The organism is Pseudoxanthomonas sp. 134C1, assembly GCF_057773065.1.
In genome coordinates, this window is the sequence record NZ_JBYMTH010000001.1 from 693,136 (window position 1) to 856,693 (window position 163,558).

Here is a 163,558-nt window from a genome sequence, read left to right on the forward strand (position 1 = left end):
CACCGCCTTGACCACGTCGAACACCTTCTGGATCTGCGGTTGCGGATTGACCACCAGCACCTTGCCGCCATGCGCGGCCAGGGTCTTGCGGGCCTTGAAGATCGAGCGGATGCCGGCGCTGCTGATGTATTCCAGCTGCGACAGATCCAGCACCAGCGAGTGCAGCTGCGGCGTCATCAACGGCGCCAGCGCCTCGTCCAGGTCTTCGTAGGTATGGGTGTCCAGGCGACCGGCCACCGTGACGCGCTGGCTGCCCTGTCCGGGTGGAAGCAGGGTGATTTCGAGACTCATGGTTCGCTCTCCGGCTGCGGAATGCGCAGGCTGACCCGCAGGACATTGCTGGCATCGATGCGCTGGTAGGTGATCCGGTGCGCCAGTTGCCGGATCAGGTAGACGCCGAGGCCGCCGATGGCGCGATCCTGGATCTCGGCGTCCAGGTCGGGTTCCGGCGCGCTGAGCGGATCGAACGGCGCGCCGGTGTCGCGGAACTCCAGGTGCAGCAGAGCGCCCTCGATGCTGATGTCCACCGACAGCTCGTGCTGGGCGGTGCCGGCGGCCGGTTCGCCGCCGTAGTCGATGGCATTGCTGGCCAGCTCCTCGACGATCAGGCGCACGTCGTCGCGGATGGCCCGCGCCATGCCGTGGCGATTGAGCACGGCCTCCAGCGAGGCGTTGAGATCTTCCACCCGGGCATATTCGCCCGGCACGATCAGGCGTATCAGCATGTCGCTGCCTCCTCCACCCTGGGTTGAGTCCGGTGATCCTGGCGCAGGCGCATCGCCAGCACCGTGATGTCGTCCGATTGCGGCGCAGGATGCGCGAAGCCATGCACCCGCGCGATCACGTCCTCGCACTGCGTCCGCGCACTTTCGTCGGGACGCAATCCATCCATCAGCCGTTCCAGTCCGAACGCGTGCTGGGCCGGATCGAAGGCTTCGGTGACGCCGTCGGTATAGGCCAGCAGGGTGGCACCGGCCGGCAGGCGGCCCTGCCACAGCGGGAATTCGCGGCTGATTTCGAAACCCAGCGGCGGGCCGGAGGCGACCGGTAACGTTTCGCAGGCGCCATCGGCGTGCAGCAGCAGGGGGGCGTCGTGGCCGGCGCTGGCCAGCACGCAATGGCCGCTGCGCGGATCCACACAGCCGAACAGCACGGTGGCGAACATGCAGGTGTCGTTGCCTTCCACCAGCCGGCGCGAGGCTTCCGCCAGCACCGCCGAGGGCGAATCGCCCGCGCGTGCCGCGACCTCCAGCACCGTGACCGTGCGGGCCATGAACAGCGCCGCCGGCACGCCTTTGTCGGACACGTCGCCGATGGCGAACCACAGGCGGCCGTCGCCGCTCTCGATGAAGCTGTAGAAGTCGCCGCCCACGGCCTTGGCCGGTTCCAGCAGCGCGAACACTTCCAGATGGCGATCGTCGCGATCGATGACCCGGCCCGGCGGCAGCATCGCCAACTGGATGTCGCGGGCGATGGCCAGCTCGCTTTCCAGCTTCTGCCGGGCCGCGCCCATTTCCTCGATCTCCGCCAGTTGCTGCTGGATCGACGTGCGCGCGTGCTCCAGCGTGCGCGCCATCAATCCCACTTCGTCCGGGCGGCGGGTGTAGGGAACCGGGGTCTCGTAGTGGCCCTCCGCCAGATAGGCGGCGGAGGCGGTCAACTGCTCGACCGGCTGGCTGATGCGGCCGGCCAGGCGCCGGATAATCAGGGTGCAGATCAACGCCAGCACCAGGCCACCGGCCAGCAGCCAGACCAGCGCCTGGTCGAGCCTGGCCATGACCAGCGCGTAGGACTGCGCCACCAGCAGGGTCCAGCCGGTCTGGCCGACGGGTTCGACCACCGTGAAGCGCTTCTCCCCGGTACGCGCATCGGTATGCATCAGCTGCAGCGACCGGTGCAGGCGGACCGCGTCGGCGGCCGGCTGCAGGTCGGTGCGACCGGCGCGACGGATGTGCTGGTCCAGGGTCAGGTTGTCCGCCACGCCCACGTCCGGATTGGCCGCCAGCGTGCCCGCCGGTGCCACCAGCGAGACCCGCCAGCCGGGCAGGTTGGCCAGACTTTCGAAATGGCCGCTGAGTTCGGCCAGCGGCACGTCCAGACTGACCATGCCGCGGGTGGTGACGCCCCGGCCCCGCGGACGCAGCGGCCGGTTGTAGGTGACCATCCAGACATCGCCGGCCGTGCGGTTGAGGTAGGGCTCGGACCACCAGCCGCCTGGCGCGGAGACGGTGCGCCGGTACCATCCCTGCGCACGGTAGTCGTAACCGTCGGCGACAAAGTCGCGATCGCGGCCATCGGCGCCGATGTAGCGCGCGAAGGCGGGTTCGCCGGGCTGTTCCGGCTCGACCACCAGCAGGCCGCCGACGCTGCCGGGCGTGGCGCGGACCATCGCCCGCAGGGTGGTGGTCAGCTCGGCCGGGTCCAGGTTGGAGTTGGCCAGCAGGTCGGACAGGCCGCTGGTGGTGATGACCACCGCGCGCAGGGCGGTGTCGAGCCGTTCGGCGGCTTCCTGGGTGGTGGCGATGGTGTCGCGGCGGGCGTCCTCGATGATCAGTCTGCGCGCGAACCAGGCGATTCCGAGCACCAGCAGCAGGAGCACGGCCACGTTGACCACGCCCGACCACAGCGCGATGCGGGTGCGCAGGCTCCGGCGCCAATGCACCATGCCGGTCCGTTCCGGCGACAAAGCCCCGTCCTGCCGACTTCCCTTCATGCGGCAACCCCGAATCCCTGCGATGTGTCCCCCTGCGCGGATGATACGTCGGCCCGGCGCCGGGCGCGCAGCGCAAGAGGTCTCATTTTGGTGTGGTGAAAGCGCCCGGACAACGAAAAAATCACGAATCCATACGCCCGCGTAGCCAGATCGGGGCAGGGGCGGTGCGCTACACTTCAAAGTCCTGAAAACGACAACGTCCGCGCGGTCCAGCGCGACAGATTGGGAGTGGTAATGAACTGGTTGAACGAGATGTTGCAGAGCGATCCGGATCCGTTGGAAACCCGCGAATGGATCGATTCGATGCAGGCGGTGATCGAGAAGAACGGCGCCCTGCGTGCACATCAGCTGCTGGAGGGCATGGTCGAGGTCACGCGCCGCGCGGGTGCCTACCTGCCGTTCTCGCCCACCACCGAGTACGTGAACACCATCGCGTCGCAGAACGAGGCCAAGTCGCCGGGTGACGCGGCGATGGAGTGGCGCATCCGTTCGATCATCCGCTGGAACGCGATGGCCATGGTCGTGCGCGCCAACCGCAAGCCCGGCGACCTCGGCGGCCACATCGCCAGCTTCGCCTCCGGCGCCACCCTCTACGACGTCGGCTTCAACCATTTCTGGCGCGCGCCCAGCGACAAGCATCCGGGCGACCTGCTGTTCATCCAGGGCCACAGTTCGCCGGGCATCTACTCGCGCGCCTTCCTGGAAGGCCGCATCGACCAGGCGCAGCTGGACAACTTCCGCATGGAAGTCGACGGCCAGGGCATTTCCTCGTACCCGCATCCCTGGCTGATGCCGGATTTCTGGCAGACCCCGACCGTGTCGATGGGCCTGGGTCCGCTGGCGGCGATCTACCAGGCGCAGTTCATGAAGTACCTGGAGCACCGCGGCCTGATCGAGAAGTCCGACCGCAAGGTGTGGTGCTTCATCGGCGACGGCGAATCGGACGAGCCGGAAACCCTGGGCGCGATCGCGCTGGCCGGCCGCGAGGGCCTGGACAACCTGATCTTCGTGGTCAACTGCAACCTGCAGCGCCTGGACGGTCCGGTGCGCGGCAACGGCAAGATCATCCAGGAACTGGAAGGTGTGTTCCGCGGCGGCGGCTGGAACGTGATCAAGCTGCTGTGGGGCAGCTACTGGGATCCGCTCCTGGCACGCGACACCGACGGCGTGCTGAAGAAGCTGATGATGGAAACCGTCGACGGCGAATACCAGAACTGCAAGGCCTTCGGTGGCGCGTACACCCGTGCGAATTTCTTCGGCAAGTACCCGGAGACGGCGGCCATGGTCGCCAACCTCTCCGACGACGACATCTGGCGCCTGAACCGCGGCGGCCATGATCCGCACAAGGTCTACGCCGCGTTCCACGAAGCCGTGAATACCCAGGGCATGCCGACCGTGATCCTGGCCAAGACGGTCAAGGGCTATGGCATGGGTTCGGCGGGCGAATCGCTCAACCCGACCCACCAGACCAAGAAGCTGGACGACGAGGCCATCCGCACCTTCCGGGATCGCTTCAACATCCCGATCACCGACAAGCAGCTGGAAGAAGCCTCGCAGATTCCGTTCTACCATCCGGGCGAGGATTCGCCGGAAGTCCAGTACCTGAAGGAACGTCGCGCCACGCTGGGCGGTTACCTGCCGCAGCGCCGCCGCAAGGCCGCCGAGTCGTTCGACGCGCCCAGGCTGGAGACCTACGAGCGCCTGCTCAAGTCCACCGGCGAGCGCGAGATCTCCACCACCATGGCGTTCGTGCAGGCGCTGAACATCACCCTGCGCGACAAGCAGATCGGCCCGCGCATCGTGCCGATCGTGGCCGACGAGGCGCGCACCTTCGGCATGGAGGGCATGTTCCGCCAGATTGGCATCTATGCGCCGTTCGGCCAGAAGTACAAGCCGGTCGATGCCGATCAGCTGATGTACTACCGCGAGGACCAGAGCGGCCAGGTGCTGCAGCAGGGCATCAGCGAACCCGGCGCGATCGCGTCGTGGATGGCGGCCGGCACCAGCTACTCGGTCAGCAACGTGCCGATGCTGCCGTTCTACATCTACTACTCGATGTTCGGCTTCCAGCGCGTGGGCGATCTCGCCTGGCAGGCGGCGGACATGCGCACCCGCGGCTTCCTGCTCGGTGGCACCGCCGGCCGCACCACCCTGAACGGTGAAGGCCTGCAGCACGAGGATGGTCACAGTCATCTTCTGGCCGGCGCCATCCCGAACTGCCGCAGCTACGACCCGACCTTCGGTTACGAAGTCGCGGTGATCCTGCAGCACGGCGTGCAGCGGATGATGGAGGAGCAGATCGACGAGTACTACTACATCACCCTGATGAACGAGAACTACGCCCATCCGGACATGCCGGAAGGCGCGGCCGACGGCATCATCAAGGGCATGTATCTGCTGAAGGACGCGGGCAAGCCGAAGAAGGGCGAGCTGCGCGTGCAGCTGCTCGGCAGCGGCACGATCCTGCGCGAGGCGATCGCGGCGGCGGAACTGCTGGACAAGGATTTCGGCGTCACCGCCGACATCTGGTCCTGCCCCAGCTTCAACGAGCTGCGCCGCGATGGTTTCGACGCCGAACGCTGGAACCGTCTGAACCCGGAAGCCAAGGCGCCGCGCAAGGCCTACGTGACCGAGCAACTGGAAGGCCGCCAGGGCCCCGCCATCGCCGCCACCGACTACGTGCGTGGCTATGCCGACCAGATCCGCGCCTTCGTGCCGACCCAGTACACCGTGCTGGGCACCGACGGCTTCGGCCGCAGCGATACCCGCGCCAACCTGCGTCGCTTCTTCGAGGTCGATCGCTACTACATCGCCCACGCGGCCATCGCCGCGCTGGCGAAGGAAGGCAAGATGACCGGAAAGGACGTGGCCCGCGCGATCAAGCAGTACAAGATCGATGTGGAAAAGGTCAATCCGCTCGGAGTCTGATCCGGCGGGCGTGGTGTGATCGAGAAAGGCGGCCATCGGCCGCCTTTTTCTTGGTTGATGCGCGCCCGTTCCCGTGCGTGCGCGGGGCCACCCTGTCCTCACGCGGCAAGCCAGGACGTCCGGATCATCTTGCCGTCGTGTCGCGGCAGCGTCCTGATGGCGGCATACCCGCCCTCGGGAAGAATCGCGATGGAGCGACGACGCGTGGATCGCGATCGCTGGAGAAGATCGATATCGGTCATCACCGATCCGTCAATCCTGGTGACTCATGCTCCGGCAAGAGGGCCGGCAGGCATTTCGCCACTGCGATCCGCGCTTCCCATCCTGCGTGGCACCCTGGTCAGCGCGATCCACAGGCCTTGCGCGCCTCTCCCACCGTGGTCATGAGCTGGCCACTGTTGCCCACCCAGCCTTTCAAGGACATTTCCGCCGGAACTTCGGCTGCGCGCGGCTCCGCCGAAATCACCAGTTCGCTCCAGGCGCCCACCGGCGCGAGCTCGGCCAGGCGCGCGGCACGATCCTCGTCGGTGCTGAACAGGTCGTCGGGACCCGTCGCCGGGATGGTGGTCCGGTTGCCCAGCTTGACCATGCGCAGATGCACGCTCTGGTCGGCCAGGCGCTTCGCGCTGAGGCTGAACTGCTCTTTGCCGTAAGCCCATTCGGTTTCAATCGTCGTGTCGAGCGTGGCGCCATCCGCCGGCAGATCCAGCGTGCGGCCGGCGGCGCCCTGCACCATCGCCACGCCGCCGATCAGCGCCATGTACTGTCCGAGACGCGTCGCCTTCAACAATTCACCAGACGGCGACTGTCCCGCCGGCAGGCCGCCAACGGTGTTGAAGTAAGCCAATCGTTCGCACAGGAGCAACATGACCGGCGCGTCACCGGCACCCCCGTCACCGCCCTGGAACAGCAGGCTTTCGCCGTTGGCGTACTGTTGCAGCCGGCCACTGTGGGCCACTTCATCCGTGACCGTGCCCTGGCGAATCGCCACGCTGGAACCATGGGTGAGCAACGAATCGAACGACGATGCTTCATCCGCCGGTGCGGCGATGGCGCCGCCCGCGCAGATCAGCAACGCGCAGGCCACAGCGCGGCGCGGGAAAACCAGGGGCATGGGGGAAATTTCCTTAACGGGGCGTTGGCACGCGGCGTGCCGACGCGAATGGGCGCAAATGATACGCCAGCGCTCTGTCGTATCCGCCGCGATGACGCGTTTCAGACATGTCGTGCACATCGCCAACGATGCATCGCGCGAGCGGCGGCGACGCGTGAACGGAAAACGAACATCCTGTCAGGGATGATTCGCATGAATCGCAGGAAAACGCTGGTATGCGGGATGTGGCAAGGGACTTCTACGGCGGGAACTTGCGGATGCAACATCGGTCAACCGGCATCCGGTCCGCGCGTTGAAAGCGCACACCTCCCGTCGCTCCGAAGGCAGCAGAACGCGTGAGATTCGCCTACCCCGATGAATCCGCTTCACGCGTCATTGCCGCGGCCACCGCCACCGCCATCCTGCTGCTGATCGGCAAGCTGCTGCTGAAGGGCCCCATGATGCCCACCGCGCAGGACGACGATGCGTTGCGGGTGGTCTACATGGAGCGGCCGCGCTGGTCGCCCACCGCAGCTCCTCCCGCCGATGTTCGACCGCCGGATCCCGCCGCGCCGCGATCACGGGACACGACGCCGTCCCGCATGGCCGCGCCGACGATTGCGGCGAGGCCGGAAGCCGGACGCACCGCACCCCCCGTTCCCGCGGAGAACCGGGTCGTGGATCGGCTGTATGACCGCGACACCGGCCGGGCCAGGTTGCCGCCGCAGGCGCGCATCGATCCGATGGCGAAGAACGAGCCTCCGGCCAATCCGCCGGGCCTGCCCAACGAACGCGAACTCAAGCGCGCGCGGGACCTGTTGTATCCGCCCAATCCCATCGAAACCGATCCCGAGAGCCCGTTCGGCGGCACCTGGGCCAGCGACGGCACGCTGGGCCAGCAGGCCGCGCGCAAGTTGGGTGACGGTCTGGCCGCGATCAGCAAGAAAATCTTCGGTGAAGACAGGCAGACGGTGCGCGCGCGTCCGCCGCCGGAGGTGGGTTTCAAGCCGCAGGCATACGAACAGGCCTCGGATCTGGGACGCGCGGACACCGGCGACGCCTACAAAGCCGCACCCATCGCGCATGAAAAGGTGCCGGGCCTGGCGGGTGAAGCCAGTCGCCGCATCCGCACCGCGATGGAAGCGCTGCAGAAGCGCGCCGCCTCGTGCGAGGCTCCGAAGGCGCAGAAGCTCATGGCCACCGTCCGTACCCACCTGACCGAACTGGAGCAGGTCGAGTACGCGTTGGCCCATGGCGCGGATCCGATCATGGCGCGGCAGATGCTGCCGCGTCGCGGCGACGCCGCCTACGATCAGGCGCGGCGCGCGCTGTGGTACGCCGAGAACCAGTTGAACGCATGCCTGGAATAGCACGCCGCCGTGTGCGTGGCGCGGACAATCGTGAAGCCCGCGCATGCCGGGGCCGTCAGCCCGGGTCGCGCCCGGCAAGAAACCGGGTCATGCCGTCCAGTTCATCATCGAGCGCGGCGCGGAAAGCCGGGTCTTTCGCGGGCGAACGACCCGCGTAGCCGAAGTCCGCCTGCAATCGACCTTCCTTCGCGGTGGCATTGGCCCAACCGACCACCTGATCGCGCCACAGCAACGGCAGTGCGTAGTAGCCGAAACGACGCTTGGCCGCCGGCGTATAGGCTTCGAACTTGTAGGTCCAGCCCCACAGCAGTTCGAAGCGGCGACGGTCCCAGGCGACGGGATCGAACGGGGCCAGCAGGCGTACCCGTTCGTCCACCAGGAAACGCCGCGAGCGCGGATTCTCATCGACCGGCCAGTACCACGTGGTGCCGTCGATGAGGCCGCTGGCCAGCTGCGCGCGCGCCTGTCGCAGCGCGACCTGGATCTGCGTCGCCAGATGCGGAGCGCCGTAGCCCAGCAGCCGCGCCAGATAGGTCAGGCTGGCGGATGGCAAGGGTGCGTACTTGCGCACGACCAGATCGATCAGGGTGACGGCACGCTGGAGGCGGGCCGTTTCGCTGTCGTCGGCGGCGGGATGCGCGGCGGCGGCGTAGATGCGGGTGCCGCTGTCGCGACGCTGCACGCGCAGCATGCCGCGATAGTGCATGCCGTCCAGCAGGTGGGTGCTGGCGTTGCTGGTGCCGCCCCAGTAATTGGTCACCCGGCCATGCGCGAAGGCCTGTTCGACCTCGCGCGGATGCACCGTGCCGCGCTCCCGTACGAAGGCCAGCACATCTGCCGCCTTGCGTCGGGTCTGCGCATCCCAGGGCCGCGAGGACACGCGGGGGTGCATCAATGCCAGATGCTCGCGCGGCAGGAAACCGTAGTTGACCAGGCAGTCCTCCTCGATCGGCAGCCGCGAGTAGCGTTGCTCGAGGTCGCCCGCGCGGTAGTCCTTCACCCGATGGCGCAACGTCAGGTCCTGTGCCCGCGCGGGGGCGCGGATCGGATCGGCCTGCACGAAACCCAGGCGGCGGACGGCAGTCAGCAGCGTGGTCGGCGTGAACAGCGTGCGCGCCACCGCGTAGCGGCGCAGATCGTCGAGCGTGGGCGTGGTGGGCATCGCGTGGATTGGAACGGGTGGATTGGAACGGGTGGATTGGAACGGGTGGATTAGAGCACGTGGATTGGAGCAGGTGGATTGGAGCAGGTGGATTGGAGCAGGTGGATGAGAACACGTGGATGGAGGCACGTGGATGATGGCGTATGGATGAGGACGCGGCGCCCGCCACCCGCGGATCATCCGTCGCACCATGGCCAGAACCGTGCCGTGGCGATCGTCCGACGGACGACGATGGAGTACGCTTCGGCCAGCAGCATGGCCGAAGCGCGGGCCCGGGACCGAATCGATTCCACGGGAATCGGGATGCGGGGTCTGAATGGCGCATGCGTCTTGGAACTTCACAGGAGGAGCGGGATGGTGCGTGCCGGGTATCTGTTTGCGCTGTTGTTCGCCACGATGTCGCTGCATGCCGGCGAACCGATCGCGAGCGTCCGCGTCGCCTTCGACCGCGATGGCATCGTTTCCACTCGCGCGCAGGGACCGGCCGATATCACCGCGGGACGTGCGGTGACGGCGGAGGATCCGGTGCGCATCGCTTCGATATCCAAGCTGGTCACCGCGATTGGCGTGATGCGGCTGGTGGAAGCCGGACAACTGGATCTGGATGCCGATGTGTCGCAGTGGCTCGGATGGCGATTGCGCAACCCGGCCTTCCCCGACGCGCCGATCACCTTGCGCCTGCTGCTCTCGCACCGCGCCGGTCTGACCGATGCGGCGGGGTACTACCAGGTGCCGCTGGGCGGCCTGCTGCAGGATGTACTGGCGGATCCGCGCGCGTGGGATCCGGCGCATGCGCCCGGAACCTTCTTCCGTTACGCCAATCTGGACTTCCCGTTGATTGCGTCGGTGATGGAGAAGGCGACCGGCGAGCGTTTCGACCAGTTGATGAAACGGCTGGTGCTGCGGCCGTTGGACATCGAGGGTTGTTTCAACTGGGCCAGCTGCGACGAGGCGACCGCCGCGCGCGCGGTGGTGCTTTACGACGAAGCGCGTCAGCCGGTCCGCGATGACAACCAGGGTCGTCGACCGGAATGCCCGGTCGTAGCCGCCACGGACGGAAGCTGTGATCTGGCGAAGTGGCGGGCCGGCGACAACGGCGCGCTGTTCTCGCCGCAGGGTGGCTTGCGGATCTCGGCGAACGGGCTGGCGAAAATCGGCCGCCTGCTGCTCGGCGAGGGCGAAGTCGACGGGATCCGACTGCTGAGCCCCGATTCGGTACGGGCCCTCGCGCGGCCGCAATGGACCTACGCAGCGGGCAACGGCCTGACCTCGGAAGAGGACGAAAGTGGACAGGGGGGAAGCGGCTTCTTCTGCCGCTACGGATTGGCCGTGCAGACACTGGCGACGCAACGCGAGGGATGCCACGACGATCCGTTCGGCGACGGCGTGGCCCGCGTCGGCCATTCGGGTTCGGCCTATGGCCTGCTGTCCGGCCTCTGGGTCGATCCGGTGGCCGGCAACGGCGTGGCGTACTTCGTCACCGGCGTACCGGAAGCGCGCGCGGGTGGACGATCGGCGTTCTCGGCCATCGAGGAACAACTCGCCACCCCGTAGAGCGGAGCTTGCTCCGCGGTCCGGAGCGCGCGGTTCTGCGCGAACAAAAGCCGGGCAAGCCCGGCTCTACCATTGCGCGGTCAACTCCTTGAAGGGCCGCGTCAGGCGCATGCCGGCGGCGTCGAAATCGCGCACCCGCCGACCATCGACGGTGACCTGTTTCGGCGCGATCCGGCCCGGCCAGCTGACGGTCACGGGAACATCGGCGCGCAGGCCCTCGCCCAGCGAAATGCGCAGCTGTCCGCCCTCGCGGCGCGCGCGCAGCTTCAGCGTGCCGTGGGCGGTAGGCAGGCCATCGATGGCGAGGCCTTCGCCCGCGATCCACTCCGGCGGCGTGCCCGGCAGCAGTGACAGGTGATCATCGGCCTCGTACATCAGCATGCCGAAGATCGAACGCGCGTATTCCGAGCCGATCCACGTATGCGGCATGTCGCCCAGGTAGATGGCATGGCGCAGATCCGAATAGACGACCTCCGCGATGACCTGCCATTCGGCGGGGCGGCGATGGCGCACCAGGTCCTGCAGCAGTTCGTTGGCCTCCGCGGGCTGGCCCAGGTGGACATAGGTCAGGACGTTGCGCATTTCGTACGGCGTGTACGCATACAGCGCATCGGGCGTGCGCTTGCGCACGTCGGCCAGGTAGCGGGCGAAGGTGCGGGCGAGGGCGTCGGCCGGCATCAGATCCTGCTGGCCGGTGGGATCCAGGCCGATCGAGACGCTGGTGGGATCGTTGTCGCCCAGATCGGCGGAAGCCGGTATGTAGTCGATGCCTTTCCACGCCATCGTCGCGCGCATCGACGCCGACATCGAGGCGTGCAGCGCGGCGTACTGTTCGCGCGCCCAGGCCGCCGTTTCCCTGTCGCCCCATTGCTCGGCCAGCCAGGCGCCGTCGTGCCAACCCTTCAACGCCCAGTAGTCGTCCCAGTAGCTGTGGGTCGGCACCGGATAGCCTTCGTGGCTGATCGAGGGCGCGATGATGCCGTGGAAGCGTTCCGGGGCCTCCCGGCCGGCCTGATAGCCGGGCACCATCGTGCGTTCGCGCAGTTCCTGCAGAAAGCGCAGCGCGCGCTTCACTTCGTCCTGGTAGTCGCGGACGCTGGCCGCGCCGCAATCCAGCCGTGCGATTTCCGCGACCAGCCAGACGAACTGGCCCTGGCTGTCGTGCTCGAGGTCCGAGCCGAAACCGGTGTTGACCGAACCGTCGTCGTTGAGGATCGGCGAGACCAGTCCGTTCGGATGCACCGCGTGGCCCGCATACCATTGGAGGTAGTCGCGCGCGGTCCCGCTCATGCCCATGCGCAGCAGGATGGCCGCGGTCGCCGCGCCGTCGCGGATGAAGGAGCGGTTGTAGTTGCGCGGCCCCGGCTGCATGGCGTGGCCGCTCTGGTTGATCAGCATGTACGCCGCCTGCGCGCGCAGCATGTCCACCAGCGAGGCATCGGGCAGGCTCAGGCCGATCTTGCCCAGGCGTGATTGCCATTGCCGGGCGAGCGTGTCGGCCAGCGTGTCGAACGCGATTCCGGGTTCGTTGCCCGCCAGCAGCGCGGTCCGATCCAGCGCGGGCGCATCCGGCCACTGCCTGGCCTGGGTGTCGATGCGCGCGTTGCCCAGTGCGAACGCGATGACCACGTCGCGATGTTCGCCCGGCTGCAGTTTCACCGGATATTGCTGGATCGCCGCGGCCAGGCCGTCGGGATCCGCCACGCTGCGCTGCCCGGGAACATCGCCATCCGCCGCGTGGCGGGTGATCTCGCTTTCGCCGTGCGCGCCGAACGCGGAGACGCCCGCGGCCGAGGGCGGCGTCAACGACTGGAACAGGCGCCGTCCGTTCACCCGCACCGCGCCGTCCTCGACCGCGACGGTGTGCAGCGGGGAGAGGCCGCCGTTCTGCCACGGCGGGCTGATCTGCATCGGCCGCGTCAGCAGGGCCAGTTGCCCTTCCACCGGCTGGTCACCGGTGTTGCGCAGGCGGTACCGGACCAGGGTGACCGGCGCGCCGTTCTGTTCGACCGCGATGGCCTCGCTGCGCAGCGACAGGCCCGGCTGCGGCGACCATTCCACCGCCGGCATCGGCATCCAGCCCTCGCGCAGGCTGTGGCGCAGTTCGGTGTTGAAGGCGGCCGCGCTGCGTCCGTTGCGGTCGCGCCACACCGGCTGCACCAGCGGCGCGCCCTTGAACGCTTCCAGGTTGCCGTACTCGTCGAACACCGACTTCTGCTGGCCGGCGGGAATGCCGACCGCGGTCCAGTAGACCTGCTGCTGGTGCAGCGAGGACGGGAACAGTTCGCGGTCACGGCGCGAGGCGGCGATTTCGTAGCGCCGCAGCGGCGTCATCAGCCGCTTGGGACCGAGCAGTTGCAGCCGATCCACGATCGCACCATCGCCGCCTTCGCTCACCAGACGCAGCGCGGTGGCCTCATGCACTTCGGGCGCGGCCAGGAAAGAAGAGGTGCCGTACACGTTCGGGTCTTCGGCGAGCGTCGTCCAGCGGCCATCGGCGCCGCGCGCTTCCAGGCGCGCGCGGCTGGGCGGCATCTTCCAGGTGACTTCCAGTCCGGCCAGCGGCAATGACCGCGGCAGTTCGATTTCCAGCGGCTTGCGCTTGTCGAGCACGCGCGCGGCGCCGCCGATCCACAACGCGTCGTTGTCGCCGTCACCCATGACGCCGCGCAAACGCGGCGCGTGCGCGACCGGTTCGAATTCGCCCACCGAGACGCCCCAGTCGGCAGTGCGATCCGGCGTGGCCAGCCGCAGGTAGCGCGCCCGCACCGCCGGGAACATCACGTACTCGATGCCGCCCTTGCCGCCGGTCACGCGCACCGCGTCCTGCCATTGCCGGCCATCGTTGGAGTAGCGGATCAGGTAGTGGGTGGCGAAGCCGCCTTCCCACTGGATGAGCACGCCACCCACCGGGCTGCTGCGGCCCAGATCCACCTGGTACCAGTGGCCGGCCGAGAACGGCCCGCCCCAATAGGTCCTGGGATTGCCATCGATGCCCATCACCGGGGCCATGGCCGGGTTCGCCGTGGAGGAGCTGGTGGCCTTCCACTCGCCGCGCGGCGGCAGCGGCTGCGATGCCTGCTGGGCCTGCGCCAGCGGCAGCCAGAGCAGGGCGGTCAGGGCCAGTCCGTGGCGATGGATGAGGTGGGTGCGGCGGGAAGCGGTGGAACCGGACATCGCAAGCCCTCGGGCATGGCGGGGAAGGCCGCGGGAACCCGCGGATGCCCGGATACTAGTGATGTAAACGTTTACATGCGAGTTGCGGTGCGACATGGCCGGGCCCGGCTCCGCCCGGGAGGGAAGGGAACGCGGACTGGCCGATTCCGGATCACCGCCGCGTTGTACCGATCGAAGCACCGGCCCGCAGGCGGTTTCTTCGCCACCCGCCGCCGATGCGCCGTCGCCACGCCGCAAGGCAGGTGCGCCATGAACGATTCGGATTTCTTCCGCGCCATGCGGGCCTCGCCGGGACCGCTGGCATTCCTTTCCCTGCAGCACCCCGCGCGCCATGCCGTTCCAACGGCCCCGACCAATGAGGAACGCATGCGCGCCTACCGCGAGACCCTGCCGATCCTGCCGGGCAACAATTACGGCTGGCGTTTCCGGCAGGCGCGGTAGCGGGTGCGGCGGAACGGAACGCCCGCTCGGTTCCCGGGCGGGCGGGGCGGCCGCGGATCGGCGCGGCCGCCGGGGCGCGCTTGACCTCAAGCACGCTTGAGGGCGCATTGTTCCGCATCCCCCGCTTCCGCTGCCGCCTCCATGCTCCCGACCCTGCAGCACGCCTATCCCTACCTGCAACGCCTGGGCTACGCCGCCGCGCCTCCGCCCACTCTGGACACGTTGCGCGACCTCCAGTCGCGGCATACGGCCGAATTCCCGTTCGAAACCCTGTCCACCCTGCTGCGCATGCCGGTGCCGCTGGATCTGCCGGCGCTGGAGCGCAAGCTGCTGTTCGAGGGACGCGGCGGTTACTGCTTCGAACTCAACCGGATGTTCCTGGCGCTGCTGCAGCAACTGGGCTTCGATGCGCGCGGGCTGACCGGCCGGGTGTTGATGGAAGGTACCGCCGGCGCCGTGCCCGCGCGCACCCACATGCTGGTGCTGGTCGAACTGGACGGCGAGTCGTGGATCACCGATGTCGGCTTCGGCGGCATGGTGCCGACCGCGCCGCTGCGGCTGGACCGCATGGATGCGCAGGTCACGCCCCACGAATCGTATCGGCTGGAAGCGGCCGACGGACAGTACACCCTGCGCGCGCTCGTCGCCGGCGAATGGCGCCCGTTGTACCTCTTCGATCTGCAGCGTCAGGCTGACATCGACTACGTGGTGGGCAACTGGTACGTGTCCACCCATCCGGAATCGCCATTCCGGGATCAGCTGCGGGTGGCGCGCACCGGCCCCGGCTGGCGCAAGACCCTCAAGGGCGGCAGCTTCGCGATCCATCGCATGGGGGCGGCCAGCGAACGCCACGCCCTGGCCGATGTGGACGCGGTGATCCAGGTGCTGCACCGCGAGTTCGGCTTGCGGGTACCGGCGCAACCGGGCCTGCACGCGGCCATCGAACGCCTGCTGCCGCCGGCGACCGTGACGGCCTGAGGCCATCGGCGGCATGGGCGGCGTGGTCCCGCACGGGCTAAGCTCGACGCCGTGTCTCCTTCCGAGTGGTGTCCATGCGCATGTTCCACCTGTGCGGTTGCCTGTTCGTCCTGTGGTCCAGCCTGGCGCACGCCGCCGAACCCGCCACGCCGCCGCCCCGCGACGACGGGGTTTCGCAACGCCGCATCGCGGTCACCATCGACGATCTGCCGTGGCAGCGCCTCAACGAGAAGGCCGTGGCGGGACTGCCCGACTGGCACGCGCGGTTGATGGCGCAGTTGCGCCGGGCGGACGTCCCGGTGGTGGGGTTCGTCAACGAGGGCAAGCTGGAAGTGGATGGCGTCGCGCAGCCCGAGCGCGTGCAGATGCTGCGCGACTGGCGTGATGCCGGCTACGAGCTGGGCAACCATACCTACGGCCATGTGGATCTGCACGAAGTCGGCCTGCCGGCATTCGAAGCGGAGATCCTGAAAGGCGAGCGCGTGCTGCGCCCGCTGCTGGCCGAACGTGGCGCGGTGCCGCGCTGGTTCCGCCATCCATACCTGCGCGCCGGGCGCACCCCGGACGATCGCGCCGCGCTGACCGCTTTCCTGGACGCGCACGGCTATCGCGTCGCCCCGGTCACCGTCGACAACGGCGAATGGGTCTGGGCATTCGCCTACGCCAGCGTGCTGGCGCGGACCGCGAGCTCCGATCGCGATGCCACGCTGGATCGCCTGCGCAAGGGCTATCTGCCCTACATGCTCAACAAGCTCGATTACTACGAGCGGCAATCGCAGGCATTGCTGGGCCATGCCTTGCCGCAGGTATGGCTGATGCACGCCAACGAACTCAACGCCGTGGCATTCGCCGATCTGGTCGATGGCGCGCGGCGACGCGGCTACCGGTTCGTGAGTCTGGAAGAAGCCATGCGCGATCCCGCCTATCGGCGCGGGGAGGAAGGCTACAACGGTCGCTTCGGACCCAGTTGGCTGCATCGCTGGGCGATGGCCGAGAAGAAGCCGAAGGATTTCTACGCCGGCGAACCGTCGGTTCCGAAGTGGGTGATGGATCTGGCGGGCGTGGACGGCGAATAGGCGGGTGTCTGGCCGGGCTCCGCGCGGAGCCACGGCCGCCCCTGTACGGCCGTGCTCCGATCAGGCTGGCCCCCTGTCATCCGGCTTCCGCCGGACATCACGTTCCCGTTCCCCAACGGGATCGCGCCAGCCCTTGCTCCTCCCTGCGTCCCGCACCTCTCCATCCCCCACGCCTGGAACTACGCAGGCTTCGTGCCATCGCCGGAAATGCACGTTTTTCAAGGACATGCGAAAGGCGACTGACGTCGCCGGAGGTGACGCCGACGCCGCGCCACGTCAGTAGTTGACCCGGCGCGACCCGTGGACGGGGCCCGTGCCAACTGCGACGATGCGCCCCGGGGGACGCGCGTGCACGGGGCATGCGGGGACTGCCAGGGATTCGGAATCCGGAATGCGCAAGCGGAAATGGGGTTGGTTGTGGGTGTGCCTGGCGCCGATGGCGGCATGGGCGCAGGGAAGTGATGCGGGCACCACCGTGGATCTGGCGCCGTATCTGCGGCCGGATCAGTTCGAACGCATCAAGATTTCTCCCACCGGGGATTACTACGCGGTCACCGTGCCGCTCGAGGATCGCACCGTGCTGGCGATCATCCGGCGCTCGGATCGCGCGATCACCGCCAGGATCGGTGGCGAGCGCGATTCGGTGGTGGACGATTTCTGGTGGGCCAACAACGAGCGGGTAGTGGTGTCGATGGCCGAAAGGCTGGGCTCCCGCGACCAGCCGTCGGTGCTTGGCCAACTGCATGCGGTGAACGCCGACGGCAGTGTCGCGCGTCTGCTCGCCAGTCCGTTCGGCACCGGCGAAATCGGTAGCCGCACGGAGACGCCCGGCCCGCCCCGCGCGGTCTTTCTCACCGACACCCTGCCGGACGACGAGCGGAACGTGCTGGTCGCCGCGATGCCGTTGACGACCGACCCCTACATCTCGATCGATCGGCTAGATATCTACACGCGCCGCCGGATCACCGTGGCGACCGCGCCCGTGCGCCGCGCGGACTTCACCACCGATCAGGCCGGTGTGGTCCGTTTCGCGCTCGGCGCCGATGTGGACAATGCGAGCCGGCTCTACTATCGGGAAGGTGATCGGGCCGAGTGGCGCCTGATCAACGACGAGAACGCTACCGGGCATCGCGAGTTCCCATTGGGATTCTCGGCCGATGGCCGCACCGCCTATCTGCAGGTGGAACAGAAGAACGGACCGGATGCCATCGTCGCCTGGAACCCGGTCGACGGAACGCACGCCGAGCTGTTGCGGGATCGTGTCGTGGATCCGTTCCGCACGCTGTACGACGTCGATGGCCGGACCCCGATTGGCGTGTCCTATGTGCATGAAGGCGTGCGCAACGCCTTCTTCGACGAGAAGGGCAAGACCGCGCGGTTCTACCGCGCGCTGGAACGCGCCTTCCCCGGGCACGGCGTCCACATGACCTCGATCACCGCGGATGGCCGGCTGGCGCTGCTGTTCGTGTGGAGCGATCGCAATCACGGTGACTATTTCCTGTTCGACATCGTGGAGAAGAAGGCGGACCGGGTGTTCTCGACCCGGGAATGGTTCGACCCCGCGGTCGTCCTGCCCACCCGCCTGGTCGAGATGAAAGCGAGGGATGGCTTGCCGCTGTACGGTTACCTGACCCTGCCGCGTGACGCGGGGCCGCAGGCCCCGACGGTGTTGCTGCCGCACGGCGGTCCGTTCGGGATCTTCGACGAATGGGGATTCGACAGCGAGGCGCAGATGCTCGCCGAGGCGGGCTATGCGGTCCTGCGGGTGAACTATCGCGGTTCCGGCAACTATGGACGCGCGCATGTTCAGGCCGGTGCGCGCGAGTGGGGCGGACGGATGCAGGACGATCTCACCGACGCCACCCGCTGGGCCATCGAACAGCGCATCGCCGATCCCGGCCGCATCTGCATCTACGGCGCCAGTTACGGCGGCTACGCGGCGCTGATGGGCGCGGCCCGGGAGCCTGACCTGTATCGCTGCGCGGCGGGTTATGTGGGTGTCTACGATCTGCGCCTGATGCATCGGCGCCAATCCAACCGCAGCCGTTCCGGCAAGACCTGGGCCGGCGATTGGATGGGGCCACCCGACGCCCTGGCGGAACGCTCACCGACCACCCTGGCCTCGCGCATCAAGGTGCCGGTATTCCTCGCCGCCGGCGGACGCGACGAGCGCGCGCCGCTCGCGCATTCCGAACGCATGGAAAAAGCGCTGAAGCAGGCCGGGGTGCCGGTGGAAACGCTGTACTACAAGACCGAGGGCCACGGCTTCTATACCGAGGAGCATCGGCGCGAGTACTACACGCGCCTGCTCGCTTTCCTCTCGCGCCATCTGGGCGGCAAGACCGCGCGCTGAGTCAGGCGCGCCGGTCGCGGCCCACCCAGCCCGACACCAGCAGCAACCAGAGGCCGATCAGGACGATCACCGCCTTCTGGCTCGCGCCGCGTGGCAGATCGCGGGCGAGCACATGTACCCACAGCGCCAGAAAGCAGAGCGCGGCCAGCGAGAAGGCCGCCGCGAAGCGGTGACGGAATCCCGGATCCGCGCGCCAGCGCCAGGCTTGCAGCAGCATCGCCGCGGTGACGCAGAGGAACGCGGTCTGCGCGGCCAGGCCGTGCACGAGTCCCTGCAGGGTCATGGCGCGTCCCGGGAAGGGCGTTTCCGCCAGCGCGGTGATGATCAAGGCGACACCGGCGACGACGAACAGCAGCAACGGCGCCGCGCTGCGCGCCTGGGCCGCGCCGCTGCGCCAGGCGACCACGCCCAGACCGATCAGGCCCAGCGACAGCAATCCGTACGCGCTTTGCAGCAGCGGGCCGTACGGACCGACCAGATAGAAGCTCAGCGGCGTGCGCGCCCAGTCCAGATCAGGCCGCAGGAATTGCAGTGCCAGCGCGATAGCCAGGAACGCGGCACAGGCCCATTGCACGCCCGCGGCGAGCGGGCGCGTCCACGCCGGCACCGCGGCCTCGGATGCGGAAGCGAGGGGGGAAATGGAATCGGCTGAAACGGGGAATGGCATGGGACGCGATGGTAGCGATCCACGCGGACGAGGGTGTGGACTCATGCAAGAATGTGATGGTCGCCACGAGGCGGACGATTCGATTCCCAAGGAACCGGCACCGGCATGACGCGCAGAACCTGGCTGGGCCTGGTGATTGGCCTGACCGCGATGGCCCTCGTGGCCACCTTTTTCTTCGATCCGTTCGCGCCGAAGGTACGGCCGATCGCCGGCCCGCCGCCGACACCGCTGGGCTGGGCCGCGCAACTCGAATGGCTGGCGGGCGATGGCATCGGCGGGAACCACGATGGCCTGCCGGCGACGGCGCGCTTCGCCGATCCGTACGGGATCGCGGTGGCCGGCGACGGCACCGTGTACGTGGCCGATGGCGGCGACAACAACCGCATCCGCCGCATCGGCCGCGACGGGCAGGTCGCCACGTTCGCCGGATCGGTGGAAGGATTCCGCGACGGTGCCGGTACGGCCGCGGCGTTGCATACGCCTTCCGGCCTCGCGCTGGATCGCGCCGGCAATCTCTACGTGGCCGATACCGGCAACCATGCCATCCGCCGGATCACTCCGCAGGGCATCGTCGGCACGCTGGCCGGTACCGGCGTCGCCGGCCATCGCGACGGCCCGGCCGCGCAGGCGCAGTTCAACGGACCGACCGGCGTGGCGGTGGATGCGCAGGGCCGGGTCTACGTGGCCGACACCTACAACGATCGCATCCGCGTGATCTCGCCCGACGGCCAGGTTTCGACACTGGCGGGTGGCGAGCATCCCGGCTTCGTCGACGGCGCGGGATCGGCGGCGCGTTTCGATACGCCCACCGCGCTGGCGGTCGATGGACAGGGTGTGGTGTGGGTGGCTGATCTGCGCAACAACGCCATCCGCCACATCACCGCCGATGGCGTGGTCGGCACCGCCAGAACCTGGTGGCCGGACGGATCCTCCGGCATCGGCCGTCCGCTCGCGCTGGCGATCACCCGCGACGGCGTGATCTACGTGTCGGAAATGAATGGCGGCCGGATTCTCCAGATCGCCGCCGACGGCCATGTCCGCGTCATCACCGGACATGCGCAGCAGGAACGCCTGTCGCGTCCGGCCGGTCTGGCGCTGGACGGCCGGGATGCGCTGGTCGTCACCGATGCCACCGGTTATCGCGTCCATCGCATCGCGCCGCGCACCGCGACGCCGCCGGCGCTCGTCGCCGGTCCCGCGCCGCACGCGCCGTTGCCGGACACCCGGGGGCGCTGGCCGCTGGCGCCGCAACAGGGCTGGCATGAGGTGGTCGGCACGCTGGGCGAGGTGCGTGGCAACTTCCAGGGGGAGAATCGCGATCATCTGCACAGCGGGCTGGATATCCGCGGCGACATCGGCCAGCCGGTGCTGGCGATCGCCGACGGCAAGGTCGGCAGTCCGTATGCGGCGTGGGGATTCGGCGGCCAGGGCGAAGGCATGGGGCTGGACACGCTGGCCTACATCCACATGCGGGTGGGACGCACCGCGCGCGGCGAGGTGACGGACCCGCGCTTCCAGTTGCTGCTCGACGAAGCCGGCCAGCCCGAACGCATCCGGGTCCGGCGCGGTACGCGCTTCGCCGCCGGGGACGTGCTGGGCACCATCAACCCGATGGCGCATGTGCACCTGAGCGTCGGCGGCAGCGGCTACGAGCGCAACGCGATCGCGCTGGGCTTCACCGGCTATGCGGATTCCCAGCCGCCCCGCATCGACGGGATCCACCTGCTCGACACGCTGGAGCAGCCACTGACGGAAAAGGACGGTGGCCGCGTGGTGGTGCCGCGCGAACTGTCCGGCGTGCGGATCGTGGTCGAGGCCTGGGACCAGGTCGATCGCAACCTGCCGCGCAGGCGACTCGGCCTGTACGCGCTGGGTTACCAGATTCTTGATGCCGCGGGCCGGGCGATGCCCGGCTACGAAGCGCCGCGCATGAACATCGAGTTCAACCGCATGCCGCCGGATCCGGATGCGGTGAAGTTCGCCTACGCGGCGGACAGCGGCATCACCGTGCACGGCAGCGCGGTCACCCGCTTCCAGTACGTGGTGACCAACCGCATCCGCGACGGCGTGGTCGAAACCGCCGCGTGGCAGCCCTCCGAACTGCCGGCGGGGGAATACCTGATCCGGATCACCGCGCTGGACTACAGCGGCAATGCCGCCAGCACCCGCCGTGATATGAAGATCCTGCTGCGCTGAGTCCCCGCCCTGCGCATAGAATGACGGCCATGCCCAAGACTCCCCGCTCCAACATCGTCGCGCTCCCGGTGTCCACCGCCAGCGCGCACCGGCTCGGCTACATCGGCCGGGTGCCGACCAGCAAGGCCAGGGATGCCGATTCCTGGTTCACCCCGCCGGAGTACCTGGATTCGGTCCGGGCGGTGATGGGCGGCATCGATCTGGATCCCTTCACCTCGGAGACGGCGAACGAGATCGTCGGCGCCAAACGCATCCTGACCGTGGAGCAATCGGCCTTCGACGAGGACTGGAAAGCCGGCCCGCGCGGACGGGTGTTCATGAATCCGCCCTATTCGGCGGGCCTGTGCGCGCGCGCGGTCAACCGCTTCATCGATCAGTGGGAAGCGCGGCAGTTCGGCGAGGGCGTGGTGCTGGTCAACAACGCCACCGATACGCGCTGGTTCAACGTGCTGGTCGCGCGCTGCACCCGCATCTGCTTCACCCACCACCGCATCAGCTTCTGGAACGCCGACCGCAAGCACATCTCCGGCAACACGCGCGGGCAGGCATTCTTCTATTTCGGCAGGAACGCGGACAAGTTCGCCCGCATCTTCGGCAAGCACGGCTTCGTGGTGACGCCGGTCGGCGAGGCCGGACCAGGCTGACCTGTCCGCGCCCGGCGGATCGGCCGCGGGCGCGAAAGGTCGATGCGACTCAGGGGCGCGCGGCCACCACCTTGGCCTTGGCATCCGGCGCATCGTCGTTTCCGCTGACTTCCAGCAGGCGCAGCGGCGCGCCGTCATGGCGATACTCCAGCGCGGACTGCACGGCATTGATCGCCTGCACCTGCGAGCACAGGCCATCCGCGCGCGCCTCGATGGCCTTCGTGCGTGCTTCCAGCATCTGCTCCAGTTCCCGGTCCATCTTGTCCGCGCGCGCTTCCAGTTGGCTGGCGCGGCCGGTGAATACGCTCCACAGCGCACTGCGTCCGATCATCGAGGCCATCGACTCGGCGGCGTTCTCGATGTTCGCCTCGAAGTTCTCGTCGAAGACCTCCTGATCCCAGCGTCCACGGCCCAGGGTCCGATCCACGTGCGCGATCGCCTCGCCGCGGAAGTCATCCACCTTGCGGGCCTTGCGCTTGCTGCCGGTCATGGCTTCGACCACGCCGGACAGCGCATCGAAGGTCACGTTGACCGAGTCGCGCGCCAGCCCGGCCACTTCCGGCATCAACGCGTAGGCCTGGTACTCGAGCTGACGCAGGCGCTGGGCGTCGGCATCGCTGATCGCGCGGACCTTGCGATCCACGCTCAGCTCGCCATTGTGGAAAAACACTTCGCGCGGCGAGCCCTCGTCGCGATACAGCCAGACGCCGCCGGTATCGACCAGCACGTTGTAGGGCGTGCTGAAACCGCATTGTCGGGAATCGACGTCCGGCCGCACCGGTTCATCGGCGCTGGCGGCCAACGGCAGCAGTGCAAGGAGGGAAAGGACGAGCGGCAGCGGACGCATGGCGGCAACCGGGAGCGGGGCGGTGGCGAGAGCATCGGGGAAGCCGGCGGGCACGGCCCGTGGGAAAAGTCATGGTGACTGTCGCCGCATCGGGTCGGTCGGGCGCTATGCTGGCGCGATGACGCCCTATATCGCCCTGCTGCGCGCCGTGAACGTCGGCGGCACCGGAAAACTGCCGATGGCCGATCTGCGCGCCATGTGCGAGGACGCGGGTTTCCAGCGGGTGCGTACCTACATCGCCAGCGGCAATGTCGTGTTCGACAGCAATCGCACGCCGGCGCAGGCGAAAGCCGCGCTGGAAAAGCGCCTGGCCGCCTACGCCGGAAAGCCGGTCGGGGTGGTGCTGCGGCGACGGGATGAACTCGAGCGCGCATTGGCGGCGCAGCCCTTCGCCGGGGCCGCGCCCAACCGGGTGGTGGTGATTTTCCTGGACGATCCGCCGCCGGCCGATGCGCTCGACACCCTGCGGCACCAGCGCGATGAACAACTGGCGCTCGGCGAGCGCGAGATCTATGTCCACTACGGCGACGGCATGGCGGATTCGCGACTGGTCATTCCGGCCGCGCGCGCCGGCACCGGACGCAATCTCAATACCATCGCCAAGCTGATCGAGATGGCGGCGGCCTAGGCGACCGCCTTCCCGGTGAAATCCGTTACCAGCTGACCCGCAAACCGAGGTTGCCTTCCACGGTTTCGCGATCGCGGCCCGCATCGCCGGTATCGGTGGTGTAGTCGGCGGTCAGGTACAGGCTGAAGCGGTCGTTGAACTTCGCCACCACGCCGCCGCCGAGTTCGACGGCGTTGTAGCCCTTCAGCGTCACCAGTTCGTCGCGATCCATGCGAACCACGTCGCGGCCGCCGAAGCCGTGCCAGTAGTTGAGCTTGAGGTAGGGCTGCCACAGTCCCGCCGAGGTCGGGAAGTCGGCGGCCAGGCGCAGGCCGACCCGGCCGGTGAATGTGCTGTCGATGTCGAAGGCCACGTGGGCGAAGCGGTCGTCCTGATCATCGAGATCGGCGTGCTGCCAGATGATCTGGGCCTGCGGTTCCAGCGACCAGCGCGACCCTTCGCGCCAGCGGACCGGGCGCCCGACTTCGAACGACGCGGTCAGTCCGCCGCCGTCGAGGTCGACGCCCAGCCCGCGGCTGGAATTCGCGCGACCGTCGTAGCGGCTCGCCATCAGGACCGCGTCCAGGTAGCCGCCATGCTCACCGATGCGGGACCAGTACAGGCCCAGGTGATCCTCATCCAGGCGGTTCTTGCCGACCGTCAGGTTGTACCAGCCCAGCGCGAAGCCGCGGATGTCGCCATCGGCGCGGGTGCGGCCGATGAACAACCCGGCGTGATGGCGCGCATCGCCGCGCTCGTTCCGCCACGCATGCAGATCCACGCCGGCCTGCACGCCGGTGACGCTGCCGTCGAAGGTCGGCGCGACCGTGCCGCGCCAATCCTGCCGCGTGTTCTGTCCGAGCATCCGACCCCAGGCGGTACGAAAACCGCCATCGCGATCCAGCAGCGCCTGTTCGCCCTGGCGCTCGTGGAAGGTGCCGAGGCTGACCAGCGACATCTGCTGCAGGATCGGCGTGACCACCGCGTAGACCGCCGACTCGACCCGGTACAACGGGACCACTTCGTCGGTCGAAGGCCGCGCGCCGGGCGTGGGAGGCTGGCGGTCGGGTGTCGGCAACGGCGCGGGATTCTCCGGGACCGGCGGTTCGGGCGGTGGCGGGGAGGGCGGTGGTGCCGGCGGGGGTTCAGCGGGTGGAGGCGGCGGTTCTTCGCCGGGGTTCTCCGGATCCGGATCCGGCACGTCCGGATCGCCCGGCAATTGCGGCGGCGGCGGAGGAGGCGGTGGTGGCAGCTCGGGCGGCGGCGGCGCGGGTGGTTCGGGAGGCGGTGGTGGCGGCGTGGGTGGAGTCGGCGTGGTGGGGTCCGGCGCCGGCGCGGGTGTCGGTGGTTCCGGCACGTTCACCAGGGTCGAACGCAGGTACCAGTTTTCGGTGGTGCCCTCGCTCACGCCTCCCTTGAACAGGAAGTACTCGAAAGCGCCCGCGGCCACCGGCGAGAACAGCGCGAAGGCATCCGACGTGGAGGTCGCGCCTTCGATCGACTGCACCACCAGGATGCCGTCCAGCGTCGTCGCCGCGCCGCCGCCGCCCAGGTTGATGATGCCCAGCCCCGTGCTGCCGCTGGCGTGGCCGCCGGAAATGATCAAGCGATCGGAGGCCGACTGATCATCGCCCAGCACCGTCTGCAGATACACCGCGGCGTTGTTGCCGATGTAGTTGCCGGCGATGGTGAAGGTGTCGCTGGCGCCACCGGTATTGCCGTTGGTCAGATCGATGCGGCCGGCGTTGACGAAGGTGATCGGTTGCGTGCCATCGAATGCATGTATGCCGGTGTTCCAGCCCCCGCCGGCATAGAGCGTGCTGCTGGCATCCACGTTCAGGGTGCCGCTGCCGCTGGCGGCATCGCCCAGCACCAGATCGGTGTCGAAGCTCAGCTCGGTGTCGTCGCGAACGTCGACCTGTTCCCAGCGTTGGAGCCGGGACGGCCCGCCCGTGGAGATGTTGGACAGCGACAGCGCGTCGGTTCCGAGGCCCCCGTCGAGCAGCGGCGTCGCGCCGAGATGCGATTGATTGAGGCTGGTCAACGACGCCGTGTCGTCGCCTTCACCCAGATCGATGGTGCCATGGATGACGCCTCCGCCATTCCATTCGAACACGTCATTGCCGAAACTCACGCGGATCTCGCCACGCACCGTACCGCCGGTGACGGTGATGCGATCGTCGCCGCCGCTCACGCTGATGTTGCCGCCGATGTAGCCATCGGAGAGGCGGATGGTGTCGCGTCCGAAGCCGGTCACCAGGTTGCCGTCGATGGTGCCGCCGGACATGTCGAAGGTGTTGTCGTCCAGCTTCATGTTGACCCGGCCGATACGACCGCCGGTCATCTCCGCGTAGTCGCCATCCTCGAACGCGCCGACGATGCGTCCGCCGGTCATGCGGAACGTGTCGAGGTTGTCGCCCTGCAACAGCGCGCCAATCTGACCGCCGCTCATGACGAAGTCGTCCACCCCGCGACCCTGCTGGACCGTACCGTCGAGCGTGCCGCCGGTGACCAGCATGCGATCGGCGCCATCACCCTGGTCCACCTGGCCGGTGACGGTGCCGGCATGCAGTTCGAACACGTCGCCGCCGCTTCCGAAGGCCACCGCGGTGGTGGCGCCACGGATCTCGCCACGGTTGATGAGCGTATTGCCCGCGTTGCCGGTGAACGCCACGCCGATGCCGGCCTGCGACACGATGCTGCCTTCGTTGGTCAGCGTGCCCGCGCCACTGCTCTGCACCCCGGCGGCGCCAGCGCCCTGCGCCAGCACGCTGCCGGTATTGGACAGGACATGCCCGCTGCCGCCGTTGACACGCAAGCCCGCGGCGCCGGGACCATGGGTGGTGATGCTGCCCGCATTGTCGAGCCGGTTGTTGCTGCCGCCATCGGAGAACAGCCCGTTGGCGTTGGCGCCGCGGGTGACGATGTCGCCGCCGGCGGCATTGCTCAGGACGTTCCCACTGCCGTTCGCCTGCATGCCATCGGCGTTGTCGCCGCTGGTGTCCACGATGCCGTGATTGATCAAGGTATTGCCGTCGCCTTCGGCGAACATCGCGTCCCAGGTGTTGCCGGCGGCCAGAGTGATGCTGCCGGCATTGTCGGCGCGGCTCCGGTCGCGAAGGTGGAGGCCGGGTGAGGCGGCCACCTGCAGTGCCGCGCCCTCTTCGACCGTCACGCTTACGTCCGTGCTGCCTGCCTGCGCGATGATGCCGGTCGTGAAGGGATTGGGCGCGGCCGGCGTGCAGACCACGCTCTGTCCGGTGGCGGGCGAGGCGGAATTGCAGTCGGCCAGCGCAAGTGCCGGGAGCATCAGGCCAAGACCGCCGATCACGCCGGCGGATGGCATGTGCAGCAGTCGAAGGATGGACACGGCGAGGCGATGCGGGCGGTTGGGGCGCACGGGACTTCCTCCCTGGAGACGAAGAGCGGTCTCCGGCGCGCGATGGACGTCACGGCGGAGTACGGCACGACAGGTCCTGCACCAGCGATGGGGCATCCGCGGGTGAGCCACGGTGCGCCGAGGAGAGTCTTATTACGATTTCATTCCCACATCAAGCGCGAAATGGCGGCTCGGCGCACGCAAGATTCAAAAGCGTGATAGCGCGCACCCGTGCCTTTCAATCCACCGGCTTGAGCAGATCGCGCACGTCCACCGAAAGCGCATTGGCCAGCCGCTCCAGTCCGTCGATGGAAATATTGGTGACGCAGCGTTCGAGCTGGGACACGTAGGTGCGATGGAACTCGCCCAGTTCGGCCAGTTCCTCCTGGCTCAAATCACGCGCTTTCCGCAGCCGTTTCAGATTGGCGGAGATGCGCTGTCGCGCGGTGGCGGAAGATGCTTTCGGCATGCGCCCAGCGTCACCGGCTACCGTTTGACAATCTACAGAGCATTCATCTACCGTGTTTGAATCTCGTGTTCGTCAACCGGAAAACATCGGGACGCGGCAGGAGACCGCATCGACCTGAACGCACAAGGAGGTTGCCCGTGCATCCGTATTCAAAAAGTGAAATTCCTCACCGGGATAGCGATGAGCCCGCCACCGGGGGCTGCGCGGATTTCGGTGAGTCCGGTGATTCCGCTGATGCCGGCGAGACATCATTGGCGCAGCTGTTGCACCTGCTGCAGGGCGCGTACGAGCCGGTGCTTGCCGATGTCGGCATCACCCGATTCCCGCCGGCCCGCCTGGACGCCCTGCATGGCGGCGCTTCGCGCGAAGCCGAGGCCTGTCTGGACCGGGCGCAGCTGATGCTCCATCTGATGGAAGATGCCCTGGAAAGCGAACGCCCACCGGAGCCCGCGCTGCTGCTGCGGGTGGCCCGGCAGGTGGGCCGCACCCTGGTCGATCATCGCCGCTGGCGGGATCTGGCCGACAACGCGGCGTATTACCGGGACCATCCCGGTGTGAAGGCGCGGATCAGCGCGCAACTGTAAGCCGCGCGACGGCGGCGCGTCAGCCCAGGCCGACCCGCCGCCGCTCCAGGCCCATGTCGTGCACCGGCCGCACCTCGATGCAGCCGAACCGCGACCACGGGAACTCGTGGGCGATACGTACGGCTTCGTCCAGGCTGTCGGCTTCGATCAGATTGAAGCCGGCCAGCACTTCCTTGGTTTCCGCGAACGGACCATCGGTGATGGTGGACTGGCCGTGGCGGATCCGCAGGGAACGCGCGGTCCGTGCGGGCTCCAGCTGCTGGCTTGCAATCAGGGTGCCGGCCTGCTTCAGCTCGTCGGCATGGCTCAGGCAGCCGTGCATCAGGCGGTCGTACTCGGCCGCGGGCAGGGTTTCCAGCAGCGTGTCATCGGTATAGACCAGCAACAGATATTGCATGCCTTGCTCCAGGGGGACGGGGGGCGCCCGCCGGAGCGCGCATGATGCCGCAGATCCGGGCGGGATGCGCGCATCCTCCCGTGCGTCCGTCGCAGCGGCCGAGACCGGCCCCGCCGAGAGTGCGGGCTTCCCCGGAAATTTTTTCGCGGGGTTGTCGATCCCGGCCCTTCACACCCGTCGTACCCAGTAAGCAGCGATGCTCCGCCCGCCGGACGCTGTCCTACCCATTCCAATCCGAAGGAGTACGACATGAAAGTGATGGTATTCGTGAAAGCCAACGCCGAAACCGAGGCCGGCGTGATGCCCACCCGGCAGGAACTCGAAGACATGGGCCGCTTCAACGAGGAGTTGGTCAATGCCGGCGTCATGCTGGCAGGCGAAGGCCTGCGCCCGACCTCGCACGCCGCGCGCGTGCGCTTCGACGGCAAGCAGCGCACCGTCATCGACGGTCCCTTCACCGAAACCAAGGAACTCATCGCCGGCTTCTGGATCTGGCAGGTGCGCTCGCTGGACGAAGCGATCGAATGGCTCAAGCGCGCGCCCTTCGACGGTGGCGCCGAGGTCGAGATCCGTCCGTTCTTCGAACTCGATGATTTCGGTTCGGCATTGACCCCCGAACTGCGCGAACAGGAAGAGCGTCTGGCCGCGCGTATCGCCGATTCGAACTGACTGACCCGACCAACCCCATCCCACCCGGACAAGAAGGAATCTTCCCATGCGTCTCAAGCACTATCTCAGTTTCGATGGCGACTGCCGTCAGGCCCTGACCTGGTATGCCGGCCTGCTGGGGGGCCAGGTCACCGCGATGCAGAGCTTCGGCGAAACCCCCGGCTGCGAAGATCTGCCGGCCGAGCTCAAGGCCAGGATCCTGCACGGCCGTGTCGACGTCGGCGCGTTCAGCCTGATGGGAACCGACGCCACGCCCGATCATCCGTATCAGGGCGTCACCGGCGCCTACGTGGTGATCGATCTGGATGATCCGGCACAGGCCGAATCACTGTTCGCGGCATTGTCCGAAGATGCGAATACCGTCGAGATGCCGCTGCAGCAGACGTTCTGGGCGCGGCGTTACGCCATCCTGGCCGATCGCCACGGCGTGCGCTGGATGATCAACTGCATCTGATGCGCCATGTAGATGTCCATGCGTCCGCCAGGCAACGCGGTGGACCGTGGATGACCCGCGGCATCAAATCATTTCGCTGACCCTTTCCCCTCCTTGCAAGGAACACTCCAATGTCCACGCAGATCTTCGTCAACATCGCCGTCTCCGACATGGCCCGCTCGAAAGCGTTCTATGAAGGCCTCGGCTACCACTTCAACCCGCAGTTCACCAACGAGCAGGGCGCCTGCCTGGTCATCAGCGACACCATCTACGTGATGCTGCTGACGCGCGAGTTCTTCCAGGGCTTCACCGACAAGGCCCTGAGCGATCCCGCCACGCATGCCCAGGCCATCCTGTGCCTGTCCGCGGACGACCGCGCCGGCGTCGACACGTTGGCCGACGCGGCCATCGCGGCGGGTGGCCGCCAACCACGCGAGCCGCAGGATCACGGTTTCATGTACCAGCGCAGCTTCGAGGATCCCGACGGCCACCTGTGGGAAGTCGTGTACATGGACATGGCCGCGATGCCGGCGCAGGAGCCGGCCGGGGAGCAGGCATCGTGAAACTCGTTGTCACCGCTTTCGTGAGTCTGGACGGTGTCGTGCAGGCCCCCGGCGGTCCGGACGAGGATCGCAGTGGCGGTTTCCGCCATGGTGGCTGGGCGGCTCCGTACTTCGACGAGGCGATGCTCGATCTGATCAACGACAGCATGGGCGAGCTCGACGCGCTGTTGCTGGGGCGCCGGACCTACGAGATGTTCGCCGCCCACTGGCCACACGTCGGTGACGAGGATCCGGTGGCCGCGCGTTTCAATCGCATTCCGAAATATGTCACCACCCGCACGCTCGACGCGCTGTCCTGGACAGGCAGCGAACGGTTGGGTCCCGACGTGGTGGCCGACATCCGTCGCCTCAAACGGCAGCGTGGCCGGGAACTGCAGGTGCACGGCAGCGGTGGATTGGTGCAGACGCTGCTGCGCGAGGATCTGATCGACGAACTGCAGCTGTGGTGGTTCCCGGTGACCCTGGGCGAAGGCAAGCGCCTGTTCGCCGACGGCACCGCGCCGGCGTCCCTGGGCCTGCGGTCGCACCGCGCCTTCGATACCGGCGTGTCCCGCCAGTGCTACCGCATCGAAGGCAGGCCGGAATACGGCTACTTCGGTCTTGAAGAACCCTCGGCGGAAGAAATCGAACGCCAGCGGAAAATCGCGGCGGGCGAGGACTGATCGCGGACAACCCGGGAGCTTTCCATGTCACGTCTGCGTTTCCGTATTTCGATATCGCTGGACGGCTATGTCGCCGGCCCCGACCAGAGCGTCCAGAACCCGCTGGGCATCGGCGGGGAACGCCTTCACCATTGGGTGACCGCGCTGGAGACATGGCGCCGCGCGCATGGCATGGAAGGCGGCGAGGTCAATGCGAGCACGGCCGTGATGGAGGAATCGCTCGCCAACATCGGGGCGACGGTGATGGGGCGCAACATGTTCGGCGGGCATCCCGGCGGATGGAACCACGACAGGCCATGGAACGGGTGGTGGGGCGATGATCCGCCCTTCCACCATCCCGTGTTCGTGCTGACCCACCATCCGCGCCCGCCGCTGATCCTCGGCGATACCCGTTTCCATTTCGTCACCGATGGCATCCGCGCCGCGCTCGATCAGGCACGTCGCGCCGCCGGGGGGCGCGACATCGCCCTCGCCGGCGGTGCGCAGGCGGCACGGCAGTACCTGGCGGAAGGATGGGTGGACGAGATGGAACTCCATCTGGCGCCGGTGCTGCTCGGAAACGGCGAGCGCCTTTTCGAACAGCTGGGCGATGATTTGCATGGCCTGTCACTGGTGCGCACGGTGGCAACGCCCGCGGTGGTGCATCTGAAGTTCGAGCGTCGCGACGGCGCGCGCGGTCCGCTGCGCTGACCGGAGGAAGGATGGCGATGAAATACCTGTGCCTCGGCTACTTCGACCCGGAACGGATGGACGCGTGCCCGCCGGATCAGATCGACCAGGCGATGCGGCAATGCCAGCCACATCTGGAGGAACTGTACGGAAGCGGTCAGGTCATCCTGGACGCGGGCATGGCCCGCGAAAGCCGCAGCCTGCGGCGGGTGGGCGATGCGGTGCAGGTGGCCGAGGGACCTTTCGCACCGGGACCGGCGCGGATTGGCAGTGCCTTCCTCATCGAGGCGGACGACATCGAGCATGCCGTCCGGATCGCGATGCTGCACCCGACCACCCGCCTCGATGCGGGCGAAGCGTGGGGCTGGGGAATCGAGATCCGGCCCCTTCATTACTTCGAGCTGGATGGATAGAGGTCGATGACGAAGCGGCTTCCGGACGGCCGCGCCCACGGAAGGCGAATCGCCCGCGGACCCGGACGGGAGGGGTGCGTCGATGAGGTCTTCGCCATTCAGCTTGCGCGCCGCGCCGGCCGGTGTTCAGATCGCCGGTCATGGCTGCCCACGACCTGCACCGCACCCTCGACGCGCTCTGGCGGATGGAGTCTCCCCGCCTGATCGCCCGGCTCACCCGCATGCTGGGCGACGTCGGGCTGGCCGAGGAAATGGCCCAGGACGTGCTGGTATCCGCACTCGAACGCTGGCCGGTGGCGGGCGTTCCGGACAATCCCGCGGCCTGGCTGATGACCGCCGCCAAGCACCGCGCCATCGATCGCCTGCGCCAGCATCAGCTGCATGCGCGCAAGCACGACGAGTTGGCCTACGAACTGGATGGGCAGGACATGCCCGGGCCTGACGACAGCGACCGGCTGGAAGACGATATCGGCGACGACCTGCTGCGCCTGGTCTTCATCGCCTGCCACCCGGTGCTCTCCACGGAAGCGAGGGCGGCGCTGACCCTGCGCCTGCTGGGCGGATTGTCGACCGACGAGATCGCGCGAGCCTTCCTGCAATCGGAACCGACCATCGCCCAGCGCATCGTGCGTGCAAAGCGCACGCTGGCGCAGAAGCAGGTGCCGTTCGAAGTCCCGCGCCGCGGCGAACTGGCCGAGCGTCTCGATTCGGTGCTGGAAATCGTCTACCTGATTTTCAACGAAGGCTACTCCGCCACCGCCGGTGACGACTGGATGCGTCCATCGTTGTGCGAAGAGGCGCTGCGCCTGGGGCGGGTGTTGGCCGGACTGGTGCCTGACGAGCCCGAAGTGCATGGCTTGTTGGCCCTGATGGAGTTGCAGGCATCCCGCTCGCGTGCACGCACGGCTCCCGATGGAACCCCGATCCTGCTGCTGGAGCAGGACCGCGCGCGCTGGGATCGTCTGCAGATCCAGCGTGGCCTCCAGGCGCTGGAACGATCGGCGCGACAGGGCGGCGCGCGGATGCCCTACACCCTCCAGGCCGCCATCGCCGCGTGCCACGCACGGGCCCTGCGCGCCGAACAGACCGATTGGGCCCGTATCGCCACGCTGTATGCGCAACTGGCGGCGGTAATGCCCTCGCCGGTGGTCGAACTCAATCGCGCGGTGGCCCTCAGCCGTGCCGAAGGCGCCGCCGCCGCGCTGCCGCTGGTGGACGCGCTCGGTGATGAGCCATTGCTGCGCGAGTACCCGCAACTGCCCGCTGTCCGGGGCGATCTGCTGGAACAACTGGGCCGCCGGAGCGAAGCGCGCGCAGCTTTCGAACGCGCCGCCGCCCTGACCCGCAATGCCCGCGAACGCGATCTGATGCTGGCGCGCGCGGCGGCGTGTGCGGAATCGTAGAAAGCAAAAAACCTCTCCCGCGAACGGGAGAGGTCAAAGGATTCCGCTGCCACGCAGGTCAGAACCGCTGCTGGTACTTCATGTAGATGAAACGGCCGATATCGAAGTCACCGTAGTAGGGGAAATCACTGCTGCGCGCATCGGAGTTGGAGAACAACAGTGGCCCCCGATGGTTGAAGGCATTGTCCGCACCCAGCGAGACAGTGGCGTCCCAAGGCAGGTTCACGCGTGCCTGGATGTCGTGGAATGCATTGGCACCCACCCGGCGGGCGGCGCTCGGCTCACCATCGGCGTATCGGTTGGGATCGGTGCATGGCCGATTGGGAACACAGGTCTCCCGCATACCCGAGTAGTAGCGCGTGGTCCACGAAACACCAAACTCGTTCTTCTGCCAATCGACCCCCAGATTGGAACGCAGCCGGAAGATGCCAGGCTCGCCGACACGGCCGCTCATGATGTCGTTCCCATTCCTATCCTGTACCTGCTCGTCATACTTGCTGACGTAGGAAGACTGCCAGTCAATGCTGAACTGACCAATCGCGATTTCAGGAAGCCGGTACTTGACGCCGAGGTCATAGCCCTCCGTCTTCATGCGACCGAGATTGATAAGCCCATACGTCATGCCCGTGATGTGCCCATCAGCTGGATCGCGCCGAACGGTGGAGCAGCGCGAGGCGTTCCCGAGCACGTAGCAGTCACGGAGGATGCGATCGACGCTGTCGGAGATGATCATGTCCTTCAGCGAGTAGTCGTACCAGTCCAGCGAGATGTCCAGCCCCTGAACCCAGCGCGGACTCCAGACCAAACCGACGGTTTTGCTGCGGGAAGTTTCGGGGCGCAACTGGGCATTCGGCATGCGGATGAACTGATCCGGTGTCTGGCACGGATAGCTGGTGCAGGGTATCAGGCCCTGGCCCAACTGGACGTATCCCAGCGGAACGCCGGCCGTGTTGCATGCGGCATTGCCATTGACGCTGTTGGTGGCCTCCGTGCCACACGGGTCGGTATATCGCTCGAAGCTGGTGGAGAAACCGCCGTACAGATTGCTGATGCTCGGGGCGCGGAAACCTTCCGCGAAGGTGCCGCGAACCAGCAACTCATCCAGTGGACGCCAGGTGAAGCCATACTTGGCGTTGGTGGTATCGCCGAAATTGCTGTAGTCGGAGTAGCGCCCGGCGGCGTTGAACGTCAGTTCCTTGGCACCGGGAAGGTCTGCGAGAATCGGGACATTCAACTCCAGATAGACCTCATCCAGCTTGTAGGACCCTTCCGTGGTGGATCCACCCAGACCCGTGCTCTGACCCGACTGGGAGAACGCATCGGGTGCGAAGCGTCCTTCTTCCTTGCGATGTTCGACACCAAACGCCAAACCCACCTCACCGGCGGGCAGGTCGAACAGACCACCAGAGAGGTTGGCGGTATAGCTGGTGGTACGGGTCAGACCGGTATCGGTGTAGTACGGGAACAGGAAGCGTTGAAGTTCCGCGCTGGACAGTGAGCCCTGACCGTCCACGCCATTGGGGAGCAGTGGGTTCCACGGACGGCAAGCCGTCAGTGCGATGGGGTTGTCGGCAGTACCGCATTGCGCGACTCCATTGGCGTTGATGAAGGACGGACCAAGCGCCTGCCGGGTCGAGATCAGGCTCGCATCGCCATGCCCGGTCTTGGTCAGCGTGTTGCGGTTCCACAGCGCGCCTACGTCCCAGTTCCATTGGCGGCCACCCATCTCGAAGTTGCCATCCAGACTTCCGGCGAAACGATAGGTCTCCAACTCGCTCTTGGTCGTGCGTGGAACTTCCCAGAGGCGACGTCGGAAGGTGAGATCCTGGTTCGTGGGATTGAACACGCTGTCGCGGCTGAGGGGCGTCCCAAAGGCCGCGGACTGGTAGGGATAGCCGGCGATCTGCTGATCGGTGGTCCGATGGTTGTATAGGGCGTCCACGTTGAAGGTCACGCGGTCATTGATGTCGTAGTACGCGCTGGCGAACACCGAGCGACGCTCGATTCCCGTCTGCAGATACATCTGCTGGTTGGCGTTCGCGTTGTCCGAAGCAGTATGCAACCGATAGTCGGCGCGATTGGTTGGATCGCCACCGTCCTTGAGCGTCCACCACTTCGCGGCGGCCGCGGGCGAACAGGGATCACAGAAAGCGCCATTCTGGCTGATTGGACTCCAGCCATCACCCTTGTAGTTCGGACCCGCGTTGCCCCATTTGCTGAACCAGCGATCCGCAGCCGATACCGGCTTCTGTTGATGATACTCCACCGAGAGGGTGGCGCCGCTGCGTTCACCCTGGGTACCGAGGCTGAAGGAGTATTGGTCAGTGCGGCCGTCGCCAGCGCTGTTCTGGCCCCAATAGCCATTCACTTCCAGACCCTCGGTCTGCTTACGCGTGATGACGTTGACGACACCGGCGATGGCATCGGAACCATAAATGGCGGAGGCGCCATCCTTGAGTACATCGATGCGTTCAATGGCTGCCATGGGAATCTGGCTCAGATCCTGATATCCACCGGTGGTGGCACCCAGCCGCTTTCCATTGATCAGGATAAGCGTTCGCGTTGCACCGAGGTGGCGGATATCGATATAACTTCCGCCCACGTTCTCACCAGATGCGAGTGCCTTGGCCCTGGAGATGGCGGGTGAGCCCGCAGATGTCAGGTTCTGAAGCACGTCGGCGACGGAAGTGAAGCCCTGCTTCTCGATGTCCTGACGACTGAGCGTAATTACCGGTTGGCGTGTTTCCATCTGCGCGCCGCGGATGCGAGACCCCGTCACCTCCACCTTGTCCAGTGTTGAGACGTTTTCGGTTGCCTGTGCAAAGGCGGCCGGCGACAGTGCCAGCAGCACGGATGTCTGCAGGACGCCAAGCCGAAGGGCCGACGTGGACTTCTTGTGTTTCATTCGTATGCTCTCCTGGGAACGCTAAAAAAGGCTGGAAAAAACGCCTTCTTAACGTTACCGGCGGATTCCGCTGGCTGCCTTGCCGGACTCACGCAATGGGTTTGCGAAAATTGTCCTCGTGCGTGCTGCCATGTCGACGATAGTCCGTCGCCGAGACGCCGAAGCGGGCGCGGAACGCACGTGAGAAGCTGCAGTTGTTCTCGAAACCGGAAGCCTGGGCAATCTCGCCGATCGGCGCTTCCGTGCTGATGAGGAGTTCGGCGGCGTGGGCGAGGCGGATCCGCGACGCTGTCACCTGTGGCTGCTCTTCATAGACGAAGGTGTAGGTGCGCGAAAAATAGCTGTGCGAGAAATTGACCAGCTGCGCCAGCTCGCGCATCGGCACCCGACGGTTGCGGTGCCCATTGAGATACAGGCGCGCGCGCTGCAGGCGGACGAATACCTGGTGGCGATGGCTGCGGGTGCGCCCCGGGCAGCGTTGCGCGTAGCGCTGGAGATCCCCCTGGATTTCGGCCATGAAGGCCAGCAGGGGACGGGCATCGCCATATGCACCGGATCCCGCCGCGGTTCGCGGACAGGCGCGGCGCCACAGACGCAGGACGACCAGCCGTTCACGGCTTCCCAGGCGTCCCCGCCCGGGGTATACGCGTGTGTCGTCGGCGTTGCGGCGGGAAGACGAGCCTCCGCCTTCGAATGAGAGGCCCAGGCACAAGCCCGTGGACGTGGCCTGCACGACGGGACGGGATTCACGATCCAGAACGATCCACTGGCCTGGACGCAATCGGAATCTGCCCTCGGCGGACTCTATCCAGGATTCCCCCCGAATCTGCACCCACAGCGAGTACCGGCGTGCCTGCAAGCCCAGGTTGCCCTGGCGTGAAGCCGCCAGGCAATGCGGGCGGGAGGAGGTGTCGGAAACCTCGCCGTAGCGCAGTGTCCTGCCACGATCCGCCCACAGCATCGGTTGTTCGATCATGCATCTGCCCCTTTTCCGGCGCGTTGGCGCGCGTTGCGATGGCGCCCGGTGCTCCGGGCGATATCGGCAGAGTGGCGGTTGCGGTGGGCACCCGGAATCGGAAACGTCCGAGACTTCGCCCGCAATCACAAGGCCTGCAAAGCAGGCGGGCACACCAGCCCATTCCGTTGCGCAAGGTGGGGAAATTCCCCGGCGATGGAATGTCCTGGCCTGTTTGTACCGGGGAGCTTCGCAGGACATCCCCATTCCTTCTCTTTCCGCCGCACCTGAACGCGTCGGTTCCCCTGGCATCGCAAGATGCTTTTTTATTCCCGGGATTCAGCCTGGGCGATGGCGGTGATTCCGTCATCCGAATCCAGTGACGTCTCCAGCGCCCGCACCCGCGCGCGTACCCACTGCTCGCGCATGAGGGGATCGCGGGCGTCGGCGGCGAGTAGGTCGCCCGCATTCATGGGAGCGGCCAGCGCGAGCGCGCCCTCCATGCGATGGAGCAACTCGCGGCGTTCATCCACAGTCGAGGGTGACAGGGCATCCAATCGCGCCAGATCCTCCCGGCATACCGCGACCAGGTCATGGATCAGGTTTTCCATGCCGTCCGCGATGAACATCCTCGGGTTTCCGGATGCCGTCGATTCCGCGGTCGCGTGCGTCGCGGGTATCTCCCGTGAATTGGCGCCAGAGCGCCGCTGCAGATGGTGCTCCAGCTTTCTTGCCAGTTGCTCCAACTGGACCGGCTTGGCCAGGAAATCGTCCATGCCTGCATCCAGGCAACGTTGTACCTGTTCCGGGAGTGCGCTGGCCGAGAGCGCGATGATGGGAAGGTGCTGGCCGGGGACTTCCCCGGCGCGGATGGCGCGTGCCAGTGCGAATCCATCCAGGCCGGGCATGTGGCAATCGGTGAGCAGCAGGTCGATTCCACCCGCCGCCAGTGCTTGCAGCGCCTGTCTGCCGTCTTCGACGACGGTATGGGCATAGCCGAGCCGGTCCAGCTGACGGGCGATGAGGGCGCGGTTGACCGGATGATCCTCGGCGACCAGGAGCTGGCCTGTCCTGTCGGGTGGATGGAGCGTCGGACCCGGACGCTCGCCGGCGTCACCTGTCCCCAACGCTTCGCCGCACGCTTCCGCGATGGCGTGGTGAAACAGGGGATCGCCGGGCAGGGCGATGCAGGGTCGATCCGGATCGGCATCCATTGGTCCCTGCAGATCAACGCGGATGCAGGGTATCCCGGTGGAACAGTCGGACGGTGCGAGCGCGCAGGCGTCGATGACGAGAAGGTCGGCGTCGGCAGGCACAGGCCCGGTGTTGTCTTCGCTGCGCAGGACTTCGAAACCCAGGGCGGAGAGGGAATGGAACAGGCCTTCGGCTCGCCATGGGTCGCAGCTGCGCAGCCATGCACGCCGCCCCTGGAACGCCGGTGCCGGCTGCAACGGTTCGGCGATTGGCAGGCTCAATTCGAACACGGCCTCGGTGCCGATGTCCGGTTCGCTGGTCAAGCATAGATCGCCTGCCATCAGCGAGGCGATCCGGCGACTGATGGCCAGGCCCAGCCCGGTGCCGCCGGATTGGCGCGCTTCCCGGGTTTCCACCTGCGCGAACGGATGGAACAACTGGGAAAGATCCTCGCTGCCGATGCCGATGCCGGTATCGGCAATCGTGAAGCGGACGCGCTGGACGTCGTCGTGTGCGTCCACGACCGTAGTGGTCAGGGAAACGTGGCCGCTGTCGGTGAACTTGATGGCGTTGCTGACCAGGTTGCTCAGGACCTGCCGGATACGGGTTGCGTCGCCCTCCAACTGCGCCGCCAGGCGCTTGTCCTGGACGACGTGGAGGCGGAGGCGCTTTTCCTGCGCGCGCGCGGTGAACAGACCCGCAACGCTATCGACCAGGGCGCGCGGATCGAAGGGCCGACGGGTGATGGCCAGACGCCCGGCTTCTATCCGTGAATAGTCGAGGATGTCGTCTAGAATCTGCAGCATCGCCTGGGCCGAGTCGTCGGCCAGACGCAGCATGTGCGCCTGCTCGCGATTCATCGGCGTGCGCGCCAGCAATTCGATCAGTCCAAGGACCCCCGCCATCGGCGTGCGGATTTCGTGGCTCATGGAGGCCAGGAAGGCGGCCTTGGTGGCGGCGGCCGACTCGGCGCGCGCCTTGGCGTCGTGGAGCGCCTGCTCCTGCGCGTGCGCAGCATCGATATCGATCCAGTAGCCGCTCCATTCCAGGGTTCCGTCGGGCAATTGGCGCGGCTGGCCTGCTTCGGTCCGCAGCCAGTGCCAGTGATCGCCCGACCACAACCGGAGATCGAGGGAGGGCAGGGCCCGCAGCGTGTCCGCGGTTTCCTGCAGGGCGTGCCTCAGGCGCTGGCGGTCATCCGGATGCAGCCGGTCATAGAGCAGGCGTTCGTTGTCGACCAGTTGCTCCGCGGACAGCCCGAACAGGGATTGCACGTTGCCGGCGGCGTAGATGAAGCGTCGCTCGCCCTGCGGAGAGAGCCGGAACTGGAACACGGTCGCGGGAATGGCGTCGGTGATGTCGGACAGTCGCTGTTCCGAAGAACGCGCCCGCGCCTGTGCCGTCCGGATCTCGCTGACGTCGACCAGGGTGGCCAGCCGGCCGGCCGGGCCGTCGGTGTCGTAATGGAAGGGATGCGACCACAGGATCACGTTGCGCGGCGGAATGGCGGGATCATCGGATGGCAACCGCAGTTCGCCATGCGCGGGCTCCCTCCGGGGCGGCAGCGCGCTGTCGGCGGTCCGCATGCCGGCCAGATCAGCTTCCGGTCCCAGCCAAGCCTGATCGAGCCGGCGTCCCAGCAATGCCTCGCGCCTGCAGCCGAACATGGCCTCGTAGGCTTGGTTCACGGCGAGGTAGCGGTCATGCGCGTCCTTGACGAAGATCGGATAAGGGACGCTTTCCAGCAGGGCGCGCTGAAACGACAGCTGCGCTCCCAGTGCCCGCTCGGCGCGCACGCGGGCGCGTGAAAGGCGATGCAGGCGCGCATAGGCCAGGACGATCACGCCGATGATCGACAAGGCGGCGACCATGCCCCCCGCCACCCAACCCCACGGCACGCCATAGTGATACGTACTGGTCAACCAGCGGGCACGGATGGTCCGTTTCTGCGACGGCGCCATGTTGGCGAGTACGCGGTCGAACAGAGGCAACAACGACTGGGCCTCGCCACGCGCACCAAAGGCCAGCTCCTGATCGAGTCCCGCCGGACCCACCACGCGCAGCGACGCCGCATAGTGATTGCGGATCAGCGAGTCGATGGCGGGCAGAGTGCCGATATACGCATCGGCCTGCTGCTCGGCGACCATGGCCAGGCCGGCCTCATTGCTGCTGACCGGACGGAAGGTGGTTCTTCCCAGCTGGCTCCGCAACCGATCTATCAGGCCGGCTTCATCGCGGACCGCGACTACCCGGCCATCTAGATCGCGCGAGCCGGTGATCGCCGGGCCATGCGCGGAAATGACGATGACTTCCGGAAAATACTCGTAGGCCCGGCTGAAGGCGACCGCGTCATGATGGAAATCGTCGGGGGTTCCTGCCGCGACCAGATCGATCTCGCCGGCGCGGACCATCTGCTGCAGCTGATCCCAGTCACGCGCCGGCACATGTTGCAGCCGCAGGCCCAACTGCTCGCCCAGGTGCGCGAGATAGTCGGCGGCCAGACCATCGAATCGACCCTCGCCGTCCATGAAGCTGTAGGGATAGCGATCCACCTCGAAGCCCACCCGCAGCACCGGCAGCGCACGCAGGCGCCGGGCCTCCGCGTCGCTCAGCGCGGTACGGGCGGGCGAGCCGTCATCGAGCGCCTCGCCGAAGCCCCAGCGGAAACGGAGTCGCTCAAGCTCGGGTTCGTCAATGGTGGCGGCGGCCTTGTCGAGCAACGAGGCCAGCGGGCCGGCATCGGCCCGCACCGCGGGCGAGAACGCCAGGGCCGGCAGGCCCGCCGGGCCGTTCATGCCGAGGTCGTGGGTCCGGCGGCTCGCCAGCAACGCCCGGGTACGCGCCGCGGTGACGCCGATGTACGCATCGGCCTCGCCACGCGCCAGGCTGTCCAGGCATTGCAGGCCGGTGTCGCAATAGAGCAGCACCGCGTCCGGATAGCGCTGCCGCAGGCGCGCGATGGTGTCGTGGAAGCGCCGTTCGATGAGAATGCGAGCCCGATCCAGATCCCGCTGATCGCGCACGCGCGCATCGTCGCGCCGCGTGACCATGACCGGCGCGGCACTCAGGTAAGGACGCAGAAGACGGAAGTGTCCGTCGCTTCCGCGGGTGTCCGGGAGCGCAAGCACCAGGTCGAAGGGCGGTGGCTGCCTGGCCGAGCGTGAGGCGACGGCGTCCCAGTCGGTGAAGGGGTGGAATGCAATCTGCAGGCCTGATCGAGAGGCCAGCAGGCGAACGTAGTCGATGCCCAGTCCTTCCGGTTGGCCACCCATCCAGGCTTCCAGCGGCATGTGATCGCCCGCGAACACGCCTACCCGCAGGGTTGGATGGGCGCTGCGCCAGGCCGTTTCTTCCGGATCCAGGCGCAGGGCCGGATGCGCGGCCGCATTGGCGGCCACGATCAGCGACAACAGGAAGACGGCCGCCGCCGCCAGCCTGCCGGACAGGCGCGCGCGCAGGCGGGAGAAAACGGAACGGAACATGGAGAGGCGGACGCGCAAAAGCGATGCGTGTCAGCCTAGGTGCGGCCCACCGTCCTTCGAATCGGATTATTCCTAATGTCGGAAGAACGAGAAAACGTGCTTCATCTCGCGGACAGCGTGACCCTTCCCCGGGTGGCCACGCCGATGTTCTTCAGGACAGCATGCCTTTCTCGCGCGCGTAAGCGTAGATGTCGAAATCGTTCTTCAACCCCAGCTTGGCCATGGCCTCCTGCTTCTGCGTGCTGATGGTCTTGACGCTGCGGTTGAGTTGGCGCGCGATCTCGGTGACGGACTTGCCGGAAGCGAACAGCCGGATGACCTCGGTTTCGCGCGGCGAAAGCGGGACGGCCTGCGCGGACTTCCCGTTGCCAGCCTGGATCAGCAACCGATCGGTGGCCCGGCTGATATAGAGCTGACCACGCATGATCGTCGGCACGGCGACGGCCAGTTCGGTCATCGCGTCGGTCTTGTTGATCAGGCCACGGACGCCGGCATCAAGCATGGACTGGAGAACGGCCGGATTGGTGATCATGGTCAACACGATCACCGGCATATCGGGCAACCGCCGCTGGATCAGGCCAAGCAGGGACAGGCCATCGGCCTCGTCCTCGTTGGGCATGCTGAAGTCGGTGATCACCAGATCGCAGGGATGCTGGGCGAGCACCTCGATGAGCGCGCCGCTGGAACTGGCGACCGCGACGATTTCATGGCCAGCGCGTTCGAGCAGCTGACGGACAGCAGCAACGATGATCGGGTGATCATCGGCGAGCACGATCTTCAATGTCATGTGCCGTGGTCCCCCCGGACTAAGAGCTGAAAGCAATCACATTCTATATCGGCGTCTTGCCTTCCTGCGAAACCTATCGGATTCGAGGCCTAATGCCATCCGTTATTTTGTGACCAGGCTTGCGGAACGTGCGCTTTACGGCGGTATTCGATGTCGGACAGGGAAGCGACGGAATGCCGCAAACGCGCCTTTTCAGACGATTCCGATGTTCCGGGCCCTGTGACGGGAAGAACACTGCAAAATGGTAGATCCGGTAATGCCCGAGGGTTGCAGGACATCTTGCGGATGTCTGCAAGGAGGGCGCCGCGTTCTGTCGTTCCCATGATACAGACGGTAGCCCGAATCATGCTGACTGAAAACCAGGAAAGTCTTGAAGCCACGATCAACCGGTTGACGCAGACGCAGGACACGACTGCTTCTACGTCCCCCGAGTTTGTCCCCCAGTTGAGCGACGCCGAGTGGGCCAACATCGCGATCGGTCTCGGAGGGCGGCTTGGCGCCCGCGCGCGTGGCCACAAATCCAGTGCCCGCTGCTTCATCGAAGCCGTTCTGTGGATGGCGGGAAGCGATGACGCCTACTGGCGTTGCCTGCCCATCGAGTACGGGGCCAATCACAGTGTCTACGTGCGTTTCTCGCGCTGGGTCAAGGCGGGTCAATGGGATCCCGTGATCGCCAGCCTGCCGGAAGATGACGCGCGTCGGCATGACCTGTCCCGGCTGGTGGCAACGCACCGCGCCTCCCTGCAACGCAAGCAGCGCTACGCCAATCATCATCAGGTGGCTTGAGCCGATCGTCCGGTGCCGGTCCGTCACCAGGGGTTCCGTGACGGACCGGTGTTTTCCCGCTTTGGGGCCGGCCAGGTGTTTTCCGTGCCGGGTTCGACGTGGACGGTGATGGGACATCCTTCACCGTCCGTCCGTGGACCTCATTGCTGCTCGCGGAAGTAGGCGACCACTTCGCCCTTGACCTTGAGGGTCATCGGATTGCCACGGCGGTCCTTGGACTTGCCTACCGGCACCCGGATCCAGCCTTCGCTGACGCAGTATTCCTCGACGTTGTCACGCTCGACGCCATTGAAGCGGATGCCCACGCCGCGTTCCATGATTTCTGCGTCGTGGAACGGACTGCGTGGGTCGGAAGCCAGACGGTCGGGAGGGGTCTCGTTGCTCATGGTGATGGTTTCACGTGTTGCGGAAGGCGCCTAGGATAAACGCCGGGCTTCCAGCCCCCAAGCGCCGGCGCGGTTCAGCTCTTCCGTCGCCGGCGGGGACACGGCAGGATCCCCGCCGACATCAATCTGGTGACCCCCCATGACCTTCCCCGATGAAGACGACTTCGACGCCGACGCGGCGTTTTCGATGCCCGACGGCGACGACGAAGAGGATATCGATACCGGCGATCAGGAAGCCCTGATCTGGAACCTTCTGGTGCTGATCAACCCCGGGGACGAGGAAACCGCGCTGCGCCAGTTCGCCAGCTGGCGTGACGGGATGGCCGAGGCCCGGGGCGGCGAGGCTGAAGCGCTATGGATGTTGAAGGATGCCATCGACTGGTCGTCGGGCTTCCATGTGGACTGGAAGGATACGGAATCCCTGATCGACAGCGTGAACCAGCTGGCCGCGCGCTGGAACATCGATATCGACTGGGGCGGCGATCCCGGAGACGAGGACTTCCTGGACGCCGCCGATGTGCCGGGCCTGATGGCGGTGGCCTACGACCGCCTGCGCGAGCATGGCTATACGCTCTGGAACTGGAACACCGACAGCGATGCCCATGCGGGCTGGATCGCGCTCAGCCGCGACGACGAGGGCATGCAGCAATTGTGCGCCGCGCTGGGCATCGAGTTGCGGCCCGGCAGCGACGCCTTCTGAAGGCGGGCGGAGGCGGGGCGTTCGCGGTCCGCCCTCAGCGTCGGGATCCGGTTTCATCTCCCAGCGCCATGCCGGTGCCCAGACCCATTCCCGCGCCGGCACCGCCAGCGCCGACGTTGCCGCTCCTGCCGCCTCCCTGGCGTGGTTCGTCCCGATTCCCGTCGTTCTTGCCGGATGATTTGCCGCCACCACCGCCGGGCCGCACCGGGCCCTGCGGGGGAATGGACAGCCCGGACGGTATCGCATCCAGATCCAGGGCGCGACGGATGAAATCGCGCAGCGACATCACCAGTTCATGGGTGTGTATCGGCCGGCCTTCCACCATCTCGGTGGCGGCGCGGGCGGCCAGTCGCACCTGTTCGTCCGTGCCCAGCAGGATGATGTCGGACAGGGCGGCTTCCACCGCATCGCGAATCCTGCGCGAACGATCGGAACCCGTGATGGCGCCCTCATCGTCGGCCTCGCTCCGGGTCTGACGCGTCTTCAGATCGCGCAGATGGGTCGGGTCCACGGCCAGATGGCCGGTGAAGGAACCGCCCAGGGTCTTGTAGGCGGCGATGAGCGTGCGCAGTCGCTCGTTGATCTGCCGGTTCTCGCGTTCGCGCCGTTGCTGGATGGTCTGCATCACCAGCAGTCGGATGCCGACGCCGATCAGGGTGATCACCGCCAGACCGAGCAGCGTCGACAGCAGTGTCTGCCAGGAACTGAAATCCAGACCACGCATGCGATGACCTCCGGTACCCGCGATGATTGCGGGGCAGAGCGTCACGATAGCAGGCAGGACGCGTGGCTCCGGGGATCAGCTTGTCGCCAGCTTTCCCGCCGCCACCGCGATCAACCCCCCGGACACACCTTCGATCCAGCGGCGCCCGCGTTCGTCGAGCGCATTGCGCCAGCCGCCGGATGCCATGGCCAGGCAGAGCAGCGAGTAGAACGCCGCGCACAGGCCGATGAAGGTGGCCGACAACGTGATGGCCTGGAATGCCGCCGGACCGTCGTGCGATATGAACTGCGGGAGGATCGCAAAGTAGATCATCATGCCTTTCGGATTGAGAACCGCGGTCAGGAAACCGCGCCGGAACCCGGCACGGTGCCCGTCCCCGTGGACCTGCAGGCCACCCGGTCTCATCGCGGATCGCAGCAGGCGCAAGGCCAGCCAGGCGAGATAGGCCACGCCTGCCCAGCGCAGGATCGTGAACAGCGGCGGCGACGCCGCGATCAGGGCCGCCAGCCCGAGTGCCGCCAGCATCGAATGAACCAGATAGCCGGCGCAGACTCCGGCCGTGGCACGCAATCCGGCACCGGCGCCATCCCCCAGCGTCTGGGCGGCGATGAACAGCATGTCCGGACCGGGCGTGGCAATCAGGGGCAGCACGGTGGCCGAGAAGAGCAGCAGGGTGGGAATGTCCATGGCGATCATGCTAGAGATCCTTTCTCGCCACTGGGTTGCGAATATTCCAGTGATTTCGTCAAAATTGGCATTTCATGCCAATAAATCCGTAAAACAGGAGGTTCCATGCCTGCCAAGCTGGACGAGCTGGACCGCCGCATCCTGCGGGCGCTACAGCGCGATGGGCGCATGCAGAACACCGAACTGGCGCAGACCGTGGGGCTGTCGCCATCGCCCTGCCTGCGCCGGGTGAGGCTGCTGGAGGAAGCCGGCGTCATAGAGCGCTACGTCGCCGTGGTGAATCCGCCAGCGGTCGGTTATCCGCAGACGCTGTTCACGCGTGTCTGGCTCACCGCGCAGGATGCCGACACCATCGATCGGTTCATCGCCGCGATGGAACGCCTGCCGCAGGTGATGGAGTGCTACATCATGCTGGGCGAATGCGACGCCATGCTGCGGGTAGTGGTGGAGGATCTGGATGACTACCGCCGTTTCCAGACCCGCCACCTCACCCGCGCCAACGGCATCCAGAACGTCAAGACGGATCTGCCCAGCCAGGTGGTGAAGCGCAGCTGCGCCCTGCCCATCTGAAGGCGGGCGCCTATCTGCTTTGGTCCGCCAGCCGCGCGAGATCGATCGCGTCCGCCATCGCCTGATAGCCGGCGTCGTTGGGGTGCAGGTGATCGCCGCTGTCGTAGGCGGGCAGCAGGTGGGACGGCCGTGCGGGATCGCGCATCACCCGATCGAAATCCACCACCACGTCAAATGCCCCCGATTCGCGGATCCACGCATTCACCGCCTCCCGCTTGGCCAGCGCGGCCGCCGTGGGTGGGGCTGGAAAGGTCGTGCCGCCACGTGGCAGCAGGGTCGCGCCCCAGACCTGGATGCCCTGGGCGCGGGCGCGGGTGATGAGCATCCGCATGCCTTCGATGATCTGCGCCGCGCTGACTTTCTGATCCGCGGCCTCGAGCAGATCCGAGGCCGAGATGTCGTTGCCTCCCTGCAGCAGCAACACCCAGCGCACGCCCGGTTTGTCCAGAACATCGCGCGTCAACCGCGATAGCGAACTCGGGCCGCGATAGGGCGCCGCGCCGTCGTTGAGGATGCGATTGCCGGCGATGCCGGCGTTCACGACGGCGATGGAGGCCAGCGACGGCGCGCCCTGCAACCGTTCCGCCAGCCGATCCGGCCAGCGCGCGTTGGCATTTTCGCTGGAACCAACCCCGTCGGTGATGGAATCGCCGAGCACGACGAAACTGCGTGCGTCCTTCGTCGCGGCGACTTCCAGATCGGTGAGCAGGTAGCGGGTGTCGTCCGCTTCGCCCTCCGGTTCGAACCGCGCCTGCGAAGTCACATCGCCATGAGCGAGATAGACGGTCTGATTGCCGACCTGGTGCACCGTCGGCGCGGAGGCGCCGTTCGGCAGATGCAGGCTGACGACCAGGCTTTCCAATGCCGCCACCGGCAGTTCCACCGCGTCGCTCAGGACCGAGCCGCCCGGCGGCAGGACCGCCTGCGACATGCCATTGAAGGTCATCGCCTGATCGGTGCCGGGTTGGATGGCCGGACCTTCCGCGTACCGCGCCATCCGGACCGGTCCGACGGTGAGCGGTTCGCCGCCGAACAGGTTGGACAGGCGTATCCGCACGGCCGTCCCGCCGAGGCTGGTGCGGATGACCTGGCGGATGGTTCGGGGCGGCAGCATCGGACCGGCGGCGACCGGAGCCGCGCCCCAACTGGCCACCCAGTGATGATCGCCGTCGGGCGTCGCGGTCCCTGCCTGGACCGCGGTGAAAGGTGTCAGCGAGAGCAACGCGCAGGCCAGGCCGAGCGCCACGGATTTCAATGCAGCCGTCATGCAGGATTTCCCCGAAGAATGTGGAGGGTGCGAATGGTCCTGTGTCCCGGGACCGGCGCGCGGTACGATGCCGTGCCCGGCCGCCGGAAGTCCTGATGGCGGGCCTGAAATACGCTGAAAAGTTCTGAAACCATTGGACGGACGCTTGGACAAGACCGCGCGAACCACGCTGCGCATCGGTGACTGGGAAGTGGACACCGTGTCCGGCCTGGCGACGCGTGGAGAAGAACGCATCCAGCTGGAACACCGCGCGCTGGCGCTGTTGCTGTGCCTGGCCGGGCAACCCGGCGAGGTGATCGGCATCGACGCGCTGCTGGCGCGGGGCTGGCCGGACGTCATCGTCAGTCCCGATTCGGTGTACCAGGCCATCACCTCGTTGCGGCGCCAGTTGGGGGACGATTCCCGCCAGCCGCGCTACATCGCCACCGTGCCGCGATTGGGCTACCGCCTGATCGCCAAAGTCGCGGTCGTCTCCGGCGTGGGGGAACCGGCTGACGCCGGCGAGGCGCCGGTCCTGACGGAGCGAGCCGCTGCCTCCACGCCGGACGCCGATCCCAAGCCTCGCCCACGCGCTTTCCCGTCGAGGCCTGCCGGGCTGCTGGTCATCGTGCTGCTGGGGGTCTCCGGCGTGGCGGCCTATCAGCTGGGAGGCCGCGCGGACGTGGACGCACCGGCGCCGTCGGCGCCTTCACGGTTGCAGACCCTGGCCGTGTTGCCGTTCCTGGATCTGACCGACGCGATGAACGAGGAACCATTCGCCGATGGCATGACCGAGGAGTTGATCGTCCGTCTGAGCAAGGTGCCGGGACTGCGGGTTTCCGCGCCCACCGCGGCCTTCCAGTTCAAGGACAAACAGGTGCCGGTGCCCGAGATCGCGCGTTCGCTCGGGGTTTCCTACCTGCTGGACGGCAGCGTGCGCAAGTCGGAGCGCACCTTGCGGGTATCGGTGCGGCTGCTGCGTGCCGATGATGGTTTCGTGGTGTGGTCGGACACCTACGATCGCCCGCACGAGGACAAGCTGGCGATGCAGGACGAAATCGCAGGCGAGGTGACTTCGGTGCTGGCGCGGTTGGCGCCGCCATCGACGGAACCACGGGGGCACTGAGGACAGTTCCCACGCATGTCAGTCGCCGCCGCGGCCCTGCTCCTTGGCGCGCGCGATCACGGCTTTCACCAGCACACGATCCCGGTGCCGGGAGATCGGAATCGCACCCAATCGGATGGCATCCTCGCGCAGATCCACCGTGACATCGTAGTGGGCGCCGCTGGTCTTGTTCTGGAATGCGCGGCGCGGGATTCCCAGCCGTTGCGCCATCGCGTGCAGTTCTTCCAGCGTATCGGCCATCAGGTGCGCCCAACGCTGGCCGCGCCAGGGATGCACCGCGTCGTCCACGTAGACGCTCACCGGCGGCTCACTTGACCCGCACCATGCGATCGAGCAGGTGTTCCATCACTGCCTCCATGTCGCCGCACTTGCCCATGTGCACCGGTGAGGTCTGGATGATCGCGCTGCGTTTTGCGGTCAGCCAGTGGAAGCGCGCGCGCTTGGGCAGCAACCCGATGGGGCCGGCCTGGGCGCCGCCTTCGCAGATGCGCGGAATGGCGGCGAGGTGGCGTTGCAGTGATTCCAGATCGACGCGCGGATCCAGGACGCGCACGCGTGCCTCGTCGAGCTCGATGCGGGCCTGCAGGAAACCGGTCTTCTCGCAGGACACGATCACACCGACGTTGATGAACTCCTCGCGCTCTACCCGCGGGACGACCCGGATCACCGCGTAGTCGTAGGATTCAGACACGCGCACGCCGGGCCTCCTGCGCGAACGCATGCGGCAGCGCCAGACGCTGCTGCAGGTAATGGAGGTAGGCCGCGCGCTGCTCATCGGGTGGACCGAAGGCATCGCCTCCCTGGAGCCAGGTATCCGGCACCTGCGCGACGATGTCCGCCAGTCGCTCCGGCGTCAACCGCGCGCCGAGACGCGCATCGGCGGCCTCCAGATCACTGGCCAACGGCAACAGGACGTGATCCCGTATCAGCGGAAACGGGCGGCCCGCGCCGCTGGTGTCGCCGTCCCAGCCATGGTGGAAGTACAGCGACGCGCCATGGTCGATCAAGGTCAGGCGGCGATGCCAGATCAGCAGGTTGGGATTGCGCACGGTGCGGTCGACGTTGCTGATGAAGGCATCGAACCAGACGATGTCCGAGGCCAGCTCCGGCGCCGGCTGCTCGGCGACCGGATCGAAGTTGGCCGCCCCGGGCAGGTAGTCCAGCGCCAGGTTGAGGCCGGCGCTGGCCTTGATCAGATCCTGGATTTCGGGATCGCCTTCGGTGCGCGCGAGATCCGGATCCAGTTCGACCAGCACGATCTCGGGCACCGGCAAGTCCAGCGCCCGCGCGATCTCGCCGGAAATCAGCTCCGCCACCAGCGCCCGCGGTCCCTGGCCGGCGCCGCGGAACTTGAGCACGTACATGCCGTCGTCGTCGGCCTCGATGATCGCGGGCATGGAGCCGCCTTCGCGCAGCGGCGTGACGTAACGGGTGGCGGAGATGGTGCGCAGGCTCATCGCGCAAGGATAGCCTCCCGCGCGGGCACGGCGAAATCCGTCAGGGATGCCCCGCGCGCGCCGGCATCGGGGACGGCGCCGGCAGGCCGGGCACCTGCGTGTCCGCGTCGGCCAGCACCTTGCCCAGCACCAGCCCCTTGTCCTCCAGCGCCTCGACCTCGGCGGCGCGGGTCATGATGACGATGCTGATGCGGCGGTTGATCGGGTTCTGCGGATTCTGCTGGTCGAACAGGACCGAGGAGGAAAGCCCGACCACCCGGGTGACCTTGTCTTCCTGCATGCCCGCATCGACCAGGCTGCGTCGCGCCGCGTTGGCGCGATCGGCGCTGAGTTCCCAGTTGCTGTAGCCGGCGCGGCTGTAGGCGGTGACGTCGGTGTGCCCGGTGATGCTGATGTGGTTGGGCACGCGGTTGATGAAGCCGGCCAGCTCGCGGAGGATGTCCGCCGTATAGGGTTTGAGCGACGAACTGCCCAGATCGAACATCGGCCGGTTCTGCTGATCGACGATCTGGATGCGCAGGCCTTCCGGGGTCAGGTCGATCAGCAACTGGTCCTTGAACGGTTCCAGCGCCTGGCTGCGGCTGACGGCTTCCTCCAGCGCCTGCATCAGCGCTTCCAGCCGGCGCTGATCCCGGGCGTGTTCCTGCGCGGCCTGGTTCGGGTCGGGCGCCGCGGTCGGGGTGCGGTTGTCCGGATCCGGTCTGCTGAAAGGGTCGTCCCCGCTGCCGCGCGGGACATCCATGGTGCCGCCCAGCTTGATCAGCGACGTGCTGGCGCCACCCGGCCCGTTCGGGCCCGGCGCGGGCGAGAAACTCTTGCCGCTCAGCGGGCTGGGATTGCGGAAGTATTCGGAGATCGCCGCCCGCTCCTTGTTGGTGGTGGCACCCACCAGCCACATCACCAGGAAGAACGCCATCATCGCGGTGACGAAATCGGCGTAGGCCACCTTCCAGGAGCCGCCGTGGTGGCCACCCCCCTGGACCTTGCGGACCCGGCGGACCACGATGACCGTCGATTTCTCGGCCATGGCGTTGCCTACTTGGCGCCCTTGAGGTGGGTCTCGAATTCGGCGAACTGAGGGCGCACGTTCGAGGGCAGGGTCTTGCGGGCGAACTCCAGCGCCACCTTCGGGTTGTAGCCGCGCAGGCAGGCCAGCAGCGCCGTCTTCACGCTTTCGTAGATCCGGCTGTCCTGTTCGGCGCGTGCCTCCACCGCCGCCGACAGCGGGCCGACGAAGCCATACGCGAGCAGGATGCCGAGGAAAGTGCCGACCAGCGCGCCGGCCACGTGCGCGCCGACCTGGACGATGTCGCCACCGATCGAACCCATGGTGATGACGATACCCAGCACCGCGGCGACGATGCCGAAACCGGGCAGTCCGTCGGCGACCTTCGCCAGCGCATGCGCCGGGGCCATCATCTCGTGGTGGTGCTTCTCCAGTTCCAGTTCCAGCAGCGGCTCCAGCTCATGCGGCTCGATGTTGCTGCCGACCATCAGGCGCAGGCAGTCGGTGATGAAATCCATCAGGTGATGGTCCGCCAGCACTTTCGGGTACTTGTTGAACAGGTCGCTCGAGGATGGATTGTCGACGTGCGACTCCAGCGCGATGAAGCCTTCGCGGCGCGCCTTGTTCAGCAGTTCGTACATCAGGGTCAGCACGTCCAGGTAGTCGGACGATTTGTATTTGACGCCCTTGAACACCGCCGGGATGCTGGCGAAGGTCGCCTTCACCACCTTGGGCGGATTGCTCATCAGGAACGCACCCAGCGCGGCGCCGCCGATGATCACCAGCTCGAACGGCTGCCAGAGCGCCGAGAGTTTTCCATGCGAGGCGACGAACCCGCCCAGCACGCTGACGATGACGACCAGGATTCCAACGATGATCAGCATGGGGCGACACGGCGTGGGGTACGAAGGGATGTCGGCCCCGTGCCCGGATTCTTGAGCGGCTTCCGCCGGCCGGCGCGGTCAGGTCGAACGCGACACGCCCAGCCGGCGCAGCATGAGGTAGACCGCCAGGCTGGACAGGCCGCACAGCACCAGCGCCGCGGAGGCGCCGGCACGGTGGTCGGCGAAGGGCAGGCCGTGCAGGTTCATGCCGAAGATGCCCACCACCAGGCTCGGCGGCAGCAGCAGCGCGGTGATCATCGACAGCACATAAAGGTGGGTGTTGGTGCGTTCGGCCAGTTTGGCGGCGACTTCGTCCTGGAGGAGGCGGGCGCGTTCCTGCAGCGTCGACACGTCGCCGTCCAGGTCGTCGAACCGCTGCCCGAGCCGCGAGGCGACCGGCAACAGTTCGTCCTCCTCCTCTTCCGCCGCGTGCCGCTGCTCGAATTGCTTGAGCACGCGGCGCATCGCGGTCAGCGGACGGTGCAGGCGGACGCTGTGATGGCGCAGCGAGGCCAGATCGCGGCGCTCGTCGCCGATGGCGTCGGCGAGCACGCGATCCTCGATCCGGTCCAGGGATTCCGACAGGTCGTCGGTGGCGCGTTCGACCGAGTCGGCGAAATGCTCGGCGATGGCTTCCAGCACGCGGGCCGGCGTGGTGCAGCGCTCGCCCGCGCACAGTTGCCGGCGCACGGTTTCCACCGAACGCAGCGGCTGCCGCCGGGCGGTGACCAGCAGGCCGTCGCCGACCGCGAAATGCAGCCAGCCCAGGCCGTCATGATGGCCTGGCGTGCGCGACGCGGACCCGCCGGCACGCTGGTGTTCCCAGTCGACGAACACGCCGTAGGCGCCTTCTTCCTGCCGTTGCAGGATGACGTGGGTGTCATGCGACAGCAGGGCCTCACGCGCGTCTTCCGACAGCGGCAGGCGCATCACCGACTGCGCGCTGCGGGCGTCGGTCTGATTGAAGTGCAACCAGCGCCAGCCCCCTTCTTCCACCGCCGCCATCGGGTCGCCCGCCTCGATCGGCATGGCGTACCCGTCGGCGTCGAAGCGCAGTGCCCACAGCAGGCCGGGAAATCCATCAAACAGGACGTCGGCGTCGGAACGGACCAGCATGGCGATGCCGCCTTCACGGCAGACGACAGTTTCGTGACCGGCAGGTTACATGCGTCGTATGCCGGTTTTATGACAACGGCGCGGGGCGATCAGGACAGCGGCTGGCCTTCCGGCGCGCCTCGTTGCATCCGGTCCGGCAGTGGCTCGCCTTCACCCGTGAAGTCCAGCGACACCGAGTTCAGGCAATGGCGCTCGTGGGTGGGCGGCGGCCCGTCCGGGAACACATGCCCCAGGTGACTGCCACAGCGGGCACAGACGATCTCGGTCCGCACCATGCCGTAGCTGCTGTCGCGGATCCGGCCGATGTGGCGCTCGTCGAACGGCGCGAAGAAGCTCGGCCAGCCGGTGCCGGAGTCGAACTTCGCGCTGGAACGGAACAGCGGCAGACCGCAGAAGCGGCAGGTGTAGGTGCCTTCGCGCTTGTTGTCCAGGAACACGCCGCAGAACGGCGCCTCGGTGCCGTGGTGAAGCAGGACGCGGCGCTCCTCGTCGCTGAGGGCGTCGGTCAGCTGCCCGCGCTGGGCATCGGTGGGCGGGGTGAGGTCAAAGGCGCTCATGGGAAGCTCCGGGGAATCGTCCGATCTTCTATATGGTGGCAGTCCATCCGTCCGCAAGCGCCGGACCATCGCCGCCCGGGATCACCGATCCTCCGCTTCCGTTGCATGACGGGGGGCGAATGAAGAAAAGGCGGCCGTCTGGCCGCCTTTTACTTCATCCCGCCGGCGGGACGACTCAGACGTCGTCGCGCTTGAACTCGCGGTACAGCCAGTCATCCAGCATGCGCTTCTCGAAACGCAGCGGGTCGGTATCCAGCAGGTTGCCGCCGCTCATCAGGAACGCGCTGTCGACCAGCTTGCGCTCGCCCTGGGCCAGGACCTGGCCGTTGGCGTCCTTCAATTCGAAGTTCAGCGTCACCCGCGGCGGATAGATGTCCTTGACGATGCGGATGCGATCCATGTTGAAGCCGCGGCCGGGCTCGTAGCTGCCCGCGCGACGGATGTCGGAGATGGTGATGTGCATCTGCTGGCCCGGCGCCAGGCGCTTGCCGGCCTGCTTCTGCAGATAAGTGGCCAGGTCGACCACCCAATTGCCCTGCGCGGCTTCCCAGCGGTTGCCGCTGTAGCGCAGGTCGGTGAACTGGGCGGGATCGGTCCAGTCGACGCTGACCGCGTTGGCGGTCGGCAGTTCGCGCGGCGTGTTGGGGTCGGTCACCGTCCGGGACTTGGCCAGCAGCGGTCCGCTCAGCGCCAGGCCCAACACCAGGGCGGACAGGAGGGATACGCGTTTCATGACCGGTCTCCGGAAAGTATCAGGGGACTCAGATTCTGCTCCGCCGCCCGGGGAGCGGCAACGCGCCGAGAGGCTTTTCCGGCAGGTCCGTCACCCGGAGTTCATGTCCTTGAACGACAGGCAGACAGTAGCCGGATTCAGCTCGTGCGAAGGCGCTCCACGTCGCGCAGGGGCGGCGCGCCGAACATGCGGCTGTACTCCCGGCTGAACTGCGAGGGGCTCTCGTAACCGACCCGATGGCCGGCGGTCGCCGCGTCGACGACTTCGGTGAGCAGCAGGCGTCGGGCTTCCTGCAGGCGCAATTGTTTCTGGTACTGCAGCGGGCTCATCGCGGTCACCGCCTTGAAGTGGTGATGCAGGGCCGAAGGACTCATGTGCACCTGGCGGGCGATGTGATCGATGCGCAGCGGCTGGTGGAAGTTCTGCCGCAGCCAGCCGATCGCGCGCGCCACCCGATGTCCCTGGCTGTCGGCCACGCCGATATGGCGCAGCATGCCGCCCTGTTCGCTGCGCAGCAGGCGGTAGTGGATCTCACGCTGGATCAGCGGCGCCAGCAGCGGGATATCACGCGGGGTTTCCAGCAATCGCACCAGCCGCAGCGCGGCGTCCAGCAGATCCGGATCGCACCGGCTCACGCTGATGCCGCGGGAAGGCGGGGGCAGGGGCGTCGAGACTTCCTCGGCCTGGGTCACCAGGGCGGCGATGTCGGCCGGTGGCAGCTTCAGCACGAAGCACAGGTAGGGCTTGTCCGGCGCCGCCTGGATGACCTGCCCGGTGATCGGGAGGTCCACCGAAGCGAGCAGGTAGCGGGTGGCGTCGTACAGGAAGACCTCTTCGCCCAGCAGGGTCTGCTTGCTGCCTTGGGCGATCAGGCACAGCGAGGGTTCCTGCAGGCCACCCATGGGCGTGCTGGGAGCGCTCAGGCGCGAAAAACGCAGGTTGTCGATCGCGGTGGCGTGCACCCCGTCGCGGCTGGCGAATCGTTCAATCGCCTGGGCCAGCGAGGCGCGACGCTCCTCGATCTGCATCTCGAGACCGGATGCGGCCTGCGAGCTTGTTTGCGACGGAACAGAAGGGGTCTCCATGGCCGGGGAGTCTACGCCCGCGCCGGGACACCGGCACCGGCCCCGGGGCTCCCGGGCAGGATCAGGCAAGAATGGCGGAGAAACCGGATATCGGCGGGCGCATATGGGCGAACAGACTGCGCCTCCCGCCGGCGCATCCCGCGCCGGCATCGCGAGAAGGCCATCCCCCATGTCCGGAATCGAAGGAAAAGTCATCGCCATCACCGGTGCCAGCAGCGGCATCGGCGAAGCCACCGCCCGCGAACTGGCGCGCCGCGGCGCCCGCGTGGTGCTCGGTGCGCGGCGCACCGAACGCCTGGAACAACTGGTCGCCGGAATCACCCGGGCGGGCGGTCATGCCGTTTACCGCAGGCTGGACGTCACCGACCTGGAAGACACGCGCGCGTTCGTCGAACATGCCCGCGCCGAGTTCGGCCGGGTGGACGTGATCGTCAACAACGCCGGAGTGATGCCGCTGTCGGCGCTGGAAGCACTGAAGATCGACGAGTGGAACCGCATGATCGACGTCAACATCCGCGGCGTTCTGCACGGCATCGCCGCCGGCCTGCCGGTCATGAAGGCGCAGGGCGCTGGCCAATTCGTCAACGTGTCCTCCATCGGAGGCCACGCGGTGTACCCGACCGCGGCGGTCTACTGCGCCACCAAGTACGCGGTGCTGGCGATCTCCGAAGGTCTGCGCCAGGAGCACCAGGATCTGCGGGTCACCGTGATTTCGCCGGGCGTGACCGTCAGCGAACTGGCCGACACCATCACCGATCCGGCGTCCAAGGCCGGCATGGACGAATTCCGCAGGATCGCGATTCCCGCCGAGGCGATCGCCCGGGCGATCGCCTATGCGATCGAGCAACCGGATGACGTGGACGTCAGCGAAGTGATCGTGCGCCCGACCGCCAGCGCGTACTGACGGGCGCGTATCCACGGGTCCCGCGGGATGGAGGCAACAAAGCTTTCCATCCCGCGGCTTGCCCGGCCCGGCGCGGAGGAGTGAAATGGCGGCCCCTCCCCCGCATCGAGTTCACCGCCATGGAATATCGCTATCTGGGCGCGTCCGGTTTCCGCGTTCCCGCTCTCAGCTTCGGCACCGGCACCTTCGGTGGCCAGGGCGCGTTGTTCAGTTCCTGGGGCCAGACCGATGTCGCCGAGGCGCGCCGGCTGATCGACGTCTGCCTGGACGCGGGACTGAACATGTTCGACAGCGCCGACGTCTATTCGAAGGGCGCCGCCGAATCGATCCTCGGCGAAGCCATCAAGGGCAAGCCACGCGATTCGCTGATCCTGTCCACCAAGGCGACCTTCCGCTTCGACGAAGGCGAGAACCGCGTCGGCTCTTCCCGCCATCACCTGATCAACGCGATCGACGCGGCGCTCAAGCGCCTGGGCACCGACTACATCGATCTGTTCCAGCTGCATGGCTTCGACGCGCGCACGCCGGTCGAGGAAGTGGTTTCCACGCTCGACAACCTGGTCCGCGCCGGCAAGATCCGTTACCTGGGCGTGTCCAATTTCTCCGGTTGGCACCTGATGAAGTCGCTCGCCGCGGCGGACCGTCATGGCTGGTCGCGTTATGTGGCCCACCAGGCGTACTACTCGCTGGTCGGACGCGATTACGAGTGGGAACTGATGCCGCTGGCCGCCGACCAGGGTGTGGGCGCGGTGGTCTGGAGCCCGCTGGGCTGGGGCCGCCTGACCGGCAAGATCCGCCGCGGCCAGCCGCTGCCGGAAACCAGCCGCCTGCAATCGCAGACCAGCGTCGATTCCGGTCCGCCGGTGGACCAGGAGCATCTGTTCCGCGTGGTTGACGTGCTGGATGAAATCGCCGCCGAGACCGGCAAGACCCTGCCGCAGATCGCGCTGAACTGGCTGCTGCAACGCCCGACCGTCTCCACCATCGTCGTGGGCGCCCGCAACGAGGAACAGTTGAAGCAGAACCTCGGCGCGGTCGGCTGGAACCTGAGTGCCGAGCAGGTCGCGCGCCTGGACGCGGCGAGCGCGGTCACCAAGCCGTATCCGTACTGGCATCAGGCCGGTTTCAAGTACCGCAATCCGACGCCGGTCTGATCCGGTTTACAACGCCCCATCGCCGTCGGCGCGCTCCTGCGCCGGCGGTTTACGTCTTCAGGAAAATCGCATGAGCCAACCGGTCAAGATCGACTTCGTTTCCGACGTGGTGTGCCCCTGGTGCGCCATCGGACTGCAATCGCTGGAGCAGGCCATCGCACGCATCGGCGGTGACCTGCAGGTGGAGTTGCATTTCCAGCCGTTCGAACTCAATCCGCAGATGCAGGCCGGGGGCGAGGATGTCATCGAGCACCTGACCCGCAAGTACGGCATGAGCGCGGAGCAGGCACGCAGCAACAGCGAAGCGATCCGCCAGCGTGGCGAGGCGCTGGGCTTCACCTTCGACATGGATGGACGCCGCCGCATGGTGAATACCTTCGATGCCCACCGTTTGCTGCATTGGGCAGGCAACGAGGGCCTCGACAGGCAGCGCGCACTCAAGCACGCGCTGCTGCGCGCGTATTTCACCGACGGCCAGGACGTATCGTCGGCGGATGTCCTGGCGACGGCCGCGGGATCGGTTGGCCTGGACGAAGCGCGCGCGCGGGAGATTCTCGCTTCGGACGAGTATGCGGATGCGGTCCGGGCGCAACAGGGCTTCTACCAGGAACACGGGATCAGCGCGGTGCCGTCGGTCGTATTCAATGACCGGCACCTGATCCAGGGCGGGCAACCGGTGGATACCTTCGAACAGGCGCTGCGCCAGCTGTCCGGGATTGCCGGTTGACGCGATAGCCAGGCGGCCCGCCGCATTAAAAAAAGTTCATGTCCGGGAAAGGCGCCGATGAGGCGCCGAGGCGCAGGCTGTGCCGGCGATGGGAGGTTTCCCACCGGCACGCCTCACCCAATCCAACCGGAGCAACGACATGAATCTGCGTACTTCCCTGCTCGTCCTCGGCCTCTCGCTGGCCGCCACCAGCGCGTTCGCCGCCACGCCTGCGGTACAGTCGACCCCCACCCCGAAGCCGGTCGCGGCCACTTCCGCCAAGCCGGCCGAGCACGCGGCCAAGTCCGACAAGCGCGAATGCCTGAAGCGCAGCAAGGTCGGTCATTGCGAGCAGTGGGCGGCCAAGTCCACCGCCAAGCCGGCGGAGACCGCCAAGCACTGACCGCACCGCGCCTGAACGTCCTCCCTCCCGACTGCCGCCGGCCCGCGCCGGCGGCAGTACCATGCCGCCGCGAACCGGAGGCCCGATGCGCGTTCTGCTGATCGAGGACGATGCCCACACCGCCGCTTTCATCGGCAAGGCGATGAAGGAGGATGGCCACGCGCTCGACCGCGCCGACAATGGCCGTGATGGCCTGTTCCTGGCCAGCACCGGTACCTACGACGTCCTGATCATCGATCGCATGCTGCCCGGCCTGGACGGCATGGCCGTGCTGCGCACGCTGCGCGGCGCCGGCAACGCCACGCCGGTCATCCTGTTGACCGCGCTCGCGGACGTCGAGCACCGGGTCGAAGGCCTGCGCGCGGGCGCCGACGATTACCTGCCCAAGCCGTTCGCGTATGCCGAACTGAGCGCGCGGGTGGAGAGCGTCATGCGCCGGGGCGTGGCCGGCGACGCCCCGACGACCACGCTGAAGGTCGGGGATCTGGAGCTGGATCTGCTGGGTCGCGCGGCGACCCGCGGCGGACGTCGCATCGAACTTCAGCCGCGCGAATTCCGGCTGCTCGAGTACCTGATGCGCCAGGCCGGCAAGGTGGTCACCCGCACCATGCTGCTGGAGGCGGTCTGGGACTACCACTTCGATCCGCAGACGAATGTCATCGACGTGCACATCAGCCGCCTGCGGCAGAAGATCGATCGTGATGGCGCGCGGGAAGATGCGCCGCCATTGCTGCATACCGTGCGCGGCGCCGGCTACCGGCTGTCCGCCTGAGCGCGGCGGATGGAACCGCGCAGGCTTTCGACCACCACCCGCCTGGCCGGCGTGGTGGGGCTGGCCTTCCTGCTGGCCTTCGCGGTGCTCGGCGGATTCGCCTACTTCGCCGTGTCCTCGCTGCTCTATCAGGACGCGCGGGAGGTCATCCATGCCGATGCCGAAGGGTTGACCGATCTCTATCGCCATGGTGGCCGCCCGGCGTTGCTGGCCGAGGTGGAACAACGGTTGGTGGCGCCGGACGATCCGGATGCGTTGTACGCCGTGATCGAGCGGGCCACAGGCAGGCGCGTGACCGGCAATCTGGATGCGCCGCCGCGGGGGAATCATGCGCGATGGATCCGCCGGCAGGGCGCGGATGATCCGGCGCTGCCGCAACTGCTCTACCAACGGCCTCTGGATCGCGATCTGCTGCTGATCACCGGCCTGCGACTGCGTTCGGAATCCGGCTTCCTGGCGATGAGCCTGCGCGCGGCGACGATGGCGACCCTGTTGGCGTTGGCGCTGGGCCTGCTGCTGGGTGGCCTGATCGCGCGTTGGGTATCGCACCGGTTGCGTCGGCTGGAAGAAACCGTGGCGCGGGTGGGAGAAGGTGCGCTTGCGAGCCGGGTGCCACTGGATGGCAGCGGCGACGCCTTCGAACTGCTGGCGCTGCGCTTCAACCGGATGCTGGATCGCATCGAGATCCTGTTGTCCGGCGTGCGCGAAGCCACCGATCACATCGCCCACGATCTGCGGACGCCGTTGACCCGGCTGCGCAGTCGGCTCGAACACCTGCGCGCTGATGTCCGGGTGCCCCGGGCGACGCTGGAATCGGCGATCGCCGAGGTCGATCAATTGCTGCAGTCCTCGAGCGCGCTGCTGCGCTTGGCCCGGCTGGAGGCGCAGACGCCCGCGGACACGGATCCGGATATCGAGCTGGAACCGCTGGTCCGCGACGCGGTCGAGTTGTATGAGCCCATCGCCGCCGAGCGTCGCATCGCACTGGTGCAATCATTGGAACCGGCGCGATCGCGCGGGGATGCCGATCAGCTGTTCCAGATGCTGATCAACCTGCTGGACAACGCCGTCAAATATTCACCGGCCGACAGCGAGATCCGGGTGTCGCTGCGGAGCGGTACTGGTGGTGCGCATCTGGAGATTGCCGATCGTGGCGGTGGCATTCCCGCCGAGGAGCACGAGCGGGTGTTCGATCGCTTCCATCGCCTGGAAAGGCATCGTGGATCACCCGGTAGCGGACTGGGGCTGAGCCTGGTGCGGGCGATCGTGCATCGTCATCGTGGTCAGATCCGTCTGGAGGATCATCGCCCGGGTTTGCGGGTCTGCGTGTTGCTGCCGCCCGCCGGTTAGCGTGCCGGGCGCGGAAAGCGGGAGAGGGGCCGCTTCCCGCACCCGGCAGGCGGTCTCAACCGTGTCGCGACACGACCACGGCTTCGCGGCCGGCCATGTCCATCACCACCGCGGTCGGAATGCCGTGGTGTTCATACAGCGTGGCGGCCAGCAACCGCGCGCTGTCGCGGGCATCGTTCAGGGTCTGGTAGCGGGAACGGCCGTGCTCGCCCTCATAGAGCTGCCAGCCTTCGTTGGCGGCGGCGATGGTGAAAAGAAGACGGGGCATAGGGACCTCCAGCGGGCCAGCAACGCGCGTTCCTGCGCGATGCATAGCCTGCCCGGAGGCGAGTTGTTTCACATTCAGCGGAATCCGCGACGTCGTGTAGGAAAAAACCTACATTTCCACGGGACCGTGGCGAATCACTTGAGCATCGGCCCCAGCACCTGCCACACATGGTCCCGGATCTTCGGCTGCGCCGCGGCCACCGGGTGCAGGTTGTCAGCCTGGAAATTGGCGCGATCGCGTGCCACGGGTTCCAGCAGGAATGGCAACAACGGCAGCTTGTACTGATCCGCCAGAACCTTGAAATTGGCTTCGAAGTCGCGCGTGTAGTCGGGCCCGTAGTTGGGTGGAATGCGCATGCCGATGAGCATCACCCGGGCGCCGGATTTGCGCGCGGCCTGGATCATCCTGTCCAGATTGGTCCGGGTCTGGGCAAGCGAGAGGCCGCGCAGGCCGTCGTTGGCGCCCAGCTCGATCACCACGATGGCCGGGCGATGGCGCTGCAGTTCGGCCGCGATGCGCGACGCGCCACCGGCGCTGGTTTCGCCGCTGATGCTGGCGTTGACCACCCGCCAGCCCGGTCGTGTGCGCTTGACCTGCTCGGCGGTGAGCGCCACCCAGCCCTGCGCGGCGGACAGGCCGTAAGCGGCGGAAAGCGAGTCGCCCATCACCAGGACGGTGCGCGGCGCGCCGGTGGCTGGCGCCTGTTGCGCGGCCAGCGGCAGTGCCACCCATGCGGCCAATAGCAGCAGGGCGGTACTCATGGCACATTGCAGGCGGGTCCGGGCGGCCCCATACCGGATGTTCTTAAAGAACATTTAATCCATGCTCCCAATGATGGAGGGCATCAGCATAGAGATGATCATGGCCGATTCCATCGCACCCCGCATCGTCGTGACAGACGCGCTTCAGGTATCCGGACTGGGCAAGCGCGTCGCGCTCCCGGACGAGGAACTGACGATCCTGGAAGACGTGGGCTTTCGTATTCCACGTGGCGCCACGGTGGCCATCGTCGGCGCCTCCGGTTCCGGCAAGAGCACGCTGCTGTCGCTGCTGGCCGGGCTGGACACGCCTTCCAGCGGCAGCGTGGTGCTGGAAGGCGAACCGCTGTCCGCGCTGGACGAGGACGGCCGCGCGCGGGTCCGCGGCGAGAAGGTCGGCTTCGTGTTCCAGAGCTTCCAGCTGCTGCCGTCGCTGACCGCGCTGGAGAACGTGATGCTGCCGCTGGAGCTGCGCGGCGATGCGATGGTCGAAGCCTCGGCGCGCCAGATCCTGGAGAAAGTGGGACTGGGGCAACGATTGGGCCACTATCCGCGCCAGTTGTCCGGCGGCGAGCAGCAACGCGTGGCGCTTGCGCGCGCCTTCGTCACCCGGCCTTCGCTGCTGTTCGCGGACGAACCCACCGGCAACCTGGATACCCACACCGGACAGGCCATCATCGAATTGCTGTTCTCGCTCAACGCGGAAGCCGGCACCACCCTGGTGCTGGTCACGCATGACGAACACCTGGCCGCGCGCTGTGGCCGGCGCCTGCGTCTGGACAGCGGCCGCCTGGTCGCGGACGACCTGACATGAGAACGCTGAGAATGGCCTGGCGCCAGTTGCGCCGGGATCTGGCGGCGGGCGATATCCGCATCCTGTTCGCGGCACTGGTGCTGGCGGTGGTGGCGGTGACCGCGGTGGGCTTCGTCACCGATCGTGCCGAGCGTGCCTTGGCCATCGAGGCCAACCGCTTGCTGGGCGGCGACGCGGTGGTGCGCGGCGACGCGCCGATCAGCGATGCGTTGCGTGGCAGCGCCCGCGAGGCCGGTCTGCGCCTGACCGAGACGATGGAATTCCAGAGCATGATCCGTGCGGGCGAGGATCTGAAGCTGGGCGAGCTGCGTGCGCTGGGCGAAGGGTTTCCGCTGCGCGGCAGCTTCCGCGTCACCGATGCGCGGGGTGAGCATGATGCGCGGGGCATTCCCGCGCCCGGCACCCTGTGGATGAGCCAGGCAGGCGCCGACACCCTGGGCGCCCGCGAGGGCGATCTGATCGGTATCGGTGACATCCAGTTGCGACTGGCCGCGAAGGTGGTGCAGGAGCCGGACGCGGCGCTCGACTATTTCAACGTGGCGCCACGCGTGTTCCTCAACATGGCGGACGTCGCCGCGACCGGTCTGGTTCAGGAGGGCAGCCGCATCCGCTATCGCCTGGTAGTGGCCGGCGACGCGACCGGCGTCGAGCGCTTCACCCGCGCGGCGAAAGCGCAGCTGGATCGCGGTCAGCGGCTGGAAACCATCCAGGATGCGCGGCCGGAGATCCGTTCCGCGCTGGATCGCGCGGGCCGCTTCCTTGGCCTGGCGGCGCTGGTGTCGGTGGTGCTGGCCGCGGTGGCGGTGGCGATGGCTGCGCGTCGACACAGCGAACGCCATCTGTCCGGCACGGCGGTGATGCGTTGTCTCGGTGCAAGCCAGCGCACGCTGGTCGGCGTTCACGTGGGCGAACTGCTGCTGCTCGGCCTCATCGCCTGCACGGTGGGCGTGGTGATCGCGTTCGGCCTGCAATGGGCGATCGGCGGTTGGCTGGAACGCAGCCTCGCCATCTCGATTCCGCCTGCCGGCCTGATCCCGGCGTGGCAGGGCTACGGCGTGGGGCTGATCGTGTTGCTCGCGTTTGGCGCGCCGCCGGTGCTGGCGCTGCGGCGTGTGCCCGCGCTGCGGGTGCTGCGCCGTGATCTGGATCCGACCGAACCCAGCGCGTGGCTGGTGGCGCTGGCTGGCTTCATCGGTCTGGGCGCCTTGTTGTGGTGGAAGGCCGGTTCGGCCGCGCTCGGCACGGCCATGCTGGTCGGCATCGTCGCTACCCTCGCGGTCCTGGCGCTGCTGGCCTGGGTGCTGATCCGGGTGGTGCGGCGGCTGCGCGGACGCCTGCGCGGCAGCCTGCGTTATGGCCTGGCCAACGTCAGCCGACGCGCCGGTACCAGCATCGCGCAGATCGCCGCGCTCGGGCTCGGGTTGATGGCGCTGCTGCTGCTGACCTTTGTCCGCACCGATCTGCTGGATCGCTGGCAAATGGCGCTGGCGGCCGATGCACCCAACCGTTTCATCATCAACGTGCAGCAGGATCAGGTGACGTCGGTGCAGGATTTCCTGCGTACGCAGGGGCTGGGTGACGCCACCCTGTATCCGATGATCCGCGGGCGCATGATCGAATTGAATGGAAAACCAACCAGCGGCGACGACTATACCGAGGCCGACGAGCGCACCCGCCGACGCGCGGATCGCGAATTCAACCTGTCCGTTGCGACCCAGTTGCGCGACGACAACGTGGTGACGGCCGGCAAGTTATGGACCGGCGTGCCGGCTTCGCCGGAGTTGTCGGTGGAAGAGGATTTCGCCGAATCGCTGGGCTGGAAGCTGGGTGATCGCGTCGCCTTCGACATCGCCGGCCAGACCTTCGAAGGACGCATCACCAGTCTGCGCAGCGTGGACTGGGAGAGTTTCCGGCCCAACTTCTTCGTGATCGCATCGCCGCGCGCGCTGGACGGCTATTCGGCCAGCTACATCACCGCGGTCAGCGTGCCACCGGCCAGGACGCACTTCACCCGGGATCTGGTCACCGCGTTCCCCAATCTGTCCGTGATCGACGTCGATGCGGTGCTCAAGCAGGTTCGCAGCACCGCCGATCAGGTCTCGACGGTGGTGCAGGTGGTGTTCTGGTTCTCGCTGGCCGCGGGCGTACTGGTGCTGTTGGCGGCGGTCAGCGCCAGTCAGGACGAGCGCCTGCTGGAGGGCGGGGTGATGCGGGTGCTCGGCGGCAGCCGCCGCCAGCTGCGACTGGCACAGGCATCCGAGTTCGCCGCCATCGGCCTGCTGTCGGGACTGGTGGCGGCGATCGCGGCGTCGGTGCTTGCCGGTGTCATCGCGACCCAGGTGTTCGACCTGCCCTGGCGAAGCAATTGGCAATTGGCCGCCATTGGCGGCGGCATCGGTCTGTTGGCGGCATTGGTGGCCGGCCTGTTCGCCACCCGCAAGGTGCTGGACGCGCCGCCGTCGGTCACCCTGCGCGAATTGCAGGGTTGAGGCCACGATCGGCCCGTCGATGGCGGGCCGGGTAGGGCATCGCGGGGATCAATGCAGGGTGCCGCGATCACTTTCCATGCCGGAGAGTGATAGCGGCTTGACCGGTTGCGCATCGAAGCGACGTGCATAGGCGCGTTCATCCATCACCCGGTCGATTTCTTCATCGGGCAACTCCGGTGCTCCGTAGACGGCGAAGGCGATGGATCCGTCGGCACGCTCGCCGACGAATTGCAGCCGGTAGCGGGGCTGGCCCCCGCCGGTGTTTTCCGGATAATGCACGGGAGGCCTGCCCTCATCCATGTCCATTTCCTTGTTGTCGATGACACCGCCGACGAACAGTGCGCGCATGGTTGACCTCGCTTGTCAGGGGAGAGTCGACAGCATGCCGATCCGGATGTTGGCAGCCCATCAAGCGGATGTTTGCGGAATGCGAAGAGAATGCGGGCAAAAAAGGGGCGAGCCGTAGCTCACCCCTTGATGCAGATCACCTGGTGCAGGGTGTGGACCACCTCGACCAGATCGGACTGCGCGGCCATCACCGCGTCGATGGACTTGTAGGCGGCCGGCGACTCGTCGAGAACGCCTTCGTCCTTGCGGCATTCGACGTGCGCCGTGGCCTCGCGGTGCTGCGACAGCGTGATCCGCTGGCGCGCGGCGGTACGGCTCATGACGCGACCGGCGCCGTGGCTGCAGCTGTGGAAACTGTCCGTGTTGCCCTTGCCACGCACGATGTAGCTGCGCGTGCCCATGCTGCCCGGGATGATGCCCAGTTCGCCTTCACGCGCGCTGACCGCACCCTTGCGGGTCACCAGGAGTTCCTGCCCCCCGTGCGTTTCCTTCTGCACGTAGTTGTGGTGGCAGTTCACCGCCAGCTTCTCCAACTGGAACCTGGGCAGCCGGTGACGCATTTCCGTCAGCACCCGCGCCATCATCGCCTCGCGGTTGTGACGGGCGTAGTCCTGCGCCCACGACACCGCCTCCACGTAGTCGTCAAACAGTGGCTCGCCCTCCATGAAGAAGGCCAGGTCCTTGTCCGGCAGGTGGAAGCCGAGCACGCGGTGCGCCAGCGCCTCGCGGGCACGCTCGATGAAATAGGTGCCGATCAGGTTGCCGGTGCCACGCGAGCCGCTGTGCAGCATCACCCACACCGCATCCGACTCGTCGAGGCAGATTTCGATGAAGTGGTTGCCGCCGCCCAGCGTGCCGAGCTGGTTGTCCAGCTTGTCGGTGCGGATCCTGCGGTGCTTCTGCTTGATCGTGTCCAGACGCCGCGCCAGACCGGACTCGACCACACGGGTCGCGATGCTGTCCGGAAGGCGGTGGTGTTCGCCGCCGCGGCCGTTGCCCACCGGTACGGTGCGCTCGATGGAGTTGCGCAGTTGCGCCAGGCTGTCGGGCAGGTCGCCGGCGCGAAGCGTGGTCCGCACCGCGGCCATGCCGCAGCCGATGTCCACGCCAACCGCGGCCGGGATGATCGCGCCCCGGGTCGGAATGACCGAGCCCACGGTCGCGCCCTTGCCCAGATGCACGTCCGGCATCACCGCCACCCACGGCCCGACGAACGGGACGGACGCGATGTTGCGCAACTGCGCATGCGCCTCGGCTTCCAGCGGGACGCCACGCACCCAGCCCTTGATCGGCGTGGTGCTGCCTTGGGCATGCAGCAGCTCGAAATTTGAAGTGTTCATGATCTCTTCCTTGAAGGATGAAAAGGCCCTTTCCCGTGAAAGGGAAGGGACTAGCCCTTCTCTCCAAATACGGAAAGGGGCGATGCAATGAAAAGCCCCTTCCCCCGCACGCGGGGGAAGGTTGGGATGGGGGCAAACGAAGCGGTGTGCGTTCCGGCTCGCCAGGTCCTGCAAGATTCGATGCCTGCCTGGCGAACCGGGAGATCACTGACTCCGGCGCGCCCCTACCCCAGCCCTCCCCCGCAAGCGGGGGAGGGAGCCGGTGTTGCCGTTCCTTTCCGATACCTGGAGAAGGAGTTTTACAGTGATAGCCCCTTCCCCCGCGTGCGGAGGAAGGTTGGGATGGGGACAAACGAAGCCGTGTGAGTCCCGGCTCGCCAGGTCCTGCAAGATTCGATGCCTGCCTGGCGAACCGGGAGATCACTGACTCCGGCGCGCCCCTACCCCAGCCCTCCCCCGCAAGCGGGGGAGGGAGCCGGTGTTGCCGTTCCTTTCCGATGCCTGGGGAAGGAGTTTTGCAGTGATAGCCCTTTTCCCCGCATGCGGGGGAAGGAGTCGTGCCGGTTACTGCTTCAAGCTGACCAACTGCTTCATGACGCCATCCAGGCCGCCGAACACGGTCAGCTTGTCGATCTTCTCCGTGATCTTCTCCAACGCCTCCAGCTCCTTGAGGCGCATCAAGACCGGACTCTCCTCGATCAGCCTGGCCGTGTTGAGCAGCGAGCGGGTCGCGTTCGCTTCCTCGCGGCGGCGGATCACGTTGGCCTGCGCCGACTTTTCGGCCTGGACCACGCTGTTGAGGATGTCCTTCATCTCGCCCGGCAGGATCACGTCCTTGACACCCACGCCGAGCACCTCGATGCCAAGCCCGGTCATCTGGCCGCGCACATGGGCGAAGATGTCGGCATCCAGAGACGCCTTGTCGCCAAGCAACTCGTCCAGCGTCTTGGCGGATACCGCCTTGCGCAGGCCGTACTGCAGTTCGCGATAGACGTGATCGCCGATCTTCGCCACCTTGGTCCGCGCCGCGACCACGTCGGTGACGCGGGTGCTGGCGGCCAGGTTGACGCGCAGGGACACCTTGTCGCGGGTCAGCAGTTCCTGGCCCGAAACCTCGATCGCCTGCACGCGCAGGTCGACGATGTCCACACCCACGTTCTTCTGGAAGTTCCAGAAGGCGTAAGCGCCCGGCTCCAGCGTCTTCGACAGCTTGCCGTCGATGAACACCAGGCCGGCGTACTCGGCCGGCACATCGGCGACCACCGCCAGCCTGGACAGCATGCCCAACTGGCGCAGGCGCCGTACGACCGCCGGTTGCACGGTGAGCGAACCGTCCAGCGGCACGCAGGCGACCTCCACGCGGGCGAGTCCCTTCCAGTACAGCTTGCGGGTCCCGGGCGGCAGCACGTCCTCCAGCTTGCCGTTCTTCGACACCAGGCCGACTTCCTGCTCGCCGATGTCGGCGAAGGTGAAGTACGGCGCCAGCATGTCCAGGCGCGCGATCAGTACTTCAGCATCGTCGCCGGCGTACTCCGGCCGCGCGATGGCATGCACGGTGATGCTGATCTCGCCGCGCAGGTCGACGAACTTGTGGACGCCCGGCTCGAGTACACGCTCGAGCTGACGGTTGCGATACACCAGGCCGCGCTCGCCGTCACCGATCACGACCTTCTTGGTCCAGAACATGGCACATGTCTCCTTATGTGGTTGTTGGCTCTGGTGGTCCGTTCCTGGATTGGGTCTTCCGTGCGGAGGAACGGTTGCCGCGCGGCGGTACTGACAGATCCAGCGGGTGCGGGAGCCATCGAAAAAGGCGGAAACGCCCGTGGACGCGATCGCTGCGGGAACTCGGCGCTGTCGGCGGAGATTCCGTCATCGCTGACCGGGCGGCGTCCTGCCGCCCGGCATTGATGGGGAACGTCCGCCGTCAGGACGCGGTTCCGGCACCGGCCACGCTGCACCATGTTTCTCCACGCCATCCCTTGCATGGATCGACACGCCGCACCGGGCGTTTCCTGGAAGGGACTTGCGTCCCGATGTCATGACGTGACAGGTCATGTGTCTTGGAGCGGGATTCGAACCCGCGACTCTCGGATTGAACGTCCGATGCTCTACCCGACTGAGCTATCCAGTGGTGACGTACCGGAATCGAACCGGTGTGGTCGGCGTCTCCGCCGATGCCTGACCCCTCGGCCATCGTCAAGTGGAACACCTGTTCCCACGCCTCGGCATACGCCACGGCAGCGCCGCGCGCACCGGACGGGACACAAACCCGTACCGCTGAGACGTGTTCGAAGATGTTCCGCATTGCCGGCTGTCGCCAACCGGCAATCCGTGCGGGCGCGGGGCGCCCAATTCGTTGTTCCATTCAAACGCCGCTCGCGTCGGAGCATCACCACGCAGCGCACATGCGCCGGTTGCAGCCGCGCCCCTGCCTCGGGGCGCGCAGGCGCGCTACCCGGATGCTCCAGGGCGGAAACCAGGGGTTTCCTTGTTGGATGGAACGAAACCTGCTCGATGCATGCGCATCCTCCGCGAACGCCAGAAACAAAAAGCCCCCGGGACTTGCGACCCGAGGGCGTTCGCGTGCCTCGGGAGATCGGGGTGGCCGATCTCCCAGGGAGTCAGCCGTGATTAGTGATCCAGGTACCGCGCGTGTTCGACACCGCGCAACAGGACGCACGTGTCCGCGCCGTGGCAGGGCCACAGGGCAAACAGGTTCGTGTTGGCGGGCAGGCGGATCATGGAAATCGGTTCGGTGAAAAAACAGCCACGAGGGCGAAGGCCGCGCACGATACGCCGGTTGTTTTGAAGATGCAACACTTTTTTAACGTCAATTTTCCTCGGCTCGACCGGTGGCGCGGTGGAGCACATCGGCGGTCACATCGGAGACGGCCACGGCCACGGTCGCGGTCGCGGTTAGAATCACCGTGTTCGTTCTGCTTTCGTGACCATACGTGTCCCACGCTCATTCCGATCCCGCACTCGATGCCTTGCTGTTGCCCTTCCAGCAGGAATACCTCCATTGGCCGGAAGGCCCCGTGTTGTTCCTGCGCGCACGCGACAATGGGGTATTGCGACAATTTCCGCTGGACAAGCTGGTTTGCGAACAGAGTTTCAAACCCGCCGCCGATGGTTTGATGCGCGCGGGACTGGATGTCGTCGAGGATGCATCGTCGCGTGCGCCCGCCGAAGGTTATGCCATGGTGCTGGTGTTGCCGCCCCGCCAGCGCGAGGAAGCACGGGCGCTGTTCGCGAAGGCGCTGTCGTTGGCCGCGCCGGGGGGCGTGATCGTGGCAAGCATGCCGAACGATGAAGGCGCCAAGGCGGGCGAGGGTGATCTCAAGCGCGTCGCACCGCTGTCAGGGACGCTCAGCAAGTACCACTGCCGGGTGTTCTGGGCCCATGCGCCCGCGCGCGATGAGGCATTGGTGGCCGAATGGCTGCGGCTGGATGCGCCGCGTCCGATCCTGGGAGGACGTTTCGTCAGCCGTCCCGGCGTATTCGCCTGGGATCGCATCGATGCCGCTTCCGCCCTTCTTGTGGAGCATCTGCCGGCGGATCTTGACGGGCACGGCGCGGATCTCGGCGCGGGCTACGGCTATCTTTCATCGGAGGTGCTGCGACATTGTCCGGGTGTCACCGCATTGGACCTTTACGAGGCCGAATCCCGCGCCCTTGCACTGGCCCGCGAGAACCTGGGCGACGCTTCCGCCGCGCTGTCGTTCCATTGGCACGACGTGACCGCGGGCGTCTCCGGACAGTACGGCTTCATCGTCATGAATCCGCCCTTCCATGCGCAGGGGCGGGGAGACCGTCCCGACATCGGCCGACGCTTCATCGAAGTGGCCGCAAGCGCCCTGAAGCCGCGAGGCCGGCTGTGGCTGGTCGCCAATCGCCACCTGCCGTACGAGTCTGCGCTCGGCACCGGCTTCGCACAGGTACGCACGGTCGCCGAACGCGGAGGCTTCAAGGTGATCGAGGCCGTGAAGACGGGTCGCGCATGAAGATCGTCAAGCACATCGCCAACCTTGGCTACGGCAGTCGCAAGCAGGTGGCGCTGATGTTCCGCGAAGGTCGTGTGACCGATGCGGCCGGCGAAGTGCTGTATGCCGATGATCCGGTCGACCACGACGACATCCGCGTCGACGGCGGGCCGCTGGATCCCGCGCCAGGCCTGGCGCTGATGCTGCACAAGCCGATCGGCTACACCTGCTCGACCAAGGATGCCGGCCGGCTCATTTACGATCTGCTGCCGCCGCGCTTCCGTCTTCGCTCGCCGGTGCTGTCCTCGGTGGGGCGGTTGGACCGCGAGACGTCGGGACTGCTGCTGATGACCGACGACGGGGCGTTGCTGCACCGGATCATTTCGCCGAAATCGAATCTTCCGAAAGTCTACGAAGCGGCGCTCGCCCAGGACCTGCGCGGTGATGAGGCGGCCCTGTTCGCCAGCGGCGAGCTGATGCTGGAATCCGAGACCACTCCGCTGGCCCCGGCCACGCTGGAAGTGATCGAGCCGCGACACGCCCGTCTGACCCTGACCGAAGGCCGCTACCACCAGGTCCGTCGCATGTTCGCCGCTGTCGGCAACCACGTCGAAACCCTGCACCGCAGCCGCATCGGCGGACTCGCGCTGCACGACCTTTCCCCTGGGCAATGGCGCCTCCTGGATGAGGCGGATCAGGACCGCCTGTTCGGAGGCTGAATCGCTGGAAGCACCGGGGACTTACGCGATGCGGTGACGGTCCACGAATGTCGGGACTTCTCACCTTTGATGCGGCGCACTTCCAATCGCGCTTTCAGCGCAGTCCGTGACCCCGGCATGGTGGTTTCGACGACCTCATGAGTTCAGGGCATCGGGGGGATCGCGCCCGCATCGCCTTTCAGTCAGACGGCTAACTCTGGCGCGATGAGCATTGTTGAACGCGGGCTTTTTCTATATCAGTCGATGCCTGCGCCAGGCGTCCTTCAAAAGTGCGGGGATGCATGTCTTCCGACGTTGGGGGGGACACATGACGGTTGCCAATGACTTGCCGAGTCGAGGGCCCAGCGAAGGAAAGGAAAGAGAGAACGTTGAGTATGCGGATGTGGGTGAAAAGACTACGGAGTGCGACCACCGTGGCGCTGGTTCTTCTGGCGGGTTGCGGCACGTCGGCTTCCACGCATGTGGTCAAACCAGGATTTCCGACCGTCGTACCGTTCGCCATCGACCAGGCGGGGAGTCGGGTGACGGTTGAGTTTGAACTGCCGGCGGCCTGGGACGACGGCCGGCTGCGGCCTGTGTTCATCGGATTCAGGGCGGTGGACAAGAAGGGAGGAGACGACGCGGAGTTTCAGGCGGCGCGTCGGGTGATGCGATATCTGGATGAAGAGCCCATGCCGGTGCGGCTGCGGGTCTGGCGGTTGGAAAGCGAACAGCGCGTGCCGGTGGTGCTGCACGAGTTGCAGCGGATAGTGGAAGCGAACAAATCGTTCTATGTCCCACAGGAATCCGAAGTTCTGACGCATCACTACGCGACCAGCCAGGACGACGGAGAAATGATGGCGGCCGGCCATTGGCAGGAGGGAAAGGTTTACTACGTACATCAGTTCGCCCGCATCGTGCCACCAACGCCGGGCCGCTATGAACTGGAGGTCGAGAGTCTGGCCTCCCATTCGGTGCTGCATGGGTTGCCTTACGAATTGATGGTGTCGCACTACCACCAGAAGGGAATCAAGTAATGAATGAGGGCAGGAAAGGCAGGGAGCGCAATAGCGGAAGACGGCGAAAGTTCCAAACGCTGTTTGTCGGGCTATTCCTGACCGTATCGATGACAGCCTGCGGACTTTCAAGCAAGTCACGGCAGAACGATCCCGCGTTTCCGGTGGTGGTGCCCTTTGCCATCGACCAGGCGGGGAGCCGGGTGAAAGTCGCATTCGAATTGCCGGCGGCTTGGGACGATGGTCGGTTGCGACCGGTGTTCATTGGGTTCCGGGCGGTGAAAGCGCCTTCCAAGGACGATGCGGAGTTCCAGGCGGCGCGTCAGGTGATGCGGTATCTGCGTCGTGAGCCAATGCCCGTGAAGCTGCAGGTCTGGCGTTTGGAGGGTGAGCGTCGCGTTCCAGTGGTATTGCATGAGCTTCAGAGCATCGTTGAAGCTATGCAGTTCTTTTACGTCCCACAGACGTCAGACGTGCTCACCCATCATGATGCAGCATCTCAAGACGGTCGTGAAATGATGACGGTCGGCCACTGGGATGAAGGAAAAGTCTATTACATCCATCAGTTCGCTCGCATTGCGCCGCCGACACCGGGGCGCTATGAACTGGAGGTTGAAAGCTTGTCCTCCCATCCAGTGCTGCATGGATTGGACTACGAATTGATAGTGTCCCACTACCATGTGAAAGGAATTGAATGATGAGCGAGATGACTGGAAAGAAGAAGCGCATTGGCGGCGACGAATGCTGGATTCTAACGCTGGCTCTCGGACTATTTCTGTCGATGACGGCCTGCGGCCTTTCCGGTACGTCTCGGCAGGACAAGCCCACGTTTCCGGTGGTGGTGCCGTTCGCCATCGACCAGGCGGGCAGCCGGGTGACGGTTGAGTTTGAACTGCCGGCGGCCTGGGACGACGGCCGGCTGCGGCCGGTGTTTATCGGGTTCCGGGCGGTGAAAACGCCTTCCAAGGACGACGCGGAGTTCCAGGTAGCGCGTCAGGTGATGCGATACCTGGACCGTGAACCCATTCCGGTGAGGTTACGGGTCTGGCGGCTGGAGGGCGACCAGCGCGTGCCGGTGGTGCTGCACGAGTTGCAGCGGATAGTGGAAGCGAACAAATCGTTCTATGTCCCACAGGAATCCGAAGTTCTGACGCATCACTACGCAACAAGTGACGATGCGGAAGAAATGGAGACGGCCGGCCATTGGCAGGAAGGCAAGGTCTACTACATCCATCAGTTCGCCCGCATTGTGCCACCAACGCCGGGACGGTATGAGCTGGAGGTTGAGAGTCTGGCCTCCCATTCGGTGCTGCATGGGTTGCCTTACGAATTGATGGTGTCGCACTACCACGTGAAGGGGATTTGGTGATGGTGGAAAGAACGCTAGTCCAGGAGTGCCGGAGCGATAGAGGGCGGCCGGTCCGCACGCTGTTGCTTGGACTATGCCTGGTCGCGTCGATGACGGCCTGCGGCCTTTCCGGTACGTCTCGGCAGGACAAGCCCACGTTTCCGGTGGTGGTGCCGTTCGCCATCGACCAGGCGGGCAGCCGGGTGACGGTTGAGTTTGAACTGCCGGCGGCCTGGGACGACGGCCGGCTGCGGCCGGTGTTCATCGGATTCAGGGCGGTGGACAAGAAGGGAGGGGACGACGCGGAGTTCCAGGTAGCGCGTCAGGTGATGCGATACCTGGATGAAGAGCCCATTCCGGTGCGGCTGCGGGTCTGGCGGTTGGAGGGCGACCAGCGCGTGCCGGTGGTGCTGCACGAGTTGCAGCGGATAGTGGAAGCGAACAAATCGTTCTTTGTCCCACAGGAATCCGAAGTTCTGACGCATCACTACGCGACCAGCCAGGACAACGGAGAAATGATGGCGGCCGGCCATTGGCAGGAAGGCAAGGTCTACTACATCCATCAGTTCGCCCGCATTGTGCCACCAACGCCGGGACGGTATGAGCTGGAGGTTGAGAGTCTGGCCTCCCATTCGGTGCTGTATGGGTTGCCTTACGAATTGATGGTGTCGCACTACTACCAGAAGGGAATTAGATGATGGATGAGAGACAAGAGCCGGAGCGCTCGGCCCGTTCCCGTGACGCGTTGGACCATACCGGATGGGGACACGCCCTCCGATCCCCGCGCCCACAGCCGGAGGAGGCCCGGCCGGTCTACACTTTAAAGGTCTATGTCGCGGCGCCGGGCACTCCCATCAAAGATGGTGCACCTTCGGCTGCCGGTCATATGTATTACAGCGTGAGTAACGGAAACAGCGCCAAAGGCTATGGTTTTTCGCCGGTAGTGAGCGAGATGAGCGGGCCGGGACAAGTTGTGCGGGACGAAAACGACAGCTACGAAAACCCCCTCTACACCCGGACCCTGGAAATAACCTCGGAGCAATACCAGAAACTCCATGCTTTCGGTGAAGCGGGAGCATACGGAAAGCAAGACTACTTCAACCTCCGCTACAACGGCATGCACAACAGCTGCGTGGATTTCGTCTGGACAGGGCTGAACCAGGCGGGTCTGCATCGAAGCGTCCCAGGCTTCCGGGCCGACGCCCAGCGAGAAGATCGGGAGTACGAGGGCGCGCTCAAGCCGACGCACAACATCCAGGACATCCAGCGCATCCGGCCGCCTGTTCCGGACAGTCCGCACAACGCCGAAGAGCACAACCCGCTGCCGGAGCGCACCTGGTTGCAGCGTGCGCTGAGCAGGACGGACGGCGGCGCGGTGGAACGCCCGGGCCATGATGGACTCGCGGTCCCCGTGCGGGCGCGGGCATCGTCTCCCGCCTGGTCCTCGGGGGACCGGTGGGTGGACGCCTTGCTGGCGTCGGCGCATGCGCCGGGTGCTTTGAACCGGACGCTGCGGGCGTTTGCTGACTCATCCGAAGGCGAACAGTGGATGGCGCAGGGCCGTGCGCAGTATGCGCACCAGGAGCGCCTGCTCGCCCAGCAGAACGAGCCACCCGTGCAGGGACCACGGCGCATCGAGCCGCTCGTGAGGGGATTGTGATGGACGATGACGTCAACGGATTCATCAGGAGAGCTGCGCTGCTGGCGGCGCAACTGGAACAGGGCACCCTCCAGGCCGTCGCCGAACAGCGATCCGCGGCAGCCGCGATGACCGAGTCGGCGCGGAATCTGGACGGGGCGATGCAGGCCGCTCTTCTGGGCGGGCGGGAGGAAATTGCCAGGCAAGCACAGCAGGCCCTGCGGGCGGGACTGGCTGCTGAACTGGTCCAGCTCCGCGCCGCACTGGACGACGCCGGTGGTCGTTGCCAACAGATGATGGCGCAACTGCGCAGGGAGCAGGACGCGTACATTTCGCGTACCCGGATCCTGACGTGGAAGCTGCTGGGATTCTCCGCCGCCACCGCGCTGCTCTTGACCGCGGGAACGTCTTTCGTGGTATGGCACAACATCGAGCGCAACCGCCAGTTGAATGTCCGGGCGGAAATCACCGAAGCATTGCAGCAGGTGACCGTCACCTCATGCGGGGGCCGGCCATGCATCAAGCTGGATGCGAAAGCCAGGCGCTGGGGCAAGGAGGGCGAGTATGTGCTGGTGGATGCCAGGGCTGAAGAGCGGACCACACGGCAAAAGAAGTAGGCGGCAGGGTTGCCCGTCCGGAGTCGCGCCGCGCCCGCTTGATTCCGACCGAAGGCCGCTGCTACCAAGTGCACCGGAGGTTGGCCGCCGCCGGTAACCATGTCGAAACCCTGAACCTCAGCCGCATCGGTGGGCTCGTGCAGGAAGGACTTTTGTCCGGGCAGTGGCATGCGTTGGACAGCGCCGACCTGGCCAGTCCGCAAGCATCATTTCAATGAGCATACGCAGGGGGCGGTGCCTGTCGCTACTCCCGGACTTCCCCCACATACACGTGAGCGATCGCCTGATGGTGCATACGCACGGCCAACCGCATGCTAGGACGCCTAGGGAAGAAGGACAGCCATGGATGGCTACTCGAATTTGCGGCGGGGGCGGGTTTCATTGCCAGGACAGGTTTACCTGGTGACATTCACCACGGCATTCCGGCAACCGCTATTCGTGAATTCGGCGATCGCGCGCTGTGCGTGCCGGGCGATGACGGAACAACGCCTTTGGTATCACTCGCGGCTGCTGGCCTGGGTGCTGATGCCCGACCACTGGCATGGCCTGATCGAGATCGGCGGCATGGATCATTTGTCCGTGGTCGTGCAGCGATTGAAGGCCAATAGCGCACGCAAAGTCCGCGCGGAATGCCCGGTCAACATTCGCGTATGGGAAAAGGGCTTCCACGACCGTGCCCTTCGCCATGAGAGGCTGTTGAAGCCGGCCGCACGCTATCTGGTCGCGAACCCGCTTCGTGCCGGCCTGGCCCAACGGTTCGGCGACTACCCATACTGGAACAGCATCTGGCTGTAATCCCATGGCTACTTCACCACAAGAGCGGTCCACCATGTTGTGCTGGCCAGAGGATTCACCATCCGGGCACATCAGGACGCGTATGACGTCCCTGTGGGAGCGACGTCGGTCGCGAATCTCCGGAAACCATCGATGCCTTTGCAGTGAGGGGCGCCCAGGTCATGACCGTTCCTGTGAGATCTGCATATCGCGACTGACGCCGCTCCCACAAACCGTTCCCACAAACCACTCCCACAAACCACTCCCACAAGCGCCCAATGCGCCTCAATCCTCGAACAGCCTGCGCCAGCCGGCGTGGCCGAGGCGATCAAGCGTCTGGAGATTGCGCTTGACGATCACGTCGGGATCGGGAAACGCGGCCACCGCCCGCTCCACGCTGTCTTCGCGCAGCAGATGCAACGTGGGGTAGGGCGAGCGGTTGGTGTAGTGGCTGATGTCGTCAGGTGCCGCGCCCGCGAACTGATAGTCGGGATGGAAGCTGGCGACCTGCAGGACACCCTGCAGATCCAGTGCCTCGACGGCCGCGTCGGCGTTGTCCAGGAAGTCGTTGTAGTCCAGGAAATCGGCCAGGACGTCCGGGTGGACGATCAGGGTCGTATCGACTTGTTCGGGATCGGTATCACGCAGCAGGACCAGTTCTTCGGCCAGCTGTTCCAGCAGCGCTTCCGGCGTGGTGGCGTCGCTCAGGACGAAACGCACCTGTTCCTTGACGTACACCGCCTTGGCGAATGGACACAGGTTGAGGCCGATGACCGCGCGCTCGATCCAGCGCCGGGTCAGCGCGAGTGGTTCGGGTGCGGCGTCGCCCGCGGCGGAAGACAAAGAGTCAGTCACGGAAGTTGTCGAACTGCAGTGGCAATTCGAGTTCGGTCTTCTTGAGTAGCGCGATGACGTCCTGCAGGTCGTCGCGCTTCTTGCCGCTGACCCGCAGCTTGTCGCCGTTGATCTGGGTCTCGACCTTGATCTTGGCATCCTTGATGGTTGCGGCGATCTTCTTGGCCAGCTTCTGCTCGATGCCCTGTTTGACGGTGACCTTCTGTTTGGCCTGGGCCAGGTTGGTCTCCACGTCGCCGAACTCCAGGCAACGGGTGTCGATACTGCGGGCGATCAGGCGCGCGCGCAGGATGTCGGTCATCTGCTTGACCTGGAAATCGCTGGGCGCGGCCTGGGTGATGATGTTCTCGTCCAGCGTGAACTTCGCATCCACGCCCTTGAAGTCGAAGCGGCTGGAGAGCTCGCGGTTGGCTTGGTCGACCGCGTTGGTCAATTCGTGTTGGTTGACTTCAGAAACGACGTCGAAGGAAGGCATGGCCAGCTCAACAGGATCAAATAGGAGACGGCATACATTGTAGTCCAAATGCTTGGCCGGACAGAGGCAGGAACACATAATCGGTTGCCCCCTCTTCATCACGCTTGCCAGCGTTCGTGTCGCCAACCACTTTGGTGTGTCGAGAATCAGGAGCTCGTCGTGCTCTTCACCAAGGGGAGATGGCGGGTCCTGGGCGGGGGCTGTCGCGACTGATGAACGGTCCGGCGATGGAATTCGTGGCGGAAAACAGGGAGATTCTCATGAAAACCTATCTTCGGAACTTTGTCGTGCTGGGATTGTTGGGGGCTGGCGTTGCCACCTCTCCTGCTTTCGGCCAGGTGTCCAGCGCGTCACGCCACAGCGAGTCCGATCGCAGGGAGGCAGCCAGGAATGAACACATGCGATTGGAAGCGCTGTTCGATCGACAGGAACTGGAATCAATGCTGCAGATCGGCAATGGAAGTCTGCGGGGAGTCATGGCCTACCGAGAGCGCCCGGGCATCCGGCTGAGAAAAATGCTCAGTCGACCAGCCACCGCACTGGCGGATCGGGAATGGGTAACCCTGCTTCCGATGACGCGTTACGTGCAAGCATGGCTGGAATCGCAGGGCGGGTATGTATCGAGAGATGGCCTGAGCGACCTGAATCCGGAGATGTGGAAATACGCCGGACGCGTCAGTACCGATCGAAAGGGCTACTTTGAGTTCGACGGACTCAAGCCCGGACGCTACCTGGTGTTTGCGGATTTTCCGGTGCTTGTCCACGAGGTGGAACGGATGGATACGGGAAAACGCGCAGTTACGTACTACGGCTACTACGGTGGCCTAATCGAACCGGTATACAAGGAAGTCCGCCGGGACAACATCACCAATGTGCTGGTCGAGCAGGTGGTGGATGTCAAGCCTGGAGTGCCCACGACGTACAAGGCGCGCATCGAATGACGTCCGACTGTGTTTTTCGGGTTGAAAGCAGGTACGGGAAATGAACAAATGGGGAGTCGCGATGCTCGTCGGCGCCATCTGCGGCGGTATGTTCGCAGGAAGCGCGTCGGCCAGTGCGAGCACTTCGGCAGAGGTTCGCGCCGAATGTCGGTTGACCGAGGATTTGCGTTGCTGGTACTTGATTGGTGCCCTTGGGGAGCCGCCGAATCGCGTGGCTTTCATTGCGCGCCATCTTGACGCAGAAGTGGTCGAGGAGAAGCGCCGGGTGGAAGTCCTGCAGGTCGTCGAAAAGGCGGATTTCCCCGAGAGATTCTCACTCTGGCAATTGCAGTTCGACTGTCAACGAAGGATGTTCCGGGTCGAGTCATCCCTTGTCGGGCTGGCCAATGGAACCACGAAGGGAGAAGCTGTGGAGTCGGACCACTGGTACTCGCTTCAGGAAGCGCGCTTCGGTGAAGGCACTGCATTTCCTTTCGCATGCGACGACGGAAGGGAGGGCGCTGAAAAGGTCACAAAGCTGTTCATGGGCAACCTGTACCGTGCTCCCGATATGATCAAGCTCTTTCGCCGTGTGTTTTGGGAGGGCGACGACACCGCCAGGTAGCGTTCCTCGGATTAAGGTGGAATGCCTGCTTATCTGTGGCTGTGGCCGCGGGAAAGTGCAAGAGGGGCCTTCCACGCCATAATGCGGCATGCGCCGACACCCCCATTCCGCCGCCATCGTCCTGATGCTGCTGGCCGTCCTCCTGTTCGCCCTGATGGACGCCGGACTGAAGCTGTTGTCGGCGAAGTATCCGCCGCTGCAGGTCGCGGCGTTGCGCGGCCTGTCGTCGTTGCCGTTCGTGCTGGCCTGGGCGCTGTTGACCGTACCGGCCGCCAGCCTGCTGCGGATCCATTGGCCCCTGCACCTGCTGCGTGGCGCGCTGGGCGTGGCGATGATGGCGGGGTTCGTCTATGGGCTGCGGGGCATGCCGCTGTCCACGGCATACGCCATCACCTTCGTCGCGCCGTTGCTGGTGACCGCGATGGCGGGGCCGTTGTTGAAGGAGCGCGTCGGCCCGGGGCGCTGGCTGGCCATTGCCATCGGCCTGTTGGGCGTGCTGGTGATTTTGCGCCCGACCGGCGAAGGGATGATCACCGCCGGAGGCCTGGCGGTGCTGGTGGCGGCGATATGCTACGCCGCCGGCGCGATCACGGTGCGCCTGCTGGCGCAGCGCGACAGCACCCAGGCGATGGTGGTGTGGTTCATGGCGCTGCTGTCGGTGGCGGCGTTGGCATTGGCGTGGCGGGGGTGGATACCGCTGGAAGCGGCGGATGGCGGGATCATCGCCGGCATCGGCGTGGCAGGTTCGCTGGCGCAGATAGCACTCACCGAGGCGTTCCGGCGTGGAGAGGCATCGCTGATCGCACCGCTGGAATACACCGCGTTGATCTGGGGTGTGGTGCTGGACGTGGCGCTGTGGGGCGTGCTGCCCGACGGCATCACCTGGATCGGCGCCGGGATCATTGTCGCCAGCGGCTTTTATCTGCTGCGTCGCGAACCCGCGCATGCCGAGGCCGAGCACCCCTGAATGCCCTTGCTGCTGCTCCTGCCGCTGGGGTTGATGCTGCTGCTGGCGCTGTGGCTGATCCTGTTCCCTTGGTCGCTGTGGCAGCGCTATCGGCGCGGCAAGGCAACCCGGCGCGTCTGGCCCTGGCAGGTGCGTTTGAACCTGGGCCTGTTGTGGGCGGCAATCGCCATCTTCCTGTTGTTCAGCGCGGTTCTCCAGATCTGGTGGCCACACCAGTTGCTGCAGGCGGCATTGGGCCTGGGCGCCGGAATGGCGCTGGGCGCGCTGGGCATCGCCACGAGCCGTTTCGAATGGCGGGAAACGGGCCTGTTCCATACCCCCAATGCCTGGCTGGTCCTGTTGCTGACCCTGCTGGTGGCGGGGCGGATAGTGCTGGGTCTGTTCCAGATTCTCCAGCAGGGCTTGGCGTGGTCGCGGGATCAGGTGCTCACGGGGGATCTGCACGCCGGGTTGACCGGATTGGCGGGCTTGTTGCTGGGCTACGCCCTCGCCAGCACCTGGGGATTGCATTGGCGACTGCGCCGTCTTCGCCGTTGAGTCCGGAAAAGACGAAGGGCCCGAGCGGGGCCCTTCGCTGTTTCAGGCGCGATGCCGGTTGGTGACCGGAGCGTGGCTCAGAAGCGCGCGCCGATGCCGATGCCGACGGTCCACGGATTCAGATCCGCCTTCTGGCCGACGCGCTGGCCGTCAGCGGTGATCTCGCTGTCACCATGCATGTAGCGGGCGTCCGCGCGGGCGAACCACGACGGGCTGATGTTGAAATCCACGCCCACGGTGCCGATGGCACCCTTGGTGTCTTCCAGGCCGAAGTGCTGGCCGGCGCCGTCGGTGATGTTGTAGCCACCACTGTAGTTGGCCTGGTAGTAGCCCAGACCCACGAACGGACGGATCGGCGCGTCGCTGTTGCGGAAGTGGTACTGCGCGCTCAGGGCGTAGGGCTGCGAATCGATGTTGCCCAGCTTGCCCTGGTCGCCACGCACGCGCTGCTCGAACTTGTCGGCGGCGCCCCACAGTTCGACGGCGATCGCCGGGGTGACATACCAGCTGGCGCTCAGCGTGGCGGCGGAACCGCCGTCCAGATCCAGGCTGGAGTTGTCGACCGGCTTGGAATCGACCTTCTGCACGGCGTAGCCGCCGACGATGGCGAAGCGCTTGTGATCGGTGGACGCGGTGCTGTCCTGCGCGAATACGGCCGGGGCGAACGCCAGCAGCGAAGCGGCGAGGGTGAGGGTGCGGAACTTGTTCATGGGGGATCTCCTTTTTCTCTTTTTCTGGCCCGATGCTTTTGGGGCGTGCGCACCGTAACGATCCGCGCATGAATGGAGGCACGGCCGCGAAATGAATTTTTTACAACAGCGGTCATATCCAGCAGGTGTTCATTTTTTGTTCGTCCCTGCACGCGAAATTTCATCGTGAATATGAGTTCACATTGGCGCGTCGCACGGATTGCGTTAAGGTCGCTCGCGTGAACGACAGGGAATCACGTCATGCCACGCAGCGATGCCGCCACCGTCGACGTCTATCTGGCCGAACTGCCGCCGGAACGGCGTGAAGTGATCGCGACGGTCCGCGAAGCGATCAATCTTCATCTGCCCGCCGGCTACGAGGAGCGGATGAACTGGGGAATGATCAGCTGGGAGGTTCCGCTGTCGCGCTATCCGGAGACCTACAACGGCCAGCCGCTGTCATTCGCGGCGCTGGCCGCGCAGAAAAACCACTACGCGCTCTACCTGATGTGCGTCCACGTCGATTCGCCGGTGGAGGCCGCGTTGCGGCGCGCCTACGCTGATGCAGGCAGGAAGCTGGACCTGGGCAAGAGTTGCCTGCGGTTCAAGCGCCTGGCCGATCTGCTGCTGCCGGAAGTGCTCCGGATCGTGGCGGCCACGCCGGTGGATACCTACATCGCGCGCCATGAAGCCGGGCGCGTGCGACACTGATCCGCATGAGTCCGCGCCCGCCCAAGTCTTCCCTCCGTCCCCGCGGCGCCACGCCTGGCAAGACCGAAGCCGCGCCACCGGTGGCGGGGGACAATCCCACCATGGCGGATCTGGCGAAGGTGGCCGGTGTCTCCGCCATCACGGTGTCGCGCGCCCTGCGCGAAAGTCCGCTGGTGAATGCCGAAACCCGCGCGCGCATCCGCGAGATCGCGCGCCAGTATGGCTATTCCTTCAATGTCAGCGCGCGCAACCTGCGCCTGCGCCGCAGCATGACCGTGGCGGTGGTGGTGGAAATGAAGCCGACCCTGGAGCGGCAGATGTCCGGACCGTATCCGCTGGATCTGCTCGGCGGCATCACCCAGGAACTGACGACCACCGGCTACAGCGTCTTGTTGACCTCGCTGCAGGGCGGCGCGCTGCCGAACGTGCAGGCCGCCGACGGCGTGATCCTGTTGGGCCAGGGCGCCAACGAAGACGCCATGCATGAAGTGCAGCACTGGGGCCGGCCGATGGTGGTGTGGGGCGCGGTCAGCCGGCACGAATCACAGGTGGTGGTGGGCAGCGACAACCGGCGCGGTGGCGCGCTCGCGGCCGAACGCTTCATCGCGCTGGGGCGGAGCCGGCCCGCGTTCCTGGGCGATCCCGCGCACGGCGAGTTCGCCGAGCGGCTGGAAGGTTTCGCGGGAACGCTGGGCAAGTACGGCATCGTTCCGGTCACCCCTTCCGTCGCCAGCTTCACCGTCAATGCCGGGGCCGAGGCGGTCCACGCGCTGCTGGAACAGCATCCGCAGGTCGACGCGCTGTTCGCCGCCAGCGATCTGCTCGCCATCGGCGCCATCCGGGCGCTGATTGAGCGCGGACGGCGGGTACCCGAGGACGTTTCGGTCATCGGCTACGACGATACGCCGCTCGGCGCGACCTACGTGCCCCCGCTGAGCTCGGTGCACCAGAACTTCGTGGATGCCGGCGTCCTGCTGGCGCGCAAGATCCGCGCCTTGATCGACGGCGAGGCGGCCAGCTCCGAAACCCTGCCGACCCATCTGGTGGTACGCGCCACCTGAGCGCAAAAGCCTGTTGCGGCGCAGCGTATTCCGAGGGCGCGCGACGCCCTCCATCGATGCCGGCACGTCTGGGTGAAAAATCGGCCAACCCTTTGTCCTGAAAAGCAATTGTGCCGGAGCCACCGCGCCGCGCGCGGAGCTGCCGCCGCCTTCCGCCCAGTCTTTGTTATCGATAACTTGACATCGATAACAACGAATCCCTAGCTTGCCTCCGACCCCTGCGACGCAGGGAAACGGAGGAGCGGCACGTGGGTGAGTGGCAGGGCGCAACGCTGGCGGATGGCGCCGGCATGACCATCGCGGATGACCCCTGGTGCCTGCGCCAGACGGGGTTCGACCCGCGCCGCCGCGCCCGTGACGAAACCCTGTTCGCGTTGGCCAATGGTGGCCTGGGCGTGCGTGGTGGCTTCGAGGAGCAGGACAGCGCCACCGATGGCAGCTTCCTGGCGGCGGCGTTCGAGCAGAACGCCATCCACTATCACGAGCGCCTCGCCGGTTTCGCCCGCAGCACCGATACCCGGGTACCGGTCGCGGAGGGCAAGCGCATCCGGATCCAGCTCGGCCAGGATGTGGTCGATCTCGCGCAGGCCGAGTGGCTGGTGTTCGAACGCGAACTGGATCTGCGCCACGGACAACTGCGCCGCCGCCTGCGCATCCGCACCGCGACCGGCCACACGCTGGACATCCACGCCGAACGGGTGGTGCCGTTCGCCGAACAGGCTCTGCTGGCGATCCGCTTCCGGGTCGCTTCGGTCGACTATCGCGGCCCCATCGCGCTGGTGTCCTCGATCGAGAGCGGGCGACAGGCTGTCGCCCAGGGCGATGATCCGCGCATCGGCGCCGGCGGTGGCGAGGGCCTGCTGGCGATTGGCGGTGGCGTGGAAGGCGGCATGGCCTGGATCGCGCAGCGTGCGCCGCATCGCGGCTTCGAACTCAGCTGCGGCCAGCATCATCGTGCCGGCGAAGGGCTCGCGCCGCGTGCGCCGCAGGCGATGGCGGGACGGGTCGAACAGCGCTTCGAGGGCGAGCTGGCGCCGGGTACGCAGGTCAGCCTGGAGAAATTCGTTGTCTACGTGCACGACGGCGATCTCGATCGGCGCACGCGTGATCTGGCCGCCCGGCTGGAGCAGGCGACCGGGACGGGATTCGAGGGTTTCGCCGCACCGCAGGCCCGCGCACTGGAGGGTTTCTGGCAGCGCGCCGGCCTTTCGGTCAACGGCGACGCCGGCGCCGAACAGGCACTGCGATTCAACCTGTTCCACCTGCTGCAATCGGCGGGACGCAACGGGATGGATGGCACCGCCGCCAAGGGCCTGACCGGCGAGGGCTACGAAGGCCATTGCTTCTGGGACACCGAGGCTTTCGTGTTGCCGGTGATGGCGTTCACCGCGCCGGACGTGGCCCGCGCGATGCTGCGATACCGCTTCCGCACCCTGGACGCCGCGCGCGCGCATGCCCGCGAGATGAATCATCCGAAGGGCGCGCTGTATCCATGGCGCACCATCGATGGCGGCGAATGCTCGGCGCACTATCCCAGCGGTTCGGCCGCGTACCACATCAACGCCGCGGTGGCCTACGGCATCGGTCTGTACCTTGACGCCAGCGATGACCTCGAGTTCCTGGTCGAGGCCGGCGCGGAGATGCTGTTCGAGACCGCGCGGATCTGGCCGCAGGCCGGACATTTCAATCCGCGCCAGGGTGGCGCCTTCTGCATCCACGAGGTGACCGGGCCGGACGAGTACACCACCCTGGTCAACAACAATTTCTATACCAACCGCATGGCCCAGCAACACCTGCGCCGCGCGGCGGTTGCGTGGCACCGCCTGCGGCAGGAACGGCCGGAAGCGCTGGCGGAACTCGCCGCCAGGCTCGCGCTGGAAGAAGCTGAAGTCGAGCTGTGGGCGCGCGCCGCCGATGCGATGTACCTGCCTTATGACGAAGCTCAGGGCGTGTATGCGCAGGATGACGAATTCCTCGACAAGCCACGCTGGCCGTTCCCGCCGGTGGCGGGCGAGCATCGTCCGCTGCTGCTGGACTACCACCCGCTCACCCTGTATCGCCACCAGATCTGCAAGCAGGCCGACGCGGTGATGGGGCTGGTGCTGGCCGGATACGAGCTGGATCCGCGCCGCAAGCGCCGGAGTTTCGACTACTACGAAGCGGTCACCACCCACGATTCGACCTTGTCGGCGCCGGTGTTCGGCATCCTCGCCAACGAGGTCGGCCACGCCGACAAGGCCTGGCGCTACTTCGACGCCAGCCTGCGGGTGGATCTGGACGACCTGCATCGCAATACCGATCACGGCGTGCACATGGCGGCGCTGGCGGGCAGTTGGCTGGGCCTGACCGAAGGCTTCGCCGGTCTGCGCGTGCAGGATGGCGGATTGTCGTTCGCGCCGACCCTGCCGGAGGCGTGGCAGGGCTATGGTTTCAATCTGCGGTGGCGCGGTCGCGTGCTGCGCGTGGACGTGGCGGCGGATGGCGTGCGCTATCGCCTGGAAGAGGGCGATGAGCTGGCCATCGTCCACGCCGGCGAACCGCTGCTGCTGTCGCCGGGCGAGGCCGCCACGCAGCCGCTGGCGCGGCCGCTGGAAGCGGTGCGGGCGACGTTCCCGCGCCAGGCGCGCGCGCTGATTTTCGACCTGGATGGCGTGCTTACCGACACCGCGCACACCCACTACGAGGCCTGGCAGCGGCTGGCCGACGAAATCGGCGTGCCGTTCGATCGCCAGGTCAACGAGCGCCTGAAAGGCGTGGACCGGATGGCGTCGCTGGCGATCATCCTGGAACGCGCGTCGCGGACCTACACCGACGACGAGCGGCGCGCGCTGGCCGATCGCAAGAACGGGTACTACGTGCAGGCCATCCAGCAGTTCGGCCCGCAGGATCTGTTCGATGGCGTGACCCGGGCGCTGGAGGAGGCGCGCGTGGCGGGCCTGAAGATTGGATTGGCCTCGGCCAGCCGCAACGCGCCGCTGTTGCTGGACAAGCTGGGCATCGCCGATCGCTTCGATTACATCGCCGATTCGGGCCGCATCCGCCGGGCCAAGCCGGATCCGGAAATTTTCCTGGACGTGGCCGCCGCGCTCGGCGTGCCGCCAGCCCAGTGCATCGGCGTGGAGGACGCGGTGGCCGGTATCGAGGCCATCCACGCCGCCGGCATGGCCGCCATCGGCATCGGCAGCGCGGACAGCCTGCCGCAGGCCGACACGGTCCTGCCGGACATCGCCGCGTTCCGTGTGAGGGACTTTGTTTCTTCGTGACCGCACGTGGCCGTCAGAAGCCGCGGCGGATTATCTCAACCTGTTGAAAAAGTGGAGGGAACACATGCAACAGACCAACCTGATCCGCTACGCCCTGTCCGTAGCGATCGCCGCCGCACTGGCACCATCCGCCGTGCTGGCACAGGACACCGCGCCTGCCCAGCAACCCCAGCCGCAACCGCCGCCGGCCGAACAGCGCCAGAGCCAGGCGACCACCCTGGATACCGTGGTGGTGTCCGGCACCGCCACCGCGGGCGGCGTCAGGAAGCTGGAGGCGAGCTTCAACATCGTCACCGCCAACGCCGAGCAGATCAAACAGGCCAATCCCAAGAGCACGGCCGACCTGTTGAAGATCTCCCCCGGCATGTGGCCGGAGTCCACGGGTGGCCAGACCGGCGCCAACATCGAGATCGCCGGCTTCCCCGGTGGCGGCGACGCGCCATATTTCTCCACCCTGCTGATGGGCTCGCCGCTGTACGGCATGCCGACACTGTCGTTCTTCGAGACCACCTCGATGTTCCGCCTGGACGACACCATCGAGTCGGTGGAAATCCTGCAGGGCGGTCCGTCGGTGGTGTTCGCCGATGGCCAGATGGGCGCGAGCGCCAACTTCTTCCTCAAGACCGGCACCGAGGAACCTTCCGGCAGTGTCGGCCTGACCTACGGCAACGAGGGCCTGTGGCGACTGGATGGCTTCTACGGCTTCAAGGTGGCCGAAGGCTGGTACGGCAGCGTCGGTGGCTTTTGGCGCGAGTCCGACGGCGTGCGCGATCCGCAGTTCAAGGCGGACAAGGGCGGCCAGCTCACCGCCACCCTGTCGCATGACTTCGATGCGGGCCGGTTGACCCTGTATACCCGCTACCTCAACGACAAGAACCAGTTCATCACTCCGATTCCGCTGGTCCAGCGCGGCACCGACAACTTCAGCGCCTATCCCGGTTTCGATCCGCTGAAGGACACTTACTACAGCAAGTACATGCAGCACGTCTGGCTGCCGACCTATCCGGGCGGCGGCAAGAACGCGGACCTGGCCGACGGCCGTGGCGCCAAGCTGTTCATGTTCGGCGGCAACTTCGATTACTCCTTCGACAACGGCTGGGCGATCAGCGATCGCTTCCTGTTCAACGAAGGGGACATGGATACCAACGCGCTGTTCTCGGGCAACAATCCGGTCTCGTTGCAGGACATGCTGTTCACCGACGGCACGCCGGGTGGTTTCGAGTTGCCGGCGGGATCGGTGGCTACCGCGAACTACATCAACGGTGGTGCGGTGCCGCTCACCCAGAGCGTGATCCAGCAGGGCTGGTGGCACATCCACAAGCACCTGAAGAGCTTCAGCAACGACTTCCGCCTGAGCAAGGAACTGTTCGAGGGCAACACCCTGACGGTGGGCCTGTACGTGAACCACTACACGATGGATGACAAGTGGTCGCTGGGCAACCAGATGCTGATGGCCAACGAGCCCAATGCGCGTCCGATCGTGGTGAGCTACGTGAACGGCGGCGAGACCTTCTATCGCACCAATCCGCAGGGCTTCGCCGATTTCAGCGGCTTCCACATCGCCCAGAACGGCAAGGCCACCAACGTGGCGCTGTACCTGTCCGATTCCTGGAGGGTCGGCAAGTGGCTGTTCGACCTGTCCGGCCGCGTCGAGAACCAGGACGCCAAGAGCAACGTCTGCAACCGCAGTCCGGTCAATCCGGGTACCGGCGGCCTGGATGGTGACCTGAACACGATCTACGACAACAACGTGGAGCTGTGCAACGGCACCTACGCCCGCAACCGCTACGAGAAGACCCATCCGTCGTGGACGGCGGGTGCCAACTACTCGTTCACCAACAACATGTCCATGTATGGCCGCGTCAATACCGGTGGCCACTTCCTCGACTTCGACAACGGCATCCGCGGCACCACCAACAACAACTACCCGCCGATGCAGAAGATCCGCAACTACGAAATCGGCTTCAAGTACCAGTCGCCGCTGCTGTACGCCGACATCAGTGCTTACCGGCGCGTGTTCAGCGGCCTGCAGTACCAGCCCACCGATGGTCTGGGTACGCCGATCGGCAGTCCGCGCATCTATGGATCCGAGTCGCATGGCGTCAACTTCATCGGCGCGCTGACCCCGATCGAGAACCTGCGCCTGCAACTGGTGGCCAACTACCTGGATGGCGAATACACGGACTACGACGCCTGCCTGCCGTACCGCGACATCAATGGCAACGACAACTGCGCGCCGATCGAGGGCCAGCAGTTGCAGCGCCAGCCGAAGTTCCGCGCCATGTTCACGCCGAGCTACCGCTTCGAGATGGGTTGGGGCGACATCACCCCGTACGTGACCTACACCTACGTGGGTGATCACACCCAGGATCAGTCGGGCCTGCAGGAGCTGGGTTCCTACCACACGCTGGACTTCGGCATCACCTCCAACGTGGGCGAGAACTGGCAGTTCAACCTGCGCGGCACCAACATGACCAACGAGTTGGGCCTGACCGAGAGCAACTCGCGCATCTTCGGTTCGGCGACCACCGCCGGCGGCGTGTTGCTGGCGCGTCCGCTGGAGGGCCGCGAGGTCAACTTCCAGGCCAAGTACAGCTGGTGAGCCACGCCGGGGACGCCACCTGAACCTCCTCTCCCGGGAGGCGTCCCCGGACCTTTCCCCGACACAGCCGGCGGATGGCGGCCATCGCCGCGCGTGCCGGATTCCCTTGCCGCTCCGGCGGTGACACAGTGCAGCGGCCACCCCCATCCGGCGTGGCCCGGAGCAAGCAATGAATCGAACCCGCATGGTCCTCGGGTTGATCCTGACCTACATGATCTTCGCGATGCTGCTGAACTCGGTGGGCGCGGTGATCCTGCAGGTCATCCAGGGATTCGGGGTGAGCAAGGCGTCGGCAAGCACGTTGGAAGCGTTCAAGGATCTGCCGATCGCAATCGCTTCGTTCCTCGTCGCTTCGACCCTGCCGCGATTGGGTTACCGGCGGGCGATGATGCTCGGCCTGGCGCTGGTGGCGCTGGCCTGCGCCAGCATGCCGCTGTTGCATTCGTTCTGGGCCACCAAGCTGCTGTACGTGACGGTCGGCGTGTCGTTCGCGCTGGTGAAGGTGTCGGTCTACTCCAGCATCGGCCTGCTGACCGACAGCGAACGCGCGCACGCGGGACTGACCAGCACGGTGGAAGGCTGGTTCATGGTCGGCATCCTCGGCAGCGCCTGGCTGTTCGCCGCCTTCATCAATCCCGAGGCGCCGGGGGATCCGGTGTGGCTCAATGTCTACTGGGTGATCGCCGGCCTGTGCGTGGCGGTGATCCTGTTGCTGGCCGGAACGTCGATGGACGAATCGCAGGCGCGTGACGGCCACGCGGTGGGCGAATCCTTCGCCGACATGTTCCGCCTGCTGGCGCGCCCGCTGGTGATCGTGTTCCTGGCGTCCGCATTCCTCTACGTGCTGATGGAACAGGCCATCAACACCTGGCTACCGACCTTCAACCGGGAAATCCTGCACCTGCCGACCGCGTTGAGCGTGCAGGCGGCCGGCATCTTCGCCGGTTCGCTGGCGCTGGGACGGCTGGGCGGCGGCGTGCTGCTGCGCCGGCTGCCGTGGTTCTGGTTGCTGGCGGCCTGCGTGCTGGCGATGGCGGTGCTGGTACTGGTGGCATTGCCGCTGGCGGCCAACGTGCAGCCACGCGCCGGCGCGAGCTGGTGGGACGCGCCGCTGGCGGCCTATGTGTTCCCGTTGATCGGCCTGTTCATGGCGCCTATCTATCCGACCATCAATTCCGTGGTGCTGAGCGCGCTGCCCAAGGCGCGGCACGCGGCGATGACCGGGTTGATCGTGGTGTTCTCCGCGTTGGGCGGCACCACCGGTTCCTTCATCACCGGCCAGCTGTTCGCACATTTCGACGGCTCGCGGGCGTTCTACCTGTTGTTGCTGCCTATGGCGCTGCTGCTGTTGTCGCTGACCCTGCTTCACCGCGCCACGCGTCATCCCGTCGATACGCTGGCAATGCCGGCAGAAGGTCATTGAACCGATGCGCCACGTTGTCAGCGAGATGTTTTCCATGCGCCTGAAACATGCCGCCTCCCGCCTGCTCCTCGGGTTGCTGCTCACCGTGCCGGCGACCGGCGCGGCACTGGCCTACGACCGCACCGCGGCTTCCGCGCCGCTGCAATTCCGCATCACCGAGGGCCGGATCGAGAACGCCTTCCATCAGGAAGGCGACATCGCCGCGCATCTGCTGCTCAGTTCCGGCACCCGCCCGCGGGTGCTGGTGGCGTTTCCGGCGGGCAACAGCGGCGTGGGCGTGTGGTTCGAGGACACCACGACGCCGGTGCAGTGGACGCTGGGCGAGGTAAAGGGCGAGCGCCGCCGTGAAGCGAGCAAGCCCTGGAACGGCATCGTGGCGACCGCGCGCATTGACGCTCGACGGCTGGTGGTCAGGGATGCGGTGCTCGGCAGCGTCCGGGTGCTGCGCGACTATCAGCTCGGCCAGCCGTACCCGGCGGAGACCGCCGCGCGGCCGGAAGTGACGGACACCGCGATCCGCTGGAAGCGCGATCGCCTGGACGGGGCGCCGGGCTACGCCATCGCCCTGGAAGTCGAGAACGGCAGGTTCACGCGCGATGGCGGGAAAATCGTCTTGCTGGGCACGCCCGCCGGCGAACCGCTGCGACTGCGCATCCACGCCTCGACCGGCGAGACGCCGCTGACGCCGTTCGACACCGCCGGCCTGCTCAACGAACATGCCACGGCCGATACCCGCAGCCGACAGGCGTTGCAGTTCCTCAGTTACCACGAGAAGTTCCTCGCCGGCTCCTGGCGCTTCGACACCTACTTCGGCCGTGACACCCTGATGTCGGTGCGCCTGCTGATGCCGGTGCTGCAACCGGAAGCCGTGGAAGCCGGCATCGGCGCGGTGCTGGCGAGGCTGGCGCCCGATGGCGAAGTGGCGCACGAGGAAGACATCGGCGAGTTCGCCGTGCTGCGCCATCGCAAGGAACGGAACAACGCCTCGGCCACGCCGATCTACGACTACACGATGATCGACGACGACTACATGCTGCCACCGGTCGCCGCCGCCTGGTTGCTGGAGGACGAACGCGGGCACGAGCGGGCAAGGGCATTCCTTGCCGCAAGCGGAGAGGGCGGACGCCAGGGCGACGCGCTGGTGCGCAATCTTCTCTTCGTGGAGGGCCGGAGCCAGGCATTCGCGGACGAGCCGGTTTTCCGCAACCTGATCGCGCTCAAGCCGGACAAGCCGGTAGGCCAATGGCGCGACAGCAACGAAGGCCTGGGCCGTGGCCGCTATCCCTACGATGTCAACGTGGTGTGGATGCCGGCGGCGCTGCGCGCGATCGGTGGCTTCCTCGACAGTGGCCTGCTGGACGCCTACGCCAGCGCGGAACAGCGCATGCGCCTGCGTGCCGCCGCCGCCCGCGCCGATGCATGGGAACGGCGCGCGGCGGAACTGTTCACGGTGCGGTTGCCGCATGCGCGCGCGGCGGAGCAGGTACGCGCCTACGCCGCCGGAGCCGGCGTCGCCGATCGCGCGGCGCTGGAATCGCTGGGTGACGGCGAGCTGGCGTTCGCGGCGCTCGCGCTGGACGCGCAGGGCAGGCCGGTGCCGGTGCTGCATTCGGATGAAGGCTTCCGCCTGCTGTTCGGTCAACCCGATGCGCAGTCGCTGGCGCGTGATGTCGGCAACCTGATGCGGCCCTTCCCGGCCGGCCTGATGACCGACGCGGGCCTGCTGGTCGCCAATCCCGCCTATGCCGATCGCGAAGTCTGGCCGCGCCTGGGCAGCGCCGCGTATCACGGCACGGTGGTGTGGGCCTGGCAGCAGGCGGTGCTGGCGGCGGGGCTGCAACGACAATTGGCGCGCGATGACCTGCCGGCCGGGGTACGCGCGGCCCTCGGTGATGCGCGGGATCGGTTGTGGCGCGCGATCCGCGCCGCGGACGCGGTGCGCACGTCCGAACTGTGGTCGTGGTCGTACCGCGACGGTCGCTACCAGGTCGAACCGTTCGGCGCGCAGGGCGCGCACGAGGACGAATCCAACGCCGCCCAGTTGTGGAGCACGGTGTTCCTGGCCCTGCCACCGCCGGACGCGGCAAAGACGGCCAACCCCGGAAAGGAAAAATGATGAAGAAGACCTCGGCCTTCCTGCCGCACCCGCGGCCCGCGATGTTCCGTTCCGCCGCAGGCCTGCTGGCGCTGTCGATATCTTTCACCGCGGTCGCTCAGGAAAAGCCCGATGCGGCGGTCGCGAAGGCCGCGCCGGAAACCGTGGCGATGCCGGCGACATCGTTGCCATACAGTCGTTTCGCCAGCCCCGAGGCGCGCGCGCAGTTCGAACGGATGCTGGCCGAAACCCGGGAAGGCAAGGGACCGAATCCCGCGGACATCGCCGATCAGCGGCGCTTCTACCAGCGCTACAACGACGACCGCCTGGCCGAAGCCGAACGCCGCTATCCGGCGAAGGTGGAAGCCACCCGCATCGGTGGCGTGCCGGTGCACGTGGTCGATCCGAAAGCGGGCGCACAGGGCGACAACGCGCAGCGGGTGCTGATCAATCTACATGGAGGCGCCTTCATGTGGGGGTCGGGCAGTGGCGCGCTGGTGGAAGCGGTGCCGATTGCCGCGGTGGCCGGCATCCGCGTGGTGACGGTGGATTACCGGCTGGCGCCCGAACATCCCTATCCGGCCGCGGTGGACGACGTGGAGGCGGTCTATCGTGAACTGCTCAAGCAGTACCGCGCGGAGAACATCGGGATCTACGGCTGCTCGGCCGGCGGCATGCTGACCGCGCAGGCCACCGCGCGGATCCTGAAGAAGGATCTGCCGCGACCCGGTGCGATTGGCAACTTCTGCGGCACCGGGCTGCTGTTCGCCGGGGATTCGGCGACCTTGGGGCAATTGGCGGTCGGCGTGCCGCCGCTGCAGTCGGACGGCGGCGCGAGCCTGCCCTACCTGCGAACCGCACAGGCCGACGATCCGGTCGCCTATCCGGGCCAATCGCCGGAACTGCTTGCGAAGTTTCCACCCACCCTGTTCCTGGCCGGCGGACGCGATTTCGCGGTCAGCGCGGTGAGCACGATGCAGCGTCGGTTGCTGGCTGCGGGCGTGGACGCGGAACTGGTGCTGTTCGATGGCCTCTGGCATGCGTTCTTCGTATACCCGGATCTGCCGGAGTCGCAGGAAGCCTACGGCCTGATCGCGCGCTTCTTCGATCGCCGCCTGGGCCGCCAGCCGCGCTGAGGGCGTCGTTCCGGTGGCGCCACGCAGCGTCGTGCGCCCGGGCACGCCACGTGCCGTATCGTGTCCGGCTTCGAATCCGGGAAGACGGACATGAAAGCAATCGGAATGGGCCTGGCGGTGTTCATCGGCATGCTGTTGCCGCTGCAGGCGTTGATCAACGCTTCGCTCGGACGGCAGACCTTCGGTCCGCTGTTCGCCGCGCTGATGTCGTTCGCCGTCGGCACCGGGGTGCTGGCGCTGTGGTGGCTGGCGACACGGCCCACGTTCGACGCGGCGGCGCTGGCGCGGGTGCCGTGGTGGGCCTGGACCGGCGGTGCGATCGGCGCGATCTACGTCGCCGCGGCGACCCTGCTGATACCGCGCATGGGCGCCGCGCCGCTGATCTGCCTGGTGGTGTTCGGGCAACTGGTGGGCTCGCTGCTGCTGGATCATTTCGGCGTGCTGCACGCGCGTCAGCCCATCGACGGTACCCGGCTGATCGGCGCGTTGCTGGTCGTCGCCGGCGCGCTGCTGGTGGTGCGGCCCTGGCAGACGCCGGCCGGATGACCGAACCCATGACCGGAACGCTGCTGCGGGGCTTGCCGCCGCAGGCCGGCGACGATTGCCGGGTGCTGGTCCTGGGCTCGATGCCGGGCGCGGCGTCGCTGGCGGCGTCGCGCTACTACGCGCATCCGCGCAACCGTTTCTGGCCCTTGATGGCGAGCCTGTGCGGATTCGACGCCGGACTGGACTATCCCCTGCGGCTGGCTGCCCTGGGTGCGGCTGGCGTCGGGCTGTGGGACGTGATTGGAGCCTGCGAGCGCCGCGGCAGCCTGGACGCGGACATCGTCCATGGCAGCGAGGTCGCCAACCCGCTGGCGGACTGGTTGGCGGGGCGGCCGGGCGTGCGCGCGGTGGCATTCAACGGCGGCAAGGCGGCGCAGGCGTTCCAGCGCCATGTCACCCCGACCCTGCCGGCGGCGCTGGTCGCCCGCCTGACGTTCCACGCGCTGCCATCCACCAGTCCGGCCAACGCGGCCTTCGGTGTGGAACGCCTGACCGGACAGTGGAGCGTGCTGGCGCCGTATCTGGACGCTCCCGGTCAGGTCGCTCCTGGGCATCGCCCGCCCTGACGAAGGTCATGCCGCCGTCCGGCATGTGCGGGTCGCGCACCGTGCTGGCATCCTGTCGGCAAACAAGCTTCGGAGGCCGCCATGATTCGTTCCGCCCCGCGTCTTTCCCTGCTGTGCCTGGCCGCGCTGTCCGGGTTGGCCCTGTCCGCACAGGCCAAGGACGTCCGCTGCGAGATCGAAAGCGACTACGACATGACCGTCAACGAGCGCAGCGTGATCTTCACCCGCGAAAGCGGCGTGCCCAAGGCGATCGTGATGCGCCAGGGCCGGCTGTTCGTCGACGACCGCTGGGTCCGGATCAACAACGACGACCGCCAGCGCCTGCTCGACTTCGAGCGTGGCGCGCGCACCGCCATGCCGCTCGCGCACGAAATCGGCCGCGATGCCGCCGATATCGCGTTCACCGCGCTGGGCGAAGTCGCCGCCAGCATCAGCAATCATCCGGATCGCACCCGCAAGTCGCTGGACAAGGCACGCAAGGCCATCGACCAGGGCATCGCCCGCTCGATCAGCGCCAATCGTTTCAACAGCCAGGACCTGGACAAGGGTATCGAACGCGCGGTCGGGGAAGTGATGCCCAGCGTCATTGGCGATATCGTCGGTGGCGCACTCACCGCCGCGCTGACCGGCGACGCCGCTCGCCTGGAGCGCATGGACGGGCTGGACAAGGAGGTGGAGGCGCGGGTGGCGCCACGCGCCAAGGCACTGGAAGTGCGCGCGGAGAAACTGTGTTCGCAGATGCGTGAAATGGAGCGCATCGACAATGCGCTGGCGTATCGTCTCCCCGGCGGGCAGGCGCTGAACCTGCTGGAAGAAAAGCCCGACCAAAGCCATACCACCGGCGATTGAGCAAGGGGCGCATGCCCTCGCGCGAGTCGCAAGGGCTGATTCCAGCGGTCCCGGCCCGAAAATAATTGCGTTCAGAGGTTGGCGCACCGGGCGGGGATGGCCACAATAGGGGTTCCCCTATTGGCAAGTGATCGCTGGAGTTCCCCATGGCCGAAATCAAGGAAGCGCGTGTTCCCGACATCGGTGGCTACAGTGACGTTCCCGTCATTGAAGTGCTGGTCGCCGTTGGCGATACCGTCACCAAGGATCAAGGCCTGGTCACCCTGGAGTCGGACAAGGCGACGATGGAAGTGCCGTCGGCCTTCGCCGGCGTCGTCAAGGAACTGAAGGTCAAACTGGGCGACGAACTGGCCGAAGGCTCGGTGGTCGCCCTGATCGAGGTGGCCGAAGGCGCCGCCGCCCCGGTCTCCGCCGCACCGAAGGCGGAACCGGCCAAGGCCGAGCCGGTCAAGACCGCCGAGACCGGCGCGAAAGTCGAACCGGTCGCCGTCGCCCCGACGCCGGACAAGCTGACCCAGCGCGAGATCGCCCAGGAAGCCGCCGCGCCGACCGCGCCGCGCGCGTTGGAGGACAAGCCCGGCATCGACCCGGAAGCCGTGCCGCCGCGCACCCCGCCGGTGGAATTCAACGCCGACCGCGTGCTGCCGTCCAAGGTGGCCTACGCCAGCCCGACGGTGCGCCTGTTCGCCCGCGAGCTCGGTGTCGACCTGGATCAGGTCAAGGGCAGCGAGCGTGGCGGCCGCATCAGCAAGGAAGACGTGCAGCGCTACGTCAAGGCGGCCCTGTCCGGCGGCGTGCCCGCCGCGGCAGGCGCCGCGCCTGTCACCGGCGCGGGTGGCGGTCTGAACCTGCTGCCGTGGCCGAAGGTGGATTTCAGCAAGTTCGGCGAAGTCGAAGTGCAGCCGCTGTCGCGTATCAAGAAGATTTCCGGCGCCAACCTGGCGCGCAACTGGGCGATGATTCCGCACGTCACCCAGCACGATCACGCCGACATCACCGATCTGGAAGCGCTGCGGGTGGCGCTGAACAAGGAGAACGAGAAGGCCGGCATCAAGCTGACCATGCTCGCGTTCCTGATGAAGGCCAGCGTCGCCGCGCTGAAGAAGTATCCCGAGTTCAACGCCTCGCTGGACGCCAGCGGCGAAAACCTCACCCTCAAGAAGTACTTCCACATCGGCTTCGCCGCCGACACGCCGAACGGCCTGGTCGTGCCGGTCATCCGCGACGTCGACAAGAAGGGCGTCAACGAGCTGGCGGCCGAGACCGGCGAACTGGCGAAGAAGGCCCGCGACGGCAAGCTCGGCCCGGCCGACATGTCCGGCGGCTGCTTCTCGATTTCCTCGCTGGGCGGCATCGGCGGCACCGCGTTCACCCCGATCGTCAACGCGCCGGAAGTCGCCATCCTCGGCGTGTCCAAGTCTTCCATCCAGCCGGTATGGGACGGCAAGCAGTTCGCGCCGCGCCTGCTGCTGCCGCTGTCGCTCAGCTACGACCACCGCGTCATCGACGGTGCCTCCGCCGCGCGCTTCACCGCGTACCTGGCGCAACTGATGGGCGACCTGCGTCGCGTGCTGCTGTAAGCGGGGGCTGGAACCATGGCAAACACGATTGAAGTGAAAGTCCCCGACATCGGCGGTTACGACGATGTGCCGGTCATCGAGATCCTGGTCGCGGTCGGCGACACGGTGAAGAAGGATCAGGGCCTGGTCACCCTGGAGTCGGACAAGGCCACGATGGAAGTGCCGTCCTCGGCCGCCGGCGTGATCAAGGAATTGAAGGTCAAGCTCGGCGACACCCTGTCCGAAGGCAGCGTGGTGGCCGTGCTTGAAGCCGAAGGCGCCGCTGCGGCGCCGTCAGCGCCTGTCGCCGCGCCGGCCAAGGCGACCGCACCCGCCGCTCCGGCTGCTCCGGTCACCGCCGCACCGGCTCCGGCCGCGTCCTCCGCGCCTGCGGCATCGGCGGGCGGCACCCTGGAAGCCAGGGTGCCGGACATCGGCGGCTACAACGACGTGCCGGTCATCGAAATCCTGGTCGCCGTGGGCGACACGGTGAAGAAGGATCAAGGCCTGGTCACCCTGGAATCGGACAAGGCGACGATGGAAGTGCCGTCGCCGGCCGACGGCGTGATCAAGGAACTGAAGGTCAAGCTGGGCGACACCCTGTCGGAAGGCAGCGTGGTGGCCGTGCTGGAAAGCGGCGCGGCGCCCGCCGCCGCCGCGCCGGCCAGCAAGCCGCCGGTCACGCCCTCGCACCGCGCGCCCGCCGAACCCGCCGCGCCCAAGCCGGCGCTGGGCACCGGCAAGCCGGCCGACATCGAATGCCGGATGGTGGTGATCGGTTCCGGTCCCGGCGGCTACACCGCCGCGTTCCGCGCCGCCGATGTCGGCCTCGATACCGTGCTGGTGGAACGTTACGAATCGTTGGGCGGCGTCTGCCTCAATGTCGGTTGCATTCCGTCCAAGGCGTTGCTGCACGCCGCCGCGCTGATCGATGAGACCGCGCATTCGGCCGAGATCGGCATCGAGTTCGCCAAGCCGAAGATCGACCTCGACAAGCTGCGCGACTTCAAGCAGAACCGTGTGGTCGGCCAGTTCACCAAGGGCCTGGCCGGCATGGCCAGGCAGCGCAAGGTGCGCACCGTGCGGGGCGTGGCGAAGTTCGTCTCGCCGCACGAACTGGAAATCACCGGCGGCGACGGCAAGACCCAGCTGCTGCGTTTCGAGAACTGCATCATCGCCGCCGGCTCGCAGGCGGTGAAGCTGCCGAACTTCCCGTGGGACGATCCGCGGGTGATGGATTCCACCGACGCGCTGGCGCTGCAGGACGTGCCGAAGAAGCTGCTGGTGGTCGGCGGCGGCATCATCGGCCTGGAAATGGCGACGGTGTACCGCGCGCTGGGCAGTGAAGTGACCGTGGTCGAGTTCATGGACCAGCTGATGCCGGGCGCCGACAAGGACCTGGTCAAGCCGCTGGCCGATCGCCTGAAGAAGCAGGGCGTGGTCGTGCACCTGAAGACCAAGGCGGCCAAGGTCGAAGCCTCCAAGAAGGGCATCACCGTGTCGTTCGAGAGCGCCACCGAAGGCCAGAAACCCGAGCTGGAATCCGGCACCTGGGATCGCGTGCTGGTCGCGGTGGGCCGTTCGCCCAACGGCGGCAAGCTGGATGCCGACAAGGCCGGCGTGACCGTCACCGAGCACGGCTTCATCCCGGTGGACCCGCAGATGCGCACCAATGTGCCGCACATCTTCGCCATCGGCGATCTGGTCGGCCAGCCGATGCTCGCGCACAAGGCCACCCATGAAGGCAAGCTGGCGGCGGAAGTGGCCGCGGGCGAGAAGAAGGAATGGGTCGCGCGGGTGATTCCGTCGGTGGCCTACACCGATCCGGAAATCGCCTGGGTTGGCGTCACCGAGACCGAAGCCAAGGCCAGGGGCCTGAAGATCGGCGTGGGCAAATTCCCGTGGGTGGCTTCGGCGCGCGCGGTCGGCATCGGCCGCGGCGAGGGCTCCACCAAGCTGATCTTCGACGAGGAAACCCATCGCATCATCGGTGGCGGCATCGTCGGCGTGCATGCAGGTGATCTGATCAGCGAGGTCGCGCTGGCGATCGAGATGGGAGCGGAAGCCGGCGACATCGGCAACACCATCCATCCGCACCCGACGCTCAGCGAAACGGTGGCGATGGCGGCCGAAATCTACGAAGGCACCATCACCGATCTGTACATTCCGAAGAAGAAGTAAATCGTCTTCGCAGTGTGGATACGGAAACCGCCCCCTGTGGGCGGTTTCTTTTTTCTGGTGGCTTGTCTGCCCGGTGCGACTAGAATCAATGCCGCTGGCCATGCGGGCCGACAGGAAAGATCCGATGCTTCCTCGCTGTATCGCAATCACGATGCTGCTGGTGCTGATGCAGCCCGCCGGGGCGGAGGACGACCCGCAGGAAGCCGCCGCCTACGCGAAGTGCCCGGGTGCGGCGGCGTTCGTCCGCCTGCATCCCAAGCCGTCGCCACCGGATATCGCCGACCCCGCGGCGCGCCTGACGGATCTGCGGATCGAACTGTTGCGGATGCAGACCCGTGATCAGGAAGCACGCAGCGGCGATTGGTCGCAGGAGGACATCCGGCAGATGATGCAGGTCGACGCCGAACATCTGCCGCGGATCAAGCAGATCGTCGCCGAGCATGGGTTTCCCGCAGTGGAGCTGGTCGGCCGCGACGGCGTCGATGCGGCCTGGCTGCTGGTGCAGCACGCCGATGCCGATCCCGCATTCCAGGAACAGGTGCTGGCGGTGATCACACCGCGCGTGCGGAGCGGCGAGATTTCCCGCCACCAGTTCATTCTGTTGACCGATCGCGTGCTGGCCGGCCAGGGCAAACCGCAGCGCTATGGCAGCCAATTGCTGGCACAGGAGGGACGCTGGGTACCCAAGCCGATCGAGGCGCCGGAGTCGGAAGTCGATCAGCGCCGCGCGTCGATGGGCGACATGCCGTTGGCCGACTACATCTGCATGGCCACGCAGATGTTCCCGCCGCCGGAGACGGCGCCGACCCCGGCGCAGCCCTGAGCGAACCCGGTTCGCGCACCCGCCTGGAGGAAGGAAGCGGGCATGCCGGCGCGATCCCCGCGCACGGTCAGGCAGGAACCGCCGCGCTGGCGCGCTCCGCGCGGCGGCGTTCTATCCGCTTCCAGACCTTCTCGTGGAAGTGGAACACGACCGTGTTGCAAGCCGGTTCGACCAGCGCCAGCGCGCCACCGACCAGCCAGCTGCCGGTGAATGCCCAGCCCAGCAGGAAGGCGACCGTGAAGTGCAGGGAGGCGAAGGAAAGCGTCTTGGCCATGGGGCGACCTCAAGGCATCAAATGAGAGTGATTCTCATTATGGGGGTGCGACGCCCGAAGTCCAATGATTCGTCCCCGTCGTTTCGATAGACGTTATCTATATGGTCAGAATGCCAGTGTGATTCCGGCTATCGGACCCTTGAAGCGCTGATCCAGCCCCAGCAGTCCGTCGCTGCCCGTGCGTTCCACGTCCAGCTTGAACCAGTCATAGCCGGCGAAAAGCCCGAAATGCGGGGTGAAGCGGTACTCGACCAGCGCATTGGCGCGGGTGATGCTGCCGTCGTAGTCGCCGAAATCGCCCCAACCCGCGTCCAGGTACTGGCCTTGCAGGTTGAACAGCCACTTTTCATTGGGCTTGGCGGTCAGACGCAGGCCCACCACCGGTGCGTAGCCGTCGTCGCTGCTGCGGGTTTCATAGCTGTTTTCGCCCGCTTCCGCATACAGGCGACCCTCCAGCTTGGCCCACTCCGCGCCAATCTGCAGGCCGAGGTTGAACGTGGGCGTATCGACCACCGCGTAGTCGTACATCAGGCTGGCCAACTGGAACTTGGCCTTGCCCTTGGCGAAGCTGCCGGCGGGAATGGTGACGTCGTCGTACGACAGGTCCTGCCCCAGCGTCGCCCGGCGGTCCTTGTCGTACTGGAAGTAGTCGAAAATCAGCCGGTGCCGCTGGCCCAGCCGGAACACGCCATCGATGCGCGGGACCAGTTCCTTGCCGCCGAAGTCGAAATCCTGCGAGAACCGCAGGTCCTGGCCCTGGAAGGTGGTCCGCCCGCTGAGCACGCCGTCGGCGTCCACATCCATCGCGCCCAGCCGGAGGGTGAAGCGGTCCGGTTCCTGCGCATGCGCGGCCGGAAGACCCGCAACGCCGAAAACCAGAATCAGGGGAAAGGGAGCCCGAAATCTCATGCCTGTCTCTCCTGGACAGTGAACAGGCTTCCACCCTCGGCGCCCACTCGTGGACGTGAAGTGAAACCGCGGTTCTCGCGGCGTGAAAACGCCGATCCCGGAAAGGGCGAAGCCCCGGGCCAGGAGCCTCGGGGCTTCTAAAGGTCTGCTCGGAGCATCGGACGAGGAAGTTGGTCGCAGACCTTGCAAGGAGGACTGACCGGGTCCGTTCGTCAAAGTTCCGCAAAAATTGCGATAAAAATATGAACAGGGGAGGGCGCCTTCACGACCCGTCGGGCGGGGCTGGAAACGGTTACCGCCGGAATCCGCGGTCACGGCCATCCACAGCCGCATATAGACAGAACTTTGCGACCTTCGGCGGTTGTCCCGCAAAACGCGCCCCTGCTATACTTTTGCGGCTCGGCGAGGCGCTCCCAGGCCTTGTTCCCGCCACGAAACCCCGTAGGACCTACCGTGCTGAATTCCGTCGCTGCGGGCCGGCGGCTGGCATTGCGCGCAACGGCTTTCCAGCTGGGTGCGGTGCTGCTGGTCGCGATGGCCTTCCTGCTCTGGGGGAAATCCCAGGCGCTGGCGGTCGCGGTAGGGGGGCTGGCGATGGTGGCAGGGGGATGGTTCGCCGCCCGGCTCGCTTTCGGGGCCGGGGTGACCGGCGCGGGGACCGCGATGATGCGGTTGCTGGCCGGGATGTTGATCAAGTGGGTCACGGTTGTTGTGGTGCTGCTGCTGGGCATCGGAGTGTGGAAGCTTCCACCTCTGGCCCTGTTGGCCGGCACGCTGACCGGGATGGCGGCACAGGCGCTGGCGATGGCCAGGCTCCGATAAAGAATTCTTATTAGCAGGATCTAGGACACATGGCGGGCGAGGAAACACTGACACCCACCGGTTACATCCAGCACCACCTCCACAACCTGACGTTCCAGGTTCAGGAAGGCGGGTTCTGGGCCATCCATCTGGACACGATCATCACCTCGGTGCTGATGGGTCTGCTGATGGTGTTCATGTTCTGGCTGGCTACCCGCAAGGCGACCTCGGGCGTACCGGGCAAATGGCAGGCCTTCGTCGAAATCATGCTTGAGTTCGTCGACAAGCAGGCGCGCGATACCTACCACGGCACCAGCAAGCTGGTGACGCCGATCGCGATCACCCTGTTCTTCTGGATCCTGCTGATGAACCTGCTGAAGATGATTCCGGCGGACTTCATCGCGCTCCCGCTCGAGCTGATGGGCGTTCACTACTGGAAGCCGGTCCCGACCGCCGACGTCAACGCGACCCTCGGCATGTCGATCAGCGTGTTCTTCCTGATGCTGTTCTTCGCGCTGCGCTCCAAGGGCCCGATCGGGTTCACCAAGGAGTTCCTGACCGCGCCGTTCGGCAAATGGATGCTGCCGTTTAATCTCATCCTCAACATCGTCGAATGGCTGAGCAAGCCGATCTCGCTGGCCATGCGACTGTTCGGCAACATGTTCGGCGGCGAGATCGTGTTCCTGCTGATCTGGGTGCTCGGCGGCGCCGGTATCGTCGGCGCGCTCGCGGGCGGCGCCTTCGGCCTCGGCTGGATGCTGTTCCACCTGCTGGTCATTCCGCTGCAGGCCTTCATCTTCATGATGCTGTCGATCGTGTACCTGAGCCTGTCGGAAGACAGCCACTGATTTCGCTTCACCCTTTGCAACTTAAACATTCCACCCTTTAGCAATTTAGTTCCGGAGAAAACCATGGAAACCGTTCTGACCACCCTCGCTCAAGTTCAGGCCTCCACCGTCCTCGCCATCGGCATCATGATCGGCCTGGCCGCGCTTGGCGCGGGCCTGGGTCTGGCCATCATGGCCGGCAAGTTCCTGGAATCGGCCGCGCGCCAGCCGGAACTGATTCCGGTCCTGCAGGTCCGCATGTTCATCACCGCCGGCCTGATCGACGCCGCGTTCATCATCAGCGTCGCCGTGGGCCTGCTGTTCGCCTTCGCCAACCCGCTGGCCACCGCGTTCACCGATCAGCTGGCCAAGCTGGCCGGCGGCTGATCAGCGGTTTCTGAGTGCGGGCGCCGGCCCTCCGGACGCCCGCTACGAAGATAGAAGGGTGGGGGAACCCCGTGTTTCCCGCCCATCACCACTGGCAGAGCTAAACCCATGAACATCGGTCTGACCCTATTTGCCCAGGCGCTGGCGTTTGCCGGTTTGATCTGGATCATCGCGACCAAGATCTGGCCGCCGCTGCTGAACGCGATCGAAGAGCGTCAAAAGAAGATCGCCGAAGGCCTGGCTGCCGCGGATCGCAGCCAGCGCGAACTCGCGGTGGCCGAAGAGAAGGTCAACGAGGCCCTGAAGGAAGCCCGCGTCAAGGCGAACGAAATCATCGATCAGGCGCACGCCCGTGCCAACCAGATCGTCGATGCCGCCAAGAACGAGGCGATCGCCGAAGCCAACCGCCAGAAGGCGCTGGCCGAAGCCGAGATCGAGGCCGCCGCGACGCGCGCCCGCGAGGAACTGCGCAAGCAGGTCTCCACGCTGGCCGTGACCGGTGCCGAGAAGCTGCTGCGCCGCGAAATCGATGCCAACGCCCACAAGGCGCTGCTCGATGAACTGGCCGCGGAAATCTGACGGGACCGCTGAACGATGAGCCAGGCCCTAACCGTCGCCCGTCCCTACGCCCGCGCCGCCTTCGCGGCCGCGCGTGACGAAAGCGCACTCGTCGCGTGGTCCGGCGCGCTCGGCTTTGCCGCGCGCGTCGCCGCCGATCCGCAGGTCGCCGCGCTGCTGCCCAATCCGGAACTGCCGCAGGCCCAGGCGGTCGCGCTGCTGGCCCCGGACGGCGCCAGCGAGTCGTTCGCCCGCTTCCTGTCGCTGCTGGCCGAGGCACGCCGCCTGCCGCAGCTCCCGGAAGTCGCCGCGCTGTTCGAGGAACTGCGAGCCGAAGCCGAGCATGTCGTCCGCGCCAAGGTCACCTCGGCGGTGGCCTTGCCGGCCGGCGAACTGGACGCGATCAAGGTCGCGCTGAAGAAGCGCCTGGGTCGCGAGGTCGTGGTGGAAACCGCCATCGACGAATCGCTGATCGGCGGCGCGGTGATCGACGCGGGCGAAGTGGTCATCGACGGTTCGCTCAAGGGCAAACTGTCGCGCCTGCAGACCGCGCTCACGCACTGACAAGAAACGTAGGGTGGGCCTCGGCCCACCGAACATGATGGTGGGCCGAGGCCCACCCTACAGGAAACCAAAATGGCTACCACGCTCAACCCCTCTGAAATCAGCGATCTGATCAAGAACCGCATCGAGAAGGTCAAGCTGGCCGCGGAGTCGCGCAACGAAGGCACCGTCACCAGCGTGTCCGACGGCATCGTGCGCATCTTCGGCCTGGCCGACGTGATGCAGGGCGAAATGATCGAACTGCCGAACAACACCTTCGCGCTGGCGCTGAACCTGGAGCGTGACTCCGTGGGCGCCGTGGTGCTGGGTGACTACGAACATCTGCGCGAAGGCGACGTCGCCAAGACCACCGGCCGCATCCTGGAAGTGCCGGTGGGCCGCGAACTGCTCGGCCGCGTGGTCAACGCGCTGGGCGAGCCGATTGACGGCAAGGGCCCGATCGACGCCAAGCAGACCGCGCCGGTGGAGCGCGTCGCTCCGGGCGTGATCTGGCGCAAGTCGGTCGACCAGCCGGTGCAGACCGGTTACAAGTCGGTCGACGCGATGATCCCGATCGGCCGCGGCCAGCGCGAGCTGATCATCGGCGACCGCCAGACCGGCAAGACCGCGATGGCCATCGACGCCATCATCAACCAGAAGGGCACCGGCATTAAGTGCGTGTACGTGGCGATCGGCCAGAAGGCTTCGTCCGTCGCCAACGTCGTGCGCAAGCTGGAAGAGAACGGCGCGCTGGACCACACCATCGTCGTCGCCGCCACCGCTTCCGAGTCGGCCGCGATGCAGTACATCAGCGCCTACTCCGGCTGCACCATGGGCGAGTACTTCCTGGATCGCGGCGAAGACGCGCTGATCGTGTATGACGATCTGTCCAAGCAGGCCGTGGCCTACCGCCAGATCTCGCTGCTGCTGAAGCGCCCGCCGGGCCGCGAGGCCTACCCGGGTGACGTGTTCTATCTGCACAGCCGCCTGCTGGAGCGCGCCGCGCGCGTGTCCGAGGAGTACGTGGAGAAGTTCACCAACGGCGAAGTGAAGGGCAAGACCGGTTCGCTGACCGCGCTGCCGATCATCGAGACCCAGGCCGGCGACGTGTCCGCGTTCGTGCCAACCAACGTCATCTCGATCACCGACGGCCAGATCTTCCTGGAAACCGACCTGTTCAACGCCGGTATCCGTCCCGCCGTCAACGCCGGTATCTCGGTGTCGCGCGTCGGTGGCGCCGCCCAGACCAAGATCATCAAGAAGCTGTCCGGCGGCATCCGCATCTCGCTGGCGCAGTACCGCGAGCTGGCGGCATTCGCACAGTTCGCCTCGGACCTGGACGAAGCCACCCGCAAGCAGCTGGAGCGTGGCCAGCGCGTCACCGAGCTGATGAAGCAGAAGCAGTACGCGCCGATGCCCATCGCGCTGCAGGCGTTGTCGATCTACGCCGTCAACGAGGGTTACATCGACGACGTGCCGGTCAGCAAGATCCTGGCGTTCGAAGAAGCGCTGCACGCGCACTTCACCAACACCCAGGGCGAACTGGTCGAAACGATCAACAAGACCGGCAACTGGAACGACGACATCGAAGGTGCCTTCAAGAAGGGCATCTCCGAGTTCAAGCAGACCGGAACCTGGTAAGAGCCGGGATTTGGGAATCGGGATTAGGGAATCGTAAGAGCGCAGAAGCGGACGGCCTGGCCGATTCCCGATTCTCCATTCCCGATTCCCGCGAGCAGAGCGAGCAGAGATGGCAGGCGGACGCGAAATCAAAACCAAGATCAAGAGCGTGCAGAACACCCGCAAGGTGACGCGCGCGCTCGAGATGGTCTCGGCTTCCAAGATCCGGAAGGCGCAGGACCGCATGAAGACCTCGCGCCCGTACGCGCGTGCGATGAAGCAGGTCATCGGCCACCTGGCCCAGGCCAACACCGACTACCAGCATCCCTTCATGGTCGAGCGGCCGGAAGTGAAGCGGGTCGGTTACATCGTCATCTCGTCGGACCGCGGTCTGGCCGGTGGCCTCAACAACAACCTGTTCCGCAAGATGCTGGGCGAAGTGCGCGGCTGGCAGGACAAGGGTGCCGAGGTCGACGTGGTCACCATCGGCCAGAAGGCGTCGGTGTTCTTCCGCCGCATCAAGGTCAACCTGGTCGGCAGCGTCTCCCACCTGGGCGACAACCCGAAGCTGGACCAGCTGATCGGCGTGATCAAGGTGATGCTGGACGCCTACACCGAAGGCCGGCTGGATCGCGTGTTCGTGGTGTACAACGGTTTCGTCAACACGATGACCCAGCGCGCCTCGTTCGACCAGCTGTTGCCGCTGCCGGCGGCGGAGACGCAGGTGGCCCACCATGATTGGGACTACATCTACGAACCCGACGCGGCGACGGTGCTGGATCATGTGATCACCCGCTATATCGAGGCGCTGGTGTACCAGTCGGTGCTGGAGAACCTGGCGTCCGAACACGCCGCGCGCATGGTGGCGATGAAGGCCGCCAGCGACAACGCGACCAAGCTGATCGGCACCCTGAACCTGGTCTACAACAAGGCCCGCCAGGCGGCGATCACCCAGGAAATTTCCGAAATCGTCAGCGGTGCGGCGGCGGTGTAGGTAGGAATGGAGATTCGGGATTAGGGATTGGGGATTCGGAAGAGCAGCGCAGCGCGCCTTTCAGGAATCCGGAATCACGAAGCCCAAATCCCGAATCACTGAAGCGACCGGCCTGGCTGGTCGAACGAATTAAATAATCGGAGCAACGAAAATGAGTCAGGGCAAGATCGTTCAGATCATCGGTGCGGTGGTTGACGTCGAATTCCCGCGCAATGAAGTGCCGAAGGTGTACGACGCGCTGAAGGTCGACAACACCGCCATCACGCTGGAAGTCCAGCAGCAGCTCGGCGACGGCGTCGTGCGCACCATCGCCCTCGGTTCCACCGACGGCCTGAAGCGCAACCTGATTGCCGTCAACACCGGCCGCGCCATCTCGGTGCCGGTGGGCAACGGCACACTGGGCCGCATCATGGACGTGCTTGGCTCGCCCATCGACGAAGCCGGTCCGGTGCAGGCCAGCGACCACTGGGAAATCCATCGCGCGGCCCCGTCGTACGAAGACCAGTCCTCGGCCAACGACCTGCTGGAAACCGGCATCAAGGTCATCGACCTGATGTGTCCGTTCGCCAAGGGCGGCAAGGTCGGCCTGTTCGGCGGCGCCGGCGTCGGCAAGACCGTCAACATGATGGAACTGATCAACAACATCGCCAAGGCGCACAGCGGTCTGTCCGTGTTCGCAGGCGTGGGCGAGCGTACCCGCGAGGGCAACGACTTCTACCACGAGATGAAGGACTCCAACGTCCTCGACAAGGTGGCGATGGTGTACGGCCAGATGAACGAGCCGCCGGGCAACCGCCTGCGCGTCGCGCTGACCGGCCTGACCATGGCCGAGTACTTCCGCGACGAGAAGGACGCGTCGGGCAAGGGCAAGGACGTGCTGCTGTTCGTCGACAACATCTACCGCTACACCCTGGCCGGTACCGAAGTGTCGGCGCTGCTGGGCCGCATGCCGTCGGCGGTGGGTTACCAGCCGACCCTGGCCGAGGAAATGGGCGTCCTGCAGGAACGCATCACCTCGACCAAGACCGGTTCGATCACCTCGATCCAGGCCGTGTACGTGCCCGCGGACGACCTGACCGACCCGTCGCCGGCGACCACCTTCGCGCACTTGGACGCGACCGTCGTGCTGTCGCGCAACATCGCTTCGCTGGGTATCTACCCGGCCGTGGACCCGCTGGACTCCACCAGCCGCCAGCTCGATCCGAACGTGATCGGCCACGAGCACTACGACACCGCCCGTCGCGTCCAGGCCACCTTGCAGAAGTACAAGGAACTGAAGGACATCATCGCGATCCTGGGCATGGACGAACTGTCCGAAGAGGACAAGCAGGCCGTGTCGCGCGCGCGCAAGATCGAGCGCTTCTTCAGCCAGCCGTTCCACGTGGCCGAAGTGTTCACCGGCTCGCCGGGCAAGTACGTCGCGCTGAAGGACACCATCCGTGGCTTCAAGGCGATTGTCGATGGCGAGTACGACCACCTGCCGGAGCAGGCGTTCTACATGGTCGGCAGCATCGAGGAAGCGGTCGAGAAGGCCAAGAAGATGGGCGCGTAAGCGTCCTCTTCTCGGGATTAGGGATTCGGGATTAGAGATTCGCAAGAGCGGGATATGTGCTGGATCGGGTGTGGGCGAGGAGGCGCTTCGGTGCTTTCCGAATCCCGAATCCCGAATCCCCAATCCCGCCTCGCGCAGCGAGGAATACCATGAGCACCATCCGTTGCGACATCGTCAGCGCCGAGCAGGAAATCTTCCACGGTGAAGCCACCCTGGTCGTCGCCACCGGCGAACTGGGCGAGCTGGGTATCGCCCCCAAGCACGCGCCGCTGATCACCCGCCTGAAGCCGGGCAAGGTGGTGGTGACGCTGCCGAGCGGCGAGCACCTGGACTTCGCCATCTCCGGCGGCATCCTGGAAGTGCAGCCGCAGGTCGTCACCGTGCTGGCCGACACCGCGATCCGCGCGCAGGACATCGACGAAGCCTCGGTCCGCAAGGTCAAGGAAGAAGCCGAGCGCGTGCTGGCCAACAAGGATCCGAAGATGAGCGCCGAGGAAGCCCAGGCCCAGCTGGCCATGAGCATCGCCCAGCTCAGCGCGCTGGAACGCCTGCGCAAGAACCTGAAGCACTGAGCGGCTTGCGGGAATCTCCCGCGCCGTTCTCCGAAAAACGCCGGCCTAGCCGGCGTTTTTCTTTTCCGTCACAGGGAGCCGATGGCGGGCCCTTGCACGGCTGGATTGGGTATCGCCGCAGCCGGATGTCGGCGTAGTCAACGGTATACGACGTAGCGCCAGAGGAAGAAAGCGACCACCGCCAGTCCGCCTTCCACCAACGGCTTGGCCAGCCAGGCCTGCTTCAGGCCCAGGCTGGCGGCAATGGCCGCGACCAACCAGGTGCTGATCAGGGTCAGCGTCAACCAGACCACCATGAATCGCAGCAACCGGCGCCATCCCAGTTTCGGCCTGCCTTCCTGCGCGAACGTCCAGCGTCCGTTGATCCAGAAGCCGAGCAGAGCGCCGCTGACACGTCCGGCCAGGTTGGACGGGGCCGCCGGAACGCCTACCGAGGTCAGGGCCACGAACATCAGCCAGTCCAGCAGCAACTGCAGGATGCCGGCGGTGACGTAGCGGGGGGCTTGCTTCAACAGGCTCAAGATGCGTGGGCGGACTTCGGATGGCCGCCCATGCTACCCGCCATCGTGGCTTAGAATCGAGCCTCAAGGATTGTCTCCACAGGAACGCCAATGACCCATCCCCTGCACGTCATCATCCTCGCCGCCGGCGAAGGCAAGCGCATGAAATCGGCGCTGCCGAAGGTGTTGCAGCCCATCGCCGGGCGGCCGATGCTGGCCCAGGTCATCGAGGCCGCGCGGGCGCTGAATCCGGCCGGCATCCATGTGGTGTACGGGCATGGCGGCGATCAGGTGCAGGCGGCGTTCTCCGACCAGACCGATCTGCAATGGGCGCACCAGGCGCAGCAGCTCGGGACCGGGCATGCGGTGGCCCAGGCCATGCCGCAGGTGCCGGATGCCGCCAGCGTGCTGGTGCTGTACGGCGACGTGCCGCTGACCCGCGCCGAGACCCTGCAGCGCCTGCTGGCCGCGCCCGGCCGGGTCGCCGTGCTGGTGGCCGAGCCGGAAGACCCGAGCGGTTACGGGCGTATCGTGCGCGACGCCGAGGGCCGGGTCGCGGCCATCGTCGAGCACAAGGATGCCAGCGATGAACAGCGCCGCATCCGCACCATCAATACCGGCATCATCGCCGCGGAATCCACCGCGCTGCGCCGCTGGCTGTCAGCGCTGTCCAACCACAACGTCCAGGGCGAGTACTACCTGACCGACATCTTCGCTTCGGCCGCGGGTGAATTCAGTCCGGCGGAAATGGTGCTGGTCGCCGATCCCATCGAAGCCGAAGGCGCCAATGATCCCTGGCAGCTTTCGCAACTGGAACGCGCCTACCAGCTGCGCGCCGCGCGAGCGCTGTGCACGCAGGGCGCGCGCGTGCTGGACCCGTCGCGCTTCGATCAACGCGGCACCGTGAAGGTGGGCCGCGACGTCGAGATCGATGTGGACGTGATCCTGGAAGGCGAGGTCGAACTCGGGGACGGCGTTCGCATCGGCCCGTTCACCCGCCTGAAGGACGTCAGGCTCGGCGCCGGTACCGTGGTGCGCGCGCATTGCGATCTGGAAGGCGTGATCTGTGGCGATGCCGCCCAGATTGGTCCCTACGCACGCCTGCGGCCGGGCACCGTGCTGGCCGATGGCGTGCATGTCGGCAACTTCGTCGAGACCAAGAAGATCACCCTGGGCCTGGGCAGCAAGGCCAACCATCTGACCTATCTCGGCGATGCCGTCATCGGCGCGGGCGTCAACATCGGCGCGGGCACCATCACCTGCAACTACGACGGCGTCAACAAGTTCACCACCAGCATCGAGGACGGCGTGTTCGTCGGTTCCAATTCCTCGCTGGTGGCACCGGTGACGCTGGGGCGCAACGCGACCATCGGCGCGGGATCGGTGATCACCAAGAACGCACCGGCCGATCAGCTCACCGTGGCCCGTGGCCGCCAAGCCAGCATCGAGGGCTGGCAGCGCCCCAAGAAGAAATCCTGAGGGTGAGCCCCGGGCCTGCCCGGCTTGCGGGGTTTCAGGAAGCGGTGATGATTTCCGTGCAGCGGAGCAAGTTCAGCTCTACGGGAGTCCATGAACTGTCATGTGGGAGCGACGTAGGTCGCGAGCTTTTGCCGCCTGCATTCGTACCGCACAGCATGTCGGGTGTTCCGGATATCGCGACTTACGTCGCTCCCACAGGGAGAGATGGTGCGCGCGGATGCTTCAGGCGCTCGGATTGTCCGGCAACTGGATCGCCACGCATAGGCCGCCGCCTTCGCGGTTGTGCAGGGACAGGCGGCCGCCGTGGGCTTCGACGATCTCGCGGGTCAGCGCCAGGCCCAGGCCGGTGCCGTTGCGTTTGGTGGAATAAAACGGCACCAGTGCGTTCTGCAATACGGCATCATTCATGCCGCTGCCGCGATCCATCACTTCCACCCGGATCCAGTCCGGCAACCGGGTGACCTTCAGCGCCACGCCTTCCACCGCGGATCCGGATTCGTGCGCGTTCTTCAGCAGGTTGAGCAGCGCCTGCTCCAGCTGGGCCGGATCAATGCGGCTGCTCAGATCGTCGTCAGGTATCTCCAGCTGGAACGTGATCTGCCGGCGCAACCCTTCCAGCCAGGTGTTCCAGTGGATGGTCTGCAACTGCGGTTGCGGCAGCTTGGCGAAACGCGCGTAGCCCCGGATGAAGCCTTCCAGGTGGCGGGCGCGATCCTCGATGGTGGAGAAGATTTCCTCCAGTCGATCGTGGCGCCCGCGCCGGGTGAGCTCGTTGCCCGAATGCGCCAGCGAGGCGATCGGCGCGAGCGAGTTGTTGAGCTCGTGGCTGATCACGCGGATGACCTTCTTCCAGGTCATCACTTCCTGCCGGCGCAGCTCGCTGGTCAACAGGCGCAGCAACAGCAGTTCGTGGCGGCGACCGTTGAGGCGGAAGTACCGGCGTGCGAGGTGATAGACCTGTTCTTCCTCGTCGTTGTCCGCCTGGGCCACCGCGAACAGGCTGTCGCCGCCACGCGCCAGCGCCTCGCGCATTTCCACCGGTGCGGTGTCCAGCAGCGAATCGAAATTCTGTCCTTCCAGTTTCCAGCCACCATGCAGCAGCTTGCGCGCGGCGACGTTGGCGAACACCACCCGGCGCACGCCGTCGCCACCGGTAGCCAGCAGCAGCATCGCCACCGGCGTGTTCTGCACCATCGTGTCGAGCAGCAGCTCGCGCTGGACAAGACTCTGGCGCTGTTCGCGCAGCACGTCGCCCAGCTCGCCGTGCGAGGCCACCAGTCCGCCCAGTTCATCCGGGCTGTCCCAGTGGATGCCGAAGTTGTACTCGCCATCGCGATAGCTGTTCACGCTGCCGGAGAGTGCGCGGAACAGCGAGTTCATCGGCGCCAGGGCGCGCCGCACCGCCAGCATCACCAGCGGCAGGGCGATCAGGGCGGACAGCAGGAACGCCAGCCGATCATCGCCCAGCCAGCGATGCAGCAGCAGCGGCAGGCCGATGGCCACGGCCATCGAGGGCAGCAGCCACAGCAGCAGGCGACCGGCGAGTGAGCGGCGGATCATTCGCGCGGGATGCCGTAGCGGTCCATGCGCCGGTACAGCGCCTGCCGGCTCAGGCCCAGGTCGGCCGCGGCCTGGGCGATCACGCCGCCGGCCCGCGCCAGCGCGCTTTCCAGCGCCGCCTTGTCCGGTTCGTCGGCGGACGTGCTGCGCACCGGTGCGGGCCGGGGCAGGTTGAGATCGTCCGCTTCGATGCGCGAGCCCTGCGCGAGCAGGCCGGCACGCTGCATCACGTTGCGCAGTTCGCGCACGTTGCCTGGCCAGGCATGGCGCGCCAGCGCCGCACGCGCCGATTCGCCGATCGGCTTGTCGGCGGGGCGGAAGTGTTCGGCCAGGGGCAGGATGTCGCCCGGCCGCTCGGCCAGCGGCGGCAGGTTCAGTTCGATCGCGTTGAGCCGGTAGTACAGATCCTCGCGGAAGCCGCCTTCGCGGATCATCGTCGGCAGATCGGCATTGGTCGCGCTGATCACCCGCACCGTCACCCGGCGTTCGCGGTTGGAACCCAGGCGCTCGAAGCGGCCGGTCTCCAGCACGCGCAGCAGCTTCATCTGCCCGGCCAGCGGAAGGTTGCCGATTTCGTCGAGGAACAGGGTGCCGCCATCGGCCGCCTCGAACTTGCCTTCGCGCGCCTTGTTGGCGCCGGTATAGGCGCCGGCCTCGGCACCGAACAGCTCGGCTTCGATCAGCTCCGACGGCAGCGCGCCACAGTTGAGGGTCACGAACGCGCCGGCCTTCACGCTGGAATTGGCCTGGATGATCTCGGCGATCTTTTCCTTGCCGCTGCCATTGGGGCCGGTGATCAGCACCGGCAGATCCGAGCGCGCGACCTGGCAGGCCAGCGCGATCATGCGCTCGCTGGCCGGATCCTCGAACACCAGCCCGCGCAGATCGTAGCGGGCGGTCAGCTGATCGCGGCTGCGGCGTTCGCGATTGCGGCGGCGATCCAGTTCGCTGCGCGCTTCCGACAGCTCGACCAGGTTGTTGACCGTCGCCAGCAGCTTGCGGTCATCCCAGGGCTTGGCGATGTAGTCCACCGCGCCGGCCTTGATCAGGTTCACCGCCGCTTCCAGATGGGTCCACGCGGTCAGCAGGATCACCGGCAGATCCGGATGTTGCGCGCGGATCTCGGCGAACAGCGCTTCACCCTCCGCCCCCGAGGTGGTGTCGGCGGAGAAGTTCATGTCCTGGATGACCAGATCCACCGGCTCCCGCCGCAGCACGGCCAGGCCGGCCTCCGGTGATTCGGCGTGCAGGGTGGTGATGTCGTGCAGGGAAAACAGGACTTCCAGCGCGGTGCTGACGGCGCGGTTGTCGTCGATGACGAGAATGGTGGGCATGCCTATAGCCTAACCCACGGCTTGCGCGTCACGCGCTCCGGCGACACGTCGGCGGCGCGGCGCGCGGGCCAGGTGGCGGCGATTTGCGCCACCGCCATGATCGTCAGCGCCGCGCCGGCCAGCCACCACGGCGAGGCCGGTTCCGTGGTCCATGGCGCCGGCAGGCGATGGAACAGTTCGCGCGCCGCGATGGCGCCCAGGCCGACACCGGCCAGGGTGATCAGGAAATGCTCCCAGCGCACCGCGAACCGGATCTGCCGCGTGGTGGCGCCGACCGCGCGATGCAGGCTGATCCGCAGCGCACTCTGCTGCACCCACAAGTGACCGGCCACACCCAGGCTCAGCAGCGTCAGCAGCCACCAGCCGGTCGCGCAGGCGAGGGTGGTCCATCCCCAGCGGCGTTCCGCATGCAGGGTATCCAGCCGCATTCCGTCCATCCGCAGCGGCGCGGCGACCGGGTGTTCGGGATAGCGCGCGGCGAGGAAGGCATGGACCCGTCGCGCCACCGCTTCGCGTTGTTCCGGCGAGGTGCGGATCAGCAGGTGCGCCCAAGAAGCGTCGCCCGGACGCAGCGGCAGGAAGATCGCGGCGCCCGGCGTGGCGTGGCCACGGCTGCCCAGCGGCAGCGGGGCCCGTTCGACGATGCCGACGATGCGCACCGGCCGCTGCAAGCCGCTCACCGGGAGGCCCAGCGCCGACCGGCCCGGATACAGATCCTCGGCCAGCGCCCGGGTGATCACCGCGGGCAGCGCGCTGTCATCGGGGGAGCCGGGCGCCATCACCTGTTCTTCCGAATCAAGCAGGCCACGGCCGGCGCTCAGCCGCAGGCCGAGCGTGGCCGGCAGGCCGGCGCCGCCCATGTAGACGCTGGCGATCCGATCACGGCCGATCGGCGGGCGGTCGCCCACGGCGGCGTTCCAGGAGGTGCGCGCGTAGGGAACCTGGTTGGTCGCGATGGCGGCGTCCACGCCGGGCAGGGCGCGCAGCGCCTGCACCAACGCGGGCACGTCCACGATGGCTGCCGCGCGTCCCATCGGCGGCACCACCAGCAGCGAGGTTTCCTCGATTCCGCTCGGCGCGGTCCGCGCGCGCTGCCAGCTCGCCTGTGCCTGCCATGCCAGATAGAGCAGCAGGAAACCGACCGCGACTTCCAGCACGAGCAGCGTCGCCAGGCCGCGGTGCCGGCACAACAACAGGAGCGGGAGTCGACACAGGGAACGAATGTCCATGGTTCACCCGGCGGAAGAAGACTCCCCGCCGGCAGGCGGGGAGTCGAAGGGCTGGCAGGTAGGAGGGATCAGGCGCTGCGGGTGGCCACCGCCGGCGGCACCGAGGCCGCGCGCATGGCGGGACCCAGCACCGATATCTGGCCCAGCAACCACAGCAGCACCGCGCCCACCGGCAGGTAGTACAGCGGCAACCGCGCCAGCTCGTACTTGCCCATGAGCATCTGGTTGATGCCGTAGGCCAGCGCCATGCCGATGACGATGCCCAGCGAGGCCAGCAGGAAGTTCTCGGTCTGGAAGTAGCGCAGGATCTGCCGCCGGGTCGCGCCCAGCGCACGGCGCACGCCGATCTGCTTGGAACGCTGCTGCACCCAGAAGCTGGCCAGCCCAACGATGCCCAGCGCGGTCACGATCAGCAGTGCCACGCACACCGCCACCAGCAGCCAGGCCATCGAGCGATCCTGCCGGTAGAATCCCTCGCGCATTTCCTCGATGGTGTCCTGCTCCAGGATGATGCGGTTCGGATTGTTCTTCTGCAGCACGGCCACCGCCGCCTTCAGCACTTCGGCGCGGCGTTCCGGATCGGTGCGAATCAGGAAATGCCCACCCACGCTGTAGGGCACGCGGATCGGAAAGATCATCGAGTACTCGTATGCGGTCGGTCCACCCTGTTCGCTTGGGCGCACCAGATGTTCGACGATGCCGATGATCTTGATGGGCTCATCGCCCCAGCTGTAGAACGTCTTGCCCAGCGCGTCACCATTCGGATACAGGGCATTGGCCATGCTGCGGGTGATGATCACCGATGGGATGTTGCCCGGCGTATCGGGCTTGTTCAACGTTTCCCAGTCGATGAATTCGTCGTTGTTGAACTGGCGCCCGGCCACCAGGTTCAGGCCCAGCGTGTCAACCAACTGGTCATCGGCCATGTAGACCGTGGCATTGAGGTTCTGGTGCGTCTGTCCCTGGGTCAGGCGGACACTGCTGTTCCAGGAGCTGTTGTTGAACGCCACCTGGTTGGTCGCCGAAGCGGCCTTCACGCCAGGAATGGAACGCAGGGCGGCCAGGTCGGTCCTGGTCAGTGCCTGGGCATTGTCGTCGCGGCCGATACCGGTCAGCTGGACACGCACGATTTCCTTCTCGGCCAGGCCGCTGACGCGGTCCATGCGTTCGAGCCGTCCGTTGATCAGGAACAGGGCGTTGCAGATGATCGCGCAGCTGAGCGCGATCTCGATGACGATCAGCGCGGCGGCGGTCTTGTGCCGACGCAGCGCGGTGAAGATGGGGCGGATATCCATGAGGTGTGCTCCGGGAAAGTTGCCGTTCCGGCCGTGGCGCGCGGGAGAGAGAGCTACCGCGCGTCCATCGGCCGGAGCGGCCACTGGATCATTGGGATTTGAGCTGGATGGCCGGGGTCACCTGGCAGGCGCGCCAGGCGGGCAGCAGGCCCGCCAGCACGCTGGCCAGAATCGCCAGGCCGAACGTGGTCAGCAGCATCACCGGGTCCAGATGCGCCAGTTCGGCGTAGCTGGCCGGCTGTTGGCGCACCGCCCACAGGCCCAGCAGGGCAAGTCCCAATCCAAGCACGCCGCCGGCCAGGCCGATGGTGCCGGCCTCCACCAGCGCCTGGGTGAAGATCGCTCCCTTGGAGGCGCCCAGGGCGCGGCGCACGCCGATCTCACTGGAGCGACGCATGAACTTGGCCAACAGCAGGCCCACCGTGTTGATCAGGCACACCAGCAGGAAACCGAATGCCAGCCAGGTCTGCAGGCGCACATCGCTGGGTACGACCTTCTTGTAGTCCAGCCATTCCATCACGCTGCGCAGGCGCACATTGGTGGGCCGTTCGAAGCGACCGGCGCGGCGCTGCTGATCGGAGTAGTTCGTCAGGTACTGCCGGTAGGCATCCACCTTTTCCGGCGAATCCAACTGCACCCAGTACTGCATCCAGGTGCAAGGCGCGTTGACGCCGGTCTCGTCGCCCTGGCTGTCACCCCAGCAGTTCATCGAACCGTTGCGGCCCAGTTTCATGCTCACGGCGGTCGAGAACGGCAGGAATGCCTGTTCCACCTCGCCATAACGGTCGCTGTTCAAATCATAGAAGCGTGGAGTCGGGCGCCAGTCCTCCAGCACGCCGATCACCCGGAACTCGTTCTGATCGATGCGTACCGACTTGCCGACGCTGTTGCCGCCGTCAAACAACTTGTCGTTGAGCTTCTTGGAGATCACGGCCACGCGGGCGCGGGCATCGTCTTCCTTGCCGGTCCAGCCGTTGCCGAAGGCGAACGGGGCATCGAACATCGCGAAGAAGTCGGCCGAGGTGTAGCGCGCGTCCACCACGAATGGTGACAGGCCCTGTTTCTCCGGTTCGATGCTGATGCCGCCACCGGTCATCAATGCCTGGCGATCGCCTTTTTTCTCGCGCAGAAGCGCTTCCGCGTCGAAACGGGTGACTTGATCATCCGGTTCTTCGCCGGCGACGTAGCCATCCATGCCCTGCGGATCCATCTGTGGAAGGAACAGGGTCTGGCTGCGGCCCGGCATCGGGTCGCCGGACAGGATGTAGAACACGGTCAGGGTGGTCATGCTGGCGCCGATGCCCAGCGCGATGGCCAGCACCATCAGCGCGGTCAGCACCTTGTTGCGCCTGAAGCTGCGCAGGGCGAGCTGGAAGTAGTAACGGAACATGGTCAGTTCCTCAGGCCTGGGCGGGAGCGAGGTTGACGTCCAGGCCCACCGTGGAAATCAGGCGCGGCTCGGTGGTCAGATCGGTGGCGGCGCCATCGACGATGTGCACGTTGCGCTGCGCGCGCGCGGCCAGTTCCGGATCGTGGGTCACCATGATGATGGTGGTGCCCTGGCTGTTGATTTCCTCCAGCAGCTCCATTACCCCGCGCGCCATCTGCGAGTCCAGGTTGCCGGTCGGTTCGTCCGCCAGCAGCAGCTTGGGCGTGCCGGCCAGGGCGCGCGCGATGGCTGCGCGCTGCTGCTGGCCGCCGGACAGTTCGGACGGGTAGTGCTTCATGCGCGAGCCCAGGCCCACCCGGGTCAGCGCATCCTCGATGCGCTGCTTGCGCTCGGCGGCGCTCATGCCGCGGTAGCGCAGCGGAACGTCGACGTTGTCGAACAGGTTCAGGTCCGGAATCAGGTTGAAGCTCTGGAAGATGAAACCGATCTTCTGGTTGCGCAGCTTGCTGCGCGCGTCATCCGACAACCCGCTCACGTCCTGGCCGTCCAGGGTGTACTGGCCGCCGGTGAAGGTCTCCAGCAGGCCGGCGATGTTGAGGAACGTGGTCTTGCCCGAGCCCGACGGGCCGGTCACCGCGACGAACTCGCCCTCGCGGACGTGCAGGTCGAGGGAGCGCAGCGCGTGCGTCTCCACCTGGGAAGTGCGGTAGACCTTGGAAACCGAACGCATCTCGAGCATGGCGAAGTCCTTCTGGTGTGTGCGAAGCATGGAAGTCTGGGGATACGACGAATTGCGGGTACGAAAGCGGAAAAACGGAAGAAGCGATTCGGGAAATCAGTTGATCGAGACCCGCTCGGCGTCGCCGAACTGGTCGCTGCCGGAGACCACGACCTTGTCGCCCGGCTTCAGGCCACTGATGATCTCCACCGCGCTCAGGCTGCTCACGCCCATCTCCACCGGGCGGCGCACCGCCGAGTTGCCGTCCATCACGTAGGCGTAGCGGCCGCCGGACTGTTCGACGAACGGGCCGCGCTCGACCATCAACACATTGCGGCGGGTATCCATCAGGATGCGCGCGCTCATGCGTTGGCTCTGACGCAGGCCCGGCGGCTGCTTGTCGCTGAAGCGGATGCGCGCGTTGACCTCGCCGTTCACCACTTCCGGCGACACCGCCGAAATCTCGCCCGGATACGGCTGGCCGTTGCTGGTCAGCTGGGCGGGCATGCCAATCGCCAGATCGCGGGCGAAGCTTTCCGGCACCTTGATCTCCACTTCGAACTTGGACAGATCGACCACGCTCATCACCGGTGCGTTGATCGCCACGTTGGAGCGCTGCACCGCCTGCACCTGGCCGACCTGGCCATCGAACGGCGAGCGCAGGGTCAGCGCGTCGACCTGGCGCTGCACCTCGGCGACGATGGAACGCTGCCGGTCGGCCATCAGCTGCTTGTTGCGCGCATCCAGACTGGCGCCCTGGCCCTGCAGGTTGACGTCCTTGCGCGCGTGGTCCATTGCGATCTCGGTCTTGCGCAGATCGTCCTTGGCCTTGGCCACATCGATCTGCGGCACCGCGCCACCGTTGAAGCCGCGCTCGTAGCGTTCCAGGTCGCGCTGGGCGGCCTGGCGATCGATGTCGGCCTGATCCAGCGCCTTCTGCGCATTGGCGCGGGTCACCGCGGCATCCAGGGTGGCGCGGCTGGCCTCGGCCTCCAGGCCGGCCAGCGCCGCCTGTTCCTGCGCCAGCTTGCTGCGCAGTTCCGGGCTGTCGATTTCGGCCAGGACCTGGCCCTTGGTCACCTTGTCGCCGGCCACCACCTTCAGGGTCACCACGCCGCTGGCGATGGCGTACAGGGTCGGGCTGTTGGAGGCGATGAGGCGGCCGTCGGCGGAGATGTCCCGCACCAGGTCACCGCGCTTGACCTCGGCGATGCGCACCCGCGCGCCGTCGAAGGACCGGCTGCCACCGACCCAGCCGCGTACGGCGAATCCGATGACCAGCAGCAGGGCCAGACCACCGGCGGCCGGCAGCAGCCAGCGCTTCCACGGCGGCGCGGCGGTGGCGGTGGGGCTGCTGCCCAGGGGGCGGTCTTGCGCGGAGGTGTCCCGAATCATCGATGGCATGCGTTTATTGGGAAGACGCCCCATCAATGCAGAATGCGTGCCAATCGCAACTGTTTGATTTGAAAGGGGGATAGGGGCGTCGGAACGGTGTCCGGGTGTCCGCGGACACCGGCGCGGACACTGTCCGTTCTGTCCACCCCCGTTACAATCAGGACCCGTTTTGACTCAGGTGGACAAAACTCTATGTGCGGGATTGTGGGAGCGATCGCCGATCGCGACGTGGTACCGGTACTCATCGAGGGACTGAAGCGGCTGGAATACCGCGGCTATGACTCCGCCGGCATCGCCGTGGTCGAGCAGAAGGACGTGCGCCGGGTGCGTCGCACCGGCCGGGTGTCGGAGATGGAGAACGCCGCCGCCGCCGAAGGCTTCAACGCCAGCCTGGGCATCGGCCACACCCGCTGGGCGACCCACGGCGGGGTCACCGAGGCCAACGCCCACCCGCACATCAGCCACGGCGTGGCGCTGGTGCACAACGGCATCATCGAGAACCACGAGGAACAGCGCGAGAAGCTGCGCGCGCTGGGCTACGAATTCGAGTCGCAGACCGATACCGAAGTCATCGCCCACCTGATGCACCACCACCTCAAGGGCGGCGACGATCTGCTCACCGCGCTGCAGCGCACGGTCAAGGAACTCACCGGCGCCTACGCGCTGGCCGTGGTCAGCCGCAAGGAACCCGAGCGCATGGTCTGCGCCCGCATGGGCTGTCCGCTGCTGATCGGCCTGGGCGAGGGCGAGAACTTCATCGCCTCGGACGTGTCGGCGATCATCCAGGCCACCCGCCGCGTGATCTTCCTGGAAGAGGGCGACACCGCCGAAGTCACCCGCCAGGCCGTGCACGTGTTCGACGGCAACGACCAGCCGGTCGAGCGCGACGTGCACGTCTCCGACGTGTCGCTGGCCTCGCTGGAACTGGGCCCGTACCGCCACTTCATGCAGAAGGAAATCCACGAGCAGCCGCGCGCCATCGCCGACACCATCGAGGCGGTCATCGACGGCGGCTTCCTGCCCACCCTGTTCGGCGCCAACGCCGAGGCGGTGCTCAAGGACATCGAGGGCGTGCAGATCCTCGCGTGCGGCACCAGCTACTACGCCGGCATGACCGCGCGCTACTGGATCGAAGCCATCGCCGGCCTGCCGTGCAGCGTGGAAATCGCCAGCGAGTACCGCTACCGCGCCGCGTACGCCAATCCGAAACACCTGATCGTCACCATCTCCCAGTCCGGTGAAACGCTGGACACGATGGAAGCGCTGAAGTACGCCAAGTCGCTGGGCCACCGGCACAGCCTCTCCATCTGCAACGTGCCCGAGAGCGCCATCCCGCGCGCCAGCGAACTGGTCTGCTACACCCGCGCCGGCGCGGAAATCGGCGTGGCCTCCACCAAGGCCTTCACCACCCAGCTGGCCGCGCTGTTCCAGTTGACCGTCGTGCTGGGCAAGCTGCACGGCAAGGTCACCGCGGAACAGGAAGCCGACTATCTGGAACAGCTGCGTCACCTGCCCGGAAGCGTGCAGCACGCGCTCAACCTGGAACCGCAGATCGCCGCGTGGGCAGAACGCTTCGCGCCCAAGTCCGACGCGCTGTTCCTCGGCCGCGGCCTGCATTACCCCATCGCACTGGAAGGCGCGCTCAAGCTCAAGGAAATCTCCTACATCCACGCCGAGGCCTATCCGGCCGGCGAACTCAAGCACGGCCCGCTGGCACTGGTCGACGCCGACATGCCGGTCGTCGTCATCGCCCCCAACGACACCCTGCTGGAGAAGGTCAAATCCAACATGCAGGAAGTCCGCGCCCGTGGCGGCGAGCTGTTCGTTTTCGCCGATCAGGACAGCAACTTCACCGAATCCGAAGGCGTGCATGTCATCCGCACTCCGCGCCACACCGGCGTGCTGAGTCCGGTGGTGCACACCATCCCCGTCCAGTTGCTGGCGTACCACACCGCGCTGGCGCGAGGGACGGACGTGGACAAGCCACGGAACCTGGCGAAGTCGGTGACGGTGGAGTGAAAAAAAAAGGGCCGCGCAAGCGGCCCTTTTTTATGAGGTGCGCAAGAAGAAATGGGACGAAGCCCTTGCTCCTTCTTCAATTGCGCGAACAGCTTGGGTAGTTCCCACCATCAGGGCCGGTACCACTGCTCCCGAATCTCCCCGCTAAGATGCATGCCGGAGAGTGAAGTTACGGGAGGTCTTCGTGGATGGGATCCTGAAGTTCCTGTGGTTGGCCTTTGGCCAAGCGGTCGTCGTGCTGGCCGGCGTGGTGATGATCAGTGGATTGTTTGGCATCTGGGATCCACAGGGCGCCAAGCACGCGGATGATGCCGATCCTTTCGGCGTACCGCCCTCCATGGGAGAACCGTGGATTCGCATCAGTGTCGGCCTGCTCCTCATCGTTGCGGGACGTTGGTGGGTGATGCATATCCGTCGCGCATGGCGAGATGGAGCCGATCCTTATTTCCGGCGTGGTATCGCAGGCTGGCCGACGGCACCTGTCCAGCTACTGCAGCCGCACGCGCGAACCATCGGCGCCGACGCGCCATAGGACGCCATCCTCGTACAGCGCGGCCTGGGGTATCTGCCGGGCGTGATGGATGTCGAGCCTGAGCAGGAGATCGACCTGCTCCAGAGTGATGTTGTCCACCAGGGAATGGCCGATGGCCATTCGTCGCGCGCCGTATCGGGACAGAACCCGCCGCAGGTGCGCGGCGGGATCGATCTCGATTGTACTTTCGGGACCATCGGGAAGCGCCATGCCGCGATACCAGGTCAAGCCATGCTTTCCCAGCAGTGGCTTGACGATCTCCGGCAGGCTGTCGGGCGGCGTGTGCAGATGCGGGCGCGCCTGGGCATTGGCGGCGGGGATGTCCAGATCGCGTTCAAGAAATTCGCGGCTGATGCCGCCATGCGCCAGCAGGTGATCGCCCACGCGCGCGATGACCGGTTGCTCGGCGAGCCAGGCGCCCAGGACCGAAGACGATGAGAACAGGCGCTCGTCGCCGTCCTCGCCCAGCGCGCCGGCGAAGGCGACCAGCCCTTGCGGCCAGTACTTCTTGCGCCCGCTCATGGCCAGATGTTCGTGGTTTCCGAGCACGTAGTGAAGTTGTCCGCCGGCGGTGTCGGCCTCGCCATCGAGCCGGTAGATCAGCCAGAGCAGCGCGGTCATGTCCTTGCCGCGATCCACGAAATCGCCCACCAGGGCTACATGGCCGTCGCCGTAGGTCCAATGCAGATTTCCGTCGATGACCTGCTGCGACCGCAACAGGTCGACAAATTTGTCGAACTGTCCCTCCATGTCCGACAGCATCAACAGCCGCGAAGGATTGTGTTCGTACACGGCCAGCGCGGGTGATGCCACGCGACGCAGTGGCACCTTGAACGTGGTGCGCGCCGGATTGTCGACGTGGACGCCCAGGACGGGAAGTGGCGATGCCGGCAGCCGATGGTGCGCGAGGCGCCATGCATCGCCATCACGCTCCGTCGAGATGACCTCGTAGCCATCGACAGTGGCGAAAACGTGCGGTCCTTCCCGGCCAAGCCGTGGCTTCTCCAGGAACAGGAACCGCTTCTCCGTGGCATCCCAGCCGAATGCGACGTTGCCCTGGGGATCCTTCAGGCGAAAGCCGCCGAATACCACCAGGCCGAGGGCGGCCAGCAACAGAAACGCGGTCGCACAGGCAAGGTGCCTGATCCACTTTCTCACGGGAATCCCCGACTTCGGATGGCAACAGCCTAGGCAATCCACGCGGGTTGGTTCATGAGCGGAAAGTCATGGTGCGGAAAGTGCTCCGTCAGGGTGATGCGCCTGCCTCATGGAACTCACCCCCGACACCGTACTTCCGAGAACACGGACCATTCCGCGGCTGACGTGGCTGAAGGCGCTTTGTCCGCAAAGAGAAAATCCCGACGCCTGCTGCGTGGGCACCTGCCCTTTTTCGAAAGAGGGCCATGGGCCTGCTTTCTCAGATGACGCGTCGATGCATGAAGGCGTTTCCCCCTTTCGACGAAGGGGTACCGAGGGGGATTTTCCCTTCCCTCAAGAAGACGAAAGCGTATTGATTGCCGCGCTGGAAGCCGAGGTAGCAAGAGCAGCGTCGTCCTCCCGTGTCCGCCTCACGCGATCAGACGCCGCGTCACCTCATGCCGGCCGTGTGTCTCCCGGGGCGTCACCGCCCACGCCTTCGCCGCTTCCTTCACCGCGCGCACCAGGTCCTCCTCCGGCTTGGCATACGGAATCCGCAGCCAGCCGTCGGCGCCGCCTTCCACGCTGAAGACGGGGCCGGGCGCGAGGTGGACGCCGATGCGTTCCATGTCGGCGCACAGGCGGGTGGCACTGCCGCGGGGCAACCGTACCCAGAGGGTGAGGCCACCGGCGGGCACGCGGAAGCGCCAGTCCGGCAGGTGTTCGCGCAGCGCGGCCACCAGCGCGTCGCGTCGCTGGCGCAATTGTTCGCGGCGGCTGGCGAGGATGTCCGGCTGGGCGAGGAGTTCGGCGACGACCAGTTGATCAAACAGCGAGCTGCCCAGGTCGAACTGCACGCGCGCGGTGATCAGGCGGTTGACCAGATCGCGTGGCGCGCGTATCCAGCCCACGCGCAGGCCGCCCCAGAACATCTTGGAGGCGCTGCCGAGGGTGATGGCGTCCGGGGCATGCATCGCGAAAGGCGCCGGCATCGGCGCATCCGACAACGCGGTGGGCTGCAGGGTCTCGTCGACGATGGCGGTGGTGCGGGTTTCGCGCAGCGCGGCGGCGTAGCGGGCACGCTGCGCATCACGCATCAGGAAACCGGTGGGATTCTGGAAGTCGGGAATCAGGTAGGCCAGGTGGGGTGAGGTCTGCCGCAGGGTGGCTTCGATGCCATCGAGATCCCAGCCGTCCTCACCCAACGGATTGGCCAGCGGCGAACTGATCAGCTTGCCGCCGCCCAGTCGCAGCGCTTCGATGGCGTTGGAATAGACCGGCGATTCGAGCATCACGCGATCGCCGGGCCGCGACAGCGCGCGCGCGGCGATGGCCAGCGCCGACAGCGCGCCGGAGGTGACGATGATCTGTTCCGGTGCGGTGGGCAGGCCACGTCGCACGTAGGCGGTCGCAATCATCGCCTGCAGGTGTGGCAACCCCGAGGGCAGGTAGCCGTCGCTGCCCAGATACGCGGGCAGCGCGGCGAGCGCGCGCTCGTAGGCGGCGGCGACGCCGGGCGTGGCGGCGCCGGCCGCGCAGTTGAGGTCGAGCGCTCCTTCCTGCGTGGCGCCGCTGCCCAGGGAGTGCAGGGCGTGGTCGTGCGCGCGGCGGCGTTCCACCGGCACCGCCGCGTAGGTGCCCGAACCCTGGCGGGCGGTGGCGAAGCCCGCGCTGATCAGATCCGCATAGGCGCGGGTGACGGTATTGCGGGACACGCCGAGTGCCAGCGTGACCGCGCGCTCGCTGGGCAGGCGCGTGCCCAGCGGAATGCGGCCATCGCCGATCAGTTCCTGCAGGGCTTGGCGCAGGCCCCGATAAGCGGGTGAGCGGTTGAAGTCGCCGACCAGGGCGGCGAGGCGTTCGGGGGCAAGCGCGCGGTTCATGGGGCCACTATCGCATGATTGGCTCTATGTGGAAGGGCCAATTGCCTTCATGGTGGCCCCCATGGCGACCATCTCCCCCTCCTTGGGCCTGTCCAATCTCGGCCCCCTCGCGCAGCTCAAGGCCGGGCGCCTGCCCGAACGGCTGTTCCGTCTCCTGATTGGCCTGTGGCTGTATGGCCTGGCCATCGCCCTGATGGTGAAGGGCGCCATCGGCGCCTCGCCGTGGGATGTGTTCCATCTGGGCCTGTCGCTGCATCTGCCGGTCTCCTTTGGCGTGGTGATGATCATCACCGCGGTGGTGGTGCTGCTGGGCTGGATTCCGCTGAGGCAGATGCCGGGTCTGGGCACGGTCGCCAACAGCCTGCTGCTGGGCCCGTTCGCCGACATCAGCCTGGCGATGCTGGGCACGCCGGAAAGCCTGTGGCTGCGCATCGCCTACATGCTGGGTGGCGTGGTGACCTGTGCGTTCGCCACCGCGCTGTATGTCGGCGCGCAGCTGGGACCGGGGCCGCGTGATGGCCTGATGACCGGCGTGTCCCGCCGCACCGGTTGGTCGATCCGCAAGGTGCGCACGATCATCGAAGTCACCGTGCTCATCGCAGGCGTGTTGCTGGGTGGCGTCGTCGGCGTGGGCACGGTGATCTTCGCTCTGGGTGTGGGTCCGTTGACCCAGTTCTTCCTGCGCTATCTGGTGGTACGGCTGGACGAACCCGACGCGCGCGCGTTGCCGGAGGAAGCCCGATGAACACCGACGTGCTTCGCTACAGCGCGTTCACCACGGATCCGGCCGGCGGCAATCCCGCCGGGGTGGTGCTCGACGCGCGGAATCTGTCCGATGCCGACATGCAGCGTATCGCCGCCGATGTGGGGTATTCGGAAACCGCGTTCCTGTCGCCGCGCGCGGACGGCGCGTTCGACGTGCGCTACTTCAGTCCATTGGCGGAAGTGCCGTTCTGCGGGCACGCCACCATCGCGGCGACCGTCGCGCATGCGGAGATCCATGGCGCGGGCGAGAAAGTGCTGCATACACGCGCCGGTCGGGTACCGGTGCGGGTGGATCCGCAACTGAGCGCCACCCTGACCAGCGTCGAGCCGCGCGTGGCTGCGCTGGAAGATGCGGATCTCGATCGCATCCTGACCGCGCTGCGCTGGCCGCGCGACGAACTCGACCCCGCGCTTCCGCCCGCGGTCGGCTACGCCGGGGCCTGGCATCCCGTCATCGCGGTGACCACGCGCGATCGCCTGGCCCGCCTGGACTATGACTTCGATGCGCTGGCCGGCCTGATGGCACAGCGCGGCTGGACCACGCTGAACCTGATCTGGCGGGAGAACGCGGACACCTTCCATGCCCGCAATCCGTTCCCGCCAGGGGGCGTGGTCGAGGATCCCGCGACGGGAGCGGCGGCGGCCGCACTCGGCGCCTACCTGGCGACCCGCGACGCGTTGCCGCCGCAGCGGCGTTTCATCATCCGGCAGGGCAACGATCTCGGTCGTCCCAGCCGGATTGACGTCGCGGTGCCGATGGATCCGCGCGATGGCGTCCGGGTCAGCGGCCGCGCCGTGAAGATCGAAGGCGCATGGCGGCCCCTCCGGGGTTGAACCATCGCCGCCGCGACAAGCGGATGCGCGATGGCAAGTGGAAATACGGCATAAGCACATGCGGCCCGGCCATCACCGCGCGACGCCGCTTGCGACTATGGTGAACGTCCTGCCTGGGGAGTCCGCGTGTGTCCGCCCGCGCGACACGTCGCGGTGACGCAGGCCAGCGTTGCTTCCCGATCGTCGTGGCGCTGGCGCGAATTCACGGTGTGTCACATGCGATACCCGGCATGATTTTCCTTCTCTCGCCGGATACCACATGTCGACAATCCCTCTTTCCCGGTTTCCATGGGCCGTGCTGGCCGCTGCGCTGTCTCTCCCACCAGCGGCCAGCGCGGCCGACCCGGCGCCACGGCTGGTCGGCTACGACGCGACCGCCAGCGCGGCGCAGATCGCCGTGGAGCAGCGCTTCGATCAGCACGTGGATCAGGCGGACTATCGCGGCTGGCTGCAGCAGTGGTCGGCCGCGCCCAACCAGGTGGGGGCGCCCCACAATCTGGCCAATGCGCAGGACATCCAGCGCAGGTTCCAGAGCTACGGCTGGGACGCGCGCATCGAGGAGTACCAGGTGTACTGGCCCGCGCCACGTTCGGTGGAACTGGAACTGCTGGCGCCTGCGCCCTATCGCGCCCGACTGAGCGAACCCGCGCTGGCCGCCGATCGCACGTCGGCGCAGACCCGCGACGTGCTTCCGCCGTATGTGATCTACGGCGGCAGCGGCGAGGTCACCGCGGATCTGGTCTACGTCAACTATGGCCTGGCCGAGGATTACCGGCTGCTCGCGCAGCAGGGCGTCGATGTGAAGGGCAAGATCGTCATCGCCCGCTACGGCAAGGGGTGGCGGGGCCTGAAACCGCGCCTGGCGCAGGAACACGGCGCGGTGGGCACGCTGATTTATTCCGATCCGCGCGACGATGGCTACTTCCAGGACGTCGCCTATCCCGAGGGGCCGGCGCGCAGCGAGTGGAGCGTGCAACGCGGATCGGTCCTGAACTTCGCGCGCTATCCGGGCGACCCGCTGACGCCGGGCATGCCCTCGATACCCGGCACGTCCCGGTTGTCGCCCGATGAAGCGGCCAGCGTCCTGCGCATTCCCACCGTGCCGATCAGCTGGGGCGACGCCCGCCCGTTGCTGGCCGCGCTGGGCGGGCCGATCGCGCCGGAAGCGTGGCGCGGCGCGTTGCCGCTGACGTATCGGGTCGGCGGCGATGGCAAGGTCCGGCTGCGCCTGAAGGTGGACAACGAAGCGCAGACGCGCACGCTCTACAACGTGATCGCCACGCTGCCGGGCAGCACGCATCCGGATCAGTGGGTGGTGCGCGGCAATCATCGTGACGCCTGGGTGTTCGGCGCGGCGGATCCGCTGTCGGGCACGGCCGCGCTGCTGGCCGAGGCGCAGGCGATTGGTGAACTCGCCCGGCAGGGCGAACGTCCCAGGCGCACGCTGGTGTACGCCAGCTGGGACGGCGAGGAAGCCGGCCTGCTGGGTTCGACCGAATGGGTGGAGCAACATGCCGACGAACTGCGCGCCAAGGCGGTGCTGTACGTCAACACCGACGGCAACGGGCGCGGCTTCCTGGAGGCGGGCGGTTCGCACGCGTTGCAGGCGCTGGTCAACCAGATCGCCGCGCAGGTGGAGGATCCGGACAGTGGCGTGAGCGTGCAGCAACGCTGGCGGGCGAAGCTGCAGGTGGACGCGCTTGCCGGCGACGTCAGGCCGGCGCTGAAGGAAGCGGCGCAGCGTGCCGAGAGCGGTCAGGATCTGCCGCTGAAGGCGCTGGGTTCGGGTAGCGACTACAGTCCGTTCCTGCAGCATCTGGGCTTGCCGACACTGGACCTGGGTTATGGCGGACACGGTGGCGGCGGCGGCGTGTATCACTCGCTGTACGACTCCTACGATTACTTCGCCCGCTTCATCGATCCCGGATTCCGGTACCTGCCGCTGCTGGCCAAGACCGCCGGGCGCGCGGTGCTGCGCACGGCCAACGCGCCCGTCCTGCCACAGCGCTTCGAAGACCTCGCCACCGCCGTCGACGGATTCGCGCGGCAGCTGAAACAGCAGGCCGACGCCCAGCGCAGGACCGCGGCGACGGAAAAGCGGCTGGCCGGAAGCGGCGCGTATGCCGCCATCAGCAATCCCAATCGCCCGCTGGCCGCACCCGCGCTCGAGCCTGCCGTGCCGGCGCTGGATTTCGGCGCGCTGGACAAGGCGATTGTCCGGTTGACGGAAACCGCGAAGCGACTGGATCAACGTCTGGCCGACAAGGGGGCGTCGCTGCCACCGGCGCGCCTGTCCGCCGTCAACGCGGCGATCCAGCGGCTGGATCAGGCATTGCTGACGCCGGAAGGACTGCCCGGCAGGCCGTGGTATCGCAATCTCGTCTACGCGCCCGGTCTGGCGACCGGCTACGAGGTGAAGACGCTGCCGGGTATCCGTGAAGCCCTCGAAGACGGACGCTGGGACGATCTCGGCCGTTACCTCGACAAGACCGTCGCCGCCCTGGACGCGTATCGCGCCGGACTGGCTGCGCTGGAGGCGGACCTGGCGCATTGAGGCGGATGCCGACGGCGGGGCAGGCGCGTTTCCCACGCCGGACAGCGCGGAAAATCGCCCATGCCTGCATTTGACAGCCGACAAGGACAGGCTATCTTGGCGCTCCCACCGCGTACCGGCCGGCCCCGGCGGAACCCGCGCATGCCCACGTTTCCGCGGACAGGTGAGTGTTCCCCCGTCAGGTCGATCGCACCATGATCCAGTTCAAGAACATCGGCAAATCCTTCGCCACGCCCTCCGGCGAAACGGTGGCGCTGCGGCCGCTGGATCTGGAGATCCGGCAGGGCGAGATCTTCGGCATCATCGGCCAGTCCGGCGCGGGCAAGTCGACCCTGCTGCGTCTGATCAACGGCCTGGAGCGACCCACCCAGGGCCAGGTGTTCGTGGAAGGGCAGGACATCGCCGCACTGCCGGATCCGGAACTGCGCGCGGCGCGCCGCCGCATCGGCATGATCTTCCAGCACTTCAACCTGTTGTCGTCGCAGACCGTGGCGAACAACGTGGCGTTCCCGCTGCAACTGGCCGGCATGAAGCGTCCGGAGATCGAACAGCGGGTCGCGCAATTGCTGGCGCGTGTCGGCCTTCAGGCATTGGCGGATCGGTATCCGGCGCAGTTGTCCGGCGGGCAGAAGCAGCGTGTCGGCATCGCGCGCGCGCTGGCCACCCAGCCGCAGCTGCTGCTGTGTGACGAGGCGACCAGCGCGCTCGACCCGCAGACCACCCAGTCGATCCTGCGCCTGCTGGCGGATCTGAATCGTGAACTCGGGTTGACGATCGTGCTGATCACCCACGAGATGGAAGTGGTACGCAGCATCTGCCATCGGGTGGCGGTGCTGGACGCGGGGCAACTGGTGGAAGCCGGACCGGTGACGCAGGTGTTCCTGCATCCGGCCCATCCGACCACGCGCCAGTTCGTGGTGGACGCCGAGCACCTGGACGAAGACGAACAGCGCCGCGCGCTGGACGCCGTGCCCGGCCGCATCCTGCGGCTGACGTTCCTCGGCGGCGACACCTACCGGCCGCTGCTCGGCCAGGTCGCGCGCCAGACCGGCGTGGACTACACCATCCTGGGCGGCCGCATCGGCCGTATCCGGGATACGCCGTATGGCCAGCTCACCATTGCCATGACCGAAGGCGACGCGGATGCCGCCACCACCCGCCTGCAACAGGCCGGCGTCGATGTCGAGGTGCTGCGCGCATGAACCTGATGGCGACCGTGCTTGGACTGGAACCCGCGAAATGGGGCGAAGTGCTGGTGGCGAGCGGTGACACCCTGCTGATGCTGGCCGGCGCGCTGCCGCTGACCCTGCTGCTGGGTCTGTTGCTCGGCGTGCTGCTGTTCCTCAGTGATGCCCGCCAGCGGCTGGAGAATCGCTGGCTGCACGGCGCGCTGGCGCTGCTGGTCAACCTGGTCCGGTCGGCACCCTTCATCATCCTGATGATCGTGCTGATTCCGGTGACGACGGCGTTGGTGGGTACGTCGCTGGGCGTGCGCGGCGCCATCCTGCCGCTGGTGGTGGGCGCGGTGCCGTTCTATGCGCGCCTGGTCGAGACCGCGTTGCGCGAGGTGCATCCGGGCGTGATCGAAGCCAGCGAGGCGATGGGCACCACCACCTGGCAACTGGTTCGCCGGGTGCTGCTGCCGGAAGCGATGTCGGGGCTGCTGGCCGGCGCGACGGTGACGGCGGTGGCCCTGATCGGATTCACCGCGATGGGCGGCGCCATCGGCTCCGGCGGGCTGGGCGATCTGGCGTACCGGGACGGCTACCAGCGTTCGCAGACCGCGGTCGCGGTGATCACGGTGGCGTTGCTGCTGATCATCGTCCAGCTCCTGCAGTGGCTGGGTGACAGCCTGGTCCGTCGCTTCAACCGCCGCTGACTCTCTTTTTTTCTGTCCCCGGGATTCCCCATGAAGAAGTTGTTGCTCCCGTTGTCGCTGCTGCTGCTGGCCCTGGCCGCCTGCAAGCCGGCGGCGAAGTCCGACGATACCCTCACCATCGCCGCCACCGCCGTGCCGCACGCGGAAATCCTGGACGTGGTCAAGCCGCTGCTGGCCAAGGAAGGCGTGAAGCTGGAGGTGCGCGTGTTCAACGACTACGTGCAGCCCAACGATCAGGTCGTGCAGGGCCAGATCGACGTGAACTACTTCCAGACCGAGCCCTATCTGAAGGCCTACAACCAGGACCGCGGCACGAAGCTGGAAACCTACATCGGCGTGCACATCGAACCGTTCGGCGCATATTCGCGACGCTACAAGTCGCTGGACGCCCTGCCGACCGGCGCGGACGTGGTGATTCCCAATGATCCGAGCAACAACAGCCGCGCGTTGATCCTGCTGCACCGCGCCGGGGTCATCCAGCTCAAGGATCCCTCCAACCAGATGGCGACCCTGCGCGACATCGCCGCCAATCCGAAGCAACTGAAGTTCCGTGAACTGGACGCCGCCATGCTGCCGCGCGTGCTGGATCAGGTCGACCTGGCGCTGATCAACACCAACTACGCGCTGGACGCCGGCCTGAAGCCGACCCGCGACGCCCTCGCCATCGAGGACGCGAAATCGCCCTACGTGAATTTCCTGGTCGGTCGCCCGGAACTGCGCGACGACCCGCGGGTGAAGAAGCTGGAAGCGGCGCTGACCAGTCCGGCCGTGCGCGAGTTCATCCAGAAGAAGTACCAGGGCGCGGTGTTGCCGGCGTTCTGATCATGCGGTCCTGGCCGGTCCGTCTCTGACGGCAGTGACAATGGACACCACCGGCCAATGCGTTAGCGAGGGAGAGCAACTTGCAGGATGAAGACATCCCGCGTATGCAGGCAAGGGAGCCTTTGAACTGGGCGCGTATCACCCGCTACGCGGTCTTGATGTTTCTGATTCATTTCTCCATCGGCGTGCTAGAAGGCGCACTTGCGCCAAGTGCATCCGACACGGAGGCAGGGATACGGCAGATGGTGACAGGACTGGCCGTCGCCTTGCTGGTGAACGTACTGATGTTCGCCCGCCTGGTCTATCGCCAACGTGAGCGCCGCTTGCAGCACGTAGCACTCGTTTTTCTGCTCATGCTTGGCATCGCCCAGACATTCAATGCCGTGATCGGGCTGTGGCTATCGTCGGAACAGCCTGTAGCGCTGACCGTGCTGGAGTGGTCGGTGTCCGTGTCGGGAGTACTGCTTGGCACGTTGGCGGGATACGCTGCCAGTATCCGCCGGGGGATGGAAAGGTAGTTACATTGCGGCTCGGTTGCCACGGAAGATCCGTAACAACCGAGTCTTTCGCTTACACCCGACCGAACACCAGCGTCGCGTTGGTGCCGCCGAAGCCGAAGCTGTTGGACATCACCGTATCCAGCTTCGCGTCACGGCTTTCGCGCACGATCGGGAAGCCTTCGGCGCGCGGATCCGGGGTATCGATGTTGGCCGAGCCGGCGATGAAGCCGTCGCGCATCATCAGCAGGCAGTAGATCGCCTCGTGCACGCTGGCGGCGCCGAGCGAGTGGCCGGACAGGGCCTTGGTCGAGGACAGCGGCGGCATCGCGTCGCCGAACGTGCTGCGCACGGCTTCCAGTTCGACCATGTCGCCCAGTGGCGTGGAGGTGCCGTGGGTGTTGAGATAGTCGATCGGCGCGCTCACGCCTTCCATCGCCATCTGCATGCAGCGCACCGCGCCTTCGCCGGACGGGGCGACCATGTCGGCGCCGTCGGACGTGACACCGTAGCCGAGCAGTTCGGCATGGATGCGCGCGCCGCGCTTCACCGCGTGGTCGTAGTCTTCCAGCACCAGCATGCCGCCGCCGCCGGCGATGACGAAGCCGTCGCGATCGGCGTCATACGGACGCGAGGCGTGGGTCGGATCCTCGTTGCGCTGGCTGGACAGCGCGCCCATGGCGTCGAACATCATCGTCAGCGCCCAGTGCAGTTCCTCGCCGCCACCGGCGAACACGATGTCCTGGCGGCCGGCGCGGATCAGGTCCGCCGCCGCGCCGATGCAGTGCGCGGAGGTCGCGCAGGCGGCCGACAGCGAATAGCTCACGCCCTTGATCTTGAAGGCGGTGGCCAGCGTGGCCGAGACGGTCGAGCACATCGTGCGCGGCACCATGTACGGGCCAACCTTGCGGATGCCGCGCTGACGCAGCAGATCCGCCGCCTCGATCTGCCATTCGGCCGAACCGCCGCCCGAACCGGCGATCAGGCCCGTGCGCGGCTGGCTGACCAGCGCTTCGTCCAGGCCGGCGTCGGCGATCGCGTCGCGCATCGCGAGATACGCATATGCGGCGGCGTCGCCCATGAAACGCTTCTGCTTGCGATCGATCAGGGCCTCCAGATCCAGTTCCGGCGCGCCGCCGACCTGGCTGCGGAAACCGAGTTCGGCGTATTGCGGCAGATGACGGATGCCCGAGCGGCCTTCGCGCAGCGCGGCCGAAACGGTGTCGGAATCGTTGCCGAGGCAGGAAGTGATGCCCAGACCGGTGATGACGACGCGGCGCATGCTCAGAAACTCTCCGTGGAAGTGAACAGGCCGACGCGCAGATCGCGCGCGGTGTAGATCTCGCGGCCATCGACCAGCATGCGGCCGTCGGCCACCGCCAGCACCAGCTTGCGGTTGATCACGCGGCTGATGTCGACTTCATAGGTCACCCGCTTGGCGGTGGGCAGCACCTGGCCGGTGAACTTCACTTCGCCGGTGCCGAGCGCGCGGCCACGGCCGGGCGCGCCGATCCAGGTGAGATAGAAACCGGTGAGTTGCCACAGCGCGTCCAGGCCCAGGCAGCCGGGCATCACCGGGTCGCCGAGGAAGTGGCATTGGAAAAACCACAGGTCCGGATGGATATCCAGTTCCGCCCGCACCATGCCCTTGCCGTGCGTGCCCCCGTCTTCGCGGATCTCGGTGATGCGATCGAACATCAGCATCGGGTCGTTGGGGAGGCGGCCGGCCTCCGGGCCGAACAGTTCGCCGCGGGCGCTGGCCAGCAGCTGATCCCGGGTAAAGGAAGCGGGGGATTTCATGAGCGATCCGACAGGTCAGGAACCAGAATAATGCACAATTGTGCATACAGTTGTATTGACCCAGATCAGGCGCGCTTTTCCGTACGCCGGCGTAGGCGGGCGAAGAACAAGGCAGCGCTTGGATTTGCATGGTGCGCGACGGCGCGGCCGGATCCCGATGGGAAAGGCATGCGGCGGCGTACGGTGCGCAAACTGCGCGATCCGTGGCGTCGGCGACGCGGCGCGATAGGCTGGCGCCAGTCTGCGGAGGGTCGATGTCATCCGCGGAGTCACAACGCAGCGAAGGAAGTCCGTGAACGCGTCCGCCGATCTCCTCCTTTCCCGAACCGGTGTCGATTCCCTCCCTGCGCCGGATTGCGCGGCCGGAATCGGGCACGGGTTCGATCAGGCCGGCTTCGCCGTCATCGCGGACGTGTTGGCGGAGGAGGCGTGCGCGCGCATCGCGCGACTCGTCCCGTCCTCCGACGGACCCGGAAGCCGGCACTTGCTGGAACAGCCCTGGTGTGCCGACATCGCGCGGGGGATCCGGCGGCACCCGCGCGTGGCGGCGCTGATCCCGGCGGCGCATGCGGCGGTCCAGTGCATCCGTTTCGAGAAGTCCGCGTCCACCAACTGGCTGGTCGCCCTGCATCAGGACCTCGGCATCCCGGTCGCCGCGCGGGTGGAACATCCGGAACTCGCGGGCTGGTCGGAGAAGGACGGCGTGTTGCACGTGCAGCCGCCGGTGGCGCTGCTCCGGCAACTGATCGCGGTCCGCCTGCATCTGGATGATTGCGGCGTGGACGATGGACCGCTCCGTGTAGTGCCAGGTTCGCACCGGCTGGGTCGGCTTGATCCGGGAGCCGCATTGCGGTGCCGCGCCGAGCATGGCGAAGTGGCGTGCGTTGCGACGCGGGGTTCGGTCATGGCGATGCGGCCGCTGTTGTTGCACGCCTCTTCCCGGGCCACGGGGGGAAGCCGGCGCCGCGTGCTGCATTTCGTGTTCGGGCCACGCGTGCTTCCGCATGGATTGCGATGGCGATTCGGCGCTTGATGCCATGCGCAGGATGCCCGGCGCCACCCGATATGAATTACGGCAACCGCCCCCGGGAATGGCCATGAGAACCCTCTGTCTGTTGTCGGGAGTCCTGTCGATGGCGGCAGGCTTCGGCCTGATCATTTTCGTCGTATGGGCGGGAGAGGCCTCGCTGCATCTCGGTTCACCGCTGAGACTGCATGGCGACTTCTCGCACCTGGTCGAGGCGGGAGCGCCCGGACGCCGCGCGGCAAGTCTTCATCGCGTGGGACTGCAGGTGATCGACACCCTCGACACCAGCCTCGACGTGCACGTGGCCAGCGCGGCGCTCTTCGTTGCGTTGGGCCTGCTCCTGCTGCTGTTGTCCAGGACGTTCAGTCCTCGGGCTTCTCGCCTTCGCTCGACTGGCTGATCCGGAACACATGTCCATCCGGATGGCGGACATGCATCTCGCGCACGCCCCAGGGTTCGTCCGTGGGTGGCCAGGTCACTTCGATGCCGTTCGCCAGACAGGTCCGGTGGATGCTGTCCACGTCGTCGACCCAGATGGACATCCACACGCCACCGGTCTCAATCAACGGACCGCCGGCATCCTGCCGGTGTCCCTGTCCGTCCAGGCACATGAAGATCTCGCATTCGCCGGAACCGACCGCGCCGAAGGTCGGCGGGCTGCCCCAGTCCCAGCACTTCTCCCAGCCCAGCGCCTTGAACCAGGCGAAGCTCTTTTCCATGTCCGAGACGTTGAGAATGGGGGTGATGTGTTTGGCGTGCATGGCGGGGATTGGAAATTGGGGATTCGGGATTCGGGATTCGGGATGACCGGCCGTGTGGCCGTTGAAAACCGGGATCCGGGAAAAGCATGGCAGCTTTTGCCTCCCCTTGATCAGCCATCCGGCGGTTGCCTCCTTCTTTGCAAAAGGGGAACTGAGGGGGATTCGCTTCTATCGCGAAGAGCAAATCCCCCGTCACCTGCTTCGCAGGCGTCGCCCCCTTTTTCCAAAGGGAGCCAAGTCGGCTTCAATCGTGCCGCAGCGCCGCAATCGGATCCAGCTGCGCCGCCTGCCGCGCCGGATACACGCCGAAGGCCAGGCCGACCAGCGCGCAGAAGCCCGCCGAAAGCAGGATCGGCAGCGGGGCCCAGGCGACCTGCCAGCCGGCGAACATCGCGATCAGGTAGGCCAGCACGCCGCCGAACACCAGGCCCAGTACCGCGCCGGCGATGCAGATGACCGTGGCCTCGCGCAGGAACTGCGCGATCACGTCGCGCCGGCGCGCGCCGAGTGCGCGCAGCAGGCCGATCTCGCGGCGACGTTCCAGCACGTTGGCGAGCATGATGTTCATGATGCCGATGCCGCCAACCAGCAGGCTGACGCCGGCGATCGCGCCCATCACCACCTGGAAGATGCGCTGGGTCTGCTGGTGCTGCTGGAACAGTTGCTGCGGCACGATCAACTGGTAGTCCGCCATGCCGGCGTGGCGCTGGTCGAGCACCGCCGCCAGCACGCCGGCGCCGGCCGCCAGCCGGGTCGGATCATCCAGCCGCAGCAGGAACCGATCCACTTCGTCCTCCTGCGGCTGGAAGCGGAAACGCGCGCGCGCGCTCGCCAGCGGCACGTAGATGCGGTTGCTCTCCGAGCCCAGTTGCACGCCTTCGAAATTGTCCTGGCCCAGATCGCGGTCGGCGAGCACGCCGATCACTTCCAGCCATACATGGTTGACCTTGATCAGGCCGCCAACCGCGTCGCCCCCGGGAAACAGATCCGCGGCGGCCTGGTGGCCGAGCACGGCCACTGAGGACAGCATCGCCTCGTCCTCCGCGCCGAAGGCGCGGCCGTCGCGGACGCGCAGTGACGACAGGCCGAACCAGTCGGCGCTGACACCGCTGGCCTGCGCATCGCTGCGGCCGGCATCGCTGAACACGGTATGGGTGCGGATGATCTTCTCGGCGGCATGGCGCTCGGCGCCGGGTACGACGCTGCGCGCGGCCTCGGCATCGGCCACGGTCAGGCCGAGACTGCGCTCGCGTGTTTCCTTCAGCGTGTCCTCGTCCTGCTGCTTGGCCTCGGCGATCAGGTTGTGCAGACCCAGTCCCTCCACCAGCCGCAGCGCTTCGCGACGGCTGCCTTCGCCGACGGCCTGCATCGCCACGATCGCGCCCACGCCGAAAATCATTCCCAGCAGCGTCAACAGCGTGCGCAGGCGTCGCCGCCACAGTTCTTCCACGGCTTCGCGCCAGACAGTGGGCAGGCGGTTGAACAGTCCCTTCAGCGGAGCGCCACTCATGCTTTCTTTTCCTGCTTGTCGTCGGCGCTTTCGCCGACCGGCGCGGTGTCCTTGCCGGCCTCCTTCGCGTCATCCTTCGCATCGTCCCCGGGTGCGGGGACCTCGACCTGCGACAGCCGCACCTGGTCGCCGGGCTTCAGGCCGGACAGCACCTGCGAACGCGCGGTGCCACGCACGCCCAGCTTCACTTCGCGGGCGATGTAGTCGCCACCCTGTCGCAGTCGTACCCAATGGCGGCCATCGCGCTGTTCGATGGCGACGTTGGGCACCGCCATCGCGTCCTTCGCATCCAGCAACATCACGGTGGCCTCGAAGCGCTGGCCGGGCAGCAGGCGATGGCGCTCCACCGCGGCGGCGGGCACCGGCGCGCGCATGGACAGGAACTTCACCGGGCTCTCGCGATTGCGGACCTTGGCGGCGCTGGCGACCCACGACAGCTTGCTTTCGATGCGCTGATCCGGCCGGCCCAGCGGGTGCAGCACCACCGCATCGCCGACCTGCACGCCCTGCGCCTCGATCTGCGGCAGATCGATCTCCACTTCCATCGCGCCGGTGTCCGGCAGGTTGCCGAACTCGAAACCGGCGCGCAGGTTGGCGCCGACCATGGGCTTGTCGCCGGACCAGTTGGCCGACAGCACCAGCACGCCGTCGTTGGGCGCGCGCAGTTCCAGTGCGTCCAGATCCGCCTTGCGGCTCCTGGCATTGATGTCGAAGGTCGCGCGCTGCGCGTCGAGCACCGCCATTTCCGCATCGCCGCGCACGCCGGATTGATCGCGTTGCCATTGCAGCGTGCCCTGGCGGACCTGCAGGTATTCCTTGTCCTCGATGGCGTCCAGCACCTGGTTGCGCGCGACGGTGCTCAGATCCGCCTCGGCATAGCGCTGGGCGATGCCCAACTGCACGGCGACCTGCGACAGATCCACTTCCACCCGGCCCAATGCCGAGTCCAGATCGCCTTCCTTCGCGATCCGCGCCAGCGCGTTGCGCTGCAGATCGATCATCGCCTGCGCCAGCTGCTGCTCGCCATCGGGCGAGATGAAGCGCGCGAGCAGATCGCCTTTCTTCACCAGCGAACCTTCCGGCAGCATCCATTCCACCTGCCGCGCGGTCCAGTTCTCGCCCGGCACCATCAGCGGCGTCGGCTTGGCCGAGCGCAACTCGCCCTCGCCACGCACGGCGATGCGCAGGGCGCCCGGCGCGACGGTTTCGGTGGCGACCGGCGCCTCGGACTTGCCGCAGGCGGCCAGGGCGCAGGCGAGCGCCAGCATCAGGCCGGCTCGCCGACAGCGCTTCATTTGGCACCTCCGGCGACATCCGACACGGTCAACTCCACCCGAACCGCCTGGCCGGGGCGCAGCTTCGCCTTGGCGTCATCCAGGCGGATGTCCAGATCCAGAATCGGCACCGGCTGCACCTGCGACTTGCTGCGCACCGCGCGCCCGATGCCGGCGACCTGGCCGCGGTGGACACTGCCGCCGCCGCCTTCGATCACGATGCGCGCGGGCACGCCCATCTTCACACGCTGCAGATCGCGCTCGGGCAGCTGCGCGCGCACGGCCAGGGTGGTCGGGTCGGGAATCTCGGCCACGGTCTGGCCGCGCCAGACCTGTGAGCCGACATCGAACTTCTCTCCGTTCCAGCTGCTCTTGTGCATGATCACCCCGTCGCGCGGCGCCGGCAGGTTGAGCGCGGCGATCGAGGCCTGCAACCGGGTCACGTCGGCCTGGGCCTGCCGCAGTTCCGAATTCACCAGCCGCAGTTCCTGGCGGCGCTGTTCGGCGGCGGCGCGTTCGGCGATCCGGGCCAGTTCCGCGAGACGTTCGGTGCGGCGGCGTTCCTCGACCAGCTTGTCGTACTCCAGCGCGGCGATCAGTTCGCGCGGCTGCTCGGTCTTGCGACGCGCCTTGTCGCGCTTGGCCTCGGCCTCGGCGGTGGTCAGGCGCTGGCTGCGTTCGCGCTCGGCCAGATCCAGGGTGAGGTTCTCCAGCGTGCGCTGCTTCTCCTGCAGCAGGCTCTGCTTCTCGCTCAGCTGGCGAACCAGATCGCTGGTGTCGAAGGCCACCACGATGTCGCCTTTCTTCACCGCGCTGCCATCGGGCGCGAGCTGGGTGATGTTGAACTGCCACATGCGATCCACCGACGGTGGTATCAGCTGGGAGCTGCGCTGGGCGTAGACCTCGCCATCCACCCGCAGGGTGGCGGCCTGGACCGCCGGCGGCGCGGCGGCCAGCGCGAGGACGAACAGGGAAACGCGCAGGGAAGTGCGGGCGGATTTCATCGGGCCTTGCCTCCGGTCGCGGCGGGTGCCTGCGGTCGGGCGATCACGCGCACGCTCATGCCGGGCATCAGGGTCAGGGTGTGGGCGTCCAGGGTCACGTCGACGGTGAAGTAGCGGCCCTCGCCCCATTCGGGTTTGCGCTCGGGCGCGCCGGAAATGAATTCGATGCGGCCGGGCACGCGCTTGCCGGGCACGGCGTCGAAGCTCAGGTCCACCGGCTGGCCGATTTTCAGGCCGCGTCGATCCGGTTCCAGCGCCCATGCGCGCACGCTCATCCGCCCGCTGCTCACCACCTCGCCGGCCTTGCTGCCGGGCATGGTCGAGGAACCTTCGTCGATGCGGCCACCGATCCAGTTGTTGTTGAAACCGTGCACGACCACGCCGTCACGATCGGCCTTGACCTCGGAGGTCCGCACCATCGCGGTGTGGTAGTCGCGTTGCAGTTCCAGCTTCCGCACCTGCAATTGCCCGTCGCTGACGCTGCGCTGCACGGCGGCGCGCGCCGTATCGAGCTGCTTGCGCTTGAGCGCGGCCTCGCGGGTGGTGCGATCCAGATCGCCCTGATAGCGGTCGTAATCCAGCGCGGAAATCAGTTCGCGCGGAATGCGCGCGTCCAGCTTCGCGGTGGCCAGTTCGGCTTCGGCGTCGACCAGTTCGGTTTCCGCCTGCACCGCCTTGACCTGCAGTTCGGCCACGTCCTTGGCGTTCTTGGCCAGGGTCTGTTCGATCTCCGCGTCCAGATCGGGAATGCGGCTGGCGGACTGGCCCGGGTCGATGCGCAGCACCACGTCGCCCTTCTTCACCCGTTCGCCCTCGGGCACGTAGTAGCGGACCACCACCGGTGAGCTGTTCGACTGCGGGGTGAGGATCTGCTGCGCGTCGATCGCGCGCACCTCGCCGGTGAGCACCACCGCGTGCGCGGACGAGGCCAGCGCGGCCAGGCACAGGCCGGCGAGCACGGACTTATTGCAGCGCGTCATGCTCGACCCTCCCGTCGCGCAGTTTCACCTGGCGCGGCGCGCGCGCGGCGATGTCGTTGTCGTGGGTGACCAGCACGACGGTCTGGCCGCCGGCATGGACTTCATCGATCAGCGCCAGCACGTCGGCGGCGCTGCGCGAATCGAGGTTGCCGGTGGGCTCGTCGGCGAGCAGCAGCGCCGGCCGCAGCAGCAGGGCGCGGGCAATGGCGGCGCGCTGCATCTGGCCGCCGGACAGTTCGCTGGGCCGATGGTCGCGGCGTTCGGCCAGGCCGACCCGGTCCAGCAGGGTCATCGCGTGCTCGCGGGTTTCGGCCGGCGGCTGGCGATGGAAACGCAACGGCAGCAGCACGTTCTCCAGCACGGTCAGGCGCGGCAGCAGGTGGAAGCTCTGGAACACGAAGCCGATGCGCCGGTTGCGCAGGTCGCTGCTGGCCTCGTCGTCGAACGTGGCCACGTCGCGGCCCTCGAACAGGTAGCGTCCCGCATTGGGGTGGTCCAGGCAGCCGAGGATGTTCAGCAGGCTGGATTTGCCGGACCCGGACGGGCCGGTGATGGCTACGAATTCGCCGCTTTCGATGCGCAGGTCCACGCCTGCCAGCGCTTTCACGGTCTGCCCGCTCATGGCGTAGTGGCGCTGCACGCCATGCAGTTCAATCATTCCCGCTCCCCCGAGGTCCGACTGGCAACCGACCTCCGGCCGGGCGCGAAGGTTCCCCTTCGTCGCCTGCCCGCATCGGCGCCATCGGATGTTGTGTTCCAGCCCGCCATTTCAGCGGACCGGCCGGGAGCATCAAGTCCCTTTGGTCATGGTGCCCGGCGATTGGAGTGACCGGGCAGAAGAAACACGCCGTCCTGCGCCCGGTACGCGTGCAGGCGGGCCGGAAACGCAAGTGTCGCGGCGACGCCGCTTTCGGGATCAGGCCGCCGGACGCGCGGTGCGCGCCTGCGCGGTGAACGTCTGGATCCGGGCGCAGGCCCAGGACAGGCCCGCGCAGGCCAGGCCGAGCAGGACCCAGCCGGTGGCCGCGTCACCCAGCGCCTGCTGGAAGGCCGTCCAGACCGCCGCGCCGTAGCGGACGCCGACGATGCCCAGGACGATCACCAGCGCGACCGCCAGCCAGCGGGACAGCAGGCGCTCGATGCCGGCTTCGCGTTCGGCGGCCTGGCGGGCGACCACCGCCGCGAAATCCATCGGCGGTTCGCGGCGCGGGCGCGACTGTACGGCGCGGGCCACGACGCGGTAGTCGCGCGCGCGCGCGTCCAGCCCGTCGTCGTCGCCTTGACGGGCCGCCCGTCGGCCGCGCTCCTGCTGATCCCATTCGGTGGCGTCGAACGCCGGTTCGGAGGGCGCGCCCTCATGGAACGTGTTCTTGTCGCGGGTATTCATGCGGGAACTCCGATGCGGGCTTCCAGAATCTCGCGCAACCGCTTGCGGCTGCGGAACAGGTGGCTCTTGATGGTGCCTTCGGCCAGCCCGGTGGACCGGGCGATGTCGCCGATGGGCATTTCTTCCAGATGGTAGAGCGTGAGCAGCATGCGCTGGAGCGGCGGCAGGGCGTCGATGGCGGCATGCAGATGCGCCTGCATGTCCTCGTCGGCCGTCACCGCCTCCAGATCGAAACCGTCGCTGACGCGTTCGGCCGGGGCGAGGCCATCCTCGTCCTCGCGGATATCGGCCAGCGGCAGGCGCTTGCGTTCGATGTGCCGCAGCGCCACCGAGCAGGCCACCTGCGCCACCCACGACTTCAGCGCGCTGTCGCCGCGGTACTGGTGCAGCGAACGATGGATGCGCAGGAACACCTCCTGGCACAGCTCGCGGGTATCGTCCGGGTGCCGCACGATGTCGTCCACGATGCGCCAGCACAGGCCCTGATAGGTCCGCACCAGTTGCTCGAAGGCGCCGCGCCGGCCCGTCAGCACGGCCGCGACCAGATCGTGGTCGGCCTGCGGGGCGGTATCGGGCGAGGAGACAAGGGCGGGCATCCGCATAGGGATACGCCGGAGGGACGAACGGTTGCAACCGCCGGAAGTGCAACCGGTGCGCTCCCGGCCGTATCCCAATCGACAACCCATCCCTCCGGTACCGTCATGAACTTCGAACTGCTCATCCCGATCACCCTGATCATCGGCATCGTCTATTCCATCAAGACCGTGGTCGACGCCTACACGCGCCGCCGGGTCATCGAATCGCGCGGTTCCGAGGAACTGGTGCGCTCGCTGCTCGAAGGCGAGACCACCCGCCGCCGCCAGGCCTCGCTGCACTGGGGCTGCGTGATGCTGGCGCTGGCGCTCGGCTTCGCCGGAGTGGAACTGATCGGCGCCGAGGAAATCACGCCCGGCACCATCGCGCTGCTGCTCGGCGCCACCGGCCTGGGCAATGTCGCCTACTACCTGCTGGAACGCCGCGGCCGCTGACCCGGCCTACGCCGCCGCGGCTCCGCGGCGGCGTCTCCTTCCTTCATCGGAAAACGATCATGAAGCACTTGCTGGCGGCCATCGCCGTCTGGGTCGCGGCCGTCCCCGCGCCGGCGTCCGCCGCCGAACCGGATTTCGCGCCGCTGGCCCGCCTCATCCGGCAGACCAAGGACGCCACCGCGCATTCCTCCGGCACCGCGGTGGCGGTGGTGAAGGACGGGAAGGTGATCTACGAAGGCTACTTCGGCGACGCCGACATCGCGGCGCGCACGCCGGTGACACGCGAGAGCGTGTTCTACATCGCCTCGGCCACCAAACCGTTCTTCGCCCTCAACGCGCTGCTCAGGGAAGATGCCGGGCAACTGGACATGCGCATGTCGATGCGGGAGATGTTCCCGGATCTGCGCTTCGCCGGTTTCGATGCCGATGCGGTGACCCTGGGCGATCTGCTGGTCCATGGTTCCGGCGTGGACAATCCACCGCTGGTCTGGGCGACCGCGTTCAGCGGCGTGCACGACGCGGCGTCACGGCGCGCGCTGGTGGGGTTGTCGGCGGCCGATCCGGAAGCGGCGCACGGTACCTTCAAGTACACCAACGTGGGCTACAACATCGCCAGTGTCTGGATGGACGCGCGGTTCGGCGCGCCGTGGCAGGCGCAGTTGGAGCGCGCCATCTTCCAGCCGCTGGACATGCGGCACACGACCGCCTGGATCAGCCGCGCGCGGGCCGGCGGGTGGACCCTGGCCAAGCCCTACTCGTTCGCCTCCGAAGATCCGCGCGTGCCGCTGTACCTCGCCAAGTCCGACGACACCATGCAGGCGGCGGGCGGGCTGGTTTCGACCGCGCCCGATCTCGCGCGGTTCCTGCTGGCGCAGTTTCCGGATGCGCGCGCCGGCGGCCTGCCGGCGGCGACGATCCTGCGTTCGCACCAGACCCGGATCGGACTGGAGGCGAAGTACCAGGACTTCAAGCGCAGCGGCTACGCCTGGGGCTGGTACACCGGGCCCTACAAGGGCCGGACGATGCTGCACCACTTCGGCGGCTTCGCCGGCTTCCATGCGCACCTGTCATTCATGCCGGTGGAAGGCATCGGCCTGGTCGTGCTCAACAACGAGGACACGCTGGGCGCGCAGCTGACCAACCTGATCGCCGACCACGTGTACGGCCTGCTGCTCGGCGAAACGGACATCGCCACGACCTCCACGCGCCGGTTCTCGGAACTGCAGGAAAAGGCGCGGGCCTTCCGCCGGAACACGCTGGCGAAGCGGGAAGAAATCCGCGCGCGCGCCTGGCACCTGTCGGCGCCGCGCGAGCGCTACATCGGTACTTATCGACACGCCCTGCTGGGCGACATGGTGGTCACCCGCGAAGGTCCGGACGGCCTGCGGATCCGCTGGGGCCGGCTGGATGCGATGGCGACCGGTGCCGAGCAGCCGGACCACGTGCGCGTCGAATTCGCGCCCAACAGCGGCCAGCTGCTGGCCTTCACGGTGAAGGATGCCCGGGTCGAGTCGATTGCCTTCGACGGCATGGCGTTCCGGAAGCGGAGCGTGGCAGCGCTGCAAGAACCGTCGGTCGGATCCGTGTCGCCGTCTTTCTCGAAAACGTCGATATCAAACGGCGCGAGATGAATTTTCGTGAGGGGGGACGTCATGTCGTAGGCACATTCGCAGGTCCGCTTCCACGGCTTGATGACTAGATGCATTGCGAACGCTTGCGCATATTCTCAATCAGCATGTCAGCCTGTTCCGGTTTCAATTTCCCCAGTACATTGATTTTCATGCGCTCGCACGATATCGGCTGGTTTGCTTTTGCCCGGTTGTAGCTTTTGTAGATGTTCATGAGGGGAATTGACGAGGCAGCGCAGACACCCAGGAAGACGAGCAGGCCTAAACGACGGGGAGGGCTTGAAGCGAGGGCGGGTGCCTGGTAGCGAAGCGAGCCGTCAAAGGGCTCGTCCAGCGGCAATACGCTCTCGTGCGACTTGAGGATCACGGACATCCTGGCTAGGCCATGGTGTTTCTCGGCACGGGTCCATAGGTTGGCGGGTACCACCAGAAACTCCCAGGAATCGCTGGCACCGCCCTCGTAGAACACGCGAAGAACATAGGCGTCGCGCAACAGGGCTTCCAGGGCGGTGAGGTCTTCTCCGAAGGTTTCATGATGGAATCCCGGCCAATGGAACTCGCACGTGCGTCCGGCGAAACGGACCGTGGCGTGCTCGTCGTCATCGTCTGCCTCCACCTGGATTTCGCCGGGTGGAAGCCATTCTTCCAGGCATTCGAGCAGCGAGGACATGCCTTGCCGCCAATCAATGACGATCTCGAAGACGTGGCGGAAGAGATCCAGGTAGTCGTGCTCGTCGCCGTATCCGTCGAGTTCTTCGGGATAGTCGGCTTTCAGCGAAGCCCGCGCCTTGCGTACCGCGTCGCTTCCGGGATGCTCGAACAGTCCGCTGAACTGATCCCATGTGGGCAGGCGCATGAAGTGTCCTCGGCCGGATCGTTGTGTCTGTGGCGGTCGAGTATGGTGGGACGAGAATGACGCGTCCCTGGGAAAAATCCTAAAAATTCGCGCGAATGCTCGCAGCGGATCATCCTGGACGTGTCGCGACGACGCACAATGCCCGGAGCAGTGCATCGCACGATGGAACGTCTACTCGCGCCGCTTGCGCGGCTTGCGGGGACGCTTGGTCTCGACCGCGGTGCGTGGTGCTTCCTCGCTCGCCAGCACGCCGCCGTCGCTCATCTGCTCCAGCCAGGCCAGTGCGTCGAGGTAGGAGAGGAACGATTGCAGGTAGCCCGGCGACTGCTCGCGCATCAGGCTGATCGCGCGGTGCACCAGCCGGCCGGAGTTGAGCGGGCCGGCATCGGTCGGGGCGGTTTCCAGCGATTCGCGCAGCTGGCTTTCGGCGCGGATTTTCGACCAGAGCCGGCGAGCGCCTTCGAGTTGCGCCACTTCCGGAAAGGGCGGACGCGGTGGAGCACCGGCGGCCAACTGCTCGCTGTCGCGCACGGCGGCCTGTTCGGCGATGTGATCGAGCAGCGCGCCCAGTGCGGAATGAAGCGGTGTACCCGCTCCGGGTGCCGGCATCGCTTCCGGTTCCGCGCGGGTGGCACGCAGCGTCGCCAGCCGCGCGTCGAGCAGGCGTTGCACGCTTTCACCCTGGTCGGTGGCGCGGCGTGCCAGCGCCTCGGCGATCAGCTGGCGTACCGGAACCACGACCGGAGCGCGCCCGTCCGTGGCTTCGGTGCCGGCGGGAAGCGGCGCGCCGTTATCGCCCATGGGTATCGTCGGTGGTGGATGCGGCGGCCGCCTTCGGCCGCGGCATCGGCGCGATTTCCACGCGCCGGTTGCGCGCGCGTCCTTCCTCGCTGCCGTTGGAGCTGACCGGCTGTTCGGATCCGAACGCGGCGGCGAACACCGAGGATGCCGGCACGCCCTCGACGATCAGGGTGCGGGTCACGGTGAGCGCGCGGTTGGCCGAGAGGTCCCAGTTGTCGACGAACTGGCGATTGCCGTCGCGCACCTGGCGGTCGTCGGTGAAGCCGCTGACCATCAGGATCTCGTCGCGTGCGCGCAGGTAGTCGGCCAGTGGGCCCGCCAGGCTTTTCAGCAGGGCCTGGCCTTCCGGCTGCAGCTGATCGGAGTTCAATGCGAACAGCACGCTGCCGCGGATGCCGATGCGGCCGTCGACCAGGGTCACCCGACCTTCGGCCAGCGGCACCGCCAACGCCTGCTCCAGCGCCTTGCGCCGCTGCGCCTCGATCTGGCGCTGGCGGACTTCCTCGTCCAGCCGATGCGACAGCTGCATCTGCGCGCCGATCACGCCGACCAGGATCAGCACGAACACACCCAGCAGCACCGACATCAGATCGCCGAAGGCGGCCCAGATCGGCGTGCTCGATTCGACGTCGGCTTCGATGTCCGCGCTCATGCGGCTTCCGTTTCAGCGGGCACCTGTCGACCCGACAACTGTTGCAGATCCTCGATGATCTGGCGCTGCGCCAGCATGCTCAGGTCGATGACCTCGCGCGCCTGCGCCACGTAGTAGGCAAGCTGTTCGTCGCTGCGGGCGAGCGACTTGTCCAGCGCGTTCTCGACGCCCTGCAGGCGCTCGACCAGACGATCATTCCATTCGCCGAACTGCTGCACGGCCGCGCCGAAGGCATCGCCCAGCCCGGCCACTTCGACCGCGCCGGCGGTGACCTGGCTGGCGGCGTCGCCGAGCCGGCCGGTCTCGGCTTCGATGTGATCGGTGAAGCGGGTGCCGACGCGATCCAGCAGATCCGCCGACGTGGTGACCAGCGCGTCGATGGCGGTGCGCTGTTCGGTGGAGGCGTGATTGACCGCGTCCAGCAGGGTCTGCAGGGTTTCCAGCAGGCGGCTGCGTTCCTCCAGCATGGCGGTGTCGCGGACCATGCTGTCCGACAACTTCTGGCGCAGTTCGGCGATGACTTCGGCGGCGGCCTTGGGCGCTTCCGAAGCGGTCTGCACCAGTCGCGAAATCTCGGCGATGGTGTCGCGCGCGTGCGCCTGGGTCTGCGTGGAAATGTCCTGCGCGGTGGTGGCGAGGGTGTCGCAGATCGCCTGCTGCCGGCTGGCGGCCTGTTCGCCGGCCTGGTCCCAGCGCCGACCCAGCGCGTCGGTCATCGCGCCGAACGCGTCGCTCCAGGTGGACAGGCGCTGCTGATCGCGCGCCTCCAGCGCGGCCTGCAGATCCGCATGCGACTGCTGCACGTGGCCGACCAGGGAAGCGGCATGCTGTTCGAAGCGGGCGGTGGCGGCGTCCAGCGCCTGCTGGTTGCGCTCGGCCAGCGCCTCGTTGACCTCCGCCTGCCGGGACAGCGTGCCGTTCCAGGCGTCCGCGGCGTTGCCGGTGGCGGTGTCGAAGCGCGTGGAGACGCTCTCCAGCAGTTCCGACGAGCGCTGTTCGAAGGTGCCGGCAAACCCGGTCAGCGAACCGCGCAGATCCCGCACCAGCGCGCCGTTGGACTCACGCTGTTCCGCCAGCGCCTGGCGCCAGAGATCGGCGACCGTGGTGGTGGTGGTGGCGAAGCCGGACGACAGGCCGTCCAACTGCTGCTGCACCGCCTGGTGGAGGGTGCCATGCAGCGCGGACGTCTCGCGCGCGATGGCCGACATCGTGGTTTCCATGAGCGGCTGCAATGCCGCGCTGGCGGCGCGCGCGCTTTCGCCGACGCTTTCCTTCAGCGAGGTTTCCACCGAGGCGGCGAGTCGCGCATGCACGGCTTCGGTGCGCTCGTGGAACGCGTCCTGGCGGACCTGCAATTGATCGTTGGCGGTGCGGGCCTGCTGTTCCAGCGCGGCCATCATCGCTTCCAGGCGATCGACCAGGGCGGGCATGGCGTCGGTCTGTCGCTGCAACAGGTGGAATGCTTCCTCGCGCCGGTGCGCCTGCGAGTGGACGCGCAGAGTCGAAGTGATGGCGGCGTCCAGCGGTTGCAGCGCCCGCAGGCGTTCGCGGCGGCACAGCGCCGACAGCAGGCCCAGCATCGCCGAGGTGGCGACGCCGGCAATGGAAGTGCCGAAAGCGAAACCCAATCCCTTCACCGGCGCGGCCAGCGATTCGCGGATCGCCTGCAGATCCGCCGCGCTTTCCAGCGCCATGCCGGTGCCACTCAGCGTGGTCATCATGCCGAGCAGGGTGCCGAGCATGCCGAGCAGGACCAGCAGGCCGACCAGGTAGGGCGTCAGCGCCGGCGCCGGCAGCGCGACGCGTTCACCTTCGATGCGCAGGCGCACCGGATGGCGCAGGGAAGGATGCAGGCGCGCCAGCCAATCGGCCAGGCCGGCCGGCGGCGAGGACAGATCGGCGACGGCGCCGGTGAGCGTGGCGGTGGCCTGACGGTAGCGGTACAGCTCGAATCCGCCGGCGACATAACAGGCGCCGATCAGCAGGGTGACGGACAGGGCCAGCGGATTGGCGCCGACATAACCCGCGGCGATCCAGCAGACGGCGGCGAGGCCGGCAAGGAAGACGGCGGGATTGAGCAGGTTTCTGAGCATGTTATCCAGGCAGGTGAGTGCGAAGGGCCGCGAGCAGCCCCTCGGCCGGTTGCAGACGGACATCCAGTTCGGCGAGCAGCAGGTTCCGCATGTCCCGGCGGAATGTCTCCAGCCACGCATCCGGGGCGCGGAGAGCGGTGGCGTCCGGTTTCGGTGCGTTGGCCGGCGTGTCGGCGGTCGGGTCGGAGGATGTATCGATGGAGGTATCGGGAGAATCCGCCTGCGCGGCCAGGCGCAGGCGTTCGAAACGGGATCCGAGCAGGGTTGGCGCGGCGACCAGCAGGCGGCGTTCGCGCCGGCCCAGCGCGCGTTCCATCACCGCGTCGACGGCGGCGAGGCGGGCCAGTTCGACCGAGCGATCGGCCAACTGGTCGCGCAGGCGGCTGCGCAGGTGCCCGATGGCGGTGTCCATGCTCTGCTGCAGGGCCAGGTAGCGCTGGCGGAAGAACAGGAATCCGGGCGCTTCCCCGGTGCTCTCGGCTGCGCGCGCGGCACCCCGCGCCGTCGGGGCGAATGCGGGATCGTCGGCGATGGCGCGGGTCAGCGCGGCGCGCACGCGCGAACAATCCTCCTCCATCGCGGTGGCCGGCGCAGGCTCGGCGAACGGATCGGGCTCCGGCCGGCTGTCCAGCGCGGTGGACAGGGCCACGGCGTGCGTCCAGTCGATCCATTGGCTCAACCGGTCCGACAGCGATTGTCTGGGGGAGGGGACGTCCGCGTCCGTCAGACGGGCCAGCAGACGGATGAACGTCGGGCCACGGACCGCCGCCCGTTGGGGGGCTTCCAACATTCGGTGGGGCTGAAAAAACGCACATTTTACACGGTCGGGGCGGCCCGCCGCCCCCCGGATCTCCGTCCGCCCGCGGGAAGCGGCCTCGACCATGCGCGCGGCGGGGACCGCCCCGGCCACCCCGGCCCTGTGGAGCGGGGCGGAAGGCGGCCGGTCAGGCCGCCGGGGGCCCGCCCCGCAGGGCGCGCAGTGGCGGCAGCACCGCCCGGAGATAGACGGCCCGGGCCTGTTCGGGTTCGAAGTCCGCGTGGCGCCGCTTCCTGACCCCGTGCTCGGACAGGGTGACGTGCAGGTCCGCGCGCACCCCGGCGTTGGCCAGGCAGGCCTTCACGCAATGCAGGACACAGCCGTCCAGGGCAAGAACCGGTCGCCCGGCCTGCGCGGTCCGCACCAGGCCGGCCACCCCGCCACCGACGCCGGCGATGCAGGACATTTCGGCTTCGCCTTCGCGGTCCAGCCACAGCGCCATCTGGTTGGCCATCTGGGCGGCGCTGGAGCAGCCCGAACAGGAATAGACCAGCGGCAGGGTTCGGGTCATGGCGTCGCGCTCCCGGCCAGTGCGCGCAAATGCGTGGCCAGATAGTCGAAGTAGAGGTCGATGTAGCTGATGCCGTTCTCGCGATCGATGAGGTACGGATTCATCAGCGTGTGCCGCAGGATCACCAGGCGGTCGGTGTCGTCGGTGTCGCCGAGCGTCGCGGGATCGATGCCCAGTTCGGCGAGGATGCGCTGCATCTGCGCTTCGCCGACGACCGAACGCCGCAGCGTGGTCATCGAAGCGAAGAACTGCTTCACCTGCAGCGGTTGCCGGGTATCGCAGCGCAGCTGATCGTGCAGGCGGCGGACGAAGGCATTGGCGTACGCCAGATCGCGGTTGCCGTGCGGGTTGAGCGCCAGGCAGACCAGGTTGCTGTCCGGCGGAAACGGCACCACGGCGGTGACACGACCGGCCATGTCGTCGGCGAACCGCCGCGCGCGCGCCTGGAATGCCTCGGTGGCGAGCACCGTCTGGCGAGGCATCAGGCCGAAGTTCGCGTGATCCAGCGGCAACACGCGATGGGTGACGTAGACCGCGGCGGCGGCGGCGCCGGACTTGGACCCTTCCGGGATGAACTGGCCCAGTTGCCGGTAGCGCGAAAGATAGTCGTCCTGCGCGTCCGGATGGAATACGTAGTCTGCCTGTTCCGACAACAGTTCCATCGCGCGATGATCGCGGCAGATGAAAGCGCCCGCGCCATAAGGCAGGTAACCGAGCTTGTGCGGATCCACCGTGACCGAATCGGTCTCGGCGAGCGCCGCGAACGCGGCATGGACTTCCGGTTGCGGGAACGTCTCGTACTCGTGGCGCATGTCTTCCCACGTACGCAGGCCGCCGTCGGGCGCGCGGAACAGCGCGGTCAGGTAACCGCCCCAGGCGGCATCGACGTGGACGCTGAACCCCAGGCCGCCCGCGGTGGAACGATCACGCGCGGCGACCACCGCGTCGACCGGATCGATGGTGCCGTACTCGGTGCTGCCGAGCACGGCCACCGCCATCAGCACGGATTGGCCTTCGCGCCGACAGGTCTCCAGCGTTTCCTCCAGCGCGTCCGGGTCCAGCCGCATGTCGCGGGTGGGCAGCAGTTCCAGCTGCGCACGCCCCAGACCTAGCATCTTCAGGCCCTTGCTCCAGGAATAGTGCGCGGTGATCGGCGCGAGCACGCGCGGCACCCGCAGGGTCGGATGGCGACGGAAGAACTCGACCAGACCGAGTTGTTCGATGCGCGCCTGCGCGACCCGCTCGCGCCAGCGCGCCTGTTCGGAAACCGGCTGTTGGCGCAGCCACCGGCGCCAATGCTCCAGCAGGGCGATGCCGCCCGCGGGACCGAGGTTGAAGGCCTGCGCGTCGTCGGCCGGCAGATCGAGATCGGGCACGCCCGCGGCGAGCAGCGCGACCGGGAACGCCTTCAGCGCCAGCGCCAGCCGCAGGGCCTGGTAGTTGGCGAGCGTGCCGCCGGAGGTGAGGTGGCCGAACGCGCAGTCCGGGCGGGCCGGATCGTCGGGATAGCCCAGCATGCGCGCCAGTTGCAGGCCGACCTGCACCTCCAGTTGCACCGTCACCGGCGCGGCGTCCTCGCTGACGTTGTTGGGGTTGTAGGGCAGGGTGAGGACCTGCGCCGCCAGGCCGGGCAGCAGCAGATCCGAGGCCATGTGGCCGATGTAGCGCGGGCTGTGGAACGGTACCGACTGCTTGAGCGCCGCCGACAGCCGATGCAGCTCGCGCCGCATGCGCGCCTCGAACGCCTGGTATTGCGGATGCTGCGCCGCCCGGGTCGGGATCGCCGGCGGATCCTCCGGATGGAAATTGCGCCGCCAATGCACGTGATCGCGCAGGAACTCCACCACCAGCTTCTCCAGCAGGGTGTCGTTCTCGGCATAGGGTCCGAGGAAACAGGCATCGAGCACGCGGCGCTCGGCTTCGGCGCTGGCGTCGACGGAAAAGGGGACCGGGGCGGGATTCGTCATGGCGCGAGCCTAGGCCAAGGCGGCGCGATTGCCCCTGATCCAGATCAAACCGGGCGGGCTACCGAGGGACGCCTGTGACAATCAGCCCGGTCCGACCCGCAGTTCCAGGCAGCGGCCTTCTCGCCGGATCGTCGCCGCCCCGAACGAATGCCGAAGCAATCCATCGGAGCAGGCGCGCGCCATGGCATCGAGTTGAGCGACGTCCGGCGGTTCGAAAACCAGATGAAGCCTGCCCGCCGGCGCCAATAGCGGGCACAGGCGCTCCAGCGCGGCATCGGCTTGCCGCCAGAACAGGTTGACGTTGATCGCGAGGATGCGATCGAAACGGGCATCGGGATTGTCCAGTGACGTGGCGTCCATGCATTGGAAACTCGCCATGCCTCGCTCCGCCCAGGCCGCATTTCGGTCGCGGGCCGCGGCAATCATCTTGTCCGAACGATCGACCCCGAGATAGCGGCCGGCATCGATCCGTTCGCAAATCGGCATGCAGGACATGCCATTCCCGCAACCAATCTCGAGCACGCGCTGACCCGGAGACAGGTCCAGACCTTCGATGGCCCAGCGAATACGGTGTGGAAAGGGGCGGGTCATGCGGACCTCCGGCACCGGACTATATCGACACCCGGGGGATGCGGTGGCGCAGTCGCACATTGCTGCTTGCATCCATCCCGGTCCCCGGGAGAGGCTGCAACATTCGCAACCAGGCAAGGATGATGGAAGGATGAGGATATTCACCGGATGGCCGCTTCGTCATGCCTGCCTGATCCTGTTGGGAATGACCGTACTGACGGCTTGCCACCGGGTGGAAGATGTCCCTGCGAAGAAGTACGACTGGTCGGGGTCGGCACTGGAAGAATGTCCCCCCGCGCGAGGAACGGCCAAGACAGTGGAACTGGCGGATCTCGCAGCCCGACCCACCGCATATGAAGGGACATTCCTCCGTGTGGAAGGCTACTACTACGACTACTTCGAGCACGCCGCGCTGCATCCGGAGCCCGAGGCAGAGATCTACAGTGGTGATTTCGACAAGCAAATCTGGGTACGCGGTATCGATGCCGAGTACAGCCGACAACGTGTCCAACTGACGGGTATCTTTACTGCGAAGTCGCGGGGACACGGAGGCCAATGGCCGGGGACGCTGTGCGTGGTATCCGTGTTGAAGCTGCCAGGGGCTGGCGACTGAATGCGCTGACAGAGTGGCCCGCACGGAGCGAATTCGAGGGGCCTGATACCGCTTCACCGGGCAGGGCCGGGAAACCGCTAAAGATTTCGACAGCGCGTCCGGCAGGAAGCGGTTTCAATCGACCGTGGTGGCGCCAAGGGGCCGGGGCCTATCATCGGCGCATCGACCCGCCAGGATGAGGACATGCGAACCGTCTACGCGTTGTTGTGCCTGCTGGGAACGCTCTGGCCGCTCTCGTGGCTGTGGCCGTGGCTGGCCGAACATGGCTTCGACCTGCCCCTGCTGGCGCGACAGGCATTCGCCACCCCGATCGCCGGCTTCGCCTGGGCGGATGTGCTGGTGTCGGGCATCGCGGTGATCGTGCTGATGGCCGTCGAAGGGCGGCGACTGGGCATGCGCCGCTGGTGGCTGCCGCTGCTGGGCCTGTCGGTGGGCGTGTCACTGGCGTTGCCCTGGTTCCTGTGGCTGCGCGAGCGTCACCTGGCGATGCGGCTGCCGTTGGCGACACGTTGATCGAGCATGTCCGAATTCACCGTCCATCCGCTGCTGGATACCGGTCCCGTCACGGTCAGCGATGTGCTGTGCCGGGGCGAGTGCCGCCATCGCAGCGCGGAGGAGTGCGCGGGCGTCACCCATCTGGTGTTCCCGTATCGCGGGCTGTACCTGCGCCACGTCGGCGGCGATCAATCGGTGGCCGATGCCAATCATGTGCTGTTCTTCAATGCCGGCGAGGGCTATCAGGTCAGCCATCCGGTGAGCGGCGGCGACGCCAGCCTGGTGCTTTCGGTGAGACCGGAGCTGTTGCGCGAACTGGCCCCGGCCGATCGGTTGCATCGGCGCGACGCGCCCGGTTTCAACACGCAGTCGCTGCGCATCGACCCACGCGCGCAGGCGCTGGTGGCGCTGCTGCGCCACAGCCTACGCCATCGCGCGATCGAGATGCTGGAAGCCGAGAGCCTGGGATTGACCCTGCTGTGCCGCAGCCTGGGGCCGCGCACCCGCCATGCCCCCGGCGCCACCCATGCACGTCGCCGGCTGGTGGATCGGGTGAAGGTGCTGCTGGCAAGCGAGTTGGGCCGGCGTTGGAGCCTGGCCGACATCGCCGCGGAAATCGGGGGTTCGCCGGTGTATCTCACCCAGGTTTTCCAGCAGGTCGAGGGCATGCCGCTGCACCGCTATCACCTGCGCCTGCGGCTGGCGCGCGCGCTGGATCTGGTCGTCACCCGCGAGGACATTTCGGCATTGGCGCAGGATCTGGGCTTTTCCAGCCACAGCCACTTCGCCGCGGCGTTCAAGCAGGTGCATGGCCGGACGCCATCGGCGTTCCGGCGCGCGGCGCTGGCCAAAAGCGCGTGAACGCGCGCGCTTGAATCGCTAAAGAATCCGACAGCGCCGCCATCATCGCGATGGTCTCCTGTGCATGCCCGGATTGGCCGGGCATCCACAGGAGCGTGTCATGAGCGAGAAGACCTGCGCCGTCTGCGATTACCCGCTGGACGGCAACGCCATCGAAGTCAGCATCGGCGGCCATACCGTCGAGGTGTGCTGCGAGGAATGCGCGCAGAAGCTGCGCGAGGCCGAGGCGCGCCGCTGAACGCCGGCGGCCCGTCGGGTGGCGCGCAGCGGAAGCGCGCCAGCCGTCGGCCGTGGATCAGTTCAGCACGCCGTGCGGCTGGATCCAGCCGCTGGCGATGCCGATCATCACGATCACGATCAGCGCCACCGAGAACCCGATGCGCCGGGTCAGCGCGTTGACGGTGCGCTTGCTGCCGCCGGTGTCGACGAGCATGTAGTACAGGCCGGCGCCGAGGTTGTAGATGATGATGCCGAGGAAGCCGAGGATGAGCAGGAGTTTCATGGACGTGGTCCGGTGAAGTGGGCGCGCGTCAGCGGGCGCGCGCGGGAATGGCGGGCATGCACCATGCCCGCACGGCGATGGCGAGGGTCATCACCATCAGGAACAGGCCGTAGGCGACCGAGGTGGCGAGCACCTGCTTCCAGATCGCGCCGGCATCGGGATCGGCATTGAGGAAACCCCAATGCATGCCCCAGGCCGACAGCGCGGTGGCCAGCACCAGCGCGGCGGTGTCGAACAGGCGCCGGCCGGTGCCGCGCGGTTGGCGCGGGTAGATCCAGTACAGCGCCGCCAGGATGGCGAACCAGGGCAGGAACAGGATCAGGGCCAGATTGAGTTCGACCTGCGCGTTCATGGATTCGGGGCCGCGGAGAGGGGAGAAGTCTGGATGGGATCCTAGGGATTGCGGTGCAGTTCTCCAAGAATCAGAATCCTTTTCGAAAAACCGGATCAGATCCGGCATTCAGACAGTAACTGATTGATTGGAAAGGCTGAAATGAAGCGCTACGAATCCCTGGCCGAGGACATCGCGCGCTCGATCCGCGAGGGCCTGCTGCGGTCGGGCCAGCGGCTGCCGTCGGTGCGCCAGACCAGCGCCCGCCGCAAGGTCAGTCCCGCCACGGTGTTCCAGGCCTACTACCTGCTGGAGGCGCGCGGCCTGATCCGCTCGCGCCCGCGCTCGGGCTATTACGTGGCCGACGACGCGCGACCGCTGCCGCCGGAGCCGGAGCGCGCCTCGCAGCCGGCCGACGGCGCGCGTCCGGTGGACGTGAGCGAACTGGTGTTCGAAGTGCTGGAATCGGCGATGGCGCACGACGTCGTGCCGTTGGGATCGGCGTTCCCCAGTCCCTTGCTGTATCCGCTGGACAAACTCGGGCGGGCGATGGCCGCCGCCGCGCAATCGCTGGACCCGTGGAGCACGGTGGACGATCTGACCCCGGGAAAGATCCAGCTGCGCCGGCAGATCGCGTTGCGCTATCTGATCGCCGGCATGCAGGTGTCGGCCGAGGAGATCGTCATCACCAACGGCGCGCTGGAAGCCTTGAACCTGTGCCTGCAGGCGGTCACCCGGCCGGGCGATACGGTGGTGGTGGAGTCGCCGTGCTTCTATGCCGCCCTGCAGGCGCTGGAACGGCACGGCCTGCATGCGCTCGAAGTCCCCACGCACCCGCGCGAGGGCATCGATCTGGACGCGCTGGCCCAGGCCATCGGGCGCCACCGCCCGGCGGCGTGCTGGCTGATGACCAGTTTCCAGAATCCGCTGGGTTGCACCGTGCCGGAGGAGAAGAAGCGCGCGCTGGTCGAATTGCTGGAACGCCACGGCATCCCGCTGATCGAGGACGATGTGTACGCCGAGTTGTACTTCGGCGAACGTCGTCCGTTGCCGGCCAAGGCTTTCGATCGCGCAGGGGGCGTACTGCATTGCGGCTCGTTTTCCAAGAGCCTGGCGCCGGGTTATCGGGTGGGCTGGGTGGCGCCGGGCCGCTACACGCGCGAGATCGCCCATCACAAGCTGACGTTCTCGCTGGCGACCTCGGCACCCGGCCAGCTCGGGCTGGCCACGTACCTGGAAAAGGGGGGCTACGAGCGCCATCTGCGACGGCTGCGCAAGATCCTGGAACAGCAACAGCAGGAATACATGGGCGCGATCGCGCGGCATTTCCCGGAAGGCACGCGGGTGACCCGGCCGCAGGGGGGCTATTTTCTGTGGCTGGAGTTGCCGGCTGGGGTGGACGCGCTCGCGCTGCATCGCCAGGCGCTGGCGCAGGGCATCAGTCTGGCGCCCGGTCCGATGTTCTCCGCCAGCCGCGCGTTCCGCCACTGCATCCGTCTCAACCACGGGCATCCGCTGGACGCGCGCGCGGAAAACGCCATCGCCACGCTGGGCCGCCTGGTCACCGCCTCCCTGTAGGAGCGACGTGAGTCGCGAGCTTTTCCCTCGGGAATGATTCCCACCATCGCGACTGACGTCGCTCCCACAAGGAAAAATCCTCCAGTCCCCGGCCTGGGTTCCCATGAACCCCGGCGGTGGGAGCGACGTGAGTCGCGAGCTCTTCCTCTCGGGAAACGATTCCCGCCATCGCGACGGGCGTCGCTCCCACAGGAAAGAGGGCGGCGGGACTCTTACAATAGCCGCGGCATGCGCAAGATCATCCACATCGACATGGACGCGTTCTACGCGTCGGTTGAGCAGCGCGACGATCCGTCGTTGCGCGGCAAGCCGGTGATCGTGGCCTGGCGCGGCAGCCGTTCCGTGGTGTGCGCGGCTTCCTACGAGGCGCGCAAGTTCGGCGTGCGTTCGGCGATGCCGGCGGTGCGTGCCGAACGGCTGTGTCCGGAGGGTGTCTTCGTGCCGCCGGATTTCGTGCGCTACAAGGCGGTCTCGCGGCAGGTGCGCGAAATCTTCCTGCGCCAGACCGATCTGGTCGAGCCGCTGTCGCTGGACGAAGCCTATCTGGATGTCACCGAGGCGAGGACCGGCTTGCCTTCGGCGACCGCCATCGCCGAAACCATCCGCGCGCAGATCCGCGAGGAGACCGCGCTGACCGCCTCCGCCGGCGTGGCGCCGAACAAGTTCCTCGCCAAGATCGCCTCGGACTGGCGCAAGCCCGACGGCCTGTTCGTGGTCAAGCCGGGACAGGTGGAGGCGTTCCTCACCCCGTTGCCGGTGGAGCGGATTCCCGGTGTCGGCAAGGTGATGCTGGGCAAGCTGCATGCCGTGGGCATCCGTACCGTGGGCGAGCTGCGCGAGTGGCCGCAGGCGGAACTGGAGCAGCGCTTCGGCAGTTTCGGCGGCAGCCTGTTCCGGCGCGCGCGCGGCATCGACGAACGCCCGGTGGAACCGGACCAGCCGGTGCAGTCGATTTCCTCCGAGGACACCTTCGAACGCGACGTGCCGCTGTCGGCCATCGACGAGCAGGTGCGCCGGCTGGCCGGCAAGACCTGGGAAGCGACTCGCAAGACCGATCGTGTCGGCCGCACCGTGGTGCTGAAACTGAAGACCGCCCAGTTCCGCATCCTCACCCGCAGTTTCACCCCCGAGGTGCCGCCGGGCAGCGCCGAGGAATTCACCGCGATCGCGCTGGCCCTGCGTGACCGCGTGGCGCTGCCGGCCGAAACGCTGTACAGGCTGGTCGGCGTGGGCGTGTCCGGTTTCCGCGAGCGAGGCGAGGTGGCGGAACAACCGGACCTGTTCGCGTTCGTGGAAGTCGCACCCGAAGATGACGAGGGCATCCTGCGAGACTGAGCTGCTAGAGGGGGCTATTCCAAGGACATGACGAACACGGTTTTGATGGCGAGAACTTATCCAGGACGAGGCGGAACTGACGTGCCTTAAACTTGTCATTCGTGTCGCATATAGCGTGTCACTTCCGTTTTCAATGTGCGTTGCATGTGGGAGGGGCAGACACTAGGGTCGTCCGGCACGCAGTTCCGGAATCCTCTTTCATGGCACGACGCCTCTCATCCCGCATCGTTTCCACCGCGTTGCTCGTTCTCACCCTGACCGGATGCCAGAGCATGTCTCCCACCTCTTCGCCGGAGGGCTTTCCCTCCCGCCTGCCGGACGGCTGGTACACCAATGTCGGCGCCGAGTGGCCGCTGAGGTTTCATGCGCACTATTTTGGCGTGCACTGCTTCGACACGCAGTCTTGCAGGGTGGTCTATGGAGGCTTCCCGCATGGAGGAGGGGACATACCTTCGCCTTCTGTAGCCTCGTATGGGCGTCCACACGAGTCATTGCTGACCGCAGGACGTGGACCCATCCGCAACTTCCCGCCGCCGGCGAAAGTGACCTGGCGGTCCCGGGATGGTCAGGCACATGAAGCCGACATCGACATCGGCCAGATATTCCAGGACCAGTTGATTCGCCATCACGTCGCTCGCGAAGACGCCAGTGACCCGGCGAACAGCCCTATCACCGAGATCATCCTGGAGGTCAACGACCGCACTATCAATGTTTACACGCGAACGACCATCTGGCTGAAGAAGCCCAGATTTCCGGATAGACCGCTCAGCAACATGCAAAGAGACCTCATCCAGGTCTTCAGCCAGACCTACTGAGCCAGGAGGCACGCCATGGGGTCTGTCCCCCGTTCGCCCCGCGATGGGGGCGTGAGCTATTACCCGGCCGACGCGCAGGACCTGGACAGCTACCGCCAGGCCGAAGCGGACGCGCCCGCACCTGTCATTCGTGTCGCATATAGCGCGTCACTTCCGGTTTTCAATGTGCGTTGCATGCAAGCGTCAGAGGTACTAGCGTCATCCGGCACGCAGTTCCGGAATCCTCTTTCATGGCACGACGCCTTTCCCGTTGCATCGCCCGCATCGCGCTGCTCGTTCTCACCCTGACCGGATGCCAGAGCATGTCTTCCTCCTCTTCCCCGGAGGGCTTTCCCTCCCGCCTGCCGGACGGCTGGTACACCAATGTCGGCGCCGAGTGGCCGCTGAAGTTTCATGCGCACTACTTCGATGCCTACAGTTTCAATACCTATGGGTGCAAGGTTCTTTACCACGAGCGATGGCGCCTCCTGGATGACGAGGCGCAGCTCAAGTCGGACTCTGCGATGTTGGGCTCGAAGTATCCAGAAATACTGACTGCTGGCATGGGACCCATCCGCAACTTCCCCCCACCGGCGAAAGTGACCTGGCGGTCCCGGGACGGTCAGGCACATGAAGCCGACATCGACATCGGCCAGATATTCCAGGACCAGTTGATTCGCCACAACCTCAGGCGCGAAGACATCGCCGAAGACGGCATCGGTCCCGGAGCGCTGCCGGGCATCATCCTGGAGGTCAACGACCGCACCATCAACGTCTACATGCGGGCGCACATCTCAACCCGGGAACTGCAAATTCCGGGCAATCGCTACAGCGATTTCCGGGACGACCTCATCCAGGTCTTCAGTCAAACGTACTAGGCCAGGAGGCACGCCATGGGGTCTGTCCCCCGTTCGCCCCGCGATGGCGGCGTGAGCTATTACCCGGCCGATGCGCGGGACCTGGACAGCTACCGCCAGGCCGAAGCGTACGCGCCTGCACCTGTCATTCGTGTCGCATATAGCGCGTCACTTCCGGTTTTCAATGTGCGTTGCATGCAAGCGTCAGAGGTACTAGCGTCGTCCGGCACGCAGTTCCGGAATCCTCTTCCATGGCACGACGCCTTTCCCGTTGCATCGCCCGCATCGCGCTGCTAATTCTCACCCTGACCGGATGCCAGAGCATGTCTTCCTCCTCTTCCCCGGAGGGCTTTCCCTCCCGCCTGCCGGACGGCTGGCACACCAATGTCGGCGCCGAGTGGCCGCTGAAGTTTCATGCGCACTACTTCAGCGTCTCGACCTACAGCACCTACGGATGTCGCGTCTTCTACGCAGGCATGCAGCGCGTGGATGACGCTGAAGACGAACTCCAGGGTTCATCCGAACGGCTGGGAGACAAGTACCCCCACAACATGTCCGCCACGATGGGTCCCATTCCCAACTTCCCGCCGCCGGCAAAAGTGACCTGGCGGTCCCGGGACGGTCAGGCACATGAAGCCGATATCGACATCGGCCAGATATTCCAGGACCAGTTGATTCGCCACAACCTCAGGCGCGAAGACATCGCCGAAGAAGGCATCGGTCCCGGAGCGCTGCCGGGCATCATCCTGGAGGTCAACGACCGCACCATCAACATTTACATGCGGGCGCACATCTCAACCCGGGAACTGCAAATTCCGGGCAATCGCTACAGCGATTTCCGGGACGACCTCATCCAGGTCTTCAGTCAAACGTACTAGGCCAGGAGGCACGCCATGGGGTCTGTCCCCCGTTCGCCCCGCGATGGCGGCGTGAGCTATTACCCGGCCGATGCGCAGGACCTGGACAGCTACCGCCAGGCCGAAGCCGACCTGGCGCGGATGCGTGTTCCGCTCCTGCTGCGAACCGGCGACCCGCACCAGCGGCTGTTCATCGCCGCCCTGGACGGCACCGGCAACAGCCTGTTCAAGGACAAGCCCGAGCATTGGAGCGTCGTGGCAAACACCTACCAACAGGTGAAAGACCTTAAGAACCAGGGCATCACCCACATCGCCGGTGGCTATGTCGAAGGCACCTTCACCCAGACCGGCCTGTGGAAGACCCCGACCCGGCTCCTGGATGGCCGCTTCGGCCACACCTTCGACGAACGGGTGGAGACGGCTTATTTTCAACTTTGCACACAAGCCAAAGCCTGGCTGCAGGAAGACCCGCAGGCGCAGATTCGGGTGGTCGGGGTGGGTTTCAGCCGCGGCGCCGAACAGGTCGCCGCCTTGCAGCGGCTGGTGCACGAGCGCGGCATCCGCGACGCCGATGGCGCGCGCCATTCGGTGAACCGCGAGAACCTGGTGACCCACATCCGCTATGCCGACCGTCCGCTGCTGGTCCAACCCGGCCTGACCGCGCAGGCCGCGCTGCTGTTCGACCCGGTGTCCACCGGCGTGCGCGAACA

General features: G+C 66.6%; 157 protein-coding genes, 1 tRNA gene and 1 pseudogene (1 of these 159 cut by a window edge). 89 read left to right on the plus strand and 70 right to left on the minus strand.

All coding sequences use genetic code 11. From position 1 onward, the window contains the following. The 3 genes in view from AC3DEZ_RS03040 to AC3DEZ_RS03050 are tightly spaced (each overlapping or abutting the next) and all read right to left on the minus strand, a layout consistent with a single transcriptional unit that may run on beyond the window. Positions 1 to 291, minus strand: the 5' portion of a protein-coding gene (locus AC3DEZ_RS03040) for an STAS domain-containing protein (protein ID WP_295382875.1). It extends 93 nt beyond the left edge of the window; 291 of the gene's 384 nt are visible here — the first part of the coding sequence; the start codon lies at positions 289 to 291; its stop codon lies off the left edge, out of view. Next, complete coding sequence (locus AC3DEZ_RS03045; RefSeq protein ID WP_488386885.1) at positions 288 to 725, minus strand: ATP-binding protein; 438 nt, start codon at positions 723 to 725, stop codon at positions 288 to 290. Before AC3DEZ_RS03045 ends, AC3DEZ_RS03040 begins: the two co-directional genes overlap by 4 nt. After that, positions 719 to 2,665: a SpoIIE family protein phosphatase gene (locus AC3DEZ_RS03050; RefSeq protein WP_488386886.1), complete on the minus strand. Its 1,947-nt coding sequence runs from the start codon at positions 2,663 to 2,665 to the stop codon at positions 719 to 721. The genes AC3DEZ_RS03045 and AC3DEZ_RS03050 overlap by 7 nt, the downstream gene beginning before the upstream one ends. Positions 2,666 to 2,947: 282 nt before the next feature. On the opposite strand from AC3DEZ_RS03050, the gene aceE reads away from it, so the two are divergent. Then, positions 2,948 to 5,641, plus strand: a complete 2,694-nt coding sequence (gene aceE, locus AC3DEZ_RS03055) for a pyruvate dehydrogenase (acetyl-transferring), homodimeric type (RefSeq protein WP_447104334.1) — start codon at positions 2,948 to 2,950, stop codon at positions 5,639 to 5,641. A 98-nt stretch (positions 5,642 to 5,739) separates the two neighbouring features. Here the strand turns inward: aceE and AC3DEZ_RS03060 are convergent, their stop codons facing one another. Beyond that, positions 5,740 to 5,883 carry a hypothetical protein gene (locus tag AC3DEZ_RS03060; protein ID WP_488386887.1) on the minus strand — a complete coding sequence of 48 codons (144 nt, stop codon included), beginning with the start codon at positions 5,881 to 5,883 and terminating at the stop codon, positions 5,740 to 5,742. A gap of 98 nt (positions 5,884 to 5,981) precedes the next feature. Beyond that, positions 5,982 to 6,755, minus strand: coding sequence for a hypothetical protein (locus AC3DEZ_RS03065; RefSeq protein WP_488386888.1), 774 nt, complete (start codon positions 6,753 to 6,755; stop codon positions 5,982 to 5,984). A 335-nt stretch (positions 6,756 to 7,090) separates the two neighbouring features. Here AC3DEZ_RS03065 and AC3DEZ_RS03070 point away from each other — a divergent pair, with 335 nt between their 5' ends. After that, complete coding sequence (locus AC3DEZ_RS03070; protein WP_488386889.1) at positions 7,091 to 8,104, plus strand: hypothetical protein; 1,014 nt, start codon at positions 7,091 to 7,093, stop codon at positions 8,102 to 8,104. Positions 8,105 to 8,159: 55 nt separating this feature from the next. Here the strand turns inward: AC3DEZ_RS03070 and AC3DEZ_RS03075 are convergent, their stop codons facing one another. Continuing rightward, positions 8,160 to 9,266, minus strand: coding sequence for a DNA glycosylase AlkZ-like family protein (locus AC3DEZ_RS03075; protein WP_488386890.1), 1,107 nt, complete (start codon positions 9,264 to 9,266; stop codon positions 8,160 to 8,162). A gap of 357 nt (positions 9,267 to 9,623) precedes the next feature. Between AC3DEZ_RS03075 and AC3DEZ_RS03080 the strand changes: the two genes are divergently transcribed. Beyond that, on the plus strand, positions 9,624 to 10,820 hold the full coding sequence (locus tag AC3DEZ_RS03080) for a serine hydrolase domain-containing protein (RefSeq protein WP_488386891.1): 1,197 nt from the start codon (positions 9,624 to 9,626) through the stop codon (positions 10,818 to 10,820). A 66-nt stretch (positions 10,821 to 10,886) separates the two neighbouring features. On the opposite strand, the gene AC3DEZ_RS03085 is transcribed toward AC3DEZ_RS03080, so the two are convergent. Continuing rightward, positions 10,887 to 13,997: a discoidin domain-containing protein gene (locus AC3DEZ_RS03085; RefSeq protein WP_488386892.1), complete on the minus strand. Its 3,111-nt coding sequence runs from the start codon at positions 13,995 to 13,997 to the stop codon at positions 10,887 to 10,889. A 249-nt stretch (positions 13,998 to 14,246) separates the two neighbouring features. Between AC3DEZ_RS03085 and AC3DEZ_RS03090 the strand changes: the two genes are divergently transcribed. The 4 genes from AC3DEZ_RS03090 (at position 14,247) to AC3DEZ_RS03105 (ending at position 18,845) form a co-directional block, all read left to right on the plus strand. Further along, the gene (locus tag AC3DEZ_RS03090; RefSeq protein WP_488386893.1) at positions 14,247 to 14,438 is read left to right on the plus strand and encodes a hypothetical protein; all 192 of its coding nucleotides are present in this window, start codon (positions 14,247 to 14,249) and stop codon (positions 14,436 to 14,438) included. A gap of 141 nt (positions 14,439 to 14,579) precedes the next feature. Then, positions 14,580 to 15,416 carry an arylamine N-acetyltransferase family protein gene (locus AC3DEZ_RS03095; protein WP_488386894.1) on the plus strand — a complete coding sequence of 279 codons (837 nt, stop codon included), beginning with the start codon at positions 14,580 to 14,582 and terminating at the stop codon, positions 15,414 to 15,416. A gap of 80 nt (positions 15,417 to 15,496) precedes the next feature. After that, positions 15,497 to 16,492 (plus strand): polysaccharide deacetylase family protein, encoded by a 996-nt coding sequence (locus AC3DEZ_RS03100; RefSeq protein ID WP_488387045.1) that lies wholly within the window; start codon positions 15,497 to 15,499, stop codon positions 16,490 to 16,492. Between the two features lie 391 nt (positions 16,493 to 16,883). Then, positions 16,884 to 18,845: an alpha/beta hydrolase family protein gene (locus AC3DEZ_RS03105; RefSeq protein WP_488386895.1), complete on the plus strand. Its 1,962-nt coding sequence runs from the start codon at positions 16,884 to 16,886 to the stop codon at positions 18,843 to 18,845. Between the two features lies 1 nt (position 18,846). Here the strand turns inward: AC3DEZ_RS03105 and AC3DEZ_RS03110 are convergent, their stop codons facing one another. Then, on the minus strand, positions 18,847 to 19,512 hold the full coding sequence (locus AC3DEZ_RS03110; protein ID WP_488386896.1) for a DUF998 domain-containing protein: 666 nt from the start codon (positions 19,510 to 19,512) through the stop codon (positions 18,847 to 18,849). A 105-nt stretch (positions 19,513 to 19,617) separates the two neighbouring features. Here AC3DEZ_RS03110 and AC3DEZ_RS03115 point away from each other — a divergent pair, with 105 nt between their 5' ends. Then, entirely contained in the window at positions 19,618 to 21,708 is a 2,091-nt protein-coding gene (locus tag AC3DEZ_RS03115; protein ID WP_488386897.1) for a gluconolaconase, read from the plus strand. A gap of 29 nt (positions 21,709 to 21,737) precedes the next feature. Then, positions 21,738 to 22,352, plus strand: coding sequence for a DNA N-6-adenine-methyltransferase (locus AC3DEZ_RS03120; RefSeq protein ID WP_488386898.1), 615 nt, complete (start codon positions 21,738 to 21,740; stop codon positions 22,350 to 22,352). A 49-nt stretch (positions 22,353 to 22,401) separates the two neighbouring features. Here the strand turns inward: AC3DEZ_RS03120 and AC3DEZ_RS03125 are convergent, their stop codons facing one another. Continuing rightward, positions 22,402 to 23,199 carry a DUF2884 family protein gene (locus tag AC3DEZ_RS03125; protein ID WP_488386899.1) on the minus strand — a complete coding sequence of 266 codons (798 nt, stop codon included), beginning with the start codon at positions 23,197 to 23,199 and terminating at the stop codon, positions 22,402 to 22,404. A 118-nt stretch (positions 23,200 to 23,317) separates the two neighbouring features. On the opposite strand from AC3DEZ_RS03125, the gene AC3DEZ_RS03130 reads away from it, so the two are divergent. Further along, on the plus strand, positions 23,318 to 23,827 hold the full coding sequence (locus tag AC3DEZ_RS03130; protein ID WP_488386900.1) for a DUF1697 domain-containing protein: 510 nt from the start codon (positions 23,318 to 23,320) through the stop codon (positions 23,825 to 23,827). Between the two features lie 25 nt (positions 23,828 to 23,852). On the opposite strand, the gene AC3DEZ_RS03135 is transcribed toward AC3DEZ_RS03130, so the two are convergent. Continuing rightward, entirely contained in the window at positions 23,853 to 27,176 is a 3,324-nt protein-coding gene (locus tag AC3DEZ_RS03135) for an autotransporter family protein (RefSeq protein ID WP_488386901.1), read from the minus strand. 247 nt (positions 27,177 to 27,423) lie between these two features. Then, entirely contained in the window at positions 27,424 to 27,654 is a 231-nt protein-coding gene (locus tag AC3DEZ_RS03140) for a helix-turn-helix domain-containing protein (RefSeq protein WP_447104350.1), read from the minus strand. A 251-nt stretch (positions 27,655 to 27,905) separates the two neighbouring features. Here AC3DEZ_RS03140 and AC3DEZ_RS03145 point away from each other — a divergent pair, with 251 nt between their 5' ends. Continuing rightward, on the plus strand, positions 27,906 to 28,238 hold the full coding sequence (locus AC3DEZ_RS03145; RefSeq protein ID WP_488386902.1) for a hypothetical protein: 333 nt from the start codon (positions 27,906 to 27,908) through the stop codon (positions 28,236 to 28,238). A gap of 19 nt (positions 28,239 to 28,257) precedes the next feature. Here the strand turns inward: AC3DEZ_RS03145 and AC3DEZ_RS03150 are convergent, their stop codons facing one another. After that, a complete protein-coding gene (locus AC3DEZ_RS03150) occupies positions 28,258 to 28,635 on the minus strand; it encodes a YciI family protein (protein ID WP_447104352.1) in 378 nt (125 codons plus the stop codon). Positions 28,636 to 28,884: 249 nt separating this feature from the next. Here AC3DEZ_RS03150 and AC3DEZ_RS03155 point away from each other — a divergent pair, with 249 nt between their 5' ends. The 7 genes from AC3DEZ_RS03155 to AC3DEZ_RS03185 all read left to right on the plus strand — a co-directional run bounded on the left by AC3DEZ_RS03155 (position 28,885) and on the right by AC3DEZ_RS03185 (position 33,447). Next, positions 28,885 to 29,304 (plus strand): YciI family protein, encoded by a 420-nt coding sequence (locus tag AC3DEZ_RS03155; RefSeq protein ID WP_447104353.1) that lies wholly within the window; start codon positions 28,885 to 28,887, stop codon positions 29,302 to 29,304. A gap of 46 nt (positions 29,305 to 29,350) precedes the next feature. Beyond that, complete coding sequence (locus AC3DEZ_RS03160; protein WP_488386903.1) at positions 29,351 to 29,758, plus strand: VOC family protein; 408 nt, start codon at positions 29,351 to 29,353, stop codon at positions 29,756 to 29,758. 110 nt (positions 29,759 to 29,868) lie between these two features. After that, positions 29,869 to 30,300 (plus strand): VOC family protein, encoded by a 432-nt coding sequence (locus AC3DEZ_RS03165; protein ID WP_488386904.1) that lies wholly within the window; start codon positions 29,869 to 29,871, stop codon positions 30,298 to 30,300. After that, positions 30,297 to 30,962 carry a dihydrofolate reductase family protein gene (locus tag AC3DEZ_RS03170; RefSeq protein WP_488386905.1) on the plus strand — a complete coding sequence of 222 codons (666 nt, stop codon included), beginning with the start codon at positions 30,297 to 30,299 and terminating at the stop codon, positions 30,960 to 30,962. The genes AC3DEZ_RS03165 and AC3DEZ_RS03170 overlap by 4 nt, the downstream gene beginning before the upstream one ends. Positions 30,963 to 30,986: 24 nt before the next feature. Next, positions 30,987 to 31,652 carry a dihydrofolate reductase family protein gene (locus tag AC3DEZ_RS03175; RefSeq protein WP_488386906.1) on the plus strand — a complete coding sequence of 222 codons (666 nt, stop codon included), beginning with the start codon at positions 30,987 to 30,989 and terminating at the stop codon, positions 31,650 to 31,652. A 17-nt stretch (positions 31,653 to 31,669) separates the two neighbouring features. Beyond that, positions 31,670 to 32,044 carry a YciI family protein gene (locus AC3DEZ_RS03180; protein ID WP_488386907.1) on the plus strand — a complete coding sequence of 125 codons (375 nt, stop codon included), beginning with the start codon at positions 31,670 to 31,672 and terminating at the stop codon, positions 32,042 to 32,044. Between the two features lie 140 nt (positions 32,045 to 32,184). After that, positions 32,185 to 33,447: an RNA polymerase sigma factor gene (locus AC3DEZ_RS03185; protein ID WP_488386908.1), complete on the plus strand. Its 1,263-nt coding sequence runs from the start codon at positions 32,185 to 32,187 to the stop codon at positions 33,445 to 33,447. A 58-nt stretch (positions 33,448 to 33,505) separates the two neighbouring features. Here AC3DEZ_RS03185 and AC3DEZ_RS03190 read toward each other — a convergent pair whose 3' ends face one another. The 4 genes from AC3DEZ_RS03190 to AC3DEZ_RS03205 all read right to left on the minus strand — a co-directional run bounded on the left by AC3DEZ_RS03190 (position 33,506) and on the right by AC3DEZ_RS03205 (position 42,770). Continuing rightward, positions 33,506 to 36,352 carry a TonB-dependent receptor plug domain-containing protein gene (locus AC3DEZ_RS03190; protein ID WP_488386909.1) on the minus strand — a complete coding sequence of 949 codons (2,847 nt, stop codon included), beginning with the start codon at positions 36,350 to 36,352 and terminating at the stop codon, positions 33,506 to 33,508. An 88-nt stretch (positions 36,353 to 36,440) separates the two neighbouring features. Beyond that, positions 36,441 to 37,328, minus strand: a complete 888-nt coding sequence (locus AC3DEZ_RS03195; RefSeq protein WP_488386910.1) for a helix-turn-helix domain-containing protein — start codon at positions 37,326 to 37,328, stop codon at positions 36,441 to 36,443. 305 nt (positions 37,329 to 37,633) lie between these two features. Next, positions 37,634 to 41,983, minus strand: a complete 4,350-nt coding sequence (locus AC3DEZ_RS03200) for an ATP-binding protein (RefSeq protein ID WP_488386911.1) — start codon at positions 41,981 to 41,983, stop codon at positions 37,634 to 37,636. Between the two features lie 151 nt (positions 41,984 to 42,134). Beyond that, positions 42,135 to 42,770, minus strand: coding sequence for a response regulator (locus AC3DEZ_RS03205; RefSeq protein ID WP_488386912.1), 636 nt, complete (start codon positions 42,768 to 42,770; stop codon positions 42,135 to 42,137). A gap of 345 nt (positions 42,771 to 43,115) precedes the next feature. Between AC3DEZ_RS03205 and AC3DEZ_RS03210 the strand changes: the two genes are divergently transcribed. Further along, positions 43,116 to 43,556: a transposase gene (locus tag AC3DEZ_RS03210; protein WP_488386913.1), complete on the plus strand. Its 441-nt coding sequence runs from the start codon at positions 43,116 to 43,118 to the stop codon at positions 43,554 to 43,556. A 140-nt stretch (positions 43,557 to 43,696) separates the two neighbouring features. On the opposite strand, the gene AC3DEZ_RS03215 is transcribed toward AC3DEZ_RS03210, so the two are convergent. Beyond that, a complete protein-coding gene (locus AC3DEZ_RS03215) occupies positions 43,697 to 43,942 on the minus strand; it encodes a DUF3297 family protein (RefSeq protein ID WP_488386914.1) in 246 nt (81 codons plus the stop codon). Positions 43,943 to 44,081: 139 nt separating this feature from the next. On the opposite strand from AC3DEZ_RS03215, the gene AC3DEZ_RS03220 reads away from it, so the two are divergent. Further along, positions 44,082 to 44,642, plus strand: a complete 561-nt coding sequence (locus AC3DEZ_RS03220) for a DUF6630 family protein (protein ID WP_488386915.1) — start codon at positions 44,082 to 44,084, stop codon at positions 44,640 to 44,642. Positions 44,643 to 44,676: 34 nt separating this feature from the next. Here AC3DEZ_RS03220 and AC3DEZ_RS03225 read toward each other — a convergent pair whose 3' ends face one another. Together AC3DEZ_RS03225 and AC3DEZ_RS03230 are read right to left on the minus strand one after the other, a co-directional pair. Beyond that, complete coding sequence (locus AC3DEZ_RS03225) at positions 44,677 to 45,366, minus strand: hypothetical protein (RefSeq protein ID WP_488386916.1); 690 nt, start codon at positions 45,364 to 45,366, stop codon at positions 44,677 to 44,679. A gap of 75 nt (positions 45,367 to 45,441) precedes the next feature. Beyond that, complete coding sequence (locus AC3DEZ_RS03230) at positions 45,442 to 46,062, minus strand: LysE family translocator (protein ID WP_488386917.1); 621 nt, start codon at positions 46,060 to 46,062, stop codon at positions 45,442 to 45,444. 96 nt (positions 46,063 to 46,158) lie between these two features. Between AC3DEZ_RS03230 and AC3DEZ_RS03235 the strand changes: the two genes are divergently transcribed. Further along, complete coding sequence (locus AC3DEZ_RS03235; RefSeq protein ID WP_488386918.1) at positions 46,159 to 46,623, plus strand: Lrp/AsnC family transcriptional regulator; 465 nt, start codon at positions 46,159 to 46,161, stop codon at positions 46,621 to 46,623. 10 nt (positions 46,624 to 46,633) lie between these two features. Here the strand turns inward: AC3DEZ_RS03235 and AC3DEZ_RS03240 are convergent, their stop codons facing one another. After that, the gene (locus tag AC3DEZ_RS03240) at positions 46,634 to 47,890 is read right to left on the minus strand and encodes an SGNH/GDSL hydrolase family protein (protein WP_488386919.1); all 1,257 of its coding nucleotides are present in this window, start codon (positions 47,888 to 47,890) and stop codon (positions 46,634 to 46,636) included. 145 nt (positions 47,891 to 48,035) lie between these two features. Between AC3DEZ_RS03240 and AC3DEZ_RS03245 the strand changes: the two genes are divergently transcribed. After that, entirely contained in the window at positions 48,036 to 48,995 is a 960-nt protein-coding gene (locus tag AC3DEZ_RS03245; RefSeq protein ID WP_488386920.1) for a winged helix-turn-helix domain-containing protein, read from the plus strand. A gap of 18 nt (positions 48,996 to 49,013) precedes the next feature. On the opposite strand, the gene AC3DEZ_RS03250 is transcribed toward AC3DEZ_RS03245, so the two are convergent. The 9 genes and pseudogenes from AC3DEZ_RS03250 to AC3DEZ_RS03290 all read right to left on the minus strand — a co-directional run bounded on the left by AC3DEZ_RS03250 (position 49,014) and on the right by AC3DEZ_RS03290 (position 55,776). After that, on the minus strand, positions 49,014 to 49,295 hold the full coding sequence (locus AC3DEZ_RS03250) for a DUF4031 domain-containing protein (RefSeq protein ID WP_447104373.1): 282 nt from the start codon (positions 49,293 to 49,295) through the stop codon (positions 49,014 to 49,016). 7 nt (positions 49,296 to 49,302) lie between these two features. After that, on the minus strand, positions 49,303 to 49,692 hold the full coding sequence (locus AC3DEZ_RS03255) for a DUF3037 domain-containing protein (protein ID WP_488386921.1): 390 nt from the start codon (positions 49,690 to 49,692) through the stop codon (positions 49,303 to 49,305). Beyond that, a complete protein-coding gene (locus AC3DEZ_RS03260; RefSeq protein ID WP_488386922.1) occupies positions 49,679 to 50,392 on the minus strand; it encodes a HipA family kinase in 714 nt (237 codons plus the stop codon). The genes AC3DEZ_RS03255 and AC3DEZ_RS03260 overlap by 14 nt, the downstream gene beginning before the upstream one ends. Continuing rightward, positions 50,299 to 51,479, minus strand: a pseudogene (gene motB / locus AC3DEZ_RS03265) (flagellar motor protein MotB). The gene AC3DEZ_RS03260 and the pseudogene motB overlap by 94 nt, the downstream one beginning before the upstream one ends. 8 nt (positions 51,480 to 51,487) lie before the next feature. Further along, positions 51,488 to 52,342 carry a flagellar motor stator protein MotA gene (gene motA, locus AC3DEZ_RS03270; RefSeq protein WP_488386923.1) on the minus strand — a complete coding sequence of 285 codons (855 nt, stop codon included), beginning with the start codon at positions 52,340 to 52,342 and terminating at the stop codon, positions 51,488 to 51,490. A gap of 78 nt (positions 52,343 to 52,420) precedes the next feature. Then, positions 52,421 to 53,458, minus strand: a complete 1,038-nt coding sequence (locus AC3DEZ_RS03275) for a CorA family divalent cation transporter (RefSeq protein ID WP_488386924.1) — start codon at positions 53,456 to 53,458, stop codon at positions 52,421 to 52,423. Positions 53,459 to 53,547: 89 nt separating this feature from the next. Beyond that, positions 53,548 to 54,015, minus strand: a complete 468-nt coding sequence (gene msrB, locus AC3DEZ_RS03280; protein ID WP_488386925.1) for a peptide-methionine (R)-S-oxide reductase MsrB — start codon at positions 54,013 to 54,015, stop codon at positions 53,548 to 53,550. A gap of 175 nt (positions 54,016 to 54,190) precedes the next feature. Further along, positions 54,191 to 54,748, minus strand: coding sequence for a DUF3016 domain-containing protein (locus AC3DEZ_RS03285; RefSeq protein ID WP_488386926.1), 558 nt, complete (start codon positions 54,746 to 54,748; stop codon positions 54,191 to 54,193). 137 nt (positions 54,749 to 54,885) lie between these two features. Then, positions 54,886 to 55,776: an AraC family transcriptional regulator gene (locus AC3DEZ_RS03290; protein WP_488386927.1), complete on the minus strand. Its 891-nt coding sequence runs from the start codon at positions 55,774 to 55,776 to the stop codon at positions 54,886 to 54,888. A gap of 226 nt (positions 55,777 to 56,002) precedes the next feature. Between AC3DEZ_RS03290 and AC3DEZ_RS03295 the strand changes: the two genes are divergently transcribed. The 6 genes from AC3DEZ_RS03295 (at position 56,003) to AC3DEZ_RS03320 (ending at position 61,122) form a co-directional block, all read left to right on the plus strand. Further along, on the plus strand, positions 56,003 to 56,737 hold the full coding sequence (locus tag AC3DEZ_RS03295) for an SDR family oxidoreductase (protein ID WP_488386928.1): 735 nt from the start codon (positions 56,003 to 56,005) through the stop codon (positions 56,735 to 56,737). Positions 56,738 to 56,856: 119 nt separating this feature from the next. Beyond that, entirely contained in the window at positions 56,857 to 57,891 is a 1,035-nt protein-coding gene (locus AC3DEZ_RS03300; protein ID WP_488386929.1) for an aldo/keto reductase, read from the plus strand. 70 nt (positions 57,892 to 57,961) lie between these two features. Then, positions 57,962 to 58,618: a DsbA family oxidoreductase gene (locus tag AC3DEZ_RS03305; RefSeq protein WP_488386930.1), complete on the plus strand. Its 657-nt coding sequence runs from the start codon at positions 57,962 to 57,964 to the stop codon at positions 58,616 to 58,618. Positions 58,619 to 58,757: 139 nt separating this feature from the next. Continuing rightward, positions 58,758 to 59,000, plus strand: coding sequence for a hypothetical protein (locus AC3DEZ_RS03310; RefSeq protein ID WP_488386931.1), 243 nt, complete (start codon positions 58,758 to 58,760; stop codon positions 58,998 to 59,000). Between the two features lie 85 nt (positions 59,001 to 59,085). Next, positions 59,086 to 59,772, plus strand: coding sequence for a winged helix-turn-helix domain-containing protein (locus AC3DEZ_RS03315; protein ID WP_488386932.1), 687 nt, complete (start codon positions 59,086 to 59,088; stop codon positions 59,770 to 59,772). A gap of 9 nt (positions 59,773 to 59,781) precedes the next feature. Continuing rightward, on the plus strand, positions 59,782 to 61,122 hold the full coding sequence (locus tag AC3DEZ_RS03320; protein WP_488386933.1) for a HAMP domain-containing sensor histidine kinase: 1,341 nt from the start codon (positions 59,782 to 59,784) through the stop codon (positions 61,120 to 61,122). A gap of 55 nt (positions 61,123 to 61,177) precedes the next feature. Here AC3DEZ_RS03320 and AC3DEZ_RS03325 read toward each other — a convergent pair whose 3' ends face one another. Both AC3DEZ_RS03325 and AC3DEZ_RS03330 read right to left on the minus strand, forming a co-directional pair. Next, positions 61,178 to 61,390, minus strand: coding sequence for a hypothetical protein (locus tag AC3DEZ_RS03325; protein WP_141454351.1), 213 nt, complete (start codon positions 61,388 to 61,390; stop codon positions 61,178 to 61,180). A gap of 134 nt (positions 61,391 to 61,524) precedes the next feature. Next, positions 61,525 to 62,151 (minus strand): arylesterase, encoded by a 627-nt coding sequence (locus AC3DEZ_RS03330; protein ID WP_488386934.1) that lies wholly within the window; start codon positions 62,149 to 62,151, stop codon positions 61,525 to 61,527. A 100-nt stretch (positions 62,152 to 62,251) separates the two neighbouring features. Between AC3DEZ_RS03330 and AC3DEZ_RS03335 the strand changes: the two genes are divergently transcribed. Together AC3DEZ_RS03335 and AC3DEZ_RS03340 are read left to right on the plus strand one after the other, a co-directional pair. After that, positions 62,252 to 62,962 (plus strand): ABC transporter ATP-binding protein, encoded by a 711-nt coding sequence (locus tag AC3DEZ_RS03335; RefSeq protein WP_488386935.1) that lies wholly within the window; start codon positions 62,252 to 62,254, stop codon positions 62,960 to 62,962. Continuing rightward, on the plus strand, positions 62,959 to 65,451 hold the full coding sequence (locus tag AC3DEZ_RS03340; RefSeq protein WP_488386936.1) for an ABC transporter permease: 2,493 nt from the start codon (positions 62,959 to 62,961) through the stop codon (positions 65,449 to 65,451). Before AC3DEZ_RS03335 ends, AC3DEZ_RS03340 begins: the two co-directional genes overlap by 4 nt. 48 nt (positions 65,452 to 65,499) lie before the next feature. Here the strand turns inward: AC3DEZ_RS03340 and AC3DEZ_RS03345 are convergent, their stop codons facing one another. The 4 genes from AC3DEZ_RS03345 to AC3DEZ_RS03360 all read right to left on the minus strand — a co-directional run bounded on the left by AC3DEZ_RS03345 (position 65,500) and on the right by AC3DEZ_RS03360 (position 69,278). Then, on the minus strand, positions 65,500 to 65,799 hold the full coding sequence (locus AC3DEZ_RS03345; RefSeq protein ID WP_488386937.1) for a hypothetical protein: 300 nt from the start codon (positions 65,797 to 65,799) through the stop codon (positions 65,500 to 65,502). A gap of 119 nt (positions 65,800 to 65,918) precedes the next feature. Continuing rightward, on the minus strand, positions 65,919 to 67,139 hold the full coding sequence (locus AC3DEZ_RS03350) for an RtcB family protein (RefSeq protein WP_488386938.1): 1,221 nt from the start codon (positions 67,137 to 67,139) through the stop codon (positions 65,919 to 65,921). A gap of 564 nt (positions 67,140 to 67,703) precedes the next feature. Beyond that, entirely contained in the window at positions 67,704 to 68,825 is a 1,122-nt protein-coding gene (locus AC3DEZ_RS03355; protein WP_488386939.1) for a slipin family protein, read from the minus strand. A 373-nt stretch (positions 68,826 to 69,198) separates the two neighbouring features. Further along, a tRNA-Glu gene (locus AC3DEZ_RS03360) sits at positions 69,199 to 69,278 on the minus strand. An 818-nt stretch (positions 69,279 to 70,096) separates the two neighbouring features. Between AC3DEZ_RS03360 and AC3DEZ_RS03365 the strand changes: the two genes are divergently transcribed. The 9 genes from AC3DEZ_RS03365 (at position 70,097) to AC3DEZ_RS03405 (ending at position 77,238) form a co-directional block, all read left to right on the plus strand. After that, positions 70,097 to 71,146: a class I SAM-dependent methyltransferase gene (locus AC3DEZ_RS03365; RefSeq protein WP_488386940.1), complete on the plus strand. Its 1,050-nt coding sequence runs from the start codon at positions 70,097 to 70,099 to the stop codon at positions 71,144 to 71,146. Beyond that, positions 71,143 to 71,844 carry a pseudouridine synthase gene (locus tag AC3DEZ_RS03370; RefSeq protein WP_488386941.1) on the plus strand — a complete coding sequence of 234 codons (702 nt, stop codon included), beginning with the start codon at positions 71,143 to 71,145 and terminating at the stop codon, positions 71,842 to 71,844. Before AC3DEZ_RS03365 ends, AC3DEZ_RS03370 begins: the two co-directional genes overlap by 4 nt. 413 nt (positions 71,845 to 72,257) lie before the next feature. Further along, positions 72,258 to 72,860, plus strand: a complete 603-nt coding sequence (locus AC3DEZ_RS03375; RefSeq protein WP_488386942.1) for a hypothetical protein — start codon at positions 72,258 to 72,260, stop codon at positions 72,858 to 72,860. After that, positions 72,860 to 73,537 carry a hypothetical protein gene (locus tag AC3DEZ_RS03380; protein WP_488386943.1) on the plus strand — a complete coding sequence of 226 codons (678 nt, stop codon included), beginning with the start codon at positions 72,860 to 72,862 and terminating at the stop codon, positions 73,535 to 73,537. Before AC3DEZ_RS03375 ends, AC3DEZ_RS03380 begins: the two co-directional genes overlap by 1 nt. After that, positions 73,537 to 74,208 (plus strand): hypothetical protein, encoded by a 672-nt coding sequence (locus tag AC3DEZ_RS03385; protein ID WP_488386944.1) that lies wholly within the window; start codon positions 73,537 to 73,539, stop codon positions 74,206 to 74,208. The genes AC3DEZ_RS03380 and AC3DEZ_RS03385 overlap by 1 nt, the downstream gene beginning before the upstream one ends. Next, positions 74,208 to 74,885: a hypothetical protein gene (locus tag AC3DEZ_RS03390; protein WP_488386945.1), complete on the plus strand. Its 678-nt coding sequence runs from the start codon at positions 74,208 to 74,210 to the stop codon at positions 74,883 to 74,885. The genes AC3DEZ_RS03385 and AC3DEZ_RS03390 overlap by 1 nt, the downstream gene beginning before the upstream one ends. A gap of 188 nt (positions 74,886 to 75,073) precedes the next feature. Beyond that, the gene (locus AC3DEZ_RS03395) at positions 75,074 to 75,847 is read left to right on the plus strand and encodes a hypothetical protein (protein WP_488386946.1); all 774 of its coding nucleotides are present in this window, start codon (positions 75,074 to 75,076) and stop codon (positions 75,845 to 75,847) included. Next, positions 75,847 to 76,443, plus strand: coding sequence for a hypothetical protein (locus tag AC3DEZ_RS03400; protein WP_488386947.1), 597 nt, complete (start codon positions 75,847 to 75,849; stop codon positions 76,441 to 76,443). Before AC3DEZ_RS03395 ends, AC3DEZ_RS03400 begins: the two co-directional genes overlap by 1 nt. Positions 76,444 to 76,785: 342 nt before the next feature. Beyond that, positions 76,786 to 77,238, plus strand: coding sequence for an REP-associated tyrosine transposase (locus tag AC3DEZ_RS03405; protein ID WP_488386948.1), 453 nt, complete (start codon positions 76,786 to 76,788; stop codon positions 77,236 to 77,238). A 264-nt stretch (positions 77,239 to 77,502) separates the two neighbouring features. On the opposite strand, the gene AC3DEZ_RS03410 is transcribed toward AC3DEZ_RS03405, so the two are convergent. Next, positions 77,503 to 78,072 (minus strand): DUF1415 domain-containing protein, encoded by a 570-nt coding sequence (locus tag AC3DEZ_RS03410; protein ID WP_488386949.1) that lies wholly within the window; start codon positions 78,070 to 78,072, stop codon positions 77,503 to 77,505. Then, on the minus strand, positions 78,065 to 78,547 hold the full coding sequence (locus tag AC3DEZ_RS03415) for a YajQ family cyclic di-GMP-binding protein (protein ID WP_488386950.1): 483 nt from the start codon (positions 78,545 to 78,547) through the stop codon (positions 78,065 to 78,067). The genes AC3DEZ_RS03410 and AC3DEZ_RS03415 overlap by 8 nt, the downstream gene beginning before the upstream one ends. Before the next feature lie 260 nt (positions 78,548 to 78,807). Between AC3DEZ_RS03415 and AC3DEZ_RS03420 the strand changes: the two genes are divergently transcribed. The 4 genes from AC3DEZ_RS03420 (at position 78,808) to AC3DEZ_RS03435 (ending at position 81,596) form a co-directional block, all read left to right on the plus strand. Continuing rightward, the gene (locus AC3DEZ_RS03420; protein ID WP_488386951.1) at positions 78,808 to 79,488 is read left to right on the plus strand and encodes a hypothetical protein; all 681 of its coding nucleotides are present in this window, start codon (positions 78,808 to 78,810) and stop codon (positions 79,486 to 79,488) included. A 40-nt stretch (positions 79,489 to 79,528) separates the two neighbouring features. Then, positions 79,529 to 80,092, plus strand: a complete 564-nt coding sequence (locus AC3DEZ_RS03425; protein ID WP_488386952.1) for a hypothetical protein — start codon at positions 79,529 to 79,531, stop codon at positions 80,090 to 80,092. 88 nt (positions 80,093 to 80,180) lie between these two features. Then, complete coding sequence (locus tag AC3DEZ_RS03430) at positions 80,181 to 81,059, plus strand: DMT family transporter (RefSeq protein ID WP_488386953.1); 879 nt, start codon at positions 80,181 to 80,183, stop codon at positions 81,057 to 81,059. Next, positions 81,060 to 81,596, plus strand: coding sequence for a CcdC protein domain-containing protein (locus AC3DEZ_RS03435; RefSeq protein WP_488386954.1), 537 nt, complete (start codon positions 81,060 to 81,062; stop codon positions 81,594 to 81,596). Between the two features lie 77 nt (positions 81,597 to 81,673). Here the strand turns inward: AC3DEZ_RS03435 and AC3DEZ_RS03440 are convergent, their stop codons facing one another. Then, entirely contained in the window at positions 81,674 to 82,306 is a 633-nt protein-coding gene (locus AC3DEZ_RS03440; RefSeq protein ID WP_488386955.1) for an OmpW/AlkL family protein, read from the minus strand. Positions 82,307 to 82,546: 240 nt separating this feature from the next. Here AC3DEZ_RS03440 and AC3DEZ_RS03445 point away from each other — a divergent pair, with 240 nt between their 5' ends. From AC3DEZ_RS03445 to AC3DEZ_RS03505, 13 genes are all read left to right on the plus strand, one after another. Beyond that, positions 82,547 to 82,996 (plus strand): DUF1801 domain-containing protein, encoded by a 450-nt coding sequence (locus tag AC3DEZ_RS03445; RefSeq protein ID WP_488386956.1) that lies wholly within the window; start codon positions 82,547 to 82,549, stop codon positions 82,994 to 82,996. Between the two features lie 5 nt (positions 82,997 to 83,001). Then, the gene (locus AC3DEZ_RS03450; RefSeq protein WP_488386957.1) at positions 83,002 to 84,057 is read left to right on the plus strand and encodes a LacI family DNA-binding transcriptional regulator; all 1,056 of its coding nucleotides are present in this window, start codon (positions 83,002 to 83,004) and stop codon (positions 84,055 to 84,057) included. Between the two features lie 248 nt (positions 84,058 to 84,305). Next, positions 84,306 to 87,320 carry a beta-phosphoglucomutase gene (pgmB, locus tag AC3DEZ_RS03455; protein WP_488386958.1) on the plus strand — a complete coding sequence of 1,005 codons (3,015 nt, stop codon included), beginning with the start codon at positions 84,306 to 84,308 and terminating at the stop codon, positions 87,318 to 87,320. 64 nt (positions 87,321 to 87,384) lie between these two features. Next, positions 87,385 to 89,922 (plus strand): TonB-dependent receptor, encoded by a 2,538-nt coding sequence (locus AC3DEZ_RS03460; RefSeq protein WP_488386959.1) that lies wholly within the window; start codon positions 87,385 to 87,387, stop codon positions 89,920 to 89,922. A 169-nt stretch (positions 89,923 to 90,091) separates the two neighbouring features. Further along, positions 90,092 to 91,345, plus strand: a complete 1,254-nt coding sequence (locus AC3DEZ_RS03465) for an MFS transporter (protein ID WP_488386960.1) — start codon at positions 90,092 to 90,094, stop codon at positions 91,343 to 91,345. 34 nt (positions 91,346 to 91,379) lie between these two features. Next, positions 91,380 to 93,461: a hypothetical protein gene (locus AC3DEZ_RS03470; protein WP_488386961.1), complete on the plus strand. Its 2,082-nt coding sequence runs from the start codon at positions 91,380 to 91,382 to the stop codon at positions 93,459 to 93,461. Continuing rightward, positions 93,461 to 94,576 (plus strand): alpha/beta hydrolase, encoded by a 1,116-nt coding sequence (locus AC3DEZ_RS03475; protein WP_488386962.1) that lies wholly within the window; start codon positions 93,461 to 93,463, stop codon positions 94,574 to 94,576. Before AC3DEZ_RS03470 ends, AC3DEZ_RS03475 begins: the two co-directional genes overlap by 1 nt. A 90-nt stretch (positions 94,577 to 94,666) precedes the next feature. Continuing rightward, positions 94,667 to 95,122 (plus strand): DMT family transporter, encoded by a 456-nt coding sequence (locus AC3DEZ_RS03480; RefSeq protein WP_488386963.1) that lies wholly within the window; start codon positions 94,667 to 94,669, stop codon positions 95,120 to 95,122. An 8-nt stretch (positions 95,123 to 95,130) separates the two neighbouring features. Further along, positions 95,131 to 95,688, plus strand: a complete 558-nt coding sequence (locus AC3DEZ_RS03485) for a DNA-deoxyinosine glycosylase (protein WP_488386964.1) — start codon at positions 95,131 to 95,133, stop codon at positions 95,686 to 95,688. A gap of 81 nt (positions 95,689 to 95,769) precedes the next feature. Continuing rightward, positions 95,770 to 96,537, plus strand: coding sequence for a DUF2884 family protein (locus tag AC3DEZ_RS03490; protein ID WP_488386965.1), 768 nt, complete (start codon positions 95,770 to 95,772; stop codon positions 96,535 to 96,537). A 146-nt stretch (positions 96,538 to 96,683) separates the two neighbouring features. Further along, positions 96,684 to 98,117: a dihydrolipoyllysine-residue acetyltransferase gene (locus AC3DEZ_RS03495; protein ID WP_488386966.1), complete on the plus strand. Its 1,434-nt coding sequence runs from the start codon at positions 96,684 to 96,686 to the stop codon at positions 98,115 to 98,117. 15 nt (positions 98,118 to 98,132) lie between these two features. Continuing rightward, positions 98,133 to 100,277: a dihydrolipoyl dehydrogenase gene (lpdA, locus tag AC3DEZ_RS03500; RefSeq protein WP_488386967.1), complete on the plus strand. Its 2,145-nt coding sequence runs from the start codon at positions 98,133 to 98,135 to the stop codon at positions 100,275 to 100,277. A 124-nt stretch (positions 100,278 to 100,401) separates the two neighbouring features. Continuing rightward, complete coding sequence (locus AC3DEZ_RS03505; protein ID WP_488386968.1) at positions 100,402 to 101,100, plus strand: DUF6624 domain-containing protein; 699 nt, start codon at positions 100,402 to 100,404, stop codon at positions 101,098 to 101,100. 67 nt (positions 101,101 to 101,167) lie between these two features. On the opposite strand, the gene AC3DEZ_RS03510 is transcribed toward AC3DEZ_RS03505, so the two are convergent. Both AC3DEZ_RS03510 and AC3DEZ_RS03515 read right to left on the minus strand, forming a co-directional pair. After that, complete coding sequence (locus tag AC3DEZ_RS03510) at positions 101,168 to 101,374, minus strand: DUF2061 domain-containing protein (RefSeq protein WP_488386969.1); 207 nt, start codon at positions 101,372 to 101,374, stop codon at positions 101,168 to 101,170. A gap of 105 nt (positions 101,375 to 101,479) precedes the next feature. Then, positions 101,480 to 102,283: a hypothetical protein gene (locus tag AC3DEZ_RS03515; protein ID WP_488386970.1), complete on the minus strand. Its 804-nt coding sequence runs from the start codon at positions 102,281 to 102,283 to the stop codon at positions 101,480 to 101,482. Between the two features lie 453 nt (positions 102,284 to 102,736). On the opposite strand from AC3DEZ_RS03515, the gene AC3DEZ_RS03520 reads away from it, so the two are divergent. The 9 genes from AC3DEZ_RS03520 (at position 102,737) to AC3DEZ_RS03560 (ending at position 110,137) form a co-directional block, all read left to right on the plus strand. After that, complete coding sequence (locus AC3DEZ_RS03520) at positions 102,737 to 103,105, plus strand: hypothetical protein (protein WP_488386971.1); 369 nt, start codon at positions 102,737 to 102,739, stop codon at positions 103,103 to 103,105. A 29-nt stretch (positions 103,106 to 103,134) separates the two neighbouring features. Continuing rightward, a complete protein-coding gene (gene atpB / locus AC3DEZ_RS03525; protein ID WP_488386972.1) occupies positions 103,135 to 103,932 on the plus strand; it encodes a F0F1 ATP synthase subunit A in 798 nt (265 codons plus the stop codon). Between the two features lie 63 nt (positions 103,933 to 103,995). Further along, positions 103,996 to 104,298, plus strand: coding sequence for a F0F1 ATP synthase subunit C (gene atpE, locus AC3DEZ_RS03530; RefSeq protein WP_488386973.1), 303 nt, complete (start codon positions 103,996 to 103,998; stop codon positions 104,296 to 104,298). Between the two features lie 108 nt (positions 104,299 to 104,406). Further along, on the plus strand, positions 104,407 to 104,877 hold the full coding sequence (locus AC3DEZ_RS03535) for a F0F1 ATP synthase subunit B (protein ID WP_141454325.1): 471 nt from the start codon (positions 104,407 to 104,409) through the stop codon (positions 104,875 to 104,877). Between the two features lie 15 nt (positions 104,878 to 104,892). Next, positions 104,893 to 105,420: a F0F1 ATP synthase subunit delta gene (locus tag AC3DEZ_RS03540; protein WP_488386974.1), complete on the plus strand. Its 528-nt coding sequence runs from the start codon at positions 104,893 to 104,895 to the stop codon at positions 105,418 to 105,420. 72 nt (positions 105,421 to 105,492) lie between these two features. After that, positions 105,493 to 107,040 (plus strand): F0F1 ATP synthase subunit alpha, encoded by a 1,548-nt coding sequence (gene atpA / locus AC3DEZ_RS03545; protein ID WP_488386975.1) that lies wholly within the window; start codon positions 105,493 to 105,495, stop codon positions 107,038 to 107,040. Between the two features lie 109 nt (positions 107,041 to 107,149). After that, entirely contained in the window at positions 107,150 to 108,013 is an 864-nt protein-coding gene (atpG, locus tag AC3DEZ_RS03550) for a F0F1 ATP synthase subunit gamma (RefSeq protein ID WP_488386976.1), read from the plus strand. Positions 108,014 to 108,164: 151 nt separating this feature from the next. Next, positions 108,165 to 109,565 (plus strand): F0F1 ATP synthase subunit beta, encoded by a 1,401-nt coding sequence (gene atpD / locus AC3DEZ_RS03555; RefSeq protein ID WP_447104423.1) that lies wholly within the window; start codon positions 108,165 to 108,167, stop codon positions 109,563 to 109,565. 149 nt (positions 109,566 to 109,714) lie between these two features. Continuing rightward, positions 109,715 to 110,137, plus strand: coding sequence for a F0F1 ATP synthase subunit epsilon (locus AC3DEZ_RS03560; RefSeq protein WP_141454320.1), 423 nt, complete (start codon positions 109,715 to 109,717; stop codon positions 110,135 to 110,137). 137 nt (positions 110,138 to 110,274) lie between these two features. On the opposite strand, the gene AC3DEZ_RS03565 is transcribed toward AC3DEZ_RS03560, so the two are convergent. Further along, positions 110,275 to 110,658, minus strand: a complete 384-nt coding sequence (locus AC3DEZ_RS03565; protein ID WP_447104424.1) for a GtrA family protein — start codon at positions 110,656 to 110,658, stop codon at positions 110,275 to 110,277. A 90-nt stretch (positions 110,659 to 110,748) separates the two neighbouring features. Between AC3DEZ_RS03565 and glmU the strand changes: the two genes are divergently transcribed. After that, complete coding sequence (gene glmU / locus AC3DEZ_RS03570; RefSeq protein ID WP_488386977.1) at positions 110,749 to 112,116, plus strand: bifunctional UDP-N-acetylglucosamine diphosphorylase/glucosamine-1-phosphate N-acetyltransferase GlmU; 1,368 nt, start codon at positions 110,749 to 110,751, stop codon at positions 112,114 to 112,116. Between the two features lie 222 nt (positions 112,117 to 112,338). Here glmU and AC3DEZ_RS03575 read toward each other — a convergent pair whose 3' ends face one another. The 7 genes from AC3DEZ_RS03575 to AC3DEZ_RS03605 form a co-directional block, all read right to left on the minus strand. Further along, positions 112,339 to 113,676, minus strand: coding sequence for a sensor histidine kinase (locus tag AC3DEZ_RS03575; protein ID WP_488386978.1), 1,338 nt, complete (start codon positions 113,674 to 113,676; stop codon positions 112,339 to 112,341). Beyond that, positions 113,673 to 115,010, minus strand: a complete 1,338-nt coding sequence (locus AC3DEZ_RS03580) for a sigma-54-dependent transcriptional regulator (RefSeq protein WP_488386979.1) — start codon at positions 115,008 to 115,010, stop codon at positions 113,673 to 113,675. The genes AC3DEZ_RS03575 and AC3DEZ_RS03580 overlap by 4 nt, the downstream gene beginning before the upstream one ends. A gap of 2 nt (positions 115,011 to 115,012) precedes the next feature. Then, complete coding sequence (locus AC3DEZ_RS03585; RefSeq protein ID WP_488386980.1) at positions 115,013 to 116,239, minus strand: FtsX-like permease family protein; 1,227 nt, start codon at positions 116,237 to 116,239, stop codon at positions 115,013 to 115,015. 68 nt (positions 116,240 to 116,307) lie between these two features. Continuing rightward, positions 116,308 to 117,534, minus strand: a complete 1,227-nt coding sequence (locus AC3DEZ_RS03590; RefSeq protein WP_488386981.1) for an ABC transporter permease — start codon at positions 117,532 to 117,534, stop codon at positions 116,308 to 116,310. 88 nt (positions 117,535 to 117,622) lie between these two features. Beyond that, positions 117,623 to 118,924, minus strand: coding sequence for an ABC transporter permease (locus tag AC3DEZ_RS03595; RefSeq protein WP_488386982.1), 1,302 nt, complete (start codon positions 118,922 to 118,924; stop codon positions 117,623 to 117,625). 10 nt (positions 118,925 to 118,934) lie between these two features. Beyond that, positions 118,935 to 119,663: an ABC transporter ATP-binding protein gene (locus AC3DEZ_RS03600; protein ID WP_488387046.1), complete on the minus strand. Its 729-nt coding sequence runs from the start codon at positions 119,661 to 119,663 to the stop codon at positions 118,935 to 118,937. Between the two features lie 96 nt (positions 119,664 to 119,759). Continuing rightward, positions 119,760 to 121,037: an efflux RND transporter periplasmic adaptor subunit gene (locus AC3DEZ_RS03605; RefSeq protein WP_488387047.1), complete on the minus strand. Its 1,278-nt coding sequence runs from the start codon at positions 121,035 to 121,037 to the stop codon at positions 119,760 to 119,762. 192 nt (positions 121,038 to 121,229) lie between these two features. Between AC3DEZ_RS03605 and glmS the strand changes: the two genes are divergently transcribed. Together glmS and AC3DEZ_RS03615 are read left to right on the plus strand one after the other, a co-directional pair. Then, positions 121,230 to 123,056, plus strand: a complete 1,827-nt coding sequence (glmS, locus tag AC3DEZ_RS03610; protein ID WP_488386983.1) for a glutamine--fructose-6-phosphate transaminase (isomerizing) — start codon at positions 121,230 to 121,232, stop codon at positions 123,054 to 123,056. A 184-nt stretch (positions 123,057 to 123,240) separates the two neighbouring features. Next, positions 123,241 to 123,588 (plus strand): hypothetical protein, encoded by a 348-nt coding sequence (locus tag AC3DEZ_RS03615; RefSeq protein ID WP_488386984.1) that lies wholly within the window; start codon positions 123,241 to 123,243, stop codon positions 123,586 to 123,588. Here the strand turns inward: AC3DEZ_RS03615 and AC3DEZ_RS03620 are convergent. Together AC3DEZ_RS03620 and yczR are read right to left on the minus strand one after the other, a co-directional pair. After that, entirely contained in the window at positions 123,544 to 124,746 is a 1,203-nt protein-coding gene (locus AC3DEZ_RS03620; RefSeq protein WP_488386985.1) for a metallophosphoesterase, read from the minus strand. The genes AC3DEZ_RS03615 and AC3DEZ_RS03620 overlap by 45 nt on opposite strands. Before the next feature lie 410 nt (positions 124,747 to 125,156). Further along, positions 125,157 to 126,608: a MocR-like transcription factor YczR gene (gene yczR / locus AC3DEZ_RS03625; protein WP_488386986.1), complete on the minus strand. Its 1,452-nt coding sequence runs from the start codon at positions 126,606 to 126,608 to the stop codon at positions 125,157 to 125,159. A gap of 61 nt (positions 126,609 to 126,669) precedes the next feature. On the opposite strand from yczR, the gene yczE reads away from it, so the two are divergent. The 7 genes from yczE to AC3DEZ_RS03660 all read left to right on the plus strand — a co-directional run bounded on the left by yczE (position 126,670) and on the right by AC3DEZ_RS03660 (position 133,980). Next, positions 126,670 to 127,353 (plus strand): membrane protein YczE, encoded by a 684-nt coding sequence (gene yczE / locus AC3DEZ_RS03630; protein ID WP_488386987.1) that lies wholly within the window; start codon positions 126,670 to 126,672, stop codon positions 127,351 to 127,353. Further along, positions 127,350 to 128,207 carry a PhzF family phenazine biosynthesis protein gene (locus AC3DEZ_RS03635; RefSeq protein WP_488386988.1) on the plus strand — a complete coding sequence of 286 codons (858 nt, stop codon included), beginning with the start codon at positions 127,350 to 127,352 and terminating at the stop codon, positions 128,205 to 128,207. The genes yczE and AC3DEZ_RS03635 overlap by 4 nt, the downstream gene beginning before the upstream one ends. 259 nt (positions 128,208 to 128,466) lie before the next feature. Continuing rightward, the gene (locus tag AC3DEZ_RS03640) at positions 128,467 to 130,761 is read left to right on the plus strand and encodes a transferrin receptor-like dimerization domain-containing protein (RefSeq protein ID WP_488386989.1); all 2,295 of its coding nucleotides are present in this window, start codon (positions 128,467 to 128,469) and stop codon (positions 130,759 to 130,761) included. A gap of 194 nt (positions 130,762 to 130,955) precedes the next feature. After that, entirely contained in the window at positions 130,956 to 131,963 is a 1,008-nt protein-coding gene (locus AC3DEZ_RS03645; RefSeq protein ID WP_488387048.1) for a methionine ABC transporter ATP-binding protein, read from the plus strand. Continuing rightward, the gene (locus tag AC3DEZ_RS03650) at positions 131,960 to 132,640 is read left to right on the plus strand and encodes a methionine ABC transporter permease (RefSeq protein ID WP_488386990.1); all 681 of its coding nucleotides are present in this window, start codon (positions 131,960 to 131,962) and stop codon (positions 132,638 to 132,640) included. The genes AC3DEZ_RS03645 and AC3DEZ_RS03650 overlap by 4 nt, the downstream gene beginning before the upstream one ends. 30 nt (positions 132,641 to 132,670) lie before the next feature. Continuing rightward, a complete protein-coding gene (locus AC3DEZ_RS03655) occupies positions 132,671 to 133,462 on the plus strand; it encodes a MetQ/NlpA family ABC transporter substrate-binding protein (protein WP_488386991.1) in 792 nt (263 codons plus the stop codon). Positions 133,463 to 133,542: 80 nt separating this feature from the next. After that, positions 133,543 to 133,980: a hypothetical protein gene (locus AC3DEZ_RS03660; protein ID WP_488386992.1), complete on the plus strand. Its 438-nt coding sequence runs from the start codon at positions 133,543 to 133,545 to the stop codon at positions 133,978 to 133,980. Positions 133,981 to 134,032: 52 nt separating this feature from the next. Here AC3DEZ_RS03660 and fabB read toward each other — a convergent pair whose 3' ends face one another. Beyond that, positions 134,033 to 135,241 carry a beta-ketoacyl-ACP synthase I gene (gene fabB, locus AC3DEZ_RS03665; protein WP_488386993.1) on the minus strand — a complete coding sequence of 403 codons (1,209 nt, stop codon included), beginning with the start codon at positions 135,239 to 135,241 and terminating at the stop codon, positions 134,033 to 134,035. 2 nt (positions 135,242 to 135,243) lie between these two features. After that, complete coding sequence (gene fabA, locus AC3DEZ_RS03670; protein WP_447104444.1) at positions 135,244 to 135,759, minus strand: 3-hydroxyacyl-[acyl-carrier-protein] dehydratase FabA; 516 nt, start codon at positions 135,757 to 135,759, stop codon at positions 135,244 to 135,246. Between the two features lie 292 nt (positions 135,760 to 136,051). Here fabA and AC3DEZ_RS03675 point away from each other — a divergent pair, with 292 nt between their 5' ends. Both AC3DEZ_RS03675 and AC3DEZ_RS03680 read left to right on the plus strand, forming a co-directional pair. Next, complete coding sequence (locus tag AC3DEZ_RS03675) at positions 136,052 to 136,792, plus strand: phytanoyl-CoA dioxygenase family protein (RefSeq protein WP_488386994.1); 741 nt, start codon at positions 136,052 to 136,054, stop codon at positions 136,790 to 136,792. 64 nt (positions 136,793 to 136,856) lie between these two features. After that, positions 136,857 to 137,186 carry a hypothetical protein gene (locus AC3DEZ_RS03680; RefSeq protein WP_488386995.1) on the plus strand — a complete coding sequence of 110 codons (330 nt, stop codon included), beginning with the start codon at positions 136,857 to 136,859 and terminating at the stop codon, positions 137,184 to 137,186. On the opposite strand, the gene AC3DEZ_RS03685 is transcribed toward AC3DEZ_RS03680, so the two are convergent. The 8 genes from AC3DEZ_RS03685 to AC3DEZ_RS03720 all read right to left on the minus strand — a co-directional run bounded on the left by AC3DEZ_RS03685 (position 137,149) and on the right by AC3DEZ_RS03720 (position 144,298). Further along, a complete protein-coding gene (locus AC3DEZ_RS03685; RefSeq protein WP_488386996.1) occupies positions 137,149 to 137,547 on the minus strand; it encodes a VOC family protein in 399 nt (132 codons plus the stop codon). The two genes, AC3DEZ_RS03680 and AC3DEZ_RS03685, sit on opposite strands and share 38 nt — an antisense overlap. A gap of 244 nt (positions 137,548 to 137,791) precedes the next feature. Then, positions 137,792 to 139,057 (minus strand): ABC transporter permease, encoded by a 1,266-nt coding sequence (locus tag AC3DEZ_RS03690; RefSeq protein WP_488386997.1) that lies wholly within the window; start codon positions 139,055 to 139,057, stop codon positions 137,792 to 137,794. After that, on the minus strand, positions 139,054 to 140,352 hold the full coding sequence (locus tag AC3DEZ_RS03695; protein ID WP_488386998.1) for an efflux RND transporter periplasmic adaptor subunit: 1,299 nt from the start codon (positions 140,350 to 140,352) through the stop codon (positions 139,054 to 139,056). Before AC3DEZ_RS03695 ends, AC3DEZ_RS03690 begins: the two co-directional genes overlap by 4 nt. Continuing rightward, on the minus strand, positions 140,349 to 141,335 hold the full coding sequence (locus tag AC3DEZ_RS03700; RefSeq protein WP_488386999.1) for an HlyD family secretion protein: 987 nt from the start codon (positions 141,333 to 141,335) through the stop codon (positions 140,349 to 140,351). Before AC3DEZ_RS03700 ends, AC3DEZ_RS03695 begins: the two co-directional genes overlap by 4 nt. Beyond that, the gene (locus AC3DEZ_RS03705) at positions 141,332 to 142,315 is read right to left on the minus strand and encodes an HlyD family secretion protein (RefSeq protein ID WP_488387000.1); all 984 of its coding nucleotides are present in this window, start codon (positions 142,313 to 142,315) and stop codon (positions 141,332 to 141,334) included. Before AC3DEZ_RS03705 ends, AC3DEZ_RS03700 begins: the two co-directional genes overlap by 4 nt. Then, positions 142,299 to 142,973 (minus strand): ABC transporter ATP-binding protein, encoded by a 675-nt coding sequence (locus AC3DEZ_RS03710; protein WP_488387001.1) that lies wholly within the window; start codon positions 142,971 to 142,973, stop codon positions 142,299 to 142,301. Before AC3DEZ_RS03710 ends, AC3DEZ_RS03705 begins: the two co-directional genes overlap by 17 nt. A 258-nt stretch (positions 142,974 to 143,231) precedes the next feature. After that, the gene (locus tag AC3DEZ_RS03715) at positions 143,232 to 143,702 is read right to left on the minus strand and encodes a hypothetical protein (protein WP_488387002.1); all 471 of its coding nucleotides are present in this window, start codon (positions 143,700 to 143,702) and stop codon (positions 143,232 to 143,234) included. Next, positions 143,699 to 144,298 (minus strand): RNA polymerase sigma factor, encoded by a 600-nt coding sequence (locus tag AC3DEZ_RS03720; protein ID WP_488387003.1) that lies wholly within the window; start codon positions 144,296 to 144,298, stop codon positions 143,699 to 143,701. The genes AC3DEZ_RS03715 and AC3DEZ_RS03720 overlap by 4 nt, the downstream gene beginning before the upstream one ends. 105 nt (positions 144,299 to 144,403) lie before the next feature. On the opposite strand from AC3DEZ_RS03720, the gene AC3DEZ_RS03725 reads away from it, so the two are divergent. Next, entirely contained in the window at positions 144,404 to 144,730 is a 327-nt protein-coding gene (locus AC3DEZ_RS03725; protein ID WP_488387004.1) for a hypothetical protein, read from the plus strand. 59 nt (positions 144,731 to 144,789) lie between these two features. Then, positions 144,790 to 146,361, plus strand: coding sequence for a serine hydrolase (locus AC3DEZ_RS03730; protein WP_488387005.1), 1,572 nt, complete (start codon positions 144,790 to 144,792; stop codon positions 146,359 to 146,361). Positions 146,362 to 146,425: 64 nt separating this feature from the next. On the opposite strand, the gene AC3DEZ_RS03735 is transcribed toward AC3DEZ_RS03730, so the two are convergent. From AC3DEZ_RS03735 to AC3DEZ_RS03770, 8 genes are all read right to left on the minus strand, one after another. Next, positions 146,426 to 147,214, minus strand: a complete 789-nt coding sequence (locus tag AC3DEZ_RS03735) for a hypothetical protein (RefSeq protein ID WP_488387006.1) — start codon at positions 147,212 to 147,214, stop codon at positions 146,426 to 146,428. 171 nt (positions 147,215 to 147,385) lie between these two features. Beyond that, positions 147,386 to 148,015, minus strand: a complete 630-nt coding sequence (locus AC3DEZ_RS03740; RefSeq protein ID WP_488387007.1) for a DUF2894 domain-containing protein — start codon at positions 148,013 to 148,015, stop codon at positions 147,386 to 147,388. After that, a complete protein-coding gene (locus AC3DEZ_RS03745; protein WP_447104458.1) occupies positions 148,005 to 148,667 on the minus strand; it encodes an OmpA family protein in 663 nt (220 codons plus the stop codon). The genes AC3DEZ_RS03740 and AC3DEZ_RS03745 overlap by 11 nt, the downstream gene beginning before the upstream one ends. Beyond that, positions 148,664 to 150,760, minus strand: coding sequence for a DUF802 domain-containing protein (locus tag AC3DEZ_RS03750; RefSeq protein ID WP_488387008.1), 2,097 nt, complete (start codon positions 150,758 to 150,760; stop codon positions 148,664 to 148,666). Before AC3DEZ_RS03750 ends, AC3DEZ_RS03745 begins: the two co-directional genes overlap by 4 nt. A 1-nt stretch (position 150,761) precedes the next feature. Then, positions 150,762 to 151,550 carry a DUF3348 domain-containing protein gene (locus AC3DEZ_RS03755; RefSeq protein ID WP_488387009.1) on the minus strand — a complete coding sequence of 263 codons (789 nt, stop codon included), beginning with the start codon at positions 151,548 to 151,550 and terminating at the stop codon, positions 150,762 to 150,764. A 154-nt stretch (positions 151,551 to 151,704) separates the two neighbouring features. Continuing rightward, complete coding sequence (locus AC3DEZ_RS03760; protein ID WP_488387010.1) at positions 151,705 to 152,088, minus strand: putative zinc-binding protein; 384 nt, start codon at positions 152,086 to 152,088, stop codon at positions 151,705 to 151,707. Beyond that, positions 152,085 to 154,055 (minus strand): pyridoxal phosphate-dependent decarboxylase family protein, encoded by a 1,971-nt coding sequence (locus AC3DEZ_RS03765; RefSeq protein ID WP_488387011.1) that lies wholly within the window; start codon positions 154,053 to 154,055, stop codon positions 152,085 to 152,087. The genes AC3DEZ_RS03760 and AC3DEZ_RS03765 overlap by 4 nt, the downstream gene beginning before the upstream one ends. An 81-nt stretch (positions 154,056 to 154,136) precedes the next feature. After that, the gene (locus tag AC3DEZ_RS03770) at positions 154,137 to 154,646 is read right to left on the minus strand and encodes a class I SAM-dependent methyltransferase (protein ID WP_488387012.1); all 510 of its coding nucleotides are present in this window, start codon (positions 154,644 to 154,646) and stop codon (positions 154,137 to 154,139) included. 130 nt (positions 154,647 to 154,776) lie between these two features. On the opposite strand from AC3DEZ_RS03770, the gene AC3DEZ_RS03775 reads away from it, so the two are divergent. The 4 genes from AC3DEZ_RS03775 (at position 154,777) to AC3DEZ_RS03790 (ending at position 156,832) form a co-directional block, all read left to right on the plus strand. Continuing rightward, complete coding sequence (locus tag AC3DEZ_RS03775; RefSeq protein ID WP_488387013.1) at positions 154,777 to 155,238, plus strand: hypothetical protein; 462 nt, start codon at positions 154,777 to 154,779, stop codon at positions 155,236 to 155,238. 183 nt (positions 155,239 to 155,421) lie between these two features. Continuing rightward, positions 155,422 to 155,751, plus strand: a complete 330-nt coding sequence (locus AC3DEZ_RS03780; RefSeq protein WP_488387014.1) for a DUF2834 domain-containing protein — start codon at positions 155,422 to 155,424, stop codon at positions 155,749 to 155,751. 6 nt (positions 155,752 to 155,757) lie between these two features. Beyond that, on the plus strand, positions 155,758 to 156,594 hold the full coding sequence (locus AC3DEZ_RS03785; RefSeq protein WP_488387015.1) for a helix-turn-helix transcriptional regulator: 837 nt from the start codon (positions 155,758 to 155,760) through the stop codon (positions 156,592 to 156,594). Between the two features lie 100 nt (positions 156,595 to 156,694). Next, entirely contained in the window at positions 156,695 to 156,832 is a 138-nt protein-coding gene (locus tag AC3DEZ_RS03790) for a hypothetical protein (protein ID WP_295383104.1), read from the plus strand. A 57-nt stretch (positions 156,833 to 156,889) separates the two neighbouring features. Here AC3DEZ_RS03790 and AC3DEZ_RS03795 read toward each other — a convergent pair whose 3' ends face one another. Together AC3DEZ_RS03795 and AC3DEZ_RS03800 are read right to left on the minus strand one after the other, a co-directional pair. Further along, positions 156,890 to 157,096, minus strand: coding sequence for a twin transmembrane helix small protein (locus tag AC3DEZ_RS03795; RefSeq protein ID WP_447104468.1), 207 nt, complete (start codon positions 157,094 to 157,096; stop codon positions 156,890 to 156,892). Positions 157,097 to 157,124: 28 nt separating this feature from the next. Beyond that, positions 157,125 to 157,448: a hypothetical protein gene (locus tag AC3DEZ_RS03800; protein ID WP_488387016.1), complete on the minus strand. Its 324-nt coding sequence runs from the start codon at positions 157,446 to 157,448 to the stop codon at positions 157,125 to 157,127. 141 nt (positions 157,449 to 157,589) lie between these two features. On the opposite strand from AC3DEZ_RS03800, the gene AC3DEZ_RS03805 reads away from it, so the two are divergent. The 6 genes from AC3DEZ_RS03805 to AC3DEZ_RS03830 all read left to right on the plus strand — a co-directional run. After that, positions 157,590 to 159,005, plus strand: a complete 1,416-nt coding sequence (locus tag AC3DEZ_RS03805; protein ID WP_488387017.1) for an aminotransferase-like domain-containing protein — start codon at positions 157,590 to 157,592, stop codon at positions 159,003 to 159,005. A 228-nt stretch (positions 159,006 to 159,233) separates the two neighbouring features. Beyond that, the gene (gene dinB / locus AC3DEZ_RS03810; protein WP_488387018.1) at positions 159,234 to 160,340 is read left to right on the plus strand and encodes a DNA polymerase IV; all 1,107 of its coding nucleotides are present in this window, start codon (positions 159,234 to 159,236) and stop codon (positions 160,338 to 160,340) included. A 200-nt stretch (positions 160,341 to 160,540) separates the two neighbouring features. After that, positions 160,541 to 161,155: a hypothetical protein gene (locus AC3DEZ_RS03815; RefSeq protein WP_488387019.1), complete on the plus strand. Its 615-nt coding sequence runs from the start codon at positions 160,541 to 160,543 to the stop codon at positions 161,153 to 161,155. 230 nt (positions 161,156 to 161,385) lie between these two features. Continuing rightward, complete coding sequence (locus AC3DEZ_RS03820; protein WP_488387020.1) at positions 161,386 to 162,012, plus strand: hypothetical protein; 627 nt, start codon at positions 161,386 to 161,388, stop codon at positions 162,010 to 162,012. 230 nt (positions 162,013 to 162,242) lie between these two features. Then, positions 162,243 to 162,869 carry a hypothetical protein gene (locus AC3DEZ_RS03825; protein WP_488387021.1) on the plus strand — a complete coding sequence of 209 codons (627 nt, stop codon included), beginning with the start codon at positions 162,243 to 162,245 and terminating at the stop codon, positions 162,867 to 162,869. A 15-nt stretch (positions 162,870 to 162,884) separates the two neighbouring features. Next, positions 162,885 to 163,558: phospholipase effector Tle1 domain-containing protein (locus AC3DEZ_RS03830; RefSeq protein ID WP_488387022.1), on the plus strand; the 674-nt coding region annotated here is incomplete at its 3' end.

Excerpts from the sequence above, each read along its gene's own strand:
- AC3DEZ_RS03045 (WP_488386885.1), bottom strand. The coding sequence starts at position 725 with ATGCTGATACGCCTGATCGTGCCGGGCGAATATGCCCGGGTGGAAGAT.
- AC3DEZ_RS03050 (WP_488386886.1), bottom strand. The coding sequence starts at position 2,665 with ATGGTGCATTGGCGCCGGAGCCTGCGCACCCGCATCGCGCTGTGGTCG.
- aceE (WP_447104334.1), top strand. The coding sequence starts at position 2,948 with ATGAACTGGTTGAACGAGATGTTGCAGAGCGATCCGGATCCGTTGGAA.
- AC3DEZ_RS03060 (WP_488386887.1), bottom strand. The coding sequence starts at position 5,883 with ATGACCGATATCGATCTTCTCCAGCGATCGCGATCCACGCGTCGTCGC.
- AC3DEZ_RS03065 (WP_488386888.1), bottom strand. The coding sequence starts at position 6,755 with ATGCCCCTGGTTTTCCCGCGCCGCGCTGTGGCCTGCGCGTTGCTGATC.
- AC3DEZ_RS03075 (WP_488386890.1), bottom strand. The coding sequence starts at position 9,266 with ATGCCCACCACGCCCACGCTCGACGATCTGCGCCGCTACGCGGTGGCG.
- AC3DEZ_RS03085 (WP_488386892.1), bottom strand. The coding sequence starts at position 13,997 with ATGTCCGGTTCCACCGCTTCCCGCCGCACCCACCTCATCCATCGCCAC.
- AC3DEZ_RS03090 (WP_488386893.1), top strand. The coding sequence starts at position 14,247 with ATGAACGATTCGGATTTCTTCCGCGCCATGCGGGCCTCGCCGGGACCG.
- AC3DEZ_RS03095 (WP_488386894.1), top strand. The coding sequence starts at position 14,580 with ATGCTCCCGACCCTGCAGCACGCCTATCCCTACCTGCAACGCCTGGGC.
- AC3DEZ_RS03100 (WP_488387045.1), top strand. The coding sequence starts at position 15,497 with ATGTTCCACCTGTGCGGTTGCCTGTTCGTCCTGTGGTCCAGCCTGGCG.
- AC3DEZ_RS03105 (WP_488386895.1), top strand. The coding sequence starts at position 16,884 with ATGCGCAAGCGGAAATGGGGTTGGTTGTGGGTGTGCCTGGCGCCGATG.
- AC3DEZ_RS03110 (WP_488386896.1), bottom strand. The coding sequence starts at position 19,512 with ATGCCATTCCCCGTTTCAGCCGATTCCATTTCCCCCCTCGCTTCCGCA.
- AC3DEZ_RS03115 (WP_488386897.1), top strand. The coding sequence starts at position 19,618 with ATGACGCGCAGAACCTGGCTGGGCCTGGTGATTGGCCTGACCGCGATG.
- AC3DEZ_RS03120 (WP_488386898.1), top strand. The coding sequence starts at position 21,738 with ATGCCCAAGACTCCCCGCTCCAACATCGTCGCGCTCCCGGTGTCCACC.
- AC3DEZ_RS03125 (WP_488386899.1), bottom strand. The coding sequence starts at position 23,199 with ATGCGTCCGCTGCCGCTCGTCCTTTCCCTCCTTGCACTGCTGCCGTTG.
- AC3DEZ_RS03130 (WP_488386900.1), top strand. The coding sequence starts at position 23,318 with ATGACGCCCTATATCGCCCTGCTGCGCGCCGTGAACGTCGGCGGCACC.
- AC3DEZ_RS03140 (WP_447104350.1), bottom strand. The coding sequence starts at position 27,654 with ATGCCGAAAGCATCTTCCGCCACCGCGCGACAGCGCATCTCCGCCAAT.
- AC3DEZ_RS03150 (WP_447104352.1), bottom strand. The coding sequence starts at position 28,635 with ATGCAATATCTGTTGCTGGTCTATACCGATGACACGCTGCTGGAAACC.
- AC3DEZ_RS03155 (WP_447104353.1), top strand. The coding sequence starts at position 28,885 with ATGAAAGTGATGGTATTCGTGAAAGCCAACGCCGAAACCGAGGCCGGC.
- AC3DEZ_RS03160 (WP_488386903.1), top strand. The coding sequence starts at position 29,351 with ATGCGTCTCAAGCACTATCTCAGTTTCGATGGCGACTGCCGTCAGGCC.
- AC3DEZ_RS03165 (WP_488386904.1), top strand. The coding sequence starts at position 29,869 with ATGTCCACGCAGATCTTCGTCAACATCGCCGTCTCCGACATGGCCCGC.
- AC3DEZ_RS03175 (WP_488386906.1), top strand. The coding sequence starts at position 30,987 with ATGTCACGTCTGCGTTTCCGTATTTCGATATCGCTGGACGGCTATGTC.
- AC3DEZ_RS03180 (WP_488386907.1), top strand. The coding sequence starts at position 31,670 with ATGAAATACCTGTGCCTCGGCTACTTCGACCCGGAACGGATGGACGCG.
- AC3DEZ_RS03185 (WP_488386908.1), top strand. The coding sequence starts at position 32,185 with ATGGCTGCCCACGACCTGCACCGCACCCTCGACGCGCTCTGGCGGATG.
- AC3DEZ_RS03190 (WP_488386909.1), bottom strand. The coding sequence starts at position 36,352 with ATGAAACACAAGAAGTCCACGTCGGCCCTTCGGCTTGGCGTCCTGCAG.
- AC3DEZ_RS03195 (WP_488386910.1), bottom strand. The coding sequence starts at position 37,328 with ATGATCGAACAACCGATGCTGTGGGCGGATCGTGGCAGGACACTGCGC.
- AC3DEZ_RS03200 (WP_488386911.1), bottom strand. The coding sequence starts at position 41,983 with ATGTTCCGTTCCGTTTTCTCCCGCCTGCGCGCGCGCCTGTCCGGCAGG.
- AC3DEZ_RS03205 (WP_488386912.1), bottom strand. The coding sequence starts at position 42,770 with ATGACATTGAAGATCGTGCTCGCCGATGATCACCCGATCATCGTTGCT.
- AC3DEZ_RS03210 (WP_488386913.1), top strand. The coding sequence starts at position 43,116 with ATGCTGACTGAAAACCAGGAAAGTCTTGAAGCCACGATCAACCGGTTG.
- AC3DEZ_RS03215 (WP_488386914.1), bottom strand. The coding sequence starts at position 43,942 with ATGAGCAACGAGACCCCTCCCGACCGTCTGGCTTCCGACCCACGCAGT.
- AC3DEZ_RS03220 (WP_488386915.1), top strand. The coding sequence starts at position 44,082 with ATGACCTTCCCCGATGAAGACGACTTCGACGCCGACGCGGCGTTTTCG.
- AC3DEZ_RS03225 (WP_488386916.1), bottom strand. The coding sequence starts at position 45,366 with ATGCGTGGTCTGGATTTCAGTTCCTGGCAGACACTGCTGTCGACGCTG.
- AC3DEZ_RS03230 (WP_488386917.1), bottom strand. The coding sequence starts at position 46,062 with ATGATCGCCATGGACATTCCCACCCTGCTGCTCTTCTCGGCCACCGTG.
- AC3DEZ_RS03235 (WP_488386918.1), top strand. The coding sequence starts at position 46,159 with ATGCCTGCCAAGCTGGACGAGCTGGACCGCCGCATCCTGCGGGCGCTA.
- AC3DEZ_RS03240 (WP_488386919.1), bottom strand. The coding sequence starts at position 47,890 with ATGACGGCTGCATTGAAATCCGTGGCGCTCGGCCTGGCCTGCGCGTTG.
- AC3DEZ_RS03260 (WP_488386922.1), bottom strand. The coding sequence starts at position 50,392 with ATGCCCGCGATCATCGAGGCCGACGACGACGGCATGTACGTGCTCAAG.
- motA (WP_488386923.1), bottom strand. The coding sequence starts at position 52,342 with ATGCTGATCATCGTTGGAATCCTGGTCGTCATCGTCAGCGTGCTGGGC.
- AC3DEZ_RS03275 (WP_488386924.1), bottom strand. The coding sequence starts at position 53,458 with ATGCTGGTCCGTTCCGACGCCGACGTCCTGTTTGATGGATTTCCCGGC.
- msrB (WP_488386925.1), bottom strand. The coding sequence starts at position 54,015 with ATGAGCGCCTTTGACCTCACCCCGCCCACCGATGCCCAGCGCGGGCAG.
- AC3DEZ_RS03285 (WP_488386926.1), bottom strand. The coding sequence starts at position 54,748 with ATGAAACGCGTATCCCTCCTGTCCGCCCTGGTGTTGGGCCTGGCGCTG.
- AC3DEZ_RS03290 (WP_488386927.1), bottom strand. The coding sequence starts at position 55,776 with ATGCAGATCGAGGAGCGTCGCGCCTCGCTGGCCCAGGCGATTGAACGA.
- AC3DEZ_RS03295 (WP_488386928.1), top strand. The coding sequence starts at position 56,003 with ATGTCCGGAATCGAAGGAAAAGTCATCGCCATCACCGGTGCCAGCAGC.
- AC3DEZ_RS03300 (WP_488386929.1), top strand. The coding sequence starts at position 56,857 with ATGGAATATCGCTATCTGGGCGCGTCCGGTTTCCGCGTTCCCGCTCTC.
- AC3DEZ_RS03305 (WP_488386930.1), top strand. The coding sequence starts at position 57,962 with ATGAGCCAACCGGTCAAGATCGACTTCGTTTCCGACGTGGTGTGCCCC.
- AC3DEZ_RS03310 (WP_488386931.1), top strand. The coding sequence starts at position 58,758 with ATGAATCTGCGTACTTCCCTGCTCGTCCTCGGCCTCTCGCTGGCCGCC.
- AC3DEZ_RS03315 (WP_488386932.1), top strand. The coding sequence starts at position 59,086 with ATGCGCGTTCTGCTGATCGAGGACGATGCCCACACCGCCGCTTTCATC.
- AC3DEZ_RS03320 (WP_488386933.1), top strand. The coding sequence starts at position 59,782 with ATGGAACCGCGCAGGCTTTCGACCACCACCCGCCTGGCCGGCGTGGTG.
- AC3DEZ_RS03325 (WP_141454351.1), bottom strand. The coding sequence starts at position 61,390 with ATGCCCCGTCTTCTTTTCACCATCGCCGCCGCCAACGAAGGCTGGCAG.
- AC3DEZ_RS03330 (WP_488386934.1), bottom strand. The coding sequence starts at position 62,151 with ATGAGTACCGCCCTGCTGCTATTGGCCGCATGGGTGGCACTGCCGCTG.
- AC3DEZ_RS03335 (WP_488386935.1), top strand. The coding sequence starts at position 62,252 with ATGGCCGATTCCATCGCACCCCGCATCGTCGTGACAGACGCGCTTCAG.
- AC3DEZ_RS03340 (WP_488386936.1), top strand. The coding sequence starts at position 62,959 with ATGAGAACGCTGAGAATGGCCTGGCGCCAGTTGCGCCGGGATCTGGCG.
- AC3DEZ_RS03345 (WP_488386937.1), bottom strand. The coding sequence starts at position 65,799 with ATGCGCGCACTGTTCGTCGGCGGTGTCATCGACAACAAGGAAATGGAC.
- AC3DEZ_RS03350 (WP_488386938.1), bottom strand. The coding sequence starts at position 67,139 with ATGAACACTTCAAATTTCGAGCTGCTGCATGCCCAAGGCAGCACCACG.
- AC3DEZ_RS03355 (WP_488386939.1), bottom strand. The coding sequence starts at position 68,825 with ATGTTCTGGACCAAGAAGGTCGTGATCGGTGACGGCGAGCGCGGCCTG.
- AC3DEZ_RS03370 (WP_488386941.1), top strand. The coding sequence starts at position 71,143 with ATGAAGATCGTCAAGCACATCGCCAACCTTGGCTACGGCAGTCGCAAG.
- AC3DEZ_RS03380 (WP_488386943.1), top strand. The coding sequence starts at position 72,860 with ATGAATGAGGGCAGGAAAGGCAGGGAGCGCAATAGCGGAAGACGGCGA.
- AC3DEZ_RS03385 (WP_488386944.1), top strand. The coding sequence starts at position 73,537 with ATGAGCGAGATGACTGGAAAGAAGAAGCGCATTGGCGGCGACGAATGC.
- AC3DEZ_RS03390 (WP_488386945.1), top strand. The coding sequence starts at position 74,208 with ATGGTGGAAAGAACGCTAGTCCAGGAGTGCCGGAGCGATAGAGGGCGG.
- AC3DEZ_RS03395 (WP_488386946.1), top strand. The coding sequence starts at position 75,074 with ATGTATTACAGCGTGAGTAACGGAAACAGCGCCAAAGGCTATGGTTTT.
- AC3DEZ_RS03400 (WP_488386947.1), top strand. The coding sequence starts at position 75,847 with ATGGACGATGACGTCAACGGATTCATCAGGAGAGCTGCGCTGCTGGCG.
- AC3DEZ_RS03405 (WP_488386948.1), top strand. The coding sequence starts at position 76,786 with ATGGATGGCTACTCGAATTTGCGGCGGGGGCGGGTTTCATTGCCAGGA.
- AC3DEZ_RS03415 (WP_488386950.1), bottom strand. The coding sequence starts at position 78,547 with ATGCCTTCCTTCGACGTCGTTTCTGAAGTCAACCAACACGAATTGACC.
- AC3DEZ_RS03420 (WP_488386951.1), top strand. The coding sequence starts at position 78,808 with ATGAAAACCTATCTTCGGAACTTTGTCGTGCTGGGATTGTTGGGGGCT.
- AC3DEZ_RS03425 (WP_488386952.1), top strand. The coding sequence starts at position 79,529 with ATGAACAAATGGGGAGTCGCGATGCTCGTCGGCGCCATCTGCGGCGGT.
- AC3DEZ_RS03430 (WP_488386953.1), top strand. The coding sequence starts at position 80,181 with ATGCGCCGACACCCCCATTCCGCCGCCATCGTCCTGATGCTGCTGGCC.
- AC3DEZ_RS03435 (WP_488386954.1), top strand. The coding sequence starts at position 81,060 with ATGCCCTTGCTGCTGCTCCTGCCGCTGGGGTTGATGCTGCTGCTGGCG.
- AC3DEZ_RS03440 (WP_488386955.1), bottom strand. The coding sequence starts at position 82,306 with ATGAACAAGTTCCGCACCCTCACCCTCGCCGCTTCGCTGCTGGCGTTC.
- AC3DEZ_RS03445 (WP_488386956.1), top strand. The coding sequence starts at position 82,547 with ATGCCACGCAGCGATGCCGCCACCGTCGACGTCTATCTGGCCGAACTG.
- AC3DEZ_RS03450 (WP_488386957.1), top strand. The coding sequence starts at position 83,002 with ATGAGTCCGCGCCCGCCCAAGTCTTCCCTCCGTCCCCGCGGCGCCACG.
- AC3DEZ_RS03460 (WP_488386959.1), top strand. The coding sequence starts at position 87,385 with ATGCAACAGACCAACCTGATCCGCTACGCCCTGTCCGTAGCGATCGCC.
- AC3DEZ_RS03465 (WP_488386960.1), top strand. The coding sequence starts at position 90,092 with ATGAATCGAACCCGCATGGTCCTCGGGTTGATCCTGACCTACATGATC.
- AC3DEZ_RS03470 (WP_488386961.1), top strand. The coding sequence starts at position 91,380 with ATGCGCCTGAAACATGCCGCCTCCCGCCTGCTCCTCGGGTTGCTGCTC.
- AC3DEZ_RS03475 (WP_488386962.1), top strand. The coding sequence starts at position 93,461 with ATGAAGAAGACCTCGGCCTTCCTGCCGCACCCGCGGCCCGCGATGTTC.
- AC3DEZ_RS03480 (WP_488386963.1), top strand. The coding sequence starts at position 94,667 with ATGAAAGCAATCGGAATGGGCCTGGCGGTGTTCATCGGCATGCTGTTG.
- AC3DEZ_RS03485 (WP_488386964.1), top strand. The coding sequence starts at position 95,131 with ATGACCGGAACGCTGCTGCGGGGCTTGCCGCCGCAGGCCGGCGACGAT.
- AC3DEZ_RS03490 (WP_488386965.1), top strand. The coding sequence starts at position 95,770 with ATGATTCGTTCCGCCCCGCGTCTTTCCCTGCTGTGCCTGGCCGCGCTG.
- AC3DEZ_RS03495 (WP_488386966.1), top strand. The coding sequence starts at position 96,684 with ATGGCCGAAATCAAGGAAGCGCGTGTTCCCGACATCGGTGGCTACAGT.
- lpdA (WP_488386967.1), top strand. The coding sequence starts at position 98,133 with ATGGCAAACACGATTGAAGTGAAAGTCCCCGACATCGGCGGTTACGAC.
- AC3DEZ_RS03505 (WP_488386968.1), top strand. The coding sequence starts at position 100,402 with ATGCTTCCTCGCTGTATCGCAATCACGATGCTGCTGGTGCTGATGCAG.
- AC3DEZ_RS03510 (WP_488386969.1), bottom strand. The coding sequence starts at position 101,374 with ATGGCCAAGACGCTTTCCTTCGCCTCCCTGCACTTCACGGTCGCCTTC.
- AC3DEZ_RS03515 (WP_488386970.1), bottom strand. The coding sequence starts at position 102,283 with ATGAGATTTCGGGCTCCCTTTCCCCTGATTCTGGTTTTCGGCGTTGCG.
- atpB (WP_488386972.1), top strand. The coding sequence starts at position 103,135 with ATGGCGGGCGAGGAAACACTGACACCCACCGGTTACATCCAGCACCAC.
- atpE (WP_488386973.1), top strand. The coding sequence starts at position 103,996 with ATGGAAACCGTTCTGACCACCCTCGCTCAAGTTCAGGCCTCCACCGTC.
- AC3DEZ_RS03535 (WP_141454325.1), top strand. The coding sequence starts at position 104,407 with ATGAACATCGGTCTGACCCTATTTGCCCAGGCGCTGGCGTTTGCCGGT.
- AC3DEZ_RS03540 (WP_488386974.1), top strand. The coding sequence starts at position 104,893 with ATGAGCCAGGCCCTAACCGTCGCCCGTCCCTACGCCCGCGCCGCCTTC.
- atpA (WP_488386975.1), top strand. The coding sequence starts at position 105,493 with ATGGCTACCACGCTCAACCCCTCTGAAATCAGCGATCTGATCAAGAAC.
- atpG (WP_488386976.1), top strand. The coding sequence starts at position 107,150 with ATGGCAGGCGGACGCGAAATCAAAACCAAGATCAAGAGCGTGCAGAAC.
- atpD (WP_447104423.1), top strand. The coding sequence starts at position 108,165 with ATGAGTCAGGGCAAGATCGTTCAGATCATCGGTGCGGTGGTTGACGTC.
- AC3DEZ_RS03560 (WP_141454320.1), top strand. The coding sequence starts at position 109,715 with ATGAGCACCATCCGTTGCGACATCGTCAGCGCCGAGCAGGAAATCTTC.
- glmU (WP_488386977.1), top strand. The coding sequence starts at position 110,749 with ATGACCCATCCCCTGCACGTCATCATCCTCGCCGCCGGCGAAGGCAAG.
- AC3DEZ_RS03575 (WP_488386978.1), bottom strand. The coding sequence starts at position 113,676 with ATGATCCGCCGCTCACTCGCCGGTCGCCTGCTGCTGTGGCTGCTGCCC.
- AC3DEZ_RS03580 (WP_488386979.1), bottom strand. The coding sequence starts at position 115,010 with ATGCCCACCATTCTCGTCATCGACGACAACCGCGCCGTCAGCACCGCG.
- AC3DEZ_RS03585 (WP_488386980.1), bottom strand. The coding sequence starts at position 116,239 with ATGGACATTCGTTCCCTGTGTCGACTCCCGCTCCTGTTGTTGTGCCGG.
- AC3DEZ_RS03590 (WP_488386981.1), bottom strand. The coding sequence starts at position 117,534 with ATGGATATCCGCCCCATCTTCACCGCGCTGCGTCGGCACAAGACCGCC.
- AC3DEZ_RS03595 (WP_488386982.1), bottom strand. The coding sequence starts at position 118,924 with ATGTTCCGTTACTACTTCCAGCTCGCCCTGCGCAGCTTCAGGCGCAAC.
- AC3DEZ_RS03600 (WP_488387046.1), bottom strand. The coding sequence starts at position 119,663 with ATGCTCGAGATGCGTTCGGTTTCCAAGGTCTACCGCACTTCCCAGGTG.
- AC3DEZ_RS03605 (WP_488387047.1), bottom strand. The coding sequence starts at position 121,037 with ATGATTCGGGACACCTCCGCGCAAGACCGCCCCCTGGGCAGCAGCCCC.
- glmS (WP_488386983.1), top strand. The coding sequence starts at position 121,230 with ATGTGCGGGATTGTGGGAGCGATCGCCGATCGCGACGTGGTACCGGTA.
- yczR (WP_488386986.1), bottom strand. The coding sequence starts at position 126,608 with ATGAACCGCGCGCTTGCCCCCGAACGCCTCGCCGCCCTGGTCGGCGAC.
- yczE (WP_488386987.1), top strand. The coding sequence starts at position 126,670 with ATGGCGACCATCTCCCCCTCCTTGGGCCTGTCCAATCTCGGCCCCCTC.
- AC3DEZ_RS03635 (WP_488386988.1), top strand. The coding sequence starts at position 127,350 with ATGAACACCGACGTGCTTCGCTACAGCGCGTTCACCACGGATCCGGCC.
- AC3DEZ_RS03640 (WP_488386989.1), top strand. The coding sequence starts at position 128,467 with ATGTCGACAATCCCTCTTTCCCGGTTTCCATGGGCCGTGCTGGCCGCT.
- AC3DEZ_RS03645 (WP_488387048.1), top strand. The coding sequence starts at position 130,956 with ATGATCCAGTTCAAGAACATCGGCAAATCCTTCGCCACGCCCTCCGGC.
- AC3DEZ_RS03650 (WP_488386990.1), top strand. The coding sequence starts at position 131,960 with ATGAACCTGATGGCGACCGTGCTTGGACTGGAACCCGCGAAATGGGGC.
- AC3DEZ_RS03655 (WP_488386991.1), top strand. The coding sequence starts at position 132,671 with ATGAAGAAGTTGTTGCTCCCGTTGTCGCTGCTGCTGCTGGCCCTGGCC.
- fabB (WP_488386993.1), bottom strand. The coding sequence starts at position 135,241 with ATGCGCCGCGTCGTCATCACCGGTCTGGGCATCACTTCCTGCCTCGGC.
- fabA (WP_447104444.1), bottom strand. The coding sequence starts at position 135,759 with ATGAAATCCCCCGCTTCCTTTACCCGGGATCAGCTGCTGGCCAGCGCC.
- AC3DEZ_RS03680 (WP_488386995.1), top strand. The coding sequence starts at position 136,857 with ATGAGAACCCTCTGTCTGTTGTCGGGAGTCCTGTCGATGGCGGCAGGC.
- AC3DEZ_RS03685 (WP_488386996.1), bottom strand. The coding sequence starts at position 137,547 with ATGCACGCCAAACACATCACCCCCATTCTCAACGTCTCGGACATGGAA.
- AC3DEZ_RS03690 (WP_488386997.1), bottom strand. The coding sequence starts at position 139,057 with ATGAGTGGCGCTCCGCTGAAGGGACTGTTCAACCGCCTGCCCACTGTC.
- AC3DEZ_RS03695 (WP_488386998.1), bottom strand. The coding sequence starts at position 140,352 with ATGAAGCGCTGTCGGCGAGCCGGCCTGATGCTGGCGCTCGCCTGCGCC.
- AC3DEZ_RS03700 (WP_488386999.1), bottom strand. The coding sequence starts at position 141,335 with ATGAAATCCGCCCGCACTTCCCTGCGCGTTTCCCTGTTCGTCCTCGCG.
- AC3DEZ_RS03705 (WP_488387000.1), bottom strand. The coding sequence starts at position 142,315 with ATGACGCGCTGCAATAAGTCCGTGCTCGCCGGCCTGTGCCTGGCCGCG.
- AC3DEZ_RS03710 (WP_488387001.1), bottom strand. The coding sequence starts at position 142,973 with ATGATTGAACTGCATGGCGTGCAGCGCCACTACGCCATGAGCGGGCAG.
- AC3DEZ_RS03715 (WP_488387002.1), bottom strand. The coding sequence starts at position 143,702 with ATGAATACCCGCGACAAGAACACGTTCCATGAGGGCGCGCCCTCCGAA.
- AC3DEZ_RS03720 (WP_488387003.1), bottom strand. The coding sequence starts at position 144,298 with ATGCCCGCCCTTGTCTCCTCGCCCGATACCGCCCCGCAGGCCGACCAC.
- AC3DEZ_RS03725 (WP_488387004.1), top strand. The coding sequence starts at position 144,404 with ATGAACTTCGAACTGCTCATCCCGATCACCCTGATCATCGGCATCGTC.
- AC3DEZ_RS03730 (WP_488387005.1), top strand. The coding sequence starts at position 144,790 with ATGAAGCACTTGCTGGCGGCCATCGCCGTCTGGGTCGCGGCCGTCCCC.
- AC3DEZ_RS03735 (WP_488387006.1), bottom strand. The coding sequence starts at position 147,214 with ATGCGCCTGCCCACATGGGATCAGTTCAGCGGACTGTTCGAGCATCCC.
- AC3DEZ_RS03740 (WP_488387007.1), bottom strand. The coding sequence starts at position 148,015 with ATGGGCGATAACGGCGCGCCGCTTCCCGCCGGCACCGAAGCCACGGAC.
- AC3DEZ_RS03745 (WP_447104458.1), bottom strand. The coding sequence starts at position 148,667 with ATGAGCGCGGACATCGAAGCCGACGTCGAATCGAGCACGCCGATCTGG.
- AC3DEZ_RS03750 (WP_488387008.1), bottom strand. The coding sequence starts at position 150,760 with ATGCTCAGAAACCTGCTCAATCCCGCCGTCTTCCTTGCCGGCCTCGCC.
- AC3DEZ_RS03755 (WP_488387009.1), bottom strand. The coding sequence starts at position 151,550 with ATGTTGGAAGCCCCCCAACGGGCGGCGGTCCGTGGCCCGACGTTCATC.
- AC3DEZ_RS03760 (WP_488387010.1), bottom strand. The coding sequence starts at position 152,088 with ATGACCCGAACCCTGCCGCTGGTCTATTCCTGTTCGGGCTGCTCCAGC.
- AC3DEZ_RS03765 (WP_488387011.1), bottom strand. The coding sequence starts at position 154,055 with ATGACGAATCCCGCCCCGGTCCCCTTTTCCGTCGACGCCAGCGCCGAA.
- AC3DEZ_RS03770 (WP_488387012.1), bottom strand. The coding sequence starts at position 154,646 with ATGACCCGCCCCTTTCCACACCGTATTCGCTGGGCCATCGAAGGTCTG.
- AC3DEZ_RS03775 (WP_488387013.1), top strand. The coding sequence starts at position 154,777 with ATGAGGATATTCACCGGATGGCCGCTTCGTCATGCCTGCCTGATCCTG.
- AC3DEZ_RS03780 (WP_488387014.1), top strand. The coding sequence starts at position 155,422 with ATGCGAACCGTCTACGCGTTGTTGTGCCTGCTGGGAACGCTCTGGCCG.
- AC3DEZ_RS03785 (WP_488387015.1), top strand. The coding sequence starts at position 155,758 with ATGTCCGAATTCACCGTCCATCCGCTGCTGGATACCGGTCCCGTCACG.
- AC3DEZ_RS03790 (WP_295383104.1), top strand. The coding sequence starts at position 156,695 with ATGAGCGAGAAGACCTGCGCCGTCTGCGATTACCCGCTGGACGGCAAC.
- AC3DEZ_RS03795 (WP_447104468.1), bottom strand. The coding sequence starts at position 157,096 with ATGAAACTCCTGCTCATCCTCGGCTTCCTCGGCATCATCATCTACAAC.
- AC3DEZ_RS03800 (WP_488387016.1), bottom strand. The coding sequence starts at position 157,448 with ATGAACGCGCAGGTCGAACTCAATCTGGCCCTGATCCTGTTCCTGCCC.
- AC3DEZ_RS03805 (WP_488387017.1), top strand. The coding sequence starts at position 157,590 with ATGAAGCGCTACGAATCCCTGGCCGAGGACATCGCGCGCTCGATCCGC.
- dinB (WP_488387018.1), top strand. The coding sequence starts at position 159,234 with ATGCGCAAGATCATCCACATCGACATGGACGCGTTCTACGCGTCGGTT.
- AC3DEZ_RS03815 (WP_488387019.1), top strand. The coding sequence starts at position 160,541 with ATGGCACGACGCCTCTCATCCCGCATCGTTTCCACCGCGTTGCTCGTT.
- AC3DEZ_RS03820 (WP_488387020.1), top strand. The coding sequence starts at position 161,386 with ATGGCACGACGCCTTTCCCGTTGCATCGCCCGCATCGCGCTGCTCGTT.
- AC3DEZ_RS03825 (WP_488387021.1), top strand. The coding sequence starts at position 162,243 with ATGGCACGACGCCTTTCCCGTTGCATCGCCCGCATCGCGCTGCTAATT.